Source organism: Mesorhizobium sp. L-8-3, from assembly GCF_016756615.1.
Classification (GTDB): Bacteria; Pseudomonadota; Alphaproteobacteria; order Rhizobiales; family Rhizobiaceae.
Map to the genome: position 1 here is coordinate 1,194,494 of NZ_AP023262.1, position 165,507 is coordinate 1,360,000.

The 165,507-nt window shown below is 65.1% G+C and carries 151 protein-coding genes, 1 pseudogene and 1 riboswitch (1 of these 153 running past the window's edge); of the genes and pseudogenes, 61 read left to right on the forward strand and 91 right to left on the reverse strand.

Annotation, left to right across the window (positions count from 1 at the left end):
- Positions 1-794 carry the 5' portion of a Gfo/Idh/MocA family protein gene (locus tag JN302_RS05490; RefSeq protein ID WP_202310556.1) on the reverse strand. The gene continues 193 nt to the left of window position 1, outside the view, so only the first 794 of its 987 coding nucleotides appear in the window; its start codon is at positions 792-794; its stop codon lies off the left edge, out of view.
- Between the two features lie 347 nt (positions 795-1,141).
- On the opposite strand from JN302_RS05490, the gene minC reads away from it, so the two are divergent.
- Genes minC through minE form a run of 3 tightly spaced genes read left to right on the forward strand, consistent with a single transcriptional unit; the run spans position 1,142 to position 2,959 of the window.
- Entirely contained in the window at positions 1,142-1,861 is a 720-nt protein-coding gene (gene minC / locus JN302_RS05495) for a septum site-determining protein MinC (protein WP_202332240.1), read from the forward strand.
- Positions 1,862-1,880: 19 nt separating this feature from the next.
- A complete protein-coding gene (gene minD, locus JN302_RS05500) occupies positions 1,881-2,696 on the forward strand; it encodes a septum site-determining protein MinD (protein WP_202310560.1) in 816 nt (271 codons plus the stop codon).
- Complete coding sequence (gene minE / locus JN302_RS05505; protein ID WP_202310562.1) at positions 2,693-2,959, forward strand: cell division topological specificity factor MinE; 267 nt, start codon at positions 2,693-2,695, stop codon at positions 2,957-2,959. Before minD ends, minE begins: the two co-directional genes overlap by 4 nt.
- Positions 2,960-2,995: 36 nt before the next feature.
- Here minE and JN302_RS05510 read toward each other — a convergent pair whose 3' ends face one another.
- The 7 genes and pseudogenes from JN302_RS05510 to JN302_RS05535 form a co-directional block, all read right to left on the reverse strand.
- The gene (locus JN302_RS05510; protein WP_202332241.1) at positions 2,996-3,577 is read right to left on the reverse strand and encodes a YceI family protein; all 582 of its coding nucleotides are present in this window, start codon (positions 3,575-3,577) and stop codon (positions 2,996-2,998) included.
- Between the two features lie 51 nt (positions 3,578-3,628).
- Positions 3,629-4,219: a cytochrome b gene (locus JN302_RS05515; protein WP_202332242.1), complete on the reverse strand. Its 591-nt coding sequence runs from the start codon at positions 4,217-4,219 to the stop codon at positions 3,629-3,631.
- A 55-nt stretch (positions 4,220-4,274) separates the two neighbouring features.
- Positions 4,275-5,552 carry an MFS transporter gene (locus JN302_RS05520; RefSeq protein WP_202332243.1) on the reverse strand — a complete coding sequence of 426 codons (1,278 nt, stop codon included), beginning with the start codon at positions 5,550-5,552 and terminating at the stop codon, positions 4,275-4,277.
- 107 nt (positions 5,553-5,659) lie between these two features.
- Entirely contained in the window at positions 5,660-6,103 is a 444-nt protein-coding gene (locus JN302_RS05525; protein ID WP_202332244.1) for a cupin domain-containing protein, read from the reverse strand.
- Between the two features lie 69 nt (positions 6,104-6,172).
- A complete protein-coding gene (locus JN302_RS38960) occupies positions 6,173-6,505 on the reverse strand; it encodes an alpha/beta fold hydrolase (RefSeq protein WP_244846802.1) in 333 nt (110 codons plus the stop codon).
- Positions 6,396-6,980: pseudogene (locus JN302_RS38965) on the reverse strand (alpha/beta fold hydrolase); the annotation flags it as partial. The pseudogene JN302_RS38965 and the gene JN302_RS38960, both read right to left, overlap by 110 nt.
- Positions 6,981-6,998: 18 nt before the next feature.
- On the reverse strand, positions 6,999-7,529 hold the full coding sequence (locus JN302_RS05535) for an NAD(P)H-dependent oxidoreductase (protein WP_202332245.1): 531 nt from the start codon (positions 7,527-7,529) through the stop codon (positions 6,999-7,001).
- A 217-nt stretch (positions 7,530-7,746) separates the two neighbouring features.
- On the opposite strand from JN302_RS05535, the gene JN302_RS05540 reads away from it, so the two are divergent.
- Positions 7,747-8,967 (forward strand): acyl-CoA dehydrogenase family protein, encoded by a 1,221-nt coding sequence (locus JN302_RS05540; protein ID WP_202332246.1) that lies wholly within the window; start codon positions 7,747-7,749, stop codon positions 8,965-8,967.
- A gap of 162 nt (positions 8,968-9,129) precedes the next feature.
- On the forward strand, positions 9,130-9,921 hold the full coding sequence (locus tag JN302_RS05545) for a response regulator transcription factor (RefSeq protein ID WP_202332247.1): 792 nt from the start codon (positions 9,130-9,132) through the stop codon (positions 9,919-9,921).
- A 187-nt stretch (positions 9,922-10,108) separates the two neighbouring features.
- Here the strand turns inward: JN302_RS05545 and pheT are convergent, their stop codons facing one another.
- From pheT to infC, 7 genes are all read right to left on the reverse strand, one after another.
- Positions 10,109-12,523, reverse strand: coding sequence for a phenylalanine--tRNA ligase subunit beta (pheT, locus tag JN302_RS05550; protein ID WP_202332248.1), 2,415 nt, complete (start codon positions 12,521-12,523; stop codon positions 10,109-10,111).
- Positions 12,523-13,149, reverse strand: coding sequence for a DNA polymerase III subunit epsilon (locus tag JN302_RS05555; protein WP_202332249.1), 627 nt, complete (start codon positions 13,147-13,149; stop codon positions 12,523-12,525). Before JN302_RS05555 ends, pheT begins: the two co-directional genes overlap by 1 nt.
- Positions 13,150-13,153: 4 nt before the next feature.
- Positions 13,154-13,561, reverse strand: coding sequence for a GFA family protein (locus JN302_RS05560; RefSeq protein ID WP_202332250.1), 408 nt, complete (start codon positions 13,559-13,561; stop codon positions 13,154-13,156).
- Positions 13,558-14,667 (reverse strand): phenylalanine--tRNA ligase subunit alpha, encoded by a 1,110-nt coding sequence (pheS, locus tag JN302_RS05565; RefSeq protein WP_202332251.1) that lies wholly within the window; start codon positions 14,665-14,667, stop codon positions 13,558-13,560. The genes JN302_RS05560 and pheS overlap by 4 nt, the downstream gene beginning before the upstream one ends.
- A gap of 111 nt (positions 14,668-14,778) precedes the next feature.
- Positions 14,779-15,180 carry a 50S ribosomal protein L20 gene (gene rplT, locus JN302_RS05570; RefSeq protein ID WP_202310572.1) on the reverse strand — a complete coding sequence of 134 codons (402 nt, stop codon included), beginning with the start codon at positions 15,178-15,180 and terminating at the stop codon, positions 14,779-14,781.
- 34 nt (positions 15,181-15,214) lie between these two features.
- On the reverse strand, positions 15,215-15,424 hold the full coding sequence (gene rpmI, locus JN302_RS05575; protein WP_202310573.1) for a 50S ribosomal protein L35: 210 nt from the start codon (positions 15,422-15,424) through the stop codon (positions 15,215-15,217).
- Positions 15,425-15,659: 235 nt separating this feature from the next.
- The gene (gene infC / locus JN302_RS05580; RefSeq protein ID WP_202314564.1) at positions 15,660-16,196 is read right to left on the reverse strand and encodes a translation initiation factor IF-3; all 537 of its coding nucleotides are present in this window, start codon (positions 16,194-16,196) and stop codon (positions 15,660-15,662) included.
- Between the two features lie 188 nt (positions 16,197-16,384).
- On the opposite strand from infC, the gene JN302_RS05585 reads away from it, so the two are divergent.
- The 9 genes from JN302_RS05585 to JN302_RS05625 all read left to right on the forward strand — a co-directional run bounded on the left by JN302_RS05585 (position 16,385) and on the right by JN302_RS05625 (position 25,381).
- A complete protein-coding gene (locus tag JN302_RS05585; RefSeq protein ID WP_202310574.1) occupies positions 16,385-17,158 on the forward strand; it encodes an alpha/beta hydrolase in 774 nt (257 codons plus the stop codon).
- 1 nt (position 17,159) lies between these two features.
- The gene (locus JN302_RS05590; protein WP_202332252.1) at positions 17,160-18,302 is read left to right on the forward strand and encodes a benzoate/H(+) symporter BenE family transporter; all 1,143 of its coding nucleotides are present in this window, start codon (positions 17,160-17,162) and stop codon (positions 18,300-18,302) included.
- Between the two features lie 218 nt (positions 18,303-18,520).
- Complete coding sequence (locus tag JN302_RS05595; protein WP_202332253.1) at positions 18,521-18,979, forward strand: DUF2852 domain-containing protein; 459 nt, start codon at positions 18,521-18,523, stop codon at positions 18,977-18,979.
- 115 nt (positions 18,980-19,094) lie between these two features.
- A complete protein-coding gene (locus JN302_RS05600) occupies positions 19,095-19,853 on the forward strand; it encodes a M48 family metallopeptidase (RefSeq protein ID WP_202334202.1) in 759 nt (252 codons plus the stop codon).
- 168 nt (positions 19,854-20,021) lie between these two features.
- Positions 20,022-20,681, forward strand: coding sequence for a phosphoribosylanthranilate isomerase (locus JN302_RS05605; protein ID WP_202332254.1), 660 nt, complete (start codon positions 20,022-20,024; stop codon positions 20,679-20,681).
- Positions 20,682-20,785: 104 nt separating this feature from the next.
- On the forward strand, positions 20,786-22,036 hold the full coding sequence (gene trpB / locus JN302_RS05610; RefSeq protein WP_202332255.1) for a tryptophan synthase subunit beta: 1,251 nt from the start codon (positions 20,786-20,788) through the stop codon (positions 22,034-22,036).
- Between the two features lie 2 nt (positions 22,037-22,038).
- On the forward strand, positions 22,039-22,869 hold the full coding sequence (gene trpA / locus JN302_RS05615) for a tryptophan synthase subunit alpha (protein ID WP_202332256.1): 831 nt from the start codon (positions 22,039-22,041) through the stop codon (positions 22,867-22,869).
- Between the two features lie 104 nt (positions 22,870-22,973).
- Positions 22,974-23,894: an acetyl-CoA carboxylase, carboxyltransferase subunit beta gene (gene accD / locus JN302_RS05620; protein ID WP_202310582.1), complete on the forward strand. Its 921-nt coding sequence runs from the start codon at positions 22,974-22,976 to the stop codon at positions 23,892-23,894.
- A gap of 146 nt (positions 23,895-24,040) precedes the next feature.
- On the forward strand, positions 24,041-25,381 hold the full coding sequence (locus JN302_RS05625) for a bifunctional folylpolyglutamate synthase/dihydrofolate synthase (protein ID WP_202334203.1): 1,341 nt from the start codon (positions 24,041-24,043) through the stop codon (positions 25,379-25,381).
- A gap of 276 nt (positions 25,382-25,657) precedes the next feature.
- Here the strand turns inward: JN302_RS05625 and JN302_RS05630 are convergent, their stop codons facing one another.
- From JN302_RS05630 to JN302_RS05690, 13 genes are all read right to left on the reverse strand, one after another.
- Positions 25,658-25,939, reverse strand: coding sequence for a cupin domain-containing protein (locus JN302_RS05630; RefSeq protein WP_202332257.1), 282 nt, complete (start codon positions 25,937-25,939; stop codon positions 25,658-25,660).
- A gap of 376 nt (positions 25,940-26,315) precedes the next feature.
- Positions 26,316-26,639: a thioredoxin gene (trxA, locus tag JN302_RS05635; protein ID WP_202310585.1), complete on the reverse strand. Its 324-nt coding sequence runs from the start codon at positions 26,637-26,639 to the stop codon at positions 26,316-26,318.
- Positions 26,640-26,715: 76 nt separating this feature from the next.
- Entirely contained in the window at positions 26,716-30,231 is a 3,516-nt protein-coding gene (addA, locus tag JN302_RS05640) for a double-strand break repair helicase AddA (protein WP_202332258.1), read from the reverse strand.
- A complete protein-coding gene (gene addB / locus JN302_RS05645) occupies positions 30,228-33,347 on the reverse strand; it encodes a double-strand break repair protein AddB (protein ID WP_202332259.1) in 3,120 nt (1,039 codons plus the stop codon). The genes addA and addB overlap by 4 nt, the downstream gene beginning before the upstream one ends.
- A complete protein-coding gene (locus JN302_RS05650; protein WP_202332260.1) occupies positions 33,344-34,078 on the reverse strand; it encodes a nucleotidyltransferase family protein in 735 nt (244 codons plus the stop codon). Before JN302_RS05650 ends, addB begins: the two co-directional genes overlap by 4 nt.
- Positions 34,075-35,637 (reverse strand): tRNA (adenosine(37)-N6)-threonylcarbamoyltransferase complex ATPase subunit type 1 TsaE, encoded by a 1,563-nt coding sequence (gene tsaE / locus JN302_RS05655; RefSeq protein ID WP_202332261.1) that lies wholly within the window; start codon positions 35,635-35,637, stop codon positions 34,075-34,077. The genes JN302_RS05650 and tsaE overlap by 4 nt, the downstream gene beginning before the upstream one ends.
- 8 nt (positions 35,638-35,645) lie before the next feature.
- Positions 35,646-38,210, reverse strand: coding sequence for a sensor histidine kinase (locus JN302_RS05660; RefSeq protein ID WP_202332262.1), 2,565 nt, complete (start codon positions 38,208-38,210; stop codon positions 35,646-35,648).
- Between the two features lie 202 nt (positions 38,211-38,412).
- Positions 38,413-39,810: an adenosylhomocysteinase gene (gene ahcY, locus JN302_RS05665; protein ID WP_202310596.1), complete on the reverse strand. Its 1,398-nt coding sequence runs from the start codon at positions 39,808-39,810 to the stop codon at positions 38,413-38,415.
- 492 nt (positions 39,811-40,302) lie between these two features.
- The gene (locus JN302_RS05670; protein WP_202310597.1) at positions 40,303-40,605 is read right to left on the reverse strand and encodes an HPr family phosphocarrier protein; all 303 of its coding nucleotides are present in this window, start codon (positions 40,603-40,605) and stop codon (positions 40,303-40,305) included.
- Positions 40,602-41,003, reverse strand: coding sequence for a PTS sugar transporter subunit IIA (locus JN302_RS05675; RefSeq protein ID WP_202310598.1), 402 nt, complete (start codon positions 41,001-41,003; stop codon positions 40,602-40,604). Before JN302_RS05675 ends, JN302_RS05670 begins: the two co-directional genes overlap by 4 nt.
- Positions 41,004-41,166: 163 nt before the next feature.
- Positions 41,167-41,622 carry an HPr kinase/phosphorylase gene (locus tag JN302_RS05680; RefSeq protein ID WP_202332263.1) on the reverse strand — a complete coding sequence of 152 codons (456 nt, stop codon included), beginning with the start codon at positions 41,620-41,622 and terminating at the stop codon, positions 41,167-41,169.
- 51 nt (positions 41,623-41,673) lie between these two features.
- Positions 41,674-43,455, reverse strand: coding sequence for a sensor histidine kinase (locus tag JN302_RS05685; RefSeq protein ID WP_202332264.1), 1,782 nt, complete (start codon positions 43,453-43,455; stop codon positions 41,674-41,676).
- Positions 43,456-43,475: 20 nt separating this feature from the next.
- Entirely contained in the window at positions 43,476-44,177 is a 702-nt protein-coding gene (locus JN302_RS05690) for a response regulator transcription factor (RefSeq protein ID WP_202310601.1), read from the reverse strand.
- A gap of 364 nt (positions 44,178-44,541) precedes the next feature.
- Here JN302_RS05690 and JN302_RS05695 point away from each other — a divergent pair, with 364 nt between their 5' ends.
- Both JN302_RS05695 and JN302_RS05700 read left to right on the forward strand, forming a co-directional pair.
- A complete protein-coding gene (locus tag JN302_RS05695) occupies positions 44,542-46,152 on the forward strand; it encodes a phosphoenolpyruvate carboxykinase (RefSeq protein WP_202332265.1) in 1,611 nt (536 codons plus the stop codon).
- 89 nt (positions 46,153-46,241) lie between these two features.
- Entirely contained in the window at positions 46,242-46,910 is a 669-nt protein-coding gene (locus tag JN302_RS05700) for a nitroreductase family protein (RefSeq protein WP_202310603.1), read from the forward strand.
- A gap of 93 nt (positions 46,911-47,003) precedes the next feature.
- Here the strand turns inward: JN302_RS05700 and metA are convergent, their stop codons facing one another.
- Positions 47,004-47,921, reverse strand: a complete 918-nt coding sequence (metA, locus tag JN302_RS05705; RefSeq protein WP_202310605.1) for a homoserine O-acetyltransferase MetA — start codon at positions 47,919-47,921, stop codon at positions 47,004-47,006.
- A 44-nt stretch (positions 47,922-47,965) separates the two neighbouring features.
- Positions 47,966-48,070, reverse strand: a riboswitch (SAM-I-IV-variant riboswitch).
- A 112-nt stretch (positions 48,071-48,182) separates the two neighbouring features.
- Here metA and arfB point away from each other — a divergent pair.
- The 3 genes from arfB (at position 48,183) to JN302_RS05720 (ending at position 50,019) form a co-directional block, all read left to right on the forward strand.
- On the forward strand, positions 48,183-48,620 hold the full coding sequence (gene arfB / locus JN302_RS05710; protein WP_202310607.1) for an alternative ribosome rescue aminoacyl-tRNA hydrolase ArfB: 438 nt from the start codon (positions 48,183-48,185) through the stop codon (positions 48,618-48,620).
- A 95-nt stretch (positions 48,621-48,715) separates the two neighbouring features.
- A complete protein-coding gene (gene lysM, locus JN302_RS05715; RefSeq protein ID WP_202310609.1) occupies positions 48,716-49,234 on the forward strand; it encodes a peptidoglycan-binding protein LysM in 519 nt (172 codons plus the stop codon).
- 164 nt (positions 49,235-49,398) lie between these two features.
- The gene (locus JN302_RS05720; protein WP_202310611.1) at positions 49,399-50,019 is read left to right on the forward strand and encodes an alpha-ketoglutarate-dependent dioxygenase AlkB; all 621 of its coding nucleotides are present in this window, start codon (positions 49,399-49,401) and stop codon (positions 50,017-50,019) included.
- A 15-nt stretch (positions 50,020-50,034) separates the two neighbouring features.
- On the opposite strand, the gene coaA is transcribed toward JN302_RS05720, so the two are convergent.
- The 8 genes from coaA to hisB all read right to left on the reverse strand — a co-directional run bounded on the left by coaA (position 50,035) and on the right by hisB (position 55,453).
- A complete protein-coding gene (coaA, locus tag JN302_RS05725; RefSeq protein ID WP_202310613.1) occupies positions 50,035-50,994 on the reverse strand; it encodes a type I pantothenate kinase in 960 nt (319 codons plus the stop codon).
- Between the two features lie 22 nt (positions 50,995-51,016).
- On the reverse strand, positions 51,017-51,340 hold the full coding sequence (locus JN302_RS05730; RefSeq protein WP_202310615.1) for a phosphoribosyl-ATP diphosphatase: 324 nt from the start codon (positions 51,338-51,340) through the stop codon (positions 51,017-51,019).
- Positions 51,341-51,423: 83 nt separating this feature from the next.
- Positions 51,424-52,218: an imidazole glycerol phosphate synthase subunit HisF gene (gene hisF, locus JN302_RS05735; RefSeq protein WP_202310617.1), complete on the reverse strand. Its 795-nt coding sequence runs from the start codon at positions 52,216-52,218 to the stop codon at positions 51,424-51,426.
- A gap of 9 nt (positions 52,219-52,227) precedes the next feature.
- Complete coding sequence (locus tag JN302_RS05740) at positions 52,228-52,788, reverse strand: Uma2 family endonuclease (RefSeq protein ID WP_202332266.1); 561 nt, start codon at positions 52,786-52,788, stop codon at positions 52,228-52,230.
- Positions 52,789-52,792: 4 nt separating this feature from the next.
- On the reverse strand, positions 52,793-53,548 hold the full coding sequence (hisA, locus tag JN302_RS05745) for a 1-(5-phosphoribosyl)-5-[(5-phosphoribosylamino)methylideneamino]imidazole-4-carboxamide isomerase (RefSeq protein ID WP_202310621.1): 756 nt from the start codon (positions 53,546-53,548) through the stop codon (positions 52,793-52,795).
- A gap of 144 nt (positions 53,549-53,692) precedes the next feature.
- The gene (hisH, locus tag JN302_RS05750; RefSeq protein ID WP_202332267.1) at positions 53,693-54,343 is read right to left on the reverse strand and encodes an imidazole glycerol phosphate synthase subunit HisH; all 651 of its coding nucleotides are present in this window, start codon (positions 54,341-54,343) and stop codon (positions 53,693-53,695) included.
- A gap of 1 nt (position 54,344) precedes the next feature.
- Complete coding sequence (locus JN302_RS05755) at positions 54,345-54,830, reverse strand: DUF2628 domain-containing protein (RefSeq protein WP_202332268.1); 486 nt, start codon at positions 54,828-54,830, stop codon at positions 54,345-54,347.
- A gap of 8 nt (positions 54,831-54,838) precedes the next feature.
- Positions 54,839-55,453 (reverse strand): imidazoleglycerol-phosphate dehydratase HisB, encoded by a 615-nt coding sequence (gene hisB, locus JN302_RS05760; protein ID WP_202332269.1) that lies wholly within the window; start codon positions 55,451-55,453, stop codon positions 54,839-54,841.
- 190 nt (positions 55,454-55,643) lie between these two features.
- On the opposite strand from hisB, the gene hslV reads away from it, so the two are divergent.
- The 4 genes from hslV (at position 55,644) to JN302_RS05780 (ending at position 59,199) form a co-directional block, all read left to right on the forward strand.
- Complete coding sequence (hslV, locus tag JN302_RS05765) at positions 55,644-56,192, forward strand: ATP-dependent protease subunit HslV (protein ID WP_244846212.1); 549 nt, start codon at positions 55,644-55,646, stop codon at positions 56,190-56,192.
- Positions 56,182-56,703 (forward strand): GNAT family N-acetyltransferase, encoded by a 522-nt coding sequence (locus JN302_RS05770; RefSeq protein WP_202310629.1) that lies wholly within the window; start codon positions 56,182-56,184, stop codon positions 56,701-56,703. The genes hslV and JN302_RS05770 overlap by 11 nt, the downstream gene beginning before the upstream one ends.
- Before the next feature lie 94 nt (positions 56,704-56,797).
- Entirely contained in the window at positions 56,798-58,111 is a 1,314-nt protein-coding gene (gene hslU / locus JN302_RS05775; RefSeq protein ID WP_202310631.1) for an ATP-dependent protease ATPase subunit HslU, read from the forward strand.
- Between the two features lie 131 nt (positions 58,112-58,242).
- Complete coding sequence (locus tag JN302_RS05780; protein ID WP_202310633.1) at positions 58,243-59,199, forward strand: DUF1402 family protein; 957 nt, start codon at positions 58,243-58,245, stop codon at positions 59,197-59,199.
- Here the strand turns inward: JN302_RS05780 and JN302_RS05785 are convergent, their stop codons facing one another.
- From JN302_RS05785 to JN302_RS05800, 4 genes are read right to left on the reverse strand one after another with little or no spacing between them, the layout of a single operon-like run.
- The gene (locus JN302_RS05785) at positions 59,200-59,574 is read right to left on the reverse strand and encodes a helix-turn-helix domain-containing protein (protein ID WP_202310635.1); all 375 of its coding nucleotides are present in this window, start codon (positions 59,572-59,574) and stop codon (positions 59,200-59,202) included.
- A complete protein-coding gene (locus tag JN302_RS05790) occupies positions 59,571-60,116 on the reverse strand; it encodes a Smr/MutS family protein (protein ID WP_202310636.1) in 546 nt (181 codons plus the stop codon). Before JN302_RS05790 ends, JN302_RS05785 begins: the two co-directional genes overlap by 4 nt.
- Positions 60,113-61,216, reverse strand: coding sequence for a murein transglycosylase A (mltA, locus tag JN302_RS05795; protein ID WP_202332270.1), 1,104 nt, complete (start codon positions 61,214-61,216; stop codon positions 60,113-60,115). Before mltA ends, JN302_RS05790 begins: the two co-directional genes overlap by 4 nt.
- 18 nt (positions 61,217-61,234) lie before the next feature.
- Positions 61,235-61,948, reverse strand: a complete 714-nt coding sequence (locus JN302_RS05800; RefSeq protein WP_202310640.1) for a Tim44/TimA family putative adaptor protein — start codon at positions 61,946-61,948, stop codon at positions 61,235-61,237.
- A gap of 195 nt (positions 61,949-62,143) precedes the next feature.
- Between JN302_RS05800 and JN302_RS05805 the strand changes: the two genes are divergently transcribed.
- Positions 62,144-62,641 (forward strand): FxsA family protein, encoded by a 498-nt coding sequence (locus tag JN302_RS05805; protein WP_342215923.1) that lies wholly within the window; start codon positions 62,144-62,146, stop codon positions 62,639-62,641.
- A gap of 16 nt (positions 62,642-62,657) precedes the next feature.
- Here JN302_RS05805 and fghA read toward each other — a convergent pair whose 3' ends face one another.
- On the reverse strand, positions 62,658-63,491 hold the full coding sequence (fghA, locus tag JN302_RS05810) for an S-formylglutathione hydrolase (RefSeq protein WP_202310642.1): 834 nt from the start codon (positions 63,489-63,491) through the stop codon (positions 62,658-62,660).
- A gap of 225 nt (positions 63,492-63,716) precedes the next feature.
- Between fghA and JN302_RS05815 the strand changes: the two genes are divergently transcribed.
- The 3 genes from JN302_RS05815 (at position 63,717) to secB (ending at position 64,857) form a co-directional block, all read left to right on the forward strand.
- Positions 63,717-63,905 (forward strand): DUF3008 family protein, encoded by a 189-nt coding sequence (locus tag JN302_RS05815; RefSeq protein WP_202332271.1) that lies wholly within the window; start codon positions 63,717-63,719, stop codon positions 63,903-63,905.
- Between the two features lie 81 nt (positions 63,906-63,986).
- Positions 63,987-64,256, forward strand: coding sequence for a hypothetical protein (locus JN302_RS05820; RefSeq protein WP_244743021.1), 270 nt, complete (start codon positions 63,987-63,989; stop codon positions 64,254-64,256).
- A 103-nt stretch (positions 64,257-64,359) separates the two neighbouring features.
- Positions 64,360-64,857 carry a protein-export chaperone SecB gene (gene secB, locus JN302_RS05825; protein WP_202332272.1) on the forward strand — a complete coding sequence of 166 codons (498 nt, stop codon included), beginning with the start codon at positions 64,360-64,362 and terminating at the stop codon, positions 64,855-64,857.
- A 75-nt stretch (positions 64,858-64,932) separates the two neighbouring features.
- Here the strand turns inward: secB and dnaQ are convergent, their stop codons facing one another.
- From dnaQ to JN302_RS05850, 5 genes are all read right to left on the reverse strand, one after another.
- Positions 64,933-65,655, reverse strand: a complete 723-nt coding sequence (gene dnaQ, locus JN302_RS05830; RefSeq protein WP_202332273.1) for a DNA polymerase III subunit epsilon — start codon at positions 65,653-65,655, stop codon at positions 64,933-64,935.
- Between the two features lie 39 nt (positions 65,656-65,694).
- Positions 65,695-66,312, reverse strand: coding sequence for a dephospho-CoA kinase (coaE, locus tag JN302_RS05835; RefSeq protein WP_202310650.1), 618 nt, complete (start codon positions 66,310-66,312; stop codon positions 65,695-65,697).
- Positions 66,309-67,151 carry a shikimate dehydrogenase gene (locus tag JN302_RS05840; protein WP_202310652.1) on the reverse strand — a complete coding sequence of 281 codons (843 nt, stop codon included), beginning with the start codon at positions 67,149-67,151 and terminating at the stop codon, positions 66,309-66,311. Before JN302_RS05840 ends, coaE begins: the two co-directional genes overlap by 4 nt.
- Positions 67,144-67,743 carry a Maf-like protein gene (locus tag JN302_RS05845; RefSeq protein ID WP_202332274.1) on the reverse strand — a complete coding sequence of 200 codons (600 nt, stop codon included), beginning with the start codon at positions 67,741-67,743 and terminating at the stop codon, positions 67,144-67,146. The genes JN302_RS05840 and JN302_RS05845 overlap by 8 nt, the downstream gene beginning before the upstream one ends.
- Before the next feature lie 65 nt (positions 67,744-67,808).
- Entirely contained in the window at positions 67,809-68,630 is an 822-nt protein-coding gene (locus JN302_RS05850) for a pyruvate, water dikinase regulatory protein (protein WP_202310656.1), read from the reverse strand.
- Positions 68,631-69,031: 401 nt separating this feature from the next.
- Here JN302_RS05850 and hemE point away from each other — a divergent pair, with 401 nt between their 5' ends.
- The 3 genes from hemE (at position 69,032) to rho (ending at position 72,037) form a co-directional block, all read left to right on the forward strand.
- The gene (gene hemE / locus JN302_RS05855) at positions 69,032-70,066 is read left to right on the forward strand and encodes a uroporphyrinogen decarboxylase (RefSeq protein WP_202332275.1); all 1,035 of its coding nucleotides are present in this window, start codon (positions 69,032-69,034) and stop codon (positions 70,064-70,066) included.
- On the forward strand, positions 70,063-70,608 hold the full coding sequence (hemJ, locus tag JN302_RS05860) for a protoporphyrinogen oxidase HemJ (RefSeq protein ID WP_202332276.1): 546 nt from the start codon (positions 70,063-70,065) through the stop codon (positions 70,606-70,608). The genes hemE and hemJ overlap by 4 nt, the downstream gene beginning before the upstream one ends.
- 163 nt (positions 70,609-70,771) lie before the next feature.
- Positions 70,772-72,037: a transcription termination factor Rho gene (gene rho / locus JN302_RS05865; protein WP_202310663.1), complete on the forward strand. Its 1,266-nt coding sequence runs from the start codon at positions 70,772-70,774 to the stop codon at positions 72,035-72,037.
- 107 nt (positions 72,038-72,144) lie between these two features.
- Here rho and JN302_RS05870 read toward each other — a convergent pair whose 3' ends face one another.
- Complete coding sequence (locus tag JN302_RS05870; RefSeq protein WP_202332277.1) at positions 72,145-74,160, reverse strand: thioredoxin domain-containing protein; 2,016 nt, start codon at positions 74,158-74,160, stop codon at positions 72,145-72,147.
- A gap of 47 nt (positions 74,161-74,207) precedes the next feature.
- Here JN302_RS05870 and mnmE point away from each other — a divergent pair, with 47 nt between their 5' ends.
- The 5 genes from mnmE (at position 74,208) to JN302_RS05895 (ending at position 80,138) form a co-directional block, all read left to right on the forward strand.
- Entirely contained in the window at positions 74,208-75,545 is a 1,338-nt protein-coding gene (gene mnmE / locus JN302_RS05875; protein ID WP_202332278.1) for a tRNA uridine-5-carboxymethylaminomethyl(34) synthesis GTPase MnmE, read from the forward strand.
- 313 nt (positions 75,546-75,858) lie between these two features.
- Complete coding sequence (gene mnmG, locus JN302_RS05880; RefSeq protein ID WP_202332279.1) at positions 75,859-77,733, forward strand: tRNA uridine-5-carboxymethylaminomethyl(34) synthesis enzyme MnmG; 1,875 nt, start codon at positions 75,859-75,861, stop codon at positions 77,731-77,733.
- Entirely contained in the window at positions 77,730-78,371 is a 642-nt protein-coding gene (gene rsmG / locus JN302_RS05885; RefSeq protein ID WP_202310669.1) for a 16S rRNA (guanine(527)-N(7))-methyltransferase RsmG, read from the forward strand. Before mnmG ends, rsmG begins: the two co-directional genes overlap by 4 nt.
- Before the next feature lie 48 nt (positions 78,372-78,419).
- Entirely contained in the window at positions 78,420-79,211 is a 792-nt protein-coding gene (locus tag JN302_RS05890) for a ParA family protein (RefSeq protein ID WP_202314574.1), read from the forward strand.
- 51 nt (positions 79,212-79,262) lie between these two features.
- Positions 79,263-80,138: a ParB/RepB/Spo0J family partition protein gene (locus JN302_RS05895; RefSeq protein WP_202332280.1), complete on the forward strand. Its 876-nt coding sequence runs from the start codon at positions 79,263-79,265 to the stop codon at positions 80,136-80,138.
- Positions 80,139-80,283: 145 nt separating this feature from the next.
- On the opposite strand, the gene holA is transcribed toward JN302_RS05895, so the two are convergent.
- Positions 80,284-81,318 carry a DNA polymerase III subunit delta gene (gene holA, locus JN302_RS05900; protein WP_202332281.1) on the reverse strand — a complete coding sequence of 345 codons (1,035 nt, stop codon included), beginning with the start codon at positions 81,316-81,318 and terminating at the stop codon, positions 80,284-80,286.
- A gap of 194 nt (positions 81,319-81,512) precedes the next feature.
- On the opposite strand from holA, the gene JN302_RS05905 reads away from it, so the two are divergent.
- The 4 genes from JN302_RS05905 to JN302_RS05920 all read left to right on the forward strand — a co-directional run bounded on the left by JN302_RS05905 (position 81,513) and on the right by JN302_RS05920 (position 85,425).
- Positions 81,513-81,662, forward strand: coding sequence for a hypothetical protein (locus JN302_RS05905; protein WP_202332282.1), 150 nt, complete (start codon positions 81,513-81,515; stop codon positions 81,660-81,662).
- Between the two features lie 365 nt (positions 81,663-82,027).
- Positions 82,028-82,351 (forward strand): hypothetical protein, encoded by a 324-nt coding sequence (locus JN302_RS05910; RefSeq protein WP_202310678.1) that lies wholly within the window; start codon positions 82,028-82,030, stop codon positions 82,349-82,351.
- 182 nt (positions 82,352-82,533) lie between these two features.
- Complete coding sequence (locus JN302_RS05915) at positions 82,534-83,832, forward strand: nucleotide sugar dehydrogenase (RefSeq protein ID WP_202332283.1); 1,299 nt, start codon at positions 82,534-82,536, stop codon at positions 83,830-83,832.
- A 33-nt stretch (positions 83,833-83,865) separates the two neighbouring features.
- Complete coding sequence (locus JN302_RS05920) at positions 83,866-85,425, forward strand: carbamoyltransferase C-terminal domain-containing protein (RefSeq protein WP_244846213.1); 1,560 nt, start codon at positions 83,866-83,868, stop codon at positions 85,423-85,425.
- A gap of 2 nt (positions 85,426-85,427) precedes the next feature.
- On the opposite strand, the gene JN302_RS05925 is transcribed toward JN302_RS05920, so the two are convergent.
- Together JN302_RS05925 and JN302_RS05930 are read right to left on the reverse strand one after the other, a co-directional pair.
- Positions 85,428-86,294, reverse strand: coding sequence for an FkbM family methyltransferase (locus tag JN302_RS05925; protein ID WP_202332284.1), 867 nt, complete (start codon positions 86,292-86,294; stop codon positions 85,428-85,430).
- A gap of 13 nt (positions 86,295-86,307) precedes the next feature.
- Positions 86,308-88,758 carry a mechanosensitive ion channel family protein gene (locus JN302_RS05930; RefSeq protein ID WP_202332285.1) on the reverse strand — a complete coding sequence of 817 codons (2,451 nt, stop codon included), beginning with the start codon at positions 88,756-88,758 and terminating at the stop codon, positions 86,308-86,310.
- Positions 88,759-89,063: 305 nt separating this feature from the next.
- Between JN302_RS05930 and JN302_RS05935 the strand changes: the two genes are divergently transcribed.
- From JN302_RS05935 to JN302_RS05950, 4 genes are read left to right on the forward strand one after another with little or no spacing between them, the layout of a single operon-like run.
- Positions 89,064-90,962, forward strand: coding sequence for an ABC transporter ATP-binding protein (locus JN302_RS05935; protein ID WP_202332286.1), 1,899 nt, complete (start codon positions 89,064-89,066; stop codon positions 90,960-90,962).
- Positions 90,959-92,857 (forward strand): ABC transporter substrate-binding protein, encoded by a 1,899-nt coding sequence (locus JN302_RS05940; RefSeq protein ID WP_202332287.1) that lies wholly within the window; start codon positions 90,959-90,961, stop codon positions 92,855-92,857. Before JN302_RS05935 ends, JN302_RS05940 begins: the two co-directional genes overlap by 4 nt.
- Before the next feature lie 6 nt (positions 92,858-92,863).
- Positions 92,864-93,862 carry an ABC transporter permease gene (locus JN302_RS05945; RefSeq protein ID WP_202310687.1) on the forward strand — a complete coding sequence of 333 codons (999 nt, stop codon included), beginning with the start codon at positions 92,864-92,866 and terminating at the stop codon, positions 93,860-93,862.
- Positions 93,859-95,034: an ABC transporter permease gene (locus JN302_RS05950; protein WP_202310689.1), complete on the forward strand. Its 1,176-nt coding sequence runs from the start codon at positions 93,859-93,861 to the stop codon at positions 95,032-95,034. The genes JN302_RS05945 and JN302_RS05950 overlap by 4 nt, the downstream gene beginning before the upstream one ends.
- 120 nt (positions 95,035-95,154) lie before the next feature.
- Here the strand turns inward: JN302_RS05950 and JN302_RS05955 are convergent, their stop codons facing one another.
- The 8 genes from JN302_RS05955 to JN302_RS05990 form a co-directional block, all read right to left on the reverse strand.
- Positions 95,155-96,009: an ATP-binding cassette domain-containing protein gene (locus tag JN302_RS05955; protein ID WP_202310691.1), complete on the reverse strand. Its 855-nt coding sequence runs from the start codon at positions 96,007-96,009 to the stop codon at positions 95,155-95,157.
- The gene (locus JN302_RS05960; RefSeq protein WP_202332288.1) at positions 96,002-97,039 is read right to left on the reverse strand and encodes an ABC transporter ATP-binding protein; all 1,038 of its coding nucleotides are present in this window, start codon (positions 97,037-97,039) and stop codon (positions 96,002-96,004) included. The genes JN302_RS05955 and JN302_RS05960 overlap by 8 nt, the downstream gene beginning before the upstream one ends.
- Position 97,040: 1 nt before the next feature.
- Positions 97,041-97,937 carry an ABC transporter permease gene (locus tag JN302_RS05965; protein ID WP_202332289.1) on the reverse strand — a complete coding sequence of 299 codons (897 nt, stop codon included), beginning with the start codon at positions 97,935-97,937 and terminating at the stop codon, positions 97,041-97,043.
- On the reverse strand, positions 97,934-98,941 hold the full coding sequence (locus JN302_RS05970; RefSeq protein ID WP_202332290.1) for an ABC transporter permease: 1,008 nt from the start codon (positions 98,939-98,941) through the stop codon (positions 97,934-97,936). Before JN302_RS05970 ends, JN302_RS05965 begins: the two co-directional genes overlap by 4 nt.
- A gap of 152 nt (positions 98,942-99,093) precedes the next feature.
- Complete coding sequence (locus JN302_RS05975) at positions 99,094-100,668, reverse strand: ABC transporter substrate-binding protein (protein WP_202332291.1); 1,575 nt, start codon at positions 100,666-100,668, stop codon at positions 99,094-99,096.
- Positions 100,669-100,753: 85 nt separating this feature from the next.
- Positions 100,754-104,605: a hydantoinase B/oxoprolinase family protein gene (locus JN302_RS05980; RefSeq protein ID WP_202332292.1), complete on the reverse strand. Its 3,852-nt coding sequence runs from the start codon at positions 104,603-104,605 to the stop codon at positions 100,754-100,756.
- On the reverse strand, positions 104,602-105,360 hold the full coding sequence (locus JN302_RS05985; protein WP_202332293.1) for an IclR family transcriptional regulator: 759 nt from the start codon (positions 105,358-105,360) through the stop codon (positions 104,602-104,604). Before JN302_RS05985 ends, JN302_RS05980 begins: the two co-directional genes overlap by 4 nt.
- A gap of 220 nt (positions 105,361-105,580) precedes the next feature.
- Positions 105,581-106,735, reverse strand: coding sequence for a M20 aminoacylase family protein (locus JN302_RS05990; RefSeq protein WP_202332294.1), 1,155 nt, complete (start codon positions 106,733-106,735; stop codon positions 105,581-105,583).
- Between the two features lie 168 nt (positions 106,736-106,903).
- Here JN302_RS05990 and JN302_RS05995 point away from each other — a divergent pair, with 168 nt between their 5' ends.
- Positions 106,904-108,082 carry a M20 aminoacylase family protein gene (locus tag JN302_RS05995; protein WP_202334205.1) on the forward strand — a complete coding sequence of 393 codons (1,179 nt, stop codon included), beginning with the start codon at positions 106,904-106,906 and terminating at the stop codon, positions 108,080-108,082.
- Positions 108,083-108,173: 91 nt separating this feature from the next.
- Here JN302_RS05995 and JN302_RS06000 read toward each other — a convergent pair whose 3' ends face one another.
- From JN302_RS06000 to JN302_RS06070, 15 genes are all read right to left on the reverse strand, one after another.
- Complete coding sequence (locus tag JN302_RS06000) at positions 108,174-108,923, reverse strand: polysaccharide deacetylase family protein (RefSeq protein WP_202332295.1); 750 nt, start codon at positions 108,921-108,923, stop codon at positions 108,174-108,176.
- On the reverse strand, positions 108,920-110,080 hold the full coding sequence (locus JN302_RS06005; protein ID WP_202332296.1) for a glycosyltransferase family 4 protein: 1,161 nt from the start codon (positions 110,078-110,080) through the stop codon (positions 108,920-108,922). Before JN302_RS06005 ends, JN302_RS06000 begins: the two co-directional genes overlap by 4 nt.
- A gap of 8 nt (positions 110,081-110,088) precedes the next feature.
- Positions 110,089-111,249, reverse strand: coding sequence for a glycosyltransferase family protein (locus JN302_RS06010; protein ID WP_202332297.1), 1,161 nt, complete (start codon positions 111,247-111,249; stop codon positions 110,089-110,091).
- Positions 111,246-112,514 carry a glycosyltransferase family 4 protein gene (locus JN302_RS06015; protein ID WP_202332298.1) on the reverse strand — a complete coding sequence of 423 codons (1,269 nt, stop codon included), beginning with the start codon at positions 112,512-112,514 and terminating at the stop codon, positions 111,246-111,248. The genes JN302_RS06010 and JN302_RS06015 overlap by 4 nt, the downstream gene beginning before the upstream one ends.
- A gap of 26 nt (positions 112,515-112,540) precedes the next feature.
- Entirely contained in the window at positions 112,541-113,764 is a 1,224-nt protein-coding gene (locus JN302_RS06020) for a glycosyltransferase family protein (RefSeq protein WP_202332299.1), read from the reverse strand.
- Positions 113,765-113,848: 84 nt separating this feature from the next.
- Positions 113,849-114,019, reverse strand: a complete 171-nt coding sequence (locus tag JN302_RS06025) for a hypothetical protein (RefSeq protein WP_202310718.1) — start codon at positions 114,017-114,019, stop codon at positions 113,849-113,851.
- Between the two features lie 11 nt (positions 114,020-114,030).
- Complete coding sequence (locus JN302_RS06030; RefSeq protein ID WP_202332300.1) at positions 114,031-116,556, reverse strand: sulfatase-like hydrolase/transferase; 2,526 nt, start codon at positions 116,554-116,556, stop codon at positions 114,031-114,033.
- A 589-nt stretch (positions 116,557-117,145) separates the two neighbouring features.
- Positions 117,146-118,033, reverse strand: coding sequence for an amidohydrolase family protein (locus JN302_RS06035; RefSeq protein WP_202310720.1), 888 nt, complete (start codon positions 118,031-118,033; stop codon positions 117,146-117,148).
- On the reverse strand, positions 118,030-119,193 hold the full coding sequence (locus JN302_RS06040) for a vWA domain-containing protein (RefSeq protein ID WP_202332301.1): 1,164 nt from the start codon (positions 119,191-119,193) through the stop codon (positions 118,030-118,032). The genes JN302_RS06035 and JN302_RS06040 overlap by 4 nt, the downstream gene beginning before the upstream one ends.
- Positions 119,190-120,044 carry an AAA family ATPase gene (locus JN302_RS06045; RefSeq protein WP_202310722.1) on the reverse strand — a complete coding sequence of 285 codons (855 nt, stop codon included), beginning with the start codon at positions 120,042-120,044 and terminating at the stop codon, positions 119,190-119,192. The genes JN302_RS06040 and JN302_RS06045 overlap by 4 nt, the downstream gene beginning before the upstream one ends.
- An 18-nt stretch (positions 120,045-120,062) precedes the next feature.
- Positions 120,063-120,371 (reverse strand): EthD family reductase, encoded by a 309-nt coding sequence (locus JN302_RS06050; RefSeq protein WP_202310723.1) that lies wholly within the window; start codon positions 120,369-120,371, stop codon positions 120,063-120,065.
- A 22-nt stretch (positions 120,372-120,393) separates the two neighbouring features.
- Positions 120,394-121,404 carry a xanthine dehydrogenase family protein molybdopterin-binding subunit gene (locus JN302_RS39555; RefSeq protein ID WP_202332302.1) on the reverse strand — a complete coding sequence of 337 codons (1,011 nt, stop codon included), beginning with the start codon at positions 121,402-121,404 and terminating at the stop codon, positions 120,394-120,396.
- A 1-nt stretch (position 121,405) separates the two neighbouring features.
- The gene (locus tag JN302_RS39560; RefSeq protein ID WP_202332303.1) at positions 121,406-122,767 is read right to left on the reverse strand and encodes a xanthine dehydrogenase family protein molybdopterin-binding subunit; all 1,362 of its coding nucleotides are present in this window, start codon (positions 122,765-122,767) and stop codon (positions 121,406-121,408) included.
- A 10-nt stretch (positions 122,768-122,777) separates the two neighbouring features.
- Positions 122,778-123,272, reverse strand: a complete 495-nt coding sequence (locus tag JN302_RS06065; RefSeq protein ID WP_202332304.1) for a (2Fe-2S)-binding protein — start codon at positions 123,270-123,272, stop codon at positions 122,778-122,780.
- Positions 123,273-123,309: 37 nt separating this feature from the next.
- Positions 123,310-124,119 (reverse strand): FAD binding domain-containing protein, encoded by an 810-nt coding sequence (locus JN302_RS06070; protein WP_202332305.1) that lies wholly within the window; start codon positions 124,117-124,119, stop codon positions 123,310-123,312.
- Between the two features lie 165 nt (positions 124,120-124,284).
- On the opposite strand from JN302_RS06070, the gene JN302_RS06075 reads away from it, so the two are divergent.
- Positions 124,285-124,968, forward strand: coding sequence for a GntR family transcriptional regulator (locus tag JN302_RS06075; protein ID WP_202310733.1), 684 nt, complete (start codon positions 124,285-124,287; stop codon positions 124,966-124,968).
- Here JN302_RS06075 and JN302_RS06080 read toward each other — a convergent pair.
- Complete coding sequence (locus JN302_RS06080) at positions 124,965-126,365, reverse strand: amidase (protein ID WP_202332306.1); 1,401 nt, start codon at positions 126,363-126,365, stop codon at positions 124,965-124,967. The two genes, JN302_RS06075 and JN302_RS06080, sit on opposite strands and share 4 nt — an antisense overlap.
- Positions 126,362-127,411, reverse strand: coding sequence for a LacI family DNA-binding transcriptional regulator (locus tag JN302_RS06085; protein ID WP_202332307.1), 1,050 nt, complete (start codon positions 127,409-127,411; stop codon positions 126,362-126,364). Before JN302_RS06085 ends, JN302_RS06080 begins: the two co-directional genes overlap by 4 nt.
- Before the next feature lie 259 nt (positions 127,412-127,670).
- Here JN302_RS06085 and JN302_RS06090 point away from each other — a divergent pair, with 259 nt between their 5' ends.
- The 6 genes from JN302_RS06090 to JN302_RS06115 all read left to right on the forward strand — a co-directional run bounded on the left by JN302_RS06090 (position 127,671) and on the right by JN302_RS06115 (position 134,112).
- Positions 127,671-128,612, forward strand: coding sequence for an ABC transporter permease (locus JN302_RS06090; RefSeq protein ID WP_202310739.1), 942 nt, complete (start codon positions 127,671-127,673; stop codon positions 128,610-128,612).
- A gap of 10 nt (positions 128,613-128,622) precedes the next feature.
- Entirely contained in the window at positions 128,623-129,525 is a 903-nt protein-coding gene (locus JN302_RS06095) for an ABC transporter permease (RefSeq protein WP_202332308.1), read from the forward strand.
- Positions 129,522-130,523 (forward strand): ABC transporter ATP-binding protein, encoded by a 1,002-nt coding sequence (locus tag JN302_RS06100; RefSeq protein WP_202332309.1) that lies wholly within the window; start codon positions 129,522-129,524, stop codon positions 130,521-130,523. The genes JN302_RS06095 and JN302_RS06100 overlap by 4 nt, the downstream gene beginning before the upstream one ends.
- A complete protein-coding gene (locus tag JN302_RS06105; protein WP_202332310.1) occupies positions 130,520-131,551 on the forward strand; it encodes an ABC transporter ATP-binding protein in 1,032 nt (343 codons plus the stop codon). Before JN302_RS06100 ends, JN302_RS06105 begins: the two co-directional genes overlap by 4 nt.
- A 15-nt stretch (positions 131,552-131,566) precedes the next feature.
- On the forward strand, positions 131,567-133,126 hold the full coding sequence (locus JN302_RS06110) for an ABC transporter substrate-binding protein (RefSeq protein ID WP_202332311.1): 1,560 nt from the start codon (positions 131,567-131,569) through the stop codon (positions 133,124-133,126).
- Between the two features lie 227 nt (positions 133,127-133,353).
- Positions 133,354-134,112, forward strand: a complete 759-nt coding sequence (locus JN302_RS06115; RefSeq protein WP_202310744.1) for an adenylate/guanylate cyclase domain-containing protein — start codon at positions 133,354-133,356, stop codon at positions 134,110-134,112.
- A gap of 99 nt (positions 134,113-134,211) precedes the next feature.
- On the opposite strand, the gene JN302_RS06120 is transcribed toward JN302_RS06115, so the two are convergent.
- The 13 genes from JN302_RS06120 to JN302_RS06180 form a co-directional block, all read right to left on the reverse strand.
- Positions 134,212-135,726, reverse strand: a complete 1,515-nt coding sequence (locus tag JN302_RS06120) for a class I adenylate-forming enzyme family protein (RefSeq protein ID WP_342215924.1) — start codon at positions 135,724-135,726, stop codon at positions 134,212-134,214.
- A gap of 278 nt (positions 135,727-136,004) precedes the next feature.
- Positions 136,005-137,456: an aldehyde dehydrogenase family protein gene (locus tag JN302_RS06125; RefSeq protein WP_244846214.1), complete on the reverse strand. Its 1,452-nt coding sequence runs from the start codon at positions 137,454-137,456 to the stop codon at positions 136,005-136,007.
- Positions 137,457-137,464: 8 nt separating this feature from the next.
- Entirely contained in the window at positions 137,465-138,232 is a 768-nt protein-coding gene (locus JN302_RS06130) for a sugar isomerase domain-containing protein (RefSeq protein ID WP_202332313.1), read from the reverse strand.
- 31 nt (positions 138,233-138,263) lie between these two features.
- Positions 138,264-139,019: a nucleoside phosphorylase gene (locus JN302_RS06135; protein ID WP_202332314.1), complete on the reverse strand. Its 756-nt coding sequence runs from the start codon at positions 139,017-139,019 to the stop codon at positions 138,264-138,266.
- A 1-nt stretch (position 139,020) separates the two neighbouring features.
- Positions 139,021-139,887, reverse strand: a complete 867-nt coding sequence (locus tag JN302_RS06140) for a carbohydrate kinase family protein (RefSeq protein WP_202332315.1) — start codon at positions 139,885-139,887, stop codon at positions 139,021-139,023.
- The gene (locus tag JN302_RS06145) at positions 139,884-140,441 is read right to left on the reverse strand and encodes a cysteine hydrolase family protein (protein ID WP_244743032.1); all 558 of its coding nucleotides are present in this window, start codon (positions 140,439-140,441) and stop codon (positions 139,884-139,886) included. Before JN302_RS06145 ends, JN302_RS06140 begins: the two co-directional genes overlap by 4 nt.
- A 2-nt stretch (positions 140,442-140,443) precedes the next feature.
- Complete coding sequence (locus JN302_RS06150; RefSeq protein ID WP_202332316.1) at positions 140,444-141,340, reverse strand: ABC transporter permease; 897 nt, start codon at positions 141,338-141,340, stop codon at positions 140,444-140,446.
- A complete protein-coding gene (locus JN302_RS06155; RefSeq protein ID WP_202310755.1) occupies positions 141,337-142,389 on the reverse strand; it encodes an ABC transporter permease in 1,053 nt (350 codons plus the stop codon). The genes JN302_RS06150 and JN302_RS06155 overlap by 4 nt, the downstream gene beginning before the upstream one ends.
- Positions 142,386-143,933: an ABC transporter ATP-binding protein gene (locus JN302_RS06160; protein ID WP_202310757.1), complete on the reverse strand. Its 1,548-nt coding sequence runs from the start codon at positions 143,931-143,933 to the stop codon at positions 142,386-142,388. Before JN302_RS06160 ends, JN302_RS06155 begins: the two co-directional genes overlap by 4 nt.
- Positions 143,934-143,950: 17 nt before the next feature.
- Positions 143,951-144,985, reverse strand: a complete 1,035-nt coding sequence (locus JN302_RS06165) for a BMP family lipoprotein (RefSeq protein ID WP_202332317.1) — start codon at positions 144,983-144,985, stop codon at positions 143,951-143,953.
- A complete protein-coding gene (locus JN302_RS06170) occupies positions 144,906-145,739 on the reverse strand; it encodes a GntR family transcriptional regulator (protein WP_202332318.1) in 834 nt (277 codons plus the stop codon). Before JN302_RS06170 ends, JN302_RS06165 begins: the two co-directional genes overlap by 80 nt.
- Positions 145,740-145,933: 194 nt before the next feature.
- Complete coding sequence (locus JN302_RS06175; RefSeq protein ID WP_202332319.1) at positions 145,934-149,014, reverse strand: efflux RND transporter permease subunit; 3,081 nt, start codon at positions 149,012-149,014, stop codon at positions 145,934-145,936.
- Positions 149,011-150,234: an efflux RND transporter periplasmic adaptor subunit gene (locus tag JN302_RS06180; RefSeq protein WP_202332320.1), complete on the reverse strand. Its 1,224-nt coding sequence runs from the start codon at positions 150,232-150,234 to the stop codon at positions 149,011-149,013. The genes JN302_RS06175 and JN302_RS06180 overlap by 4 nt, the downstream gene beginning before the upstream one ends.
- A 221-nt stretch (positions 150,235-150,455) precedes the next feature.
- On the opposite strand from JN302_RS06180, the gene JN302_RS06185 reads away from it, so the two are divergent.
- The 4 genes from JN302_RS06185 to rpsP all read left to right on the forward strand — a co-directional run bounded on the left by JN302_RS06185 (position 150,456) and on the right by rpsP (position 153,583).
- Positions 150,456-150,995 (forward strand): TetR/AcrR family transcriptional regulator, encoded by a 540-nt coding sequence (locus JN302_RS06185; protein ID WP_202332321.1) that lies wholly within the window; start codon positions 150,456-150,458, stop codon positions 150,993-150,995.
- Positions 150,996-151,249: 254 nt separating this feature from the next.
- Entirely contained in the window at positions 151,250-152,836 is a 1,587-nt protein-coding gene (gene ffh, locus JN302_RS06190) for a signal recognition particle protein (protein WP_202332322.1), read from the forward strand.
- Positions 152,837-152,846: 10 nt separating this feature from the next.
- Positions 152,847-153,173 (forward strand): chorismate mutase, encoded by a 327-nt coding sequence (locus JN302_RS06195; protein ID WP_202310772.1) that lies wholly within the window; start codon positions 152,847-152,849, stop codon positions 153,171-153,173.
- 32 nt (positions 153,174-153,205) lie between these two features.
- Positions 153,206-153,583, forward strand: a complete 378-nt coding sequence (rpsP, locus tag JN302_RS06200; protein WP_202310773.1) for a 30S ribosomal protein S16 — start codon at positions 153,206-153,208, stop codon at positions 153,581-153,583.
- A 106-nt stretch (positions 153,584-153,689) separates the two neighbouring features.
- Here the strand turns inward: rpsP and JN302_RS06205 are convergent, their stop codons facing one another.
- Positions 153,690-154,601: an alpha/beta fold hydrolase gene (locus JN302_RS06205; protein ID WP_202310775.1), complete on the reverse strand. Its 912-nt coding sequence runs from the start codon at positions 154,599-154,601 to the stop codon at positions 153,690-153,692.
- Between the two features lie 327 nt (positions 154,602-154,928).
- Between JN302_RS06205 and JN302_RS06210 the strand changes: the two genes are divergently transcribed.
- The 5 genes from JN302_RS06210 (at position 154,929) to JN302_RS06230 (ending at position 162,727) form a co-directional block, all read left to right on the forward strand.
- On the forward strand, positions 154,929-157,427 hold the full coding sequence (locus JN302_RS06210) for a putative bifunctional diguanylate cyclase/phosphodiesterase (protein WP_202332323.1): 2,499 nt from the start codon (positions 154,929-154,931) through the stop codon (positions 157,425-157,427).
- 141 nt (positions 157,428-157,568) lie between these two features.
- On the forward strand, positions 157,569-159,413 hold the full coding sequence (locus tag JN302_RS06215) for a potassium/proton antiporter (protein ID WP_202332324.1): 1,845 nt from the start codon (positions 157,569-157,571) through the stop codon (positions 159,411-159,413).
- A gap of 148 nt (positions 159,414-159,561) precedes the next feature.
- Positions 159,562-160,758, forward strand: a complete 1,197-nt coding sequence (locus JN302_RS06220; RefSeq protein ID WP_202332325.1) for a phosphoglycerate kinase — start codon at positions 159,562-159,564, stop codon at positions 160,756-160,758.
- A gap of 137 nt (positions 160,759-160,895) precedes the next feature.
- Positions 160,896-161,921: a class I fructose-bisphosphate aldolase gene (locus JN302_RS06225; protein WP_202310779.1), complete on the forward strand. Its 1,026-nt coding sequence runs from the start codon at positions 160,896-160,898 to the stop codon at positions 161,919-161,921.
- An 80-nt stretch (positions 161,922-162,001) separates the two neighbouring features.
- Complete coding sequence (locus tag JN302_RS06230) at positions 162,002-162,727, forward strand: SGNH/GDSL hydrolase family protein (RefSeq protein WP_202332326.1); 726 nt, start codon at positions 162,002-162,004, stop codon at positions 162,725-162,727.
- A 244-nt stretch (positions 162,728-162,971) separates the two neighbouring features.
- Here the strand turns inward: JN302_RS06230 and JN302_RS06235 are convergent, their stop codons facing one another.
- Complete coding sequence (locus JN302_RS06235; protein ID WP_202310781.1) at positions 162,972-163,133, reverse strand: hypothetical protein; 162 nt, start codon at positions 163,131-163,133, stop codon at positions 162,972-162,974.
- A gap of 262 nt (positions 163,134-163,395) precedes the next feature.
- On the opposite strand from JN302_RS06235, the gene JN302_RS06240 reads away from it, so the two are divergent.
- Positions 163,396-165,303 (forward strand): propionyl-CoA synthetase, encoded by a 1,908-nt coding sequence (locus JN302_RS06240; protein ID WP_202332327.1) that lies wholly within the window; start codon positions 163,396-163,398, stop codon positions 165,301-165,303.
- Positions 165,304-165,507 lie beyond the last annotated feature (204 nt).

Here is a 165,507-nt window from a genome sequence, read left to right on the forward strand (position 1 = left end):
TTGTGCAGTTCGACGCGATGATGGTCGTAGAGCCCGGCGTTGAAGGGCGAATGGACCTCGATGAAGCCCTTGTCGCCGTGGAAGACCATGAGCTGGCGGGCCGCCATCTGGGTGGACAGGTAGAAACTCAGCTCGAAGTCGCCGAAATCCTGTCTGACGCTCGAATAGATATCGGTGCCGAAGGTCTTGTCGCGCTCGATCGTCGCCTGGACGCGCAGCGGTTCCCTGCCGGTGACGAAGCGGGTCGAAACCGTCGGATAGACGCCAATGTCGGGCAGCGCCCCGCCGCCGAGCGAAAGCTGGTTGCGCATATTGGCGGGGTCGACATTGTAGTAGGAGAACGCGCCCTGCACATGGCGCAGCCGGCCGATCGCGCCCGACGCCACCAGCTCGCGGATCTTGATCCATTGCGGATGGTGGACGACCATGAAGGCCTCGCTGATCAACACTTTCCGATCGTCGCGCAGAGCGATGAGCGGCAGGATGTCGGCGGCGTCGAGCGCCAGCGGCTTCTCGACCAGAACGTGCTTGCCGGCCTCCGCGGCCTTTTTCGCCCACTCGACATGCTGCGACGTCGGCAAGGGGATGTAGACCCCGTCGACCAGATCCGAAGCGAGCAGTTCCTCATAGGAGCCGAAGGCCCGCGGCGCGCCGAAACGGTCGGCGAGCGCCCGCGCCTTGTCGGCGTCGCGGCTGGCGATCGCCGAAAGCACGCCGTTGTCGGCCTCGACGATGGCGGGGATCAGCTGCTCGCGCGCTATCCTGGCGGTGGAAAGAATACCCCAGCGGAACATGGCTCCTCCTCGGATGATCGGACGAGACTATCCGGCCCGGGCCTTGAAGAAAAGTGCCGGCACAGCCTGCAGGGCGGGCTTGCGTCGGGCACCGACAGCGCGAATAGATCGCGCTCGAGCCGCTGATTCGGCACGGGCGCCGCACGGGCCGCCTGCCGGACCGAAAACACATACACCGGTTTCGGGCAAGAATCCGGTGCGAAGACAAGCACGGCGGAACAGCATCGAGAATCCACCTCGGGCGTCGCGGGGCCGGAGGCCGGATGCCAAGGACACACGAATCATGGTTAACCTTTCATTAACCAATCGCGACTTACCGTTAACCAATTAGTAAGGATTCGCCTCCCGTGAACAGCGTCGCTCCGATCCAGAAGAAGTCGATCCGCTTTCGCGCGCGCTCTTTCGTCGCCTTCGCGCTGGTGCCTGAAGCCCCCCTCGAAGAGTGGCTGCACGGGCTGGACGGCTGGATCGCGAATTCCCCGGGGTTCTTCACAGGCAGGCCGGTCGTCCTCGACCTCAACGTGCTCAAGCCGGAGGCGAGCGAGATCGGGCCGCTGGTGACGCGGCTCGCGGAGCGCGGCATCAGGACCTATGCGATCGAGGCCAAGGGCGTGCACGATCTGGGCTGCGACCTGCCGCCGGTGCTGGCCGGCGCCAAGCAGACGATCATCGAGGAGGCCCAGGTCGAGCCCGAAGACAAACCCGTCGAGGCGGACAAGGCGGCCGGGCCGCCGGCGCCCGGCGCCCTGATCATCGAAGCGCCGGTCCGCTCCGGACAGTCGATCTTCCATCCCGACGGGGACGTGATCGTGCTCGGCTCGGCCGGCTCCGGTTCGGAGATCATCGCGGGAGGGTCGATCCACGTCTACGGGACGCTGCGCGGCCGCGCCTTCGCCGGGGCCACGGGAAACCGCAACGCACGCATCTTCTGCCGCCGCAACGAAGCCGAGCTTCTGGCGGTGGACGGCTGGTATCGCACCGCGGAGGACATGGAGCCTTCCTCGCGCGGCAGGGCGATACAGGCCCTTCTGGACGAAGGCATAGTTCTGGTCGCGGCGCTCAACTGACAGGATTGGAGACAAGAGCATGGCCAAGGTGGTGGTCGTCACTTCAGGCAAGGGGGGCGTCGGCAAGACGACCTCGACTGCCGCTCTCGGGGCCGCACTGGCCCAGACCGGCAAGAAGGTCGCGCTCGTCGATTTCGACGTCGGCCTGCGCAATCTCGACCTGGTCATGGGCGCCGAGCGGCGCGTGGTGTTCGACCTTGTCAATGTGACGCAAGGCGCCGCCAAGCTCTCGCAGGCCCTGATTCGCGACAAGCGGCTGGACACGCTGTTCCTGCTGCCCGCCTCGCAGACCCGCGACAAGGACGCCCTCACCGAGGAAGGTGTCGCCGACGTGGTCGCGGAACTGCGCGAGAAATTCGATTATGTGCTGTGCGACAGCCCGGCCGGCATCGAGCGCGGCGCGCAACTCGCCATGCGCTTTGCCGACGAGGCCGTGGTGGTGACCAATCCGGAAGTCAGTTCGGTGCGCGACTCCGATCGCATCATCGGCCTGCTGGACTCCCGGACGCTCAAAGCCGAGCGCGGCGAAAGCGTCTCCAAGCACGTGCTCGTCACCCGTTTCGACGCGGCGCGTGCCTCACGCGGCGAGATGCTCAGCATCGACGACGTGCTCGAGATCCTGTCGACGCCGCTCCTCGGCATCATTCCGGAGAATCAGGGCGTCCTGCGCGCATCGAATGTCGGCTCGCCGGTGACGCTCAACGAACCCAACAACGCGGCGGCACGCGCCTATGTCGATGCCGCGAAACGGCTTCAGGGCGAGGAACTGCCCGTTGTGCTGCCGGTCGAGAAGCGAGGCTTTCTGAACCGGCTCCTGGGAAGGAGGGCCGCATGAGCTTGTTCGACCTCTTCAAACGCCGGGGCAGCGCGCCGGTGGCGCGCGAGCGCCTGCAGGTGCTGCTCGCCTATGAGCGCAACAACCGCAACCAGCCCGATCTCGTCGCCGTGCTGCGCGAGGAGATCATGGCCGTGATCACCAGGCATGTTCAGGTCGATCAGGACGACGTGCGCGTGACCATGGACCGCGGCAAGACGATGTCGACGCTGGAGATCGACATCCATATCCCCAACAAGGGCGCGATCGCGGCGGCGGTCTGACGGAACGCTACCGGTCCGACACCGTATCGGGAGCGATCACCCGCGCCTGGCGGCCAGCGTCATGTCGAAGACGACCACGTTGGAATAGATCGGCGTGCCGGCATCCATGCCATAGCGGGAGCGAAGCACCTTTCCGGTGACGCGGAAGCTGATCGTACCCTTGCCGAGCCGTTTGAGCTCCACGTTGAAGCTCTCTGTTCCCGTGCGACCGCGCGCCGTCAGCGGGCCCGACACGATGGCCGAGCTGTCGCCTGTGCGCTTGACCGAAGTCGAGCGGAAGCGGATTTCGCGCTCCCGCGCCGTATCGAATATGGCATCGGACTTCAGGAAGGCATCGGTGCGGCTCTCGCCCGTGCTTACACTGTCGGGGTAGATGACGAAGTTTACCTGGGAGGCCGTGATGTTGCCGCCGTCAATGCGGATGTTTCCCTTGAAGCGTCCGAATGCGCCGGCCAGCGAACCACCCCCCGTCTTGCCGATGGAGAAGCGGATGCTGGAACCGGCTGTGCTTACCTGGTAGCGGCCGGCGGCATCGGCGAGCGACGGGGCCGAGCCGACCGGCATGGGAACAACCGAAAGCAAGATTGCCGAGGCCATGCCGATCGCGCGGACGAACATCTTGTCCTCCGTTCAGTTGCGCCAAGCCGCCTTGCGACCAGTCCCAACGTCTCAAGCGCCGTCACTATTCCGGCTGCCCCCTTCACGAAATCGCGACGGCAGGAGCATGCGCACCAGCAGGCCGTTTTTCAGCAGGAAATGATGGCGCAGCGCCGCAAGCGCATGGATCGCGACGGCCGCCATCATGACATAACCGAGCTGGCAGTGCACAGCGATCCAGAATTGCTCGGCTCCTTCCGAGACGCCGAGCGGAAGATGGGGCACGAGGAAGAGGTAGAAGGCAAGGGTAGGAATGGCGAGGACCGAGACCGACACCAGCGCCCAGCCGCTCAGCGGCAGCACGAACATCAGCGCATAAAGCAGCCGGTGCATCCCGCGCGCCAGGCGGGTCTCCACGTCCGACACCGTCGCAGGATAGGAAGGCAACGGATTGGCCAGCCGCCACCCCAGCCGGATCATCACCAGCGCCAGTGTCAAAAGGCCGAAGGATTTGTGCCACTGGATCAGGTCGAAGGCGAGACGCTGGTTCGCCAGCCGCACCATCACCGTTCCCATCACAAGCTGACTGATGATGAGCAGGGCGATCGCCCAATGGAGGGCAATCGCCACCAAGCCGTAACTGTCCTTCCCGTTGCGGATCACCGTCGGCGCCTCCGCCGACACTAACGTCGACGAAGGCGCCGATGTTCCCGTCCTCTCAATGCGTCGCGACTGGCACCGCCGCGCCGATCCGACTGCTACTTTCCCGGGCAAGGACGACGAGGATCACCAAGAACAGCGCCTCGGCAATGGCGAAGGCAACGAAGGCTTGGGTGAAGGAACCGCCCGATGCCCGGATGATCAGGCCCATAATCCAAGGCGACAGGAAGCTCGAGATCACACCGAACACTTCGGCGTAGCCGACGGCAGCGGTGGCCAGTTCGTCCGGATATTTCTCGCTGAGCAGCGAGAAGATCGCCCCGCCGCCGAACACCGCGATGCCGCTCAGCCCGGCAAAGAGCAGCAGCCAGGCGAAATCCATCGGGACGAGGGTGGCAGCCGAGAAGGCGATTGCCGTGAGCAGCGCGAGCGCCGTGCCGAACTTGATGATGAAGGCCTTGCCGATCCGGTCCGCGGCATAGCCGCCGATGACGAGGAACACCACCTGCGACAGCCCCATCAGTGTGCCGACCAGGGCGGCGTCCTCGACCGGCATCTGCTGGACGGCGATATAGGCCGGCACCACCCAGGTCGCAGTGCCGGCGATGGCGAGCGTGCAGGCGGCAATGCCGAGCCCGCCGACCAGTATCCACCTGGAGCGGAAGATCGCGGCGAGCGGGACCGAGGCGCCGTGCGGCAGCGACTCCTCCCAGGCAAAGCCGCGGATGCCGATCTCGGCCGGGCCATTGCGCCCGAACAGTACGATGGCGAGCGCCACGAGAAGTGTGCCGCCGGCGAGAAGGGCGAAGAAGGTCCGCCAGCCGAATGCGATGGTCAACGGAATACCAAGCGCGAAGTCGAGCGTTATAGCCAGGCTGTAGGCGGCCAGGATCATGCCGACGATGCTGCCGCGCCGCGTCTGTGGGAACCAGCCGATGATCAGCTTCATGTTGCCCAGGAAGATCGCGGCGTCGAAGAAGCCGATGAACAGCCTGAGCGCCACCAATTGCCCATAACTCTGGACGAAGACCTGCAGCACCATGCCGAGCCCGGTGCCAAGCAGGCCGATGAGCAACATGTTGCGGGCGCTCATGCCGCGGCTCACCTGCGACCAGGCGACCATGCCGAAACCATAGGTCAAGGCGAAGATGCCCTGCGCGAGCCCGGCTTGGGCCGGGTCGAGCCGCAGCGTATCGGAGATGAAGGGAATGACCGCCGCGAAGGCGTACCAGTCCGCCGCCAGAAAGATCTCGCAGGTCAGTGCGAGCGCCAACATACCGATCTGCCAACGCCGGATGCGCGACCGATCGACCTCGGAAACCATGTCCCAGTTCATGTGTCCGTTCCCCTGTCCGGATTGTCGTTCCATGATGCGCCTTTTCGGCGCTTTTTCTCCTTGGCTGCCTCCCCGCAGCCGACTGGAAACGGGGAGGTCGTAGGGCATCAGGGCTGCGGCGGCAGGAAATCGACCTCATGCTCTGCCGCGATGCGCACCACTTCGGCGGGGTCGCCGACATTGTGGATGCGTTCGAACAAGCCGCGCAGCGCCCTCGTTGGCGACACCCAGAACAGGCAGCTTACTGTGCCGGACGACTTGTTGAAGATGCCGTGCGGCCGGCCCATCGGCATGCGCACGAGATCGCCGGCCTTGGCGATCACCTCCTTGCCGTCGAGCCACAGGTCGAGCCGGCCTTCGAAGACGGAGATGAACTCGTCCTGGGTCGGATGGGTGTGCGGCGGCACGAAGGTCCCCGGCGGCAGGATGGCATGCCAGGCCATCGAGGCCTCCGATTGCTGCTTCAGCGTGTAGGTCTGGCCAAGAATGCTCCATCTGGCACCGTCATAGGCTTCGTCGCCGAGTGTCACGCCGGCCTGCATTACGGTCATCGTTTCGTCCTTCTGCGAAAGATTGGGCTTCGACAGATTGGGCTTCGACAGATTGCGTTTGTCTGGTCTTCAAGCGGCGAGGAAGTCGCGCAGGCATGCCACCGCTTCCTCGGGCTTTTCCTCGAACAGCAGGTGACCGGCATCGGGAATACGAGCGAGGCGGGCGTCCGGAACACCGTCCAGCCAGGCCGCGGCCTGCGCTGCCGGCCGCATGCGGTCCTCGGCGCCCCAAAGCAGCAAGGTCGGCACTGAGATGCGATGGAGCCAGCGGCCGAGCTTGGGATTGCCTTGCGGTTCGTCGCCGAGCAGCCTGCCCAACGCCGCCATCTCGCGGCCGAGAGCCTGCCCGAAAGCCGGGTCGGGTGTTTTTCGGGAAATAGCCGAACGCAACCTGCGGATCATGAGTGAGATAGCCCGGCAGGTCGAGCGGCGCGACCAGCGACAGGTCCGGCGCAGGATGTTCCGGCACCACGAGACCTGCCGGGGCGGCGAGTACCAGCTTGCGCAGGCCGGCCGGACGGCGCGCCGCGAATTCGGCTGCGATCCAGCCGCCGAGCGAGAAACCGGCCATGTCGAAATCCGTGAGACCGAGCCGGTCGGCCAGATCGGCATAATGCAGCACATGATCGTCGATCGCGGTGAGGTCACCATCGGCGGATTCGCCGAAGCCTGCATGGTAGGGAATGACCACGCGCATATCAGGCGCGAGCTGGCGCGCGAATTCGAAGCCGGGAAAGGTACCGGCGCCGTGGAGGAAGAGCAGGGGCCTGCCCGAGCCGATGGCATGGACGACGATGCGGACCCCGCCGATGTCGTGCTCGGTCCGTTCGAAGCCGTCCATGACAGGCGCGGAGCGTGAGAGGATTGCCTGGTTCATGCGGTCGGAATCTCCTTCCTATTCGGCGGCGGCGCAGCCGCGCCGCGCGATAAGACCGGCCAGCTGGTCGACCGCGGCGGCGATGCGCTGCAGCACCAGCGGGTTGGCGGGCACGCCCTCGGCAAAGTCCGGCTCGCTTGCATAGATCGCGGTCGGGATGGTGCAGGCCTCGAAGAAACCGAACAGCGGCCTCAGCTGGTGTTCGACGACGAGGCAGTGGCGGGCCCCACCGCCGGTGGCCGTGATGAGGACGGGACGATCGATCAGCGCGGTCGGCCGCACGAGGTCGAAGACGTGCTTGAACAGGCCGGTATAGGAGCCCTTGTAGACAGGACTGCCGACGACAAGCGCATCGGCGGCCTCGATCGCGTCCACGATGGCGCCAACATCCGCCGGCAGGCCCGTGCCGGAGCCGGCCGCGGCGAGATCGAGAACCTCGACGGCAATGCCGTGGCGCTTCAGCAGGCTCTGCGAAACGGTTTCGACGAGCGCACGTGTTTTGGACGGCCTCTGCGTGTTGCCGCAGAAGCCGACGACCTTGACTGCCATCGGCGCGATACTCCCAGATCGACGCGACCGGGTTCCATGCCGGAACGGCCGCCTTCCTTCCCGTCGCCGCCATCCTCGAACCGGCGGCCGCCATGGACAACCCCGCCAGTTGGGGGGTTGAACGCGATGCCGCGGACTTGAAACACTCAGCCACGCAGCAAGACCGGGCCGCCGAGCCCGGCGTCAGAACCGAAGAACGATGGTGGAGCCCGTGAACATGTCCGTTGCCAATCTCAAGCAATCGCCGAGACGGTCGCTGACCGAAATGCGGTCACGCGTCGAAAGCATCCTGCCTGCGATCGAGGCAGCGGCAGAGGAAAGCGAACAACTGAACCGACTTTCCGACGGCACGTTCAAGCTGCTGCGCGATGCCGGCCTCTACAGCATGATGATGCCGGAGGAGGTCGGCGGCGCCGAGCTTTCGCATGTCGAGGCAATGAGCCTTGGCGAGCGTGTGGCCTGGGCGCATGGCTCGGCCGGCTGGTGCGTAATCGTGAACAACGCGGTGGGCGGCGTGCTTTCCCTGCTCGTTCCCGACGAGGGGGCGAAGGAGATCTTCGCGGGCGGAGCGGACACGACGGTCGCCGGTAACGGCGTGCCGCGCGGTTATGCGCGACCGGTCGACGGCGGCTACATGATCAAGGGGCATTGGGCCTATGGCAGCGGCATCCACCATGCGCAATGGATCCATTCGGGCTGCTTCGTGACGGATGACGACGGCAATATGATCAAGCAGGCCAACGGCCAGCCCGAGATCGTCGTCACGCACCATCCGCGCGAGACGATAGAGCTCAAGGGCAACTGGGACGTGCTCGGCCTGCGCGCCACGGGAAGCTTCGACTATACGCTGAAGGACGCCGGCGAACTCTTCGTGCCGCAGCACCGATGCTACAGCTTCAATGAAAGCAAGGCCAAGCGCGGCGGCCGGCAGGGCGACCTCGGCCTCGTAGGCTACACCGCCTGGGGTCATACGACATGGGCGCTCGGCGTCGGGCGGCGCATGTTGGACGAGTTGGCCAAGCTTGCCGCCAAACGCGTTGACGCCTTCGGCAAGATGAACGAAAGCGCAACATTCAAATATGAGTTCGCCCGTGCCGAAGCGCGGTTCCGCTCGGCGCGCGCCTTCGCCTATCAGGCCTGGACGAGCCTTGCCGAGACCTTCGCGGCGGATGGCTCAGCTTCGCTCGAGCAGATCGCCGATGTGAAGCTCGCCATGCGTCATGTGCACGACGTGATCTCCGACGTCGGCACCTTCGCTCACCGGGCAGCCCGCGGCGCCTCGCTGCACAACGGCGTGATGCAGCGTTTCTACCGCGACATCCATTCGGGCACGCAGCACATATTGATGGCCGACGAAGTCGTCCAGGAATGTGGGCGCGTCTATCTCGGCACGGTCGGCGATCGGGCAAAATGGGGCGTGTTCGGCGTCGACGGCTGAACTGCCTTTACGCAGCGACTTGCTTTTTGCCCGTTTGCCGGAAATTCTTGGCCGGCAAACGGGAAGCTCGCTCGGGGACGGCGAGCTGCCGCCCCGGGACGGCGAGCATGCCGCGTCCGACAAGCCCGAACAACGGGCGGCGGGCGCGGGGAGGAGCGACAGATGCACCGGCCACCGGTCATGACGGATCCGCCCGCGAACCTGCTCGGCGATGCCGCGCTCAACGTCGCCGCGAGCCGGTCGCTCGCGGCATTGGGCGACGCCTGCCACCGCGAGATCGAGCGGCTGATGGGATCGCCCACCGTCGGCCTCTACCTTCTGGACGACGAAAAGCCCTGTCTCTTCTACAGCAGAGAGGCGCCCGAGGGCTTCATCCGCGAATACAGCGACGAATTCGACAAATGCGATCCGCTGCTCGCCTTTGTCTGCGAGAAGGGACGGCCGGTCGACGGCTCGACCCTGGTCGGCGCGACGAGCTGGCAGGCCTGCAACAATTTCGAGCTGCTGCGCCGCTGGGGCTTCATGCATTGCATGGCCGGTCCGCTGCGCGTCGAGGGCCGCGTGGTTGGCGTCGTCTATACCGCCAATCGCGGCAGCACGGGTCCATATGGATCGCTTGAAGTCGACACGATGCAGGTCCTCTGCCGCGCCGGATCGCTTGCCCTGGCCACGATGGTCGAGACCGGCAGACTGGACGGCGCGCCGGTCGCCTGGATCGGCCAATCGGCCAGCACGCCTGGTGAAACCGCGCCGGCTGCCGGGGCGCTCGGCCAGCTTCCGACGCGGTCGCGGGCGGTGGCGGAACTCGTCTGCCATGGCCGGTCCAACAAGGAGATCGCCCGGGCCCTGGGCATCTCCGCTCACACGGTGAAGGAACATGTCGCCGGCCTCTGCCGGAAACTCGAGGCGCACAACCGCACCGAACTCGTCCAGCGTCTGCTGACGCGACACTGATTTTAGGAGCCTCAATCGCCGGCGCGGCCCATCCGGGCCGCTTGGCTTTCGCGTCGACAGGCCTGGGCCACGCAGACGCGCGCTCCAACGGTCGATCTTATCGACCATTGGTCTGGGCGCGGTGGGACAAGAGTCTGCCGCAGCATTGATGGAGCGTCCTTGCGTGTCCAAATGGACCCGCGGTGCTCTATGCGCGCAGCAAGCCGCCGGTCTGCTTCTTCACATTCTCGACAATACGGCCGGCCAGCGCCTCGAAATCCTCGTCCGTCAGGGTCTTGTCGACGGGCTGGATCGAGACCTCGATGGCGATCGACTTCCTGTCCGGGCCGAGGGCAGAGCCTTCGAAGACATCGAAGACGGACACGTCCGTGATGAGTTTCCTGTCGGCGGCAAGTGCCGCGCGGGTCAGCGTGCCCGCCTCCACCGTCCTGTCGACGACAAAGGCGAAATCGCGCTTGACCGCCTGGAAGGCCGAAAGTTCCAGCCTGGGCTTGGTGCGCGTCGGCTTGGCCTTCGGTTCCGGAACGGCGTCGACATAGACTTCGAAGCCGGCGAGCGGGCCGGAGACGTCGAGCACTTGCAGCGTGCGGGGATGGAACTCGCCAAAGGTGCCGAGCACGGTCTTGGGACCGAGCCTGATGGTGCCGCAGCGGCCGGGATGATACCAGGCCGGCCCGCCGGCCTCGACCTGCAGCTTGTCGACAGGGGCGCCGCAGGCTTCCAGGACGGCGAAGGCATCGGCCTTGGCGTCGAACACCCCGACGGTCCCGGCATTGCCGGCCCAGTGGCGGCCCGCCCCCTCGAGCCCGGCGGTGCCGCGCCGCACGCCCGCCGCCACGCGGCGCTGGCCCTGAGGCGCATCGCCTTCATAGGTGCCCGACACTTCGAACAGGGCCACGTCGCCGATGCCCTTGTCGGCATTGCGCTGCGCGGCCGCAATCAGGCCCGGCAGCAGGGAGGGGCGCATGTCGGACATGTCGGCGGCGATCGGATTGGCAAGCTTCAGCGACGGCTGGCCGCCACCGAACCATTCAGCATGCTTCGCCGGGATGAACGACCATGTGACCGCTTCCAGCATGCCCCGGACGGCAAGCGCGCGCTTCGCCGAGCGGGTGCGGATCTGCAGCGTCGTCAGGATCTTCGCGTTTACGACGTCATGGCTGGTCAGCGGCTGCGGCGCGATGTTGTCGACGCCGTGGATGCGCATGACCTCTTCCACGAGGTCGGCCTTGCCGTCGACATCGGGGCGCCACGACGGAACCGCCACGTCGACCACGTCGCCCGAGCGATCCGGGACGAAGCCGAGGCGTGACAGGATATCGAGGCTTTCGGCATTCGGCACGTCGAGACCGGTCAGCCGCTTCACTTCCGACACCGGGAAGGAGACGATCTTCGGCCGATGTCCGGCGTAACCGACAACCTCGGTCCCGGCGGGTTCGCCGCCGCAGAAGTCGAGCACCATGCGGGTCGCCAGTTCCAGGCCGGGAACCATGAATTCGGGATCGACACCGCGCTCGAAGCGGTAGCGCGCATCGGTGATGATCCCAAGCGAACGGCCGGTGCGGGCGATGTTGAGCGGCTCCCAAAGCGCCGACTCGATCAGCACGTCGATCGTGTTCTCGTCGCAGCCGGAATGCTCGCCGCCCATGACGCCGGCGATCGACTCGACGCCGTCCTGATCCGATATGACGCACATTTCTGGCGTCAGTTCGTATTCGCGGCCGTCCAGCGCCAGAACCTTCTCGCCGTCACGCGCGCGGCGCACGACGAGATCGCCCTTGACCTTGGCTGCGTCGAAGACGTGAAGCGGACGGCCGCGGTCGAAGGTGATGTAGTTGGTGATGTCGACCAGGGCATTGATCGGCCTGAGTCCGATGGCGAGCAAGCGCTGCTGCATCCATTTGGGCGACGGCCCGTTCTTCACGCCGCGCACCAGCCGCAACGCGAAGCCATGGCAGAGCGACGGCGTGTCCCCGAAATCGAGCGTCACCGCCACCGGCGTCCTGCCCTTGCCCGGCACAGTCTCGACCGGCGGCGTCTTCAGCCGGCCAAGCCCGCTCGCGGCCAGATCGCGGGCGATGCCGTGGACGCCGGTCGCATCGGGACGGTTGGGGGTGAGATTGATCTCGATGACAGGATCGTCAAGCTTCGCCCAGGCGGCGAAAGGCTGCCCGACCGGCGCATCGGCCGGAAGGTCGATGATGCCGTCATGCTCCTCGGAAAGCTCGAGCTCGCGCTCCGAGCACATCATGCCGTGGCTCTCCACGCCCCGGATCTTGCCGACCGAAAGCGTCACGTCGATTCCCGGGACATAGGTGCCTGGAGCGGCGAAGGCGCCGACGAGGCCGGCCCGTGCATTGGGCGCGCCGCAGACGACCTGGATCGGCTTGCCGTCGCCGGTGTCGACAGTGAGCACCTGAAGCTTGTCGGCGTCGGGATGACGCGCCGCCGTCAGCACCTTGGCGATAACGAAGGGCTTGAGACCGGACTTGTCGTCGACGGCTTCGACTTCGAGCCCGATTGCGGTCAGGCGCTCGACGATCTCGTCGAGCGACGCGTCGGTCTCGAGATGGTCCTTCAACCAGGAGAGGGTCAGTTTCATCAGGCTATCCTCCGGAAGTCTTCCGGTTTTCTCGATTGGGTTGCGGCGATGCTCAGGAGCCGCGACAGGATGTTGGCATAGCCGCGCGCATCGTCGATCGCGCGATGGGTGTGTTCGACATGACCGAGCCAGTCCGGCGGAAAGTCGTTCTTCAGCCAGTCCCCGTAAGGCCAGCCGAAGAGACCACCCATGAAGCTCGGAAGGTCGATGCCCGGGCCGTCGAACAGCTTGGGCCCGGGGAAGGGGCTGCTGAGCAAGCGGATCCCGAGGAAAGACTTGAGATACTCGTCGATCCAGGCGCCGTCGAAGATCAGCGGCCGCGCCACGAAGACGCGCGGTCCCGGCAGGCCCTCGACCCAGCCAGCGAAACGCCGCATCTCGGCTTCGGCCGGACGGGGGTCGGTCGTCGCCGCCCTGAATGCCTCCGGATATCCCGCCCACCATGCCGTGGTCTCAAGGTTGTGACTGCGATCGGGACGAGGGGCGAGCACCGCCTCGAACTCTCCGACAATCGCTGCCGAACCGTCCACCGCGACGGAGGCGAAGCTCAGCATCGAGTTCGACTGCGGGTCCGGGCCATCGGCTTCGATATCGGTCACCACATAGGTCGGCTGGCTTCCGGTCATGGTGCTACGGCCTCGGCACGCTGGTCGACAGATGCCTGGGCAGTCCGTCGGGCATATGCACGAAGGGGAGTTGCTCGCGCACCCAGGCATGCTGCGTCGGCTTGTAGTAGGCGGCCATGTCCATGACACCCAGCATGAAGTAGATGCGGTCGGCGAGCCGTTTGTCGGTATAGGCGATCGGCGAGCCGCAGGTGCCGCAGAAGCTGCGCGTCACCGCTCCGTTGGTGTAGCGACACAAGCTGTCGCCGGCGATGACCACGGCATCAGCCATGAAGCCGACAAAGGCGGAGACCGGCGCGCCCGAAGCCTTGCGGCAGTCGGTGCAGTGGCAATAGCTGATGTGGTTGGGGTCGGCCGAAGTCTCGAACCGCACCCCGCCGCAACGGCAGCCGCCGGAATGCAGCGCCGTCATGTACTGAGGCCTCCGAACAAGGTCGGCATGTCGAGCGGCCGGAAGCCGTAATGCGACAGCCAGCGCACATCCGCGTCGAAGAAGGCGCGCAGATCGGGCATGCCGTACTTCAGCATGGCGATGCGGTCGATGCCCATGCCCCAGGCGAAGCCCTGATACTCGTCGGGATCGAGGCCGCCGTAACGCAGCACGTTGGGATGGACCATGCCGCAGCCGAGGATCTCCATCCAGTCGGAACCCTCGCCGAAGCGCACCTCGCCCGGCCGCGAACGGTCGCACTGGATATCGACCTCGAGGCTCGGCTCGGTGAAGGGGAAGAAGCTCGGCCGGAACCGCATCTTCACCGACGGTACTTCGAAGAAGGCCTTGCAGAACTCTTCAAGCACCCACTTCATATTGGCGACATTGGCCGTCTTGTCGATCACCAGCCCTTCGACCTGATGGAACATCGGCGAATGGGTGGCGTCCGAATCCTGCCGGTAGGTCTTGCCCGGGATGACGATGCGGATCGGCGGCTTCTGCGCTTCCATGGTGCGGATCTGGACCGGCGAGGTGTGGGTGCGCAGCACCTTGCGCTCGCCCTTCTCGTCCGGCTGGAAGAAGAAGGTGTCGTGCATCTCGCGCGCCGGATGGCCCTCGGGGAAGTTCAGCGCGGTGAAATTGTAGTAGTCGGTCTCGATGTCAGGGCCTTCGGCGATGGCGAAACCAAGATCGCCGAAGATCGCCGCGATCTCGTCGATGACCTGGCTGATCGGATGGATGCGGCCCCGCTCGCCCGGCGACTGGCGCACCGGCAGGGTAACGTCGACCTTCTCCGCCGCGAGCCGTGCGGCAATCGCGACATCCTTCAGTTCCGCCCTGCGGGCCGAGAGCGCCTCGGCGACGCGGTTCTTGAGACCGTTGATGGCCGGGCCCTTGACCTGGCGCTCCTCGGGGCTCATCGCGCCCAGCGTCTTCAGAAGCTCCGAGATCGAGCCCTTCTTGCCGAGCGCAGAAACCCGCACGGCCTCGATCGCCTGCTCGTCCGCCGCCGCGGCGATGTCGGCGACCAGGGCATCTTCAAGCGCGTTCAGATTGGTGCTTGCGTCGTTCACGATCAAACCCATTTCGTTCCTGCGTCGTCACCGCACCGGTGACCGGTCAAAGAAAAACCCGCGCCGGCCCTGCCAGCGCGGGTTTCCCAAATCAGAATTTCGAAAGCTTGGGAAGCGCTGGTCTTAGGCGACAGCGCTTTCAAAAGCATTCGGGGTGGTGTTCTTGAGATATTCGAGCGCGACCTTGGCCTTGGCGACCAGGACGGCGAAAGCCTGCGGCTCATGGATCGCCATGTCGGACAGGACCTTGCGGTCGATCTGGATGCCGGCCTTGTTCAGTCCGTCGATGAAGCGGCCATAGGTCAGCCCCTGCTCATGGACGGCGGCGTTGATGCGCTGGATCCAAAGGGCGCGGAACGAACGCTTGCGGTTCTTGCGGTCGCGATAGGCATACTGCTTCGACCGCTCCACCGCCTGCTTGGCGATGCGGATCGTATTCTTGCGGCGGCCGTAGAAACCCTTGGCGGCTTTCAGGACCTTCTTGTGCTTGGCGTGGGCGGTTACGCCTCTTTTGACGCGTGCCATGTCATGATCTCCTTAAACGCTGTCCAGGCAGGGCTCAGAGGCCGCCGCCGTTGGGAAGAAAATTCTTGATGACCTTCCTGGCATCCGGCTCGGCCAGAACCATCGTGCCGCGGGCATCGCGAATGAACTTGTTGGTGCGCTTGATCATGCCATGGCGCTTGCCGGCGGCCTGCGCCTTGACGTTGCCGTTGGCGGTGATCTTGAACCGCTTCTTGGCAGCCGATTTGGTCTTCATCTTGGGCATTTTGCTACTCCTTCGACGGGTCCGGCGCCTTCGGCGACCGCCCCTTGTTGTTGTTTCCGGACCGACCAAAGTCCGGAAAGCAAGAGAAACCGCCACGGCATGCCCTGCCGGGCGGCTTTTTTGGAACGCGGCCTTATAGCGGCGAGTCCGCGAAAGCGCAACTGCCTTGCCAAGACACATCGGACGCCCGGCCACGGAGGCCGGCGTCCGGTGTGGAAACCGCCATGAGATCCGCTCAGCGGGGGGCCAGCACCATCATCATCTGGCGGCCCTCGAGCTTCGGCTCGGCCTCGACCTTGGCGATCGTGGCGACCTCTTCACGGACCTTGTTCAGGAGCTGCATGCCGAGCTCCATATGCGCCATCTCCCGGCCCCGGAAGCGCAGCGTCAGCTTGACCTTGTCGCCTTCCTCGAAGAACCGGCGGACCGCCTTCATCTTCACGTCATAGTCATGCGTGTCGATGTTGGGGCGCATCTTGATCTCCTTGATCTCGATGACCTTCTGGTTCTTGCGCGCCTCGGCCGCCTTCTTCTGGTTGGCGTATTTCAGCTTGCCGAGATCGAGGATCTTGACGACGGGCGGCGTTGCGTTCGGAGAGATCTCGACAAGGTCGAGCCCTGCCTCTTCGGCCGCCAGCAGTGCTTCGTTGATCGAAACATCGCCGCGATTGTTGCCGGTCTCGTCGATGAGCTGAACCCGGGGAACCCGGATGTCCCTGTTTGCGCGCGGGCCGTCCTTGGTAGGCGCCGCGGCTTTGAATGGCCTGCGAATGGTCGTGGTCTCCTTGAGCCGTTGACGAAAATTGTGTCGGTCGCGCCTATGTCGTGCGGGCGCGGCGCAAGTCAATAGCACAGCAAACAGAATAAATCACCCGAAACCGCACGCGGGACCGCAACGTCGCCCGGCTCTTTCCGCGCGATGCCGCCTGTGCCAAAAGGCGTATCGACCGAGAGGGCATGATGACGAAAGAACTGAAGACCTGCATCGAGGTGGCCGGCAACCGGATCGAGGTGCGCCATCGTCCCGGCCGCCCGGCGGGCGCGGTCTGGCTTGGCGGCTTCCGCTCCGACATGGTCGGCACCAAGGCCGAAAGGCTCGACCAGTGGGCTGCCGAGACCGGCCACGCCTATCTGCGCCACGACTATTCGGGCCACGGCACGTCGGGCGGTTCGTTCCGGGACGGCACGATCTCGCGATGGCTCGACGAGAGCCTCGCCGTTTTCCGCCGCTTCACGACCGGCCCACAGGTGCTGGTCGGCTCGTCCATGGGGGCGTGGATCGCGCTGCGCATGACGGCCGAGCTCGGAAAGGCCGGCGAGGGCGACCGTGTCGGCGGGATGGTGCTGCTCGCGCCGGCGCCCGACTTCACGAGCGAGCTGATGGAGCCGCAACTGACGGCCGAGCACCGGCGCTCGCTCGCCGAGCGCGGCTATTTCGAGGAGCCGTCGGAATATTCGCCGGAGCCCAATATCTACACCCGCGCGCTGTTCGAGGACGGCGCGGCCAACCGGGTCATGACCGGGCCGATCGACACGCATTGCCATGTCCACATCCTGCAAGGTCTCGCCGACCCCGATGTCCCGCATCGGCATGCGCTGAAGCTGGTCGGGCTGCTGCCGGCCGACGATGTGACGCTGTCGCTGATTCCGGGCGGCGACCACCGCCTGTCGCGGCCTCAGGATCTCGACCTCCTCGTCAAGACGGTCGCGGCGATGGTCGAACAGGCAGCCTGAAGTGCGCGCATCGATCCCCGTCTCGGCCTTCGTCGCCGCGATCGTCGGCTTCGGCGGCACGCTCGCCGTGGTCGTCGCCGCAGCCGACGCGGTGGGTGCGACACAGGCCCAGACTGCGAGCGGGGTGACGGCGATCTGCCTGGCCATGGCGGTGGAGACGGGGTGGCTCTCCTGGCGCACCAGGATGCCCATCATCAGCGCCTGGTCGACCCCGGGCGCCGCGCTCGTCGCGGCGTCGAGCGGCTTCACCATGGCCGACGCCGTCGGCGCCTTCATCGTGGCAGCGCTTCTCCTGGTTGCCACGGGCTTGTTCCGGCCGCTGACCAAACTGGTCTCGCGCATTCCACCCTCGGTGGCGTCGGGCATGCTCGGCGGCATCCTTGTGAGCTTTGCCATCAATGCCGCGAAGACCGTGCCCGGCGACCCCTGGCTGATCCTGCCGCTCATTGCCGCCTTCTTCGTGATCCGCCTGTTCAATCCCGCGCTGTCGGTGCTCGCGGTGCTGGTCGGCGGCGGGGCGGCCGCCTTCCTGACCGGCCGCATCGGCGGCCTGCCCGCCCCGGAACTCTCGACGCTGACCCTGACCATGCCCGAATTCTCGGTCGCAGCGACGGTCGGCCTCGCGATCCCGCTCTATCTCGTCACCATGGCGTCGCAGAACCTTTCCGGACTCGCCGTACTGCGCGCAGCCGGCTACCATCCGGATGCGGGGCCGCTGATCGGCGTCACCGGACTGTTGTCGCTGCTATCGGCGCCGTTTGGCGCGCTGACCAGCAATCTCGCCGCGATCTCGGCCGCGATCTGCACCGGCCCCGACGCGCATCCGGACCCCGCCGAACGCTGGAAGACCGGCCCCTTCTACGCTCTCGCCTACTTGGTCTTCGCCATCTTCGGCGCATCGCTCGTGGCGATCCTGGCGGTGCTTCCGCAACACCTGATCGTGCTGGTCGCCGGCCTCGCCTTGATGGCGCCGCTCGCCAATGCGCTGTCGATCGCGCTCGGCGACGAGCGGCAGCGCATGGCGGCGACCACCGCCTTCGCCGTTACAGCTTCGGGCCTCGCCCTGTTCGGCGTCGGCGCAGCCTTCTGGGGCCTGGTCGCAGGGCTGACCGTGCTCGCCCTCGACGCCTTCAGAAAACGCTAGCGTATCTGGCTCGAGCGTGGCATCGGCTTCGAGGAAAATCCGATGCTGCTGCAAATGGATAGAGCTGCAGCAGCAATTCTGTCAGCGCGCAGGTTGCTCCTGAGAGCGCGACTGCTTGTCGGGTTTTGCCCAAAACCATCTTGAATCGCCATTTTTCCCTTCCCATGTCGAGTGGAGCAGCCGGAACCGGTTGCCCCCAACGGAAGGAACGGGAGAAGATGAACACGACTGCACTGATCCGTCCGGCGTGGACGCCGGCGACCATCGCGCTGATGGTGATCGGCTTCATGGTGTTCTGGCCGCTCGGCCTCGCCATGCTCGCCTATATCATCTGGGGCGACCGGCTCGACGGCTTCAAGCGCGACGTCAACCGCGCCACGGACGGTATTTTCGCCGGCTGCCGCGGGCGCCACGCCCGCCATCGTAGTTACGGCCGCACCGGCAACGTGGCCTTCGACGACTGGCGCGAGAAGGAACTGGAGCGCCTGGCCGAAGAGCGTCGCAAGCTCGACGAGACGCTGAACGAGTTCGACGAATATATGCGCGAGCTGCGCCGCGCCAAGGACCAGGAAGAGTTCGACCGCTTCATGGCCAATCGCTCGAAGACGACGCCCGCGCCCACCCAGAACACGGGCAAGCGCAAGGGTTCTTCGTCGGGCCTGCTCGACGAAGTCTGAGACAGGATCCATCAACGGCAGAATCGGCGCCGGCAACGGCGCCGTTTTTCATCGGGAGAATACGCACCGGCATTCCACCCTCGCCTGACACCACGAATCAGTGTTTTCTCCACCCATGCCCTTCGCCTTCCTGAAACGCCTGCAGACGCCGAGGCCCGCGCCTGTGCAAGAACGGATGCATGAGGTCGCCGGCCGCACGCTGCCGCTCAGGATCGTCGAGAACGACCGCGCCCGCCGCCTGACGCTGCGTATCGACAGCGGCGGCCGGGGCCTTCGGATCACCGTTCCGCCGGGCGTGGCCGCCCGCGACGTCGAACGTTTCCTCGACCGCCACCAGGGCTGGCTGGAACAGCGCTTGGCCAAGGTGCCTGACCGGCCGCAGGTGCGTCCCGGCATCAAGATCCCGCTGCGCGGCGTGGCGCACCGCATCGTGCACGAACCCGGCACGCGCGGCAGCGTCAGCATCGACCGCGACGAGACGGGACCGCTGCTCGTCGTCCATGGCGACCGCCGGCATCTGCCGCGGCGGCTGGCCGATTTCCTGAAGCGCGAGGCCAAGCGCGATATCGAGGCGCTGGTCGCGAAGCACACGACAACCATCGGCAAGCGGGCCAAGGCGGTGCGCTTCCGTGACACCTCGAGCCGCTGGGGCTCGTGCACCTCGGACGGCACGCTCTCCTTCTCCTGGCGCATCATGATGGCACCCGCACCCGTCATCGACTATCTCGTCGCCCATGAGGTCGCGCATCTCGAGGAGATGAACCACGGGCCGAAGTTCTGGAAGCTCTGCAAGGAACTCTGTCCCGACACCGAGCGCTGCCGGGACTGGCTGAAACGCAATGGCGGCGCGCTGCATGCGATACAGTTCGAGTGATGAGCGAATAGCGAGTAGCCAATAGCGAATAGGGGAAGAAGAGGATTGGCTGACAGGGCCGGCTAAGCAACCTCTCACGCGGCTCCCCTATTCGCTACTCACTATTCGCTATTCGCTCATTCCCTCTTTTCCTCGACTTCGCCGGCTTTTCGTGCCACTGCCAACGCCATGTCCATCGACGTCAAGATCTGCGGCCTCAAGACCGACGAAACGCTGCAAGCGGCGCTTGCCGCCGGCGCTTCGCATGTCGGCTTCATCTTCTTCCCCAAGAGCCCGCGCAACATCGCGCCCGAAGAGGCGGGACGGCTGCGGCAGGCGGCCAGCGACAGGGCGAAAGCCGTTGCCGTGACCGTCGACGCCGACGATGCCGCGCTCGACGCGATCGTGGCCACCATGGCGCCCGACATGCTGCAGCTTCACGGCAAGGAGACGCCCGAACGGGCGGCGGCCGTGAAGGCACGCTATCGCCTGCCCGTCATGAAGGCCTTTTCCATCAGCACGCCCGATGATCTGCGGAAACCACGAGCCTTCGCCGGTATCGCCGACCGCTTCCTGTTCGATGCCAAGCCGCCGGCGGGATCGGAATTGCCCGGCGGCAACGGTGTTTCGTTCGACTGGCGCCTGCTCGCCGGCCTTGACGCTGAAGTCGATTACATGCTTTCGGGTGGGCTCAACGCCGCCAATATCGGCGACGCGCTCCGTCTCGCCAAGCCGCCCGGAATCGATATCTCCTCCGGTGTGGAAAGCGCTCCGGGCGTCAAGGATGTGGGGCTGATCACGGAATTCTTCCGGGCCGTTCGGACCGCGCAGGAGAAGAGCGCCGTATGAAGCCGCGCGGGAGGTCGTCTCCTTTCCCCTCGCGCACGCCCGCGGCCGCCGGAACCTTGCCGGGATGAGAGATTGAACTGCCCCGGGCAGCACAGGACAGAACGATGAACAAGCCCTTAGATCCGAATTCCTTCCGCACCGGCCCCGACGAGCAGGGCATGTTCGGCATCTTCGGCGGCCGCTTCGTGGCCGAGACGCTGATGCCGCTGATCCTCGACCTCGAACGGCACTGGAACGAGGCGAAGGACGACCCGGCCTTCCGCGCCGAGTTGCAGGCGCTGTCGACCTTTTATGCCGGCCGGCCCTCGAAGCTCTATTTCGCCGAGGGGCTGACGCGCCATCTGCGTGAGGTGTCCGCGGCCAAGGGCCGCGGGGGCGGCGCCAAGGTCTATTTCAAGCGCGAGGACCTCAACCACACCGGCTCGCACAAGATCAACAACTGCCTCGGCCAGATCCTCCTGGCCAAGCGCATGGGCAAGAAGCGCATCATCGCCGAGACGGGTGCGGGCCAGCACGGCGTCGCCTCGGCCACGGTCGCCGCCCGCTTCGGCTATCCGTGCGTGGTCTATATGGGCGCCACCGACGTCGAGCGGCAAAAGCCCAACGTGTTCCGCATGAAGCTTTTGGGCGCCGAGGTGCGGCCGGTGTCGGCCGGCCACGGCACGCTGAAGGACGCCATGAACGAGGCGCTGCGCGACTGGGTGACCAATGTCGAGGACACCTATTATCTGATCGGCACCGCCGCCGGGCCGCATCCCTATCCGGAGCTGGTGCGCGACTTCCAGTCGGTGATCGGCGCGGAAGCGCGGGCCCAGATCCTCGAGCAGGAGGGCCGCCTGCCCGACGTCGTCATCGCCGCCGTCGGCGGCGGCTCCAACGCCATCGGTATCTTCCATCCCTTCCTCGACGACCGCGGCGTCAGGATCGTCGGCGTCGAGGCCGGCGGCCGCGGCCTCGACGGCATCGAGCACTGCGCCTCGATGAATGCCGGGCGGCCGGGCGTGCTGCACGGCAACCGCACCTATCTCCTGCAGAACGACGACGGCCAGATCCTCGACGGCCATTCGATCTCGGCCGGGCTCGACTATCCCGGCGTCGGGCCCGAGCATGCCTGGCTGCGCGACAGCGGCCGCGTCGACTATGTGCCCATCCTCGACGACGAGGCGCTCGACGCGTTCCAGCTGACCACCAAGGTCGAGGGCATCATCCCGGCGCTGGAATCGGCCCATGCCATCGCCCATGCGGTCAAGCTCGCGCCCGCCATGGACAAGGACCGGATCGTCGTCGTCAACCTGTCGGGCCGCGGCGACAAGGACGTGCATACGGTGGCCCAGATGATGGGCATGGAGATCTGATCATGACGACCCGCATCGACCGCCGCTTCGCAAAGCTCAAGGCCGAGGGCCGCCCGGCGCTGGTCACCTATTTCATGGGGGGCGACCCCGACTACGACACCTCGCTGTCGATCATGAAGGCGCTGCCCGGGGCCGGCAGCGACGTGATCGAGCTCGGCATGCCGTTCTCCGACCCGATGGCCGACGGCCCGGCGATCCAGGCGGCGGGGCTGCGGGCGCTGAAGGGCGGCCAGACCCTGGCCAGGACGCTGCAGCTCGCCCGCGAGTTCCGCAGGCACGACGCCGACACGCCCGTCATCATGATGGGCTACTACAACCCGATCTACAGCTACGGGGTCGAGCGCTTCGTGGCCGACGCGCTCGAAGCCGGCATCGACGGGCTGATCGTCGTCGACCTGCCGCCCGAGATGGACGAGGAGCTCTGCCTGCCCGCCCTCAGGGCCGGCTTGAACTTCATTAGGCTCGCGACCCCGACCACCGACGACCGCCGCCTGCCGACCGTGCTGCGCAACACCTCTGGTTTCGTCTATTATGTGTCGATGACCGGCATCACCGGCTCCGCACTGCCCGACACGACGAAGGTCGCCGACGCGGTCGACCGCATCAAGAGCCACACCGACTTGCCGGTCTGCGTCGGCTTCGGGGTCAAGACCGCCGAGCAGGCGCGGGTCATCGGCGGATCGGCAGACGGCGTGGTGGTGGGCACGGCGATCGTCAATGCGGTCGCCAATGTGCTCGGCCCCAGGGGCGAGAAGACGGCGGACCCGGCCGAGGCCGTGGCGACGCTGGTCAACGGGCTCGCCCAAGGCGTGCGCTCGGCCCGCCTTGCTTAGGCCCGATAGTTCGCCCATCTGTTTGGTACGGCCCGTCCCGGGCAGATGAGGCCTCGGCAAACTAGGCCCCGACAAACGAGGCCCCGACAACTGGGAATGACGCGATGAACTGGATCACCAACTTCGTCCGGCCGAAGATCAATTCGATGCTGGGCCGCCGCGAGATGCCGGAAAATCTCTGGATCAAGGATCCCGAGAGCGGCGAAATGGTCTTCCACAAGGACCTCGAGGAAAACCAGTTCGTCATCCCCTCCTCCGGCCATCACATGAAGATCGCCGCCAAGGAGCGGCTCAAATATTTCTTCGACGACGGCAGATACGAGGTCATCGAGAACCCCAAGGTGACCGTCGATCCGCTGAAGTTCCGCGATGAGAAACGCTACATCGACCGGCTGAAGGACGCCAAGGCCAAGACCGGCCTGGAAGACGCTATCCTCAACGCCACGGGCACCATCGAAGGCCTGCCCATCGTGGCGACCGTGCAGGACTTCGCCTTCATGGGCGGCTCGCTCGGCATGGCCGCCGGCGACGCCATTATCAGGGCGTTCGAGGTGGCGCTCGAGAAGAAGCGGCCGCTGGTGCTCTTTGCCGCCTCGGGCGGCGCGCGCATGCAGGAAGGCATCCTGTCGCTGATGCAGCTGCCGCGCACCACGGTCGGCGTCGACCGGCTGAAGGAGGCGGGCCTTCCCTATGTCGTGGTGCTCACCAATCCGACCACCGGCGGCGTCACAGCTTCCTACGCCATGCTGGGCGACGTCCACATCGCGGAGCCCGGCGCGCTCATCGGCTTCGCCGGCCCACGCGTGATCGAGCAGACCATCCGCGAAAAGCTGCCCGAGGGCTTCCAGCGCTCCGAATATCTGATGGAGCACGGCATGGTCGACATGGTCGTCTCCCGCCTCGACCTGAAGGACACGATCGCCCGGCTCCTGAAGATCCTCCTGAAGACACCCGACGACGACGCGATCGAAGCGGAGGCGCCGCCGCCGTCCGTGCTATCGGCAGAAGCGCGGCCGCACGCCTGACGCCCGCCCCTCCGGCCGGCGCGCCTGAAGCGCGTCGCATGAAGAAGGATGCACGCGACCAGGTTCAGGTTCTTGGTTTAGCGCATGTCTTTTTCCCGAAGCCGCCGCACATTTTCGGGAGACATGCTTTGACGCCGCAGCAAGGTATGACCGTGACCGCCACAACCGCCGCCGATCTCGAAATAGAGCGCCTTATGGCGCTCCACCCGAAGGGTTTCGACCTTTCGCTGGAACGAATCACCCGGCTGTTGAGGCGGCTCGGCGACCCGCAGGACCGGCTACCTCCGGTGATCCATATCGCCGGCACCAACGGCAAGGGCTCGGCCGCGGCCTTCTCGCGGGCGCTGCTGGAGGCCGAAGGCAAGCGGGTGCATGTCCACACCTCGCCGCATCTGGTGAACTGGCATGAGCGCTACCGCATCGGCGCGCCTGATGGCGGGAGGCTGGTCGCCGACGACGTGCTCGCCGACGCGATCGCACGCGTGGCTGCAGCCAATAGCGGCGAGACGATCACCGTCTTCGAAGTGTTGACCGCCGTCACTTTCCTGCTCTTCGCGGAACATCCGGCCGATGCCGCCATCATCGAGGTCGGGCTGGGCGGCCGCTTCGACGCGACCAATGTCATCAGGAACCCGGCGGTCAGCTTGATCATGCCGATCTCGCTCGACCATCAGGCCTATCTCGGCGACAGGGTGGAACTGATCGCGGCGGAGAAGGCCGGCATCATCAAGCCGGACGCGCCCGTCGTCATCGGCGCGCAGGAACATGATGCGGCGCAGGACCTGCTGGTCGAGACCGCCGAGCGGCACGGCTGCCCGCTTTGGGTCTACGGACAGGACTTCCTCGCCTACGAGGAGAACAGACGCATGATCTATCAGGACGAGGAAGGCCTGATGGATCTGACACCGCCACGGCTGGCCGGCCGCCACCAGTTCGCCAATGCGGCGGCGGCGATCGCCGCGGTCAAGGCGGCGGGATTCGAGCTGAGCCATACGGCCGTCGACCGCGCCATGGTCACGGTCGAATGGCCCGGCCGCATGCAGCGGTTGCCGCAGGGTCGCCTGTCGGAGCTGGCTCCGACCGGCGCCGAGGTGTGGATCGACGGCGGTCACAATCCCGGCGCGGGCCTGGTCATCGCCGAGGCGCTGACGGAGCAGGAGGAGAAGTTCCCCCGGCCGCTCTTCCTCATTTCGGGCATGATCAACACCAAGGACCAGACCGGCTATTTCAGCGCCTTCCACGGCATGGCCCGCCACGTCTACACCGTTCCGGTGAGTGCCAGCGACGCCGGGGTGCCCAATGCCGAGCTCGCGGCGCGCGCCGCGGAAGCCGGCCTGTCGGCCGAGCCCGTGAATTCGGTCGCCAATGCCCTCATGCTGCTGCGCGACACCTGGGATCCGTCGGAGACGCCGCCGCGCATCCTCATCGGCGGTTCGCTCTACCTGGTCGGGGCCGTGCTGGCGCAGAACGGCACGCCGCCGGTGTGAGGGGCTTACACCAATGGGGCCTGGATGTTGACACATCCAGGTAAGGTGGATGCTCAGGCATCCACCTTACCTCAGTCACCGGCGCGGCCCATCCGGGCCGCTTGGAGCGCCGCGCGTCCGTTTGGACGCGCAAAGGACGCTCCAGCACTTTGAGCCAACGCATCGTGCTTTCCGAAAATCGTGCACGATTTTCGGGCCGATGCGGTAGCTTTCGCGCCAACGGGCGTGGGCAACGCGGTCGCGCGCTCCAACGGTCGATCTTGTCGACCGTTGGTATTACTTCAGCTCGACCTCGATAAAGGCGTATTCGGCGCCGCTGGCGTTGACGACGTCGTGCTCGACGCCCGCGCTGCGGAAATATGGCACGCCCTGCTTCATGTCGGCGAAGGTCTCGCCCTGCTTTGTCACCAGCTTCAGGCGGCCGTCCATCAGCGGCATCACGACATAATCGTGGCCGTGCCGATGCCAACCGGTACTGGCGTCATCGGCGAAACGGTACTCCGTGACGATCACGCGGTCATTGTCGATGAGGACCTTTGCTTTTGCCGCTGTCGACATTATGGGCTCCTGGCTGGGGACTTTGCGCCGAGCAAAGCGGCGGAAAGCGGGCCGGACGAGTGCCAGGTGGCCTCATACCGATAGGCCTGGATGTCCAGGCCAGATGGATGCTCACGCATCCCCTTACCTCAGTCGCCGGCGCGGCCGATCCGGGCCCCCCGGCTTTCGCGCTACCGCATCGGCCCGAGAATCGGACACGATCTTCGGATAGCGGTGGCACTCAGTCGCAGAGGGTCCTTTGCGGGTCCAAGTGGACGCGCGGCGCTCAATCGCGCGCTCCGGCGGTCGATGAGATCGACCGCCGGTATAGTTCAATACGACCAGCAAAAAGCCCGGCGTGACGGCCGGGCTCGTGCATGGTGTGGAGCGGAGCGCGTCAGGCGACGGCGCCGTTAATCCAATGCGACAGGGCCGTCTTTGGCGCCGCGCCGACCTTCATATCGGCCACTTCGCCGCCCTTGAAGATCATCAGCGTGGGAATCGAGCGCACGCCGTACTGGGCGGCCAGCTCCGGATTCTCGTCGATATTGAGCTTGGCGACCTTCACCTTGCCGTCCAGCTCGGTCGAGATCTCCTCGAGCGCCGGGGCGATCATCTTGCAGGGTCCGCACCACTCGGCCCAGAAATCGACGACGACGGGCTCCTTCGCATCGAGCACGTCGGCCTGGAAGCTGTTCTTGTCGGTCTTGACGGTGGCCATGCTGGCATTCCTTTCGCGAGGATTCGTTCGCACAAGATGTGGTACGTGGAGAGCGAAGCTTCAAGCAGCTCTTGTGTCACGCCTGTGTGAGTCGGACAAGGGCCTCGTCCATCACGTCTTCCGGGACGGCGATCAGGCGCGGCGCCTCGGTGAAGACGAGGGCGGCGGCGATGCGTTTCCCCGGATAGATCGGCGCGAGCAGCGCCCGGTAGAGCGCGAGCTGGGCCACATAGCCCGGCGGCACCTCGGCGAGCGTGGAAGGGGCGGGCCGATTGGTCTTGTAGTCGGCGATCAGCACCGTCTCACAGATCACCGCCAGCCGGTCGATCTTGCCGGAGACAGCCCGCTCGGCTCCTCGCACCGAAAGCGTACCCATCAACGACACCTCGGCGCGCGAGCCCTGCGCGAAGATCGGAGCGAATTGGTCGTCCTCCAGGATCCGTGCCACCGAAGCCAGCGCCTGCTCCCCTTCTCCAGCGGGCCATTTCCGGCCGATACGGTCGAGATAGCGGCCTCCTGCGGCAAGCCGCTCGGCTGCGGGCAAGGAGGGCAGCATCTGCAGGAGCCGGTGGACGGCAAGGCCGCGCGCGATCGCGAAGGTGGGCTCGGCGGCCGCGTCGAGCACCGGCGACCGGCCCGATATCACTGCCTGACGCTCCTCCTCTATCAGGGCCGAAGCACCTGACGGCGCGAGCGGCCGTGGCAAGGCAGGGGCGGCAGGAAGCGGCTCGCGCAGCCTCTGCGGCAGAACGGCACCCGTCTGTTCCCGATCGCGCGGCACCGCGGCGTCGGTCGCAGCGGTTGTCGAGAGCGGTGTGATCCGGAACCGGTGAACTGCCTGGCCGGTCGCCGGCTCGATATGCTGTTCGGCCTCGTCGGCACCGACGAGCGCGCCGCTCACGATCGCGAGCCAGGTCATGGGACCGGGCGTGCGCTTGCCGTGATAGCCGCAGACGATCAACCGGTCTTCAGCGCGGGTCATGCCGACATAAAGAAGCCGGCGATACTCCTCCTCGGCCTTCTCCCTGGCCAGTGCGCCGGCTGTGCGCGAGAAGCTGTTGGCCACGTCGCTCGACGCGCGCCAGAGATAGCCGTCACCCTGCCAAATGCCGTTGCGCGGTGCGAACGGCATCAGCCGCGGCAGGTGCTGTTCGCTGAAGGCCGCACTGCCGCTGTCGACCAGGAAGACCACCGCCGCCTCCAGGCCCTTGGAGGCATGGACCGTCATGATGCGGACCTCGTCGCGGGTCTGGTCCATCTCGCGCTTGATCTCCGGGCCGGCGCTCTCCAGCGTGGCAAGGAAGGCTTCGAGCCCGGGCAGCCCGGTGCGCTCCTGGGCGAGGCAGAAGTTCAGGAACTCGTCGAGGATGTCACCCGCCTCGTGACCGAGCCTGGCGATCATCCTGCTTCTGACGCCATCGCGGCCGAGCACGCCGGCATAGAATTCGAAGACCGGCCGGAAGGCGGCCGCGGTCGCCCATTCGTCCAGCCGGGACGCGACGTCAGCGAATGACGGGTCCTCGCGTCCGGCCCGCAGCAGGGAGGCGTGGAGCGACACGCCCTTGCCGCGGCCCCAGGAAAGGCCAAACAGCGCGTCCTCGGACAGGCCGAAGATCGGGCTGCGCAGCAGCGCGGCAAGCGAGAGATCGTCTTCCGGCTGCAGCACGAACCGGCCGAGCGCGATCAGGTCCTTGACGGCGATGTGGCCCGGCAGGCTCAACCGGTCGGCGCCGGCTACGGGAATGCCGCGGCTCTTCAGCGCTCGCGACAGAGCGTGGACGAACCGGTCGCGCTTGCGCACCAGCACCATCACGTCGCCAGGCGCCAGGCGCTTGCCCGTACCTTCGATGCGTTCGCCTCTCTGCAGCCAGCCCTGGATGGTCCTGGCGACATTCTCCGCGACTTTGACCGACGGCGCACTGGCATGGTCGACCGGCTGGGTCCAGTCGTCAGGCTCCTCGACCGTATCGGCTCCGATCGGCGGCCAGACCTCGACATAGCCAGGTGCGTTATGACGGATCGCCTTGTGGTCGATCTCCTCGGTGTCGCGGGTCAGACCCTTGCGGATGTCGGGACGCTCGAAGACGCGGTCGACCGCGGCCAGCACGTCGCCGGTCGAGCGGAAGGACCAGGTGAGCCGCACCTGCTCGAAATTGCCCGCCGCAGCCCGCACCTTTTCCGAAAAGGCATGGCCGCTTTCGGCGAAGGCGGCCGGGTCGGCACCCTGGAAGGAGTAGATCGACTGCTTCTCGTCGCCGACCGCGAAGACAGTTCGATGCGCGCCCTCACGTGATCCATAGCCGGCAAAGAACTCTTCCGCGAGACGGCGCACGACCTCCCACTGATGCGGGCTGGTGTCCTGCGCTTCGTCGATGAGGATGTGGTCGATGCCCTGGTCGAGCTTGTACTGGACCCAGGGGCCGGCATCCCGGCGGGCGAGGAGCCGCACCGTGCGCATGATGAGATCGTTGAAATCCAGGAAGCCGCGCGCATTCTTCAGGTGCTCATAGCGCGCGATCAGCCAATCGGCGACGACGAGCGCTGCCCGGGTGCCCTCCAGCATACGGAAGAGAGCCAGGCGCTCACGCGCCGCCACGATAGCACCGGCGGCCGCCGAGTAGCGATCGGCGAGATCGGGCAAGCGATCATGGAGCGCCCTCTTGAATGTCTTCACGGGATCGTAGGGATCGCCGTCCGTCTTCAGGAAGCCGGCCGCGAGCAGGGCAAGCCGCCTGACGGAATCGTGCTCGGCAAAGGCGCGGTCGGCGTTGGGAACGATGGCGCCCAGCACCTTGCGGGCATCGACCGCCTCCGCCGCCTCGCGAAATTCGGCATACTGCTCCAGCGAGAAACCGGGCAGAGGCCACACATCAGCAGCGACGCCGGCGGCGGTGTCGTGCCTGTCGAATTCGAACTCCTCGAACAGAGCCGCATAATTGCCGCCGATCTGGTCAATCAGCTTGCGCAATCCGTCACGTTTCGAAACGATCTCGGCGAGCAGCGCATCGAGGCCCCATTCTCCGCCACGTTCGAGCACCGTGGCGAAGGCTTCGGCGAGGCTTTCGTTTTGAGGGCCGGCGGCACCGCTGATCATGTCGCGGCGCGCCTCGGCAAAAAGTGCTGCTTCCATCTGGCTGTCGAGCATCTCGAAATGCCCGGCGATGTTGGCCTCGAGCGGGAACTGGTGAAGCACCGCCTCGCAGAAGGCATGGATCGTCTGGATCTTCAGGCCCCCGGGCGTTTCCAGCGCCTCGGCGAAGAGGCGGCGCGCCCGCAGCAGCCGGTCACGTGTGGGCGTCCTGCCTTCGACCTTGGAGATCTGCGCAGCGAGGCTCGCCTCATCGAGCACGGCCCAGGCGGCGAGGTCGCGGAACACGCGGTTCGCCATGTTGGCCGCCGCGGCCCGCGTATAGGTCAGGCAGAGGATCTTGGAAGGATCGGTTCCTTCCAGCAGCAGACGGATCACACGCTGCGACAGGACATGCGTCTTGCCGGAACCGGCATTGGCGGACACCCAGACCGAGTAGCGAGGGTCCGCGGCAATCGCCTGCCGCTCGGCCGTCTCCTGCGGGATGGGGTAGGCCTTCTTCACGATGCCTCTCCGCCGTCGGAACCGTCGTCTCCACCGGCCGACCATTCCAGCACACGCGCCAGATGATCATAGTCGCCGTCGGTCTCGCCCTCGCGGAAGGGCAGGGCCCGGGAGAGATAGCCCGTGGCCGGACTGTTGTAGTATTCGAAGAGCTTTTCCATTCGCTGCCAGGCGTCGTTGGCAAGGTCGTCGGCCGTGCGCAGCTGCTTGTGGAATTCCAGGATCGACTCCTCCTCGACCTCGCCATTGGGCTTCAGCCTGACATAAGCGAGGCGGGAAGGGGTTCTCTTGCCGAGGGAAACGAAGGCGCCACGCAATAGAAGCCCGGCCTCCAAAGCGAGCTGCGGCGCAAGCAATGTGTGGGCCTGGCCGCGCGACGGCGACATGCCGGTCTTGTAGTCGAGTATGTCGGCGAAGCCGGCGGCGAGAAGGTCGATGCGGTCCGCGTAGCCGGAAAGCGTGACACCGCTCGCGCCAACCACCAGCGGCTCGGCCCTCACCTCCGAATGCCGCGCCGTCGTCTGGTCACCCCGGCCGCGTTCCCACGCGACGATATTGCCGGCCATGGCCAGGAATCGCGGCCACCAGACGGCCTCGACATCGGGAGGAAGCGCTGCCTCACTGAAAGCCGCCCGGCCGCAGGCGAGCAGGCGCTCGGTCGCATCGGCCGCATAGGGATCGGCGCCGGAAGCAACGAAGCGGTGCAGGATCTCGTGGAACAGCGTGCCGCGTTCGGCCGCACCAGGATCCCGCACCAATGGTTCGACCGGGAAAAGATCGAGCACCCTGCGCGCATAGACGGCGTAGGGGTCGCGGCGCAGCGTCTCGATCTCGGTCACCGAGAAGCGGCGCGGCCGCGCTTCGAGCGGCGGCGCATGGCTCGGCCTGGGCGCGTAGGCCTGCCGAGGCCCCTCGTCGATCTGTCTGGCGTAGGAAAGATAGTCCTGGCCGCGTCGCCGCAACGCCTCGGCCAGTTCCGGCCCGGCATAGGTGAGCAGCCTCTGCAACCATCGCGACGCGACCGCCGGCGCATCGCCGGCACGGGCCGCACGCGTCAGGATCACCCTTTCGGTGCCCATCGCCATCATGAAGTCGTGCGCGGCCTGGCCGATGCGGCGTTCCGGCGGCTCGAGCGTGAGGCCCGTCTTCATCATCCGCGACATGAACCGGTCGGCCTCTGCCCGGCGCGGCCAGGAACCCTCGTTGAGCCCACCCAGAACCAGTGTGTCGACCGCCTGGAGACGCGCTTCCAGCGCGCCCCAGATCGACACCCGGCCATCGCCGCCGGCGGCGGGCTTCACGACCTCGGGCGCGACCAGCGCCACCATGACGTCGGGCCATTCGTCGGCGGCGAGCTCGAAGGCGGCGTCGGCGGAAAGCAGCGACCGCAGAAGGGCAGCGAACTTGTCGCCGGCATCGCCCGCATAAAGCGCGGAGACGTCGCCGGACGCGCTGCGGGCCAGACCCTCCATCGCGACGATGGTCGTCCGCAGGAGTTCGGCGAGCGTCGCCGACGGCTGGCCGCGCTGCGCGACGAGGGGCGCAAGCACGATAGAAAGCCGGCTAAGCAGCTCTTGCGCTTCTGCCATGCGACGCGCCGACATTCGGTCATACCAGAACGGCTTGCGGCCGTCGCCGGCGAGCTGGCCGAGGCGATACCGGAACGCATCCGCCAGCGTGGCAATGTCAGGACGGCCGGTTCCGCCGCGCAAGGCAACCAGCTCGATCGTCTCGGCGGCACGCCGCACCGTGGCGCGTTCGAGGCCGAGGCCGAGCAGGGGATGTTTCAGCAGGGACAGGACGGGCACCGGATCGCCCGGCCGGAACACAGCTTGCAGCATGAGGCCGGCCAGCGTGGCCGGCGCCGTCTGGACCAGCGGGGTGCCGCCCGAATCGTCGGCGCGTATGCCGAAGCGCAGCAGTTCGGTCGAGACGCGCCGCGCCAGGTTGCGGTCGGCGGTGACGAGTGCGGCCGTCTTTCCCGGCTGCTCGACAGCCAGCCGCAAGGCGATGGCCACCGCGATCGCCTCGTCGCGCTCATTGGCGGCTTCGAGCAGGGTTATGCCCGCGAGGGCCGCTTCGGCTTCCTCGCCGCGCAAAGCGTCGCGGGCTTCGGCCCAGAGATCGGTGGTTTCGGCCGGCCGCAAGGCCTGGCTGAGGATCGCCGCGCGCAGCCCCAGCCGTGACCCGGGCTGGCCGATCTCCTCGACCTCGTCGCGCGCCACGCCGATCTTGTCGGCGAGCTTGGCCAAGCCATATTGAGGATGGCCGAACACCGAGGGCTTCGGCGTCGCACCGCGCAGCAGAGACCAGGATCTTTCGTCGAGCCGCTTGTCGAGGCCCGGCAGCACCACGGCTCCGCCTGGCAGCCTGGAGATCACCGACAACAACTCGGCCGTCGCGGGGATCGAACCGGTGGAGCCGGCAGCCACCACCGGCCCAGTGGGCGGGTTGCGTTCCAGCCGTCTCGCCTCGGCTCGTATCTGCGCATCACGATGCGCGGCCGGATTCGAGCGGTCGCGCTCGGCGAGCGCCTGCGGCCAGGCCGTCGTGACAATTTCCAGGAAGTTCAGAGTCACCTGCCACCAGCCGGCGAGATTGCCCGACACCAATTCGCCCAGTCGGCCCCAGTCCGCACCTTCCGTCTCGATCTCGTCCATCAGGACGGCAAGATCGCGCGCGAGCCAGACCGAGTCGGCCGAGGAGGCCGGCACGATCACGTCCTCCGCGTAGAGGGCGGCGACATGCGCGGGAAGCTTGCGTTTCCAGGCGCGCACCAGCGGGGCGAGCAGCAGCAGGCGCTCGATCGGAGCGATCGGCGGCGGCAGGGTCATGTCGTCCGCACCGGTCCCTTCGAACGCGGCCTCGTCCTCGTCGAATTCGCCGAGCGCGCGGATAACGGGAAGGATCGCCGACCGGCCGCCGGCGAGGTCGACAAAGGCACTCCTCAGCTCTCGCGCCGCACGCCGGGTCGGAACATAGATGGTGGCGTCGGCGAGCTTCAGCGGGTCGCCGTCGAAGCGGAAACCGGGAACCAGCTCTCCCGACATCAGCGCCTCGGCGAGCGTCGGCAGAAATCGAACACCCGGCGGGATCGAAAAGACCTTCGGCCTCATCGTCCTTCGGCCAGAGCCTTCGCCACGGCTGCTTCGGCCTGCGCAATGGCCTCAGGCGTTCCGACCGTGATCCAACGGCCATCCATCCGGTGGCCGAACAACCGACCGGCGGCGATCGCACGGTCGAAATAAAGGTTGAGGGAATGCGGCTCGGCATTCGCACCCGCAAAGATGCACGGGTGCACGATCGCCGCGCCGGCATAGATCAGCCCTTCGGGTGCGCCGCCCGACCGCGCGAGGCGCCCGTCCAGGCCGAGCAGGAAATCGCTCTTGCCGGAATGGCCCGTCGCCGACTGAAAATCCGCAAGCATGATCAGAATATCCATCGCGGCCGCATCCCAGGCAAGGGCGAGCGACGCGAGGTTCGATTGCGACCTGTCGATCCAGAAGGTGTCGGCATTGAGGATGAAGAAGGGCGAAGGTCCGAGGAGCGGCAACGCCTTGACGACGCCGCCAGCGGAATCGAGCAGACGGCCACTTTCGTCGGAGACCGTGACCTTGGGCCGAGACCGGCCGGCGAGATGGGCCACGACCTGTTCGGGAAAGTGATGGACATTGACCACCGCGCGCTCGACCCCGGCCGCAACGAGGCTGTCCAGGCCCCAGTCGAGAAGCGTTTTGCCCGCGATCCGCACCAGCGGCTTGGGAATGGTCTCCGTGATCGGCCGCATGCGCTTGCCGAGGCCGGCGGCGAGCACCATCGCGATATCGGGCAAGCTCCCGGCCGTCATGATTTCGGTTCCTCGACGAGACCGGTGCGGTGGTAGAAGTCGCGGACTTCGGCCAGCGCCGGGTGACCGAGCGTGCGCCTGACATAGTCACGGATGCGCGGCAGATGCCTCAGATAGACCGGCTTGCCGTCGCGGCGGTCGAGCCGCACGAAGATGCCGAGAATCTTGGAATTCCGCTGCGCGCCCATGATCGCGTAGGCCTCGTCGAAGGCCGCGCGGTCGAAAGGAGCCGCGGCGGACGCGCTGTCGCGTGCCGCGACGGACGCGGCAAGCCGCGCCGTGACGGACGCAGCGAGCCGCGCCGTGACATAAGCGTCGACGGTCGCCTTCTCGATATCGGGCGGAATGGTGACGCGCGCATCGAGCGCCAGCGAGGCGACATCATAGGCGGCCGGTCCGATCAGGGCATCCTGGAAGTCGATGATGCCCAGCCGATCGTGCCCTTCGCGTTCCGCCCGCCAGATGATGTTCGGCGAATGGAAGTCGCGCATCATGAGGCTCGTCTCCTTGCCGGCAAGCCGGTCGAAGGCCGCGCTCCAGGCATCGCGGAAACCCTCGACATCGGCTTCGCTCGCCGGACGACCCGTCACGAAGGGCAGGTACCAGTCGATCAGAAGCTCTGCCTCGATCATCATCGCGTCGCGATCGAATGGCGGGATCACATGCTCCACGCCGGGGGCCGCCTCGGCGCGATCCGGCCAGTTCCTTTCATGCATGAAGGCGAGCAGCCGGGCCGCCGCCTCGTAGCGCTCGCGTATCGGCGCACCCTGGGCGTCGAGGAAACTGCCCGAACCGAGATTCTCGATCAGCAGGAAGCCCTGATCGAGATTCCCCGCATATATCTCCGGCACCGAGACGCCGGCGTCCCGCAGCAGCCGGGCGACAGCGACGAAGGCATGGACCGACTGCGCGCTGCGGGCGATCACCGCATAGGGCTTGTCGTCGCGCACAGGCGGACCGAGCACCAGGCCAGGGGAATTCATCAGCACGCGGTCGGGACGGCCGGGAAGGCTCACGGTCTCATAGGAGCGGGCCGAGGCGTCCCCGACGAGGTGGCTGCGGCTGGCTCCGTGCCAGCCAGAGCGATCGAGGAAATCGCGGATCGACAGCGAGCGGCCGATGCGGTCGACCGCGCCGTCCGGCCCCCTGATCGTGGCGACACGCCCCTCGCCGGCGTCGGCGAGCTCAACGACGACCATGTCGGCGGGCAGGCGGTCACCGGCCTTTTCCGGCCATTCTACCAGCGCGACGCCGGCGGCCAGGGCCTCGTCGAAACCGAGTTCGTCGAGTTCATCGGGTGCCGCGAGCCGATAGAGGTCGAAATGCTGGACGGGTATTTGCGTGTCGTAGGCCTGCACCAGGGTGAAGGTCGGGCTCGGGACCTCCAGGTCCGGATCGCCGGCCAGCGCGCGGATCAGGCCTCGCGCCAACGTGGTCTTGCCGGCGCCGAGATCTCCACGCAGGGCAATGGCATCGCCGTGCCGCAGGGCGGCCGCGATATCCCCGCCGAGGCGAGTCGTCGCCTGCTCATCGGGAAGACGGCGTTCGAGGACGGCCATGCCGACTGTTACTCCGCCGCGACCTTGACACCCGACGGCGCGAGGGGGAAGCGGCAAATGACGGTGGTGCCGCGCCCGCTGCCTGTATCGATCGCGACCGTGCCGCCATGCAGCTCGACGAAACTCTTGACGATCGACAGGCCGAGGCCGGCCCCGCGGCGGCGCCCGCCATTGCTGTGGGTCTCGAAACGCCGGAACACGGTGTCCAGGACCTCCGGCGACATGCCGGGCCCGTCGTCATGCACGGCGAACTCGATCGAGCCGCCGGCCATCCTGCAGGAGAGCGTGATGGTGCCGCCCTCCGGCGCATAGTTGGCCGCATTGCTCAGCAGGTTGAACAGGATCTGCCGGATGCGGTTCTCGTCGCCGGCGAAGGTGTTCGGCGCACGGGCGGCGTCGAGCCGCAGCGCGATCGAATGCTCGCGCAGCCTTTCGGCGACGAGGTCGGCCGCGGCGGAGATCGTGTGCTCCACACGCACCTCTCCGATGTCGAGCTCCATGATGCCGGCATCGACCGTCGCCAGGTCCAATATGTCGTTGACGATCGTCAGGAGCACCGACGAGGAGGAGGAGATGTGATCGATATATTCGCGCTGGCGCGGCGTCAGCGGGCCGGAGCCCGGACCGTCGCCGGTGCCCGGCAGCGTCAGGAGTTCAGTGAAGCCGATGATGTTGGTCAAAGGCGAGCGCAGTTCGTAGGAGACATGCTGTACGAAATCGTTCTTGAGCTGGTCGGCCTTCTGCAACGCCTCGTTCTTGTCCTTCAGCGCGCGCTCGACATTGACGCTGTCGGTCACGTCGACAAAGGTCATCATGACCTGGCCGTTGGGCAGGTGGATGACGGCGTATCGCAGCACGGTGCCGTTTCGCAGCTCGGCCTGGCCATGCCCGTCGCGGCGCTCGTCGTCGAAACCGGTCACCGACGCAACAAAGCCGCCCCAGGGGCTGTCGACTGCGAGACGGTCGCATTCGGCCCGGATCGCCGTGATATGAGTGTTGCGCTCCGCCTTTTCCGGGGGAAGCCCCCACAGGCTGGCGAAGGCCGGATTCGACAGGCGGATACGGCCGTCGGGGCCGAACACGGCGACGCCTTCGGCCAGATTGTCGAGCGTCTCACCCTGGACCCGGACCGCGGTGTTGTAGCGGCTTTCGAGGTCGATCTTTTCCGTGAGATTCTCGAACAGCCAGGTCACGCCGCCCTTGGGCTGCGGATTGGCGACGACGCGGATCGTGCGGCCGTCGGGCAAGTGCCACCAATGTTCCTGGGGATCGAGCGAACGATAGGCGCCGAGGACGGTTTCCTTCCAGCGCCGCCATTCGGGCTGCTCGGCGATCCTTCCTTCACTGCGCAGCCTGTCGAGAAGCAGCGCATTGTCAGGCGCGCTTTCCAGGAACGCCTGGTCGAGCCCCCACAGCTTCTGGAAGGCCTGGTTGAAGAAGCGCAGCTTCTCCTGCTGGTCGAAGATCGCCACCGCCGTGTTGAGCTGATCAAGCGTGTCGGCGTGGCTACGCACGGTGCGCTCATATTCCTCACGGATGTTTTCGGCGTCGCTGAGATCGGCGGCGATGCCGGCAGAGCCTTCGCGGCTGGCGAAATCTGTGATCGCGAACATGCGGCGATCCCCATGGATGACCGTCGACACGGTCTGCTCGAACACGGGCCGGACGAGATGCTGGTCCGCGATGTTCGCGCGCGACTGGGTCCCGAGAAGTTCCCGGGACTCGCGAACCGCCATGTCCTGGCCCTCTGCCTCGACCGCCTCCGCATAGGCGCGGTTCACCCATTTCAGGCGGCCGTCCGCGGCGCGCAGCCAGAACGGCATCTTCAGCGCATCGATCAGGCCGAGCAGGACCTCATAGTCGGAGGCGAGGCGCTGGTTCTCGAGCCGCATATGCGCATGCAGGCGCTGCGCTTCCGACAGCGAGACGAAGCGCACGAAGGCGTGGCGGGCGCTCTTGCGTCCCTGGACCTCCAGCGGCGCCCCGGCCTGTGTCTCGATGGTCAGGTCGAACGAGACCGCCTTCTCCCGAAGCCCCATCACAGCGTGTTCGAGCGCGGCGGCGGAGCGGGGCGAAAGCCAGCGGCCGAAGGCGAGGAAGGCCGCGCGATCGTCCGGCGCGCCGCTCTCCGCCGGAAGGGCGCCGAGCAGCTCGGCCTTGCGGTCGTCGCCGGCCCAGACGACGACACGCTGGTCGCGCAGGTTGAGCAGGGCCTCGGTGCGATGCAGCGAAGCATTGAGATCGGCGACACGCCCGCGCAGCTCGGCATTCTCCCGGGCGATGCGGGTGCGCTCGCGGATCAGCCAGAACGCCGAAAGCAATGCCGCCCCAAGCACGCCGGCGAAGACGGAACCCTGAACGATTTCGAATGTACCGACGGGAAATGCGGCGGCGCGCTGCTGGGCGTGGGCGACGAGCGGCACCATCGGGAGAGCGAGGCCGGCCGCAGCCGGAAGCATGTGTCGCGCGGAGCGCAAGAGTTCCGATTCCGGCGCCCTGCCGGCATCGCCGCTCGAATCGTCGTGGCCGCCGGTTACGGCCCTTCCCGCCTGAAGCGGGTCTTCGCCCGGCATGTCTTGTTCCTCTCCGCCGCCTGAATGCAAGACTGCCCTTTTGCGTGGCCCTGTTGTCCCCGGACCCCGGACGAAGGGCATCGCGAATCAGCGCACAATAACCGGTGGGCGAATCGCCGTGAAGAAGGCGGGCGCGCAAAAAAGAAGCCGGGCAGAAAGTCAACTGCCCGGCTTCAATATCTTGTAGGTATCTTGGAAAGAATTAGTACCTGTAGTGCTCCGGCTTGAACGGACCCTGTGTCGTCACGCCGATATAGGCCGCCTGTTCGCCGGAAAGCTCGGTGAGCTTCGCGCCGAGCTTGTCGAGATGGAGGCGCGCCACCTTCTCGTCGAGATGCTTCGGCAGCACATAGACCTGGTTCTCGTACTGGCCCGGCTTCGACCAGAGCTCGATCTGGGCGAGCACCTGGTTGGTGAAGGACGCCGACATGACGAAGCTCGGATGGCCCGTGGCGTTGCCGAGATTGAGCAGGCGGCCTTCCGAAAGCAGGATCATGCGCTTGCCGTCAGGAAAATTGACGAGGTCGACCTGCGGCTTGATGTTGGTCCATTTCAGGTTGCGCAGCGCGGCGACCTGGATCTCGTTGTCGAAGTGGCCGATATTGCCGACGATCACCATGTCCTTCATCTGGCGCATGTGATCGAGGGTGATGACGTCCTTGTTGCCGGTCGTGGTGATCACGATGTCGGCGGTCGGGGCGGCATCTTCGAGGGTGACGACCTCGAAACCGTCCATCGCGGCCTGCAGCGCGCAGATCGGATCGATCTCGGTGACCTTGACGCGCGCGCCGGCGCCCTTGAGCGAGGCGGCAGAGCCCTTGCCGACGTCGCCGTAGCCGCAGACCACGGCGACCTTGCCGGCCATCATGACGTCGGTGGCGCGACGGATGCCGTCGACCAGCGATTCCTTGCAACCATATTTGTTGTCGAACTTCGACTTGGTGACGCTGTCGTTGACGTTGATCGCAGGGAAGGGCAGCAGGCCCTTCTTCTGAAGCTGGTACAGGCGGTTGACGCCCGTCGTCGTCTCCTCGGTCACGCCGCGGATCGCCTGCTTGTTCCTGGCGAAGAAGCCCGGCGTCGCGGCCATGCGCTTCCTGATCTGGGCGAAGAGTATCTCCTCTTCCTCGCTGCCGGGCCTGGACAATACATCCTCGCCGGCTTCGGCGCGCGCGCCGATGAGGATGTACATGGTGGCATCGCCGCCGTCATCGAGGATCATGTTCGACGAGCCGCCGTCGGCCCACTGGAAGATCTTGTCGGTGTATTCCCAATATTCTTCGAGCGATTCGCCCTTGACGGCGAAGACAGGGATGCCGGCTTCGGCGATCGCCGCCGCGGCATGGTCCTGGGTCGAGAAGATATTGCATGACGCCCAGCGGACATCGGCGCCGAGCGCCTTCAGCGTCTCGATGAGCACGGCCGTCTGGATGGTCATATGCAGGGAACCGGAGATACGGGCGCCCTTGAGCGGCTTGGCTTCGCCGAATTCCTCACGGCAAGCCATCAGGCCCGGCATCTCGGTTTCGGCGATCTCGATTTCCTTGCGGCCCCAATCGGCCAGCGAAATGTCTTTGACGACGTAGTCCTTGGCTGCCACGGCAGTTCTCCATGAATGCTCTGTCTCACGTGTCGGGCACCGGCACGACCGGGAACCGTCATGCGTATCCGCCCCGATGCCCCGCGCGCCAAGGTGCGTTCAAGCGGATCCGGCAGGCGCGAGATGGCGTCTGACTAGCAGATCGCCCCGATTTCGACAATGGGATATAAAGAAATCTTTATTCGTGCATATGTCGCGGAGGTGTGAGCCTCCCGGCGGGCCCTACCAAAGGGCGCGGATGCCTGGGGCATCCAGTGAGGTGGATGCCGCCCAATCCACCCGGCTCAATCGCCGTCGCGTTCTCTGCGGGCGGGCACTCGGCTTACGATGCTACCGCATCGGCTCGAAAATCGCGTTCGATTTTCGGAAAGCGCGATACGGCACTCAATAGTGTCAGAGCGTCCTGCGCATCCAAGTGGACGCGCGGCGCGCCGACAGGCTTGGGCCGCGCAGTCGCCCGCTCCAACGGTCGATTTCATCGACCGTCGGGTATCAGATCTCCTCGCCGAAGCGCGAAGCGATCAGCTCTTCGAGCGCATCCATCGCCTCGTCGGCGTCGGGTCCCGATGCCGTCACCTTGATGGTGCAGCCCGGCGATGCGGCCAGCATCATGAGCCCCATGATCGACGTGCCGCCGACGGAGATGCCGTCCTTCTCCACGTGGATGTCCGACTGGAAGCTGCCGACGAGCTGGACGAACTTGGCCGAGGCGCGTGCATGCAGGCCGCGCTGGTTCACGATCAGGAATTCGCGGGTTATGCCATGGTCCTTGGCCAGCACCTGTTCACCGCTCATTTGCTCGTCAGCAACTGGCTGGCGACATTGATGTATTTGCGGCCGGCCATCTGCGCCTCGTCGAGCGCCTGGGCCATGTTGTCGCCCTTGCGCACACCGGAAAGCTTGATCAGCATGGGCAGGTTCATGCCGGCAATGACCTCGATCCGACCCGCCTCCATCACGGAGATGGCCAGGTTGGAAGGCGTGCCCCCGAACATGTCGGTGAGAATGATCACGCCGGCGCCGGTATCGGCACGCGCGACCGCGTCGACGATGTCCTGCCGGCGCTGCTCCATGTCGTCGTCGGCGCCGATCGAGACGGTCTCGAAGCTCTCCTGCGGTCCGACGACATGTTCTACGGCGTGGCGGAATTCCTCGGCCAGCTGACCGTGCGTGACCAGCACGAGTCCGATCATTCTGCTTTGGCTCCCGTCAGGCGCCCCTCGCGGGCGCATCTTCTCGTCCGATTACGGCCCTCGCCGCGCGGCAGGAGCGCTATCTTGTCGACGCGCGTTCCGTTGACAAGCCCAAAATTGGTCTTGCTTGAGCCATTTTGCCGCAGAGTGTCACGCATATGCCTCAGCCATCCCCCGACATGGGTGGCTGACGCAACCAGGCCAGGACCACGGCTGCGGATGCGGCAATGTTGCGGGCTTCGAGATCGAGCGCCGGCAGGCTCAGGCCGGCCAAGGCTATCCGCCTGTCTTCCTGGAAACGCGGCGCCGACGGCTTTTCGACAAGCCTGACCACCAGATCGATGACGGCCGCGCCCTCATGCTCCATCCCACGCGGGCCGAGCCCGTGGACTTCGGCAAGGCCGGCGATGCTCCCGAGCGGGCGCGCCACGAGCCGTCCTCGGATCGCCTCGATCAGCACCCGGTCGTCGGCCACCAGCCGCGCGAAACGGCCGGCGCGGGTGGATTCAGCGACAAGGGTGAGCGCCAGCGTCGATTTTCCCGAACCCGAATCACCCTGGACGAGGATGCCGCGGTCGCCCAGCAGAACGGCCGTGGCGTGAATGTTGCCGGCCCTCATCAGCTACCGCGAAGGGCGAAAAGCATCATGCGCCGGGCACATCATCCGCGATCATCCTTCGGCCGGAAGAGTGACGACGAAACGGGCGCCCTTGATGTCGCCCGGCTTTGTGCCTGAGATGTTCTCGGCCGTGAGCGTCCCGCCATGGGCCTCCACGATCTGGCGGCTGATCGACAGGCCGAGTCCCGAATTCTGGCCGAAGGCCTCCCCGGCGGGACGGTCGGTGTAGAAGCGCTCGAAGATGCGGTCGATGTTCTCGGCGCGGATGCCCGGCCCGTTGTCTTCGACGGTGATGACGTTGTGCTTGCCGGCACGCGACAACGAGATCGTGATGAGGCCGTTTTCATCCGGGACGAAGGAACGGGCGTTCTCGATCAGATTCGTAATGACCTGGCCCAGGCGAAGGTCGTGGCCCACCACGAAATAACCCTTCACGCCCTGCGGCAGCCTGGACGCGCGGAACTCGATCTCGACCGCCTTCTTGTGGCGGCTCGCCTCGCGGGAAACATTGACCAGATCGGTGACGAACTTCTTCAGGTCGACCCGGGCGGCGTCCTCGCGCGCCAGCTCGGCGTCGAGCCGGGAAGCGTCGGAAATGTCTGTGATCAGCCGATCGAGGCGGCGCACGTCATGCTGGATGATCTCCATCAGCCGGTTGCGCGAATTCTCGTTCCTGGCGAGCGGCAGCGTCTCGACGGCGCTGCGCAGCGAAGTGAGCGGATTCTTCAGTTCGTGCGAGACATCAGCCGCAAAGCTCTCGATCGCCTCGATCCGCGCATAGAGCGCGTTGGTCATGTCGCGCACGGCGATCGACAGATTGCCGATCTCGTCCTGGCGGTCGGAGAAATCGGGGATCTCCTCGCGACTCTTGACCCCTCGCCGCACGCGCACGGCCGCGGCAGCCAGGCGCCGCAGCGGGTTGGCGATGGTCGAGGCGAGCAGCAGCGACAGAACCACATTGACGAGCGCGGCCACGCCGAACACCCGGAGGATCGCCTTGCGTTCGGCCGCCACGATCTTGTCGATGTCGCCGCCCTGCGTGCTGAGCATCAGTACGCCGAGAACAGCGCGGAAACGCTGGACGGGGACAGCGACGGAGACGATCTGCTCGCCCTGCTCGCTGATGCGGACGACAGTAGCGGGGCTGCCGGTGAGCGCGTTGAGCACTTCAGGGAAGGCGGCGCCGTTGCCGCCGGGCTGCTCCTTGTAGACGGGCAGGTCTCCGTTGCGGAAGAAGTCGAAGACGAACTTCTGGACGCGCTCGAACAGGTCGGGCTCCTCCTCCTGGATCGGCGGCAGGTCGTAGCGCAGGATCTGGCCGCGCGAATAGAGATGCCGGGAATCGAGGAGCAGGTTGGCGTCTCGGTCGTAGATGCGCGCGCGGGTGCGGGTCGGCGAGATAAGACGGCGCAGTACCGGCGCGACACGCTCGGGATTGATCGGAAAGTCCAGGCTGTCGAGCTGATCGGAGCCCGGCGCCAGGCTTTCGCCGGCCTGGAGCTCCAGCAGCTTCTCGGGATCGATGCTGATCGAATCGGTCTCGACCGTCGCCGAGGCGGCGATGGCGCCGGCGATGATCTCGCCTTGGGTCATCAGGCTTTCGACCCGCGCGTCGATCAGTCCGTCCCGGAACTGGTTGAGATAAAGGATGCCGACGACGAGCACGCCGAGCGCGGCAAGGTTGAGAAAGAGGATGCGCCGGGTGAGACTGGAGAAGATGTGGTGGCCGAGAAAGCGGCGCAGCGGAACCGTCACCCGCGCCAGATGGGCGGGCCGCCGGACGGCCCGCTTCACAGCGATCACCGGTTTCTTGAGCTCTGCATCAACCGCCATCGGCTAGCGTTTCCCGGCCCTCACGCCTCGCGGAAGCGATATCCTACGCCATAGAGGGTTTCGATCATGTCGAAATCGTCGTCGACGGCCTTGAACTTCTTGCGCAGCCTCTTGATGTGGCTGTCGATCGTCCGGTCGTCGACATAAACCTGTTCATCATAGGCCGAATCCATCAGCGCGTCGCGGCTTTTCACCACGCCGGGGCGCTGCGCGAGCGAATGCAGGATCAGGAACTCCGTGACCGTCAGCGTCACCGGCTCGCCCTTCCAAGTGCAGGTGTGCCGCTCCTGGTCCATGACGAGCTGGCCGCGCTCCAGCGAACGGGCCTGCTGGCTCGGCGCCTTGGCGGCGGCGTCGCGGGCGCTGGCGCGGCGCAGCACGGCCTTGACTCGCTCGACGAGCAGGCGCTGTGAGAACGGCTTGCGGATGAAGTCGTCGGCGCCCATCTTGAGGCCGAAGAGCTCGTCGATCTCGTCGTCCTTCGAGGTCAGGAAGATAACGGGAAGATCGGTCTTCTGGCGTAGCCGGCGCAAGAGCTCCATGCCATCCATACGCGGCATCTTGATGTCGAGGATCGCGAGATTCGGCGGCCGTGCGGTAAGCCCCTCGAGGGCGGAGGCCCCGTCGGTGAAGGTCTCGACGCGGTACCCTTCCGATTCGAGCGCGATCGAAACAGACGTCAGGATGTTACGATCGTCGTCGACAAGCGCGATTGTTGCCATGTCAAGCGGCTCCCTCATAAGCGGGTGTCCCTTCCATCGTGAGGAAGGGGCTATTGGCGTACAAATTAGGTACAAAATGTGGCATAGGCCCTCGGCTTCCAGGCGGCAAGTGCTTCCGCCAAGGACCTGGCCACAATTCGACCGCCCATTGAGACGACCGACTGCGCCCATTCCTTGGGCAGGCCGCCGAGATTTTCTACAGATATAAACGGTTTAAACGATTTTGAAAATTTTAAATCGATTAATGATTTGAAATCACTGACCTTTTCTGTTTCTCACCATTTTTGTGCCCCCTTCTGGAGGCTATTTTCCGAGGTCCGGCAACCGCCCGGACAGGTCCAGCGTTATAGGCTTGGGAGCGAGTATGAACGAGATCGGCAAACGCAATCCCGCCTGCGGGATCGACAAGGCGGGAATCGGCAATCCGGGTACCGTGCACTACAATCTGGGTGCCGCCGAACTCTATGAGGAAGCGTTGCGCCGCGGCGAGGCGCGGGTCACGGCGCAGGGCGCGCTCGTCGCCTACACGGGCCAGCACACCGGCCGTTCCCCCAAGGACAAGTTCGTGCTGCGCGACGCCGGGACCGACCCGCATGTCTGGTGGGACAACAACAAGCCGATCGAGCAGGAGCAATTCGACACGCTGCTCGCCGACTTCCTGGCGCATGCCCAGGGCAAGGATCTTTTCGTGCAGGATCTGGTCGGCGGCGCCGATACGGCCCACCGCCTGCCCACCCGCGTGATCGCCGAATTCGCCTGGCACTCGCTGTTCATCCGCAACCTGCTGATCCGGCCGAAAGCCGAGGAGCTGGCCGGCTTCGTGCCTGACATGACGATCATCGACCTGCCGTCCTTCCGCGCCGACACGGCGCGCCACGGCACGCGCACCGAGACCGTGATCGCCGTGGACCTGACCCGCATGATCGTGCTGATCGGCGGCACCGCCTATGCCGGCGAGATGAAGAAGTCGGTGTTCACCGCGCTCAACTACATGCTCCCGGCGCGGGGCGTGATGCCGATGCACTGCTCGGCCAATGTCGACGACGATGGCCGCTCGGCCGTGTTCTTCGGTCTGTCCGGAACCGGCAAGACGACCTTGTCGGCCGATCCGTCGCGCACCCTGATCGGCGACGACGAGCACGGCTGGGGGCCGGACGGCATCTTCAATTTCGAGGGCGGCTGCTACGCCAAGACGATCCGCCTGTCGGCCGAGGCCGAACCTGAGATCCATGCCACGACGCAGCGTTTCGGAACGGTGCTCGAGAATGTCATTCTCGACGACGCGCGTCAGCCCGATTTCGACGACGGGAGCCTGACCGAGAACACGCGTTGCGCCTATCCGCTGGATTTCATCCCCAATGCCAGCGCTACGGGCCGGGCGGGTCATCCGAAGAACGTCATCATGCTGACCGCAGACGCTTTCGGCGTCATGCCGCCGATCGCAAAGCTGACGCCGGCGCAGGCCATGTACCACTTCCTTTCGGGCTACACGGCCAAGGTCGCCGGCACCGAACGTGGCGTGACCGAACCTGAAGCGACCTTCTCGACCTGCTTCGGCGCACCCTTCATGCCGCGCCATCCGTCCGAATACGGCAATCTCCTGCGCCAGCTCATCGCCGAGCACGGCGTCGACTGCTGGCTCGTCAATACCGGCTGGACCGGCGGCGCCTACGGCACTGGCAGGCGCATGCCGATCAAGGCGACGCGGGCTTTGCTTGCAGCCGCACTCGACGGCTCCCTCAAGGGCGCTGAATTCAGGACCGATCCCAATTTCGGATTCGCCGTGCCGGTCGCCGTGCCCGGCGTCGATCCGGCGATCCTCGACCCGTGCTCGACCTGGGCCGACAAGGCCGCCTACGACAACCAGGCCCGTCGCCTGGTCGGCATGTTCGTCGACAATTTCGGCAAGTTCGAAGCCCATGTCGACGCCAGCGTGCTGGGTGCCGCGCCGCGCGTCCTGGAGGCAGCGGAGTAGGTCGCCATATGATCGTTCTTCGAAAGGCCCGGCACGTCCGGGCCTTTTCTTTTTCGCCGGAATGGCGCATCCGGACCGTGGAGGATGCCATGAAACACAACAGACAAGTGCCGCTCTCCTTTCGGGAGCTCCCGACGGACGAGATGAACGAGCGGGCGCTCGAATTCCGCGAGCTGATGACGCGGCGGCGCACCGTTCGCGACTTTTCCGACCGGCCGGTGCCGCGTGCCCTGATCGAACAATGCGTCATGACGGCGGCCACGGCACCATCCGGCGCCAACCAGCAGCCCTGGACCTTCGTGTGTATTGCGGACCCGGCCACCAAGCACGAAATCAGGCTGGCCGCCGAAGAGGAGGAGCGAACCTTCTATGCCGGCCGGGCCTCCACGGAATGGCTGGAGGCGCTGGCGCCGATCGGCACCGACGCCAACAAGCCCTTTCTCGAAACGGCGCCCTGGCTGATCGCAATCTTCGCGCAGCGCTACGGCGTCGGCCCGGGCGGCAAACGCACGAAGCACTATTACGTGCCGGAATCGGTCGGCATCGCGACGGGCCTGCTGATCGCCAGCCTGCACAATGCCGGCCTGGCGACACTGACCCACACTCCGTCGCCCATGGGTTTCCTCAACGCCATCTGCGGCCGGCCGGAAAGCGAGAAAGCGTTGATCCTGCTCGTCGCCGGCTACCCGGCCGAAGATGCTCAGGTTCCCGACATCGCACGCAAGCGGGCCGACGAAGTCATCGTCTGGCGGGAATAGCAGCCACCGACCAAGCGGCTCGGTCAACCCGCCGGGCCGCATGCCAGCCCGGTTCTGCCCGGTAAACTGATCGGCTCCCCCGGCTCAAGGCTCCTATTCTCCGATCCGGGAGATGTCGAAAGGCGTCGTCTGATAAAGTTGGTTGATCCAGTTTCCGAAAAGCAGGTGGGCCTGGCTGCGCCAGCGATTCTCCGGACGCCGGTCCGGATCGTCCTTCGGGAAATAGTTCCGCGGCAGCGCGATCGGCTTGTTCGCGGCGCGATCCCGGAAATATTCGTCGCCGAGCGAGCCGGAATCATACTCGATATGGTTGAACATATGGAGCGACCGGTGGACCGGATCATCCAGCAGGCACAGGCCCGCCTCGTCCGATTCCATCAGCACGTCCATGCCGCTGTCCTGCGGGATGTCCTCGCGGCGGACTTCGGTCCAGCGCGAGACGGGGATCGAGAAATCGTCGGAGAACCCTCTGAGATAGGGGGAGGCCGGTGCGAGGTTGCGGTGACGATAGACGCCGAACGCCTTCTCGGGCAGCTGGTATTTGGGCATGCCATGGAAATGGTGGACCGCGGCCTGCGCACCCCAGCAGATGTTGAAGGTGCTGTGGACATTGGTCTGCGTCCAGTCAAAGACGCGACGCAGCTCATCCCAGTAGGTCACCTGCTCGAACGGCATTGTCTCCACCGGGGCGCCGGTCGTGATGAAGCCATCGAACTTCTCCGAACGGACCGCTTCCCAGTCGCGGTAGAACGATATCATGTGTTCGCTCGGCGTATTGCGCGCGACGTGATTGGTCATCTTCACCAGCGTCAGTTCCACCTGGAGCGGCGTCGCGCCCAGCAGCCTGGCGATCTGCGTCTCGGTCTTGATCTTGTTGGGCATCAGGTTGAGCAGGGCTATGTGCAGCGGCCTTATGTCCTGGCGGATCGCATCCGCCTCGCGCATCACCATCACGCCTTCCGCTTCCAGTGTGGCGCGGGCGGGAAGATCGTTAGGTATCTTTATCGGCATTTGCCTGCTGTCCTTCAGTTGCGGCGAGTAGGACAGACGCTGTGGCGTGACCCGTTGGTTGCCGGTTCGGCCACATCCTCCCTGGGGAGCGCCACCTTGCCCGGGGAGCAGGTTGGCGTTGGGCGTCGGCCCAACTCTTGATGTGGCGACACATCTAGCGGGCGCCGCGCGAAATTTCAATGGACCTGCCGCGCTGCCGCAGGGGCCGCCCGCGCATGGCGGCCCTTTCCTTTTTCGGTGGGTCGCGGCATCACTTGCAGCATGAACTTCGACGACAAGATCATCATCGCCGCGGATGCCGTGATTCACCCGGCCGATCTCACCGAGACCTTCATCCGTTCCTCCGGACCGGGCGGACAGAACGTCAACAAGGTAGCGACCGCCGTGCAGTTGCGCTTCGACGCCCGCAATGCGGCAGGGCTTTCGGACAGGGTGCGCGAGCGAACGATCAGGCTTGCCGGCCAGCGCGCCACCAAGGAAGGCATCGTCGTTATCGAGGCGGGGCGCTTCCGCACGCAGGAGCAGAACCGGGCGGACGCCAGGGCGCGGCTGACCGCGCTCGTCGCCAGGGCGGCCGAGCCGCCGCCTCCGCCGCGCAAGAAGACCAAGCCGTCCAAGGGCGCCGTCGAGCGCCGGCTGAAATCCAAGGCCGGGCGGTCGACAGTCAAGAAGCTGCGCGGCCGCGTCGACGGGGAATGACGGCTCGCCGCGGCCGGCAGATTTCCTGCCTTCCAATTTGCGGGGGCGGATGCAACAGTCGGGCGCGATTTCATGCGGCAAGAGGAGAACCTGCCATGGGCATGTTTGATTTCGTGAAGAATGTCGGCAAGAAGCTCGGCTTCGGCGGTGACGACGAGGCGCCGAAGCCGGAAGAGCTGAAGCAGGAACTCGATTCCTACAAGCTTGGCACGGACAAGGTGGAAGTCGAGGTCCAGGGCGACAAGGCGATCCTCAAGGGTGTCGTCTCCGACCAGTCCGTCTTCGAGAAGGCGGTCATCGCCGTCGGCAATACGCTGGGCATCACCAAGGTCGAGGCCGGCGAACTCAAGGTTGTCGCGCCGGATTCCGGGCTGAAACTCGACGCCAATGCGGACATGACGGCCCTGGTCAAGGCGGCCACGCCGGCAAAACAGCCGGTCTTCTACACGGTCAAGAAGGGCGACAATTTGTGGAAGATCGCCGAACACCACTACGGCAAGGGCAAGGGCGCCAAGAACAACATCATCTTCGAGGCCAACAAGCCGATGCTGACGCATCCGGACAAGATCTATCCGGGGCAGGTGCTGCGCATCCCGGATCTCGCCGAAGCCTGAAACGGGTGGCGGCCGTCTCACAAAGCCTGCAGCACGGCGGCCTCGGGCCGCCGTTTCTGATTGACCCGAGAGTAATGCGAGCGGCCGATGAAATCGGCGCGCGACTGCGCGCCGCGCCTGGATGTGTCGACATCCAGGCCTATTGGCATAGCGGGAGCGACACCATGCAGGTTCTGCCGAAGGGCGTCAGGCACATGCCGGATTTCCTCGACCGCGAGGCGCAGGAGGCGCTCGTCGCCGAAATACGCGACGTCGTCCAGAATGCTCCTCTCTATACGCCGGTGATGCCGCGCACCGGCAAGCCGATGAGCGTGCGCATGACCAATTGCGGCACGCTCGGCTGGGTGACGGATCAGGATCGCGGCTATCGCTACCAGGCCACGCATCCGATGACCGGCCAACCCTGGCCGCCGATCCCCGATCGCCTGCTGCGGATCTGGGAAGCGGTTTCCGGCTATCCGCACCCACCCGAGGCATGCCTCGTCAATTTCTACAGCGAGGATGCGAAAATGGGTCTGCACCAGGACCGCGACGAAGCGGAATTTGCCGCTCCCGTGGTCTCGATCTCGCTCGGCGACACTTGCCTGTTCCGTGTCGGGCAGACACGGCGCGACGGCCGCACAATATCCTTCCAGTTGAAGAGCGGCGATCTCGTCGTGCTCGGCGGCGAAGGACGGCTGGCCTTCCACGGCGTAGACCGCATCTACCCGTCGACCTCGACCTTGCTCAAGAATGGCGGGCGCATCAACCTCACGCTTAGGCGCGTGACTCTGTCCGGACGATGATCGTGCAGCCCGGCGTCAGAGCTTCCTGAGAGCGACCTCCTCGACGAGGTGATCGACGCCTTTCCTCAGGATGAGGTCGGCGCGCGGGCGCGTCGGCTGAATGTTCTCCCGCAGGTTCTTCAGGTTGATGTTGCTCCACAGCCCTTCGGCGATTGCGCGGGCGGCGTCTTCCGAAAGCTGCGAATAGCGATGGAAGAAGGATTGAGGATTACGGAAGGCCGTCTCTCGCAGCCGCATGAAGCGGGCGATGTACCAATTGTGGATCAACTCCTCCTCGGCGTCGATATAGATCGAAAAGTCGAAGAAATCGGAGACGAAAGGTACGAACTTGCCGTCCCTCGGCAGTTCGCGCGGCTGCAGCACGTTCAGGCCCTCGAAGATGAGGATATCCGGCCGATCGATGGTGACGAATTCGCCCGGCATGACGTCATAGGTGAGGTGCGAATAGATCGGCGCCCGTACGTTTGGCTGGCCGGACTTGATGGCCGACAGGAAACGCAGCAGCGCGCCGACATCGTAAGAATCGGGGAAACCTTTGCGCTCCATGAGGTTTTCGCGGCGCAGCACCTCATTCGGATAGAGGAAGCCGTCAGTGGTGACGAGATCGACCTTCGGACTCGACGGCCAGCGGGCCAGGAGCTCCTTCAGCACGCGCGCCGTGGTCGACTTGCCGACTGCCACCGACCCGGCCATGCCGATGATGAAGGGTGTCTTCACCACATTGTCGGCATTGAAGAAGAGCTTGCGGCGATGGAACAGAAGCTGGCTGGACTCCACGTGGTAGGACAGCAGGCGCGACATCGAGAGGTAGATCCTGCGGACCTCGTCGAGGTCGATCGGATCATAGAGAGAGCTCAGCCTGCGAACTTCGTCGGCGGTAAGGGTGAGCGGCGTATCGGCCCGGAACTCCGCCCATCGTTCGGCCGAGAAGAATCTGTAGGGTGAGTACTTCTCGGTTCGAACAAGCTGATCCATCAATGCGCGACCCCTCGTCAGTTCAGCCGTGCTTGCGCGATGCCTTTTCGGCGATCCCGGACTGGCCGGTCCGCCGCTCGAGCTCCGTCATGACGTCGTCGAGCGGGATGCCGGCGATCGCCAGGACCACCAACCAATGGTAGAGGAGATCAGCACTCTCCGAAACAAGCGCGGCCTTGTCTCCGCCGACAGCCGCGATCACGGTCTCGACGCCCTCTTCGCCGAGCTTCTTGGCCGCCCGCTCCATGCCCGACCGGAAGAGCTTGGCCGTCCAGGACTGGGCATCGCCGGACTGCGCCCGCTCCGCGACGATCCTTTCGAGGTCGGCCAGTGAGAATGCTGTCATGGGCGCGCCCCTCGAACGCCGGTCGTGTGGTGAAGCGCGACGGTTGGACCGATACGCATGTCGTTTTCCGCTTTCGGTCCGATCTAATGCGTCGGGGGAACGGAGTCGAGTCGCATGGCGAGCCCGGCTTTGGCCATATGTGCCTTGGCCTCGGCGATCGAATAGGTTCCGAAATGGAAGATGGAAGCGGCCAGAACCGCCGTGGCATGGCCGTCGCGGATGCCTTCGACCAGATGATCGAGCGTGCCGACGCCGCCGCTGGCGATCACGGGCACGCGAACCGCGTCGGCGACGGTGCGCGTCAGCGCGATGTCGTATCCAGCCTTGGTCCCGTCGCGATCCATCGAGGTGAGCAGGATCTCACCGGCCCCCAGGGCGACGACCTTCCGCGCGAACTCGACGGCGTCGATGCCCGTGCGCTCGCGCCCGCCATGGGTGAAGATCTCCCAGCGATCTCCTTCACCCGCGCCCGATACTTTCTTGGCGTCGATGGCGACGACGATGCACTGGTCGCCGAACTTGTCCGCGGCCTCGGCCACGAAGTCCGGGTTCTTCACCGCCGCGGTGTTGATCGATACCTTGTCGGCGCCGGCAAGCAGCAGCTTGCGGATATCGGCGACCTGGCGGACGCCGCCGCCCACGGTGAGCGGCATGAAGCAGTGCTCGGCCGTCCGGGCGACGACGTCGAAGATGGTCTCGCGATTGTCCGACGACGCCGTGATGTCGAGGAAGCAGAGCTCGTCGGCGCCGGCCGCGTCATAGGCTCTCGCTGCCTCGACCGGATCGCCGGCATCGATCAGATCGACGAAATTGACGCCTTTCACGACACGGCCGTCCTTGACATCGAGACAGGGGATTACGCGGGATTTGAGGGTCATGAAGGCGCTTCAGTTCTCGATTCCGCTATAGAGCTCGCCGACATCGATCGACACGTCCAAATCGCCGAGGACGACGACTTCGCCCCGGCCGGCGATCTGAGCCGGTCCCGTCCAGGCGCCGGCAGCATCGCGCGACCAGAGCCACAGGCGCGGCTCGTCCTGCGAAAGGACGAGGTAATAGCGGAGCGTCGACAGGCCGGTATAGTCGGCAACCTTTTCGCCGAAGTCCTTGATATAGGAAGACGACGACAGGATTTCCGCGACGAACAAAGGCTCCCTCGCCGCGAGATCCTGCAACGTATCGAAGGCGCGATCGACATAGACGTCCGGAAAGCGTATTCCATCCTTGGTCCTGACCGCGAATTCGCCCGCTCCGATGTCATATCTGGAGGGGTCGAGCTGCCGTCCCAATTGCATGGAAAGCCGGAAGGCGAGCCGCGCATGGGCACGCGTGACGTTGATCATCATCTCGACGACCTTCCCCCTGACGAACTCCCTCCTGCCCTCGCGCCCTTCGTTCCAGCGCAGGAATTCGTCCGCAGTAGCCGGCATTTTGGACTGAACGTTCATCGCCTCAATCTAGCATGCCGCGTGGCGGTTTTGAAACGCCGCGCAGGATGGCGAGCGCCTCGGCCGGGTCGATGCGCCCGTCATAGAGCGCGCGGCCGGAAATGGCGCCTTCCAGCTTCTTCGCGTCCGGCATGGTCATGCGCACGATATCCGCGATCGAGGCCAGCCCGCCCGACGCGATGACGGGGATCGAGACTTCGTCCGCGAGGGCGATCGTAGCTTCCCAGTTGATGCCGGACAGAACCCCGTCGCGGTCGATATCGGTATAGATGATAGCGGCCACCCCGGCGCCCTCGAACTTCTTCGCCAGCTCCACCGCTCCGAGCTTCGACGCCTTGGCCCAGCCCTCGACCGCCACCTTGCCGCCGCGCGCATCGATGCCGACGGCGATCTTGCCCGGGAAGAGCCGGCAGGCTTCCTTGACCAGCTCGGGGTCGCGCACGGCAACCGTACCGAGGATCACCCGCGCCAGGCCCTTGTCCAGCCAGTTCTCGACATGAGCGATGCTGCGGATGCCGCCGCCGAGCTGAACCGGGTTCTTCGTTGCCGCCAAGATCGCCTCGACTGCCTTGCCGTTGACGGAGCGTCCCTCGAAGGCGCCGTTCAGGTCGACCACATGCAGCCAGTCGAAACCCTGCTCCTCGAAGCTACGCGCCTGCGCGGCCGGGTCGGCGTTGTAGACGGTCGCCGCGTCCATGTCGCCGAGCTTCAGACGCACACATTGGCCGTCCTTGAGGTCGATTGCCGGAAAAAGGATCATATCTGCCTCAGGCTATCGCGTCGGCCCGAAAATCGAAATCGATTTTCGGAAAGCACGATGCGCACGTTTAGTAGTGGCAGAGCGACCTTTGCGCGTCCAATTGGACGCGCGGCGCTCTGGCGGGCGGTTGAACGGGACGAGAACTCAGGGCTTCCATCGCAGGAAGTTGGCAATCAGCGCGAGGCCGAGGGCCTGGCTCTTTTCGGGGTGGAATTGCGTGCCGGCGCGGTTGCCGTTCGCGACGGCCGCCGTCACCGGCCCGCCATAGTCGGCGACCGCCAGCACGTCGTCCGGGTCAGTCGCGTCGAGGTGGTAGGAGTGGACGAAATAGGCATGCAGCCCGTTCGGTCCCGTGCTTATGCCGTCGAACAGGGGATGGTTGCGCCGCAGCTCGATCGTGTTCCACCCGATCTGGGGAATCTTCAGGTCCGGATCGGCCGGCGTGATCTTCCGGACGTCGCCGCGGATCCAGCCGAAACCCTGCGTGGTGGTCTTTTCGAGCCCGCGGTCGGACATGAGCTGCATGCCGACGCAGATGCCCAGGAAAGGTCGCGCCGCCTTGCCAGCCACCTCCTCGACTGCTTCGGCCATGCCGGCGACGGCGGCGAGACCGGCCCGGCAGTCGGCATAGGCGCCGACACCGGGCAAGACGATGCGGTCGGCCGTGCGCACCCGCTCGGCATCGGCGGTCAGCTCGATCGTGGCGGGGATGCCGGCTTCACGCGCGGCGCGCTCGAAGGCTTTCGTGGCGGAACGCAGATTGCCCGAGCCGTAGTCGATGATGGCGACACGCATCTCAGCGCCCTCCTGGATAGGAGAAGAGGCCCAGCGCCGGGCCGGAAGGCGCGGTGCGCAACGGCGGATGCCCGCCGGCGGCCGGCGCGGGCCATTCAACGGCATCGGGTTCCGCGAGCGCCGGCTCGGCAAAATAGCGTATTTCCGCATCGGCCACGGAATCGGCCTCGACCACCCCGGCATCGCGCCAGCCGCGCCGGCAAAGCGCGGCAATGCGCAGGGCGGCACCTTCGAGGCCGACATAGACCGACACCAGGATCGACAACAGCGTCGCAAGCGGTCCCGCACCGCCATATTCGCCGAGCCCGCCAAGCAGGAGCGTGACACCCAGTACAAGTGCGGCCTCGATCCACAGCCGGTGCCAGAGCAGCCAGATCAACGGCACGAGGAAGGCCAGGAGGGCGAAGCCGTCGCGGACGAAGACGGGATCCCTCGCGATTTGCCCGCCGGGGCCCGGCGGCGGCTCCACGATCACATAGCTCGCCATGGTTTCACCTATGCGCTCAGCGTTCCCTTGGTCGAGGGGATCGCGCCGGCCTGGCGCGGATCGTGCTCCAGCGCAGTGCGCAGCGCGCGCGCGACCGCCTTGAAGCAGGTCTCGGCGATATGATGGTTGTTGGCGCCGTAGTGGTTGGTGACGTGCAGCGTGATGCCGGCGTTCTGCGCCAGAGCCTGGAAGAACTCACGCACCAGTTCCGTGTCGAAGCTGCCGATCTTGGGCGAGGAGAAGGCGACCTGCCAAACCAGGAAAGGCCGTCCGGACACGTCAACCGCGGCCCTGGTCAAGGTCTCGTCCATGGCGAGGTCGATCGAGGCGTAGCGCGTGATGCCGCGCCGCTCGCCGAGCGCCCTGGCGATCGCCTGGCCGAGCGCGATGCCGGTGTCCTCGACGGTGTGATGGTCGTCGATATGGAGATCGCCCTTCGCACTGACCGTCATGTCGATCAGCGAATGGCGGGAAAGCTGCTCCAGCATATGGTCGAAGAAGCCGACGCCGGTCGATACGTCGAAAAGTCCGCTTCCGTCGATCTCGACCGACGCCGAGATCTCCGTTTCCTTGGTCTTGCGGCTGACGCTCGCCGCGCGCTTGACGGTGCCTGACGCCACCATGCGATCTCCAGCTCCATTGTTGGGGCGCGAGCCTTCTAACAGCATGGATTGGCGATTACCAGTTGCCGCGGGCCTGCCGGGAACTGCGGGCCCCCGCCCGGTTGCAAAAGACGTTCGGCGGCATACATATGACCGGACCAACCTCGTACCGCGCGGTCGCCTTCGGGGCCGCGCGCCATCGGAGCAAGTAATGTCTGACAATTTGACTATGCACGCCACGACGATCGTCACCGTGCGCAAAGGCAACAAGGTCGTGATCGCCGGCGACGGCCAGGTCAGCCTCGGCCAGACCATCATGAAGGGCAATGCCAGGAAGGTCCGCCGGATCGGCAAGGGCAATGTGCTCGCCGGCTTCGCCGGCGCGACGGCGGACGCCTTCACCCTTCTGGAACGGCTGGAAGCCAAGCTCGAACAGTATCCCGACCAGTTGACGCGCGCCTGCGTCGAGCTCGCCAAGGACTGGCGCACCGACCGCTATCTGCGCCGCCTGGAGGCCATGATGCTGGTCGCCGACCGGCAGGTTTCGCTGGCGCTCACCGGCACCGGCGACGTTCTCGAGCCCGAACATGGCGTGATGGCGATCGGCTCCGGCGGCAACTATGCGCTCGCTGCGGCGCGCGCGCTGATCGATACCGATATCGACGCCGAGCAGATCGCCCGCAAGGCCATGGAGATCGCGGCCGACATCTGCGTCTACACCAACCACAGCATCGTGGTCGAAACGCTCGATGCCGCGTAATACGACGCCGCGCTACGACTTCCGGCCGGTCGTCGAGACCGATCTGCCCTTGATTGCCGGCTGGCTCGTCGAACCGCATGTGGCCGAATGGTGGGGCGATCCCGACGAGGAGATCGCCTCGATCCGCGAGCATATCGACAGCATCTCGGTCGAACCGCTGATCGTCGAGCTGGATGGCGAGCCGATTGGCTACCTCCAGAGCTACGATCCGCATATGGAGGACGATCATCCCTATCAGGACCAGCCCTTCGGCACGATGGGTGTCGACCTGACCATCGGCAGGCCTGATCTCGTCGGCCAGGGCCACGGGTCGGCCCTGCTCCGGCAGTTCGTCGGCGAATTGCTGGCCGAAGGCGTGCCGCGGGTGATCATCGACCCGGATCCGTCGAATGCGCGGGCCATCCGGGCCTATGAGAAGGCGGGTTTCCGGGCCTTCGACCGACGCAGTTCGATCTACGGCCCGGCGCTGATGATGAAGATCGACGCCGAAGACGGGGGCGGCGAGGCATGACCGGCTCCGTCATCCGCATACAAGCCCAGACTCAACGAGATCAGACTGCTGCGTCCGTTCGAGTTCTTCTGGCAGCAGCAAGGTGGTACGTGACATGACGACATTTTCCCCCCGCGAGATCGTTTCCGAGCTCGACCGTTTCATCATCGGCCAGAAGGATGCCAAGCGCGCCGTGGCCATCGCCCTTCGCAACCGCTGGCGCCGCCAGCAGCTGCAGGGCCAGATGCGCGAAGAGGTGATGCCCAAGAACATCCTGATGATCGGCCCGACCGGCGTGGGCAAGACCGAGATCTCGCGCCGTCTGGCGAGGCTCGCGGGCGCCCCTTTCATCAAGGTCGAGGCGACCAAGTTCACCGAGGTCGGCTATGTCGGCCGCGACGTCGAGCAGATCGTGCGCGATCTCGTCGAGATGGCGATCGGCCTGGTGCGCGAGAAGATGCGCGAGGACGTCAAGGCGCGTGCCCACCTCAACGCCGAAGAACGCGTCCTCGAGGCGCTGGTCGGCAAGACCGCCAGCCCCGCGACACGGGACAGCTTCCGCAAGAAGCTGCGCGACGGCGAGCTCGACGACAAGGAAATCGAGATCGAGGTGACCGACAGCGGCACGGGCGGCATGCCCGGCTTCGAGATCCCCGGCATGCCCGGCGCCAATATCGGCGTGCTCAACATCAACGACATGCTGTCCAAGGCGATGGGCGGCACACGCACCAAGACGCGCAAGACCACGGTCAAGGAATCCTACGAGCTCCTGATCAACGACGAATCCGACAAGTTGCTTGACCAGGACGAGGTCGTGCGCCGCGCGCTGGAGGCGACCGAGAACGACGGCATCGTCTTCCTCGACGAGATCGACAAGATCGCCGCGCGCGAAGGCGGCGTCGGAGCCGGCGTGTCCCGCGAGGGCGTGCAGCGCGACCTGCTGCCGCTCGTCGAGGGAACGACGGTCGCCACCAAATACGGGCCGGTGAAGACGGACCACATCCTGTTCATAGCGTCGGGCGCATTCCACGTCGCCAAGCCGTCGGACCTGCTGCCGGAGCTGCAGGGCCGACTGCCGATCCGCGTCGAGCTGCGCGCTCTGGAGAAGGAGGATTTCCGCCGCATCCTGACGGAGACGGAGGCGAGCCTCATCAAGCAGTATGTAGCGTTGATGCAGACCGAGGGCGTGAGACTGGAATTTACAGACGACGCCATCGATTCGCTGGCCGGCATCGCAGTCGACCTCAACGCCAATGTCGAGAATATCGGGGCGCGGCGCCTTCAGACGGTGATGGAGCGGGTCCTCGACGAAATCTCCTACGACGCGCCCGACCGCGCCGGCACCGAGGTGACGATCGACGCCGATTATGTTCGCAAACATGTCGGCGATCTCGCGAAGAACACAGATTTGTCGCGATTTATCCTTTAGGAAGCGATCCCGACTCTTTCCGGGATCGCGCGGCAAGAGGGGTCCCGGCCGGAAGGCCCGAATCCCTCGACTTTGACAGGGGCTTTTTCTACGTTGCGCGGCCTGAGCTCAACAATCTCTGGTGGCCGTGAATGACGTTGCGCCTGTTGCCTGTGCTGATTTTCGTCCTGTTCGGCGCTTCCGGCGCCGCTGCGGCGACGCCGGTTCCGTCCGGGAACCGCCATCTCGAGCAGCCGCCCGTCCCGGGCGCGTCGGCCTCGCGCACCAAGGCGATGAAGACCAGCTACGAGGCCAAGTATCGCAAGGTCTACAAGCTCCTGAAGAACGATCGGGAGCTGCGCGGCAAGATCGCCGGAGCCGCCGCCGCCTACGGCATCGATCCGATCCATATCGTTGGCGCCATCATCGGCGAGCATACCTACAATGTCGATGCGTACGACCGGCTGCAGACCTATTACGTCAAGGCGATCTCCTACCTGACCAGCGGCATCTCCTTCAGCTATGACGGCGAGGATATCTCCGACTTCATCCGGCGGCCGCAATTCGCGCTGTGCCGCGAGAGCGACGGCAGCTATGCCGTCTGGACCTGTCGTGAAACCGTCTGGAACGACCAGTTCCGCGGCAGGACGGTCGGGGGCGCCGCGTTCCCGAACAAGCGTTTCAGCCAAGCCTTCTTCCAGCCCTTCTATGCCGGGCAGACCTTCGGCTTGGGCCAGCTCAACCCGCTGACGGCGCTGCAGATGAGCGACCTTGTGCACAAGGTGTCGGGACTGCCCAAGCTCGGCAGCGACGATCCCGGGCAGGTCTACAAGACCATCATGGATCCCGACCTGACCTTGCCCTATGTCGCCGCCGCGCTCAAAATGTCCATCGATGCCTATGGCACGATCGCCGGCTTCGACATATCAGGCAATCCCGGGCTGACCGCCACGCTCTACAATGTCGGCAATCCCGAGGCGCGGGCCTGGGCGCTGAAGGCCGAGAACGAGCGGCGCCAGGCCGAAGGCGCCGAGCCGAAGCTGCCGGAGGAGAATTATTACGGCTGGCTGGTCAACGAGAAGCTGCCGGAGCTTCGCGCGCTGTTCTGATCACCGGGAGGCCGGACCGTCCAGGATTTCGCGCAGATCGGCCAGTAGCCTGTCGATGGCGGCGTCATCGAGGCGCGTGATGGTTTCCGACAGCAGATTTGCGAGTTCGGTCGCCTTGGGCGAGAGGCCCGACGTGTCGATCACCGCGCGCGGATGAGAGGCTTCGGCAAGCCGCTGCAGTTCCTCGGCGTCGTCCCAAATGACGTTGAAATAGCCGATGATCTTCTGGACCATCGCCCAGTTCGGTACGCCGCGATGGCCATGTTCCATGGCCGACAGATAGGCCGCGCTGACGCCGATGGATGCGGCCATCTCCTTCTGCGAGACGCCCTTCTCGCGCCTCAGCCGGCGCAGCCTTTCCCCGAACGGCGTCATTGTTCGGCCTGCCGGCGCCTCAGCCGCACATAAAGCGCCCCGCCGCCGCCATGGTGGCGCGCCGCATTGTCGTGTCCGCTGACGAGGCCGCGAAACGGCGCCGTGGACAGCCAATGCGGCACCGCGCGGCGCAGCACGCCCTCGCTCCGCAACGACGAGCCCTTGCCCGTGATGATGAGCACATAGCGCACGCCGCCGTCATAAGCGCGCCGCAGGAAAGCGAGCAGCAGCGCATAGGCCTCGTCCTGCGTCATGCCGTGCAGGTCGACCCGGCCTTCGATCGGCAGGCGTCCCTTCGACAGCTTGTCGCGGGTCTGGCCGTCGAAGACATGGGCGACGTTCTGCCTTTTGGCCGGCACAGCCTGCGACAGGGCGGGCTGGGGCGAGGCTGCCTGCGTCGGCACGGCGGCTTTGCTTTGCCGAACCGGCGGCTCTTCCGGTTCCACCGGATGCTTCCCGCGCAATGGTTTCGCCGAACGGGCGACGAGGTTCCAGAGAACGCGATCCTCGTCGCTCAGGCCCTTTGTCGGCCTGGCGCTCATCGAACCCCCTCCACCAGTGGTCGCGGGATGAACGCGCAGAAAGCGGCCGGGTGGCGGACCACCCCGGCGATCTCACCCGCTTCGGCGCCCGATCCGGCGAAGAGGTCGCCCCGCGCCGGGCCTGTGATGGCCGAGCCGGTGTCCTGGGCGATCATCAGCCGCGAGAAGCCGCCATCGCCGAACGCGCTCAGTGTCGGCGCCTCGATGAAGAAGGGCGTTCCGAAGGTATGGAGAAGGCGGTCGACCGCCACCGAACGGCCAGGCGTGAGCGGAACCTTCGCCGCCGCCACCGGACCGAGCGGATCGTCTTCGACTGGCGCCTCGCGGAAGAAGATATAGGACCGGTTCCGCCAAAGGATGTCCTCGATGCGGCCGGGATTGTCTCTGAACCAGCGCCGGATCGACTGCATGGTGACATCGGGAAGGGCCAACTCACCCAACCGGACCAGCACGCCGCCCGGCCCCGTGAAGCGATGGCCGGTTTTTGCGGCATAGGTCACGCGCTTCACAGTCCCGTCCGTCATCAGCAGGCGCGCGGCGCCTTGCACATGGATGAAGAAGGCGTCCACCGGGTCGGCGAGCCAGGCGATTTCGAGCCCCATGCCGTCCAGGGCGCCCCGCTCGATCGCACCGCGGTCGTGATATTCGACAATCCCGCCGGCAGTGGCACGGCCGAACGCAAAATAGGGATCGAGGCCGACCGGCCGATCGGCGTCGTTGACATCGACCAGATCGGCGGGACGCGACAGCAGCGGAACCCGGAAGCGGTCGGTTCGCACTGGCGAAGCCTCGACCTCCGGCTCGTAGAATCCGGTGACGAAGCCCTGGCCGCCGTCCTCCGGACTGATGCGATGGGGAACGAAATGCCGTTCGAAGAAAGCCCGCGCCGCGTCGCCCGCGAGTTCGGGCTTCCGTCGCGCCTCGTCATATGCGGGCGCGAAGGCGCCGAAATCGACACCGAGCGCACCGCTGCGATAGGGCTTCACCAGACTCTGGACGGCCGAGCGGCGGAAGGCTTCATAGGCGGCGCTTTTGTCGTCGCCCTGCCAGCCTGCCAGATCGCCGAAGGAGACCTTCGTGAAGAGCGGGGAAAGCGCCATGAAAGCGGCCGCAGAAAATCAGTCTTCCGCCTCGGTCGCCACCAGTTTCCAGTTCGGGTCGCGCGAGCGTGTGTCGCGCGCGAAGGTCCAGACGTCCTTCACCTCGGCGACCGTCTCGGGATCGCCGTCGATCACCGTTCCCGCGCTGTCGCGCGTCGCCGAAATCAGCTCGCTGACGATACGAAGCGTGACATGCGCCTCGCCGCCCTTCATCTCGGCCGACACGATTTCGGCCTTGTCGATGCCGACGAAGGAGGACTGGATCTTCTCCGACCGCGACTCCCGGTCGGCGATGGCCGCGACGAAGCCGTCGAAGACTTCGCGCGACAGCAGGTTCTTCAGCGTCTTGCGATCGCCGTCGGCAAAGGCCATCACGATCATTTCATAGGCCATCTTCGCGCCGTCGAGGAACGACTTGGGATCGAAGGAAGGATCGGCGTCCTTGATCGCCCTCAGGCCCCTGTTGAGATCGGTGCCGGCCGCGGCAATGGCGTCCACGGCCTTGTATGCCTCGTCATTGGCTTCGGCCGCGGCACGCTTGCGCGGCAACGAGACCACGTTCTCGGTGGTCTTGGCGGCTTCCTTGCCCTTGTCGCCGGTGCGGGCGGCCGTATAGGGATCGAAGGGCGGCCGCTCGTTGCCGGTACGGCGACCAAGAACATTGCGCAGCTGGAGGAAAATCACGACGGCCGCGACAAGAAAAAATATGGTGCCGAAATCGAAGAATTCCATGTCTTCCGCCAAGCGATCCCTTGTTCTGATCCCCTGCCGCGCCGCGAGAACGTCGAGCCTCCGCGTCGCGGCGTGCATCTAAATCATATAGAACGCTTGCCCGGATCATTCAAATCCGCGCTTCGCATAACTATGTAGACCGGATCGTGCCAATATCCATCCTGCGCTGCACTAGTTGAAAGGCGTTAAGACACCGTGCCGCCTCTGATTGCAATCCTTGTCCTTGCACTTCCGCTGCTGGAGATCGCGGGCTTTGTCGTCGTCGGCAGCGAGATCGGCGTGCTTCCCACCATCGCGCTGGTGCTGCTGAGCGGCGTTGCCGGCTCGCTGCTGCTGCGCTGGCAAGGTTTCGGCGCGCTTGGACGCATCCGGCGCGAGATCGAAGCCGGCAATCCGCCCGGCCGCGAAGTGGCGCACGGCCTGATGATCATGATCGCCGGCATTCTTCTCCTGATCCCAGGCTTCGTGAGCGACATTTTCGGCCTCTTGCTGTTCATTCCAGCGGTGCGCGAGTTGGCCTGGCGTTACCTCAGGAGCCGGATCACCGTCGTCACGAATTTCGGCGCCGGAGCCGGCTCCTTCCGCCGCCCCGGCCAGCGGGACCAGGGGCGGACGATCGACCTCGATCAGGATGAATATTCGTCCAAGGGCCCCGACCCGAAATCGCCCTGGCGCAGGCCCGAGCTGGAATAGCCCTCGGCTGATCGAGCTAGGCAAGGCGCTCCGCGTGCCAGGCCAGGTGATCGTCCATGAAGGTGGAGATGAAATTGTAGGAGTGGTCATAACCCTCCTGCATCCGCAGCGTAAGCGGGATGCCGGCCCTGCCGCAGGCCTCCTCCAGCAGCCAGGGCCTCAGGCCTTCCTGAAGGAAACCGTCGGCGGTGCCCTGGTCGACGAGCAATTCCGCAAAACGGTTGCCGTCCTCGATAAGGGCACAGGCGTCGTAGGCGCGCCATGTGGCCTCGTCGGGTCCAAGATATTTCTCGAGGGCCGGGCGCGACCAACCCGCCGTGATCGGCTGGACGATCGGCGCGAAGGCCGAGCAGCTTCGGAAACGTCCGGGATTCTTCAAGGCAATGGTGAGCGCGCCATGTCCGCCCATCGAATGCCCTGATATCGCTTGGCGGGACATGTCGGCCGGAAAATGTTCCGCGACGAGCGCCGGCAACTCCTGCGTGACATAGGAATACATGCGGTAGTTCCGAGCGAACGGGTCCTGCGTCGCGTCGACATAAAAACCCGCTCCGGAGCCGAACTGCCAGTTGTCCTTCTCGTCCGGCACGGTCTCACCGCGCGGGCTGGTGTCGGGGCAGACCAGGATCAGCCCGAGTTCGGCGGCCTTGCGGCGATACTCACCCTTGTCCATGACGTTGGCATGCGTGCAGGTCAGCCCGGAAAGGTACCAGACCACCGGACAGGAACGGTCGCTCGCCTGCGGCGGCACGAAGACCGCAAAGGTCATGTCGCATCCGCAGACCTCCGAGGCATGGCTGTAGACGCCCTGGATGCCGCCATGGGACTTGCTGGTGGAAACGGTCATCATGTCGTGCAACCTCCGGATTCCCTGCCGGACGGATGTCTCTCATTTCCCATGAACCGCATCCGGCGACGGAACCATCCCGCGCGGGCGGGATTTGTCCTGTTCATGGAACCGAGAGTCGAACCATCCAGAACCGGGCGATACGTCATTTCTCCGGGCCGGGAAAGGCCGGATGGCCACAAAAGATATGCTCGCCGGGTTCGACCCTCCTGAAAGCGGAGAAAGGCGATGCCAGCCAGATCGAAAGCCCAGCAGAAGGCCGCCGGCGCCGCGCTTGCGGCAAAACGCGGCGAGATCAAGAAGAGCGAACTCAAAGGCGCGTCCAAGTCGATGGCCGAGTCCATGAGCGAGGAAGAATTGCACGACATGGCCTCGACGAAGCGCAAGGGCAAACCGGAGCACGTGTCCAAATCGTGACACCGCAGGGCCCTCCTGGAATTCCAGCGTGCTCCGGGCCGGAAGCCGGCCATCCCTCGTAACGAAGAACAGGAGGCTCAGATGCCCATACCAGTCGATGAAATTCGCGAACCGGCGGGATCGGCCGAGCAAACATCGCCCCGACCCGAAACAGAGCCGAATCGAATTCCGGCGAAGAAGGCACGACAAGGCGGGATCGGACGCCCGGTTCTCGTCGTTCTCGTCGTGGCGCTTCTGCTCGCAGCTTTGGCCTGGTGGGGGGCGGAGATCTATGGCAATTCGATCGAGTCTCCTGACACGATCGACGCGCCGGCGGGATCGACGGCGCCGTCCGCGCCGTCGGCCGGGTGAGTAGGGCCTCGGCGCGGCAAACCTTGTCATGCCGAACTTGCCATGCTAGCGGAACCCGCAATTTCAATCGGGCCGGACGGCCTTTCCAGGAGGGATCTGGCTTATGGCCAAGTCTGACAGCGAAACCACAACCGCGCCGAAAGCCGGCAATGGCGCACAGCCTTCGCTCAGCGTGCTCGCGCAATACGTAAAGGATCTGTCCTTCGAAAGCCCGAACGCTCCGAAGTCGCTGCGCGGCCGCGAGCAGGCGCCCGGCATCAACATCAACGTCAATGTCAGCGCCAATCCGCTCTCCGACACCGAGTTCGACGTCAACCTGACGCTTTCGGCCCGTGCCGGCACAGAGAAGGATGTGCTGTTCAACGTCGAGCTCATCTATGGCGGCGTGTTCCGCGTCGAGGGTTTTCCGCAGGAGCACATGCTGCCGATCCTGTTCATCGAATGCCCGCGACTGCTCTTCCCCTTCGCGCGTCAGATCGTCGCCGAGGCGACCCGCAACGGCGGATTCCCGCCGCTGATGCTCGACCCGATCGACTTCGCCCAGATGTTCCAGCAGAAGATCGCCGAGGAACAGGCCAAGGCGCAGGTTCAGGTCAGCTGATCCGCCAGCGATCTCGCAAGGTTCGAAAGACCCGGCCATCGTGCCGGGTTTTTTTGCGACGAAAAGGCCGGGCGGCTACTGCAGCTCGGCTTCAGGCGCCGCCATCATCCTGGCCCAGATTGCGTTTTCGCCGAGCTGCTTGACGAGCTCGGCATGGGCCGCGCGTTCCGCCTCCGACAGGCGTGATGGCAAGGGTGTGGGCCGCTGCGCGACCGGAACGATTCTAATCGCCTCGGATCCGCCGGCTCCACGATCTTCGACGACGATCTCGAGCCCCAGTGCGGCCTGCTTGCCGCCGATCAGCTCGATATAGACTTCCGCCAGAAGCTCGGAGTCGAGCAAGGCGCCGTGCTTGGTGCGGCGGCTGTTGTCGATGCCGTAGCGGCGGCAGAGCGCGTCGAGCGAATTCGGCCCCATCGGGTGCTTGCGCTTGGCGATCGCCAGAGTGTCGACGACGCGATCGGGCTCGACGGCCGGCTGGCCGAGCCTTGCCAGCTCGGCATTGACGAAGCCCATGTCGAAGCCGGCATTGTGCGCCACGAGTTGGGCCCCGTCGATGAAGGAGAGGAACTCCGGCGCAATGACGTCGAAGATCGGCTTGTCGACGAGTTGGTCCATGCCGATGCCGTGCACCGACTGGGCATCGGCGTGTATCTCGCGGCCTTGCGGATTGATGTAGTGGTGGAACACCCGTCCGGTGGGAAACCGGTTGACGAGTTCGATCCCGCCGATCTCGATGATGCGATCGAGCCGGGAATCGAGGCCGGTCGTTTCCGTATCGAAGACTATCTCGCGCACCGAATCACTCCGCGTCCAACCATGGCAGCGCTTGCCCGGTCAGGGCAACCGGCCGCGGTCCGCGGCAGCCGGCTTGTCCCCGGTGAGTTGCGCGATGATGGCGGCCACCGCCTGCCGGGCAGCCTCCAGCCCCGAACCGGTGTCGACCACGAAGTCGGCCCGTCTGCGCTTTTCCGCATCCGGAACCTGCTTCGCCAGGATGGCGCGGAATTTCTCTTCGGTCATGCCGGAACGGGCGAGCACACGTTCGCGCTGCAGTTCGGGCGGCGCCGTCACGACCAGCACCTTGTCGACGCGGTCCCGTCCGCCGGTTTCGAACAGAAGCGGAATGTCGAGTACGGCAAGTGGTGCGCCGGCGCGTCGATGACGCTCGAGAAACGCATCGGCGTCGGCGCGTACCAGCGGATGGATGATGGCTTCGAGCCTGCGGATCGCCACAGTATCTCCGATCACGCGTTCGGCCAGCCGCGTGCGATCGACTGTGCCGTCCCGAACCGTGCCCGGAAAAGCTTCCTCGACCAGGGGTGCGGCGCCTCCGGCATAAAGACGGTGCACCGCTTCGTCGGAATCATGCACCGGAACACCCGCATCGGCGAACATCCTTGCGGTCGTCGACTTACCCATGCCGATCGAGCCGGTAAGGCCGAGCACGATCATGCTCTTTTCTCCACATCCCCCAGAACGAGGTTGCGAAGCGCGGCGGTCACTTCGGGCCGACGGCCGAACCAGCGCTCGAATCCGGGCACGGCCTGATGAAGGAGCATGCCCAAGCCGTCGACGGTCTTGAGGCCACGTGCCGCCGCTGCCGCCAGAAGCGGGGTGCGCGAGGGAACATAGACGAGATCATTGACGATCGCATGATCCGGCAACCAGTCGGGATCGGCGGCCAGTTCCTTGTTAGTGCCCATGCCGAGCGAGGTCGTGTTGATCAGCAGACCGGCGTCGCTTGAAAGTTCGCGTAGCGCGTCCTGGCCATGCGCGGACACGCCTGTCCCAAAACGATCGGCAAGATTCCTCGCCCGATCAACCGTCCGATTGACGATCCGGATATCGCTTATGCCCCGTTGCTTCAACGCATGGATGACGGCGCGAGCAGCGCCGCCCGCGCCCACCACCAGGGCCGAGTTGTTCTTCTCCCAGCGCGGGGCATGTTCGTCGAGATTGGCGGCAAAGCCATAGGCGTCGGTGTTGCCGCCGCAGGCGGTTCCGTCTTCGAGCCAGATCGTATTGACCGCGCCGATTGCTTCGGCCGCTTCATCTCGACGGCCGACCAGCCGGAAAGCCGCTTCCTTGTGCGGAATGGTAACATTGCCGCCGGCCAGGCCGGCATGCTGCAGCCCTGCAATGAAGTCGCCGAGACGGGCGGGTTCGACGTCGATCGCCGTATAGGCGCCGTTGATGCTGTATTGCCGAAGCCAATAGGTATGGATCATCGGCGAGCGCGAATGCGCGATCGGATGGCCGCAGACGAAGGCCTTGCGAGACGGCTCAGCCATCGATCGCTCCGAGGTCGCGCAGCGCGCCGAGCAGCGAAAGCAGCGGCAGACCGACGATTGTGAAATGATCGCCCTCGATCTTCTCGAAGAGCTGTATGCCCTCGCCTTCGACCTGATAGGCCCCAACGCTCTGCAAAGCCTTGTCGCCGACACGCGCGAGATGGCGTCCGATGAAGGCCGGATCCAGCCGTCGCATGGTCAGATGTGCGATGCCGACATGGCGCCAGAGCGTTTCACCGTCTCTGGCAACAGCCACCGCGCTGTTGAGGCTGTGGGTTTTCCCGGAGAGTCTCAGGAGATGGCGGCGCGCGGCTTCCATATCGGCCGGCTTGTGAAAGATCTCGTCACCAAGCGACAGGGTCTGGTCGGACCCGATGACCAGCGCCTGCGGATGGCGGCCGCTCACGTCGAGCGCCTTCGCTTCGGCGAGGATCGCGGCGATGTCGTCCGGCCTCGCTTGTCCCGCGATCGCCGCCTCCACGGCCCTCTCATCGATGTCGGGTTTCTCGACCCCGAAGTCGAGCCCCGCATTGGTGAGCATGGCGCGCCGGAACGGACTTCCCGAGGCGAGAATGATCGTGGTGGGTTGCATGTCTGATAACCGATGCGCTGCCGGTGACGGATGAAGACACTCTGTCGCGATATGTCGCGCGAGGCCTATCTCGTCTTGCCGCGCAGCGCAACGATCGCGGCCGCCGTCTCTTCGATCGAGCGCCGGCTGACATCGATCATCGGCCAGTTGTGGCGGGTACAGATCTGCCTGGCATAGGTGAGTTCCTCGGCGATGTTCGCCCGGTCTGTGTAGCTCTGTGCATCGTAACCCGCGCTCGTGCCGAGCACGCGGTTCTGACGAACCTGCGAAATGCGTTCGGCCGTGGCCACGAGACCGACGATCAACGGACGCTTGGCGCGGATCAGGCTTTCCGGCATCGGCACCCCGAGCACGATCGGGATATTCGCCGTCTTGATGCCGCGGTTGGCCAGATAGATGCTGGTCGGCGTCTTCGAGGTCCGCGATATACCGATCAGGACGATGTCGGCATCCTCCATGTCCGCCGGCAGTTGGCCATCGTCATGTTCCATGGTGAAGTTCAGCGCGTCGATGCGGCGAAAATATTGCGCATCCAGGACATGCTGGGCTCCGACCCGGCGGCCGGCCGGCGTGCCGAGATAGGATTGAAACACGGCGAGCACCGGTTCCAGCACAGAGACGCAAGGCAGCCCCATGGACGCCGCCCGCTCGTCGATCAGCCGCGCGAGGTTCTGATCGACCACGGTATAGAGCACGATACCCGGCTCCTGATCGATCTCCTCGAACACCTTCATCAGCTGCCGCTCGGTGCGAATCAAAGGATAGATATGCTCGATCGCCCGCGCGTCCTTGTATTGCGCCGATGCGGCGCGTCCGGCGGCCAGCAGCGTCTCGCCGGTCGCGTCAGAAATCAGATGGAGATGGAAGAAGCTCTGCGCCTTGTTCACACTATTCTGGCCCCTCTGTGGCCAGATGTGGATAAGCCTGGCCTTCGGACTGATGCTTTGGCCGGGGACTGTATCAAAGGGCGAGCTTTCCACAATCGAGACCACTGTGAGGTCGGCCGGGCCCTTGTGGAGAAGAATGTGGGCAGCGGCCCATTGTCACAACCGGGGATACCGCCCGTTCTTGTTGGCACAGCGGCAAGAGTCTGGAATCGCTGGCGATTTTGTGGCGATCCGCAATATTAACAGGGGCTTGGCGGGTTGTCCTTGCCGGCTGCCTGCGACGGGGCGAAGACGCCCGGAGTCGAAAAATCGGAATTCCCGATTCCGACAGAGTCATAGAATCAGAAGACTCTTTTCTCATGAATTGATTTAAGGGTGCCGGACTGGAGAAACGTGCAGCCATGACCGCAAGACGAACCGTCATCGACGTGCTCAAGGGTGAGACCGTATTCCCGCCGCCCGTCTGGATGATGCGGCAGGCCGGGCGTTATCTCCCCGAATATCGCGCGACACGTCAGCGCGCCGGCGGCTTTCTCGACCTCTGCTATAATCCCGATTTCGCCGTCGAGGTGACGCTGCAGCCTATCCACCGCTTCGGCTTCGACGCTGCAATTCTGTTTTCCGACATCCTGGTCGTGCCACATGCGCTCGGCCGTGACCTTCGCTTCGAGGAAGGCCATGGGCCCCTGATGACCCCGATCGAGCCAACCGGGATCGAGCAACTCGACGAAGCAATGTTTCACGTGAATCTGCAACCGGTCTACGAGACGGTGCGACGGCTTCGCGCGGAGCTTCCGGCCGAGACGACGCTGCTCGGCTTCTGCGGCGCTCCCTGGACGGTCGCGACCTATATGATCGCCGGCCGCGGCACATCAGACCAGGCGCCGGCCCGCCTGTTCGCCTATCGGCATCCTGAGGCTCTCGCGAAGCTCCTGGACCGGCTGGCGGATCATTCGGCCGACTATCTGATCCGCCAGGTCGAAGCTGGTGCCGACGCCGTCCAGATCTTTGATTCCTGGGCCGGGGTGCTCGACGAGGCGAGCTTCGACGCCTTCTGTGCCGCGCCGGTGGCACGCATGGTGAAACGCGTGCGCACCGCCTTTCCCGACGTGCCGATCATCGGCTTTCCGAGAGGGGCGGGCAGCCTTTACGACAGCTATCGCGCCGCGACCGGCGTCACGGCGCTGGGGCTCGACTGGTCCGTTCCGTTGTCTCAGGCAAAGAGGCTGCAGCAGAGCGGCACCGTCCAGGGCAATCTCGACCCGTTGCGCGTGGTCGCCGGTGGAAGAGCTTTGGACGAGGGCGTGGATGCCATTCTGGCGGGTCTCGGGGGCGGACCGCTGATCTTCAATCTCGGACACGGCATCACCCCGGACGCGCCGGTCGAGAATGTGGAGCGCATGATTGCCCGTGTGCGTGCAGGGTCACACCGATGAATCCCGGCGGCGACAAGTCCATCGCCGATGGCGGCGCCAGCGCGATGCGCCGCGCGGCGGTGGCGATCGCCATATTCGTCGTGGGCGCCGCCTTGCTGTTCTGGCTCGATCCGGCCGATCTCTATCTCTGGGCCAAGGCGATCCATGTGATCGCCGTGATCGCGTGGATGGCGGGCATGCTTTATCTGCCACGCCTTTTCGTCTACCACGCCGAGGCGGAGCCGGGCTCGGTTCAGTCCGAGACCTTCAAGGTGATGGAGCGTCGCCTGCTGCGCGCCATCATCAATCCGGCCATGATCGTCACCTGGGTGTTTGGCCTTTGGCTGGCCTGGCGCGGCTTCGGTTTCGCGGGCGGCTGGCTGCACGCCAAGATAGGTTTCGTGCTCGGCATGTCGGCTGTCCATGGCTATTTCTCGCGGTCGGTGCGTTTGTTCGCGCAGGATCGCAACACGAAATCGTCGCGGCACTGGCGGATCATGAACGAAGTGCCTACCTTATTGATGATCGGCATCGTGATCCTGGTCGTAGTCAAGCCGTTCTAGCGGTACGCCGACGAGAAATCGCAGCTTGCTCTTTGGGACCGGCAGGGATAAAAGGACATCCTTCCCTCCCCGCCTAGCGCTGACTTTTCCCTATTTCTTCGCGCACGGCCGGCATGCATCGCGTATCGCCGATATTTTCCAGAGCAGATTCAGAGTCCGCACTATGCAGGAAATGAAACTTACCGAATTCAAGAACAAGAAGCCGACCGATCTGATCGCTTTCGCCGAGTCGCTCGAGGTCGAGAACGCCAGCGTCATGCGCAAGCAGGAACTGATGTTCGCAATCCTCAAGAAGCTGGCGGCGCAGGATGTCGAGATCATCGGCGACGGCGTGGTGGAAGTGCTGCAGGATGGGTTCGGCTTCCTTCGGTCGGCCAACGCGAACTATCTTCCGGGTCCCGACGATATCTACATCTCGCCCTCGCAAATCCGGCGCTTTTCGCTGAAAACAGGCGATACGGTGGAAGGGCCGATCCGCAGCCCGAAGGAAGGCGAGCGCTATTTCGCGCTGCTGAAGGTCAACACAATCAATTTCGACGATCCGGAGAAGATCCGGCACAAGATCCACTTCGACAATCTGACGCCGCTCTATCCGACCTCGCGGCTGAAGATGGAGATGGAGAATCCGACGTCGAAGGACATTTCTCCGCGAGTTATCGACCTCGTGGCGCCTCTCGGCAAAGGACAGCGCGCGCTGATTGTCGCGCAGCCGCGCACCGGCAAGACGGTGCTGCTTCAGAATATCGCGCATTCGATAACGTCGAACCATCCGGAATGCTATCTGATCGTTCTCCTGATCGACGAGCGGCCCGAGGAGGTGACCGACATGCAGCGCTCGGTGAAGGGCGAGGTCGTCTCCTCGACCTTCGATGAGCCGGCCGCCCGGCACGTCCAGGTCGCCGAGATGGTGATCGAGAAGGCCAAGCGTCTGGTCGAGCATGGCCGGGACGTGGTGATCCTGCTCGATTCCATCACGCGTCTGGGCCGGGCCTACAACACGGTCGTGCCGTCCTCCGGCAAGGTGCTCACGGGTGGCGTGGACGCCAACGCGCTGCAGCGGCCGAAGCGCTTCTTCGGCGCGGCGCGCAATATCGAGGAAGGCGGTTCGCTGACCATCATCGCGACCGCCCTGATCGACACGGGCAGCCGTATGGACGAGGTGATCTTCGAGGAGTTCAAGGGCACGGGTAACTCGGAGATCGTGCTCGACCGCAAGGTGGCCGACAAGCGCATCTATCCGGCCATGGACATCCTCAAGTCCGGTACCCGCAAGGAAGACCTTCTGGTGCCCCGCGCTGATCTGCAGAAGATCTTCGTCCTTCGCCGCATCCTGGCGCCCATGGGCACGACCGATGCGATCGAGTTCCTCATCGACAAGCTGAAGCAGACGAAGACCAATGCCGACTTCTTCGATTCGATGAATACGTAGCTGCTGCGCGCTCGAATCGCTTATCGGAAGGCGGCCGTCGAATAATGGGCGGTCGCCTTTTTGTTGGCGGGGACCTCGTACGGTTCTGGTGGCCCGAAGCGCCGTCGTCAGGGCTGGATCAGCGCGGACCGCAACTCGGCGGGTTCGGTGATGACGGGCAGGCACGCGTTGCCGCGACAGAGCCACGCGCCCGGCCTTGCAATGTCCGGAACAATCCCGCCAGGCAGTGCCGGGGCGGAGGTTTCTTCACCCGCGGTCAGCCGGATGTCGACCCGGCGCGGGTCGCTGGTAGCGTCGGCGACGCAGGCGAAGGCGCGGCTGCCAGGCGCGTCGACCGTTACGAGCTTCCATGGGTCCAGGGCCAGGGCGGCGGCGTAGACGATGCCTGCCTGGCCATAGGCAAGCTGCGCGGCACGACCGGACGCGGCTTCGGCGGCAGCCCAGGCCGTCGATTGCAGGTCGAGATCACCGGTGAGTACCGCCAGTCGGGTAAGGGCCTCGATGATCTGCGCGGTCGCCGAAGGGACGGCTTCATCGACGTCGCCGCGAATACGCATGAGAAGGTCGGCGCTATCAGACGCGGAAAGATAGTAGCCATAGCCGCTCTGGTCGGCGTACCAAGTCTCCAGTTTGTCGGCGAAATCGCGGGCGGTGGCAATATAGGATGCCTCCGATGTCGCCTCGAACAGCGCGATGGACGCATTGATCATGGCGGCATAGTCGGAAGACATCGCCGGATAGAGGCGTCGGTCGTCCAGGATTGAATGCGGTAGCCGCCCGGTGTCGTCACTCGATCCGATGACGAAACGATAGGCGGCCGCAGCCGCAGCGATCCAATCCGGGCGATCGAGCAAGCGGCCCACGCCAGCCAGCGCTGCTATTGTCAGGCCATTCCAGTCGGCAAGCACCTTGTCGTCGCGGCCTGGTCTGATCCGCCCAGCCCGGGCGTGAAACAACTTTTGACGCGCCGAGACAAATTCAGCGGAGATGACCGGCGTCAGATCGTCGGCTTCGATGTGAAGGACCGGTTTTCCTTCCCAGCCATCAGGCGCCGCGAGGCCATAGATGGACAGGAAACGGGTCGACGACTCGCCGAGGATCGATTCGATCTCGGAACGATCCCATGTGTAGAAAAGGCCCTCCTCGCCTTCGCTGTCGGCGTCGAGGCTTGAGGCGAAGGCGCCGCCATCGACACGCATTTCGCGGAGCAGCCACCCGACTGTTTCTTCGATTCGGACTCGGAACAATTCGTCCTTGGTCGCTGCATAGGCCCAGCCGAGCGATTGAAGCAGTTGCGCGTTGTCGTAGAGCATCTTTTCGAAATGCGGCACCAACCAATCGGCATCGGTGGAATAGCGGGATAGCCCTCCGCCAATATGGTCGTAGATACCGCCTTTCAGCATTTCGCGCAGACTGAGAAGCACGCTGTCGCGATGGTCTCTGTTGCCTGACGTCAACCAGTGCTGCCAGAGCACGCGCATGAAAGGGGCGTTGGGGAATTTGGGTGCGCCGTGCAGGCCGCCACGCTGCCGGTCGATCATGTCCTGAACGCCGGCGGCAAGCGTGGCGAGTTGGGCCGGATCGATCGTTGTCGATGCGGCGCTGCCGGAGAGGCGGGCTGAGACATGGTCGGTGAGCGCATCGGCGCTTCTGGCGAGCTCGCCGCGTTTGTCGCGCCAGGCACGGTGGACGGACTCCAGAACCTGAACAAAACCGGGGCGGCCGTAGCGAGGCAGCTTCGGAAAGTAGGTTCCGCCCCAGAAGGGCTTGCCGTCAGGTGTCAGGAACATGGTGAGAGGCCATCCTCCCTGCTCGCCCGTGGCATTGAGCGCAGCCATATAGATCTGGTCTATGTCGGGGCGTTCCTCACGATCGACCTTGATGTTCACGAAAAGCCGGTTCATGACGGCGGCGACGCCGTCGTCCTCGAAGCTTTCATGGGCCATGACGTGGCACCAGTGACAGGCGGCATAGCCGACGGACAAGAGGATAGGCCTGTCGAGTGCCTGTGCTTCGGCCAGCGCTTCGGTGGACCAGGCGCGCCAATGCACCGGATTGTCCTTATGCTGTCGCAGATAGGGACTGGTCTCGTCGGAGAGCAGGTTCGCGGTGGAAAGAGGCAATTTCGGCTCCGGGGCTGACGGCAACAATGTAACAGTAGGGCGTGGACATGTCGGCGACAATCTTCAGGGACACGATCTTTGCCCTTTCCTCCGGGCGACTTCCTTCCGGCGTGGCCGTGGTCCGGATGTCTGGGGGGCATGTGAAGGGCGCATTGGAGGCGATGGTCGGGGGCCTGCCGGAGCGCCGACGGGCTGAATATCGGGCGATCCGGTCGCCACGGTCAGACGAGATAATGGACCGTGGTCTGGTGTTGCTTTTCGAAGGTCCGCACAGCTTCACAGGCGAGGATTGCGCCGAGCTGCATGTCCATGGCGGCAAGGCGGTTGTCGCCGCGATCCTCGCGGAGCTCTCGGGCATTGACGGGTTCCGTCATGCCGAAGCCGGCGAATTCACGCGGCGGGCTTTTCTGAACGGGAAGCTCGATCTCGTGGGCGCGGAGGCGCTCGCGGATCTGATCGGGGCCGAGACCGAAGCGCAGCGCCGCTTTGCCGCGGCAAATGCGGAGGGCCAGCAGACCGCTCTTTATGGCGGCTGGCGAAAGCGGATCATTCACGCGCGTGCAATGATCGAGGCCGAGCTGGATTTTGCCGATGAGAGCGACGTGCCGGGATCGGTGTCGAGTGAGGTCTGGGCCGAGATGGCGGCGCTGGCGAAGGATATCGATGCGCATCTTGAAGGATATCGGAGTGCCGAAATCATTCGGGATGGTTACCAGGTGGTTATCCTGGGGGCGCCGAACGCGGGGAAGTCGAGCCTGCTGAACGCGCTGGCGCGACGCGAGGTCGCGATCGTCACGGAGGAGCCGGGAACGACGCGCGACCTCGTTGAAGTGGCGCTCGACCTGGACGGCATGAAAGTCGTGATGGTGGATACGGCGGGGATCCGTGAAACCGCAGGTCGGGTGGAATCTATCGGCATCGAGCGTGCCCTCGAACGGGCCCGACGCGCCGATCTTGTACTCGAACTGATTGCGCTTGACGATCCCGTGACCGCTTCCTTCGGCGACATGCCGTCCGGTCGGCTGCGCGTGGGATCGAAGTCCGATCTGGGGACGTCAGGAACCGCGGTGGATCGGGGCTACGACTTCGTGATTTCGGTGAAGTCCGGGGAAGGACTGGGTGAACTGTTGGCAGGGATCGCTCGCCGGGCGGCGGGGGCCACGGCGACTTCGGGTGAAGTTCTGCCGTCCCGGATGCGGCATGTCGAGCTTTTGCGCCGTTGCGCTTCGTCATTGCGCAGGGCGGTCGATCAGGAGAACCTGGCGCTCGAACTGCGAGCGGAGGAACTGCGCGACGCCGGGTTCAGTCTCGGCAAGATATCGGGGGCGGTCGATGTGGAAGACCTTCTCGATACGATCTTTTCGGAATTCTGTATCGGCAAGTGAGTGACTCACGTGAAACATGATCCGCTCGCCGCGAGGAGGAAGCGGGCCTTGTGTGGCACAGGCTTCGATCGCCATCCGCCATCCGATCACCTGGGGCAATGACTCACGTGAAACAGGGGCTTGAGCCCGTGGGTCATGATTCACGTGAAACATGAGAACATGAACAAACCGAGGACCTACGTTTCACGTGAAACGAATCGCAAGTTCACGGGCCATTTCGACATCGATCGGGGCAGGCGATCTCTCTCCGCGCCTTGACTAGACGGGGCGGAAGGCGCATCTGCTCCCTCCGAACCCGAAGAGAAACGAGTCCATGCTTCAGTCCTATGATGTCGTCGTCATCGGCGGTGGCCACGCCGGCTGCGAAGCTGCCTCAGCCGCCGCGCGAAGCGGCGCGTCAACTGCGCTCGTGACGCTCAGCGCAGCAACGATCGGCGCGATGTCCTGCAACCCCGCCATCGGAGGCTTGGGAAAAGGTCATCTGGTGCGTGAGGTCGATGCGCTAGACGGGCTGATGGGCAGAGTGGCCGATGCCGCCGGCATCCAGTTCCGTCTGCTCAATCGCCGCAAGGGACCCGCCGTCCGCGGACCGCGCACGCAGGCCGATCGCAAACTCTATAAGGCGGCCATGCAGCGCGCCATTTCCGATCATGAGCGGCTCGATGTGATCGAAGGCGAAGTGCTCGATCTGGAGATCCGGGACGGCAAGGTTGCGTCGGTAGCTCTCGAGGACGGTCGTCGGTTGACCTGCGGCGCCGTGGTATTGACCACGGGCACGTTTCTGCGCGGCCTCATCCATATCGGCGAGCGCCGATTTCCTGCGGGTCGGATGAAGGAAAAGGCATCCCTGGGACTGTCCGAGATGATGGCGCGCGCCGGGTTCAGGCTTGGGCGCCTGAAGACGGGAACGCCGCCGCGGCTAGACGGCCGCAGCATAGATTGGGCTTCGCTCGACATGCAGGCGGCCGACGAGGATCCGGTTCCCTTTTCACTGATGACGGATCGCATAATCACGCCTCAGATCGAATGCGGGATTACGCGTACAACGCAGGCGACGCATGAGATCATCAGGACCAACCTCGCGCGGTCGGCAATGTATTCGGGATCGATCGAAGGCATCGGTCCGCGCTACTGTCCATCCATCGAGGACAAGATCGTCAAGTTCGGCGATCGGGACGGTCACCAGATCTTCCTGGAGCCCGAAGGGCTCGACGACGACACGGTCTATCCGAACGGCATTTCGACATCTCTGCCGGAAGACGTGCAGCTTGCCATTCTGAAGACGATACCGGGTCTTGAACGGGCCGTGATGAGGCAGCCCGGCTACGCGATCGAATACGACCATATCGATCCGCGCGAGCTCGACAAGACGCTCGAGACCGGAAAGGTCGAGGGCCTCTTCCTTGCCGGTCAGATCAACGGCACGACAGGCTACGAGGAGGCTGCGGCGCAAGGCATTCTCGCCGGTATCAATGCCGCCCGGCGGGCCGGAGGCCAGGACGGCATCGCCGTCAGCCGGACGGAAGCCTATATCGGCGTGCTGGTCGACGATCTGACCGGTCGCGGCATCAGCGAACCCTATCGCATGTTCACGTCGAGGGCCGAGTTTCGCCTGTCGTTGCGGGCAGACAATGCCGATGAGAGGTTGACCCCGCTCGGACGGAAGCTCGGTATCGTCTCCGGTTCGCGAGCGAAACGGTTCGATGCGATGAACGGAAGGCTGGACGAAGGCCGATCTGTTCTTCAAGATCTCGGCCTGACGCCCAACGAGGCGAAACGCCATGCGATCGAGATCAGCCAGGATGGCGTGCGGCGAAGTGCCTATCAGCTTCTGGCGTATCCCGGGATGGATTTCTCGCGGCTTGCCGCGGTCTGGCCGCAGCTCCATGAGATCGACGCTGCTACAGCGGAGAAACTTGAGACGGAGGCGCGGTACGCGGTCTATCTCGAGCGCCAGGAGGCGGACTCTGCCGCGATCCGGCGCGAGGAGTTGCGGATCATCCCTCAGGGGCTGGATTTCTCGATGGTTCCCGGCCTGTCCAACGAACTGAAGCAGAAGATCAGCGAGCGTCGGCCGCAGTCGATAGCCGACGCCCAGCGAATCGACGGCATGACGCCAGCGGCGCTGTCTTTGATGATCGCGCATATCCGCAACGCGGAGGGGAACGCCGGGCGGAGCGCAGCGTGAGGGAGCGTTCGCTCGAGGGGCTGCGCGAAGTCGCCGGCCCCGTTTCACGTGAAACATTCGAACGGCTCCAGCAATTCGAAGCCACCTTCCTCAAATGGGCGAGCCGAATCAATCTGGCGGCACCCTCCACTCTGTCCGACATCTGGAGCCGTCACATCCTCGACAGCGCTCAGCTCGCGATGCTGGCGCCGGAAGCTGGAACCTGGCTGGATGTCGGGTCAGGCGGCGGGTTTCCGGGCGCCGTGATGGCCATTCTCCTGCAGGACCGGCCCGGCGCAACGATCGATCTCGTGGAGAGCAACCGCAAGAAAGCGGCCTTCCTGCAATCAGCGCTCGCGGCCTACCGGCGCAGCGTCAGGATCCATCCGAAGCGGATCGAGGAGGTCTACGGCATCATCGAGCGGCCGGACGTGGTGACTGCGCGCGCGCTGGCTCCCCTGCCCCTGCTTCTCGATCTCTGCTCACCCTGGCTGACGACCGGATCGCGCGGCCTTTTTCACAAAGGACGGGATTACCGCGTCGAGCTGAAAGAAAGCGATGACGCCTGGACTCACGATCTGGTAGAACACAAGAGCCGGATCGACGACGACAGTGTGATCCTGGAAATTCGGAATCTTCGGCCGCGCCAACCTGCATAAGACCGAAGCCAGATATCGCAAGCGGCCATGAACATCCTGTTTCGCAACATGAACAATCGTCCCCGCATCATCACCGTCGCCAACCAGAAAGGGGGCGTCGGCAAGACCACAACCGCGATCAACCTGGCGACTGCTCTGGCGGCGATCGGCGAGCGCGTGCTCATCATCGATATCGACCCGCAAGGCAATGCCAGCACCGGGCTCGGCATCGACCGTCAGGACAGGACCGTGTCGTCCTATGACGTGCTGACCAAAACGAAGGGTGTGATCGAAGCGGCCATGCAGACCGCGGTGCCCGGCCTGTCGATCGTTCCCTCGACGCTGGACCTGCTCGGCGTCGAAATGGAGATCGCTTCCGAGTCCGACCGCGTGGTGCGGTTGCGCAATGCGTTGCGCGAAGGGGACGGCGTGCCGTTCTCCTATGTGCTGATCGATTGTCCGCCGTCGCTCAACCTGCTGACCTTGAATTCCATGGCAGCGGCCGATTCGGTTCTCGTGCCCCTGCAATGCGAGTTCTTCGCGCTGGAGGGCCTGAGCCAGCTTCTGCAGACGGTCGATCAGGTGCGCCGGGCGATCAATCCGGACCTGAGCATTCAGGGCATCGTGCTGACGATGTTCGACGGCCGTAACAATCTCGCCAATCAGGTTGTCGAGGATGTCCGCGCGCATATGGGGGACAAGGTCTATGAGACGGTGATCCCCCGTAATGTGCGTGTTTCGGAGGCGCCGTCCTACGGCAAGCCGGCAATCCTCTATGACCTGAAATGCAGCGGCAGTCAGGCCTATCTGCAGCTTGCCTCGGAGGTCATCCGGCGCGAGCGCCAACTGCGGGCCGCGTGACCGGCCGATCCGCCTCCGACAACAACCAATAACCGACCGGAACGACGACTTATGAGTGACGACCTTTCGCGCAAACGCCTCGGCCGCGGCCTTGCCGCTTTGATCGGCGAAATCGACAAGCCGGCCGACGTGGAGAAGCGCCCGGTCAGCGCGGACGGCAAGGTCCCGATCGAGTTCATTTCTCCCAATCCGCGCAATCCGCGCCGTAATTTCGGTGACGCCGAACTCGCCGACCTGGCCCAGTCGATCCGCGAGCACGGCGTCGTGCAACCCGTGGTGGTGCGACCCTCCGCGGAAGCCGGGCGTTTCGAGATCATCGCGGGTGAGCGGCGCTGGCGGGCAGCGCAGCGCGCCGGATTGATCGAGATTCCCGTCATTGTCCGAGCAGTCGACGACAGGGTCGCGCTCGAACTGGCGATCATCGAGAACGTCCAGCGCGCCGATCTCAATCCGGTCGAGGAGGCGCTCGGATACCAGCAGTTGATCGACGATCACAACTATACACAGGCCGATCTCGGCCAGGTCATCGGCAAGAGCCGCAGCCATGTCGCCAATACGTTGCGTCTGCTCAAGCTGCCTGACGTGATTCGCGACATGCTGGTCGACGGGTCGCTGTCGGCGGGCCACGCCCGCACGCTGGTCACGGCGGAAGATCCGGCGGGTCTTGCGAAGCAGATCGTCGATCAGGGACTGTCCGTCCGCCAGGCCGAAGCCCTCGCCCAACAGCCCGCCGCGGCGGCGACCCGGCAGCCACGCGCGAGTCGCGCCGACGAGAAGGATCCTGATACGATCGCTCTCGAAAAGCTGCTGACCGACGTCACTGGGCTGCGGGTCACCATCAGCCACAGGGAAAAAGGCGGTGAGATCCGGATCGCCTACCGGACCCTGGAGCAGCTCGACGGACTTTGCCGCAAGCTGCAGGACTGAATCCAGCGGTCGATGATAAGCGGGTTCGCCCGCGAATCATCGAAGAATCGGCCGGCTCGAGGAAAGGCAGCATGTCCGCCTTCTGCAGTGCGGCGCCGATCGGCCTTGCCGCGACCGGTGAAGCGGGCTCGATGTCCGACGGCAGTCAGCCGCGCGGGCGGTCGAGCGCTATGGCCAGCAAGGTGTGGCGTGTAATCGCCTCGGCCAATTCCGGCCGGCGTCGTGTCTGCAATACCGCGTTCTGAAGCCGTTCCAGCACGCGTGCGGCGCCGTCCGTGTTCCAGCGCTGCAGGGCGTTCTCGACAGTCCGACGTCTGGAAAAGAAGACCGGCGGCCGAGCCCCGGCGACGGCGGCGGAGGCGGACTGGCCCTTGGCTTCCATCTGGCCACGCATTGCATGGAGGGTCTGAAATTGCCGCATCAAGGCAGAAAGGATCGGAAATATCTGGTTTCCCGAGGCGGCCAGGCGGGAAAAGGACGTATCGAAGACGTCCAGCTTGCCTTCGAGAACGGCATCGACCACTTCATCGACCGAAAGTCCCGCAACGTCACCGATCGACAGATCGACGTCTTCGATCGTGATCTGGGTCTGGCCCTGCGCATAGAGAACGAGCTTCTCGACCTCCCCGCGTGAAGCAAGGCGATCGCCGCCGAGGCTGCGGCGCAATGCCTGGCGGGCCTCCAGCGTGATCGTCATGCCGGCCTTCTGCAGTTCCTGGTCGATAACCGCGTCGACGCCTTTCGCCTCGTCGGCATAACAAGGCAAAGCCATCGCCGCCGCAGCGCCCTCCACCATGGTGCGCAGAGCGGCCCCCTTTTTCAGGTCTCCGGCCTCGATCAGGATGATCGCGTCGCGCGGCGGGTCGGCGGCCAGCACTTTCACATCTTCCGCCAGCGCCTTGTGCGTACCGGCATTGCGGACCCACACCAACCTGCGGTCCGAAAACATCGGGACCATGCGCGCTTCATCGACCAGCCGGCCTGGCTGTTGCTCGATCTCGGCCGCGTCGAGACGCACGACAGAGAAGGGATCGTCGGGCGAAAGCCCCGTCTTGCCGGCGAGCAACTTGGCCCGCTCGGATACGAGCCCGCGATCCGGACCGTAGAACAGGATGATCCGGATCTTGTCGTCGGGCCGGTTCAGCCAACCATCGACCTCATGCGCCTTTTTCTGTGCCATGGCGTCTGGCTAGCACGCGCGACGCCGCCCCGCATCAAAATCATGCCGACCCCGCGAAGTACCGCTTCACCGTTGAAAAAGGCACGGTCTGCTCAAATCGATACGCTGCTGGAAAAGCTTGCCCCAGGAGGGCTGAAATTTTGAAATCGACAATGTCTATTAATCCGCTAGACTAAAGGGAAATGGAGGTCACGATGACGTTCCTTTCCCTTTCCGCCGACCGAGCCCGAAGCCCGAATCGCAGGCTGCGTGGCAAGTTCGTCCAGGACGCAACCGCGACATTGTGCTTCGTCCTCGCCGTGGGCTTCGCGGCCGCCCTGGTGTTCGGTTTCCTCGGCCATTGATCGTCCGCCGCCAGGCGACAATCAGCTATCCCCAGTTTCCAGTTGAATGAAGGATGTCAGCGGACCGCATCGGGCGATGGAGGAGAATGCAAGGCATATCGAGTTCGTCGCCGATACGGCCGCTCTCTTTGGCAGCCAGGTCACACCTTTGGTCCGTCCGAGGCCGACCCATTCCTCTGCGCCGGGCGCGCGCCATGTTCCGTGGCGGCGTTTTCGGGCCTGAGAAGCCGAACCGTCGAGGCTGACAGGTACCACAAAGGGGTTGCGTTTCATCGCGCCTTGGTCGAATCTGTGCCCCTGCCGCGTATCTGGCGTTGTGTTGACGGGTGGGGGATTGCGTCCGCCAACCAACAGGTGAGGAAACAATGAGACATCTGCTGCCCCCGCTCCATGAGGGCCATGCGCCGATCTTTCTGCATCAGGCTTTCGCTGATGCGCTCGATGCCTTCGAGAACTGGGCTCCCGGCACGACCGAACCGTCCGTGCTCTGCGAAGGGCTGCCGACCGCAATCAGCGCGGTGTTCGGGCGGATGCGCAGCTGCACCGATATCCTTCCGATGCGCATTCTCGAAGACGTCCAGGCCCTGCTCAAGGGCACCGATGACCAGGAATTCGCCGACGAGCAGGCGAGCTACGCCGAAGCTGCCCTTATCCTTCGGGCCCATTGCGTCGCGCGCCTCAAATCCTGAAGCGGTGACGCGCCGGTCGAACCGGCGGGCGCGCCCGCCGGTTCTGCACCGGGTGGTGAAGCCGCAGCCCGAAGCTGCCATGTCTCCCTCGGCGTTCACCGCAAGGTGTAGCGGTCCCTGTTGCTGGAATTCGTTCAAGTCACTAAGAACTGTGCCAACCCACGGCTTCAGTTCCAGGCTTGATGTCCTCCACCTCGCTTTCCTCCGCATTCCCCACACTCGATGGCCTGCATGTCGGCATCATTGGCCTCGGTTATGTCGGCCTGCCGCTGGCGATTATTTTCGCCAAACACTTCCGGGTCACCGGCTTCGATGTCGATCAGGCGCGTATCGAGGCGCTGAAGGCAGGCATCGACCGTACCGGCGAGGCGACGGCCGAGGAACTGGCAAGCCGCAATCTCGATTTCACCGCCGAGCAGGACGCATTGCGCGACTGCAAGCTCATCGTCGTTGCCGTTCCCACGCCGATCGACGCGGCGAAGCAGCCGAATCTCGGCCCCCTCTTCCAGGCTTGCCGCACCGTTGGTCAAGTGGTCTCGCGCGGCGCTACGGTCGTCTTCGAATCGACGGTCTATCCCGGAGCGACCGAGGAAGATTGCGTGCCGCTCATCGAGCAAGCGTCGGGGCTGCGCTGCCACCGCGATTTCTTCGTCGGCTACAGTCCCGAGCGGGTCAATCCAGGTGATCCGACGCACAAGATCGAGACCGTGATCAAGGTTACCTCGGGGGGAACACCGGAAACGACCGAGTTTGTCGATGCGGTCTACCGTCGCGCCATCCCCGCGGGCACCTACCGCGCTCCGTCGATCCGCGTGGCGGAGGCCGCCAAGATCGTCGAGAACACCCAACGCGACGTCAACATCGCGCTCGTCAACGAACTCGCCGTGCTGCTCGGCAAGCTCGGCATCGACACGCTCGAAGTGCTGGAGACCGCCGGAACGAAGTGGAACTTCCTGCCGTTCCGCCCCGGCCTCGTCGGCGGCCACTGCATCGGCGTCGACCCCTATTATCTCACCCACAAGGCGCGGCAGTTGAACTTCCATCCGGAGATGGTGCAGGCAGCGCGGCGCATCAACGACGACATGGGCGAGCATGTGGCGGTCGAGACCATCCGCCTGCTTCTCGAAAAGCGGCTCGCTCCGCCGTTCCGTGCGCTGGTGCTGGGGTTCACCTTCAAGGAAAACTGCCGCGATATCCGCAACAGCCGCGTGATCGACATCGTGAAGAAGCTCCAGAGCTTCAATGTTGCGGTCGACGTCTTCGATCCCGAGGCCGATCCAAGGGACGTGAAGCGAGAATACGGCCTGGAACTGAGCTCCACGCTCGAGCCCGGAGCCTATGATGCGGTGATCGTGGCGGTCGGCCATCGCAGCATCCGCGAACTCGGGCCGGCTGAGGCCAGGGCACTTCTGAAACCGTCAGGCATCCTCTTCGACGTCAAGGGGATCTTCCCGAAGGAGCATGTCGATGCACGTCTCTGATCTCGGCCCGAGATACGGCGAGCGGCAGCTGGCATGAAGATTTTCGCCTACAAGCCAGGCCATGACGGCCACGTCGCGCTTGTCCAGGACGGCAGCCTGGTCTTTTCGATCGAGGCAGAGAAGGATTCGGGCGACCGCTATGCACCGCTGTCGTCTGAAAACATGCTGCACGGCCTCTCGCTGGTCGACGGCATCCCCGACGTCGTCGCGGTATCCGGCTGGCTACGCTCTTTCCGGCCGATGAGCGGACCCGTCGGCGGCGGCTATTTCGATGCGGAAGGCGCGACGATCATCGACCGGCCCGGCCGCATGCTGGGCCGCGATATCCGCTCCTTCTCGTCCAGCCATGAGCGATCCCACATCATCGGCAGCTATGCCATGTCGCCCTTTCCACAGGGGCAACCCTGCTACGCGCTGGTCTGGGAGGGGGTGATCGGGGCCTTCTACAGGATCGACGCCGATCTCAAGGTGACGGCGCTCGGCACGCCGATGAGCGGGCCGGGACACAAATACGGCTTCCTTTACGGCCTTGCCGACCCGACCTACCCGGCCGATGCCCGCAAATCGCGCCGCGAGGATGCCGGCAAGCTCATGGCGCTGGCGGCTTTCGGCCGTGACGACCCCGAGACGCTGCAAGAGCGAGTGCTGATCGACCGCATCCTTGCCCATGATGCGGTCGCGGCGCCGCTGCGCAAGGCCGATTTCGCCGAATCACCCTTCTTCAACATCGGGCTGCAGACCCAGGCGTTCCGGACCCTCGCCCGACGGTTCCAGAATGCCGTCTTCGAGCGCTTCCACGACTTTGCCCGCCGCAATTTGCGCGACGGCCTGCCCTTGCTGGTCTCGGGCGGTTGCGGGCTGAATTGCGACTGGAACAGCGCCTGGCACGCCACCGGCCTCTTCGCCGATGTGTTCGTGCCGCCTTGCGCCAATGATTCCGGCTCGGCCATCGGCACCGCTGCCGACGCGCAATTCGCCTATACCGGCAACGCCAAACTTGAATGGTCGGTCTATGCCGGCGAGGAATTCGTGATCGACACGGGCAGGCCCGACGGGTTCGAGCCGGAACGGAGGGACGATGCCGGGATCGCCGGTCGTCTCGCCGCCGGCGACGTGCTGGCCTGGGTGCAGGGCCGCTACGAGATCGGACCGCGGGCACTCGGCAACCGGTCGCTTCTTGCCGCACCCTTTACCGCCGAGACCCATGCGCGGCTCAACGCCATCAAGCGCCGCGAAGCTTTCCGGCCGATCGCGCCGATCATGCTGGAAGACGAACTCGATCGCCTCTTCGAGAATCACGGGCCGAGTCCGCATATGCTCTATTTCCAGACCGCCAAGACCGACGCGCTGAAGGCGGTGACCCATGTCGACGGCACAGCGCGTGTCCAGACGGTGAACCGCGGGCAAAACGCGCAGATCCACGAACTGCTGACGGCCTTCAAACGGCTGACCGGATATGGTGTGCTCTGCAATACCTCGCTGAACTTCAACGGCAAGGGTTTCATCAACCGCCTGAGCGACCTCGCGCGCTATGCGCGGGATACCGGGCTCGATGGATTCGTGGTGGGCGAAACCTTCTATCGCAAGGTCTGACCTCAGCGGTCGCGCACAAGCAACGTATTCTGCGCTGTCGCGTCTGCCTTGCGGTAACCGCGCGCGGCGAGAAACGCCAGGCAGTCGGTTTGCCAGAGTTCACTCTGGACGGTCTCGATCAGCAGCGCCGCTGGCCACAACGACCGGCTTTCCTCCGAAAACAGCGGCAGCAGCGCCCGGTCCTCATAGCCTTCGACGTCGATCTTCAGGAGATCGATGGCGGGGAAACGCTCGGCTTCCAGGATTTCGGCCAGCGGCGCCACTTTTACGGTTTCGGGCACGGTTCGGCGCACGGTCTCGCGGTTGGAAGCCGCGCCTGCGCCTTCGACGAGCATCGAGGACTGGCCGACATTGCCGCCGCCGTCGAAGAAGAGCTGCATGACGCCGCTGTTCGGTCCGGCGCCGAGATTGACAGCGGTGACGTTGGCTGCGCCGTTGGCCTCGATATTGAAGCGGAGCTTCGCGAATGTCCTCGGATGCGGTTCGAGCGCCAGGATGCGCGCGGAAGGGCCAGCAAGCGCGGCGATCCAGAGCGCATAGGTTCCGACATTGGCCCCGACATCGACGAAATGCATGCTCGGCCGGATGAAGGGCCGCAGCAGCACGCGCTCGGCCGGCTCCGGCAGGGCGCCTGCGCCGAACAGCATCCGGTCGCAATAGTTCTCGGTCGGATAGGTTCTGAAATTCACGCCGTCGACGATCACGTCATAAGGGCCACGATGCCGGCCCCGGATGATCCTGCGCAGGCGGCCGCGGGTTTCCCGCGCGAGCAGCAGGTGCGTAGCCAACCACCACAGGAGGCGGGCGCCCAGGGATGCCCGGCGGCCGCCGAACGGCATTGTCGTGTCGAGTTCGGCCGCCGCCTTCATCAGCCGCGATCGCCTATTGCGCCGCCGGCGCGATCTGGCGCGGCTTCTGTCCGTCGTCCAGGACGGCGCGGGTCGCGCCGGCGACCGCTTCCTTCTGCTCGGGCGTCAGGTCCTCGATCTGCTCGCCATCGGCAAGCCGCACGGTCACCTCGCGGTGGGCGAAGTGGATGCCTTCTTTATGGAACAGCTCGCGGATGCCGGCATAGATGACCTTGCGCGTGACGAACTGGTCGCCAGGCCGCGTCATGAATTTGACGCGCACGATCATCGCGGAGTCCTCCATGGCATAGACGCCTTGCGACTTCAGCGGCTGCAGGAACATCTTGCCGACGACGGGATCGTCGAGAAGCTGCTGGCCGAACCTCTTCACCAGCTTGCGCACCTTGTCGACGTCGGTGTCGTAGGTCAGGCGCAGCGGCAGCTTCATCATCACCCAGTCGCGGGAATAGTTGGTGAGCTGGCGGATCTCGCCGAACGGGATCGTGTTCACCGCGCCACGGTGATGGCGAAGCTGGAACGAGCGGATGGAGATCTTCTCGACGACGCCCTTGGCGCCGGCCACCTCGATATATTCGCCCTTGCGGAAAGCGTCGTCGGCGAGAAAGAACGCTCCGGAAAAGATGTCGCGGATCAGTGTCTGGGCGCCGAAGCCGATGGCGATGCCGATCACGCCGGCGCCGGCGAAGAGCGGTCCGACGGCGACGCCGAGATTGGCCAGGATGATCATGCCGGCAACCGCGACGATGACGGACAGGATCGCGTAGCGGAAGATCGGCAGCACTGTGGCCAGGCGCGACTGTCCCTTGCCGCTCTCGCCTTCGCTTTCGCCTGGATTGAAGGGGCGCTCGTCGAGCGAGCCGCCCTCCTCGACGATCTTCATGTCGACGAAATTGTTGACCGCGTTGTAGGCCGAACCGGCGATGAACAGGACGAGCAGTATGTCGAGCGCGGCGATCAGCGGATTGCCGTCGACGCGTTCGAGCTCGATGCCCCAGAGCCTGGCCAATATGGCGATCGAGAAGATGACGACCGCGGCGAAGATCACATTCTCGAAGAAGGATTTGAAGACCGGGACGAATTTGCGGGGCCGGTTCGTCGGCGCCAGGAGTTCGGGCTTGTAGACCGTGATCTCCTCGCCCTCCTCCAGAATGTCCCGCTCATGTTCGCTGAGCTGCGCGAGCCGTTCCTTGGCCTGTTCGTCGCGCCGCCGGGCATTGCGCTCCGCCGCGTCCTCGCGCGCCAGCCGCCGGTAGAAGGAAAGCTCCAGCCGCTCGTAGATGTTGTCGAGGATGAGAATCGCGACCCCATAGGCGAAGATCGCGACGATGAAGACGAGCAGCGGTGCAGCGACCAGGATATAGCCGCCCGGCAGGCCTAGGATCAGTCGCAGCGAGCTCATGAACCAGGCGATACCGAAATAGCCGAGCACGACCAGCAACGCCGAGCGCGCGAAAAAGCGCTGCCATGCGGGTTTGGTGGCCGGATCGCCCTTGCCGAGCAGGATCGAATGGAGCTCTTTGCGGTGCGCGATCGCCGAGATGGCGAACATCACCGCACAGACCAACATCGCGACGATGAAGGACAGCCGGTAGGTCTCGTCGCTGACGCCCATCAGCTGCGCCCAGCGGCAGAAGGCTATGATCACGGCGGCGACAGCCAGCACCGCCGACCAGTCGCGGTGCAGCCTTCGGGCCGCGTCGTCGTCGACATTGATCAGGCGATGGGCCGGCGTGTCCGGCGCGAAGAAATTCCACAGGATCACCGACCGCATGATGCGGTAGATCGCGAAGGTCGAGATGATCAGGAAGGTGGTCTTGCGCGTGGGCGCATGTCCGGTGTCGAAGATCAGCGCCACGCCCATGGCGACAACGAAGCTGATGCCGGTGCTGAGCAGCATCACGGCCGCCCTGCCGAGCAGATAGGACAGCTTGCGAGACCTTCGTGTTTCGTTCGGCCGGTAAACCTCGTCGAAATGATCGCGCGCCCAGCGTGTCGTGAACCGATACGTCTCCAATCCGAGGAAGAGCCCGCTGAAGGCCGTGCCGACAGCGACCAGCACCCAGGTCAGAGTACCGTTCGGGCTCGACGCCTTCAGCACTTCGTCGAAATTCTTCAGGATCGCGGCCGAATTGGCGAACATCTGCCTGAGCTTGGCCCGCGCGATCAGCAACTGGTCCGACGACAGCGCCGTCATCATCGACATTCCGGGCTCCGGCTCCGGCGCCTTCTGCTCCGGTGTCACGACGACGACGGTCGAGCCCGCCTTGCGCGCCTCTTCGAGGAATTGCTCGAGCGACGTGCCGCCCGGCTGGGTCTGGCCCTGGCTCTTGGTCACGGCGGCGAGCGGCAGCGTCTGGCCGACGGCATTGGCGGAAGTCAATCCGATGGCCAGCAGCGTGGCGGTCAGGAGGGGAAACAGCCAGCGGATGAAGACGGCGGCCCGCCGATCGCACATGCCCATCATGACAAGCCCTGATTTTCCGGCTCTTTTCCCGCGAATCGTCGCCCGCACGATATCCCGGTGGCGCGCCTCATGAGGCATCTATTTAGGTTGGCTGATGCCCGCTTGCCAATGCGGTTTGCCGAATTGGCGCAAAAACCCCGCGCAGAACGGGCTGGGATTCGCCTTTTCGGCAGCAAAAAGCAAGGCGCGCGACCCCCTTGCGCAAGCCGCCGCGCATTGCGACATTGCGTTGCGGGCAGGGGCGCTCCGGCGCCCCACGACGACAAGTCGGACTCCCGTGCGCCTGTTGTCCGGGGTTCCGGGAAATGTCTGATCTGGGGAACAAAAAGACTGACCTTCTGAGGGTCGAGGGCCTGCGCATCTCGATCGCCCTCCAGCGTTCGACTATCGAGGTCGTCAACGATGTGAGCTTCCGCATTCCCGCAGGGGGGACTGTCGCCGTGGTCGGCGAATCGGGGTCGGGCAAGTCGATAACCGCGCAGGCGATCCTGGGCATCCTGCCGCAGGTGGCGACGGTCACCGGCGGAAGCATCCTGTTCCGTGATCCCGAAAAGCCGGGGAGCTCGGTCGATATCGCTACGCTGGAGATGAACGACCGCGCCATGCAGGAACTGCGCGGCGCGCGGATCTCGATGATATTCCAGGAACCCATGACCTCGCTCTCGCCGCTCCACAAGATCGGCAACCAGGTCGAGGAAGCGTTGGTCCTGCACCGGCAGGTCGAACGCGGCCAGGCGCGGCCGATGACGGAAGAGATGCTGAAGAGGGTAGGCTTTCCCAATCCGTACCGCGCCTACGACATGTATCCGATGGAGCTTTCGGGCGGGTTGCGCCAGCGCGCCATGATCGCGATGGCGCTGATCTGCCGGCCGGCTTTGCTGATCGCCGACGAACCGACGACGGCCCTCGACGTCACCGTCCAGGCGCAGGTTTTGGGGCTGCTCAAGAGCCTGCAGCGGCAACTGGACATGTCGCTTCTGCTGATCACCCACGATCTCGGCGTGGTCGCCAACATGGCGGACGAGGTCGTCGTCATGCATCAGGGCCAAGTGGTCGAGGCCGGGACCGTGGACGACGTCTTTCGTCGCCCGGGACACCCCTATACCAAAGCCCTGATGCGTGCCGTTCCGACGCTCTCCATGGCGCCGGGTGAGAAGCTCGTCGCGCTGCGCGACCACACGCCGGTGATTCCCGCCACGATGCGCAGGAAACCCTCCGCTCCCGCTGACGGGTCGGCGCCGCTGCTTTCCGTGCGTCACCTGTCCAAAGGCTTCGTGATCCGCAAAGAAGGCTGGCTGTCCGGCCACCAGCGCAAGGTCATGGCAGTCGACGACGTGAGCTTCGACGTGCTGCGCGGCGAGTGTCTGGCCATCGTCGGCGAGAGCGGATCGGGCAAGACCACCGTCAGCAAGCTGATCATGCGCGCGCTGACCGCGGATGCAGGTCAGATCCGGTTCGACAATGGCGAAGTGAAATGCGACGTCGCTACGCTGGAGGGCAGCGCACTCAAGGAATTCCGCAAACGGATCCAGATCGTGTTCCAGGACCCGTTCGCCTCGCTCAGCCCGCGCTCGACAGTGCTCAACATACTCAGCGAGCCCCTCGAGATCCACCGCATCGGCTCGCCGACGGAGATCAAGCACAATGCCGCAGAATTGATGGGACTGGTTGGGCTGCAGCCCAGTTTTCTCAACCGCTATCCTCACAGCTTCTCGGGCGGCCAGCGCCAGCGGATCGGCATCGCCCGCGCGCTCGCTCTGTCGCCGGACTTGCTCATCTGCGACGAGCCGGTCTCGGCGCTCGACGTGTCGGTCCAGGCGCAGATCCTGAACCTCTTGAAGAAGCTGCAAGCCGAACTCGGCCTGACGCTGATCTTCATCTCGCACAATCTGGCCGTGGTGAAGTATCTGGCGAACCGAATCGCCGTGATGCGCAGGGGCAGGATCGTCGAGATCGCTCCGACGGAGGCCCTGTTTGGCAATCCGGTCCACCCCTATACCCAGGCGCTGCTGAACGCCGTCCCGCGCGCCGATCTCGACCACAAGCTCGATTTCGCGCATCAGACCGACGAGACCCGCGACGAGACCGAAGACTGGAATCCGGTCTTCAAGTCCGAGCACCCGGGAGACCTGTCCCTGCAACCCGTCGCCGAGGGGCACTTCGTGCTGTCCCGCACCCAATCAAAAGAGAGGCTTTCGGCATGACTTCCTGCTTCCCGCTCCGCCGCAGCATCGCCGCCGCGCTGGCGGTTCTCTGGTGCTTCGCCGTCCCCGCTTCCGCGGAGGAGCCGACCGACATAGCCGATGCCGTGAAGAGCGGCGCCCTGCCGCCGCTCGCCGAAAGGTTGCCGGAAAAGCCGCGGGTGGTCGACATGGCCGCGCTCGGCAAGACCGAAGGCCAATATGGCGGGACGATGCGGCTTATCATGGCCGATGCCAAGGACATCCGTATGATGACCATCTACGGTTATTCGCGCCTGGTCGTCTTCGACAAGGACCTGAATCTCGCACCCGACATCCTGGAATCCTTCGACGTGGAGGAGGGCCGGATCTTCACCCTCCACCTGCGGCGCGGACACAAATGGTCCGACGGCGCGCCCTTCACGGCGGAGGACTTCCGCTATTTCTGGGAGGATGTGGCGCTGAACGAGGAACTGTCGCGCGGCGGTCCGGACCAGCAGATGCTGGTCGACGGCAAGCCACCGGTCTTCGAGGTCATCGACGACCTGACCGTCCGCTACACGTGGGACAAGCCCAATCCATTATTCCTGCCCTCGCTTGCGGGCGCCAGCCCGAACTACATCCAGCTACCGGCGCACTACATGAAGCAGTTCCACAAGCGCTACGCCGATCCCGACAAGCTGGCTGCCGTGGTCGCCGAGCACAGATCGCGCGACTGGATCGCGCTCCATACGGTGAAGGCCCGGCAATATCGGCCGGAGAATCCTGATCTGCCGACGCTCGAGCCCTGGTGGAACACCACTGCTCCGCCCGCCGAGCGTTTCGTCTTCAAGCGCAATCCCTATTTCCATCGCGTCGACGCATCCGGCCGTCAGTTGCCCTATGTCGGCACGGTGGCGATGACGATGAGTTCCAACGATCTCATCGCCGCGAAGGCGGGCAGCGCCGAAAGCGACCTCCAGGCGCGCTATCTCCGTTTCGACAACTACACCTTCCTCAAGGAGGCGGAGAAGACCCGTCCAATCAGGGTGAAGCTGTGGAACGACGGTACCGGCTCGAAGGTCGCCTTCCTGCCCAATCTCAACACCAACGATCCCGTCTGGCGCGAGATCTTCCGCAAGGTCGAATTCCGGCGGGCTTTGTCGCTCGGCATCGACCGGGGCGAGATCAACCAGCAGTTCTTCTACGGGCTGGCGCATGAGGGCGCCAATTCGGTCCTGCAAAGCTCTCCGCTCTACAGCGAGAAGGCGGACCAGGCCTGGGCGACATTCGACCAGGACCAGGCCAACGCGCTGCTCGACGAGATCGGGCTGAAGCGGAACGACAAGGGCATACGCATGCTGCCCGACGGCCGGCCGGCCGAACTCATCATCGAGTTTGCGGGCGATACGCAGGAGACCGATATCGTTGAACTCGTCCGCGAGCATTGGGGCGCGCTCGGCCTCAAGGTCTACGCAAGGCCTTTCCAGCTCGACACGATGCGCCGCCGCTTCCTGGCCGGAGACACGCTGATTTCGGTATGGAACGGGCTGAGCGTCGGCGAGGCGACACCCGATCTGCCTCCGGAGGAGATGGCGCCCGTATCAGGCGTCCAGGGCAACTGGCCGAAATGGGGCGAACATACCGACAGCGGCGGCAAGGCGGGCGAGCCGGTCGACCTGCCTGCCGCCAAGGAGCTTCTCGATCTGTACAAGCAGTGGCGCGTCTCGGCCACAACGGAGCAGCGGCGGGAGATCTGGGAAAAGATGCTCGACATCTTCACGGACCAGGTTTTCACCATCGGCACCGTCAACGGCGTCAAGCAGCCTGTCGTCATCAACGACAAGCTGCAAAACGTGCCCGAGGAGGGTGTATATTCCTTTGCACCGACGGCCTATTTCGGTCTCTATATGCCGGACACGTTCTGGTACAAGGAATAGGCTGTCGTGCTCCGCTACATCGCATTCAGGTTGCTGGCGGCGATCCCTACCCTGTTCCTGATCAGCGCGTTGATCTTCCTGATCATCGAACTGCCGCCGGGAGACTACTTCGAAACCTACATAGCGGAGCTGCAGGCCCAGGGCGAAACCGTCGATCCCAAGAAGATCGAATATCTCAAGAAGGAATACGGCTTCGACCAGCCGATGATCGTGCGCTACGGCAGCTGGGTGTGGGGCATGCTGCAGGGCGACTTCGGCTATTCCTTCGAATATGAACTGCCTGTGACGGAGGTGATCGGAAACCGGCTCTGGCTGACCATCCTCGTCTCCACGGTGACCATCATCTTCACCTGGCTGATCGCCTTCCCGATCGGCATCTATTCGGCCACGCACCAGTATTCGTGGGGCGACTACGGACTTACGTTCCTCGGTCTGCTGGGGCTGGCGACGCCGAACTTCCTGCTGGCGCTGATCCTGTTGTATCTGGCCAATGTGTGGTTCGGCACGTCGATCGGCCACCTGATGGACGCCCAGTATCTCGACCAGCCGATGAGCTGGGACAAGTTCATGTCCATCGCCGGCCATATGGTCATCCCCGTCATCGTCATTGGAACGTCCGGCACCGCCGGCATGATCCGGCGCCTGCGCGCCAATCTGCTCGATGAACTGCACAAGCAATATGTGATCACCGCGCGCGCCAAGGGCGTGCCGCCGCTGAAAGCGCTCGTCAAATATCCGCTGCGCATGTCGCTCAACTTCTTCATTGCCGACATCGGCAGCATCCTGCCGGCAGTCATTTCGGGCGCCGAAGTGGTCGCCATAGTGCTGTCGCTGGAGACGACAGGTCCCCTTCTCATCCGCGCGCTGCAGAGCCAGGACATGTATCTGGCCGGCTCCTTCCTCATGCTGCTGGCGACGCTCACCGTGGTCGGCGTTCTCATCTCCGACATCGCGCTCGCCATCCTCGATCCGCGTATCCGGCTGGCTGGAGGCCGTCGCAAATGACCGCCGCATTGCCGCCGGACGGCGCCCCGCTCGACCATTTCGTTTCAGCGAGACCCTTCGACCCGAAGGCCGTGGAGAAACTCACGCCGGAGCAGCAGCGGATCTACCTGGCTCCGCAATGGAAGCTGATGTGGTGGAAGTTCCGCAAGCACAGGGCGGCCGTCGTGTCGGGCGTCTTCCTCGGCCTGCTCTATCTGTCGATCCTGTTCAGCGAGTTTCTGGCGCCCTACAGCCTCAATCAACGGAACGCCCAGAACATCTACATGCCGCCGCAGCGGGTGCATCTGTTCCACGAAGGGCGCTTCGTCGGGCCGTTCGTCTACGGCACGCAGTACAAGCTGAACATGGAGACGCTGAAGCGCGAATTCACGACGGACTATACCAAGGTCCAGCCGCTGCGCTTCTTCTGCAAGGGTGACGAATATACCTTCTGGGGGTTGTGGGAGGCGAATATGCGCCTGTTCTGCCCCGCCGAGAACGGAACCGCCTTCCTGCTCGGTACGGACCGGATGGGCCGGGACGTATTGTCCCGGATCATCTACGGCACGCGAATCTCGCTCACCATCGGCCTCATCGGCATCTCGATCAGCTTCCTGCTCGGCATCTCGATCGGCGGGGCGGCGGGCTACTATGGGGGGTGGGTCGACCATGTCGTGCAGCGGATCATCGAAGTGCTGCAGAGCCTGCCGAGCATCCCGCTCTGGCTGGCGCTCGCCGCGATCATGCCGGTGACCTGGAGCCCGATCATCGTCTACTTCGGCATAACGCTGATCCTTGCGCTGCTCGACTGGACCGGGCTGGCGCGCGCCGTCCGATCGAAGCTCCTTTCCCTGCGCGAGGAGGACTATGTGATGGCGGCCGAACTCATGGGTGCGAGCCCGCTGCGTATCATTTTCCTCCATCTCATCCCGGGCTTCATGAGCCATCTGATCGCATCGGCCACGATCACCATACCGAGCATGATCCTCGGCGAGACGGCGCTGAGCTTCCTGGGCCTCGGTCTGCGCCCGCCGGTGACGAGCTGGGGCGTTCTGCTGAACGAGGCCCAGAACATCAACGTCGTCGCACTCTATCCCTGGCTCATCCTTCCGGTCGTGCCCGTCATCCTGGTCATTCTCGCCTTCAACTTCCTGGGCGACGGCCTGCGCGACGCGGCCGATCCCTATCGCTGACATGGGCCCGGTACAAATCCTGAGGCACCGAGCCTGCGCCGTGACGGCTTGCAGCCGCAACAACGCCGGCCGTTCGGGCGACCCGCCCCTCTCGCGTGAGCAGGATCGGCCCGTGGCACATCAGGAGGTTTGGCGCGCTTCGACCCGGTCGGGGGCGCGGCCGATGGCGCTTTCCGGTACTTTCACCTCCGGCATCGCTCCGATCAGCATACGGGCATAGTCGCTTGCCGGAGCGTCGAAAATGTCGGAGCAATCGCCCTGTTCGACTATTTCACCGCGGTTGATCAGCGCAACGCGATCGCAAAGATAGCGCACCACGGCCAGATCGTGGCTGATGAAGAAATAGGTCAGCCCGAGACGATCCTGCAATTCGCACAGGAGGTTGAGAACCTGCGCCTGCACAGACACGTCAAGCGCCGAGGTCGGTTCGTCCAGCAGCAGCAATTCCGGTCCGGATGCGAGCGCACGCGCGATGCAGATTCGCTGCCGCTGTCCGCCGGAGAATTCGTGCGGATAACGATGCAGGTGCTGCGGGCCCATGCCGACGAGCGAAAGCAGCTCGGCGGCGCGGTCGGTACGCTGCTTGCGGGACAGGCCGAGGGTTTCGTGGTGGATCAGCAGAGGCTCGGTCACGATGTCGTGCACCGACATGCGCGGATTGAGCGACGCATAGGGATCCTGGAACACGATTTGCACCCGCGCGCGCAGCCGCCGCAATTCGGCGTCGGAAAGTTGCCCGAGATCCCGGCCCTGCACCCGGATGCTGCCCGAGGTCGGCGTTTCGAGATGCAGGATCGATCGCGTGAGCGTCGTCTTACCCGAACCACTTTCGCCGACGAGGCCGAAGCTCTCGCCCCTGCGCACGGCAAGCGAAACGTTCTTCAGCGCGTGGACTTCGGGCGATTTCCCGAAGATGCCTCGGCGTCCGGGATAGATCTTGGAGACGTTGTCGATTTCGAGCACGATCTCAGTCACGGACAAGGGCCTCCATCTCGGCCACGCGAATGCAGGCTGCCGCGTGGTTGTCGCCCACGGGCAGCGACGCCGGCATGGCCGCGGTGCAGGCGGGAAGGGCAAATTTGCAGCGTGGCGCAAAGCGGCAGCCCGGCGGCGGCGTGATGAGGTTCGGCACCGAACCAGCCAGCCCGCGAAGCGTGCCGCGCTTGGTTTCCCGGGTCGGGATCGCCGACATCAGAGCAATCGTATAGGGATGGACGGGATTGCCGATCACCGCCGCGACCGGACCGCTTTCGACGATGTTTCCCGCATACATCACAGCGACATGACTGCAGGTCTGGGCGACGACCCCAAGGTTGTGCGTGATCAGCACGACGCCCATGTCGAAGTCGTTGACGCTGTTCTTGATGAGCTCGAGGATCTGTGCCTGGACCGATACGTCGAGCGCTGTCGTCGGCTCGTCGGCAATGAGGAGATCCGGTCGGCCGATCAGCGCCATGGCGATCAGCACCCGCTGGCGCATTCCGCCGGAGAACTGATGCGGGTAATTGTCGAGCCTTGCCAGCGCATCGGGGATGCCGACCCGTGCCAGCATCTCGCCGGCCAGCCGGCGCGCGGCCCGGCGGCGGGCGCGCCTGCCGGAGCCGGGCGGGCAATCGATCACGCCGGGATCGTGCTCGGCCGCCGCCAAGGCCACATCCACGAGCTGTTCGCCTATGCGGAAAGCCGGATTGAGGTTAGTGGTAGGGTCCTGGAAGATCATGCCTATGCGCTTGCCGCGCAGGCGCTGCATCTGGGCGGGGCTGAGCTTGAGAAGGTCCTGTCCCTCGAGCAGGATTTCACCCGCGGTGTAGCGTGCCGGCGGCGCTGGCTGCAGGCGTGAGACCGACAGGCCGGTCAGCGATTTTCCGCAGCCGCTTTCCCCGACGAGACCCCAGATCTCGCCCCGGTTCACGGTCAGGTTGATTCCGTTCAGGACATGGGCGCGGCCGTCGAAGCTCGACATCTGAAGGTGTAGGTTGCGTATCGAAAGGAGCGGGGCCGTCATTTCAGTGCCTCGCTTTCGGATCGAGGACGTCGCGGAGGCCGTCTCCGAGCAGATTGAATCCGAAGACTGCCAGGAACATCGCCATGCCCGGAGCCATCGCCGTCCACCAGTAGTCGGGCATATAGGAGCGCGAAATCGAAAGCAGCGTGCCCCACTCCGGCGTGGGGGGGCGGACACCGATGCCGATGAAGCCAAGGCCGGCGACCGTCAGGATGGCGAAGCCCATGTCGAGCGACATCTTGACGATGATCGGCGAAACGACGTTGGGCAGGATGTGACGGAAGAGGATCCGTTTCGGCGTGGCGCCGAGCGCGCGGGCGGCGGTCACATAGACCTCCTCGCGGGCGGCGAGCACCTCGCCGCGCACCAGCCGCGCATAGCCGGGCCACCAGGACAAAGCAATCGCGATGACCATGTTGCCGAAGCCCGGCCCGAGGGCTGCGGCGATGGCCATGGCAAGGATCAGCCCGGGAATGGTGAGCGTAAGATCGGTCAGCCGCATCAGCACTTCGTCGACCCAGCCGCTGGCGAAGCCGGCGACAGCCCCGACAAGCGTGCCGATCGCCGTGCCGATCAGCACCACGCTGAAGCCGGCAAGCACGGAGACGGTGGTGCCGGCCATGACCAGCGAAAGCACGTCCTGGCCCAGTTCGTTGGTGCCGAAAGGATGGGCCGCGGACGGCGGCAGGAAACGCGACGCGGTCGCGACGCTGCCCGCGACGTGGTCGGGATAGGGGGCAAGCACGGTGCCGAATATGGTGAAGAAGATCACCGCGGCGACCATGCCGGCGCCGAGCATCGACAGCTTGCTCTGCGAGAAACGGAAGTAGGCGCGGCGCATCCTGTCGCGGCGCGGCGTGCCGGCATCGTCCGCGGCGTTCTGCTCGATCGTGCTCATGAGTAGCGGACCTTGGGGTTGATGACGCCGTAGAGTATGTCGGTGACGAGATTGGCGGCGACAAAGAGCAGGCCGATGACGAGCGCGACGCCGATCACGGGCATCATGTCCTGCGAAACGATGGCCTTGGTGGCGTAGAGGCCGAGGCCCGGCCAGTCGAACACGGTTTCCACCAGCACCGTGCCGCCGAGCAGCCAGCCGAAATAGAGGCCGATCACGGTGAGCGTCGCCGAGACAGCGTTGCGGGCGACGTATTTGGTGACGATCTTCGTCGACGAAAGGCCCAAAGCGCGGGCGGTCATCACATAGTCCTGCTGCATCACCTCGATCGTCGAGGAGCGCATCATCCGCATGATGGTGGCTAGAGGCGAGAGCGACATGGCGATGGCGGGAAGCGCGAGGTGGCGAAGCGACAGCGTGAAGGCGGTCCAGTTGCCAGCGATCAGTGAATCTATCGTCAGGAATCCGGTGACGGTGGGCGGGGGTATGACCACGATCGGCAGGCGGCCTCCGAGCGGCAGCCACATGAGCCACATGGCAAAGCAGAGCTGGAGCAGCAGCCCAAGGAAGAAGCGCGGCATGGAGATCGCGCCGATGGCGCCCACCTGGGCAAGATAGTCAGGCCAGCGGTTGCGCCATACGGCGGTGACCAGTCCGAGCGGGATGCCGACCGCCACGGCGATGAACATCGCCGCAAACACGAGTTCGAGGGTGGCGGGAAGGTAGGCGGCGATATCGGCGGCGACGGGGCGACGCGTGAGGAGCGACGTCCCGAGATCCCCATGAACGAGACCGGAGACATAGTTCGCATACTGCACCCAGACAGGCTTATCCAGGCCGTATTCCACGGCCAGGGCCTCGATCTCGGCCTTGGTGGCGTTTGGACCCGCGGCGAGCGCAACCGGATCGCCCGGCAAAAGGCGGGCAATGGCGAACATGATGACCGTCAGCCCGACGATGACCGGAATGAGCAGCAGGAGCCGCCGCAGGATGAAACGCAGCATTTCCGATGTCCTCTTTTTTGGGCCTTGGCGGGCCCGGAAGCCCGCCAAATGTTCGAAATACGCAGTTTTCCGTGGCTTTGCCTACGTTTCCCTGCCGGCCGCTTCCTTCTCGCAGGTTCTCTCAGAAAACCGCGGCGCGGCTTTAAGCTTGCTTAGCCGAGCGACAGGCCCCAGGCCTCGATGGCGTTGGAGGCGACCGGCGTGAAGTGGTAGTCCTTCACATTGTCGCGCATCGCGAGCTTGCGCCGCTCCAGCACGCCGAAGATATCGGGCGCATCCTCGACGACCTTCTTCTGAAAGTCGCCATAGATCGCCACGCGCTTGGCCTGGTCGACCTCCTTGCGCGCAGCCTCGATCAGGGCATCGACTTCCGGATTCTTGTAGACGGCGTTCTGCCAGCCCCCGTTGCGCGACGAATGATAGGCCGCGTAGGCGATGTTGTCCGGGTCGCCGTAATTCGCCGTCTGATAGACGGGAAACAAGTCCGGGAAGGTTTCAGGCGACTTGCAGGCGGTCACCATGTCGGGCCAGTTCATGGGCATGATCTCGAGGCCGATGTTGAGCTGCTTGAGGCTGTCGAGCATGATGAGGGCCCAGCGGCGCTGCTGTTCGAGACCCGTGACGTGGAACATCCTGAGCGCGAACCCGCCCTCCGGCTTCGCGGATTTCGCCATATACTCCTTCGCCTTGGCGAGATCGGTGCGGTAGGCGACGAGATCGGGGTCGAAGCCGAGAATGCCGTTCGGCAGCGGCCCGGTCATCAGGTCGGCATAGCCCGCGGCGTCCAGGATCGCCTGGTAGTTCGTGGCATATGAAATCGCCTTGCGCAGATTGATGTCGGCGCAGGGGCCGTGCTCCGTGTTCATCTTGATCGAGAAGGTTCGGTATTCCGGCTCGATGATGCTGACAACGCCGGGCGCATCCTTCAGGGAGTCCATGTCCTCGCTGGTGAGATCCGTGGCGATATGCGCTTCGCCCCGCTGGATCATCAGCCGTTGCGTGGCGGTTTCACGCGCGATCTGCCAGATCACGCCTTCGAGATTGCCGCCGCCGGCCTGCCACGCTTCGGGCGCGCGGGCCAGGTGATAGAGCGTGCCGACTTCGGCCCGGGCCACGGTGAAGGGGCCTGAACCGGCGGTGCTGGTCATGAGATAGGTCTCGCCGGAATCGCTTCCGAGGTTGGCCTCGACCACGGCCTTCTCGACGATGAAGATCCATGGCAGGACCTGCAGGAACGGCGCGAACGGCGCGGTGAGCTTGAACTTCACCGTGCCGGCGTCGACCGCCGACACTCCCTCGGCGGTGACGATATCGCGGATCATCCACGAATTGCCCTTGGCGAGCTTCAGTGCGCGGCCGAAGGAATAGACCACGTCGTCGGCGGTGACGGCATTGCCGGAATGGAACTTCGCAGCCTTGTTCAGGACGAATGTATACTCCGTTCCGTCGGGGCTGACGGTCCAGCTCTCGGCGATTCCCGGAGCGGGTACCGGCGGATTGCCCGAAATACGCACGAGCGGGTCGTAGACGTTGCGCATGAAGAAGGACGCGGAATAGCCCGTCGCCGTGTGCGGATCGAAATTGGGAATGTCCTGACCGGCGGCGATGATGAGGACATTGCCTGACTGCGCAAAGAGCCGGCGCGGAAAGACGGTGGTGGCAAGCCCTACGCCGGCCAAGGCCAGCAGGCCGCGCCGCGAGATGTTGAGATGGTCAGAGGCTGTCATTGCTTTGCTCCATATCGGGTGTCTGGTCGTCGTTGCGAATGGGCGGCGCCTGGTCGGGTCGGGCGCCGCCGGACCTGGCCGGGCACTACGCCCAGGCCATGTTTTCCTGCAGGGCGGCGGAACCGGGCGTTCCGGGTTCCTTCCGGTAGTTGAGCGCCAGATGGTCCGGCGTCACATAGCCGAGCGCGAGGTCGCGGGCGATCGCCGCGGGTTCGCGCTCGGCGGAATTGCCGTATCCGGCGCCTCCAGCCAGGACGAGTTCCACTACCTGGTCGGTACGGTGCAGCGAAACCAGCTCGCCTGTGCCGCAATCGCGCAGCACGCGGCCGTCCGTGGAGAGCACGCGCCCACGGGCCCCGCCGCCGGCCTTTCCGCCGAACAGACCTTCGATCGGATTGTCGACGCCCTCAGGGTAGACGGAAACGAGCATCTCCAGCCCGTCCTCGTCACGCTTGCGGAAGCGCACGACCTGGCCCAATCCGCCCCGCATCCTGCCGGCGCCGCCGCTGTCGGCGAGGAATGCCTTCTCCATCACCAGGACCGGCACGCGGCTTTCCATCAGTTCGATGGACGTATTGGCCGCCGAGGTCGGCCAGAGCAGCGAGGAATGGCCGTCGCCGCGCTGCGAGCCACCCTGGCCGCCGCCGCAGAAGAGCATGTCCGAATAGAACTGCCCGTCCTTGGTCTGGCCATAGACATTCGCTGCCACCGCAAGCCCGGTGAAGGACTGGACCATATCCGGCGAGGCCGACGCGAGCGCGGCAAAGATGTTCGGCGCGAGATACCAGCCGGTGCGCGTGCGCAGGTTCACCGACGCCGGATAGGTCGGATTCAGGATCGATCCCTCCGGCGCGGTCACGGTGAACGGGCGATAGCATCCGGCATTGCCGCGCACAGTGGGCGTGAGCATGCACTTCAGCGGATAGGTCGCGTGGGCCGCCGTGTAGTTCAGCGTCGAGTTCAGGCCGCCCTGCGGCAGTTGCGGCGGGGCGCCGTCGAAGTCCACCGTAATGCTGTCGTCCTCCACCTTCACAAGAACCGGATAGCTGATCTTTTCGCCCAGCGGGTTGTTGGTGATGACCGAGCGGTATTCGCCATCGGGCAGCGCCCGGATGGCGTCGCGCATGGCCTTTTCGGACAGGCCCTGGACGACCTCGGCCAAGGCGCCCAGATCATGCATTCCGTAGTCGTGCATGAAGGCGTCCAGCCGTTCCGCACCGAGCGTATTGGCCGCGACGAAGGAGAAGATGTCGCCCAGGACCTGTTCGCCGTTGCGGACGTTCTGGCGAATGAGCTGGATCAGCGTCTCGTTGGGTTTTCCCTCCTCGAAAAGCTTCATCGGCGGGATCTGCAGGCCTTCCTCGTAGATCTCGCGGGCATGGAGCGAGTCCTTTGTGCCCCCGATGTCCGAGACGTGCCCGACCGTGCCCATCAGGCCCACAAGACGGCCATTGCGGAAAGCGGGCGTCACGATGGCGATGTCGAAGAGATGGCCGGCGCAGAGCCAGGGGTCGTTGGTGATCAGCACATCGCCGGGCTTGAGCGTCTCCGCCGGATAACGCGCCAGCAGTGCCTTGACCGCCCGGGGAAGCGTCAGGTTGAAAACCGGCATCGCACGCGGGCTGTGGGCAAGCGTTTCTCCGTCCTTGTCGAGGAGTTCGCAGGCAAAGTCCTGTGCCTCGGCGATCACGAGCGAAAACGCGGTCCTGCACACCGTAAGCCACATCTCCTCCACGACATTGACGAGGCGTGACCACATGATTTCGAGGCCGATCGGGTCGCCCTTGATGCGCGCGACTGCTTCGGCCCGCGACATGTCGGCAGTCACGAACGCCTCGACGGTCTTGAGTGCACCGACCCGGACGCAAAGATTCTGGCCAGCGTCGATCGTCACGCTGTCCGACGGGCCGATGACGGTGGTGGACTCCCGTTCCTCGATGATCGCCGGGCCGGGGATCGTGTCGCCGGTCCGCAGCGCATAGCGGTCATAGACCGCGGTGCTGAACTCTCCTTCGTCGAACCAGCAGACGCGGTGCCCCTTGATCCGGGCCGCAGTGTCGCCGCCGCCCGTCGCGCCGGTCAGCGAAAGTTCCGGCGTGGGGCCGGCGACGCGAACGCGGAAGTTGACGGTTTCGAAGCGCGCGCCCTCGAAGGGCGCGGCATAGCGGGCCGAATAGGCACGCACGAAGGCCTCGCGTATGGCCGGAAGGTCGGCCTCGCCCAGTGCGGTGGCGGGAAGCGGCACGCTGATGTCGTGCATTTGGCCCACCAGGCGCATGTCTGCGCTGCGTTCGACCACGATGTCCAATGCCGCGATGCCCGAACGGGCAAGATGGTGGCGGCCCTCATTCTCGAGGTCCGTCAGCAGTCTGTTGACCGCTTCCGCATCGAAGCCGGCCTTCAGTTCCACGCGCAGCGATCGCACGCCCTCGAAGGACAGCGGAGCGGCGAGAAAACCGAGCGCGGATGCGGCGCCCGACGCGGGCGGGATCAGGACGGAACCGATGCCCATCGCGCGTGCCACGTCGACAGCATGGGCGGGGCCCGCACCGCCGAACCCGACCATGGAGTATTCGCGCGGATCCTTGCCGCGTTCCACAAGATGAACACGCGCCGCCGAGGCCATGCTCTCCACGACCACCTTGTGGATGCCGAGCGCGGCCTGCTCGATCGTCAGTCCCAGCGGCTCCGCCACGCGTGCGATCGCGGCGCGGGCGGCTTCGAGGTCGAGCTTCATGCGGCCGCCGAGGAAGAAGTCGGGATCGTAGTAGCCCAGCGTCAGGTTGGCGTCGGTGACGGTCGGCTCGTGGCCGCCCATGCCATAGCATGCCGGTCCCGGATCGGAGCCGGCGGACTGGGGGCCGACCTTCAAGAGGCCGACGTCGTCGATTGCCGCGATCGAACCGCCGCCGGCGCCGATTTCGATCATCTCGATCACGGGCGCCTTGATCGGCAGGCCGGAACCCTTGACGAATCGGTGGACGCGCGCGGCCTCCATCATGGGCGAGATTTCGGCGCGGCCATTCTCGATCATGCAGGCCTTGGCGGTCGTACCCCCCATGTCGAAGGAAATGACGTCGGAAAGCCCGGCTCCATGACCGAACAGCGCGGTGGCGAGTCCGCCGCCGGCCGGGCCGCTTTCCAGGAGGCGGATCGGAAAGTCACGTGCGGTCTCTAGCGACATGAGCCCGCCGGCGGAATGCATGAGCCGTAGCGAACCTGTGAAGCCCGCGCTGCGCAAGGATCTCTCCAGCTTGGTGAGGTATCGGTGCATCAAGGGCTGCACGAAGGCATTGGCACAGGTTGTCACCGTACGCTGGTATTCGCCCATTTCCGCCACGACCTCGCTCGACATCGAGATCGAAAGCTCCGGGAAGGCGGCTCGGATGATGTCGGCGGCGCGACGTTCGTGCGCGGCATTGGCATAGGAATGGATGAAGGCAATGGACACGGCTTCGCAGCCCTGCGCGACCAGCGATTTCGCTGCCAGGAGAACCTGAGAGTCGTCGAGGGGCGTTTCCACCTCGCCCGCGGCCGTCATGCGCTCATCGACCTCGAGGCGCAGGTCGCGGCTGACCATCGGATCGGGAAACGAGACGAAAAGATCATAGATGTCGTAACGCTGTTCCGTTCCCATCTCGAGCAGGTCCCGGAAACCGCGGGTCGTGATGAGGCCGACCGGCGCGCCCTTGCGCTCGATGACGGCGTTGGTGACCAGGGTCGTGCCGTGAACGATCTCGCCGACATCGCGATGGGTGATGTCGCGAAGCGCGAGGAGCTCCTCCAGGCCAAGAAGCGCGGCCTGGGACGGGTCGTGAGGTGTCGTCAGCCGCTTGTGAAGCGTGACGGAGTGGTTCTCGCGGTCATAGAGAACGAAGTCGGTGAAGGTTCCACCGATGTCGAACCCCACGCGCCAGCGGTTCTGCAGATCGCTCATTCCAGGGTGTCCTTTCTGTCTAATCCGGGGGCGACGAAGGCGCGGTCGCCCAGGTCTTCGGCAATCCGGGCGGCGCCCGTCCCGAGGGCGGCGATCATCTGGTCGCGCCCCTCGGCATCCACGAGTGCGTGGGGGTAAACGATACAGAGGCTTACGGCCTCGTCGGTGAGGACATCCGCGACGGCGATGGCGATCGCGTCGACGCCAGGTGTCGCCTCCTGGCTGGAATAGGCGTAGCCCTGACGCCGCACCTTCGCGAGTTGCGCGGGCAGGTCGGCCATCGCCCTGTGGCCGGCATAGAGCTCAAGCACCTCATCCTCGCTCAGCCGCGCCAGGAGCGAACGGCCGGTCGCGCTGAGATGGGCGGGCAGCCGCCGGCCGATGTTGCTGACCACGCGCAGCGTGTTGGTGCCCTGGAAGTCGGCCACGGCGGTCACTTCCTGGCCGTCCCTCACCGAGATGTAGCCTGTATGGCCGAAGCTGCTGCTCACTCCGGCGACGACTTCGCTGGCGCGGCCGATCAGTATCGAGGAGCGCCGGTAGGCCGCCGCGAGATCCAGCATCAGGCGCCCGGGACGGTGCCGATGGGTGTCGCCGATCGTCTCGAGCATCCTGGCTTCCCGCATCGCCTTGAGCAGGCGCGAGGCATTGGCCTTGGGCATGCCAAGCCGCTTCACGATGTCGGAGACCGTAAGGTCGGGACAGTCGTTGCCAAAGCATCTCAGCACATCGGCGGCATTCTTCAGGACCGACATCAATCCTCCGGCCGTTCCATAAAATGGAACCTAAGTTCCACTATTTGCAACCAATGGAGCTTCGCGGCCGTTCGGTCAAGGGAAAAAAGCGCTGCGCGCGCAAGGATCGGCCGAAGCATGCGGGCGCCGGCGCGAAACGGCAGCGCCTCGCCCGCCCGGCCGATGCGCGGCCGCGCGACGCTCTCAGGTCAACGAGCTGTTTTTGCGGGCTGAATCGCCCTCAGGCGGCACCGCGGACTTCGACGAGGCGGGCCAGCAGGCTGGCGCCGACCGGCAGGATCGTATCGTCGAAAACAAATCCCGGATTGTGCAGCGGAACGGTACCGCCGTGCCCCAGATTGAAAAACGCGCCGGGCACGACGTTCAGAAGATCGGCCATGTCCTCCGACCCCATCGTCAGTTCGGCGCTCGGCTGCGCCTTTTCCCCGACGATCTCGCGCGCAACCTCGATGAGGTCGTCCACGCGCTGCGGATCGTTCGAAAGGACGCCGAAGACGTTGCGGATATCGGCCGTGATCTCGATCTCATGAGCAAGCGCGAAGCCCGCGCAGAGTTTGCGGATGCGCGTCTCGATCATCTCGCCGTCGGCTTCGTCGAAATAGCGGAACGTGCCGCGAAGGACGGCGGTCTCCGGGATGACGTTGTAGGCGGAGCCGGCATGGAATTGTGTGACCGACACGACCGCGGGATGCGTCGGGTCGGTGTTGCGCGAGACGATCTCCTGCATCTCCTTCACCAGGCCCGAGCCGATGGTGATCGGATCGCGGCTGGCCTGGGGCATCGCTCCATGACTGCCGCGACCATGAAGGGTGATGTCAAAGAAGCCCGCACCGGCCTGCGCCTTGCCCGGCCGTATCGTCAGCTGGGAATGCTCATTATACGGAGAGTTGTGCATTCCATACAGTTCGTCACAGGGGAAGCGGTCGAAGAGCCGGTCGCGCAGCATGGCCCGGGCGCCGCCAAGCCCTTCCTCTGCGGGCTGGAAGATCAATACGGCGCGACCAGCGAAATTGCGCGTCTCGGCGAGATAGCGCGCTGCACCGAGCAGCATCGTGGTGTGCCCGTCGTGCCCGCAGCCATGAAATACGCCGGGGTTTTTCGACGCATAGGGAAGGTTCGTCAGCTCTTCCATCGGCAGGGCGTCCATATCGGCCCGCAACCCGATGCTGCGTCCCGGTCTGACTCCTTCGATAACGCCCACGACGCCAGTGCCGCCGATACCGCGCTCGACGGCAATGCCCCAGCTTTCAAGCAGATCGGCCACCCGTTGCGACGTGCGATGCTCTTCGAAGCCAAGTTCGGGATGCTGGTGGAAGTCTCGGCGTATCGCGGTGAGGTCGTCGGCAAACTGGGCGATCTGTTCAATCACAGGCATGGCGGACCGTCATTCTTGGCTACGGCCAGTCTGTGGCACCTGTGTCTTGTGAAGGCAAGCGTTTCGTCCTACGGGCATCGAATGGTCGAGCACGCACGGCCTTCCATCCGGAACGCCGGCTTTTGCGTGGTATGACGAATGAAATCCAGCCAGCTGAAAGGGGAAAAGATGGCGATCCCAGACACGATCGAGGCGATAGCGGAAGAAGCCGCCCAGTGGCGCCGCCATCTTCACCAGTATCCCGAACTGTTGTTCGACTTGCCCATGACATCCGAATTCGTTGCCGGGAAACTGAGGTCGTTCGGCTGCGACGAGGTCGTGACAGGCATTGCGCGATCAGGCGTCGTCGCGGTCGTGAAGGGAAATCTCGGAAGCGGCCGCACCATCGCCCTGCGGGCCGACATGGACGCATTGCCGATGGCGGAACAGACCAATCTGCCGCACGCCTCGAAAGTGCTCGGCAGGATGCACGCTTGCGGCCACGACGGCCACACGGCGATGCTGCTGGCCTCCGCCCGCCACCTCGCCTCCGCGAGGGATTTCGCCGGAACGGTGGTGCTGGTCTTCCAGCCTGCCGAGGAGGGCGGAGCCGGCGGGCGCGTAATGATAGAGGAAGGGCTGCTGGAACGCTTCGGCATCGACGAGGTCTTCGGCATGCACAACGAGCCGGGCCGGCCGGTCGGCTCCTTCGCGATCCGGCCCGGACCGATGCTGGCAGCCGCCGACCGGTTCGTCATCACCCTGCGCGGCCGCGGCGGTCATGCGGCCTCGCCGCATGAAGCGCGCGACCCCGTGCTGGCCTGCGCGCATCTGGTGACGGCGCTCCAGTCGATCGCCTCGCGCCATGTCGATCCCTTCGACCCGGTGGTGGTATCGGTCACCCACATGGCGGGCGGAAGCGTCGAGGCTCTCAATGTGATTCCGGAAACGGCGGTCATCGGCGGCACGATACGAACGATCGATCCGGCAACCCGGCAAGCGGTCGAGCAGCGTTTCCGGGATATCGTGACCAGTACTGCGCGGCTCTTCGAAGCGACTGCCGAGATCGAATGGCGACCCGGCTACCCGGTGACGGTCAACGATCCGGCGATGACGACTGCCGCGATATCGGCCGCCTCCAGAGTCGCAGGATCTGATCGGGTCGACGGCAACTGTCCGTGCACGATGGGTGCGGAAGACTTTTCCTACATGCTCGAGAAGCGGCCTGGAGCGATCATCTGGCTTGGCAACGGCGACTCGGCCGGGCTTCACAATCCCGCTTACGATTTCAACGACAATGCGATTATCCATGGCGTTCGCTACTGGACGACGCTCGTCAATGAGAGGCTGGCGTCGGCGGCCGGGTAATGACTGCGAGAATAGGGCCGCCCACGCACAAGCTCGCGGCCCTCGAGGCGCTGCCGAAGCAGGCGCCACCCGGTAGAAAGCGCGCGCGGTTTCACCAGTCCCGATCGCGGATCAAGCTCTCCGCGGTCTCGAAATCGAGCCCCCGCTCGATCTTGAGATAGCCGATCACGCTCGCAAGCGTTGCCCAGGCGGTCTCGTCATGGACGAGATGGTGACTCAATATGCCGATCGGCACGCCGCCTCGCGCGCGCGCCTGCTCCAGGCGTCGACGCAGTTCCGCCGCCACGGCGTCCAGCCGGTGTCCGACCCGGCCGCCCGCCCAGTCCATGATGTCGACTTGCGTGTTGAGTTCGGGCAGCGACGTACCGGTGCGATGCCAGGATGCCGTAGAGACGGCCGAGAAGCCGCATTCGTGGATCCGCGCTGCGACATCGGGCGCGATCCTGTTCCATGGCGGCACCAATATATCAGACAGGCTGCCGGGGAAGAGTTCGGAAAGCCGCCGCCGCCCTTCGCGAAGCTCGGCCAGCACCTCGTCGGCGGCCCGCCCGCCGAGTTCGACCTTCTTCTCGCCCTCGGCCATATGGTTTTCATGAGCGAAACCGTGGACGCAGGGCGTCACGAGCGGCTCCCCGGCGAGGCGGTCGGCAAGAGGCGCGCCGGCCAAGGCCGGCACGACGGCGAGAAGCAGAGGCACGTCGAAGCGGCGGACGAGGCCGATCAGCCGGTCGAGGCGCGGGTCGGGCGCCGCGGCGTCGTCGTCGCGCAGCCAGAAACGCGGACGCATGCTCTCCCGTCGCCAGTTTTCCAGCTCGGCATCGACGTCGGCAAAGACACTCACGACGAGCGTGCCCGGGGCACCGGCGAACCGTCGCCAGGATTTACCAGTGCGCCGAGCCGGTCCCGCATGATTTTTGCCGCGCTGGCGATATTGTGGCCCCTTTCCACCTTTCGCCGGCCGGCGGCGCCATAGGCCCGCCGCTTCGCCTCGCTCGCCAGAAGGCTCCGAAGCGCGGCGGCATAGGCTTCAGCGTCCTCGGCGGTGAGCATCCCGCTCACCGCGTCCTCGACGACGACGGGCACGCCGGCGGTGCGCAGCGCGGCGACCGGAAGCCCGCAGGCCTGCGCCTCGAGATAGACCATGCCGAAAGCCTCGCTGAAGCCCGGCCAGGCCATGATGTCGGCCGCGCGCATCCACCGCAGCACCTCGTCCCGGCCGATCGCGCCGGCGAAATGCACGCGTTCGGCCGGTAGGGCCGACAACAGCCTTTCGACGTTGCCGCGCATCGGTCCATCGCCCACGATGGCGAGCTTCCAGGCCAGATCCGGAAGACGGCCGAGTGCCGCGGCCAGCAATTCATAGGATCTGAACTTGGCGTTCGGCCGCATCATGCCCACGGCGAGAATCAGCGGATGGCCGTGGGAGAAACGCTCGGCATCGGGGGCCGGCTCCGGCACCGCATCGATGCGGGCGAGGTCGACGAAGGGCAGCAGGGGAACGACCTTCTCCATGTCGGGCAGGAAACTTTCGAGATAGGACCGGTCGGAGGGCTTCAGACAGAAATTGACCGCTGCGCCCTTCACCGCCGCCTGGACGGCTCGCCGCGAAGCAGCCCAATCCTCGTCGGTGCCTTGCCGCGTACGGCAGGCTTCGGCGGTGACGTAGCCTATGCCGAGCGCCTCGGCGACCCGCGGGCCGATCCAGTCCGGCGCCTTGCAATAGGGGTGGTAGGTGAACCAGAGGTCGGGTCGTTGCTCGGCGCCACGCAACCAGGCATCGATCAGCCGTCCGGCTTCGCCCTGGGCCTCCAGCCGCCGTTCCCGCCCGATCTCGGCCGAGGGTCGCTTCTGGTAGGAGATGAGGCGCGAGGCGAGCTCCACCTCATAGCCGGCGGTTTCCAGCGCCGCCATCATCAGCCGCGCGACCTCGCGGTCGCCGGAGGGGATTGGGTGATCCGGCGTCTTAAGCGGTGCGTAGAAGGCAATCCTGGCCCGCATCGTCGGCCTTACCTGTATCTTTCGACGCTCCTGCCCGCCGTCAGGTCGGCCAGAATGCGCGCGGTGTTGCGCGCGCCGTCCAGATTGATCCGCGACCTGTCCGGCGGCGGAGCGTCCATGGCGCTCCCGATCGCCGCCGCCAGATGCTCCGGCGTTTCCCTTTCGTGGCTCACGGTCACTGCGAGCCCCTTCTCCGCAAGGATTTCGGCACGTCGTATCTGTTCCGTCTCGATCCCGTCGGATAGCGGCACGACGACGGCGCGGCAGCCCGCCGCGCAGATATCGGCAACAGTATTGTAGCCGGCGCGCGAAATCGAGAGCCTGGCACGGGCCAGAACCGACGGCAGGTCGGGAAGGAATCTGCGCAGGATGACATCGCCGGACAGGTGGGCCTGCAGATCGGCCCTGTCCTCTTCGCTGAAGCGCAGGCCCGTGACGATGCACCAGCGCGCGTCGCGCAGCACCGAATGCCGCTTTGCCGCAGCCGCGGCCATCACGAGCTTGCGCCCGAGCGCCCCTCCCCCGACCGACACGACGACGTCATAGGTCTCGTCCTGTGCGCCGCCATGGGGCTCGTCCGGCACGACCATGCCGGTGTAGAGCACCTTGTCGCCGATCTCGTGGGCGAGCGGGAACGTGCGCTCGAGCCGCACCAGGCCGGGGTCGCCATGGACAAGCACATGGTCGAACAGCGACTGCAGATAGCCGATGGTCTCGCGGTCCTTGTCGATCCTGCCCGTTTCCTGAAGGATGTCGCGGACCGAGGACAACAGGATCGGCCTCGGATCCATCTGCCGCGCCGCGGCGAGCAAGGGCAGCAGTTCGAACCGCATCTGGCGGCGCCCGAAGGGGAAAGCCTCTGTCACGACGATGTCGGGCCGCGTCGCCTCCAGGATGCCGAGCAGCATGTCTCGCCGGCGGTCCTTGTAGTCGTCGCTCAGCGGGTTTCCCGAAGCGTCCTCGAGCTTGTTGAAGGCCTCGCCCACGGCGCGCACCGGCGGCAGGAAGTGGACGCGGGCGCCGTTTGCGGCGAAATTCGGGATGGGCTCGCCGCCATAGGCCATATCGACGGCTATTCCCGCGGCGGTCAGTGCCTTGACGATGCGCATGGCGCGGAAGACATGGCCGACACCCATGAGGTGCTGGACGTAAAAGAGCACACGCGTCATGGCTGGGCCGTTTCGAGAGTCCTGGCGCCGAACATTCCTGCCTGCTCGAAGCGGCCGATCAGGGCGCCGATTGTTGCCAAATGGTCGAACTTCGCATGGACGCGGTTCGCTCCGGCCACGCCGAAGCGCTGCCGCAGCGCCGGATCGCGCGCCGCGCGCGTGATGGTGCGGGCAAGAAGCTCCGCGTCGTTCGGCTCGATCAGGATGCCGTTGACGCCATCCTCGATCAGCTCGGGGATGGCCGATACCGGCGTGGAGATGCAGGCGAGGCCCTGGCTCTGGGCTTCGACGAGCACGTTCGGCAGCCCGTCCCGATCGCCGTCACCGGCGATCCTGCAGGGCAGGACAAAAAGGTCGGATGTGCGATAGGCGGCGATGATCTCGGTCTGCGCCCTGGTGCCGAGCAGGGAAATGCGGTCGCCGAGCTTCAGTCGCTCGACCTGCGCCTTGAGCTGCTCCCAGAGTTCACCGCCGCCGATATGGGTCCAATGCCAGTGAAGGTCGGCGGGAAGCAGCGCGAGCGCGTCGACCAACGTATCCAACCCCTTCTTTTCCACGGCGCGGCCGACGGTGAGCAGCCTGACCGGGTCGTCCGGCCGGCTGCCGTCGCGCCCCGGCGGAAAATCCGCCGGTTTCGGGAAACGGGAAAGATCGAGCCCGTGATAGACGAGCTCCACCTTGTCGGGACAGGGTGCCAGCGATTGCAGATGCCGCGCGCCCGACGCTGTGCAGGTGACCGCCCATTCGGCCGATTGCAACTTTTCCTTCAGCTCCCAGTCGGGCGACGTCCAGATGTCCTTGGCATGCGCCGATGCGCTCCAGGGAACGCCTTTCATCTCGCTGGCATAACGGGCGACGGAAGACGGTGTGTGCAGGAAATGGCTGTAGATCCAGCCGGCGTCCTCGGGGAACTCGGCCGCAAACACCAGGGCCTGGCCGAAACGGCGGATCCGGTTCGCCGTGAAGTCGCGCCTGAGATCCCTGAGCCAGCTGCGCAGCGCCTCGCGATAGCCCGGCATCCTCCGCGCACGTCGCCAGGAGCGCAGAACGCGGATCGGCTCCTGATAGAGATATTCCGGCAGATAATTGACCGGCGCATGGATCTCGTCGTTGATCGGATGCCGCTTCTTGTCTGTTGGATGGCGCAGCGAAACCAGCCTGAGCCTGTAGCCGGCCTGCTGCAGGGCGTGCAGTTCCTGGGCGATGAAGGTCTCGGAGAGGCGCGGATAGCACTTCAGCACGACCGCGATTGTGTCGGCCAGCATGGTTCAGGCCCGATCGCCAGATCTGGTCATTGGCCGGCGGCTTCCGGCAGGTCGTCCACGGCCATCCGCTCGTCGCGTTGCTCGAAGAGAATCTCGGTCAGGGCGCAGACGCGGCTGAGGCCGTCGAGATCGGGCCGCGCCACGGCCCCGGAAGGCAGAGGATTGCGCTCCAGCCGGTCGATCGCGGCCATGAATTTCGACGGGTCTTTCGCCTCTTCGATGTCGAGCACGTCGACCCAGCCGAACTCGGCCGCGCGATGGGCGCGGATGCTCTGCTCGCGGCGCGGCGCGGTCCGCGGAACGAACAGGGCCCTCTTGTCGAAGGACATGACCTCGCAGAAGGTGTTGTAGCCGCACATGCCCACGATCGCGGCGGCATTGGCGACCAGCGTCTCGACATTGACGTGGAAATCGACCACCTCGACATTCGCAAGCGAGGATGCCCGCGCCGTGATCTCGAAGCGCTGCTGCTCGGTCATGAACGGCCCGAGCACGAAAAGGTAACGTTCGGTCGAATCGGGGCGCCGCTTCACGGCCTTCAGCGCTGCCGCCATCAGCTCGTAGCCGTCGCCGCCGCCGCCCGCCGTCACCAATATGTAGCCGGTGCCGTAGCGGCCGGCCGTGCCGTCGTCCATGGGCGGCAGCGAACGCGCCAGGAAGCCGGTATAGCGCGTCTGCGCCTGGGTCGCCTCGTCGAGTTCGATGCTGGAAAGCGGATTGTAGAAGCTGCCTGGCCCATAGATCCAGATCTCGTCATAGATCTCTTCGGTGAAGGCAGTGTTCTGCTTGCGCTCCCATTCGCCCTGCAGAAGCTCCGGCGCGTCGAGCACGTCGCGCAGGCCGAGCACGGCGATCGTGCCCTGCGCCTTCAACCAGCGCAGGGTGCGCAGCATTTCGCGGCCGAGGCCCAGCGGCTCCTTGTCGACGATCACCATGTCGGGGCGCAGCCGTTCGGCGGCGGCTCGGATGATCGATTCGCGCGCGGCGAGCGTGTCCTCCAGGGAATGACTGCTGCTACCCGATGAATACTCGCCGTTGGAGAGTTTCTGGGCCGCCGGTATCTGAATATAATTCACCCGTTCGTGGAACCAGAACGCATCCACGACCGGCGAGCCGGAGATGATCGACACCTCCATCTCGGGGAAATGATCGACGAGCGCATGCGCGATCGTGCGGCTGCGTCTCAGGTGACCCAGGCCGAACGTATCGTGACTATACATCAGAACTTTGTAGTCGGCGGATCGAGCCATGGACGCCCAGGAAACAAAACTTCGTGCAGGCATAAGACGTACCGGCGGGACAAGTCAACTTGGTGACAGTGACGCCGCCTTCTGCTAGCGGTGAAAATCAAACGCTTGGTCCCGACGGCCGGATTCCCGTTCTGGAATGCCGCTGATCGTTTCGTTCTTCGGAGCGAGCAGCGAGCGCCACATGAGCTGACGCTCGCCATCCATGATGGGCCCGCCGACACTCGGCAAGCTTGCCGGCGGGCTGAAGTCGATCATTCCGGACAGCCCTACTGCGGCCCGGGCTGCATGTGGTGAATCGGATTGCCGTCTACAGCGATGGCTTGCACATTCTGGAGTTTCTTGATGTCCTCCTCGGAAAGCTCCGGACGGTCCACCTTGAGGGTCAGCTTGCCGAGCTTGGCGGTCAGCGCGAAGGGCGGCTTGTAGTCGACCTCGTTGACGCCGGTCAAGGTATCGGAGCCGATGTCGAAACTCTCGTCCCACTGCAGAATCATCGGCATGGTATGCGGCAATGTCTCGGTTGCAACGACTTTGCCATCCACCTTGAGCGTGCCAGTGCCGGATTTGCCGAGACCGCTCATATTGTTGAACGCAAGCGTTCCGACACCAAGGCCGTCATACTTGAAGTCGAATTCGACTGTGTGCTGACCGGGCGTGAGCGCATCCGGCCCTTCCCACTTGACGCGTTTCAGGTCGACCAGGTTCCAGAGGAACACCGGCTTGCCCTCGAGGAGATAGAACCCGTAGCCGCCGAACCGTCCGCCTGAAGTCAGGATCATCCCTTCCGCACCGCTTTCGGGAACCTCGATGTCCGCGGTGATGGTGTAGGAGCTGTTGAGGAGGAAAGGCGAGTCGCCCTGCGGCAGACCGACCATGGGGAGGGTGTAGGTGAACTCCGTGCGGCCGGCGGTGATGTTCGGGCGCGGTGCGACTATTCGGGCAGCCACGGAGGCATCCATCGGGAAGACCTGATATTTTTTCGCCTCCGCAATGAACAGTTCCTTCATCTCTTTCACCTTGTCAGGATGCTGATCGGCGATGTTCCTGGACTGGCTGAAATCCGTATTGAGATCGTAGAGCTCGAGGACCTGGTTGTTGAGCGGGTCGGGATTAGCTACACCGAAAGCCTCCCACGGCGCGCGGTTCACCTTTGTACTGAGCAGCCAGCCATCGTCGTATAGCGCCCACTGGCCCATCATCTCGAAGTACTGGATGTTGTGCCGTGTCGGCGCCTTGGCGTTTTCCTTCTCGAAGGTGTAGGCAAAGCTCGTTCCCTCGATCGGCGCCTGCTTTATGCCGTCAACCATGTCGGGCGCGGGAATGCCGGTCACTTCGAGAATTGTCGGCACGACGTCTATGATATGCATGAACTGCTCGCGCAGGCCACCCTTGTCCTTGATGCGCGCAGGCCAGGAAATCGCCATATTTTGCCGCACGCCGCCAAGTTTCGAGGCGTTCTGCTTGAACCAGGTGAATGGCGTGTCGAAAGCCCAGGACCAGCCCGCCGACATGTGGTTGTAGGTCTGTTCGGTCCCCCACACGTCGTACCACTTCATCTGCACGTCGACCGGCATCATGTTGATGCCATTGAAGAACGCGACTTCGTTGGGCGTGCCGAGCGGTCCGCCCTCGGCGCTTGTTCCGTTGTCGCCGTTGATGTAGATGACGAGTGTGTTGTCGAGCTTGCCCATGTCCTCGATGGTCTGGATGACGCGCCCGATCTCGTGATCGTTGTAGGCGGCGTAGGCAGCGAAGATCTCCGCCTGCTTGATGAAGAGCTTCTTGTCCTCCGGTTTCAGGTCATCCCAGTTTGGAAGGATATCCTTGGGCCACGGCTCGAGTTGCGTGTCCTGCGGGATCACGCCAAGCTTCTTCTGGTTCTCAAAAATCTGATCGCGAAGCTTGTTCCAGCCCTCGTCGAAGAGATGCATTTCGCCGATCTTCGCGACCCATTCCTTGGTCGGGTGATGCGGCGCGTGGGTGGCGCCAGGCGCGTATTTTATGAAAAACGGCTTGTCGGGCAGGGTCTGGTTCAGGCGATTTATGTAGTCGATGGCGTCGTCGGCCATGCCAGTGATCAGGTTCCAATCCGGCTTGCCTTCGAAGGGATAGATCTGAGTGGTGTTGCGGAACAGATTCGGTTGCCACTGGTTCGCGTCACCGCCGACGAACCCGTAGAAATACTCGAAGCCCATGCCCGTCGGCCATTGGTCGAACGGCCCTATCGAACTCGCGGCAAACGCGGGTGTGTTGTGATCCTTGCCGAACCAGGCGGTAGCGTAGCCGTTGTCGAGCAGAACGCGCCCGATGGTTGCCTTGTCCTTGGCGATGATGCTGTTGTAGCCGGGAAAACCCGTGGACTGCTCGGAGATCACGCCGAAGCCGGCCGAATGATGATTGCGCCCGGTGATGAGCGCAGCCCGCGTCGGCGAACACAATGCCGTCGAGTGAATGTTGTTGTAGCGCAGACCGTCATTCGCGATGCGATCCATCGTGGGCGTCGGGATGACGCCGCCAAACGTGCTCGGTACGCCAAACCCGGCGTCGTCCGTGATGATAAGCAGAATGTTTGGCGCCCCCTGGGGCGGCACGATGCGTGGTGCCCACCACGGTGTCGACTGAAGGGCATCGTCCTTGATGACCCCGCCGAACTCAGGATCGGGCGCCGGCAGCTGGTTGCCGTCTATGGTGGTCGTGGCGTCCGGTGCGCCCGGCGTTCCTGTTATTTGCTGGGCGCTTGCATGAGAAATCGCAATTGCCAGAAGACTCGACACCGCAAGAAATAGCTTCATCCCTGTACTCCATGGCTTGGCCTAGAACTGGCTGACTTGCATATCGGGCTGGTGATGAGCCGGGTCGCTATCGCACATCCAAAAACGGAACTTTGTCTCCCGCCCGAGTGAGCCACACGCCCAACCGCGCAAAGCCACGAACGGCAGCGTTGTCGTGTTCCCTTGTATCCGGTAACCGGCAGAGCCAGTATCGCCCGACGCTTCGAGCTTTTGAAGTATATCGTTTGAAGTACACCGTTTGAAGTAAATTACGGTAAAATCTGCTAGCGAACGGCTCTGCCGACTCACAGAAAGTCTCGTGCATTGTTCAGGAAGGTCAGGGCTTCCCCGTCCGACTCTCCGGTTCGACAGAAAGCGGATCGAAAGGAGCTTACTCTTCAGCCAACAAATTTTTGGCACAAAATGTCTGGTCTTTACCAATGGTCTTTCGGCATCGGTGACCCATCGGCAAGATTTGTGTAGACAAGGTCGATCAATACCCTGAGCAGGCGGCGCTGCAGGCCGGACACGCCGGGAACGCGAGCCGGTCTTCGGCGTACGGGATTCTCCCTCCATGCTTTGGCCTTCGCGCGACGCTGCCTCTCAATCGCTAACGGATGCGGTAGATTCTTGCAGCATTTGCGCGAAACATCGCGTCTTGCGCGGCCGATGGATACGGCGCCAGCGCCGCGCGGAAAGCCGAGACCAGTGCTTCATAGGATGTCCACAGCTTCTCGATCGGAAAATTGCTGCCGAACAGGCAGCGCTCGGAGCCGAAGATGGCGACCGTTTCGGCGACGATCTCGGCGATGTCGGCGGGGTCGTTGCGGTGGCTGAAGGTGCCGAGCCCGGACAGCTTGGTGACGACATTGTCCCTGTCGGCCAGCCGTTTCATGCCGTCGCGCCACAAGGCGTGGCCGGCCGTCGTCCGGTCCTCGGGCATGCCGGCATGCTGCAGGATGAAGGTAATGTCCTGGTTGTCGGTGGCCAGCCGCGCGGCGTCGGCCATCTGCGAGGCGAAAACCTGGAGGTCGAAGGACCAGCCGTAATGGGCCAGCCGCCGCAGGTTCCTGCGGAAAACAGCCTCGTTCATCAGGTCGGGGCGCGGCGCGAAGCGGTACATTTCATTGTCGTGCCAGTGAAGCTGCATGCGGATGCCCCGCATCAGCGCAAACTCCGACTGCCGTTCCAGCGTGTCGCCGGCAGTCTCGTCCATCAGGTCGGCATAGCCCACGATGGCGTGCGGCCAGCGATGGGCGTCCGCGATGCCCTGTACCCAGGCCACTTCGTCGACGGCACGGGTCTTGGCCCAGTTGGTCTGGACATAGACCGATTTCTCGACACCGGAGCCGCTGATGTCGGCCAGGAACTCCTCGATCGGATAGTCCCGTCGGATGGGCTCGTAGGGACCGAAGATCCGCGGCACCATGGGCCCCTGCAGCCACGGCAGGTCGGCCCGATGCCAGACATGATGATGCGCGTCGATGATCGATATCATTTCCGGTCCTCCGGGAAGGCCTTTCCGGCGTGGCCGCGCGGCGCGCGCCCGACGGCATCCAGCATGCTGAGCAAACGATCGAGTGCGGTCAGGCTGGATCCGTCGAAGAGCCCGTCCAGCACGGGCAGGATGGCGGCCATGCCGCGCGTGGCCGGGCGATAGCACGGGTCGGCCGCGAGCGGCGTCGCCCAGACGAGGCGATGGCTCAGGCGAGCAAGCCTATCGACCGCGCGGACCATGGCGGACGGGTCGCCCCGCTCCAGCCCGTCCGAAAACACGATCGTCACGGCGCCGCGCACCAGCGCCGCGTAGCGCGAGACGGACAGGAAATCTTCGAGCGAACGGCCGATCAGAGTGCCGCCGTCAAAGTCGAAAACGATATCGGCGAGCCGCCCCAAGGCCTGCTCGCCATCGCGATGCCGCAGCGTGGCGGAGACGCGCGACAGGCGGGTGCCGAAGCAGAAGGTCTCGACCCTTCGCGACCGGCGCGTGGCGAGATGGGCGAAACGCAGATAGCCCTCCGACTGCGCCTTCATGGAGCCCGACACGTCGATCAGCAACAACAGCTTGCGCGGCCGTCGAGGTCGAGATCGGCGAAGCAGCCGCAAGGTTTCGCCAAGGGTCCGCCGTGCGGCGCGGGCCGTGCCGGACAAGTCGATCCGGGGGCCGCCCGAAGCCGGAAGCCAGACCCTGCGTGCCGTCGTGGGCAGCGTTTCCAGGCTGCGGGACAATGCGGCCAGCGCACGGCGATCGTCCTCGATAAGTCGCCCAAAGTGCTTGCGACTGCGACCGACGTCGTCGGAAGCCACCCGTCCGCTGCTGTCTCCCGGAACGGTGTCGAGCATCCGTTCTCCGGTGCGGGTGCTGTCGGCACGCGGACCGGCATCCTCCTGGGACCGATCGACCTCGCCGGCCGAGGCTTCGGATCCGAACCATGACTGGAACACCGAATCATAGATCGGAAAGTCTTCCCGAGCGGCCGCGAGCGTCACGCGGCCGATCCTTTCCAGGTCAGCCAGCCCATCGAGCCGGCAGAGCCTTGTCGCTTTGAGGAAGTCCGCCGCCCGGCCGGCGTCGACCGCCAGGCCGGCCCGGCGCAGCGCCGGAGGGAAGCCGGCCAGCAGCTCGGCGGCTGCCGTGACCGACGCCGCCGACGTCACAGGACACCTGCCTCGGCCACGACCGAAAAATCCTCCTGGTCTTTGACCAGCAGCCCGAGCGACCGTTTCAACGCATCGGGCCAGGGCGCGCCGTCGCGGTGCAGCACTTCCGCTGCGCGAGCCCAATCGATGCTTTCGGCGATGCCCGGCCGCTTGATCAGGGGCAGGCGGCGGACCGCCGCGACGGCGTCCACCAGCCTCTCGGCCGCTTCTTTCGCCACCCCGGGCGCATGTCTTTCGACGATCGCCCGCTCTCTTGCGGGCTCGGGATAGTCGATCCAATGGTAGAGGCAGCGCCGGCGCAACGCGTCATGGAGTTCGCGCGTGCGGTTCGACGTCAGCACGGTGACGACAGGCTGTTCCGCCTTCACGGGGCCGATCTCGGGAATGGAGATCTGGAAATCCGAGAGGAATTCCAGAAGGAACGCCTCGAAGGCGTCATCGGCACGGTCGATCTCGTCGATCAGCAAGACGCTGGTCCCGGCATTGCGAAGCGCCTTGAGCAAGGGCATCTCGATCAGGAACTGGGGCGCATAGAGATCGGCCAAGGAGACCGCGCCGCTGCGCTCCGCTACCCGCACATGCAGCAGCTGGCGGGCGTGGTCCCAGTCATAGAGCGCCTTGGTCGCGTCGATGCCTTCGTAACATTGCAGCCGGATCGCCTGGCGGCCGAGGAGCCTTGCAAGCGTGTTGGCGACCTCGGTCTTGCCGACCCCCGGAACGCCCTCCAGCAGCAGCGGCTTGCCGAGCGCAAGCGCCAGATAAAGGGCGGTGACCAGCGTTTCGTCGGCAAAGTAACCCTCGGCCGCGAGCCGCGCATCGAGTTCGTCCTGGCTGAGCGGCGCGATCATGACGAAATCCGCCGGCTCTCAGAACTGGAGTTTCTCGTCGCACACCATCCTGAACCGGTTGGAGCAATGCGCCGCGGCGTCGCCGCCGGCGGCCTTGCCGGCCTCGGTCGCGAAGGCGGCGGCCATCGCGGCCTCGTCGTCGAAATACATCTCCGAAACGCCGTCGAAAGGAGCCTCGCCGTTTTCGGCGCGAAGCACGTTGGACGTGTATTTCCTGAGGCCGGGCAGGCTGCGCGCGAAGGCGACGTGATCCTCGAGGATCCATTTCCTAAAATCGTCGAACGCCATGCCTTCCTTGCGCTTCATCAGCGCCATCACCTTGATCATGCGAAATGCTCCCTTTGGTGTTTCACCCGGCTCGGGCGCGCAGCGCGTCGAGACCGCGGAGGATCCTCTCCGGCGTGATCGGCATTGTGGTGACGCGCACGCCGCAGGCGTCGAAGATGGCGTTGGCGATGGCCGGGATCGGCGAGTTCGCCGTCATCTCGCCGATGCCCTTGGCGCCGTAGGGTCCGTTTGCCGCCGGGCGCTCGATGATCACCGAATCCATCTCGGCGATGTCGCCCGGGCCGGGCATCAGATATTGCGAGAAATCCAGCGGGCCATGGGCGCGGCTCGGATAGTAAGGCTCGGTTGTCTCGTAGAGCGCATGGCTGACGCCCATCCAGGCCCCGCCGACGATCTGCTGATGGGCGAGCGCGGGGTTCACCGCGCGGCCGATCTCATAGGCGTTGGTGAGCTTGATCACCCTCACCTCACCGGTCTCGTCGTCGACCTCGACTTCGGCGATCGTGCAGGCGTGGGCCTGGCAGGAATCCGGGTCCATCTCGCCTGTTTCGGGCACGACCTCGCTCTTCGGCTTCAGGAACATGCCGCGGCCCGAAATCGTGCGGCCATGCTTGAAATGGGCCGCCAGCGCCACGTCGACGACCGAGATTCCCTTGTCGGGCGCGCCGTTGACGTGAATGCGGCCCTTGCCGTCGGTGACGAGATCGCCGGCGTCCACCTCCAGCTCGGTGGCGGCCACATCCATCATCACCTCGCGCGCCTCGCGTGCCGCCATCATGATGGCATTGCCGATGCGATGGGTGCCCCGGCTGGCGAAGGTGCCCATGCAATGCGGTCCGGTGTCGGTGTCGGCGGTATCGATGACGACGTTTTCGTATGGAATGCCGAGCGTCTCGGCCGCGATCTGGGCGCCGACCGTCTTGATGCCCTGGCCGAGATCCACTGACGACAGGGTGACGACGAAGCTGCCGGTGGTGGTGGCGTGGATCAACGCCTGGCTGGGATCGCCACCGAGATTCATGCCTGTAGGATAGTTCACCGCGGCGACACCGCGTCCCTTCATCCATGCCATGTCACGTCTCCCGTCCGAACGACGACATCGCCGCGAAACGCGGCGGCAGCGTCGTGCCGGCCTGTCGCGCCGCCGCCTGGATCACCTCGACCAGGGCAGCCCCTTCCACCTTCTTGCGGTGAGCCTTCATGTCGCCGTCGCGATAGGCGTTGATCAGGCGCAACTCCATCGGGTCCATGCCGATAGCGCGCGCGATCTGGTCCATCTGCGATTCCAGGGCGAAGTCGCCGATCGTCACGCCGAAGCCGCGCATGGCCGAGGACGGGGTGCGATTGGTGTAGACGCAATAGGCGTCGACATGGACGTTGGGGATCGTGTAGGGCCCCGGCATATGCGCCGCCGCCTTGGTCGTGCCGTAGGTCGAGTGGCGGCAATAGGCGCCGGCATCGACATAGAGCGTGATCTTGCGCGCGACGATGCGGCCGTCGGCCATCACCGCGTCCTTGATGTAGATGCGTTCCGAAGCGCGCGGCGACGACACCTGCATCTCCTCCGCCCTGGAATAGGCATATTTCACCGGGCGATTGGTCAGCATGGCGCCGATCGCAGCGATCGGCTCGACGATCACGTCGACCTTGCCGCCGAAGCCGCCGCCGACCGTGCCGCCGACGAGACGAAGCTTGTTGAACGGCACGCCGAGGATCAGCGCCATATTGTCGAGCGTGAAATAAAGCGCCTGCGTGTTCGAATATACGGTGAGCCGGCCATTGCCCTCCGGCCTGGCGATGCAGCCGGTCGGCTCGGTCGGAGCGTGCTCGATGGGCGCCGATTCGTAGCGGTGCTCGATGATGTGGTCGGCAGCCGCAAAGCCCTTGTCCACGTCGCCGAAGCGGATGCGCCGGCAATTGTGGCCCTCATAGACGAAATAGTTGGTGCCGTGCTGCTTGAAGGGCGGCGCGACCATCGCTTCCTCGACGTCGAGCACGGCGGGCAGGTCCTCGTAGTCGACGACGATCCGCCGCGCGCCTTCGAGTGCCGCTTGCGGCGTCTCCGCCAGGACCGCGCAGATCTGCTCTCCCATGAACAGGACGCGATCCTCGGGCAGCACCGGTTCGTCGTCCGGCCCGACGCCGATCAGCTTCAGGATCGTGTACCAGTTGTTGGGCACGTCCTTGTGGGTGAGCACGCGCACCACGCCTGGAACCTTCAGCGCCGGCGCGGTGTCGAGGCGCCTGATGAGCGCGTGATGGCGCGTGGAACGCACCATCTTGAGATGCAGCATATTGGGGAAGCTGACGTCCTCGTAGAACTGTGTACGGCCCGTGACATGGCCCCGCGCGTCGGCCCGCTGGACGCTGTCACCGACGACGGAGAGATCGGCCTGGCGTTCACGGGCGAAGAAGCTGGTGTCGATCTTCTCCATGGCCGGTCCCTCACGCCGCCGTCGCCAGGCGCCCGGCCCGAACGCGACGGGCGGCATCGAGCACGGCGTCGATGATCGCGTCGTAACCCGTGCAGCGGCAGATGTTGCCCGAAATGGCGCGGACTGCGTCCTCGCGGGTCGGCTGCGGATTGGCGGCCAGCAGACCGGCCGTCGCCATGATCATTCCGGGGGTGCAGAAGCCGCATTGGGTGGCGAAACCTTCGAGGAAGGCCTCCTGGATAGGATGAAGGCCGGCGGCCGGCGTCAGGCCCTCGACCGTCAGGACTGTCGCGCCGTCGACGGTTTCGGCCGGCAGCAGACAGGCCATCATCGCCTTGCCGTCCACCAGCACGGTGCAACTGCCACAGGCGCCCTGCTCGCAGCCGCGGCGTGTTCCCGTGAGCCCCTGGCTCTCGCGCAGAAGGTCCAGCAGTGTCGTGCCCGGCGCGACCAGGACGTCGCGCTCCGCGCCATTGACCGTGAGCGATACGACCGATTTCTTCATGGCTCTCCCTCCGTGGTGTTTGGGCCCCGGCGATCTTCTATTCGTTCAGAAGCGCGCGCCTGACATGGACCGGCGTCACGCTCGCCCGATACCAGGCGCTGGCATAGGCGTCGTCGAACGGGTCGATGTCGGCGAGCGCAGCCAGCGCCGCCGCCTCGACATGATCCCGGTCGAGCGGCTGTCCGTTCAGCGCCTTTTCGGCTGCCAGCGCGCGCAGCGGATGGCGCGCGACGCCGCCCAGCGCGATCCGGCAGTCGCCGACCAGGCCGTCGTCGAGCGTCACAAAGGCCGCGACGGTGACGATCGCCGCCGAATTCAAGGCTTTCCGCCCGGCCTTGCGGAAGTGGAATGTCCCTGGTGCGGGAAGCTCCAGTGTAATCGAGGTCACGATTTCTCCCGGCTTCACGCCGGCACGGACGATCTCTTCCACCGCTTCGAGACGCTCGCCGTCCGGTCTGGCGATACCAGCGGTGGCGCCGAGTGCGACCAGGCAGACCGCAAGGTCGCCATAGGGCTGCTTGACGAACAGATTGCCGCCGACCGTCGCCATGTTGCGGATCGTCGGCGAGCCGATGGCGTCGAGTGCCTGATGAAGGAAGCTGAGATCCTGCTCGGCCTCGAGTTCCGCGAGCGTCGTCGCCGCGCCGATCACGGCCTTGCCGGCCTTGATGGAGACGCCGGAAAGCCCCGCCCTGCGCAGGCTCACAAGGGTGGAAATGTCGTCGGTGCCATAGTTCAGCAGCGGCATCAAGGCCGTGCCGCCGGCAATGATTGCGGCGCGTTCGCTCCGTTGCAGCATCGCCTGGGCCTCGGCCACGGAGCGGGGCACGGATACAGCCTGCAGCATCGTCTCCTCCCAGAGAACCAGCAGTTGCGGCACGGGCCTTGGCAGCCTCTTGATTATTCATTATCGATAAATCAAAATGACTTTGTCAACCACCAGTGTGCACCATAGGATGGAGCAGGCTCCGGGCGTGCCCGGGGCGATCGTCAATTCCGCGGAAATCTCTCGATGAGCGACAAGCAGGCCCTGAAACCGGAACGCTCCAGCGAACCGGATTTCTCCAATACGCCGCTGCGGCAGAGATTGAAGGAAGTGCTGCTGCGCCGCATTCTGGGCGGGCATTACGACCCCGGCGAGCGGTTGGTCGAGCTTCGCATCGCGGAGGAGTTCGGGACCAGCCAGGGCCCGGTGCGCGAAGCATTGCGCGAACTGGAGGCGACGGGTCTCGTGACCAACCTGCCGCGCCGCGGCACCTATGTCTCCGACGTGATGGGCGAAGGCTTGCGCGAGATCTACACGGTGCGCGGGGCCCTGGAGGAGCAGGCAACACGCATCGCCACGCGAAGCGGTGCCTGCGACCTCAGGCTGCTCCAGCGCGAAGTCGATCTCATGCATGAAGCGGCGGTGGGCGGCGATACGCATGGCGTCGTCGAGCATTCCGTCAAGTTCCATCGATCGATCATGGAAGCCGCCGGAAACCGCCTCCTGCTCAACATCTGGCAATCTCTCCAGATCGAGACCCGCACGACCATCACCATGCTGGTCGAGGGGCTCGACCTCGTCGAGATCGCGGACAGCCATCAGCCGATCGTCGACGCGATATCGGGCGGAGATGCCGAACTGGCGGCCCGCGTCGCGCGCGAGCATCAGGATTATTTCGAGAGGCTGCCGGTCCCGAGCAAAGCCGGCTAAGAAGTGCGGGCGATCGCCTCGAGCCAGGCGGCGGCGGCAAGGAGGCGGCGTTCCGAACGGGGCGGTCCGATCAGCTGGACGCCGATCGGAAAGCCTCTCTCGTCGCGGCCGATGCTGACGGTCAGGGCGGGAACGCCGGCCATCGACCAGAAATAGGTCACGGCGATCCATTCGATATAGGTGGCGAGCGGCTTGCCGTCGATTTCGGTCGGCCAGGGCAGTTCCACGGGGAACGGACCGGTCTGCGCGACGGGGCAGATCACCACATCGTATCGTTGGAAGAAGGTTTCGACGTCGCTCGTCAGCTTCGTACGGCGACGTTGCGCCTGCGCGACCTCGTCGGGCGAGGCGGCCATGCCGCGCTCGATGTCGCCGCGAACGTCGGCAGTGAAGCGCTCCGCTTCCGCCGGCCACCTCTCCTTCCATTTCGAGGCATAGCCGACGCCCCGGATCACGTTTGTCGCGCGCTGGACGCCGACGAAATCCGGTTCGGCCCGGTCGTAAGCCACCTGTTCGCGGCCGAGCAGCGTTTCGACACGCTCGAAATGATGCCGGATCTCCTTCGAGACCGGCAGCACGCCGAGGTCGGCGCTGACCGCAACGCGGCCCGGCGCTCGCGGCCGCAAGGCAGCGGCGAGGAAACCGCCGTCCGCGAGGCCGTCATAGGCCAGCGGATCCGAAGCGCAGGGTCCGGCCATTCCGTCGAGCATCAGTGCCGTGTCGGCAACGCTGCGCGCCATCGGTCCTTCGACGAAGATGGTGTCCTGGGGATCGGCGCTCGGCTTGCGCGGCACAAGGCCGGGCGTCGGCCGCAGCCCGACGACGCCGCAAAAGCCGGCGGGCGTGCGCAGGCTGCCGCCGACATCGTTGCCATGCGCGAGCAGCACCTCCCCGGTTGCCAGCGCCACGGCGGAGCCGCCGGAGGAACCGGCGGGGGTGAGCTTCGGGTCGAAGGGATTGCGGGTCGGTCCAAACAGCGCATTGGTCGTGTTGGCCCCGCCAAGTTCCGAAAGGTTGCTCTTGCCGACGGGGATGGCGCCATGCGCTTCGAGCCGGGCGATCACGGGATCGGAACGCTCGGGCTTCTGGACCTGCGTCAGCGGGCTGCCGCCGCTCGTCGGCACTCCTGCGACGTCGGAATTGTCCTTGACCGCCAGCGGCAGGCCGGCCAGCAGCGGATAGTTCCGCGGCGCGCCAGCATGACGTTCCATGAGTCCGCGCGCTTGCGCGAGCGCGCGATCGAAGCACCGGACGGGAATGGCATTCACCCCGATGTCCACCGCCTCGATCCGGCGGATCGAGGCCTCGACGAGGTCGAGCGGCGTCAACTCGCCGGCCCGGATCCGGTCACGCGCCTCGAGCGCGGACAGGGAAAGCAACTCGATCGTACCGGTCATGTCGTGGGGAATTCCGCTGGCAGTCTGGCAGTCGATCCGCGCCGCAGGAGGGCTGGATCGAAGACGACCTGTTCCGGCTCCGCGGCGCGCTCCTGCTGGCCGCCGGTCACACGGCCGAGCAGGATGCGGATGGCGGCCTCGGCGATCGCGTCAGAGGGCTGCATCACCACGGTGAGCCCTGGCCGCAACATGCCGGACCATGGCAGGTCGTCGATGGTGATGACGGAAATGTCGTCGGGTATGCGCAGATCGGCGTCGAGGATGCCGCGCAGCATGCCTTGCGCGAGATGATTGTTGGTCGCGAACAGGGCGGTTGGGCGCTCCGGCAGCGACAGCAGGCGGCCTGCCGCCTCGTAGGCCTGAGCCTCGCTGAAGGCATATTGCTCGATATAGCCCGGCCTGAAATCGGCGCCGGCTGCCACGAAGGCGTCCCGATAGCCGTCGAGCCGATGGCGTGCGATCTGGTGGTCGGGGGAACCCATGATCACGCCGGTCCGGCGATGCCCGAGCTCCAGCAGGTGGCGTGCCGCCAGTTCGCCGGCAAGCCGGTTGTTGATGGTGACGGAATCGATCTCGAGCCCGTCGAGGAGACGGTCGACAAGGATCGCCGGCGGCTTCAGCCGCGAAAGCTCCGCTACCCGGCCGGGCCAGCCTTCGCGGGTCGGCACCAGGATGATGCCGTCGGCCCTCTGCTCGGTGAGAAGGCGCAGATTGTTCCTTTCGCGCGCGGGATCCTCGCTGCTGTTGCACAGAAGCACGGAATAGCCCTGAGCGCTGGCGCGCTGCTCGATCGCCTCGACCAGCTTCAGGAAGAAAGGATTGGTGATGTCGGCGATCAGCAGGCCCAGCGTGCGGCTGGCCCCGCTGCGCAGGCTGCGCGCACTGGCGTGCGGCGCGTAGCCGAGCTGACGGGCGGCGTTCGACACCCGCCCGCGCAACTCCTCGCTGACCTTGCCGCTGCCGTTCAGCGCCTTCGACACGGTTGCCACGGAGACACCGGCCAGCCGAGCCACCTCCCGTATCGTGGGCAGTCCGTTGCCGCTCACGCGATCCTCCAAAAACGTTTTCTTGAACGTACCGGCACGCTTCCAAAAGTTCAAGGGCATCTTTTTGCGACGTATAATCAGGGTGTTGGACTAATCCTAGGCTGATCTGGTCGAATCCATCTTGCGCGATTCCGGAAAACGAAGTTAGCATTTGGAAAACGATTAACTGGGGAGGAACCATGCCCAGTCGAGCAAAGCCGTGCCCATTTCGGCTGCGATTCGCGCTTCGGTCCGCCGTCGCAAGGCCGGATGCTGAACCGTGATCGGTTATGTCATCGGACGCCTGCTGTCGGCGGTGCCCGTGCTGGCGGCCGTGGCGGCATTCGTCTTCCTGCTGCTCAACCTGGCGGCCGGCGATCCCGCCGCGATCATGGCCGGCGACTACGCCTCGGCGGAACAGGTCGCGGCCATGCGCGCCGCGCTCGATCTCGATGCGCCGATGCACGAAAGGTTCCTTGTCTGGGCGGCAAGGATCCTGTCCGGAGATTTCGGCGCGTCGATCTTTTCCGGTCTTCCGGTTTCGACGATGGTGCTGCAGCGCATCGAGCCCACGCTGATCCTATCCTCCATGACCATCGTGATCGCCGTCGCGGTCGCCGTGCCTCTCGGCCTGCTCGCCGCCTACAAGCCGGAGAGCCTCGTGTCGCGACTGACCGTGGCAGGTGCCGTGCTCGGCTTCTCCATGCCCGTGTTCGTTGCCGCCTATGCTCTGGTCTATGTCTTCGCCCTGACGCTCGGCTGGTTCCCGGTGCAGGGCTACGTGCCGCTGTCCAAGGGGTTCTTCGCCTGTCTGCACAGCCTGGCGCTTCCGTCGGTCGCGCTTTCATTCCTCTATCTGGCCCTGATCGCGCGGGTCACGCGCGCCGCGGTGCTCGAGGTTCTGCGCGAGGACTTCGTGCGCACCGCCCACGCAAAAGGTCTCGTTGAGCGGAAGATCCTGTCGCGCCACGTGCTGCGGAACGCCGCAGTGCCGATCGTCACCATCATCGGCATCGGTTTCGCGTCCCTGCTCGGCGGTGTCGTCGTCACCGAGACGGTCTTTTCGATCCCCGGCCTGGGGCGGCTGACGGCCGACGCGATCCTGCGCCGCGACTATCCCGTGGTTCAGGCGCTCATCCTGCTGTTCTCGGCGGTCTATGTCTTCGTCAACCTGCTGGTCGACATCGCCTATGCGCTGCTCGATCCACGCATACGGTATTGAGGAGGATCGGATGAGCCGCGTGGCTTCGTTTCCGGCGCCTCCGGTCTCGCGTGCGTTCGCGCGCTCAAGGCTGCGCGGCCGGCGGCGCCGGAGCCCGGTCCTGGCTGCCGGCGGCGTCATCCTCCTGGCCTTCGTGGTCATGGCGCTCGCCGGTCCGCTGTTCGGACTCGACCCGTCGCATATCGACCCGCTGGGCAGGTTGAAGCCGCCGTCCGGACAAGACTGGCTGGGCACCGACCATGTCGGACGCTCGGTACTGGCGCGCACGGTCTGGGGTGCCCAGGTCTCGCTCGCGGTCGGCGCACTGGTGATGCTGGTCACCACGGTGACGGGCGTGCTGCTCGGCGTGCTCGCCGGCTACTTCAGGGCCTTCGATTCGGTCACCATGCGCGTCATGGACGCGGTCATGGCCATCCCCGCGATCCTTCTGGCCATCGCGCTCGTGTCTCTGATCGGCGCCGGCACCTTCGTGCTGGTCGTCGCTATCAGCCTGCCGGAGATTCCGCGCATGGCCCGCATGGTGCGCGCGAGCGTGCTCGTCCTGCGCGATCAGCCCTTCGTGGAGGCGGCGATCACCAACGGGGGCAAGACCCACAACATCCTGATCCGCCACATCCTGCCGGGCGGCGCCGGCCCGATCCTTGTCCAGGCGACCTATGTCTTCGCATCCGCCATGATCCTCGAGGCGATCCTGTCCTTTCTCGGCGCCGGGACCCCACCCGACGTACCGAGCTGGGGCAACATGATGGCGGAGGGGCGGCTCTACCTGCAGCTCGCGCCCTGGGTGCTCGCCGTTCCCGGCGTCTGCCTCGCTCTGCTGGTGCTCTCGGTCAATCTGATGGGGGACGCTTGGCGCGACATGCTCGATCCGAGCCTCGCGCGGACTCCCTCTGATCAGGAGCGTGGCCGATGAACGAGCCCATCCTGAGGGTCGAGAACCTCGCAATATCGCTCGTCGGCGCCGATGCGGCCTGGCCGCTCGTCAGCGAGCTCAGCTTCGAAATCCGGCGCGGAGAGACGCTGTGCCTGGTCGGCGAGAGCGGCTGCGGAAAGAGCCTGACGGCCCTGTCCATCATCGGGCTCCTCGACCGCAAGCTCCTGCGGCCGACCGCCGGACGCATCCTGTTCGAAGGCCGCGACCTCCTGGCGTTGCCGGAGCCGGAAATGCGCGCGTTGCGCGGCAACCGGATCGCCATGGTGTTCCAGGAGCCGATGACCTCGCTCAATCCGGTGCAGCGGATCGGCCGCCAGATCGCCGAGGTGATTGCGCAACATCGCGGGACCGGGGAGGCGGCGGCAGAAGCGGAAGCCGTCGCGCTGCTCGATCGCGTGCGCATTCCCGATGCGCGGCGTCGGGCCCGCGAATATCCGCACCAGCTCTCGGGAGGGATGCGCCAGCGCGTGATGATCGCCATGGCCCTGGCCCTGCGGCCGGCGCTGCTGATCGCCGACGAGCCGACCACCGCGCTCGACGTCACCATTCAGGGCCAGGTGCTGGCGTTGATCGACGAGCTGAGGCGGGAATTCGGAACCTCCGTCCTGCTCATCACCCACGACCTGGGCGTGGTGGCGGAAGCCGCCGACCGGGTGGTCGTACTGTATGGCGGCCGTGCGGTCGAGGAAGCCGGCTGTGTGGAGCTGTTCGATCGGCCGCGCCATCCCTACACGGCGGGCCTGCTCGGCGCGATCCGCGAGCTGCTCGCACCGGACCGGATGGACCGGCTCACCGAAATCCCGGGAACTGTCCCCTCGCCAGCGGAGCGGGGCCCGGGTTGCGGTTTCGCGCCGCGCTGCGCGTACGCCTTCGGGCGCTGCAATGAAGCGCGGCCCGCCTTCGAAACCCGCGAGTTCGGACATGGCGCTGCGTGCTGGCTGCCGGACCTCGCCTCCGTAGCGGGGGCATCCCGATGACGGCGGCACTGGAAGTCAGGAACCTCTCGAAGATTTTCGTATCGCGCGGTGGGCCTTTCAGCCTGTTCGGCAGGCGCCGCGTGCATGCCGTTGACGACGTCAGCTTCTCGGTCGCGAAAGGCAGCACATTGTGCCTGGTCGGCGAGAGCGGCTGCGGCAAGACCACGATCGGCCGCATGGTGGTGCGGCTCACCAGCCCGACCGGCGGCTCGATCGTCATCGACGGCGAGGACTTCTCGATGCTGTCAGGCGAAGCGCTCAGGCGCCGACGCCGGCAGGTGCAGATGGTGTTCCAGGACCCGTTCGCCTCTCTCAACGCCCGCATGCGTGCCGCCGACATTGTCGCCGAGCCGATGGCGAATTTTGGCATGGGCAGCGCTGCCGACCGGGAGCGGCGCGCCCGCAGGCTGTTCGACCTCGTCGGCCTGCCGCAGTTCATGATGGAGAGGCTGCCACGCGAGCTGTCGGGAGGGCAGAGACAGCGCCTGGGCATCGCCCGCGCGCTTGCCGCGGAGCCCTCCGTGGTGATCGCCGACGAAGCCGTCGCAGCCCTCGATGTGTCGATCCGCTCGCAGATCCTCAACCTGCTCGCCGACGTGCAGAAGGAAACGGGCGTCGCCTATCTCTTCATCTCGCACGACCTCTCGGTCGTTCGTCATATCGCCGACGAGGTCGCAGTCATGTATCTCGGCGCGCTGGTCGAGCGCGCGCCCGCGAAGGAACTGTTCGCGGCCCCGCGGCATCCCTATACGCGCGCCCTGATCGGGTCGATCCCGGCCGCTCATCCTTCTCTGCGCAAGCGCTACGTGCCGCTGGAAGGCGAGGTGCCGAGCGCCGCCAGCCTGCCGTCAGGTTGCCGCTTCCGCACCCGCTGTCCGCTCGCCACCGAGGTCTGTACCGCGACCAGGCCGGCTCTGCGCGGGGTCGCACCGGCCCATTTCGTGGCGTGCCACCACGCGGTCCCGGGCTCCGCTGGCGACGATGGCGAGAACCGCGGCATGGGGCTGACGCCAGATCTTTTTTCATGAGGGAGGAGAGTTGAAATGACCTGGAAAAAACGGCTTGCTGCCGCTGTCGTCGGCCTGCTTGTCTCGGCCGCGCCGGCTTTCGCGGAATCTGTGCTGCGGGTGCGCCCCTTCGGCGACCTGAAGCAGCTCGATCCTTTCATTACGTCGGACTACATGGTGCGCAACCATGGCTACATGGTCTACGACACTCTGTTCTCCATGGACGAGAACCTGAAGGTTCAGCCGCAGATGGTCGACAGCTACACGGTCAGCGACGACCGGCTGACTTACACATTCATTCTGCGGGATGGCCTCAAGTTCCACAATGGAGAGCCGGTGACGGCGGCGGACGTGGTGGCGTCCCTCAAGCGATGGGGCCAGCGCGACGGCCTTGGCCAGCAATTGGCGAAGCTCACGGCAAGCCTCGCGGCGACGGACGACAGGACGGTGACGCTGAAGCTTTCCCAGCCCTGGGGGCTCGTGCTCGACGCGCTCGGCAAGCCTTCGTCCAACGTGCCGTTCATCATGCCGGCCGCGATCGCCGAGACGCCGATCGACACGGCGATCACCGATCCCGTCGGCTCCGGCCCCTTCATCATGAAGAAGGACGAATGGGTTCCAGGCTCCAAGGTCGTCTATGTGAAGAACCCGGACTACAAGCCGCGGGCGCAAGCGCCGAGCGGTCTGGCCGGCGCCAAGATCGCCGGCGTCGATCGGGTGGAGTGGCACTACATTCCCGATGCCCAGACCGCGCTGAATGCGCTGCAGGCCGGCGAGATCGACATCTTCGAGGAGGTGCCTCCGGATTTCCTGCCGGTCCTTGAAGGCAATGCCGATATCAAGACCATGCCGCAGGACTCGCTCGGTATGCAGATGGTGTTCCGAATGAACACCACCCAGCCGCCCTTCAACAACGGGAAGGTGCGACAGGCGATCCGCTACATGATCGACCAGGACACCTTCGCAAGGGCCTATGTCAGCGATCCCAACCTCTACAAGGTCTGCCCGTCCTTCTATATGTGCTCTTCGCCCTACTACACCGACGCGGGCTGGGTGCAGCCCGACCTTGAGAAGGCGAAGCAGCTCATCGCCGAAAGCGGCTATGACGGCACGCCGGTCGTGGTCCTCCACGCCACGGAAGCCGGTCCAACCAACACGTTCAGCCTCGTGGCGGAGCAGTTGATGCGCGACATCGGCCTCAAGGTCGACCCCCAGTCCATGGACTGGGGCACGTTGACAGCGCGCCGCTCGTCCAAGGAGCCGGTCGATAAGGGCGGCTGGTCGCTGTTCATGTCCGGTCCGACCGGGGCCGACATGATGGACCCGTCCGGCCATCTCGGCCTGCGTTCCAATTGCGATGCGGCCTGGTTCGGCTGGCCCTGCGACGAGGAGATAGAGAAGCTGCGCGCCGCCTTCGCCCTGGAGACCGACCCGGCAAAGAAGGCCGAGATCGCAAAGGCAGTCCAGCTGCGCGCCGTCGAGGTGGTTCCCTATTGGCCGGCGGCCCAGCTCTTTCTCGTTCGCGGCATGCGCGCCGAGGTCGACAATGTCCTGAAGGCGGCCGTTCCCGTCTACTGGAACATCACGCTGAAATAGCGTCGCACGCGCGCAGCGGCGAAACGCGCTTTTTGCCGCTGCGCTGCAATGAATGTTCGTACGGATCCTGCTTGAAGCGTCGTCCCGGCGACTGGGGGAGCCGAACCCGGATATGCCGTCGCAAGCGGCATCCCGCCCCATGGACAGAGTTGCCAACGGCCGCTGAAAGCGCCACTCTAGCTTTGGTCAATCAGACGAGATGACTGCCCATCGGGAGATCATTTCAGATGGCATCCACCGCAGGCGGCCACGCGCGCATTTGCCTCGGCTGCTGGGACCAGATGAAGATGCCGATCCCCATTCGGGGCCCGCTGGCGATTCCGTTCCGCGCCTTCGGCATCACGCGGAGCAAGATGAACCCGAACATCTGCACGATCTGCGAACGCTCCTTCCGCCGCATCAAAGGAAAACAGCATATCACGGCCACTGCCACCATCCTGTTCGCCGACATCAGGGGCTACACGCATCTGTCCGACCGGATAGATCCGGCCGTCCTCGGCGAGATCGTCAGCACGTTCCAGGACCAGTGTGCACAGTCGATCTGGGCGCATGACGGCATCGTCAACAAGCAGATGGGCGACGGCCTGATGGCGATCTTCAATTTCCCGATCAGGATCGAGCGCCACGCGGCGGCGGCGATCGGCGCCGCCATCGACATACAACGCCGCTGCGCGGAAGTCCTCGAAAGGTTGGGATCGAGCAGTGGCGAGCTACCCGACAAGGCGATCGGCGTCGGTGTCGGCATCCACTCCGGCGAGGTGGAGATCGGTGAGTTTTCGTCGTTCCGCAGCGACTTCACCGCCATCGGCGGCACGGTCAATCTGACATCGAGGCTGGAATCGCAGGCTGCGGCAGGCGAGATCCTGGTTTCCGCCGAGGTCGCGGCGGCCGCCCCCGACCTCGTCGGCGATGCCGTATCGCGGTCGTTCACGCTCAAGGGCATCGACCAGCCGGTGTCGGCCTATGCCTTGAGAACGCACGCTTGAGGACGATCAAGTCGTCCCGGGGGATTCCAGGAAAAGTGCGCGGCCGTTCTGCGTCCGGGATTGCAACATTTCCGCGATTCGGAGAAAGGCGGAATTGTCTTAGGATGCCGAGTTGATCAACCGGTCACGGAGCTGCCGCTTGACGATCTTGCCGTTTGCGTTGCGCGGGAGCGGTTGGGGCGTGACGTTGACTGTCTCAGGCACCTTGTAGTCGGCAAGACGGGCGGCGAGGAAAGTGCGAAGTTCATCCGAAATGTCGCCCGCCGGGCCATAGACGAAACAGTGAACCCGCTCTCCCAGAACGGGGCATGGCTTCGACACCACCGCGCTTTCGACGATGCCAGGGAACTCAGCTATCACGCTCTCCACTTCTGAAGAGAAGATCTTCAAGCCGCCGCGGATGATCATGTCCTTCTTGCGGTCAAGTATGTAGAGGAAGCCGTCGGCGTCCTTCATGCCGATGTCTCCCGAATGCCAGAAACCGGCAGTGAACGACTCCGCTGTAGCCGTCTCGTTGCGCCAGTAGCCGCCGACGATATGCGGCCCGCCGATCCAGACCTCGCCCGTTTCGCCGGGAGGCACCTCGCAGCCGAGATCATCGATTACGATGATCTCGCAGCCGGGCACTGCCTTGCCGACACTGTCGAGGCGTCCGTCCATCGAACCCCGGGGCATGATTGTGGTCGGCGATGTGGTCTCCGTCGCGCCATAGGCGTTGACGATGGAGAGGCTCGGGACGCGCTGGGCGAACTGTCTGTGCACGTGTTCCGGCAAAGGCGCACCACCCGAAGCCCCGACCCGCCAACTCGAAAGATCGTAATTCTCGAGTTCCGGTTCGAGCAGCATCAGGCTGTACATGGCAGGCACGATCAAGGTGTGGGTGATGCGCTCCGCCTCGGCCAGCTTCAGGAATCGGCCCGCCTTGAATTCCGGCAGAATGACGAGCGCGCCCGCACATGCCACCATCGCCGTTACGTTGCCGATCAGCCCGGACACATGCGCCAGGGGGACCGCGGCGACCGAGCGATCGTGGTACGTGAGCTCGAACTCGTGCGCGAAGACCATTGAAGAATGTACGACACCGAGTTGCGTCAGCACGGCGCCCTTTGGTCGGCCAGTAGTGCCGGACGTATAGAGAATGGCGCAGGCGTCTTCCTCGCCGGGTTCGGCGACGGTGTCCAGCGCCGGTCGGCCGAGCAGTTCCAGGAAAGGACGTGCGTCGGCAGGTACGTCGTTTCCGACCACAAAAACGTCCTTTACAGACGCGATGTCGCCGCGCGCAGGAAGCTGGTCGCAATAGGCGGCGTCAGCCAGTAGAAATACCGCTCCCGCGTCGTTGACGGAGTAGGCCACTTCGGGGCCCTTCAGCCGTGTGCTGACCGGCAACAGGACGCCGCCAAGCTGTGAGATCGCGAAGAAGGCGAGCACGAATTCCGGTCGGTTGCCGATCATGACGGCCACCCGATCGCCCGCTCTGACACCGGCCGCCGAAAGGCCGGCCGCGAGGACCGCGACGCGTTGGCGGAGTTGGGCCCACGAGATGCGCTCCTCGCCGCATACAATGGCATCGCCGTTCGGATTGGCCTCGTAGGCTCGCTTCAGAAGCTGGTTCAACGTCCGTGGGCGCGGGTGGAAACACGACACGATTCGGCTGGAGAAATGGCTCTCGCGTCGGAGCAGGGATGAGGGTGCTATCTTCATGGGTCGATAGCACTACGAAATCCTGGCGGGATGCAAGCGCCCGGACGGAACGGCGGGGCACATTGCAGCGAAATCTGCAACCTGCCTTGCGACCGATCGGCGTGGCTTGTTCGGGAGACACTTCGTGCGGCTGGCTGTCGCCCAGCGAAATGCGGAGAGGCGTTGGGGCGCCGCTCCGCATGACCTCAGGCTCACCCCAGCCTGTTCCGCACCCGCATCTTGATGTGCTTCGATTCGCGGAAGGCTTCGAGGCCCTCGCGGCCGAGTTCGCGACCCATGCCGCTCATCTTCCAGCCGCCGAAAGGCGCCTGCAGTTCGGTCGTGTCGTTGACGTTGACGCCTATCGCGCCGGCTTCGATACGGTCGGCGAAGCCCCAGGCCCTTTCGAGGTCGCGCGAATAGACATAGGCCGCGAGGCCGAAAGGCAGCGCGTTGGCAACCCGCAGCGCCTCGCGATCGTCCGCCACCGGCCGGATCGCGGCCAGCGGCCCGAAGGTCTCTTCGGTCAGGGCGAGGGCTGCATCGGGCACCTCGTCGACAAGCGCCGGCTCGTAGAAGAAACCGCGGCCGTAGTCGGCGCCCTCGGGGATACGGCCGCCGATGAGCAACCTGCCGCCCCTGGCGACGGCGTCGGCCACGTGGCTGGCGACACGGCTGCGTACGCCCTCGTGCAGCACCGGACCATAGAGCACGCCCGGCAGCACGCCGTGGCCGAGCTTGATCTTGCTCGTCTCGGCCACCAGCGCATCGATGAAGTCCTTGTGGATGCCGCGCGACACCAGGATGCGGTTCACCGCGATGCAGATCTGGCCCATATTCGAGAAGGAACGCCTGGCTGCCGCCGCCGCTGCCTCCTCGGGGTCGGCGTCGTCGAGCACCACGAACGGGCTCTGTCCGCCAAGCTCCAGCGACAGGCGCTTCAGGTTCCCCGCCGCGGCCCGCATGATCGACTGGCCGGCCGGCACGGAGGCCGTCGCGGTGATCATGGCGATCCCGGGGTGTTCGGCGAGTGCCGCCCCCACTTCCGGCCCGGTGCCGGGTATGTCGTTGACCACGCCGGCCGGAACGCCGGCATCGGCGAAGCACTGAACGACCATGCCGATGGCGAGCGGCGTCTCGTGCGGAGGCTTCGCGACCAGGGTGCACCCGGCGGCCAGGACCGGCGCCACCTTCCAGCAATAGAGGTCGACCGGATAGTTCCACGGTACGATCGCGCCAACGACGCCGACGGGAGCCGTCGTCACCAGGCTTTTGATGTCGGGCCGCGACGACGGTCGGATCGAGCCGCCCAGCCGGCGCCCTTCCTCGGCATAGTAGCGGATGACGCTGATGCCGAAGGAGATTTCCTTGCGCGAATCCGGAACCGGCTTGCCCTGCTCGCGGGTCAGCATCTCGGCGATGGCGTCGATCCGCTCCTCGACTAGGTCGGCGGCGCGGTGAAGAAGCTTCGCCCGCTCGTCGGCATGGGTCTCCGCCCAGAGCGGCAAGGCTCGGGCTGCGGCCGCAACGGCGAGGTCGACATCGGCGCGGCCGGCGATGGCGCTCGATCCGACCGGTTCGCCCGTGGCCGGGTCCTTGATGTCGAGGCGGCCGGCGGCCCTGGAGTCACACCAGGTGCCGTCGATGAAAAGCTTGCGGTCCATGATGACACTCACCGTGCCTTGAGCCGGCGCCAGAGCTGCTCATAGTTCTCGTCGTTCTGGCGGTTGGCAGCTTCCTTGCCCGTGGTGTTGGGGCTGACCATGACATGCGGCTTGATGCCCTGGGCGACGAGCTTCTCGGCAGTGGTCGAGACGATCGCATGGGCAATCGCGATGGTCACGCTTGTCGAGCTCGCGCCGACGGGCGACTCCAGCCCGTCGATGAAGAGCGACGCGTCGGCGAGCGGGATGCCGGTGTCGATGACGACGTCGGCCACCTCGAACAGACGCTTGCCGGAGGAGTGGCGCGACGGCGTCGAGGAGGAATGCGGCAGCGAGGTCACGCCGATCAGCGCGATGCCACGCTCCTTGCACTCCATGGCGATGTCCATGATCACCGCGTTGATGCCCGAATGCGAGAACAGGATCATCGCGTCGGCGGGGTCGATCTGGTGCGAGCGCAGGATCGCCTTGCCGTAGCCTTCCTGGGCGTGGATGAAACGATATTGCCTGGCCCCCATGTCGCCCCAGACATGGTGGAAGGAGATCATGGTGCTTTCCACGATCGGCCGGAAGCCGACGATCGTGCCGGTCCGGGGGAAGCTCTCGAGTGCCGGCAGGGCGCCGTGACCCGTGCCGAAGGTGAAGGCGAGTTTTTCGGCGGCGATGCTCTTGGCGCAGAGTTCCGCAGCCCTCGCGATTGCCGCACCCTGCGTGGAGCGCACCTTTTCCAGCCGCTCGGCCAGGGTGGTGAAATAGCGGTCGACGATCGACGTCATCGGTCTTGCCTTTCTTATTGTTCTCGTTGCGTCACGCCGGCACGGCGGTGATGGCGTCCAGCGCGATCTCGAAGAGCTCGCGCTCGGCCTTCGCCATTGCCTCGTCGGCGATCTTTTCCTGGGTGAAGGCATCGACCGTCGCCACGCACAGCGTGGAAGCCCGGGCGCCGAGGATGCGGGCGGCGGTGAGCAGCGCCGAGGTCTCCATGTCGGTGCCGATCAGCCCCATGCGTTCGATGTCGCGCTTGAGGCCGTCGATGATGGCGCGGCGTTCGCCCGACAGCCCGAACATCTCGGTATAGAAACCGTCATAGGTGCCGAAGATCCCGGCATGCCAGGTGAGGTCGGAGCGGGCCAGCCGCTCGCGCAGCCTGGTGTTGAGCTCGAAATCGGCGATCGCCGGAAAGCCGAGCGGCGCGTAGGTGTTCGACGTGCCTTCCTGGCGCAGCGCGCCGTCGGCGAGCACGAAGTCGCCGAGCTTGGCCGGCTTCACGGCCATCGCCGTGCCGATACGCAGGAACGTCCTGATGCCGAGGGCGAACAGCTCGTGCATCACGATCGTCGCGATCGGCGCCCCCATGCCGAACGCCGAGACCGTGACACGCTTGCCGCCCCGGGTGCCGGTCGCGGTGCGCAGGCCCCTGTTTTCGGCCACGAATTCGACATCGCTCATGTGCTCCGTGATACGGGCGACGCGGGCGGGATCACCGACGAGCATCGCCGACTGGCCCACCTGCTCGCGGCTCGCGCCGATATACCAGGCGGTGTTGGATCGTTCTTGGCTCATCTCATGCACTTTCCATTTCGATTGTCCGGCGCTCGCGCAAAAGTGTGGCGGCAGCCCTGTGTCCGGCATCGAGGATCTTGGCCGGCTCTGTTTCGCCACCGGCGAGAGCGGCCAGCACGCCGCCCGCGAATGTGTCGCCAGCACCGGTCGGGTCGCTGACCGTGATCGGCGCCGTCGCCGACGATACGGTGGCTCCGTCGCGGGTCAGTGCCGCGCCCTCCGCGCCCTGCGTTTCGATCAGCATCCGGCCGGCGGCGAGACCGGCCCGCGGCAGTACCTCGTCCACGAAGGCGCGTTCGGCATGGCTGCAGCAGATCAGGTTCGCGCGGGCCGCGAGCCTGCCGGCCAGCCCGGCCGACATGGCGCGTGGATCGTGCTTGACCACCCAGGCAAGTTTCGTCTTCGGCCCGATCGCTTCGAGCACGGCGGCCGTGGCGTCGGGCGGTCCGATCATCACGCAGACCCATTCGGCGCGCCCGACGAGGTCGCGTTGCGCCTGCGTCAGCGTCAGCCCCTTCGGCATGCCAGGGTCGTAAAGGCAGATGCAGCCGCCGTCAGGCTCATAGGCGAGGATCGAGACGGGCGTGCGCGCGCCGGACACGATTGCGAGGCCGTCGCCGGGAATCCGTCCCTGCGCGAGCTGCCGGCGATAGGTCTCGCCGGCCTCGTCGTCGCCGATCCAGCTCACCGGATGCGCTTGCGAAACACCGCTCGCGACGAGGGCGGCCGCCACATAGGCGGGGCCGCCGCCGAGCCGCGGCCAGGCATTCTCCGGCCGGTCGAGGATCGTGGTGGTGCGGCCCGCCCGCGGCGTGCCGTCGAGCATGGCGACGTGATCGAGGCTGGCGTAGCCCGTGATCGCGATCATGACAGCATTCCGATCGCTTCGTCGAGCGACACCACCCGGCCCATATAGCGGTCGACGTCCTCCAGCGAGGCTTCCGCCAGATGCGGGCGGTTGGAGTTGGTGGCCTCGCGGGCGATGATCGGCTCGAGGCCGTTGGCGAAGGCATCCTGGGCCGTCGCCCGGATGCAGACATTGGTCTTGACCCCCGCGATAACCACGCGCGTCACCTTCTGCTCGGTCAGAAACAGAGCGAGGTCGGTGGCGAAGAAGGCGCTGAAACGGCGCTTGTAGACCGTGGTCTCGTTCGGGCCGTCAGGTTCGAAGCCCGGAAAGAACGCTGCGTCATGGGCGTCGGCCAGGTGATGCACGGGCAGCTTCCTCCACTCGAAGTCGTGGAAGTCGGGCCGGTGTTTCTCCGCCGCATGCACGACGATGGCACCCGATCGACGCGCGGCGTCGAGCAGGGCCCGCATCGGTGCGATCACGTCCTCGACGCCGGGATAATAGTTCGGGTGTCCGGGCTCGAAGAAGGAGTTGATAACGTCGACCAGGATGAGGGCCGTCTTTTCCGCCATGTTCAGGCTCCTTTCGCCCGCGCTCGCTTCACGGCGAGCGCCATCAGGGTCAACACCACGATCACCATGACATAGGGCAGCGTCTGGACCAGCTCGGCCGGCATGCCCCGGCCCTGGAGCCGGATCTGGATGGCGTCGAAGAAACCGAAGAGCAGCGCGCAGACTGCCGTCAGCCAGGGCCGGTTGCGCCCGAAATAGAAGGCGGCGAGCGCGATGAAGCCGCGCCCGGCGGTGATGCCTTCATTGAAGATGCCGACGACGCCGATCGACAGATAGGCACCTGCGAGGCCGGCCATCATGCCGGCATAGACGGTCGAGACGTCGCGCAAGGTTAGCGGGCTGAGGCCAAGCGCGCGCGCAGCCTGGGGTGCGGCGCCGGTCGCCCGCAGCCGCAGCCCGGCCCGGGCGCGGGCGAGGAACCATGCGGTCACGGGCACCATCAGCCAGGCCGCCCAGGTCAGCGGGTCGTGGCCCGAAAACGCCGCGCCGAGCAGCGGAATGTCGGCGACCAGGGGAATGTCGATGCGGGGCAGGCGGGCAACGTCGGGCAGGCTCAGCGTACCCGAGCTGCCATAGGCGGATTTGAGGAAGAAACGCACCAACCCGGCCACGGCGATGTTGAAGCCCAGCCCGACGATGATCTCGTTGGCCTCCAGCCGGGTGACGGTAAGCGACATCAGCAGGCCGAGGATGGCGCCGACAACAGCCGCGGCGAGCAGCGCGGCACCCCAGCTTCCCGTCTGCGAGGCGACGATGAGGCCGAAGAGGGCACCGGCCAGCATCATGGAATCGAGACCGATATTGACGAGCCCGCCGATCCGGTTGATCAGGCCGCCGAGTGCGGCCAGCAGCACCGGCGTCGTCATGACGATCGCGGCATGGACGATGTTGTCGATCATTTCGCCGCCCCTTTGCCGGCAAAGAGCCAGCCGATGCGGGCGACGGCGAAAGTCATGACCATGCCCTGGAGGATGTTGACGATCTCGATCGGCACATCGCTGAAGAGCTGGATGGTCGCGCCCGACGTGGCCAGCGCGCCGAAGAGGATGGCGGCGAGGAAGATGCCGAGTGCCGAACCGCGGCCGAGCAGCGCGACCGCGATGCCGGTGAAGCCGTAGCCCGGCGAGAAGCCCGCGACGAAACGGCCGACGGAGCCAAGCGCATGGATACCGCCGGCGAGACCGCCGATCGCGCCCGACAAAAGCATCATCTTGACCAGCAGCATCGGCACGTTGATGCCGGAGGCGATCGCGAAGCGCGGATTCATACCGGCCAGCTTGGTCTCGAGCCCGAGCGCCGTGCGATTGCTCCACCAGGCGTAGACGGCAAGAAGGGCGATTGCGATCAGGAAGCCGGCATTGAGGGTCGAGGGGGGCATAAGTTTCGGCAGCCGCGCGGCTCCGGCGACCATGGGCGTGGCCGAATTGGCGGCGCCCGGAGCAAGCAGCGGCCCGTTGACCAGATAGGCGGTGAGGCTGACGGCGATGAAATTGAGCATCAGCGTCGTCACCACCTCGTCGACGTCGAGCTTCGCCTTGAGCAGGCCCGGCGTCAGCATCCAGAGCGCGCCGACGACGACGGCCGCGGCGAGAGCCGCCGGCAGCAGGATCACGCCCGGCAGGCCCGCATAGGTAAAGCCGACATAGGCAGCGGCGAGGCCGCCGACGAAGACGCAACCCTCGACGCCGACATTGAACGCGCCGGCTCGGAAGGCGATCGCCGTGGCGAGCCCGGTGAGGATCAGGGGCGTAGCGGCCGAAAGGGTCGCGGCGATGCGCTTCGAGCTGCCGAAGGATTCGACCGCCAGAAGCCGGTAGACCTCGAGCGGATTGTGGCCGGCGAGCGCGAGAACGATGGCGGCGGCGGCCAGCGCGACACCAAGCGGCGCGAGAGCCTCGGCGACGCCGTGCCAGCGCGAGCCCGGCAAGGTCTGCGTGACGGCGCTCATGAGGCGGCTTCCCCGAGCATCAGCCTGCCGATGTCGTCGAGACCGGCGGCGCCGCGCTCGACCGCGCCCGTGACCCGACCTCCGTAGAGGACGGTGATTCGGTCTGAAAGCGTGACCAGTTCGTCGAGCTCTTCCGAGATGAGCAGAACGGCGCCGCCGCGATCCCGGTAGTCGAGCAGGCATTGGTGGATGAAGGCGATGCCCTTGATGTCGACGCCGCGCGTCGGCTGGCAGGCGAGCAGCACTTTGGGACTTCCGTCGAGTTCGCGCGCTATGGCGACCTTCTGCTGGTTGCCGCCCGACAGGCTGGCAGCCGGCTGCGAAGCGGAGCCGCGCAGCACGGAGAAACGGTCGAGCAGGCTCTCGACATGGGCGGCGATGGCCTTTCGCCGGAGGATGCCGTTGCTGCTGAGATCGGGGCGTCGGTGGTGGCCGGCGATGGCGTTTTCGGCGATGGGCGCGCCAAGACAGAGGCCCTCGGCGGCGCGGTCTGGACTGAGATAGCTGAGCCCGAGATGCCGGCGCTCCCGCAGCGACAGCGGCGTTACCTCTTTACCGCCCATGCGGATCGACCCGGCGTCGACGCGGCCGAGCCCGGTCATGGCCCCGACGAGTTCGTCCTGGCCGTTGCCGGTGACGCCGGCGATGCCGACGATCTCGCCGGCGCGCACGCTGAGGCTGAAACCCTGAAGTCCGACATGGCCGCGGCTGTCGCGCGCGGTCAGGCCGGAGATTTCGAGCATCGGCTTTCCGGCCGTGCCGGGGCGCGCCTCAGGCCGGGAAAGGACCTCGCCGATCATCATCTCGGCGAGTTTCGGCTTGCTCGCCTCGGCGACCGGCATGGTGCCGATCGCCCTACCCGAGCGGATCACGGTGATTTCGTCGGCGACGGCGAGGACCTCGTCGAGCTTGTGGCTGATGAACAGGATGGTGCGGCCGTCGTCGCGCAGCTTGCGCAAGAGCGCGATCAGCTCGCGCACCTGGGCCGGAGCAAGCACGGCGGTCGGCTCGTCCAGGATAAGCGCGTCGGCGCCTCGATAGAGCAGCCGCAGGATCTCGACGATCTGGCGCATATGGACCGGCGCATCCTCGACCGGCATGTCCCAGTCGAGTCTCACGCCGGCCAGAGCCTCCAGCTTGCGGGCCTCGACCAGCGCCTTGGCCCTGTCGACGCGCCCGAGCGCATCGACAGGTTCATGGGCAAGAACCAGGTTCTCGAGAAGGGTGAGACTCGGCACCAGCATGAATTCCTGATGGACCATGCCGATGCCGCGGGCGAAGGCGTCGGCGGGCCCGAGGAAGACCGTCGGAAGGCCGTCGACGATGACGACGCCTTCGTCAGGCCTGTCCATGCCCTGCAGGATGCGCATCAGCGTCGACTTGCCGGCGCCGTTGCCGCCGACGATCGCATGCACCGTTCCGCGCATGGCGCGGAAGTTGATGTCGTCATTGGCGACGACGGGTCCGAACCGCCTGACGATGCGATGCGCGCCGAGGCGGATCGACGGGTCCGACGGAACCTCTGACGGCTGCGGGTTGGTCATCTGCTGCTGCGGCCGGCCTATTTCAGATAGTCCGGGTAGCCTTGGTCGACCACGTTCCAGACCTTGATCTTGCCTGACAGGATGTCCTGCTTGGCGGTCTCCACCTTTTCGAGGATCGCGGCGGGGATCAGGTCCTTGCTGTGCTTCATCTCGGACAGCCCGACGCCGTTCTCCTTGAGGCCGAAGGTCACGGTCTGGCCGGCCGGGAACTTGTCGGCGGCATAGTCCTCGAACACGCTCTCCACCGCGACGTCGGTGCGCTTGACCATGCTGGTCAGCACGGAACCGGGCGCGATGCCGTCCTGGTCGGTGTCGACGCCGATCGCATAGTGGCCGGTCTCCTTGGCCGCCTGGATCACGCCCATGCCGGTGCCGCCCGCCACCTGGTAGACGATGTCGGCACCTTCCTCGAACATGGCCTTCGCCATCTGCAGGCCGATCGCGGGATCGCCGAAATTGTTGGAATAGGCGACCTTGACCCGGACATCGGGATTGGCCGCCTTGGCGCCCTCGATATAGCCGGCGATGAATTTGTCGATGCCGGCCGACTTGGTGCCGCCGATCACGCCGATGATGGGCTCGGCATTGATGCCCTTGATGGAGGTGTCGGTGGTCACGAGCGCGGCCAGCGTGCCGGCGAGGTAGGAGCCTTCCTGTTCCTGGAACAGGATGGAGGCGATGTTGGCGCCCTCGCGCACCTGGTTGAGGATGACGTATTTGGTGTCGGGATAGTCCTTCGCCACTTCGAGCATCGGCTCGCCGTGCGAATATTCGAGGTCGATGATCAGGCCGAAATCGGCGTCCGATGCGCGGCGCAGAATCTCGGTGGCCTGGGCCACGACATCCTTCGATTCCACCGGCTTGCCTTCGATGCCGGTTTCCTTCGCGGCCTTCTCGAAGCCGGAAAAGGCGAGATCGTTGTAGGACTGGTCGCCCAGCCCGCCCTGCGCGATGATCAGCGCGGCCGGTTTGTCAGCGGCCGTCGCCGCGGCCATCCCAAGGGCCGAGGCGAGGGCCAATGTGGCCGCGCCCTGAATCCAGTATGTCTTCATGGTTCGTCTCCTGTTGGTGGTTCCCCTGATGCCGCCGTACGAGACGGGCCTCGTAGGAATAGCGGCGGGCATCGTAGATCGCGGCGACGGCATCGAGCGGCGTGCCGTCGGCAGCGAAGGAATGTCGGGTGACGGCGACGACGACGCCGTCGCCCGTCAGCCCGAGAAGGGTGCGATCATCCGGCTCCGCGGCGCAGGCATGCAGCCTTTCGGTTGCGGTCTGAACGCTGAGCCCATGCTCGCCGAAATAGCGATAGAGCGAGAAGGTCGGAGCCCGCGCGACCTCTTCGGTGAGGCCGATTTCCTCCAGGAGCTCGGCCGACAGCACGGATTTGTGACGCGCCACCGCGATCCCGTCGACCAGGCGGAGGCGGTCGAGCAGCATCAGCGTCGTGCCGGTTTCGTAGGGCAGCCCTTCGCGCCATTCGGTCGGCTTGAAGGCGATCAGCTTGTGGCTGGCCCTGTGGCCCGCCGCCTCGACGGCCTCGGTGAAGGACAGGAGATAACCGGGCGCCCGCCGCAGCGGCGCCTCGGCGACGAAGGAGCCGCTTCCCTGCCTGCGGGTGATCAGGCCCTCGTCGACGAGCTGCTCCACCGCCTTGGCGACGGTAAAGCGGCTGACGCCCCAATCCTTGGCGAGCTGCGGCTCGCTGGGAATGCGCGCGCCGCTGTCCATGGCTCCGATGTCCTCCCGCAGCCGATCGGCGATCTGCAGGTAGAGCGGTCCGTCGCGGTCGCGGAGCTTGGATTTCATCGATCTGCCCAAAGTTGTCCAGTCAACTGTACAGCTTTTTAGCCGGTGCGCAAGTAGGCCAGAAGATGGAGATGCATGCGGACAAGGAGAGAGGCTTCGGCGTCTCGGGCGAAGGACACGCATGACGAAAAGGGCGGCAGTCCCGGCCTGGAACTGCCGCCCTTCGGGTCGAAGGCGGAACGGGTTTGGGCGCCTCAGTGCGGGGCGGCGACCTCAGCGTCGGGCATCTCGGCGGGCTTGGGCGCCTCCTTGCTGGCGATATAGGTGTAGAACATCGGCACCACGAACAGCGTGAACATCGTGCCGATAAGGATGCCGGAGAAGATCACCAGGCCCATCGAGTAGCGTGCGGCGGCACCCGCGCCGCTCGCCAGGATCAGCGGCACGACGCCGAGCGCCATGGCGGCCGTCGTCATCAGGATCGGGCGCAGCCGGACCTTTGCCGAAGCGACGATCGCCTCCCTGCGGTTCATGCCATGAGCTTCCCGCTGCTGGTTGGCGAATTCCACCAGTAGGATGCCGTGCTTGGTGATCAGCCCGATCAGGGTGATCAGGCCCACCTGCGTGTAGATGTTCAGCGTGCCGAGCCCGAGGTTGAGCGGTACGATGGCCCCGAAGATCGACAGCGGCACGGTCATCATGATGATCAGTGGATCGCGGAAGCTCTCGAATTGCGCCGCCAGCACCAGATAGATCACGATGACGGCCAGCGCGAAGGCGATGGCGATCGTGTTGCCCTGCTCCTTCTCCAGCCTGGACTGGCCGGAATAGTCGATGAAGAAGCCGGCCGGCAGGGATTGACGCGCGATGTCCTCGATCGTTGCCAGACCGTCGCCGGTGGTGACGCCGGGCACCGGCAGCGCCGAGATCGTCGCCGCGTTGAGCTGGTTGAACTGCTCGATAGCCGCCGGCGAGGCGTTGCTCGAGATCGACACCACGGCCGAGAGCGGCACCATCTCGTTGGTGACGCTGCGCACGAAGAACTCCCCCAGCTTGTGCGGGTTGTCGCGATATTCCTTCGGCACCTGCATGATGATGTCGTAGCTGTTGGAGTCGCGGTCGAACTGCGCGATCGAGCCGCCCCCGACCAGCAGGCTCAATGTCTGGCCGATATCGCGGATCGGCAGGTTGAGCGCTGCCGCCCGGTCGCGGTCTATGGTGACGGTCACCTGCGGAGCGTCGAAGGCGAGCGAGTTCTGCACGACGATGAAGCGGCCGGTGGCTTCGGCCTCGCGCTTGATCTTCTCGGCGACCTCGTAGACCTGGCTGGCATCGCCCGTCGACTGGATCACCAGCGAGATCGGCAGGCCGCCGCCCGCTCCCGGCAGGGAGGGCGGCGCGAAGACGAGCGCTTCGACGCCGGCGATATGCTTCAGCCGTTCCTGTAGATCCTGCTGGATCTCCGCCTGCGAGCGCGTCCGGTCGGCCCAGTCCTTGAAGGCCCAGACCGTGAAGGCCTGGTTGGTGGCGCCGCCGCCGAAGGCAACGGCCGAGAAGGACGAGCGCAGCTCCGGCAGGTCCTTCGTCGCCTCCATGATCTGGTCGACATAGCGGCTGGTGTAATCAGACGTTGCGTAGCGTGGCGCCGTCACCAGCGCGAACAGGGCGCCCGAATCCTCTTCCGGAGCCAGTTCGCCCGACGTCTTCATGAACAGATAGCCGCTGAGTGCGACCAGGGCCACGACGATCATCAGCGTCACCGGGCGATATTTCAGCGAGCCGGCGACCAGCCGCTCGTAGCGGTTCTCCACCCGGGTGAAGGTGCGGTCGACGAAAGCCTGGAAGCGGCTGTGCTGTCCGGACTTCAGGATGCGTGCCGACATCATCGGCGTGATGGTCAGGGCCACCACGCCCGAGAGCACCACCGCGCCGGCGAGCGTCATGGCGAACTCGCGGAACAACGAGCCGGTTAGTCCGCCGGTGAAGGCGAGCGGCGCGAACACCGCGGCGAGCGTGATGGTCATGGCGATCACCGCCGAGGAGATCTCGCGCATGCCCTTGAAGGCGGCCTGCATCGGCGACATGCCGTCCTCCTCCATATGGCGGTGGATGTTCTCCACCACCACGATGGCGTCGTCGACGACGAGGCCGATCGCCAGCACCATGGCCAGCAGCGACAGGAGGTTGATCGAATAGCCCATGGCGAAGAGCAGGAAGCAGGCGCCGACCAGCGACAGCGGGATGGTCACGATCGGCATCAGCACCGAGCGGAATGAGCCGAGGAACAGAAGGATGACCACGACCACGATGGCGACGGCTTCGCCGATCGTCTTGAACACCTCGTCGATCGACGCGCCGATCTGCTCGGTCGCGTCATAGACCATGGTGACCGTCATGCCTTCGGGCAGGCTCGCCTGAAGTGCCGGAAGCTCCTTCAGCACGGCGCCCGCCGTGTCGAGCGGGTTCGCGGCCGGCGTCGGGAAGATGCCGACGAAGGTGCCGGGCTGGCCGTTGAAATTGACGCGGCTGTCCGTGGTCTCGGCCGCCAGCTCGACTTTGGCGACGTCGCGCAGCCTGACCACATTGCCGTTCTCCGATCTGAGCGGCATCGCGCCAAAGGCTTCGGCGGTCTGCAGGGTCGATCGCACCGTGATCGAGGAGGCGACATATTCGTTCTGGGTCTTGCCCGGCGCCGAGAGGAAGTTGGAGGAGTTGATAGCGGCCATCACCTCGGCTGCGGTCATGCCGCGCGAGGCGAGCTTGATCGGATCGATCCACACGCGCATCGAATAGTTGGCGGCGCCGAGGATCTGCACCTCGGCCACGCCCTCGATGGTCGACATGCGCGGCCGGATGACGCGCTCGATATATTCGGTGAGCTGCTCCGACGTCATGTTCGGGTTCTGCATCGCCAGATACATGATGGCGAACTGCTCGCCGGTACCCTTGACGATGACTGGATCCTCGGCGTCCGTCGGCAGTTCGCCGCGCACGCCCTGGACCTTGGACATGACCTCGGTCAGCGCGACGTCGGGGTCGGAGCCGAGCTTCATCTGCACCGTCACAACGCTGGCCGACGGCCGGCTCTGCGAGGTGACGTAGTCTATGTTCTCGGTCGTGGAGACGGCCCGCGCGATCGGCGCGCTGATAAAGCCCTGGATCAGGTCGGCGCTGGCGCCCGGATAGGTCGTTGTGATGGTGATCACCGTCTCCTCGACCTCCGGATACTGGCGGACCTGCAGGTTAAAGATGCCCTGTACGCCGAGCAGCAGGATCAGGAAGCCGAGCACCGTCGACAGGACCGGGCGGCGGATGAAGATGTCGGAGAAGCTCATCGCTGGGCCGCCTGCTGGTTGGCCGGCCTGGTCGGGTCGATCGTGTTGTCGACGACGACCGGTGTGCCGTTGCTCAGTCTGTTCTGGCCTGCCGTAACGACCTGATCGCCCGGCTTGATGCCCTGGCCGACCTCGACCAGACCTTCGCTGCGGCGGCCCGGCTTGACGAAGATCTGGGCGACGGTCAGAGCAGGCTCGTCTCCCCCGGCGGGCTTGGCGTCGTCGGCAGGCTTCGCATCCGCGCCTTCGGCCGGCTTCGCCTCACCCTTTGCCTCCTCAGGAGCCGCGGCCGGCGCGTCGTCAGCCGGCTTTGCCGGACGCACGACATAGACGTAGTCGCCGTAGAGGCTGGTCACCAGCGCGGTCTGCGGCAGTGCCAGCACGCCATCCTCGGCGGGCAGTTCGACCCGCACCTGGACGAACTGGCCGGGGCTCAGCTTGCCCTCGGGGTTGGCGACCTCCGCCCGCACGGCGACGAGGCGTGTCACCGGGTCGATCTTTGGATCGATGCCGCGGATCATCCCCCTGAACGGCAGGTTGCTGTCGGCCGGGCCGAGATGCAGCTTCTGGCCGATCCTCAACAGATTCAACTGTTGTTCCGGTACCGAAAAGTCCACCCGCATCGTTTCCAGGTCCTGCAGGGTCGCAACGGTGGTCCCCGGCGAGAGATATTGTCCGAGATCGACGCGCGGAATTCCGACCGTGCCGCTGAACGGTGCCCGGAGCTGCTTCTGGTCGAGCACCGCCTGCAGCTTGTTGACCTGCGCTTCCGACGCGGTGGCCGTCGCGCGGGCCACGTCGAGCGTGACCTGCGAGCCGACGCCCCGGTCCTTAAGCTCGATGGCGCGGGCAAGCGCGGTCTGGTCGAGTGCGGCTTGCGCCTTGGTCGCGTCGAGATCGGCTTTCTCCACGCCGTCGTCGAGCTGGAGCAGCACCGCCCCCTGTTCGACCTTCTCGTTGGAGTGGAACCGGATGTCCTTGATGACCCCCGATGTCTCGACGGTCAGGTCGACGCCGCGGGCCGCACTTACCGTACCGATGGCCTCGATGCCCGGCTTCCAGGTGATCGGCTTGACCGTCGTCGTGGACACCGTCACCGGCTGGACCGGCATGTTGGCGAAGAATTGCTTGATCGCGTTGTCGCGGAAGATGTTGAACCCGACCAGGCCACCGACCACGAGAGCGAGAAGAATGAACGCAATGATGAAGCGTTTGATCATGACCGGCGCTACCTGCGATTGGGGATCCAAAAGGTGTAACTAGGGGGCCGGCCACATCGACCGAGGATCGACGATGGAGAATCCGGGAGCCGACGCCGCGTAACTGTACCGTCTGGACGGTATTGTCAATTGCTGTATATCTGGCGAACGGTCGCAGGGTGATCGCAAATTCGTGAGAATCGGTCTGCCGAACCGGGCGGACCGCGTCGAGTGTGGGGTAGATGCAAGGCAGGAAGAAGAGTGCAAGACAGAAGATCCTCGCCGCGGCGGACGAACTGTCCCGCGACCTGGGCCCGGCCAACCTGTCGCTCGATGCGGTGGCGCAACGCGCCGGCGTGTCCAAGGGCGGTCTGCTCTACCACTTCCCCAGCAAGGCGCGGCTGCTCAAGGCGCTGGTCGAACATTACATAGAAGTGTTCGACGCCAGTCTCGCAGAGACGGAGCGCGAACATGGCGGCGGGGAGAACCGGCTGGTCGAAGCCTATCTCGAACTGGTCGTCGCCGATCTGGCCCGCAAGCAGCCGCCTTCCCAGGGCGTGCTCGCCGCACTCTCCGAGAACCCGGATTTCATTACCCCGATCAAGGACTATAATCGCGTTCTGCTCGACAGGCTGAAGGCCAACGCCTCCGACGAAAACGCCGCGCTCATCGTCTTTCTGGCGCTGGAGGGGATGCGCAGCCTGAAGCTCTTCGACATGGACATGCTGACCCGGCAGGAGCGCGAGAGCGTCGTGGCCGTGCTCCACGCCGCGCTGAGATAGGTTGCGAATCGCGGCCTGCCTTGACTCTGGCAGCCTTTTCCTGTCTAAGCCGGCCCGAAATCCGCGACGAGTTCCACTCCGAGCAGCCGACCGGGACGCCCTAGAGCTACAAAACGATCCCGGAGGCCAACACCCGGCAGCGCGATGCGCCCCCGGGTGCTTTTTGGCTTTGGCGCTTGGCTTGCTGTTGGAGCTTCGGCGCGAAAGCATTACCTCTCGGTCTCGACAATGATGGCCGAGAATGAGGATGACGAATGTTTGAATCGCTGCAAGAGCGCCTTGGCTCGATCCTGAACGGCCTCACCGGCCGGGGCGCGCTGTCGGAAGCCGATGTCGCGGCCGCGCTGCGCGAGGTCCGCCGCGCGCTGCTCGAGGCCGACGTCGCGCTCGAAGTCGTGCGTTCCTTCACCGACCGCGTGCGCCAGCAGGCGGTCGGCGCCGCCGTACTGAAGTCGATCAAGCCCGGCCAGATGGTTGTCAAGATCGTCCATGACGAGCTCGTCGAGATGCTCGGCACGGAAGGCAAGACCATCGACCTCAACGCGCCTGCCCCTGTTGTCGTCATGATGGTCGGCCTCCAGGGCTCGGGCAAGACCACCACGTCGGCCAAGATCGCCAAGCGTCTGGCGGAGCGCCAGAACAAGCGCGTGCTGATGGCCTCGCTCGATACGCGCCGCCCCGCCGCGCAGGAGCAGCTGCGCCAGCTCGGCGAGCAGACCAAGGTTCCGACCCTGCCGATTATCACCGGCCAGTCCCCGGTCGAGATCGCGCGGCGCGCCGTTCAGGCGGCCAAGCTCGGCGGCCATGACGTCGTCATCCTCGACACGGCCGGCCGCACCCATATCGACGAGCCGCTGATGGCCGAGATGGCCGAAATCAAGCGGGCGTCCAACCCGCATGAGATCCTGCTGGTCGCCGATTCGCTGACCGGCCAGGACGCCGTCAACCTCGCCAGGAACTTCGATGAGCGTGTCGGCATCACCGGCCTGATCCTGACCCGCATGGACGGCGACGGTCGCGGTGGCGCGGCGCTCTCCATGCGCGCCGTCACCGGCAAGCCGATCAAGCTGATCGGCACCGGCGAGAAGATGGATGCGCTGGAGGAGTTCCATCCGAAGCGGATCGCCGACCGCATCCTCGGCATGGGCGACATCGTCAGCCTGGTCGAGAAGGCCGCCGAAACCATCGACGCGGAAAAGGCCGCGGCGATGGCCAGGAAGATGCAGTCGGGAAAGTTCGATTTGAACGACCTCGCCGATCAGCTTGGCCAGATGCAGAAGATGGGCGGCATGGGCGGGATCATGGGCATGATGCCCGGCATGGGCAAGATGAAGGATCAGCTCGCCGCCGCCGGCCTCGACGACAGGATGTTCAAGCGTCAGCTCGCCATCATATCGTCGATGACAAAGGCCGAGCGCGCCAATCCCGACATCCTCAAGCACAGCCGCAAGAAGCGCATCGCCGCCGGCTCGGGCACCGATGCGGCCGAGATCAACAAGCTGCTCAAGATGCATCGCCAGATGGCCGACATGATGAAGGCCATGGGCGGCAAGGGCAAGGGTGCGGGCATGATGCGCGGCCTGATGGGCGGGCTCGCCTCGAAGATGGGTCTCGGCGGCATGGGCGGCATGGGCGGAATGCCCGACTTGTCGAAGATGGATCCGAAGCAGCTCGAAGCTCTGCAGAAGCAGGCGGAGGCGGCCGGTCTGGGCGGCGGCCTGCCCAAGGGGCTGCCCGGTGGCCTGCCTGGCGGTCTTCCGGGCGGCGGATTGCCCGGGCTGCCCGGCGGCATGAAGCTTCCGGGGCTGGGCGGCCTGCCCGGCCTGGGCAAGAAGAAGTGAGGGGGTGAAGATGACTGAAGCCGGCGACAAGGCAAGGGCGCTCGCCGCGCTCGCGGAATATCGAGCCTCGATCGACAATATCGACGCGGCCGTCATCCACATGCTGGCCGAGCGCTTCCGCTGCACCAAGGCCGTCGGCGTGCTGAAGGCGACGCAGGGCTTGCCGCCGGCCGACCCGGCACGCGAGGCCCATCAGATCGCGCGGCTGCGTCAGCTCGCCAAGGATGCCAATCTCGACCCCGACTTCGCAGAAAAGTTCCTGAACTTCGTGATCAAGGAAGTCATCCGCCATCACGAACAGATCGCCGCCTCGAACGGCGTCACCGAAACCACCTGAATCGCAACGGATTGAACCTTTAGGAGAAAAACATGTCGCTCAAGATCCGTCTCGCCCGCGCGGGCTCCAAGAAGCGCCCGTACTATCACATCGTCGTCGCCGACGTGCGCTCGCCGCGCGACGGCCGCTTCATCGAGGCGGTCGGCTCGTGGAACCCGCTGCTGCCCAAGGACGGCGAACGCGTGAAGCTCGACGCCGACCGCGTCAAGCACTGGCTGTCGAACGGCGCGCTGCCGACCGACCGCGTGCTGCGCTTCCTCGACCAGGCGGGCATCTCCAAGCGCGACGCCCGCTCGAACCCGACCAAGGCCCTGCCCGGCAAGAAGACGCAGGAGCGTCTCGACGCCATCAAGAAGGCGCAGGAAGACGCCGCCGCCGCTCTCGCCGCCGCGGCCGCGCCGAGCGAGTGATATCGGGGTCGAACCACTTGCATTCGAAACGGCGGGCTTTGCCCGCCGTTGTCGTTTCAAGCGGCTTCTCTTGCCTGCCAGGCCGCGCGCTCCCCAGCGACCCGCCCTATTGTTCGGCGGGCGCGTCGATGAAGGCCTTGATCACTTTCGCCGATTTCTCGGGGAACTCCCAGAACATGTTGTGGCCGGCGCCCCCGAAGACCTCGAACCGCGCGTCAGGATAGGCCTTTTCAAGCTTCTCCTGATGCGTCAGGTCGAAGAGCGGATCCTGGTCGCCCCACAGCACCAGCATCGGCGCCTTGACGAGCGGCGCGATCTGCGTGAGGTCGTTGATCACCGTCCCCCACAGAACCCCGCGCCAGACCGGGATCGGGGTGGCGGCGCTCTCCGTCCGCTCGCGGGTGATGAAATCCTCGTCGACAGGGTTGGGGTTGGCGTACCAGTCCTTCATGAACTGGCTGTCCGGATCGATCGGCGCGGTCAGCGGCATGACGTTGTCCCATAGCCACGAGCCCGGACCGCCGCCGATGGCCGTGGTCGAGGAGATGAGGACGAGCTGGTCGACCTTGTCGGGATGCTGGGCGGCCAGGAGCTGCGCCGTCAGCGAGCCGAGCGAATGGCCGATCACGTCAGCCTTGGCCACGCCGACCGCATCGAGGAACAGGCTGACGTCGTCAGCGAGATCGCTATAGGCATAACAGCATGCCGGCGCATCCGACTTGCCGTGGCCGCGCAGGTCGATGGCGATCAGCCGCCGCTCCTTGAGGTAAGGCGCAATCAGGGACCAGCTCCGGCTGTTGTCGGTGTAGCCGTGGATGAGCAGGGTGGGCTTGCCGTCGGAATTGCCCATCTCGACGTAAGCGAGCGAGATGCCGTTGGCCAGCTTCACGGTCTTCTTGGCGTCCGCCCATGCGGCCTGGCCGGGGATCGGCGTCTCGGCTGCCGCGGCGTTCGTCAGGGCCGGTGGAGACGACAGCACCTGAAGCGCCATCCCCGCCGCCAGAAGAATATTACGCATCGTTTTGACCTCCGCTGGTGACAGACAAGCATTGGTCGCACCGACCGGCGGCAAGTTCAAACGTCGAATGGCGGTCCGGCCGCCGCCGGTTCCTGCCCGCTCCACGATGTGACGCAACGGTGACAGGCGGCTTAAGCGCTTGGTAAGATGCGCTCCGCTAGCTTCCCTTCGCGACAGTGCATTGCCGATACGGCGTGCAGGCATGATGCCCGACTGTCGGGCCGGCCAGCGCGGCATCTCCATGGAAGTTTCGGGCCGTTCGCGGCACCGAGGCCGGGCTTGCCGGCATCGCGCCTCCGCCCGGGCCGGAATTCGGATTGCTGTCGCATGCCTACCTCTATCGGACCCTTGTCATCAGAAGTCTTCGCCGGCGGCGAGCCGGCGTCGGCAAGTCCGGCCCTCGAGCCGGCGATCGCGGTCGAGACCGAGTTCGACGACGTGCGGTTGATGCTGCGTCGCTGGCAGGCGGCCCGGGTCGGCGACGCGTTGCCGCCCTATGAGGAGATGACGCTCGGCAGCATCGGCCGCTTCGCGGACGAAGTCGCCGTCATCCGCCGCGATGGCGATGCGAACCACTGCGTGCTGCGCGCCGGTCAGCGGTTCCGGACCGTGGTCGGTCTCAGGCACAGTTCGCAGAGCCTCGGCGAACTGCCCCATGTCTTCACGCTTTCGATCGGCTCGGCGATAGACCAGGCGCGCTCCGCCCGCGAGCCGCGTCTCGCCGTCTGCCGTTGGCTCGTCGACGGCAAGGTCTCCACGATCGAAATCATCGCGCTGCCGCTTTCCTGCCGCTGGCCCGGAGAATATTTCCTGCTGTTCCTGCGGCCGCGGAAGAGCCAGTTCAATCTGGCGAAACTGCTCATCAATTCCACCCAGGAAGGCATCGTCGCGTTGAGCCCGATCGAATTGGCCGCCGGCACGTCCGAAGATTTCTGCATTCTGAGCATCAATGAGGCGGCGGCCCGTTTCCTCGGCTCCACCGTCGATACCCTGCAGTTCACGCTTTTGTCCGACGCGCTTCGCAGGATCGGGATCAGGGAGAACCCCGCCGTCCTGGCGCGGGCTGTCGCGGGCGGCCGCCTGACGAATTTCGAGCTCGCCTATGAACTCGCCGGAAGCAGCATGGTCCTGCAGGTCGGCGTGGCGGTCGCCGACGGCGTGCTGGCCGTCACGCTGACCGACGTGCGCGACCTCAAGGCCCGCGAGACACTGTTCCGCTCGCTGTTCCACGATAATCCGGCTCCGATGTATGTCAGGGCGCGCGGCGCCTCCGGCTTTCTCGACGTCAACGAGGCGGCACTGCGTCTCTACGGCCACGCGCGGTCCGACTTCCTTGCGCGGGCTCTCGCCGATATTCGCATCGACGGCGCCGAGGACCGCGAAAGCGTGTCGCGCCACCGCACCGCCGACGGCCGCATCATCGACGTCATAGAATATGCCCGCGAGATCATGGTCGACGGCGCGCCCGCGGTGTTGTCGACCATCGTCGACATCACCGAGCGCAAGCGCACCGAGGCGCATGTGACCTATCTCGCCCATCACGACCCGCTGACCGGCATCTCGAACCGCACCGTGTTCACGCGCGAACTCGAACGGGCTGCGGGCGGACTGGCCCGCGACAACCGCGGCTTCGGCGTGATCCTGGTCGACCTCGACGACTTCAAGACGGTCAACGACACGCTCGGCCACGCGGCGGGCGATGCGCTGCTGATCGAGGCCGCCACGCGCCTGCGCAATCTGGTGCGCCGGAGCGACGTGGTCGCGCGGCTCGGCGGTGACGAGTTCGCGATCCTCCTGCCCGATGCCGGCACGAGGCGCGAGGCCGAAGGCCTCGCAACCAGGATCCTCCACGAGCTTGCCTCGATCCAGCGGATCGAGGGAGCGGCGGTGTCGGTGGGTGCAAGCATCGGCGTGGCGCTGGCGCCCGACGATGCGGTCGACACCGAGGAGCTGCTGCGCTGCGCCGACCTGGCGCTCTATCGCGCCAAGGAATCCGGCCGAGGCACATTCCGCTTTTTCGAACGCGAGATGGACCGGCAGCACCGCGAACGCCGCGCCCTGGAGATGGAGTTGCGCGCCGCCCGGATCGAGAGCGAATTCGAGGTCCATTATCAGCCGATCGTCGCGGTCAAGACCGGCCGGCTGCGCGGTTTCGAGGCCTTGCTGCGCTGGCGCAACCCTCGCCGCGGCCTGGTTTCGCCGGCCGATTTCATCCCGATCGCCGAGGAGACGGGCATGATCGACGACATCGGCCGCTGGGTCCTGCTCGAGGCTTGCCGCCAGGCCGCTGCCTGGCCCGCGCCTCTGGTCGTGGCGGTCAATGTCTCGCCCGTGCAGTTCCGCAAGGGGGAGCTGGTCGACACCGTCGACATGGCGCTCGCCCTCACGGGGCTCGAGCCCGGGCGGCTCGAGATCGAGATCACCGAAACGGTGCTGCTCGCCGACACCAGCGCCAATCTGGCGACCCTCAGCCAGCTCCGGGGCCGCGGCGTGCGTGTCGCCCTCGACGATTTCGGCACGGGCTACTCCAGCCTGAGCTATGTCAGGCGCTTCCCGTTCAACCGGCTGAAGATCGACCGTTCCTTCGTGCGCGAGATCGACGAAAGCCCCGAATCGCTTGCCATCGTGCGCGCCATCATCGGCCTCGGCGCCAGCCTGGGCATCGACACGACCGCGGAAGGGGTGGAGACGGTGGCGCAACTCGAGGCGTTGCGAAACGAGAATTGCGGTGAGCTGCAGGGATATCTGTTCAGTCCGCCGGTGGCACGCGACGATGTCGCAGGCATCATCGGAGCGTTTTTCGACGACGTATCGTTGGTCGCGTGAAGACTGCCGATCTCCGGGGCAGCAATCGGCTAAGGAAAATCACCAACCCCCGGCGCCTCATGCACATTTTGCAGGGTGATCGCCTTGTCTTTGCCGCACTCTGCCGCGACGCAGGGTGGAACAATCGGCTATGAGGGGCGCATGGACCAGTCGATCTATCTCGTGACGCTGGTGGGCACGGCCCTTGTCCTTGCCGCCGCGTTTTCGAGCCTGATCGCCTTCCGTTTCGGCGCACCGCTTTTGCTCCTCTTCCTCGGTATCGGTCTGGCGACCGGCACCGACGGGCTCGGCATCGAATTCGACAATGCCAGCTTCGCCTATTTCGTCGGCTCGCTCGCGCTCGCCGTGATCCTGTTCGACTCCGGCTTCGGAACGCCGGTCGCCGCCTTGCGCCAGGCGTCGCTGCCCGCCTTATCCCTTGCCACTTTCGGCGTCGTCATCACGACCCTGGCTTTCGGTGTTGCCGCCTACTATCTGACCGACCTCAACTGGCTGGAGTCGTTCCTGCTCGGCTCGGCCGTGGCGTCGACGGATGCGGCCGCCGTGTTCTTCCTTCTTCGCGCCGGCAACCTGCACATACGCGACCGCGTGCGCTCCACCCTCGAGATCGAATCCGGCAGCAACGATCCGATCGCCATCTTTCTCACCATCACGCTCGTGGAAGTCATCGCCATCGGCGCCGATCCGGAAGCCGAGGTGCTGCTGCTCGATATCCTCGCCGGTTTCGTCATGCAGATGGGCATCGGCGCCGCGGTCGGCTTCCTGGGCGGCATGGCGATCGTCCGCCTGGTCGAGTGGCTCAACCTCGACCAGGGTCTGCTGCCGATCTTCGTGCTGACGCTGTCGCTGCTCGTCTTCGCCGGCGCCGGCGCTATCGGCGGCTCCGGTTTCCTGGCAGTCTATGTCGCCGGCCTCGTCGCCGGAAACTCGCAGATCCGCGCCGTCACCACGCTGAAACGTTTCCAGGACGGCATGAGCTGGCTCGCCCAGATCATCATGTTTCTGGTGCTCGGCCTGTTCGCCACTCCGTCGCAGTTCGGGTCGATCCTGCTGCCGGCGATCGTGCTCGGCTTGTTCCTGATCCTGGTCGCCAGGCCGATGGCGGTCTGGCTCTGCCTCTTTCCGTTCAGCTACCCGCGCAACGAGACCGCTTTCATCTCCTGGGTCGGGCTACGCGGCGCGGTATCCATCCTTCTGGCGATCACGCCCCTGCTCGGCGGATTGGAGCACGGGCGGATGATCTTCAACACGGCCTTCATCATCGTGCTCGTATCTCTCGTCGTGCAGGGCTGGACGATCGGCCCGGTCGCCCGGCGCCTCGGTCTCATTGTGCCGGCGCGGCTCGGGCCGCTGAACAAGGTCGAGCTCGAGCTGCCCGGCTCGGCGCATCACGAGCTGCTCGCCTATACCGTGGTCCCCGGCAGTCCGGTGGCGCGGGGCCAGCGCATCCCAAGATGGGCGCGGCCGTCGCTGGTGGTGCGCGAGGGCCGCTCCATGCGTTTCCAGGATATGGGGCGCCTCGCCGCCGGCGATCATGTCTATATCTTCGTTCCTGACCGTTATCCCCGCTTGCTCGACCGGCTCTTCGCCAGCCGAGCCGAGGTCGATCCCGAGGACGAGGATTTCTTCGGCGCCTTCGCCATCGATCCGGCCCGGCCCGCCGAAGAGCTGACAGCCGCCTATGGCCCTGAATTGACGGAAGCCGAGCGCAAGCTCACCATCGAGGGGCTCATCAAGGAGCGGCTCGGCGGCCGGGCGGAATATGGCGACCGTGTCTCGCTCGGGCCGATCGAGTTGATCGTGCGCGACGTCGACGACAAGGGCCGCGTCACTGCGATCGGCCTGTCGGTCGAGCCCGCGGCCCCGCCGCCGGCGGTGCCGTTCTACCTCAGCGCGTCCGAGGCGCGCGACCGCCTGTGGGAGCTCTTTTCCCGCCTGCGCAAAAGGGCCCCGCGCAAATCGCAGCCGGCAAAGGACGATGCTTGATACCGATGGTCGACAGAGCGTTGGAGCGCGCGACCGCGTGGCCCACGACCGCTGGTGAGGCCTCCATCATTCTTTCTTGCATCGCGGGGCCACCGCGTTAAGGTCCCGCGGATTTCTCCAGCCAGTTCTCAAGAAGAGGGATGACGCGATGGCAGGGTTCAGGACGCTCGACGCGATCGGCGATGTGAAGGGCAAGCGCGTGCTCGTCCGGGTCGATCTCAACGTCCCGGTCGCCGACGGCAAGGTCACCGACGCGACCCGAATCGAGCGCGTGGCGCCGACCATTACCGAGCTCGCCGACAAGGGCGCCAGGGTCGTCCTGCTCGCCCATTTCGGCCGGCCGAAGGACGGGCCGGCGCCGGAATTCTCGCTGGAGCCGATCGCGCGGGCCACGTCCGAGGTCATCGACCGTCCCGTCGACTTCGCGGCCGACTGCATCGGGGACAAGGCGGCTGCCGCCGTCGGCGCCTTGAAGGACGGCGAGATCCTGCTGCTCGAGAACACCCGCTTCCACAAGGGCGAGGAGAAGAACGATCCGGCCTTCACTGAGGCGCTCGCCGTCAATGGCGACATCTTCGTCAACGACGCCTTCTCGGCCGCGCATCGCGCCCATGCCTCGACCGAAGGCCTGGCCAGGCTTCTGCCGGCCTGCGCGGGCCGCACGATGCAGGCCGAGCTCGAGGCGCTGGAGCAAGGACTCGGCAGCCCGGTGCGCCCTGTTGTCGCCATCGTCGGCGGGGCGAAGGTCTCGACCAAGATCGACCTCCTGATGAACCTGGTGAAGAAGGTCGATGCGCTGGTCATCGGCGGCGGCATGGCCAACACCTTTCTTGCTGCGCGCGGCACGTCCGTCGGCAAGTCGCTCTGCGAGCACGATCTCGCCCGCACCGCCAGGCAGATCATGATCGAGGCGGCGACCGCGGGCTGCGCCATCATCCTGCCGTCCGACGCCGTGATAGCCCGGGAATTCAAGGCGGGTGCGGCCAACGAGGTGGTGCCGGTCGACAAGGTGCCCGAGGATGCGATGATCCTCGATGTCGGGCCGAAGACGATCGAAACCGTCACGCAGTGGATCGACCGGGCCAGGACCGTGGTGTGGAACGGGCCGCTCGGCGCCTTCGAGATCGAGCCCTTCGACAAGGCGACGGTGTCGGCCGCGCGGCATGCGGCACAGCGTACGCGCGAGGGCACGCTGGTGTCGGTCGCCGGTGGCGGCGACACGGTTGCCGCGCTCAACCACGCCGGTGTCGCCGACGACTTCACCTATGTCTCGACGGCCGGCGGCGCTTTCCTGGAATGGATGGAGGGCAAGGAATTGCCTGGTGTCGAGGTGTTGAAAGCATAAACTCCGGCTCCACGGTGCCAGTCTTGGATCACTCGAATCGATTGTAATTCTTTCAATCGATTCGACTGTTCGCGCGGCATTTCGTCCGCAATTCTGTTCTGCTATGCGCCTGATGGACGCTGAAACAGGAGAAGAAGATGAGCGAACGTCTTGAAGACATCGCCGCGGCGATGGTTGCCGACGGCAAGGGCATTCTGGCGGCCGACGAAAGCTCCGGAACGATCAAGAAGCGCTTCGACGCGATCGGCGTGGAATCGACCGCCGACAACCGCCGCGACTATCGCGAGATGCTGTTCCGCGCCACCGACGCCATGAAGAACAACATCTCCGGCGTCATCCTCTATGACGAGACGATCCGCCAGAAGGCCGCCGACGGCACGCCGCTGGTCGATCTGATCAAGGCCACGGGCGCTATCCCCGGCATCAAGGTCGACCAGGGCGCCAAGCCCCTGGCCGGTTTCCCCGGCGACACCGTCACCGAAGGTCTCGACGGCCTGCGCGAGCGTCTCGCCGAATATTATGGTCTCGGCGCGCGCTTCGCCAAATGGCGGGCAGTGATCGACATCGACGTCGGCGCCAACGTGCCCTCGGCCACCTCGATCGCCGCCAACTGCCATGCGCTGGCCCGCTATGCCGCGCTCTGCCAGGAAGCGAAGATCGTGCCGATCGTCGAGCCGGAGGTGCTGATGGATGGCGCCCACGACATCGACACCTGCTACGACGTCACAAGGGCGACGCTGATGAAGCTCTACGAAGAGCTCTACGCCGCCCGCGTCGTGCTCGAAGGCACGGTACTGAAGCCCAACATGATCATATCGGGCAAGAAGTCGGGCAAGAAGGACAGCCCCGAGCAAGTGGCCGAGAAGACCATCCGCGTCTTCCGCGAGACGGTCCCGGTCGCTGTGCCCGGCATCGCCTTCCTGTCGGGCGGCCAGTCCGACGAGGAGGCGACCGCCAACCTCAACGCCATCAACGCCATCGGCCCGCATCCCTGGAAGCTGACCTTCTCCTATGGCCGCGCCCTGCAGGCCGCACCGCAGAAGGCCTGGTCGGGCAAGGCCGAGAATGTGCCTGCCGGGCAGCGCGCTTTCGCGCACCGCGCGCAAATGAACGGCCTGGCCGCGCTCGGCAAGTGGCAGGAGAGCCTCGAAAAGGCCGCCTGATCGCCTCCGAATGTTTCGAAAGAGAAAGCCCCGCACCGCCGGGGCTTTTTCTTTAGCGGTACCAGCCCTATGAAACCGCTATGTTCCGTTTGTCTGGAATCCTAACTTGGCTGGCTTTCCCCGCCTATGTCTGGCAGGGGCTCGGCGTCCGCCGCCGCACCGAGCGCATGCTGCCGGCCGAAGGGCCGGTGATGCACCAGGTCGAAGGCGACGAGCCACCGCTGTCATTGCTGGTACTGGGTGATTCGTCCGCCGCCTCGGTCGGTATCGGCCGGTCGGAGGATGGGCTCGCCCATCAGCTCTCGCTGATTCTTGTTGAACGCACCGGCCGCGCCGTGCGCTGGCGCGCAGCCGGATTCAACTCCGCCACCGCCGGGCAGATCCGCGACCACGTCCTGCCAAATCTTTCTGCCGATCCCTGGACCCATATCGTGCTGTCGGTCGGCACAAACGACACCAAGAATTTCCACACCGTGTCGCGTTTCAAGAAAGAATTTGGCGGATTGCTCTATGCGTTGCGCGCCAAATGGCCGGAAGCGCGGGTGGTCTGGTCGCCGGTGGTGGAGTTCACCCGCGTCCCGGCCTTGCCGCCGCTGCTCGGACGCATCCTTGAGATCCGTGCCGGCGAGATCAACCGCATGGGCGCGCGGCTGTGCCATGAACGCGGCGCCGTGCCGGCCTCGCGGCTGCCAATCCTCGATCCGCAGGCCGGCTTCTCGACCGATGGTTTCCACGCTTCGGCAGCCGGTTATCGCGCCTGGGCCGAGCACATAGCGGATCTCGTCTTGGCCGAACGTCTGGAGTAAGACGCCGGCTCTGCCGGGCAACACCTCGGTCTACCAGCGGTCGATGAAATCGACTGCTGGAGCGCGCGACCGCGTGGCCCACGCCTGTTGGCGCGAAAGCTACCGCATCGGCCCGAAAATCGTGCACGATTTTCGGAAAGCACGATGCGTTGGCTCAAAGTGCTGGAGCGTCCTTTGCGCGTCCAAACGGACGCGCGGCGCTTCAATCGGCCCGGATGGGCCGCGCCGGCGTCTGAAGCCCACGCTATTGAGCGTGGCTGAGGATGACGGTCAGCGAAATCGCGCCGAGCGCCAATACGGCGAGTTTCCAGAAATCGCGGCGCTGCCTGAGACCTGGCAGGCCGAGCGGCTTGATCAGCTGCACGGCCATCAACGCGAGGATAAGCAGGGAAAGGGCCTTGGTCATGAGGCCATTGAGCAGGCCGGCTCGCTCCTGTCAAAGCGGAGATGAGGAATTTCGCACGACGGGCTCGTCATAAAGTCAGATGGACGCGCGCGGGGGGAGGTGGCTAAAACGGCATAGAGCGCCGCGCGTCCACTTGGACGCGCAAAGGACGCTCTATAGCTTTGGGTCGACGCATCGTGCTTTCCGAAAATCGCATACGATTTTCGGGCCGATGCGGTAGACGAATGCCGCTTGGGCCAATGTTCCTGGGGAGGGTGACATCATGGCGTCCCGCTATCACGAAGTTTATGCCGGCTGGCAAAGCGATCCGGAAGGTTTCTGGGCGAAGGCGGCGGAGGATATCGACTGGTTCCGGCGCTGGGACAAGGTCTTCGACGCGCCGGCCGGCGTCTATGGGCACTGGTTCGCCGGTGCCGAATGCAACACCTGCTTCAACGCCGTCGATCGTCATGTCGAGGGCGGCCGCGCCGATCAGATCGCGCTGGTCCATGACAGTGCCGTCACCGGCACCATGACGCGTTTCACCTATGCCGAGCTGAAGGCCGAGATCGTGGCGCTCGCCGCGGTGTTGGCCAAGCTCGGCGTGGAGAAGGGTGACCGCGTCATCATCTATATGCCCATGGTGGCGGAGGCCGCGATCGCCATGCTGGCCTGCGCCCGGCTCGGTGCCGTGCATTCGGTCGTGTTCGGCGGCTTTGCCGCCAAGGAGCTCGCCACCCGCATCGACGATGCCCGCCCGAAGCTCATCATCTCCGCGTCCTGCGGCCTGGAGCCCGGCCGGGTGGTCGCCTACAAACCCCTGCTCGACGGCGCCATCGACCTCGCCGGCCACAAACCCGCCAGCTGCCTCATCCTGCAGCGGCCGCAGCTTGCCTGCGACACTGTCCCCGGCCGCGACATCGACTATGCCGATGCGGTGAGCGCGGCCAAGGCCTCCGGAACCGACGTGCCATGCGTGCCCGTTGCCGCGACCGATCCGCTTTACGTGCTCTATACGTCGGGAACGACCGGCCAGCCAAAGGGTGTGGTGCGCGACAATGGCGGGCATATGGTGGCGCTCAAATGGTCGATGCAGAACGAATTCGGCGTCGCACCGGGCGAGGTGTTCTGGGCCGCGTCCGATGTCGGCTGGGTGGTCGGCCATTCCTATATCGTCTATGCCCCGCTCCTGCATGGCTGCACCACGATCCTGTTCGAGGGCAAGCCGGTCGGCACGCCCGATGCCGGCACCTTTTGGCGGGTGATCGCCGACCATGGCGTAGTGGCCCTGTTCACCGCGCCGACCGCATTCCGCGCCATCAAGAAGGAAGACCCCAAGGGCGAGTTCGTCAGCAAACATGATCTGTCCCGGTTCCGCACTCTCTTCCTGGCGGGCGAACGGGCCGACCCCGAAACCATCAGATGGGCCGAGCAGAAGCTCGGCGTGCCCGTGATCGATCATTGGTGGCAGACGGAGACTGGCCACCCGATCAGCCAGAATCCGGTAGGGCTCGGCATGTTGCCTGTGAAATACGGTTCGCCCTGCGTGCCGATGCCCGGTTTCGATGTGCGGGTGCTCGACGATGCCGGCCATGAGGTGGCGCGCAATACACTCGGCAATGTCGTCCTGAAGTTGCCTTTGCCGCCCGGCTGCCTGCCCACTCTGTGGAATGCCGACAAGCGGTTCCACGACGCCTATCTCGCGGAGTTCCCCGGCTACTACAAGACCGCGGATGCCGGCTATGTCGATGACGACGGTTATCTCTTCATCATGGCGCGCACCGACGACATCATCAATGTCGCCGGGCACCGCCTGTCGACCGGGGCGATGGAGGAGGTGCTGGCCGAGCATCCCGATGTCGCCGAATGCGCGGTCATCGGTATCGCCGATGCGATGAAGGGGCAGATCCCCTGCGGCTTCGTGGTGCTGAACTCAGGCGTGACGCGCGACATCGCCGAAATCGAGCGCGAAGTGGTGGCCTTGGTGCGCGAGCGAATCGGTCCCGTCGCCGCGTTCAAGCTGGTGGTGACGATCAAGCGGCTGCCGAAGACCCGATCGGGCAAGATCCTGCGCGGTACCATGCAGAAGATCGCCGACAAGGAGGCTTGGGCGATGCCGGCCACCATCGACGATCCGGCTATTCTCGACGAGATCACGCAGGCCTTGGCTACGCGCGGCATCGGCGTCTGATCCGCGCCGGCCCTGCCCTCTCCAGCCTGTCCGGGCTTCATTTGGTTAACGGGCCTGCTTTCCTGTCCGCCTGGTATGTCGTTGTAGGGATTCGTGTTTTCGGGCTGGTTTTGGGGTTTGGATGGAAACTGGTCGGGTTACGAAGGGTTAAGGGGGTATCGTCGCAAAAAGTTCAAAAAAGGGAGAAATGGTTGTTGACAGTCT

Coding starts and splice junctions, on each gene's coding strand:
- JN302_RS05770 (WP_202310629.1), top strand. CDS start 56,182: ATGCCGCGTAATACGACGCCGCGCTACGACTTCCGGCCGGTCGTCGAG.
- JN302_RS05815 (WP_202332271.1), top strand. CDS start 63,717: ATGCCAGCCAGATCGAAAGCCCAGCAGAAGGCCGCCGGCGCCGCGCTT.
- JN302_RS05675 (WP_202310598.1), bottom strand. CDS start 41,003: ATGATCGGACTCGTGCTGGTCACGCACGGTCAGCTGGCCGAGGAATTC.
- pheT (WP_202332248.1), bottom strand. CDS start 12,523: ATGAAACTGACCCTCTCCTGGTTGAAGGACCATCTCGAGACCGACGCG.
- hisB (WP_202332269.1), bottom strand. CDS start 55,453: ATGGTGGCGTCAGGCACCGTCAAGCGCGCGGCGAGCGTCAGCCGCAAG.
- JN302_RS05910 (WP_202310678.1), top strand. CDS start 82,028: ATGAGACATCTGCTGCCCCCGCTCCATGAGGGCCATGCGCCGATCTTT.
- hemE (WP_202332275.1), top strand. CDS start 69,032: ATGACCGCAAGACGAACCGTCATCGACGTGCTCAAGGGTGAGACCGTA.
- JN302_RS05520 (WP_202332243.1), bottom strand. CDS start 5,552: ATGAACTGGGACATGGTTTCCGAGGTCGATCGGTCGCGCATCCGGCGT.
- mnmE (WP_202332278.1), top strand. CDS start 74,208: ATGTCGGCGACAATCTTCAGGGACACGATCTTTGCCCTTTCCTCCGGG.
- JN302_RS06165 (WP_202332317.1), bottom strand. CDS start 144,985: ATGAAGACATACTGGATTCAGGGCGCGGCCACATTGGCCCTCGCCTCG.
- JN302_RS06105 (WP_202332310.1), top strand. CDS start 130,520: ATGACGGCGGCACTGGAAGTCAGGAACCTCTCGAAGATTTTCGTATCG.
- JN302_RS06235 (WP_202310781.1), bottom strand. CDS start 163,133: ATGACCAAGGCCCTTTCCCTGCTTATCCTCGCGTTGATGGCCGTGCAG.
- JN302_RS06195 (WP_202310772.1), top strand. CDS start 152,847: ATGACTGAAGCCGGCGACAAGGCAAGGGCGCTCGCCGCGCTCGCGGAA.
- JN302_RS05605 (WP_202332254.1), top strand. CDS start 20,022: ATGTCCATCGACGTCAAGATCTGCGGCCTCAAGACCGACGAAACGCTG.
- hisA (WP_202310621.1), bottom strand. CDS start 53,548: ATGATCCTTTTTCCGGCAATCGACCTCAAGGACGGCCAATGTGTGCGT.
- JN302_RS06020 (WP_202332299.1), bottom strand. CDS start 113,764: ATGGCTCGATCCGCCGACTACAAAGTTCTGATGTATAGTCACGATACG.
- ffh (WP_202332322.1), top strand. CDS start 151,250: ATGTTTGAATCGCTGCAAGAGCGCCTTGGCTCGATCCTGAACGGCCTC.
- JN302_RS38960 (WP_244846802.1), bottom strand. CDS start 6,505: ATGATCCGCAGGTTGCGTTCGGCTATTTCCCGAAAAACACCCGACCCG.
- pheS (WP_202332251.1), bottom strand. CDS start 14,667: ATGGGTTTGATCGTGAACGACGCAAGCACCAATCTGAACGCGCTTGAA.
- JN302_RS06225 (WP_202310779.1), top strand. CDS start 160,896: ATGAGCGAACGTCTTGAAGACATCGCCGCGGCGATGGTTGCCGACGGC.
- JN302_RS06095 (WP_202332308.1), top strand. CDS start 128,623: ATGAGCCGCGTGGCTTCGTTTCCGGCGCCTCCGGTCTCGCGTGCGTTC.
- JN302_RS06175 (WP_202332319.1), bottom strand. CDS start 149,014: ATGAGCTTCTCCGACATCTTCATCCGCCGCCCGGTCCTGTCGACGGTG.
- JN302_RS06180 (WP_202332320.1), bottom strand. CDS start 150,234: ATGATCAAACGCTTCATCATTGCGTTCATTCTTCTCGCTCTCGTGGTC.
- JN302_RS05560 (WP_202332250.1), bottom strand. CDS start 13,561: ATGACGGCGCTGCATTCCGGCGGCTGCCGTTGCGGCGGGGTGCGGTTC.
- JN302_RS06030 (WP_202332300.1), bottom strand. CDS start 116,556: ATGAAGCTATTTCTTGCGGTGTCGAGTCTTCTGGCAATTGCGATTTCT.
- JN302_RS06035 (WP_202310720.1), bottom strand. CDS start 118,033: ATGATATCGATCATCGACGCGCATCATCATGTCTGGCATCGGGCCGAC.
- mnmG (WP_202332279.1), top strand. CDS start 75,859: ATGCTTCAGTCCTATGATGTCGTCGTCATCGGCGGTGGCCACGCCGGC.
- JN302_RS39555 (WP_202332302.1), bottom strand. CDS start 121,404: ATGGCATGGATGAAGGGACGCGGTGTCGCCGCGGTGAACTATCCTACA.
- rpsP (WP_202310773.1), top strand. CDS start 153,206: ATGTCGCTCAAGATCCGTCTCGCCCGCGCGGGCTCCAAGAAGCGCCCG.
- JN302_RS05980 (WP_202332292.1), bottom strand. CDS start 104,605: ATGAGCGATCTGCAGAACCGCTGGCGCGTGGGGTTCGACATCGGTGGA.
- JN302_RS06145 (WP_244743032.1), bottom strand. CDS start 140,441: ATGGCGGAAAAGACGGCCCTCATCCTGGTCGACGTTATCAACTCCTTC.
- JN302_RS06080 (WP_202332306.1), bottom strand. CDS start 126,365: ATGACCGGTACGATCGAGTTGCTTTCCCTGTCCGCGCTCGAGGCGCGT.
- JN302_RS06205 (WP_202310775.1), bottom strand. CDS start 154,601: ATGCGTAATATTCTTCTGGCGGCGGGGATGGCGCTTCAGGTGCTGTCG.
- JN302_RS05670 (WP_202310597.1), bottom strand. CDS start 40,605: ATGAGCGGTGAACAGGTGCTGGCCAAGGACCATGGCATAACCCGCGAA.
- JN302_RS05840 (WP_202310652.1), bottom strand. CDS start 67,151: ATGGCTGAGCCGTCTCGCAAGGCCTTCGTCTGCGGCCATCCGATCGCG.
- trpA (WP_202332256.1), top strand. CDS start 22,039: ATGACGACCCGCATCGACCGCCGCTTCGCAAAGCTCAAGGCCGAGGGC.
- JN302_RS05525 (WP_202332244.1), bottom strand. CDS start 6,103: ATGACCGTAATGCAGGCCGGCGTGACACTCGGCGACGAAGCCTATGAC.
- JN302_RS05940 (WP_202332287.1), top strand. CDS start 90,959: ATGACTTCCTGCTTCCCGCTCCGCCGCAGCATCGCCGCCGCGCTGGCG.
- JN302_RS05950 (WP_202310689.1), top strand. CDS start 93,859: ATGACCGCCGCATTGCCGCCGGACGGCGCCCCGCTCGACCATTTCGTT.
- JN302_RS05540 (WP_202332246.1), top strand. CDS start 7,747: ATGTCCGTTGCCAATCTCAAGCAATCGCCGAGACGGTCGCTGACCGAA.
- JN302_RS05510 (WP_202332241.1), bottom strand. CDS start 3,577: ATGTTCGTCCGCGCGATCGGCATGGCCTCGGCAATCTTGCTTTCGGTT.
- hslV (WP_244846212.1), top strand. CDS start 55,644: ATGTCTGACAATTTGACTATGCACGCCACGACGATCGTCACCGTGCGC.
- JN302_RS06015 (WP_202332298.1), bottom strand. CDS start 112,514: ATGCTGGCCGACACAATCGCGGTCGTGCTGAAGTGCTATCCGCGCCTC.
- metA (WP_202310605.1), bottom strand. CDS start 47,921: ATGCCGATAAAGATACCTAACGATCTTCCCGCCCGCGCCACACTGGAA.
- arfB (WP_202310607.1), top strand. CDS start 48,183: ATGAACTTCGACGACAAGATCATCATCGCCGCGGATGCCGTGATTCAC.
- JN302_RS05780 (WP_202310633.1), top strand. CDS start 58,243: ATGACGTTGCGCCTGTTGCCTGTGCTGATTTTCGTCCTGTTCGGCGCT.
- mltA (WP_202332270.1), bottom strand. CDS start 61,216: ATGGCGCTTTCCCCGCTCTTCACGAAGGTCTCCTTCGGCGATCTGGCA.
- JN302_RS06065 (WP_202332304.1), bottom strand. CDS start 123,272: ATGAAGAAATCGGTCGTATCGCTCACGGTCAATGGCGCGGAGCGCGAC.
- JN302_RS05555 (WP_202332249.1), bottom strand. CDS start 13,149: ATGACCGGAAGCCAGCCGACCTATGTGGTGACCGATATCGAAGCCGAT.
- JN302_RS05845 (WP_202332274.1), bottom strand. CDS start 67,743: ATGCAACCCACCACGATCATTCTCGCCTCGGGAAGTCCGTTCCGGCGC.
- JN302_RS06005 (WP_202332296.1), bottom strand. CDS start 110,080: ATGCGGGCCAGGATTGCCTTCTACGCACCGCTTAAGACGCCGGATCAC.
- JN302_RS06160 (WP_202310757.1), bottom strand. CDS start 143,933: ATGACCAACCCGCAGCCGTCAGAGGTTCCGTCGGACCCGTCGATCCGC.
- JN302_RS06215 (WP_202332324.1), top strand. CDS start 157,569: ATGGACCAGTCGATCTATCTCGTGACGCTGGTGGGCACGGCCCTTGTC.
- JN302_RS06135 (WP_202332314.1), bottom strand. CDS start 139,019: ATGAGCCAAGAACGATCCAACACCGCCTGGTATATCGGCGCGAGCCGC.
- JN302_RS06110 (WP_202332311.1), top strand. CDS start 131,567: ATGACCTGGAAAAAACGGCTTGCTGCCGCTGTCGTCGGCCTGCTTGTC.
- JN302_RS05630 (WP_202332257.1), bottom strand. CDS start 25,939: ATGTCGACAGCGGCAAAAGCAAAGGTCCTCATCGACAATGACCGCGTG.
- JN302_RS06075 (WP_202310733.1), top strand. CDS start 124,285: ATGAGCGACAAGCAGGCCCTGAAACCGGAACGCTCCAGCGAACCGGAT.
- JN302_RS05595 (WP_202332253.1), top strand. CDS start 18,521: ATGAACACGACTGCACTGATCCGTCCGGCGTGGACGCCGGCGACCATC.
- JN302_RS05545 (WP_202332247.1), top strand. CDS start 9,130: ATGCACCGGCCACCGGTCATGACGGATCCGCCCGCGAACCTGCTCGGC.
- JN302_RS05800 (WP_202310640.1), bottom strand. CDS start 61,948: ATGGAATTCTTCGATTTCGGCACCATATTTTTTCTTGTCGCGGCCGTC.
- hisF (WP_202310617.1), bottom strand. CDS start 52,218: ATGACCCTCAAATCCCGCGTAATCCCCTGTCTCGATGTCAAGGACGGC.
- JN302_RS06140 (WP_202332315.1), bottom strand. CDS start 139,887: ATGATCGCGATCACGGGCTACGCCAGCCTCGATCACGTCGCCATGCTC.
- JN302_RS06210 (WP_202332323.1), top strand. CDS start 154,929: ATGCCTACCTCTATCGGACCCTTGTCATCAGAAGTCTTCGCCGGCGGC.
- JN302_RS05730 (WP_202310615.1), bottom strand. CDS start 51,340: ATGACAGCATTCTCACTGGCCGACCTCGAAAGGATCGTCGCGGAGCGG.
- secB (WP_202332272.1), top strand. CDS start 64,360: ATGGCCAAGTCTGACAGCGAAACCACAACCGCGCCGAAAGCCGGCAAT.
- JN302_RS05755 (WP_202332268.1), bottom strand. CDS start 54,830: ATGGCGAGCTATGTGATCGTGGAGCCGCCGCCGGGCCCCGGCGGGCAA.
- JN302_RS06100 (WP_202332309.1), top strand. CDS start 129,522: ATGAACGAGCCCATCCTGAGGGTCGAGAACCTCGCAATATCGCTCGTC.
- JN302_RS05895 (WP_202332280.1), top strand. CDS start 79,263: ATGAGTGACGACCTTTCGCGCAAACGCCTCGGCCGCGGCCTTGCCGCT.
- JN302_RS05995 (WP_202334205.1), top strand. CDS start 106,904: ATGGCGATCCCAGACACGATCGAGGCGATAGCGGAAGAAGCCGCCCAG.
- rplT (WP_202310572.1), bottom strand. CDS start 15,180: ATGGCACGCGTCAAAAGAGGCGTAACCGCCCACGCCAAGCACAAGAAG.
- JN302_RS05685 (WP_202332264.1), bottom strand. CDS start 43,455: ATGGCGGTTGATGCAGAGCTCAAGAAACCGGTGATCGCTGTGAAGCGG.
- JN302_RS06045 (WP_202310722.1), bottom strand. CDS start 120,044: ATGATCGCGCCGCTCAGCCAGGACGAACTCGATGCGCGGCTCGCGGCC.
- JN302_RS05905 (WP_202332282.1), top strand. CDS start 81,513: ATGACGTTCCTTTCCCTTTCCGCCGACCGAGCCCGAAGCCCGAATCGC.
- JN302_RS05925 (WP_202332284.1), bottom strand. CDS start 86,294: ATGAAGGCGGCGGCCGAACTCGACACGACAATGCCGTTCGGCGGCCGC.
- JN302_RS06125 (WP_244846214.1), bottom strand. CDS start 137,456: ATGGACCGCAAGCTTTTCATCGACGGCACCTGGTGTGACTCCAGGGCC.
- JN302_RS05920 (WP_244846213.1), top strand. CDS start 83,866: ATGAAGATTTTCGCCTACAAGCCAGGCCATGACGGCCACGTCGCGCTT.
- JN302_RS05740 (WP_202332266.1), bottom strand. CDS start 52,788: ATGAACGTTCAGTCCAAAATGCCGGCTACTGCGGACGAATTCCTGCGC.
- JN302_RS06240 (WP_202332327.1), top strand. CDS start 163,396: ATGGCGTCCCGCTATCACGAAGTTTATGCCGGCTGGCAAAGCGATCCG.
- JN302_RS05660 (WP_202332262.1), bottom strand. CDS start 38,210: ATGCCGGGCGAAGACCCGCTTCAGGCGGGAAGGGCCGTAACCGGCGGC.
- JN302_RS05650 (WP_202332260.1), bottom strand. CDS start 34,078: ATGACGGCCGGGAGCTTGCCCGATATCGCGATGGTGCTCGCCGCCGGC.
- JN302_RS05625 (WP_202334203.1), top strand. CDS start 24,041: ATGACCGTGACCGCCACAACCGCCGCCGATCTCGAAATAGAGCGCCTT.
- JN302_RS06010 (WP_202332297.1), bottom strand. CDS start 111,249: ATGACGCGTGTGCTCTTTTACGTCCAGCACCTCATGGGTGTCGGCCAT.
- minD (WP_202310560.1), top strand. CDS start 1,881: ATGGCCAAGGTGGTGGTCGTCACTTCAGGCAAGGGGGGCGTCGGCAAG.
- rho (WP_202310663.1), top strand. CDS start 70,772: ATGCAGGAAATGAAACTTACCGAATTCAAGAACAAGAAGCCGACCGAT.
- JN302_RS05890 (WP_202314574.1), top strand. CDS start 78,420: ATGAACAATCGTCCCCGCATCATCACCGTCGCCAACCAGAAAGGGGGC.
- JN302_RS06150 (WP_202332316.1), bottom strand. CDS start 141,340: ATGATCGACAACATCGTCCATGCCGCGATCGTCATGACGACGCCGGTG.
- JN302_RS06025 (WP_202310718.1), bottom strand. CDS start 114,019: ATGATCGACTTCAGCCCGCCGGCAAGCTTGCCGAGTGTCGGCGGGCCC.
- accD (WP_202310582.1), top strand. CDS start 22,974: ATGAACTGGATCACCAACTTCGTCCGGCCGAAGATCAATTCGATGCTG.
- trxA (WP_202310585.1), bottom strand. CDS start 26,639: ATGGCCACCGTCAAGACCGACAAGAACAGCTTCCAGGCCGACGTGCTC.
- JN302_RS05535 (WP_202332245.1), bottom strand. CDS start 7,529: ATGGCAGTCAAGGTCGTCGGCTTCTGCGGCAACACGCAGAGGCCGTCC.
- JN302_RS06185 (WP_202332321.1), top strand. CDS start 150,456: ATGCAAGGCAGGAAGAAGAGTGCAAGACAGAAGATCCTCGCCGCGGCG.
- JN302_RS06155 (WP_202310755.1), bottom strand. CDS start 142,389: ATGAGCGCCGTCACGCAGACCTTGCCGGGCTCGCGCTGGCACGGCGTC.
- JN302_RS05960 (WP_202332288.1), bottom strand. CDS start 97,039: ATGACGGCCCCGCTCCTTTCGATACGCAACCTACACCTTCAGATGTCG.
- JN302_RS06070 (WP_202332305.1), bottom strand. CDS start 124,119: ATGCTGCAGGCTGTATCCGTGCCCCGCTCCGTGGCCGAGGCCCAGGCG.
- fghA (WP_202310642.1), bottom strand. CDS start 63,491: ATGATGACCGTTTCCACCAGCAAGTCCCATGGCGGCATCCAGGGCGTC.
- JN302_RS39560 (WP_202332303.1), bottom strand. CDS start 122,767: ATGGAGAAGATCGACACCAGCTTCTTCGCCCGTGAACGCCAGGCCGAT.
- JN302_RS05700 (WP_202310603.1), top strand. CDS start 46,242: ATGAAACACAACAGACAAGTGCCGCTCTCCTTTCGGGAGCTCCCGACG.
- JN302_RS06115 (WP_202310744.1), top strand. CDS start 133,354: ATGGCATCCACCGCAGGCGGCCACGCGCGCATTTGCCTCGGCTGCTGG.
- JN302_RS05790 (WP_202310636.1), bottom strand. CDS start 60,116: ATGAGCGCCAGGCCGACAAAGGGCCTGAGCGACGAGGATCGCGTTCTC.
- JN302_RS05930 (WP_202332285.1), bottom strand. CDS start 88,758: ATGATGGGCATGTGCGATCGGCGGGCCGCCGTCTTCATCCGCTGGCTG.
- JN302_RS05785 (WP_202310635.1), bottom strand. CDS start 59,574: ATGACGCCGTTCGGGGAAAGGCTGCGCCGGCTGAGGCGCGAGAAGGGC.
- coaE (WP_202310650.1), bottom strand. CDS start 66,312: ATGATCGTGCTCGGCCTTACCGGCTCGATCGGCATGGGTAAGTCGACG.
- JN302_RS05975 (WP_202332291.1), bottom strand. CDS start 100,668: ATGACAGCCTCTGACCATCTCAACATCTCGCGGCGCGGCCTGCTGGCC.
- JN302_RS06220 (WP_202332325.1), top strand. CDS start 159,562: ATGGCAGGGTTCAGGACGCTCGACGCGATCGGCGATGTGAAGGGCAAG.
- JN302_RS05720 (WP_202310611.1), top strand. CDS start 49,399: ATGCAGGTTCTGCCGAAGGGCGTCAGGCACATGCCGGATTTCCTCGAC.
- JN302_RS05695 (WP_202332265.1), top strand. CDS start 44,542: ATGAACGAGATCGGCAAACGCAATCCCGCCTGCGGGATCGACAAGGCG.
- hemJ (WP_202332276.1), top strand. CDS start 70,063: ATGAATCCCGGCGGCGACAAGTCCATCGCCGATGGCGGCGCCAGCGCG.
- JN302_RS05820 (WP_244743021.1), top strand. CDS start 63,987: ATGCCCATACCAGTCGATGAAATTCGCGAACCGGCGGGATCGGCCGAG.
- JN302_RS06050 (WP_202310723.1), bottom strand. CDS start 120,371: ATGATCAAGGTGATGGCGCTGATGAAGCGCAAGGAAGGCATGGCGTTC.
- coaA (WP_202310613.1), bottom strand. CDS start 50,994: ATGGATCAGCTTGTTCGAACCGAGAAGTACTCACCCTACAGATTCTTC.
- JN302_RS05990 (WP_202332294.1), bottom strand. CDS start 106,735: ATGCCTGTGATTGAACAGATCGCCCAGTTTGCCGACGACCTCACCGCG.
- JN302_RS05970 (WP_202332290.1), bottom strand. CDS start 98,941: ATGCTGCGTTTCATCCTGCGGCGGCTCCTGCTGCTCATTCCGGTCATC.
- addB (WP_202332259.1), bottom strand. CDS start 33,347: ATGAGGCCGAAGGTCTTTTCGATCCCGCCGGGTGTTCGATTTCTGCCG.
- JN302_RS06170 (WP_202332318.1), bottom strand. CDS start 145,739: ATGAAATCCAAGCTCCGCGACCGCGACGGACCGCTCTACCTGCAGATC.
- lysM (WP_202310609.1), top strand. CDS start 48,716: ATGGGCATGTTTGATTTCGTGAAGAATGTCGGCAAGAAGCTCGGCTTC.
- tsaE (WP_202332261.1), bottom strand. CDS start 35,637: ATGGCCGTCCTCGAACGCCGTCTTCCCGATGAGCAGGCGACGACTCGC.
- JN302_RS05600 (WP_202334202.1), top strand. CDS start 19,095: ATGCCCTTCGCCTTCCTGAAACGCCTGCAGACGCCGAGGCCCGCGCCT.
- JN302_RS06230 (WP_202332326.1), top strand. CDS start 162,002: ATGTTCCGTTTGTCTGGAATCCTAACTTGGCTGGCTTTCCCCGCCTAT.
- hisH (WP_202332267.1), bottom strand. CDS start 54,343: ATGCGTGTCGCCATCATCGACTACGGCTCGGGCAATCTGCGTTCCGCC.
- JN302_RS05965 (WP_202332289.1), bottom strand. CDS start 97,937: ATGAGCACGATCGAGCAGAACGCCGCGGACGATGCCGGCACGCCGCGC.
- JN302_RS05680 (WP_202332263.1), bottom strand. CDS start 41,622: ATGAGGGCCGGCAACATTCACGCCACGGCCGTTCTGCTGGGCGACCGC.
- minE (WP_202310562.1), top strand. CDS start 2,693: ATGAGCTTGTTCGACCTCTTCAAACGCCGGGGCAGCGCGCCGGTGGCG.
- holA (WP_202332281.1), bottom strand. CDS start 81,318: ATGGCACAGAAAAAGGCGCATGAGGTCGATGGTTGGCTGAACCGGCCC.
- hslU (WP_202310631.1), top strand. CDS start 56,798: ATGACGACATTTTCCCCCCGCGAGATCGTTTCCGAGCTCGACCGTTTC.
- JN302_RS05915 (WP_202332283.1), top strand. CDS start 82,534: ATGTCCTCCACCTCGCTTTCCTCCGCATTCCCCACACTCGATGGCCTG.
- trpB (WP_202332255.1), top strand. CDS start 20,786: ATGAACAAGCCCTTAGATCCGAATTCCTTCCGCACCGGCCCCGACGAG.
- JN302_RS06130 (WP_202332313.1), bottom strand. CDS start 138,232: ATGACGTCGATCGTCGACCGCTATTTCACCACCCTGGCCGAGCGGCTG.
- JN302_RS05690 (WP_202310601.1), bottom strand. CDS start 44,177: ATGGCAACAATCGCGCTTGTCGACGACGATCGTAACATCCTGACGTCT.
- JN302_RS05585 (WP_202310574.1), top strand. CDS start 16,385: ATGACGAAAGAACTGAAGACCTGCATCGAGGTGGCCGGCAACCGGATC.
- rpmI (WP_202310573.1), bottom strand. CDS start 15,424: ATGCCCAAGATGAAGACCAAATCGGCTGCCAAGAAGCGGTTCAAGATC.
- JN302_RS05935 (WP_202332286.1), top strand. CDS start 89,064: ATGTCTGATCTGGGGAACAAAAAGACTGACCTTCTGAGGGTCGAGGGC.
- JN302_RS05985 (WP_202332293.1), bottom strand. CDS start 105,360: ATGTCGGTCCTGAAGAATGCCGCCGATGTGCTGAGATGCTTTGGCAAC.